This is a genomic window from Dictyobacter formicarum, assembly GCF_016587435.1.
Genome location: NZ_BNJJ01000011.1, coordinates 115,344 through 317,117, shown reverse-complemented (window position 1 = coordinate 317,117; position 201,774 = coordinate 115,344). Strand labels below are relative to the sequence as shown.

The following is a 201,774-nucleotide window of genomic DNA, read 5'->3' as shown; positions in this document are numbered from 1 at the left end:
TTCTTAGCCTGCTCATACTTGTAGCGACCGTAGTCCATCAGTTTACAGACTGGTGGCATGGCATGTGGCGAAACTTCGACCAGGTCCAGGTTCCGGTCTCGTGCAATATCGAGTGCGCGCATAGGAGGCATAACTCCTAGCATTTCGCCATTTTCATCGATTAAGCGTACTTCACGTGTGCGAATGCGTTCATTCACACGTGTCTCTCTTGAGCGGTCGTTCCCCCGAAAATCCTTATTAATAGGGCTATTCTCCTCTTCTTGATTACTAGTTGGTAGTTGCTTTCAACAATGAGGTGTTATGTTCAGGACGATATTCTGTAGCGGTTAATTTTGCCCAGCACAAAATATCTGCCACAAACGATCTGTACAAGTATACTACTTGCAAACCAGCTTTGCAAGTGAACAATAAAATGAGAAAGTATAGTTTCTCCTATAGACGATCGGCACGCCATCTCTTTAAATGAAGGAATACGCTACCTGGATCAACTTCTTCTGAGCATGTATTTCATATCAGTGTATAGTAGCTCAATATATTTTTATGGTATACTTAAAGCCAAACGGATTTTGTTGTAAGAGGTATGCCTATCTTCTCAATTTCTACTCCACTATGCAAAACAGGCTTGACACGAAGGAGGCTCGCCTATGAGCGGCAATGTGATCGCCAGCAATTCGTGGTCATTTGCTCCCATGCCTGCGGTATTCCGTTATTCTTCACACCCTAATCAGGCCCATAAGATTCACTGGCGGGCCTGGGGTAAGGCTGCGTTCGACGAAGCTATCCAGGCGGATAAGCCCATCTTCTTACTGGTTTCCTCTTTGTGGTCTCAGGGATGCCATCTGATGGATGAAACGACGCTGTCAGAGACTCGTGTAATCGATGTTATTAATGCAGACTATATTCCAATTCGGGTTGATAGCGATCTACGACCCGACATCAACCAGCGTTACAATCAGAATGGTTGGCCCAGTGTGCTGTTGCTCTCAGCCGAAGGAGAAATACTCTGGGGTGGTATGTACGTACCTGCTACAACCTTACTTTATTACCTGGGCTATATTCGGCGTTATTATGCCGATCATGGTGATGAGATTTCTGCCCAGGCACATGAACTACAGGATCAGAGGCGTACGCGCGCTTTGACCCAGACGCTAGTCGGCCGTGGCCTACAACCCCTGGCGCCAGAAGAACGACTTTCATTGCAAGAGTTGCCAGCGGTCGCCGCCTCTATTCTCCGAGATCTCTATGACCACGAGCAGGGTGGCTTCACGATCCATCCTCATTTGAAATTTCCACATCCCGATGCACTTGAACTACTGCTCAAACAGCCTGGCAACTATGAACTAGTGCGCTATTCATTGGTCCAGATGCGCGATGGGGGACTCTGGGACAATGAAGAAGGTGGTTTTTTTCGCTATTCCGCCGCCAGTGATTGGAGCATGCCGCATACAGAGAAGATGTTGGATGAAAATGCGGCCTTGCTGCGCTTACTGGTCTTGACCGCCCAATCCTCGGGTGATCGGCAATGGACCAACTTGTCCAGACGACTGATTGCCTATATTAACACAATGCTCTGGCAACCCGAGGTTGGTATATTCAGCGGCAGTCAATGTGCGGATGAGGACTATTATGAGCCTGGCATGTATTCGCGTGCTTCGCGCATACCGCCGCTGGTCGACCGTACCATTTATACGTCCTGGAACGCACGCATGATTTCTTCGTACCTGCTGGCAGCCAGGGTGTTAGAGGACACTGCCTTAAGTGCGCAGGCCCTGCGAGCATTGGACTATCTATGTACGCATCTCATGCATCGGGATGGTAGTATGTTGCATTATGCCATTGACGATCAAGCCTACCTGCCAGGCCAGTTAGCTGACCAGGTCTGGACGACGCAGGCGTTACTAGATGCTTACGCTATATCAGGTTCAAAGCACCATTTAGAGACCGCGATAGCTCTGATGCATTTTTGCTGCCAGGAACTGCTAGATCCTGAGAGTGGACTGTTTTATGATTATCCGGCAGATCCCCAGGCTATTGGCCGTCTGGCTCTGCGTGAGCAACCACTGATTGAGAACGCGCTGGCTGCCTCCTGCCTCTTACGTATGTCTGCCTATAGCCAGCGCAAAAATCTGCATAATACCGCCCAGCGTGTCCTTATGGGTAGCCTGCATAAATACTATCGTACCGGTATACAGGGGGCATTCTATGCCTGTGTCGTGGCACAAGCTATCGAGCAACAGTGGTTGTGAGCTATATTGGGAAGAAAGCCTATATTAAGCGTGCTGCTGGGCGCGTAGCGTCTTAATCAGCTCGCTGACAATATCATAGCGGCGATAAGAAGGCAGTAGATAGACTCCTTGAATATGTGGTCGGGCCTCGGCCAGTAGTTCCTGAGCTATTGTTAAGCCTTCTTCGTAGCCATGTTCTCCTGCTGACTTAAGGCGATTGCGAATCTCTTCAGGAATAGCGATGCCGGGCACCTCGTTATGCAGATATTCGGCATGTTTAGAATTGTGGAGCATCACATAGCCTAGCAGCATCGGAATGGGAGGCTTGCCAGCCCTGCTCAGGAAGCGTTCTAGCGGTGCCATTTCGTAGATTGGTTGCGTCATAATAAAATCAGCGCCAGCCTCGATTTTGCGCTGATATTTCTCGATCTCGCGATCTGTTTCCTCGTCGGTCATATTTAAATTAAGGGCACAGCCAATATGGAAAGACGCTCTGGCACCAATAGAGGAGCCAGCAGCATCATGACCTGCAGTGAAGCCGCGAATGATCTGGATTAAGCCTATTGAATCAACATCCCAGACCCCGGTTGTGTTGGGGTAATCGCCAACGCGCAGAGGATCTCCCGTTAGCGCCAGCACATTGCGAATGCCCAACGCGTGAGCTCCTAGCAGTTCAGATTGTAACGCCATCAGGTTCCGATCACGCGTAGTATAGTGAATAATAGTCTCAATCCCCAGGTGATCCTGTATGAGCCGGGCCAGGGCAATACAACTCATGCGTACGCGTGCCAGGGGGCTATCTGCGATATTGATAAAATCAGCCCCCGCCTGTTGTAGGAGGGCAGCTCCCGTGAGTATTTTTGTTGGATTCAACCCTTTGGGTGGGTCTAGCTCAATGCTAATCACGTACTTACCAGCGGCTAGCTTTTCCTGCAGGCGAGTTTTCGTCCCCTCCTGCGGCAGCAGGACCTCTTCTTCAATCAATTGTGTCACCATGGCATAGCCGTTAGTGTCGACACGGGAATGACCATGGATTGTGGGTGCTATTAGTGGTTGTGTGGTCAAAGGGGCGGCTGTTCCATAGTGGGTGTGCAGGGCTCGACTCATGATCTCAATATGACGTGGCGTGGTGCCGCAGCAGCCTCCAATCAGCCGTACGCCGGCAGCCGCAAACTTGAGCGCATAATCAGCAAAGTAGTCCGGCGTAGACACATAAAAGAAGCGATTCTCGATACGTTGCGGCAAGCCAGCATTGGGTTGAGCCGAAAAAAGTGGCAGCATTCTCGTATCGGTTTCGGCAGATTGTTGGATGGCCGTAATCATCTCATTGAGCACATCCAATGTGGCTGCGGGACCCACACTGCAGTTTGCCCCGATGACATCAACCCCCAGATCATTGAGCACTGTTGCCACCCGTGTTGCTGACTGGCCCGAAAGGGTATGTGCATCTTCATAGAAGCTCATCTGAGCCACGATCGGCAGGCCTCCAACCTCTTGGGCAGCCAGCACAGCCTGCCGGAGCTCAGAGAGATTTGAGAATGTCTCAAGGATCAGGAGTTCCACGCCTCCTTCTTGTAGGGCTTCGATTTGTTCGCGAAAGATGGCCCGCAGTTCAAGGAGCCGCTGCTCATCAGGAGCCTGAAGGGGACGGCCGCTGGGTCCTACGGCGCCCGCCACAAAAGCTGGCCGCCCCGAAATCTCGCGTGCTTCCAGCGCAATGCGCGCTGCCTTATAGTTTAACTCTCGCACGCGTTGCTCTAACCCATGTTCAGCCAGTTTCACGCGATTGGCGCCAAATGTATTTGTCTCAATGACTTGAGCGCCCGCGCTCAAATATTCACTGTGGATACGCTGAATGAACTCAGGTTGAGTGCTATTCAACTCATCAAAGCAACGATCATATTGCACACCACGCGCATACAACAGCGTGCCCATCGCTCCATCACAGAGCACCGGGCCACGTCGCAATTGCTCAAGGAACAGGTTACTCATGCAGCACCCCTTCTCCACTCTGGACAATCATTATTTCTATTGTACATGGTCCTCACAGCATAGTGTAGACTCAGCATGGTGTAGGTTTGCCGCTCCTTGCGGACGGGCGCATCCGCGCCTGAATTCGCATCTGTGGTGTTACAGTGCAATTCCTGATGTTTTGCAATACCTGCACAACAGCGCAGGTATTGCAAAACACCATAAAAAAGAGAATGGGGGCGTCGCTTGCCAGCCTGGGGCGCAACGAGGAATTCAACGTGATGGCAGTCTGTCACTTGCCTGGAAAAGAAAGAGCCAGGAGAGAAATTTCTCTCTCCTGACTCGTAGTTGTATATGTATTCCGCCTCGTGTTGGACTAGCGGGCATTAACTTTGATGGTGCGGGCTTTGGCATGCTCAGCCTTTGGCAATTGTACCGTCAGGACGCCATCGGCATATTGTGCCTCAACGCGCTCAGCATTGATTGGCGCTGGTACTGTGATGGATTGCTGATACTGACCGGACTGGAAGCCGTGCAAGTGGACGGTTGCACCTTCAGGAACCTGAACTTTGGTCTCCCATTTCAGATGGACCACATCTTGTTGGACAGTAATCTCAACATTCGCTGCATTTGCTCCAGGCATTGGCAACTGGAGAATGAAACCCTCGGCCGTCTCATACAAGTTAGCAGCTACTCCGCGGCTGCTACCGTTGGTGAAACGAGGTGTGATAACACTATCCTCAAATAAGCGATCCATAGCCTCGCGCAATGAAACAACCTCGCCGAAAGGATTGTAACGTGTGATACTAGCCATTGAAGTAACTCCTTTTCTCTTACTTTTCCTATTTATGTTGACCGTTTTTATACAGTATTTTGGATGAATATGTGCTACCACCAGCACATCGATATCACCAGATCTGAAGGTTGCGAGAGCAGTTTACCTCTGCAATCGTCCCCTGCTCCCACTTCCTTTATCTCTGTGTTTTTTCTTTCTGGTGATAATATACTCTACTTTCTGTTAGAGGAACGTAAGCAGAATGTAAGAAATATGTTAGAAAACTTGATAGTAACACTATCAAGTTTATTGCTATCGGGACACTCTCGACGACATTCGTATATTCTGCTACAATGCAGCTAACAAGCGATCCAGGCAATGGAGCTTCACCGCAAGAGGCCGTGTTTCTTGCCGTGAAGTTCAAAAATTATGCATATCGGGAGGAATGAAGATTGGTGTTGAAGCAGTCTCCAACAAAGAGAGAGATCGACCATCTATTAACGCGTGGTGTTTCACTGGTGGAAAAAGAAGCCGACTTGCGCCGGTTACTGGTAGAGGGCAATAAAGGCGAGCCGTTGCGGGTCAAGCTGGGCGTTGACCCGACGCACTATGATTTAACGATTGGGCATGCAGTTGTTTTCCGTAAGCTGCGCCAGTTTCAGCGCATGGGCCACAAGACCGTGGTCGTGATCGGTGACTGGACCGCTCGCCTGGGTGATCCCAGTGGCCGAGTGGAGGCCCGTAAACCCTTGACAGCTGAAGAAGTGAATGCCAACGCCGCCACTTATCTTGATCAGTTCTTTAGAATTGTAGATAAAGATCAGACCGAGGTGCGCCACCAGACCGAGTGGTTCGACAAGTTTAATCTTGGCGATGCGATTAAATTGCTGGGTTTCAAAACAGTGGCTCAGATGCTAGAGCGAGACGATTTCTCCAAGCGCTACAAGAGCGGCATTGAAATTTCGCTGTCAGAGTTTATGTACCCACTGTTACAGGGCTATGATTCGGTGGCCTTGCGCTCAGATGTAGAGATCGGCGGCACCGACCAGACCTTTAATCTGCTGGTTGGTCGCGATCTGCAGCCAATCTTTGGCCAGCCAGCACAGCAGATCTTAACGATGAACCTGATCGTTGGTCTGGATGGCGTAAAGAAGATGGGTAAATCGCTGGACAACTACATTGCCATGACGGCTCCAGCTAAAGACATGTTTGGCAAGCTGATGTCCTTGCCCGATCCGGCCATGCGTTCCTACTTTGAGGCGCTTACCGAAGTCGATAACGAGGAACTGGGCGAGTTTGATCGCGAGATGTCTGAAGGCTTGTTGAATCCCCGCGATGTCAAGTTACGCATGGCACGTGAGATTGTTGCAGAATTCCATAGCATTGCCGAGGCTGCTGAGGCACAGGAAGCCTTTATTCGCCAGTTTTCTGAGCGTAAGCTGCCGACCGATATCCCTGATTATCATCTCAGTGCGGCAAAAAATATCGTAGATGTGATCGTGGAGGCCGGACTGGCTGCCAGCAATAATAAGGCCCGTGAGCTGATCAAACAGGGCGGAGTCTCCCTCTTTGCCAAAGGTGCATCTGGTGACTCCGAGCGTATCTCCGACTCCAATTACACCCTGGATGTCATTGATGGAGCCATTCTCAAAGTCGGCAAGCGTCAATATATTCGCATCAAAGCATAATGTGCTTGTTTATCAAGAGCGTAGGATTCCCATCGTCATGGAAGTCAGATACCATTTCTATAGTGCAAAATGTGCTTTTGCACTATAGAAATAAAAAAACCGCTCGGGCTCGCAGTGCCTGCTTGCGGGCAGGCACTGCGACTCACATTGTTATGCGAATCGCACACATTCGGTTTAAGGAGGACTTCCTATGCCACAGGCTAAGATTGGGGTGATAGGCGGTAGTGGTCTTTATCATATGGAGAACATGACCGAGGTAGAAGAGGTCAGAATTCAGACTCCCTTTGGTGATCCAAGCGATGTGATCACTATTGGTAAGGTGTCAGGTGTCTCAATGGCATTCTTGCCCCGGCATGGCCGCGGTCATCGCCTCAATCCGTCGGAAGTGCCTTCACGCGCTAACATCTGGGCACTGAAAAGTTTAGGTGTGGAGTGGGTGATCTCTGTTAGCGCTGTGGGTAGCCTGCGTGAGGATATTGCACCGCGTGATCTGGTCATTCCTGATCAGCTTTTCGATCGCACCAAAGATCGCGTGAAGAGTTTCTATGAGGGTGGCGTAGTCGTCCATTGCTCCTTTGCTGAGCCTTTTTGTCCTACGCTCGGTTCATTGCTCCTGGAGTCGGCGCGCGAGCTGGATAATGTCAACGTGCATCAGGGCGGTACCTATGTATGTATGGAAGGGCCGCTTTTCTCAACAAAAGCGGAATCCAATGTCTATCGCAAACTAGGGATGGATATCATTGGCATGACAGCTTTACCCGAGGCCAAACTGGCCCGCGAGGCCGAGTTATGTTATGCCATTATCGCCTGTGTCACCGACTATGATTGCTGGTATGAGTCGGAGGAGAGCGTTTCAGTGGATATGGTCGTGGGGAACTTGAGCGCCAATATCGAGAATGCCAAGCGTATTCTGCAAAAAGTAGCGCAGAAACTGCCGGCTGATCGTAGCGCGCAAGAGTGCACATGCGAGCACGCCCTGGCCTCAACCATCATGACCGATCCCGCCCTCATCCCGGCCGAAGTCAAAGAGAAATATAACCTCTTAATTGGTCGCTATATCTCTTGACAACTGTTCCAATCAGATGTAAAATGGGTTCATCCCACGAGGGAAAAGAAAAAACTTCCAGTGGGATGGACCGATTTTCTTCCGGTCCTGTCGGTTGGCGTGATCGGGTCCTGCGCGGCAGATGTTTGTGAACTCCGCTAGGTCCGTGAGGAAGCAACGGTAAATGGACCTCTCTGGGTGACGTAGGGGTTCCTGATTGCGCTAACCGGCAGGACCGGGAGAAAATCGGTTTTCTATGTCAAGCGTGTCATCTACTCTTCTGGCAGCGGGTGGGCTCGTGGCCCGTCATGAGGACACATAGGCGGGAGTAAAGAATATGGCCTCACAATCACTCTACCGTAAATGGCGCTCTCAGACCTTTGGCGATCTTGTTGGTCAAGAGCCTGTTATCCGTACTCTCAAGAATGCGCTCAGCAGCGGTAACCTTGCACATGCATACCTCTTCACTGGACCAAGGGGTACTGGCAAGACGAGTATGGCCCGCCTCCTGGCTAAGACCATTAATTGCCTCAACCCCCAAAACGGTGAACCCTGTAATCAATGCGAGCAATGTCGTGAAATTACGAATGGTAGCTCCTTTAATGTATCAGAAATAGATGCGGCTTCTAATCGCGGCATTGATAGCATCCGCGAATTACGCGAAAAAGTCATGATGCCGCCCGCTACCGGCAAATATAAGGTCTACATCCTGGACGAAGCACATATGCTGACGACCGAGGCCTTCAATGCTCTGCTAAAGACTCTTGAGGAACCACCAGCTCATGCCGTATTTGTGATGGCGACCACTGATGTGCATAAAATGTTGCCAACCGTGCTGTCTCGCTGTCAGCGTTTCGATTTTAAACGCTTTAGCCTGCGCCAGCTAGTGAGCCGCTTACATTATGTGGCGCAACAAGAGCAGGTCGACCTGCAGGCCGGGGCGGCCGAACTAATTGCCCGCGCCGCTGCCGGTGGTATGCGCGATGCCCTGAGCCTGTTAGATCAGGCCATTGCCTACTGCGGCCACGTGATTACCCTGGAGCAGATTCAAGCTATGTTGGGCGTGGCTGATCCTCAGGCGATCCAGAAATTAATCCTGCATGTGGCTAACATGGATAGTGCTGCTGGCCTCCATCTCATCAATGAACTATCTGAAGCAGGAGCCGACCTGCGCCAGATCAATACACAGGTTGCAGAGTTCTGGCGTGCGATGATGTTGTCCAAGGCCGGCGCGAATATTAGCGAGATTCTGGACAATACAGAGGACGAGATCAAAGACATCCAGCAGGCCGCACAATATTTTGGCTTAGAGGAATTGACCGAGTGCGCGCGCGCCTTCGCGCAGAATGAGCTTATGCAGAAGGGACAGGGAACTCCACAACTGGGACTGGAACTGGCTTTTCTGGCATGTGTTGAATTGCATCGCCGTGCTCAGGATGGCACAGGCTTATCGGCCGCGGCCGCTCCGGCACGACCGAATGCACCTGCGCAGGTTCCGGCTCGTCCACGCGTAGCTACGCCAGCGGCCTCTTACACGGCAACTCCCGATGCTGAGTATCGAACACCAGCCAGGACAGAGGTAAAGAGTAATACGCCACCCGCGTCCAGACCTGCTGAGCCTCAGATGACCAGCGTCCCGGCACAGGTAGTTCCTGATGCGCCTGGTACTGCAAAGTTTGAGCCGACACCTGCTCCTGAGCCTGTCGAGGTCAAAGCGGCGATCCCGGCTATGTCCACTCCTGTTGTTGAGGAGCCGGTAGTCGATGAGAGCGAACCGGTTTATGATGCGCCGACTCTAACTTTGTCAGATGTGAAAGAAAAATGGGAGATGATACGCAGGCGCGTACGCACCCGTGCTGACGGCCCGAAGATAGCGGCCTTACTGGGTGGATATGTCGTTCTGGGTGTCGAAGGGACCAGCCAGTTACCGGTTGTAGTCTGCAAGGCCAATATGGACTTCCATTATAAGACGTTGCAGAACGATAACTACTATGATTCTATTCGCTGGGCGCTCAAGGTCGAGTTAAAGACCGAGTGCAATATTCGTTTGTTACCTCCCAATGCCAACGTCTCAATCCCAACCTTTCCACGACCAGGTGTAGCGCCGTCGCAGCCATCCGCCCAGCGCTCTCGCGCTGAGTCGCCAGTTGCGCCCAAGCAGTCAACACAGCCAAAACCGTCGGCGCCGGAACCGGAGATGCAGCAGACGGTAGCAGCGCGACCTGCGCCGCCCCCGCCTCCCCAGGCCACCGCGCCTGCTGAGCCGGTGAAGACCAGTGCTCCGCCACTTGCCAGAAGCGAAGCTGTGAGAGAGAATACTACAAAGACGCCTGCAAATAACGGAACACATTTGCACAGCATCAAGCAACATGCGGAAAGTAATCCGGTTGTAACTGAAGTTATTCGTATGTTTAAAGCAGAAATCAAAGAAATACACCCAAAATAAAGGAGTTTTCGTTTACATGAACATGCGCGAAATTCAAAAAATGCAGCAGAAGTTGATGAAGATGCAGGAAGAGCTGGAAGCCACCCTGTTTACCGGTACCGCTGGCGGTGGTGCCGTTACCATCACTATGAGCGGCAAGTATGAAATCACCGAAGTCAAAGTAGATCCCGAAGCATTTAGTGCAGATGATATCGAAGAGCTAGAGGTAATGGTGAAGGCGGCTGCCAAAGACGCGCACGATCGCGTGACGGATGCGCAGCAGAAGCTTGTCTCCGGCGCCACTGGTGGAATGAAAATTCCTGGATTGTTTTAAAAATGAGTGATGTCGCAGCTCCGGTGGCAGCGTTAGTTGAAGAACTCTCGAAGCTGCCAGGGGTCGGCGTAAAAACGGCGCAACGTCTGACCTTTTTCATTTTACGTAGCCCCAATGATCAGGCTCGTCGCCTGGCCGAGGCTATCTTGCGCCTCAAAGAGAGCATTATCTACTGCTCGCGTTGTTATAATATAACTGAGACCGATCCGTGTCCTATTTGTAGCAACCCGAGTCGTGACCAGGATTGTATCTGTGTGGTTGAAGAGCCTCTCGACGTTCTGGCCTTAGAAAAAACAGGCGTCTACAAGGGCCTGTACCACGTCTTGCATGGTGCACTCTCGCCGCTAGAGGGTATCGGGCGTAAGGATATTCGTATTGATGAACTTCTTAAACGCCTCGCTGCTGGCAATGTGCGAGAAATCATTCTGGCTACTAACCCGAGTTTTGAGGGCGACTACACAGCAGGCGTCATAAAAGACGACATCAAGAATGGGATCGCGACACCAGTGCGCGTGACAACGCTGGCACGTGGCCTCTCGCTGGGCAGTGACCTTGAATACGCCGATGAGGGCACGCTCAGTCGAGCTCTCGAAGGCCGTCGCGAAATATAAAATACAAGGGATGTCTCAATCGAGCATCCCTTGCTTGTATGATATTTTTCTCCATTTTTGACCACCGTCGTCGGCTATAGAGCGAGTCTTTAAACAACTTGACACATGTATTGCCTCGTGGTACACTTGTTCTACTTTGCACGGAAAATAGAAAAACACATAATCTATTTCCGACTTTTTGCCTTTGTTAAAGAATAGTTATTTTGTAGGAACATTCACAAGAGCGCCATGGCCATTATCCTATTGCAGACATCTGTTTGCCATGTGTTGCTCTGTTAAGCATACTTTATTGAGAATTGCAGCCCTTTGAGAGGATTGAAAAAAGGAGGAAGGCAGAGTATAGCTCCTGGGAATATGGCATAGTTCCATAGATACCGTCTCTATACTTTGTTAAAGTGAAACATGGCAATAAGCAAGAAGGACAAAAACGCAGCAGCAGCCAGTAGCACCAATACAGCTGGGATGAGCGATCGTGAAAAGGCGATCGATCTGGCTTTGAATCAGATCGAGCGACGCTTTGGTAAAGGTTCGATTATGAAACTTGGAGATGCAGCCAAAGTCCAGATCGAATCTATTCCTTCCGGCTCAATCGCTCTTGACCTGGCATTAGGTATTGGTGGTGTGCCACGTGGACGTATTACTGAGATTTATGGTCCTGAGTCTTCTGGTAAGACGACGCTGTGTTTGCATATTATTGCAAATGCTCAACGAGCAGGTGGTTTCGCCGCCTTTGTTGATGCCGAGCATGCTCTTGACCCTTCATACGCAGCCAAATTGGGGGTAGATACCAACAACCTTCTGATCTCGCAGCCAGATAATGGTGAACAGGCGCTGGAAATTGTTGACTCGCTGGTACGCAGTAATGCTATTGACGTAGTCGTTGTCGACTCGGTTGCCGCTCTGACTCCACGCGCCGAAATTGAAGGCGAGATGGGCGACTCTCACGTCGGCCTGCAGGCACGTTTGATGAGCCATGCGCTGCGTAAGTTGACTGGTGCGATTAATAATTCCCACACGACCGTGATCTTCACCAACCAGTTGCGCGAAAAGATTGGCGTGATGTTTGGTAATCCAGAGACCACTGCTGGTGGTAAAGCCCTCAAATTCTATGCCTCGGTACGTCTGGACATTCGCCGTACCGATTCCATCAAGCAGGGCCAGGATGTTGTCGGTAACCGTACCCGCGTGCGCGTGATAAAGAACAAGGTGGCTCCACCTTTCAGGACTGCCGAGTTCGATATCATGTATAGCGAAGGTATTTCGCGCGAGGGTGGCTTGATCGACCTGGGTCTTGAGATGGGCCTGGTGAAGAAGAGCGGTGCCTGGTTTACTGTCGGCGATATTCGCCTGGGTCAGGGCCGTGAAAACGCCAAAGAATTTTTGCGCCAGAATAGCGATGTGGCGATCGCCATCGAAGACCAGATCCGTGGCAACATCCTGGCCTTCAAGGCGGCAGAAGCTGAAGGGGTCGAGGAAGAGGATGATGCCGAAGAGATAGCCCTGGCTGAAGCTGGTGCCGATGAAGAGATCTAATCTCTTTTCGTCTTAACCATAAGAGCAACAGAAAAGAAGAAAACTGTAGGACAGAAGCAGGGGAAAGCCCTGCTTCTGTCCTTCCCGCTCGAAAATGCTACTCTTCATCCTCGTTCTCTTTGTGCAAGATTTTCGGCAATTCTTGCTCCAGTTGCGGCAAATCCATGTGAACCAGAGGACGTTCAGCGGTTGAGAGTAGAGGATCTAAATCTTCACTCTCGATCATCGGGGGCTCCAGCACCGTTGCCACTGGTTGACGATGTCGCCACCAAGTAGCAATGGCAGCGGGATCGACCGGACCCAGCTTTCCCGTCTGGGCTGTTTGTAGTTCCCAGTCCAGAATAGCCTCATCTAAGGGAATCTCGTAGCCCGCTTTCAAGCTCATTTCCCATTTATGCTGCATAATGGCAAAGTAAGCCTGCATCGGATCCTGCTCGCTCGTCAAGCGCTGGCGCAGCATCAGAATAGTCGGCAAGTGGTATTTCTCGTACCAATCCTGGGCCGCCTCCTCAATACTAACTTCGCGCTGTTCGTTCTTGCTCATAATCGCCTGGTGTCCGACGATCAAATTGTAGAAACGCCGCGCATAGGCGCGTGGAATGGTAACGTGGAGCAACTCATAGATAGTCTGCTGGTACCAGCCAGGCAAGATTGGTGTAATCTGATGCATAGCGCTGCTGGCCTTTTCCGCCAGAACATCTCTCCAATCTCCCATGGCGCGGAACAGGCGCTGCGTATGATAGATTGTATTGAGATCATGCGGACCCGTGACGCGAGAATGCTCACGGCGCACCGTGCGATAGCGCTGACAAAAATACCGATAGTCGGCATCGTCCAGTACCTGCACATCTTCTGGCAATCCTTTAGCCTGTCGTAAATCTTCAGCCTGCCAGGCCAGCGATTCACCAAACTGGGCCAGATCTTGTTCGCGCAGCCCTTCGCTGATGGGTCCCGGAAAAAGCTCTACAGTTTCGGCATCGGCCATAATCGAGAGAATCTGTTTCCCATCGATGCGAATCAATGCATTGGCCAGCGAAGGATCGCCCCAATAGACGCCATGTTCATGTAGCTCAACCATCAGGACAGCGACGGCTGAGAGCATACGTTGCTTGGTGCGTTTGGTTAATGGCAAACGATAGAGCAACACATGCGGAACCACCCGGGGCGCCAGGCGCGTGACGGTATAGCCGCGATCTCCACTGATATACTGGCGCATGCCTTTTAAGCCGGGTACCTCAATCGCGATCGGCGGCGCCGATACTAGCACCGTCCCAATTGGACTCAAGGCAGGAATGCCTCTCTGTTCAATCTCTTGCAGATTCCGGATCTCGCGCTCTGCCATGCGTGGAGTGGTCTCTTTAATCGCATAGCGTGCTCCTTGCCGCTCAACGAAAATCACCGGATGGCGAGAGTCGCCGCGTCGCACCACCAGCACCGGCACCCCATGCCTTTCCCACTCCTCTAGCTGGATATCCCAGGGAAGACCTTCCAGCCGATGGCGATCCTCCTCGCCCATCGTAAATTGTATTTTAATATTATTGGTAGTAATAAAAAAACTCCTTATGGTAACGATAAGCGGATAAAATCTCAGGTATGTGTTACAGTGATGATAGCATGCTTGGGTCATGAATCGCAAACTGAAGAACGAAGGAGTTTTTATGCACATGATAGCATGGAAGCTTTCACTAACAACCATTTGTGCCAGAGGAGGTTTAAATTGAGTACATTGGATTTATTTCGCCTGGATGGCAAAACCGCTATTATTACTGGCGGTGGGCGTGGCCTGGGTCAATATTTTGCGCAGGCGCTTTCAGATGCGGGCGCGAATGTCGTGCTCTGCTCACGTAAGCTGGTTGCTTGTGAAGAAGTGCAGCGAGAGATAGAAGCCAATGGCGGTCATGCGTTGGCTCTGGCATGCGATGTCACAAAGCTTAGCGATGTCGAGCATGTTGTTGAAGCCACACAGGAAAAGTTTGGCGCCATCGATATTCTGGTCAACAATAGCGGAGCTACCTGGGGTGCGCCGGCGGAAGACATGCCGCTAGAAAAATTCCAGCAGGTCATAGATGTCAATATCAAAGGCACATTTATGATGAGTCAGCAGGTAGGACGCAGCATGATCGCCCGTGGTCAGGGTGGCAAGATCATCAACATTGCCTCGGTGGCGGGCCTGATAGGAGGGAATCCTAAGTATATGCAGGTAGTTGGTTATCATGCCAGTAAAGCTGCGGTTATCAACATGACGCGCGATCTGGCAACCAGCTGGGCTCGATATGGTATTACCGTCAACGCCATCGCCCCGGGCTGGTTCCCCACGCGAATGTCGAATGCTCTACTGGAGCGTTACGGAGAAGCCATGCTGGCTGATATTCCTCTGGCCCGCTTTGGTCGTGCCGAAGATATCAAAGGCGTGATGGTCTTTCTGGCCTCGCCCGCGGCGGCCTATATGACCGGCCAGACCGTCGTAGTCGATGGTGGCTCAACCGCCTGGTAATAGCCTGCAACACGAAACGGTAAAACTGTACGCCTACAATTTTGCCGTTTCGTGGTTTATGGAAGGTATATGTAGGGAACCTTTATTTGGAGCTGATTTGCTGCCGTAAATTTTGTCGAGAGGCTCATATCGAGTGCTATAATATGGATGTGCAAATAGATGATGTAGATAATAATTTTTGGCCTGACAATGCAGTTGTATGCGCACGCCCTGACTTCGCAAGGGTGTTTGTCAGAAGGCAGATGACAATGGTTACAGAAATGAAAGCAGCTCCCAGCCCTAAAAGCATTCCTGGGATCTCCGAGACGCCATTAGTTGGTTCTATGTTTAAGCACAACACCGATCGCCTGACCCTCTATCATCGTGTAGCGCGGGACTGTGGCGATATCGGGCTGATGCACTATGGTCCGTTTCGCTTTATCCAGATTAGCTCTCCAGACCTGGTACGTAGTTTGCTGGTCGAACACCCCGCTGACTTCGACAAGGGCGATGGTATGCGTAAGGCTTTTCAGCCCATCATCGGCAATGGCCTGTTTATTAGCGATGGTGATCTGCACCGTCAGCAGCGCAAACTGATGGCCCCCTCGTTCCAGCCGCGCCATATTGTGAGCTACGCTGATGATATGGTGCGCTATAGCGAACAGATCCAGCAGAATTGGCGTGACGGACAGGTGGTGGATATTGGCCATGAGATGACCCAGTTGACGATGAGCATTGTGGGCAAGGTGCTTTTTGATGCCGAAGTATTCACTGAAGCAGATGAACTGGGTTTGGCCATGAGTACAGTGCTTTCGTTCGTTAATTACTCTCTTTCACATCTGTTTCCTATACCCATGACCTGGCCAGTGCCACGCAGCAACAAGGCGCGCCAGGCCCTGGCGGTCCTCGACCGACGTATTAACCAGATGATCGCTGATCGTCGAGCCAGCAACACAGAAACGAATGACTTCCTTTCTGTTCTGTTGCGCGCCCGTGAAGATGGTAGCGGCATGGATGACAAGCAATTGCGCGACGAGTCTTTGACCCTGTTTGGTGCCGGACATGAGACGACTGCAACTGCCCTGACCTGGACCTGGTATCTACTGGCCCGGCATCCCGAGATCTTTGCGAAGGTACAGCACGAGGTCGACACGGTCCTGCAAGGACGCACGGCCACCTATGCGGATCTGGCCCAGTTGCCCTACTCACTACAGGTCTTCAAAGAGGCTATGCGCCTCTATCCGCCCGCTTACGCGGTTTCGCGTGTAGCCTTAAAGGATTGTGACCTCAACGGTTATCCCATCAAAAAGCAGGATATTGTGATTGCGGCTGTCTACGCCATGCATCGCCGCCCGCAATACTTCCCAAATCCTGAAGTTTTTGACCCTGAGCGTTTCGCGCCAGAGCGCGAAAAGCAGTTGCCGCGCTATGCATACCTGCCCTTTGGGGCTGGCCCACGCATTTGCATTGGCAATCACTTTGCCCTCATGGAAGGTCATCTGTTACTGGCCACGCTGGCCCAACACGTCTCCTTCGAACTGGTACCGGGACAACAGGTCGTGCCAGATCCCAATAAGACAATTACTATCCGGCCCCACGCGCCTATCAAAATGGTCGTCAGACGTCGTTCTGCCAAATAAATAAGGCTACGGGGTAAGCAGAAGAGGAGTTAGCGCGAGCGCTTTGACTTTCTCTTCTGCTTTTTCCTGTGTATAAAATGGAAAAGGTCTACTATATGGATATGCATTGGCAGCTGGTTACACCAGCCGATTATCTGGCACTATGGCCATTATTACACGATGCCGACGAGGATGACGAACGCATTCGCACTCTGGTGACGGATGGCCAGCATACGTCCTATGCATGGTGGAAAGAGGGGAAGATGGTGGGGGCGGTAGTTATGCGTTGGGAGAAAGAGTGTAGCGAAATCGAATATATTGCGGTAGCTGAGCAACTACGCGGACATGGTTATGGTAAAGCCATGCTGGCACAGATGCTGGCGGAAGCGCATCTGCGCGGTGTGCATGCGGTTATAGTCGGGACTGACAATACCGCGCTTAGCGCCATCGCTTTCTATCAGAAAGCTGGCTTTCGCATGGACCATGTGCGGCCGGATTTCTTTGCCTATATTCAGCCACCTATCATCAATGATGGCATCCCTTTACGTGATATGTTGGTTCTGCGCTATGCGTTTGATAAGTAGAACCACTATGTCAAGAGATGTGACATATTTATGCATGTATACGTGATTGGAAATGGACAGGAAAAAAGCCGGCAATTAGTATCATCAAATTGCCGGCCTTTGCAATCGCGATTTTATTCTTCTGATCGTGATTTGCGTTTGAACAGAAAAAAGACACCTAGCACGCTCAGGGTCAAGATAATGGGAAGGATGAAGCGAAAGGCGCTTTTGCCTGTGGCTTCTTCTTCATCGGGCTGATCGACAATTTCGATTTTTGGTGTCATTGTTTCTTGTGTTGCTTGTGCCATGAAAGTTATCCTTTCGAAACTGGAATATGGTATCTCGCCTACCGTTGTAGTGAAATCTTCTCTGGTGACAGGAGTTTTTGCTTCTTTCACCAACACTTCTTATTATACGGGGGAGTCTATAAAAAGAGTTTTTAGCGGCCAGAGGAAGCCAGGATACTTCACAGGCACCCTCAATGGCTATTTTTTCTTGTTTTTTAGTGTATCAAATTTATTGTTGCCTCCAAAAATCTCTTGACGCGCCTGAGCAGTCGCGCTATCATCCTACTACAATAGTATTATTCGTAAAGGTATCATTTGTCATCATGATGAAACATTTAGAAGGGCGTAACCTGGCTCATCCCGGTTGTCTGATTGGCGTTACTCTTGGCCTGATCATAGGCATAGTGCTGGCTGGCGTGCTGGCTTCCGTCTTCAATGTCGCCTTCAACACAGTTTTGCTGGTCTGGTTAGGGATAACCGTTGGATTGGGAATGATTGGCTGGATCTGGGGTGCCTACCTGACAACCAGGCAGCAGCTAGCAGCCATGCGCGCCAATGCCGCTGAAACTTCTGAAGCACCAGAACGTACTACTAAAGAGAGGCAAAATCCTAACCTGCCCGCAGGACAATAAGAGAAACTATTTTGTCTCTTTGATGTCGTAAGATCTGGTAACTTGTGTCAAATTATGGTATAGTATTTCTTACTCAGCTCCTTCTATAATTCTTATCTCCTGTGACGCTGAGTAGAAGAGCAAAGACGCTCACGGGCAAAGATGCAGCGCGGATGTACGTATCATTGTGGGGTGTATTCAAAGGCGTGTGCTTACCACTGGATACGATAGTCCCCCTTTGTTGTGTGCTGTTTATCTTTTACGTGTATGAACAGTACCACTGATCAGCACAGTAGAGGAGGCTCCTGATGTCCAATGAATTCCAGCGACCCGTCTCAGTAGATTTTGCTCCACGTGGTAGCGCTTGCGAATGGTGTGGTAAGCCTGCCGAAAGGCAGCTCACAGCTATTGGTGGCACCTATCACAATGAAAGCGGTGTTTTTTGTCGCACCTGTGGCGAATTGTTCGCTCAGGGTGTAGCTAATTCTCTTAGCGCTTCTACATTTACACAGGTGCGCCAGCAGCAACAGTAGAGTAAATCCATGAATATCGTTGTAGTATGATGTTTTACTCTAATGTAAGCGCTGAATTACATAAAGACGGGACTGGTTATAATACGCCAGTCCCTCTTTATAATTCCTACATATGTAGATTAGGCGTAGCGCTGCATATATTGTGTAATATCAAATTCTTTAGATTGTTGTACTAATTGATGGGCTGCCTGATCCATAGTTGGGCGTTCCTCTTTATAGAAGATGCCTGTATACTGTTTCTCCGTCTCTAACGCCAGGGCGATCGCTTTCGCTTTATCATGGGTATCATGACTGGGATCAATCGTTGTGACCGCTGCATCCCAGGCATCAAAGGTATGGTAGAAGGTAGGACATGGGCTAAGTGCGTGGATGAATGAGAACCCTTTATGTTGGACACCCTGCTGGATCAAAGTTGCCAGTTCTTTAGGTTTGGCCGAGTAGCCGCGCGCAACAAAGCTAACATTCAATGAAAGCGCGGTAGCGATCGGATTAAACTGGGAAGCCAGCAAACCATAGGGTGTTGATTTCGTTACATGACCATGGGGCGAAGTCGGTGAGGTCTGGCCCTTGGTCAATCCATAAATCTCATTATCCATAACGACGACCGTAATATCGATATTACGCAAAGCAGCGTGAATCAGGTGTCCAGCACCAATACTGAAGAAGTCACCATCGCCACCAACTGTAATCACATTCAGGTCCGGGCGAGCCATTTTTAGTCCCTGAGCTACTGGCAGGGCGCGACCATGCACACTATGGAAACCAAAGGTTTTCATGAAGTGTGGGAAGCGACTGGAACAGCCAATACCTGAGACAACCACCGTCTGGTCCGTTGGCAGTTTCATCTCAGCCAGCCCACGAAAAGCCGCATTGAGTACGCCAAAGTCTCCACAGCCGGGACACCAGGTAGGCTTTACCTCACTCTTGTAATCTTTTGGTGTAGGATTAATCAATGTTTGAGTCATGATTGGTGAACCTCCTCAATTGCCCGCAGGATTTCGGCGGCTGTAAATGGAATTCCCCCGTATTTATTCACACGGACAGCCTGCAGCCCATATTTAGCACCCAATAGATTAGCGAATTGGCCCGAGTAGTTATTCTCCGGTACGATAACCTTCTCTACCGAGGAGATAAACTCCTGAATAGCTTCATCGGGAAGCGGCGAGAGAATGGTTGGATGGAGAGCCGCGACCTTCAAGCCTTTGGCCCGAGCACGATCCACTGCTTCCTGAATGGTGCCCTCGGTTGAGCCCCAGCCGATCACACCAATAGTGGCGTCAGCGTCCCCATAGCGCTTCGGTTGAGGCATTTCCGTGGCCGCCGTAGCCAACTTGCGGAAGCGCTTCTGCATCATCTCTGTGTGATCTTCCGGCTCATAATTAGGATGTCCGGCCTCATCATGCTCCAGTCCTGTTGCCACATAGGCCGGGGAGCCTGTACCAGGAGTGCTCATTGGCGAGATACCCGTTGGAGTATTAGCATAGCGCTCATACTCGTGAGCTTCCGCGCCCGCACCTACCAGCATTGCTTCTGCCTTATGTCCATTGTGGTGTCCATTGCTACCATTGGCTGCGTGCTGGCCATTGTATTGTATGCGCTCATGAAGCTCAGGCTGTTTGAAAACGTGGCTATCAACGCTCTCAACGCGGGCGGTCAAAGACTGATCGGTCAAGAACAGCACCGGCATTTGATAGCGCTCAGCCATCTCAAAGGCCTGAATGATCAACTCATAACAATTGGCAACATTTGAAGGAGCGATCACGATACGTGGCGTATCGCCATGTCCCGCATTTAGTGCGAAGCTAAGGTCCGACTGCTCCATCTTAGTCGGCATACCTGTGCTAGGACCGGCACGCTGGGCGTCGACGATGACCGCAGGCAATTCAGCCATCGAGCTCAGACCAATCAACTCGGTCATCAGCGAGAAGCCAGGGCCAGAGGTGGCCGTCATCGCACGCACACCACCATATGAGGCTCCGAGTACGGAGGCCAGCGCAGCAATTTCATCCTCAGCCTGCAGGAAGGTGCCTCCTACCAGAGGCAATTCTTTCGCCATTCCCTCCATGATATCGCTAGCCGGTGTGATCGGATAACCTGAGAAGTAGCGACATTGCGCTGCCAGGGCGCCAGCAACAATGGCCTGATTTCCATTCAGCACCACGCGCTCAGCCTTCTCTACAGGACCAAGCAGGTAAGGATCACTCTTTGTTATTTTTTCAGTAACATATTTCTTCGCCACATCAAGGGCCAGCAAATTCTTTTCCATCAGCGTTGCATTGGCCTTACGCGAGCGAGAGAGTTTTGACTGCACTACTTGAATGATGGCCTCAAGAGGGGGACCAAACAGTCCACAGATGGCTCCCAGCATCACCATATTTTTGGTCTGGAAGAGCTGAACCTCTTTACGCGCAATCTCATTAAAGGGAACGGCATACGTGATGTAATCACCTGGTTCGGGCGTAAAGTCGGATGGATCATACATGAGCACGCCACCATGACACAGTTCACCGACGTTACGATCATAGGCTTCTTTATTCAAGCAGATCAGAACATCTGCGTAGTCGCCCATTGACATGACCGGGTGATCGCTAATACGAACCTGAAACATACAAGGCCCACCGAGAATCTCGGCTGGGAATGTTCTGAAGGTATAGACATGATACCCCCAGCGAGCGGAAGCCAGGGCAAGGATATCACCACCTGAGATGGTGCCCTCACCAGACTCACCGCCGATACGAATTGTTACTTCATTCTCCATTGAATGCCCCCTGGAAAAATGTTGACCGCGCCACTCGTTAGAGCATAGCGCGGTATGTAAGAAGTTGGGCTGTGCTTTAGGATGGGGATTTTTGCCACAATAACATCTATACATCCCTTTTTATGAATAAGAGATATAAGTGTTCTGTGAAAACATATTCTTCTTCCACATGCCAAACAACACCAAACGGTCAGCATCAGCAAGAGCATAATACCATACCCGTTTCTAGCTGGCTGAGCGGATATATCCTCAATCTTAACTGTCCATTCTTACTCGACTCTAATGGGTAAACGTAGCACTTGGCTATTTCTATTATATCATACCAAATGGATGAGTGCTCGCGCAAAATGATGAAAATTACTTTATATACAACAATTTGCATCTTGATTCGAACGAAAAAGAGCATGTTTATATGTATAAGTACAGAAAATATCATTAAATGTAGCGCTAATAAGAGGATCAGGTATCTTTTTGATGAGCAATAAAAAGCGGAAGAGTATAGGTGAAATGTGTCAACATATTTCACCTGTAGAGATGTCGTTTATTTGGTAATTGTCAAGATAATTGTACCTGTGGTTTGTCCTGTTTGTGTAAGCACTGACATTATGGATTTTCTGCGTTTTGGCAAAATTATAATGCAGATCCAATCTAACTGAAAAAAATCTGCCTGGAAAGCCCTTTCCAAACGTCGGAAGATATGTTACAATACACTGCGCAAGGGCCCATAGCTCAGCGGTTAGAGCAGTCGGCTCATAACTGATTGGTCGCTGGTTCGAATCCAGCTGGGCCCATACCTTGCGCTCAGGAAGCCAGTTCTCAGGCGTGCTCACGCCAGACTGGCTGCTTTTGTTTTTTTGCAGAAATTGGTCACAAAAGTCTTTTGTGACCAATCAGCTCAAAAGCGTATGAACAATCAGCTACCTAAGAAGATGTGGAAAATCAAGAAAAAAAAGCTCCCAGGGCATAGACTCCAGGTGAGCGTGCCAGGCCACCAGTAACCCCTTAATTCCTTTGGGCCCACTTCTTGTTCAGGAACAACCTCACATTTCTTATCAAGACTTCTTCACGGCTTCTATGCAGAGTTCAATGCGTGTGTCGTAGCCGACAATAGAGATACCTTGATCCAAGACTTGATTGAAGCGCATACCAAACATGCGCCGGTCGATGGTACTAACTGACAGGAGGCCAAGTCGCCAGCCATCACTAAAGGGATCGCGTGCGTAGCCATTGAAATTTGTTTGAAAACTGACGGTATGCGTAATACCCCGTATAGTCAGATTACCAATGATATCGCAGCTTTTGGCGGTGGTACGCCTGACCCGTGTGCTCTCAAAGGTTATCGTAGGGTAGCGCTCCGTGTCAAAGAAATCAGCCGAGCGCAGGTGTATATCTCTCTGCCCAATACCTGTTGAGAGACTATCGGTATTGACCGATGCCTTGACCCAAGAATTCTCCGGTTGCTGGGTATCCAGATAAATACTTCCCTGTACCTCGTTAAAGCGCCCTTTGACCACATTGATCATCAGGTGATTCACGGAAAATTCAACCAGGGTGTTATACGGATCAATGTCCCAATACATAGAAATGCTCCTACTAAGATGGCTCTACTGGTAAATTGGGTAAAAGGTGGACAGATTTTGAGAGGTGAAAGCTCTTCAGTAAAAATTAAAAAGATTCTGTTTGTGCTCAAAGAGAATAGGTAAGAGTCTGGAGGTAAGACTTTGCAACTGAAATCAAGGGTCTTTCTGTGGTCGCACTATCGGTTTAGGGTTCGCCAAACCATATCCCCCTTCATTTGCAAGGTGTGTAGGGATAAACCGTTCCCCACACTTAGGGCAAGGTGAAATCTGCTCTTCTTGCATAAAAATTTCCCCTCTCAAAATGTTTTTCCTACCTTGTATACGCTTCATCTGTACGAAGAGATGTATTCAACCCTTACAGCAGGCGGTATAAGCGCTTTTCTTGAGAGGTGAAACGATGAGCCTCTCTGTTCTGGATGAATATATTGCTACTGCTGGCCAGCGCCAACCAACACAAGTTGTTGTCAAGGTATACTCCAGCAAGCTGAGCAAGAACTACGTGAGGAAACAGGTTATCGTGCTGGTTGACCCAGAGGCTGCTTTAGCGATATGCTTTAGCATCCTTAGCATCAAAAGCTGTTCTTTGCAATATAGGCATTCTTTCCTCTAGCCAGTTCTCAGGCACATTCACGCCAGACTGGCTGTTTTTATTTTTGGCGAAAATTGGTTGAAAAAGCACTGAATGGCCAATCAGCTATTTGACGTACAAAATTTTTTGATCATTGAGATCGGCTCCCCGTTTTTCGTCAGGCAACATTGTATTTCTTTGCTTCAGTGCCAATATCCCGCAAGGAAGTCTAATTGCTTTTTCTTACCTCTGCACGTATGATCCAGCATTGCCAGAGGGGGCCAGCTGAGAAATCGTTGGCGGCCAGTATCTGTAGTCCAGCAGCCTCACAGATCTGCTGTGCTTCAGTGCGAGTATACGCTTTGTTGTGTTGTGGGTCCACGCCCTTGATCAGCCACTCGAAGGGTTTCCATGGGAAAGGAAACGGGCGGCGAGCATAATCTTCTAGTACCAGCTGTCCATGAGGGGAGAGTAAAGTGGCCAGGCTTTGTAGCACTGCTCGTGGGTTGTCCAGATAATGAAAGGCGTTTGTGCAGGTGATCAGATCAAAAGAAGCTGGCTGATAAGGCAATGCCGTCATTTTGTCGCTTTTTAGAGATCCTTGTGTCAGGTGAATGTGTGGCTCGTTTGCCAGGATTTTCTGTGCCTGAGCCAGCATGTCCGAGCTTTGATCTATGCCATATAATTCGGCCTGTGGGCTCAGTTGGGCAAGTTTCTGTAAGAGGAGCCCTGTGCCGCAGGCGACATCCAGGATGCGCGGATGTTTTCCCTGCGCTTTTGGTGCTTCGTATAGCCTTGAGACTTTGATATAGTCAACAGTGGTGGCCAGCGTCTTCTCTGAAAACGTCTTCCAGATTCGGTTATAGGTTGCGGCCCGTTTCCCTTTGTAGTATGTACTCATCTGGTCAGCTGACTTTCAAATGAGTCAATGAGAATGGTCTGGCCATACTTTTTCCCTCTACTTGTTATTCCTGATCAGCCTATTTTATGGCTGCAATGGTTTGTAAGATGCCACCAGCTAAAGCCCACAGGATAATGAAAAATATCCAGATGCCCGTGTGCCGTTTGCGTGCCTCGACTGGCGTTACTGCTTTAAACCATTGTGCCGTTACCGGACGACTCAAACGCCAGGCAATTAAGGGTGAGAAGATAAGTAGGATGATCTCCGTTACAAATGGCCAGCAGTTGCCAATTTTGATGCTCTGATATAAGTTGACAAGCGAAACCAGGCCGCCTAGCGAGAGGAAGATATTGGCACTGATCTGTATTCGTCGTGCCCAATCACGTCCACTGCGTATCATCTCACCAAAAAGCGCGGGTATACAGGCAACAATCAGCGCAAGGATAAAAAACAATGCACCAGTGATGGTTGGATCGATTCCGGGAATCTTTAGCATGTTCGAGGGGCGGAACAAGAGCAAGAAAATAGGCGTAAACAGGATTTGCACGGCCAATCCCCAGTCAAAGGCGACGGCCATGCCAATGCCCTGAGGAGCAGCTATTTTATTATCGGGTGCATTTGCGCTAGCGTTTTTTCGCGTTTCCAATGCCATTTTCCCTTTTTTCTATCTGGTATTACAGCACGTTTGGGCTCAAATATTTTTACACTCTATACAGATACTTGAATATAAATGTCCATGTTGTAGTAGCACCTTCAGGCATATTGTGCGACAATATTGCCGGGCACTACTCATTGAGATGCATGACCCTCAAATAAGATATTACCAGGGGAGATACGTTCTATGCAAAAAAGTGCCGAACAGACATTTGTGGTTGAACTGTTAACGACGCTGCGCAATGGTCGCTTCAGTCTGCGTGCCTGGGGACTTTTCTTTCAACATTCCTGGTTGATGTCCTGCCAGACGGCTCGTGAGCATCCATCATTGAGGCGCTCCTGGCTGAGGGTAACGTGTCTCATCGGTGTGATGACCCTGGTAATTTTGTTGATAAATACTCTATGGTTGGGCATAGTCGACACTATACACCTGTGGCTGCCCTTTCTTTTCTGTGTCGCCTGGCAACAATGCGATCTGTTCTGGCATCTTGGTCTGAACCGCTCTGTCTATAATGGTCAGCTACTGCCACATGTAGGAATTGCTAATACGCTTACCTGGCTGCGGGGATTGGGTGCCTCATATTTGCTGGCTCGGCTCGCAGGCGGATTAACCATATCACCGACCCTGGCACTGGTGATCTTCTCGTGTGGCATCGTGACAGATGTTCTGGATGGATATACTGCTCGCCATCTGCGGACACAGAGCAAACTGGGTCAGATTGCCGATGCTGAAGCAGATTTCTGTCTCTATTTAGCACTCACTCTGATCTTGCTCTGCAGTGGTACACTGCCACTCTGGGTGGGAGCGCTAATGCTCTTACGCTTCTTATTGCCCCTGCTGGCCGCACTCTTGAGCTACCTGGCGCTGGCCCGTCCAGTACGTTTTGGTTCAACATGGTGGGGTAAAGCTGCCGGATTTATGCAGTGCCTCTACTTTCTATTCTTGCTTATGCCAGTTTCTCTGATCATCCATATTCATTTTCTGGCTATCCCATTGCTCTGTAGCACGCTCTGTTTACTGATAGCTGCACCCATAGCTCAATTTATAGTGAATATACAGTCGCAAACTAGCCCAGCTTCATAATGAGTGTGCTTGGCGGAAATACGGAAGTCTTTTAGCCAGGTGGACTCTTGAATGATGGGCCTGAAATGGCATAGCGCAGCCCGACTCTTTGCTATCTATGGTTATATAAACAAAGAGTCGAGCCGCAATTTTTAATTTACTTTGCTTGCCAGTAGCGCAATGTAACCAAATGTATTTGCCTGGATGGCTGCTTTTGCCGCGCGGGCCAGCTTTTTGGCCTGTTCCAGGTCAAAAGAAGCTGGTAGCTTAATTTTTTGCAGGCGCTGCAGCAACTCTGCTCCTAGCAGTTTCCCCTGAATCTGTTGGACCATTTCCTGTAGTGCTGCATCATGATTTTCAAGCATGGTGATGGTCAATCCTGCCTCTGTCAGATAGCGGACATATGCATCTACCGGTTGAGCATCCGCTATGCAGGCGATCCAGGCGAGCAAGCCTTGTAAATCTTCTGGTATCTCATCTGTGCGTGTTAGATCGCTCAGGCCTAGCTGGCCAGCGGGTTTGAGAACTCGCTGAAACTCTGCTGCCGCCGTCGTTTTATCTGGAAAAGTGCAGAAGGCGCACTCGCAGATGACTGCATCAAAATGGTTGTCTGGAACGGGCAGGTGTTCGGCATCTCCCTGTTGAAAAGTGACGAGATGGGCGATATTCGCTTCGACTGCCGCTTGTGTTGCTTGCTGGACTGCTTCAGCACCGTACTCGATGCCCAGTACCTGGCAGCTGTAACGCTGGGCCAGCGCGATAGCGCTCCTGCCCTGTCCGGATGCTACATCCAGCACACGTTGTCCTGGTTCAAGGTGTAGTAGTGCGCCCAGATGTTCGGTTAGTCGGATACCGCCTGGATGAAATGAATCGCCCAGTAGCAGTCGAGCCGCATCGCTTTGATAGGTCAGCGCGCAGCACGCTTTGATCTCCGTCGCATCAAGTCTGTGCTCTGTATCCATCGGCAAACCTCGCGAGTACCCTATTATTTCTGCTCAAAAGAGAAAGTCAATGGTTCTGGAGTATAGGGTATACCAGCACGCCTGGCCTGGTTGCGCTCACGCTCACGTGCCTGCAACTGGACGCGTGCCTGCTCTCGATAGCCCACGTTGTTATAGGCACAGAACGGAATCTGTTTGCCATCCGGCAGCAAGATCTCCTTGCAACATTTCATCAAATTCTTCTGATTAAATGTCCAGGGATCCATGAAGTCTTGCAGCATGACCATAAAGATGTTGTTAGCAAACGCCTTTAGATCTAATCCATTGTCTGGCAGTCCGCAGGCGGCGCAGGAGAGGGCGAGTTGCTGCGCCGCCTTGTCTGAACCTGGCACCGCTGAAGAAGACCACAAGCCTTCCAGTGCAGCCTTAATATCCTCTGAAGGATCGGCTACGGCGCGGTTTGTGATGTAATCCAGATAATCCTCGACATTAAGTACGCGTGTTAGAGGCAGGATGGTATCACCATCTTTGAGCACATACGTTACTGAATTACAGGTAGGGAAGCAACACGGCACCGGTACGAAGTCCGATACCAGTAGGTTCTGACTGGTCTGTTCTTCTAATGCCTGCAGAATATCAGGAATGGTCAGGCGCTGCAGCGGATCGCTTTCGCCATGGCGACCAGATTGGAAGGCGGGCTGGAAATTGATGCCGCGCACCGCCGGATGTTGCAGGCCAAAATTGACGATGGCTCCCACCTCGTGTAAATTGACAAAGCGATCCACCGCTGGAACCAGTACAACGTGCGCGCCAATCTCTGCCAGCCGATCGAGTGCCCGCAGTTTTTGTGGCAAGATACCGGGCTCATCGCGCAAGATACGATAGGTCTCAGCCTCAAAACCATCAAACTGAAAGTAGATTGATGGGCGCAGGTCGGCCAGTTGGCGTAAGAATTCATCGTCGTCAGCAATGCGCTTTCCATTCGTATTAAGCATGACATGGCGAATATTCCGCTGTTTTGCTGCCTTGATCATCTCAATAATTTGTGGATGGATAGTTGGTTCTCCACCGGAGAATTGGACGACTTCGGGATTGCCCTCTGTTTCTACCAGGTGATCCAGTATGTTTTCGACCTCCTCCAGTGTCAGATTAAAGCCAGCCCCGGCATTGGCAAAACACAATGGACAATCCATGTTGCAGGCACTGTTGACTTCAATAATTCCCAGACAGGCGTGTTGTTGATGGTCTGGACACAGCCCGCAGTCGTGTGGACAGCCATGCTGTACCTCTGTGGTGTAAGCCAGGGGGATGGTGCCTGGTTTGTTGAAGCGGGTAGCAGAGACATAGGCCTGCGCATCGCCATATACCAGACCTTCAAATACGCCATGTTCGGGGCAACACTTACGCATATATACTTTATTGTCGCGCACAAGTATGTGCGCATCAATCACTCTGCGACAGTCGGGGCAGATACTGCGGGTCAGTTCAAGGAAAACATAATCCACATCTTTTTTGCGGCGCAAATGTGGCTCTTGTGGGTTTGTTGCTGTGCCTATCACTATCTCTGGAGATGTAACGGTCCGGGTCGATAAATTATCCTGATGATCCATAGAAATCTCCTTCGCTTTTACCCTCAACTGTGTGAACGTGTGCTTGAGTCAACATTGTCTACCAGTATTTTTATATGTTGATAGTACACGGTTCTAAGTATGAATTGCTATAAGGGGCTCCGCCTGGATGTCTACTCTGTGTTTTCTCCCCACGTGGTCAGATAGTACCACAGACAATTAAAGTCCTCGGCATTCATTTCTTCTAATGCCTGGGTATAGAGCGACTCTACTTCATCTTTGCTGGCTATTCCCGTGCTAATTACCAGCGGTTGTAGTAGTTTGAGAAAGACCACCATATCTTCATAGAAACCTGGGTGTGACTCCGCGCCAGAAGAGCAGTCAACCGCAAAAGCTTTGTGTTGAATATTGTGGCAACCGGCATTGCGTAAGAAGCGTTTGAGCATGGGAGTTACAGCCAGTTGACGTCCATCCTGCGAAAACGTATTGCCATTGAGATGGATGGCTCGCGTACACAAACCAAATAATTTTTCGGTCCTTGGACTGTTACTGATAAACCACTCACAATCTGTCAGGCGCATAATGCCACCCGGTCGTGTTACCCGGACGCATTCCCTCAATAGCCGGGGCCAATTGTCGCTGGATCGAAACATGAAAGATGCGATCAAGCGGATATTAATAAAGTCAAAGCTATCGGCCTGGAAATCAAGAGGCTGGAGGATGTTCATGGTATGAAAATGGGTATTGAATAGGGAGCGCTGAGATGCCTGGAAGCGGGCATATTCAATCATTAACTGGCTGATATCTATGCCTGTTATTTGTTTATCGGGATAAAGCGAAGCCATTTCCAGTGCCCACTCACCTGGTCCGCAAGCAACATCCAGCACATCAATAATCCTGGCTTGTTTGATAGTCTCATCTAACGGTCCTCCCATTGCTCTGGTCAACAGGCGAGCCTGCTTTGTGAGCCTGGCCATTTCTGAAGCGCTCTCTGGATCAGTAAAATAAGCCTCTCCCTGTGAGGTATTGGTCTGTAAATCCGCCATCGTATTTCCCCCTTTACTATATATAATTAGAATTTGCAGGTATGGACCGTAGCGTATCCTGCAGTAATAGGCGTTATTATGGTTTTGCATCTGGTTAATAATAGTACTTGCTAGTATAAAATTATGTTACCTTTTATGCAAGGACACACTTTTCTTGACACGTTTGTTAAAGGAACGTATAGTATTTCATTGTCTGTAAGTTTAACAAAGGCAGAAATAAACTGAACAATCATTGCGTGTGTAACCAGCAGCGATAGATCATGTGCTTACTAAGATAAGCGTCCAAATGTATATTCCTAAAGTGAGGCTTGTAATGAATCATGCGCAAATAAGTCAGCAGATCATTGATAGCGTGGCGCAGAGTGTACGTGAATCTTCTGACATTCCTGCTATTATTGGCAAGACACTGGATATTATTCATACCCATTTGCATACGAGCCTTACATGCTTCCATGTTGTCGATGATACCTGGCAAAGTTATCGTTTATTGGGTATTCATTCCATCTGCGACGATGATGTGTTGGCGCAGCGTTTACGCATCTTATCAGGACAAGTTTTTCCATTTTTTGAGTGGCAGCATCATCAGCATCAGCCATTGGTTATAGCCGATGTGCAGGCTGAGATGTGTATAGAAGAACATAGGGAGAAGTGGCAGTGCTGGGCACATGAGCAGATACAAAGCATCATCTTTATCCCCCTGTGGTTTGGAAATTGTTATGAGGGCATGTTAACGGCAGCTTTTGACACAACGCTGTCGCAAGAAACTATCAGGGTATCTACGTTATTGGCGGTTGGCACATATATTGCTGCGGCACTCGCCCAGGCCCGACTGAGTTTGACCGTCCAGAGCGAGCAGACGAGCTTATATACTATTCTGGATCAGCTACCCGAGGGTGCCTTGATTGCTGATTCTGTAACCGGCTCTATCCGCTATGCGAATGAAACTGCCGCCAGTTTATTGCAAATTCCTCTCGTTCAATTGATTGGCTTGCCCGTGCATCAATTTACGCGCCAGCATATTCCAGATGCGCAGAACATGGATCAGGGCACGCTACCCCCCTGGAATTTTTTTCTGATTCAGGCATTGAGCGGTGAAATTATAAGCAGTAAAGAAGCTACGATTGTTACTCCTAATGGTCAGAAGATCGTAGTTTTGATCTCGTGTGCTCCCATTTCGATCAAGCACGATAAGCAGCAGATCCTGACGGGAGCGATCATCCTTTTTCAAGACATTACAAAAACAAAAAACGTTGAGCAGCACAAAAATGAATTTCTCTCTATTGCCAGCCACGAATTGCGTACACCCATTACAATTATCCAGGGTTTCGCGGATCTCTTAGCTCAGATGCCATTAGAAACAAGCTCGCTGAACGAGTTAACACAATCGGCATTAATGCATATTGTTGATCAAAGTGAATACCTGACCCGCCTCATTGATGCGATGCTAGACATTACCAGGGTCGAACAGCAGCAATTGCACCTCAATCTGGCAATGTATGATCTTCACCGCCTCTTGATCCAGGTTGTAGATAGCCAGCTTATGACAACCAATCGTCATCAACTCCATCTGACTGTAGAGGGACTGCAAGAGCAAGAATCTCTTCCCGGCGTGTTCGATAAAGAACGCATCATTCAAGTGATCAGCAACCTGATTAATAACGCAATCAAATATAGCCCTGATGGCGGAACGATCGAAGTAGGCTTGCGCGTTGCTCCCACTGGTGATCGCAGCGAGAAGCATCGTGAGGCCTGGATCTGGGTGAAAGATCAGGGTATGGGGATTGCACCCGACGAGTGCTTGCGTATCTTTGAGCGTTTTTACCGGGCGCGTGTGGCCAGCAACTCTTCATTGAGCGGCTTTGGCATCGGACTTTATGTGACCAAAGAAATTATTAATCGCCATGGTGGGCGCATCTGGGTGGAGAGTAGTCTGCACGAAGGTTCAACTTTTTATATTCATTTGCCATTATTCTCATCGCCTCAGATTACGACCGGGGTCGCTGATTAATGTGTTATGTATTGTCGCCTGGCTCGCCTACGCTCAGTGAGTCGGCGGTTACCACAATTTTCCCATGCTACTTTGTATCCTGTTAGCATTTTTGACCATTCTCCGACGTTTTGTAGATAGGGAACACTCCACTGATAGCTAAATAATGCTACAACTTCCAGATCCAGACCCAGAACTTGTCCATAGTGTTGAATAAGGGACTATATACCTTGACTAGATTATGTAAATCAACTACGGTATAGCAGGCACGCGTTTCGACACGCAGCAAGCATGATTTGATAAAACGGATAAAAAGACTGCTTTGGTAAAGGCTCATATAGTAGCATTAGTATGCATCTGCTGATAAAAGGACTAAGAAGAAATGGTCGGGAACTGGTTTTTTCATGTTTGGAAGAAGCAACGCTTCAAGGCATTGATTATTGGAACCCTGTGCTATCTATTGGTAATTGACACAACCCTGGTTATGCAGACTTTAGCGCCTCAACGCATGGGCCTGTTAGCGCTGGTGGCTATTTTTGCTCCTTATCTGTTTATGCCGCTGACAATGCTTATCCCTTTTTTATTCTGGCGCTTTACTTCGGTGCTGCGTGTTGTGTTTGCTGCTGGCATTGTGTTATTGTGTCTCTGGTTCCCGCCGCGTTTGGGCAAAGGCAGCGCGCAGGAGTCTGCCACAGGGCAAAAAATAACCGCACTGACCTGGAACTATCGAGGTAGAAACAAGCGAGACGGTTATTTAAGACAAATCATTGACGAGAAGACTCCGGATATAATCGCATTGCAGGAAGCTGATTGGTCAGGAATTGATCTGGCAACAGATATTTTGCAGGCATATCCTTATCATCTGTATAAACCAAAGGATGTTCCTCCGGGCGAGGCTGTGCTAAGTAAATATCCGATCGTAGACCATGGTATTGTTCAGGCCGCTGACGGGTCGCGTGCGGTCTGGGATATTCCGCGCGTCCTATGGGTGCGTCTGGATCTGGGTCATGGTCGCACCATGCTGGTTGTCAATGCACATCCAATTTCAGCCGTAAATACTGTGTATAGTTGCACATATTGTCCTCAGCGGCGCGATAATCAGGTGAAAGAGCTACACCAATTTTTGCAGCCCCTACTGGCACGTGGAGAACGGCTGCTGCTGTTAGGTGATATGAATTTGACTGATCGCGAACTGGCCTATCATGATCTATCTGCGGATCTTGAAGATACTCAGTTACAGGTAGGCAGTGGCAATGGGCAATCGTGGGGCATCAACTATTTCAATCGGGTCTGGACTTTTTTCCGTATCGATTATATGTTTGTTTCACCCAATATCATACCTTTGAACCTGGATACCGATTGTGTCTCACGTGGTAGTCAACATTGTATCCTGATTGGCCAATTTGCTGTGTAGTGGTTAGAATAATGTCGTGGATAAGTGAGTAACCAGCTCGGCCAACAGATACGTTTGACCACGACGGTTATATTTAAGTATGGAAAGTCAGGCAATCATCATATGAGAAGGTTGATCCATAACAATGACTGAGAAATATTTACCTATCCCGGTCTGGAATGGCACGTTTAACCAGTGGGAGGCGGTGGACTTCCGTCATGGACAACGGGTGGTAAGCTGGCCTGAGGGTTTTGATCCGGCGTCTCTTCCAGTTCCTGAGTATAGTGAAGGTGATCGCGTACAATTTGTGCGTGATGAGACCTGTGCCCGTGAAGGAGTGGTCCGTCGCGTGCTCTTGCGTGGAGGCATGTATGGTCCTGTGGAGGATCAAGAGAAAGCTATCCAACGCCAATATCTGGACCCTGAGAATATCACCTACATCGTTACCGCCCGTGGTCATGATCATACCATTAAGGCCTGGAATATTCTTGGTCGCTTCGTCTCACTTGAGCGCATCTCGCGCGTTCTTCCTCTGAGCGAGTGATCTATACAAGAAGTAGTATTGGCCTGTACAATAAAGCGACATTGCTTGCTTCATGGTATAAATGACAAGAGATTTTCATCGGGAAAGTTTAGGCTTTATGGAAGATCGCGATAGACGTCCATCCTATGCACAGGAAAGTTATCCTAAAGGGCGTTTCGTACGTCTCATTTTTATAGTCGTAATTATTATTATGGCGTGTTTGCTGTATTTTTTCTGGCCCTACGTTGCCAGTCTCTTTTAAGTAGCTAGCATCAACGGAGCCCGACCAGACTGGTGAGATAGTCTGGTCGGGCTCCGTTGATGTTGATATATTAACTGGTTGGTTTGAGTGGATGACCCCAGGCGACGGTGCCGCTGACCTGTAGTGGAATAATGCCGTGAGGATGATAGCGTAGGAGGAGAGATCTGGCCTGTTGATCGAAGTTTTCGGCTGCCTGCCGACTCATGCGTTCACGGGCGAAATTGCTGCGCGAGTGTAATCCTTCGATGAAGTCGTCGATACTTTGATGAAAATCGATTGGCGTGGTCTCTGTTTCGCCGATGGTGTGAAATAGGCCGCGTTCTTCCAGTTCCTTACGTACATAGGTTGAGCGATGTCCACGGCGAGAAGAATATTGTGCCTGCAGTTGTGATAGTTCTTCACTCCAGGGCATCGACAATGCGCGGCGATGCACCAGCGCCAGCATACCTTGTGGCGTGAGCAGATCATGAAAGCGCGGGAATGCTACTTCCCATTCTGTCCAGTGGATGCTGGATCCGGCAGTGATTAAGGCGTAAGGCGGTGTCAGGGGGACTTCTTCAATTTTGCCATAGATCCAGTGCAGGTGAGGATGGTTGCCGTCTGGCAATTGCTTACCCCGCTCAATCATGTTTTGTGAGAAGTCTACCGCGTCCACTCGTTCCGCCAGGTGTACGCATTGCCGCGCTATATCTCCTGACCCGGCGCCCACATCTAGCAGTGTGCGCGGTTCATCTTTGATCAGATCAGCCAGAATAGCAAATGTCTCTGGTGGATAAGGTGCACGATAGCGATAGGCATCTACTACGTGCTGATTTTTAAAAGATTCTGCATACTGGCGATCGAAGTTTTCGGGTTTGGGTTGCATGCTCTTTCCTATCTTATCTAATGTAGAACCAGGTTGTTATACAACAGTATCTCATATGTTTTCCTACACCTTTAGATAACGCAGTAGCAAGAGGCATCATCGCTATCGAATATCGTCAGGGGCGATTTTTTTCAGGGCGCAAGCGTAATACTTCGGGCCAGTGGTGCGTAGTGGAGGAACTTGAAACATAGAAAAGATAAACACAAAATGCATACTTTTGAGTCATCCCCATACGTATTCGCCCGGTTTTTGCAGGCCAGGTTTTTATAACTAACTCTACTGCTATTGAATATATCAGTTTTACCGATAAATAATACTAGATTTCCAGAACATGTATGGCATGCGATGGAAATAGGTTTTTCAGGGCTGAAATATTGTTTCTGCATTGTGCATTCCTGGTTTGAAAAAGGTTTTGACATATAGTAAGCAAGTTGTTTAATGGAGGTTTCCTTTAGATGTCTATGCATGATATTACACGTAAATTGACTTTGATTGCCGCTGGTGCAGCTTTGAGTGGATTCCTGGCCTTTGTTCCTGCTCAAGTGGCAATCCAAGCAGCGCCAATGCCTCATGGTGGCGGACACCATAGCGCAACCCATCACGCTGCTCACCATGGCGCAGCCCATCATGGCGCAGCCCATCATGGCGCAGCGCACCACAGCGCAGCCCATCACAGCGCAGCCCATCATGGTACAGCTACACATGGTGTTGCTGGCCATCACCTTGTTAGTGGCGCTCTGATTGCATCTGCTCCAATGCCTCGCCGTGGCGGACACCATAGCGCAACCCATCACGCTGCTCACCATGGCGCAGCCCATCATGGCGCAGCGCACCACAGCGCAGTCCATCACAGCGCAGCCCATCATGGCGCGGTTCACCACTAATAAAAGTTTTTAATATCGAGTCCAGGAATGAGCAATGATTGTATGTAACGTATTAATCAACCCCACAATAACACGGCGCCAGCGGATGTGTTGTCCGCTGGCGCCGTGCTGGTCTTTTTTTTTGGAGAATGTAATGGTTACTCTTCCTTAGAAAGGACTTCGTCGATGATGCCATATTCTACCGCCTGGGGTGCGGAAAGGTAGTAGTTGCGGTCGGCATCTTTTTGAATACGCTCGATAGGCTGGCCTGTGTGCTTGGAAAGAATGCCTAGCAGGGTCTGACGTAAGCGGATAATCTCACGCGCCGTAATTTCAATATCGGAGGCTTGCCCTTCTGCACCACCCAGCGGCTGGTGAATCAGGATAGTCGAATTAGGGAGCGCAAAACGTTTTCCTTTTGCCCCCACAGCCAGCAGCACTGCTCCCATGCTCATGGCCATACCCATACAAACGGTTGAGACATCAGCTTTCAACGATTGCATAGTGTCATAGATCGCCAGGCCAGCATAGATCACTCCACCTGGGCTATTGATATACATACTAATGTCTTTGGTTGCATCTTCATTTTGCAAGTAGAGTAACTGACCTACAACGCTATTGGCAACCATATCATCAATTTGTGTGCCTACGAAGATGATGCGGTCCTGAAGCAGGCGCGAAAAAAGATCATGGCTAATTATACCTCGCGGCGTTGTTTCCACCACGTAAGGAATGATCCCTCTTGGTTCCAGATACTCGCGAGACTCTTTGATCCACTTTGGATCACGTGGATTGAATTTACTCATATTCGCTCCTGATAACGACATATATTTCCATCTCGGAGATGGAAAACGCGCTCCTCTTTGTTGCTAAGTAGCACGGGTAGCATTTCCAAAAAGTGGTTTATATGTTTTCATAATACAAGATGTGGACGAAATTGTCCAAGTTTTTTGCTATGGATAATTCATCTATAGTGGTTAAGCAATCTTCACAAAACTCTCTGAAATGTATAGGTAAATAGGAAAAGGTGTTTTGTAAAAAGAGAAAACATGATAAGCTAGGGAGTATAGGTATACTGGTGATAATTTTATAAGCTGGTATATATTCATAAAATTTATAGCGATCAATCGAATCAGGTTCAGTGAAGAACTGTTATCTCTTGGATGAGTTTAGGGAGAAGAGACACACTTTGGACGCTTTACATACTCAACGTGGCTCGACAACTATTAATGGTGCTGCGAAACGACCGCATGTTGTTATTGTCGGTGCTGGATTTGGCGGCCTGAATGCTGCCAAGGCTTTGAAGGATGCACCTGTCGATATTACTGTGATCGACCGCAATAATCACCATCTCTTCCAACCTTTATTATATCAGGTGGCTACGGCTGTCCTGTCCCCTGCCGATATTTCAGCTCCAATCCGCTATATTTTGCGGAAGCAAAAAAATACGAAGGTAGTACTGGCTGAAGTGACTGGTATTGACCGCGATCAGCAACTGGTGCTGACAGCTGATCGCTCAATTCCGTATGATTATTTGATTGTAGCTACAGGTGCTAGCCATAGCTATTTCGGTAATGATCATTGGGCTCCTTTTGCACCTGGCTTGAAGTCGGTGGCGGATGCCACGGCATTACGGCATAAGATTCTACTGGCCTTCGAGGAGGCCGAGCAGGAGACCGATCCTGAGCGTCAGCGCGCGCTATTAACGTTCATTCTGATTGGCGCGGGTCCCACTGGTGTTGAGATGGCCGGGGCGATAGCTGAACTGGCCCATGTAGCTCTGGCTTCGGATTTCCGCAACATTGATCCCAAATCCGCCCGTATTATTCTGGTAGAAGCCTTACCACGTATTATGCCCGCTTTTAATGAGCGCCTGGCTAAAAAGGCTCAGGATGGCTTGCATCAGCTGGGCGTTGAGGTTCGCACCGGCTCCGCCGTACAGGAAGTTAACGAGCATGGCGTTGTGATTGCTGGCCAGCAGATTGAGGCTGGTACAGTGATCTGGACGGCAGGAGTGTCCGCATCGCCAGCCGGAAAATGGTTGGGAGCCGAATTAGACCGCGCGGGCCGCGCCAAAGTCGATGAGCGTTTAAATCTGCCTGGTTATCCCAACATCTTCATTGTGGGTGATACCTCTTCCGCTACCCAGGATGGCAAGCCCATTCCAGGTATCGCGCCCGCTGCTATGCAAGGCGGTATCTATGCTGCCTCGGTCATTAAAGATCGTGTCGCAGGTAAACTAAATAGTCAGCAGTTCCGTTATCATAATAGGGGCAATCTGGCAACTGTGGGACGTTCTTATGGCATTGCCGATCTCGGTAAAGTAAAATTTACCGGTTTTTCGGCCTGGGTATTCTGGATCGTGGCCCACATTTTCTTTTTGATTGGTTTCCGCAATCGTTTTATGGTTCTTTTCCAATCATTCTGGGGATATGTCACTTTCCAGCGCAATGCTCGTTTAATTACACATGAGCATCAACCAGCTGTAGCAAAAGCGAAGTCTGTAGAGCGGGAACTACAACCAAGCTAGAGTTTCTTTTTGCGCCCCTTCGTGTACAGAGTGCCCACGTGTGCTCAACAACGAGAACTTGAGGTGAAGGGATGCAAGAATTTCCAAAGGGCAAGATAGTCCGAGACCGTTATGTTATTGAAGATCTACTAGGGCAGGGTGGATTTGGCGCGGTTTACCGTGTCAGAGATAGACGTGTCAAAGGAAATGTCTTTGCGCTTAAAGAGGTAGAAAGTCTGGAGTGGCGTCAACGAGAGAACTTTCTGTTTGAAGGGGAAGTTCTCCGTCGCCTGGATCATCCTGCCCTACCTCGCGTCTATCGTGTCTTTGAAAAGCCGGAGCATGATCGTATCTGTATTCTGATGGATTATGTGGCTGGCCCTAATCTGGAGCAGTTACGCTCTGAACAACCTGGTAAACGTTTTGAGTTGCATCAGGTTATGCAAATGATGGCACCAATCGCTTCGGCCATCTCTTATTTACACAATCAGCAGCCTCCAATTATTCATCGGGATATTAAGCCATCGAATATCATTATCCCGACTTCTGGAGAAAGCGCTGTACTCGTCGATTTCGGCATCGCTAAAGAATATAATCAGGATGCCACGACGACCGCGATACGGCATTGTTCTCCTGGATATGGTGCTCCTGAACAGTATGTCAGTGGAACGGAGACCCGAACCGATATTTATGGATTTGGTGCTACTCTCTACACGTTATTGTCAGGTGCCATTCCGATTGATGCCCTCTACCGTATCACGCGCCTGAGTGTGAATCGCGCTGATCCTCTGGTGCCCATCGGTGAGATCGTCCCAGATATTCCGCCTGATTTTGCCGCAGCGATTCATCGCTCTCTGGCAATCAATAGCAGCGATCGCTTTGCGACTGTGAATGATTTCTGGCAAGCTTTGGAAGCCACCGTGCAGCAACCAGAGACGTTATCAGATCAGCCAGCTAATCCTGTACCTGTGCAAGAGGCAGAAGCTCAGCCCGCGCTGGTGCCAGCTATCTTGCCTGCCAGCGGGAGGCTGGAACACTCATCGGCAGTTTCCACGGCATCTGATCCCGGCAGGCATAATGATTTTATCGAAACCGAGGATCTTCCTGTATCCAGTGAACCCACGGAAGCAGATGTGCATTTACCATCTCCGCAACCACCACGGCGTCGGCGCAAAACTGGACTGATCATCCTGATAATTGCATTGCTGCTTTTGCTTGGAGGGGGAGGAGGTGCTATGGCCTGGTTTAATTTGATTCCTAGGCCTGGGCATGCTCCCTCAACGACAACACAACACACACCAGTGGCACAAAAGACGGTGGCACCAACAGCGACACCGACCAGTACAGCCACGCCAGTACCTACCAGTGTGCCCACACATGCACCAACGCAGCCGCCAGCGAATTTTCCGACGATTGCCTCAGCTTATAACGGCTCTATCCATAATACACCGGCCTCTGTGGATTCGACCATGTCATTAACCGGCATGCGTCAGCAGCAAGGGACGATTCATGGTCACCTGGCCCTGGGGCCTGGTTTGCAGGGCGATGGTGATTTTACTGGTCAGGTGACCAGAGACAAAAAGATCCAGTTCCTGGTGTCAAGCTATGCTGGACATCTGCCTCTCTTTTTCCAGGGCCAGATTCAGGGCGATGGCTCCATCAGCGGATCGTATTGTAGTTATCAGAATAATCAATGTAATAATGGCAACGGGGGATATGGTAGCTGGCAGGTCCGGCCAAATGTGAGTAGCTCAGGATCTCTGGTCCCATCCACCACGTCCGGGCAGGCCACTCTGGCTAGTGGTAGACCGGAGGCTGAGATATGGACAGGGTTTAGATGCCTGGCAAAATTATAATCAATTTGCGCAGAATGTCCCTCACAAATGCTCGAGCAGGCCCATCAGCAAGTTTATGAACAGATGCCTCCCTAGCAGCGTGGTGGGTTGCTCCAGAATCTGTTAAATGGCCTGACGCAGCGTGGAATAAGTCCACAACAGATGGGCATTCAAAATACAGACCCTTATACGATGTCGCCAGTAGAGGCTGCCGTGTAACTGGTTATGCTCAGCAGCAGCAACCCGATGTTTTACATCAGGTGTTTGGTCCCGGTGGCGCTTTGAGTAGTCCCTGGGCGAAAGTCGCCATTGCGGGTGTGGCTGCCCTGGCTGCCAAGCAATTTTTAGGTGGCGGATTTGGCGGAGGGAATCAGGGTGGCTTTGGCGGTAACCAGAACAACGATAACGGTTTATTGTAGAGACCACTATGCTGTAAATTGTGTCTCTTTTCTCAATGCATCTAGCCTGGCAAAGTTGAACAAGTTCGTTCAACTTTGCCAGGCTATTTTTGTGCCTGAGGCCCATTTGTGATATACTCCATTCGCCACAAAGATACAGATTTTAACGCCTGCAGAATGCATTGGGGATGGTTTATGTTTTACGATCATACAAAGATTTTTGTTAAAGCCGGGAATGGAGGCGACGGGTCAACGCATTTTCGTCGTGAAAAGTTTGCTCCATTTGGCGGTCCGGATGGTGGAGATGGTGGGCGAGGTGGAAGTATCTACTTTGAAGCCACGAATGGATTAAATACACTGATTGATTACCGCTATAAGCAGCAGTTCAAGGCTGAATCGGGAGCTCCGGGTGTGCGTCAAAAGATGCATGGAGCCAAGGGCGATGATATTGTTTTGCGTGTGCCGTGTGGCACGATTATTCGTGATGCAGAGACGGATGCGCTGATTGCTGACTTGACTGAGCCTGGTCAGCAGGTAATGGTTGCCCGGGGTGGGCGTGGTGGTCTGGGCAATGTGCATTTTGCAACCTCGACGCGCCAGACGCCGAAAGAATCTCAGCGCGGTGAGCCTGGTGAGGAACGCTGGCTCAAACTGGAACTACGTGTAATTGCCGATGTGGGCCTGGTAGGTTATCCAAATGCCGGTAAGTCGACGCTTCTATCGGTCTGCTCTGCAGCCCGTCCGAAAATAGCCAATTATCCATTTACGACGCTGGAGCCCAACCTGGGTGTGGTTGAGGTTGGCCAGCCACGTAGTGGCGATGGCTTTGGTTTTGTGATGGCTGATATTCCAGGTTTGATCGAGGGTGCAGCCCAGGGAGTTGGCCTGGGGCATGAATTTCTGCGCCATATTCGTCGTACGCGCCTGTTAATCCATATGGTTGACGGTTCAGCCATTGAGCGCGACCCCTGGCAAGATTTTGAGGCTATCAATAAAGAGTTGCGCGATTATGATGCTGAGCTTGCCCGGCGTCCACAACTGGTGGTGTTCAATAAGATGGATGTGCCTGAAGCTCAGGAGCGCTGGCCAGCATTTAAAGCTAAAGTCGAGGCGGCAGGCTATAGTGTATACGCTATCTCGGCGGTTGCTCACCAGGGGACAGAAGAATTGGTAGCCGAGGCCTCACGGCGCCTGCATGAACTTGCCCGCGAAGAGGCTGAACGTGCCGCAGCTCAGGTGGTTGTCGATCTGCGCGAGGGCGAAAGCCCCATTTTACGTCCCATGCCTGATGATGCCTTTACCGTTTCTAAAGAAATGGGTATCTTCATTGTTCGCGGCAAGCGTGTTGAGCGCATGGTCAGCATGACAAATCAAGAGAGCGAAGAAGGCATGGATCGTATGCAGGTCCAGCTTGAAAAGCTGGGTGTTACCAAGGCACTCGAAGAAGCTGGCGTAAAAGTTGGTGATACCGTACGTTTCGGTAAAGTTGAATTATACTGGGGCGAATAGCAAGCTGGTGAGAATACCGCTGCCCGTGGCTACCTGCGCTACGTTGGCTTGTACCTGGCGGTAGGCCATATTAACTTCCAGTTTTTTGTCCTGCAATTGCTGTCGGCGGTCATCAAGAAGCGATACCTTTATGTTTGTAATGGTCTTTTTTGTGAGATCATTACAAACACCTGTGTGGTATACTTGTACATGAGAAAACGGCATATTCAGCATTTGTCATCGTGTCATGGCACGAAAAGCAATGGAATGCGAGATCACTTAAACTCATGGGAGAAACACTTAGCTTATTATTTCGTGTGTGTGTGGATGGTTCGTATGAGGTGCAAATAAAGGACAGTTGGTCGGGGCATGCGGTGAGCGGATGTTTTGTTCCTCCGTATACATCCAGGCAAGTAAGCGCATTACAAAAAAAGCTCAATACGCTTGAAAACAACGATACTGAGTTACGTGGGATTGGCTATCGTCTCTTTTGCGCTATTTGCGGAATCGATCCTTCTCAAAGCCAGCCGTCGCAGCCTGCTGAATCCTCGGTTGCGTTTGTCCTGCGCAACATCATCCAGCGCACGTTGAAGCGCCGGGGAACGGTGGCGTTAACACTGATTTTTGCTCCAGGCTGCGAAGAGTTCGTGCGTTTTCCCTGGGAATTGCTCTATAACGGCAATCACTTCTTGATTGCCTCTGGCATTTTTACGCTCAGCCGGGCACTCATGCGCCCAGACGCTCCCGTGGGCTCTGAATTGCCTGTGCATCCACCTTTTCGGATATTGTATATCAGTGCCTCTCCTACCAATTTTGCACCCCTGGAGACTGAGCGCAGCTTTGAGGCGATGGAGGAGGCATTAAACCCTTTAATCGAGACTGGTCAAATATTTCTGGACCGCCTGGAGCCACCTACCTTTAGCCAATTTGTGCGTTACCTGAACTCTTACGGGGGAGCAGGCACTTTTGATGATAGTGATACGACGCTGCCCTGCTATGTAGTGCACTTTGATGGTCACGGAGCTTATGGCAAGCTTTGCCCCAAAGATAGTTGTGAGACAGTCAACAATCCGGATGCACGCAAATGTGTGGAATGTGGGACCTCTTTGAGTCGTATACAGCCACAAACCTATCTCTGTTTCTGTGATGATGAAGGCTACAACAATTTTATTGATACACAATCGTTGCGGGATGTTCTGGTTAGTAGCGATGTTCACCTGGGAGTTTTTTCTGCCTGTGAGACCGCTATGGTTGCTAACGACAAACCTGTGGGAGGAAATGTGCCGCCGTCCCGACATCTGGCCGCTGTAGATTCTACGCTGGCTACCTCGTTAGTGACAGCCCAGGTACCGGCCGTAGTGGCGATGCCGTTTTCTTTGCAGGATGACCTGAGTCCAACCTTCATGTATCATTTTTACGAGGCGCTGGCGGATGGACGCACGTTAGAGGAGGCCCTGTCGCGGGCTCGCCAGGCGATGTTACCGATGCAGCAGAAGAGCTGGTTCATCCCTGTGCTTTATCGCCATGTTGCGGAGGACGAAGAGGGGCCAGTCGCTTTAATGGTAACTTCTGATACGCAAAATGACCATGCCCATCCCCTGGCCCATCTAGGTCCCCCGATATCATTTGTCGGCCGTGAACGCGAATTGCGAGATGTTGAGCAATTATTAGCATTGGCGGCGACGAATCCACCTTCTTCCGCGGCGCGTCGGGGTATACGTAAACCACAGGGATACCAGCATATCGCGTTGACTGGTGCGCCTGGCATTGGCAAAAGCGCTCTGGCTCTAGAAGCGATTCGGCGCAATCGCGATAAGTTTCTGGGCGGTATTATTGGAGTTTCGCTGGAGAACGGAAAATCATTTACTGACGCGTTACTGGAAATCATCCATGCCTTGCAAATTCCCGCTCGCAATATAGCTAACAGTGATGCCAGGCAGCGTTCCCGCCTGGTTCAGGGCACTTTGCGTTCGCTTGCCAGCCGCGAACTTCCTTGTCTCTTGCTGCTCGATAGCTTTGAAGAAATTACAGATCGAGCCGAGTTGGAGCAGTGGTTAACTTTTTTGAGTAGCCTTCCTGCGGAAGTGGTCGTAATAGTTACCTCACATTCTAATCCTGAGAGCATGCTGGTGACGGATGGCACACTGGGCCGCTGGTATGAATACCGCATCGGCAAGATGACCAACAGCGATTTATTAACGCTTTTTACTGATCTGGCGGCTGCTAGTGGTCTGGATCAGCGCATCCAATTGAATGAGCCACGGCAGCAAATTATTTTAAAAGAGATCTGTGCGCTATTAGATGGTTATCCGCTGGGGGCCGAGCTGATCTTTGGCACCGCTCGTTCGATTGGTGGCCAGATCTATACGCCAGAAGCAGCCACACGCTCATTGGAAGAGATACGCGACGAACTCTATAGCAATCCTCTGGCCGGAATTATGTCTGTGCTGGAGGTCTCTTATCAGCGTTTAAGTGCTCCGGCTCGCCTGTTACTGTCATACCTGGCTGCGTTTCGCATTCCGTTTAATCGCGAGCAGATTGCTATGTTGATCTCTCCTGATACCCTGCTAGCTGCCCATGAGCCAATATCGCTGCAGGCCACAGATAATACTGCTGCCCAGGACGGACAGCCCGCACGTCTATCAGCGCTTTTGCCCCAGCAGTGGCGGGCGGCTCGTGATGAACTGGTGCAGGCCTCGATTGTTTTATTTGATGGTTACACCTATTCTATTCACCCACAGATTCGTCATTTCGCCCTCTTGCGTTTACCCCTGGAAGAGCGCCGCCGGGTGCATCGGGTGGTGGCTGCCTATTATTATTGTTTGCCCCGGCCAAAGATGGAGGAATGGATTGAGGCATTTGAGCACCTGGAAGCAGCGGGCGAGCCTCTAGATTTGCGCGAGGCGATTCAAGTCTCCTTGCGGGCGGCGTCTCCTCTTGAGGGCCATGGCCATTTTGCCACCGCGCAAAAGCTACTGCGCCGGGCCGCAGGCTATGCGACTCGTCTGGGTGATCAGACGAGTGCGGGCTTGATACAATGTCGTCTGGGCGCTTTGCTGAGGCAACTGGGCAATTACGCCGAGGCTGAGGTGTATTTGAGAAGCAGTCTCGCCACCCATCAGCGTAATCCTGCTGAGGCCGAATACATTGGCTGGGTGCAGTATGAACTGGCCCTCTTACTGCATGATCAAGGGGATTTTCCGCTGGCTCTGACCTGTATCCAGCAAGCGCAGACACAATTTAAGGATTGTGGACAGGAACGTGGCCTGGCGCGCGTTCTGGATGTACAGGGTATGGTTTACCAGGACCAGGCTCGTTACGCTGAGGCGCTACACTGTTTTGAACAGGCCATCGACATTTGTGTGCAGCAGGAAGATGGTCTGGGTCATGCCAGAGCCCTGCACAATCGTGCCACTGCTTATGGCGCACTGGGCCAGTATAGCCGGGCCGTACGTGATTTTGAAGAGTCACTGCGCCTGTTCAACGAGTTAGATCGGCCAGTAGACCAGTATTGGGTTATGGTGGATAAGAGCGCCATCCACATTTTGCAGGACAAATTGGATCTGGCGGAACAGGCCTGCCAGGAAGTCCTGCCTCGTTTCCGTGAGCGACAACTGAGACGTGGTGAAGCTCTGACCTTGCGTACAATGGGAGATCTTTACCGCCAGAAGCAGGAAATGCAGCGGGCACACAACTTCTATAGCGAAGCCTGGAAGCTGTTTAACGCGCTGGGAGATCGCCTGAATATAGCACTAACTCTGCAGATCATTGGGTCCCTGTTCTTCGAGGAAGGTATCTATCTGGAAGCCAGAGAGAACTATGAGCAAGCGCAATTTCTGGCTCAAGAAAGTGTAATCACTTATATTCAGGGACTGGCCCTGGCTGGACAAGGGGACGTTGCTGCTGTACTGCGTCAGTTCGCTGAGTCGGAACGCTATTATCGCGAGGCTGAGCGCTTACTGGCAGGGTTTTCACTGAAACGGGAGCGCCTGAACATCCTGTTCCATCTAGGAACGTTGTATCAGACCCAGCAGCGCTATCAAGAAGCCCTGGATGTCTGGGTTCAGGCTCTGACCGTGGGTGTAGAGGAATCTTCTGCTCTTTACAGAAAAGTACAGGATAAAGTACAGGCTCTGGTGGCCGAACAACACTTAGAGGCTGAATATCGCGCCTCCCGAAACCGTTTCAATCTGGTCTAGTTTAGTGATTTGTGATCACGCTAGCAGCGACGGGGAGCTAAATTCTATGTAGCGAACCATGCCTCTGTCCCTGCTAGGAGCGGCTGTAGGGTCGCTTAAACTTTTATTTATAGTGTACGCACCACCGACCGCGCAAGCAGCAGGTACAGCGAGTAAAGTCCTACGATTGAGGCGCACAGCAATACCGTGAGTGGCCCACCAATCAGCGCGATCAGCCAACTGGCCGGGAAATCGCCGAGCGGCCGTATGCCCATAATCATCAGCGTATTCAGGCTCATCACGCGCCCTCGCATCTGAGGAGGCACCCGTGTCTGCAGGAGCGTAATAGTCGTTGCTCCTACGCCGTTCTGAGAGATACCAAAGAGCAACAAGGCCAGTAACGAGATTCCGAAAAAATGGCTCAGCGCGAAGATAAGCAGTGAACTTGTCCACACTAACAATGAACAAAGTAACAACAAGCCTTTATACTTGAAATCCCCTAACGACGCCACAATTAGGGCGCCTAAGATAGTACCTAGCCCGCCAGCAGAGAAGAGCAGTCCCAATTGTGCCGCATTTAAGTGCAGAATCTGCGTGCCAAAGATTGGTAGTATTAAAGTATTCGATGGTCCAAAGAAGAGCAGTGCCCCATAGCCAGATAGTACCCATGGGAGCGCTTCGTCCCTGCGTACCGTGCTGAGCGAAGCTCTGATTGAGGCCAGCAGCGGTCCGCGTTTGGCCATACTTTGTTCGGCTGCATCCCTGGGAATCTGGAGCATATAGAGTACGACTAGTACCCCTAGAAAGCTGATACCATTAAGAAAAAAGTTACCCGCATAGGGAAAAAGGTTATTGCCGTTTCTGGCATTACTAAAAACAACAATCATTACACCTGCCAGGGTAGGGCCCACGAACGCCGCGCCATTGAAGACAATTGATTGCAGCGAGATGGCGTTCATCAGGTCTTCACGTGGCACCAGGTTAGGAACGAGCGAGGAGCGTGCAGGCTGGTCAAAGCTGAGTACGGTACCCGAGCAGAAAGCCAACAGAACGATCATCCAGACCTGGACGATACCCATAATCGTAATGATACCCAGGATAAATGCCAGGAGCATAGACAGGCTTTGCGTAATCAACAAGAAACGACGTTTATCACTTTGATCAGCAATACTTCCACCGATGAATGCAAATATAAAGAAAGAAGCGGCCTGAGCCAGTGAGACGATACCCAGTGCTATGGGAGAATTATGCGTAATCTTCAGTACTAACAGGCTCTGGCTTACAATCTGAAGCCAGGTGCCAATTGATGAGACAATGAGGCTGATCCATAACAGTCGAAAATTACGATAGCGCAAAGCCTGCAACGGTGAGATTCTTCTTTTGGTTGTTCGTTCCTGCGCCGGTTCTTCTGGTAAAGTGGGGATCCTGGACATTTTTGACACGATCCTCTTTGTTTTAATAGTTTTGCAATATTTAATTTTAACTATTATTATGACAAAAGATGCTGTAATAAGCAAATATAGGTAATATAAAAAGGTTATTCAGACAACGAGCAGCCTTTTTATATTACCTGTGTATCTAACTTCCCTCGTTTTCTGGGAAAGTGCAGGGGGCTGACACCCACAATCCTTTTTTATGTTGTGCTTAAAATGCGCAGCGCGCATTTTAAGCACAACATAAAATTTTATTTCTTTGGCATTTCGTGTGACCGGGATGTATGTGTACGGCTTTTCGTGCCGGTGCTGTTGTCCTGGTGTAGTTCTGCTGTTGGCCTGCTTAGCAGCACATCACCATTGAGCGGCGTGGTCACTTTAATCTCTTCATCGTCGCTCTCGATAGGATAACCGGGTGTATTGGCGGTCCAAATTTTGAGTGGCCCACTGTGATTCTCTTCCTCACTGACCGGCTCGTATGGATTGGGCAGGTCGGCTGGTGGTAAGTTGCCTTCCAGAATGGGCTCTTCTTTGTGACGCAAGATATCCTGACGTCGAATAGGCTGCGTCTCTTGTTTCTCCAGAGCCAGTTGATTTTCCAGTTCATTAAGCAAGTGAACAATCTCGGGTCTCAACACGCGGTTCCGTTCTGGAATACGGGTCCATTGTGCCTGTGCGGCTGGATAATAGCCCGCACGATAGCAATAAAGCCCGAGCATAGCTCGCGCATCAAAGATCGCCATACGTTGCCAGAGTGCCAGTTCTTCCGCTGGTGTCTCGATCACATCTTCGCTGGCTTCTACTACTTCTACCAGATGATAGAGGTTCAGACCCATAATGCGGAAAGGATAGCCATAATAGAGGGCCAGGCGGTGACGGCGGGCACCTGCTACAAAATGCTTGCCCACAAAATAGTTTTTCGACCAGGAGCCGCTGGACCAGATCAAAATGGCCAGCAAAATAATCAAGAAGCGCCCAATATATCGCTGCCATGAGAACGGTACCAGGCTGACCATGATACCGAGGACAGCAAAGCAGGCCCCTAGCGCCCAGGCGGCGTAAACCAGGCGGCGTCGATCCCAACCTAGCAGGTCAAAGTGATGGTGGAGTGGCGTCGCCAGGAATGGCAAGGGAAATTCTGTGTGCGGCACAAACGTATTGGCATGGGCAAAGCGCAGAATAGTTAAATAGCGCCGGAAGAAACGGGTGAGCAAACGGGCTGAGATTAGAGCTGAAAGCCCTTCTAGCACAAAAGCACCACCGATCATGAGCAAAAGAGTTTCGTTGCGCGAGAAGATAGCGATCATCGCCAGCAACCCACCCATGCCGAGGGCTCCGCTATCACCCATATAAATCTTCGCTCGTCGTGTGGCATGCCCACGGCGGGCAGCCCAGGCTGAGGGCCAGTTCCAGGGTAGATAGCCGAGAATAGCACCAGCTCCTAGCAGCGCTAATACTTCCAACACCACCCCATTTGGCTGTGTTCCGACCAGGCCAGTGACGACAATACCCAGACCTAGTGACGCACTGAAGACCAATCCACCAGCCAGGCCATCCAATCCATCGCTGAAGTCTACTGAGACCGAGGTCAGACTACCAATCACGCCGGTCATCAGCATCAGAAAAATGAGCCAGCCGTAGTAACCTACGGGGTTGCCAGCGACCGAACAGATTTCTGGATGATGTGGGATAGGAGTAGGACAGAGAAACGTATTCAGGATAGGCAGGTCTTTCCACAGACTGTAAGAGATCTGACCACTCTGGGGTAGCAGGTAAAAATAAAGAGCAGCCGCACCAGCTCCAACCAGAAAGACGCCAGAGAATTTAGCGATTTCAGAGAGACCTTCATTGCGATACACTTTGCGCCAGTCATCAATAAATCCAACCATGGCGTAGCCCAGCATAGCCCCCAACGAGATAAAGAGTAAGATCCATTGATCGCGTTCAAAGTTGAGTAGATAGCCTGAGGCAATGCCAACGCCGACGATTGCCAGTATAAAGGCAGGGCCGCCAACCAGAGGCAGTTCGATCGTCCTGATTTCGCGTTTCCCGGTAGGAAGGTCAGCGCGATGGGTACCGGGTTTGTGTTCACCACTGCGAAACTTGGGAAAAAACAGCCTGGCCGCCTGACAGAGCAAAGTACTTGCTATAGCACAGCAGATAAAGACGACTAGTAATAACCACGGAGAATTCGGATTCATATGTACTCCCAAGACGTAATGATGACCTATATAAACAATGGTTGTTGCATTACCCCTGCCGGGGCTGCTATCGCCTGGTAGCTCTGCCAGGCACAGGTACCACTATATTTCACCCTACCACCCCTGCTTTTTGAGCTGTTCGCGTGCGACTTTGCGGTCATCCCAGGGAAGCTTCTCTCGCCCCATAATGATGCTCTGCTCATGTCCTTTGCCAGCCAGGAGTACCGTATCGCCAGCCTGGGCGTGTTTAAAGGCAGCGGCAATAGCCTGGGTGCGATCTGCGATGCACAGGAAATCTTTCCCTTCCCGTTTTCCAGCCGCAATAGCTCCATTGGCGATTTCTTGCAGGATCGCTTCGCGATCTTCGTCACGTGGATCTTCGTCGGTAATCACAAAGAACTCAGACTGCTCGGCGGCAATGCGTCCCATGATAGGCCGTTTTTGCAGATCGCGCTCGCCAGCTGAACCAAAGACCAGGATCATTTTGCCCGCGGTTAATGGACGCAGGGTGGCGATCACTTTTTGCAGGCTATCGGGTGTGTGGGCGTAATCCACGATCACGGAGAAAGGTTGGCCTTCTGCGATCGTCTCCATACGTCCTGTGATACCAGCAATGGTAGCCATGCCTCGTTCAATGTCGGCGATGTTGATTCCCTGGCTGTAGGCAGTAGCGATGGCGGCCAGGCTATTGCTGACGTTGAAGCGCCCGACCAACCGTGTTTCGATATGCGCTTCTCCATCCGGCAGCACGACGCGGAAGCTGGTACTTTGAGCCCCTAATTGTAGATCGACAGCGCGCACAGCCGCTGGTGTGTCGATACCATAATCCAGTATAGGCACTCTGCAATAAGGCTTAAGCACCTCATAACTCACATCATCGTGGTTCAAAATAGCGACTGGATGGCTATTGATGCCCTTGTCCCGTTCGGGATCAAGCATCTCAAACAGGCGGGCCTTTGCTCTTCGATAGGCATCGATGGTCTTATGGAAATCCAGGTGCTCGTGGGTAATATTGGTGACCACGCCGACATCAAAGTTACAGCCATGGACACGGCCAAGCTCCAGGCCATGGGAGGTTGCTTCGACAATGGCATAGGGAACCTGTGCGTCCACCAGGCGTCTAAGAAACTCCTGAATTTCCAGGGCTTCCAGCGTGCTCTGACGGGTGGTGTTCTCCCACTCTTGCCCGTCCATTTTAAAATTTGCCGTGGTCATCAAGCCATTACGTCGGCCCGCGGTTTCAAATAACGTGCTGATCAGATTACTGGTTGTGGTTTTGCCATCGGTGCCGGTAATGCCAATGGTGCACAGCTGATCGGCTGGATAGCCATAAAACGCACGGGCCAGGTCAGCCAATGCGATGCGAACGTTGGGGACCTCGATGTATGGCAGTGGCAGCGCCTGATCATCTGAGTGGATTTTCTCGCCGATAGCCACGCTTGCGCCGCGTGCGGCGGCATCGGAGAGATAAAACTGTCCATCTGTATGGGTACCAGGTACAGCCACGAAGAGTCCATGTTTTACAACCTTCCTGGAGTCGTAGGCGATGGACGTGATTTCGCTTGCCGCATCGAATGAGTATTGTTGTTGTGCGCGCCAGGAATAATTTTCTAGCGCGTTGAGTAATGTATGTAATTGCATAAGTTGTTATTTACCATCAGTATTTGTATGTAGTAGTAAACGACTGGTCGTATGGTAGCAAAGACGTACGCGCTATGCTCGTCAATAGTACATGGTGCGTGTCCGATGATAGGGACGCATCTCTTCTGAGCGCTGCCCAAGTAACCAGAGTCGCATGTCAATCTCGGCGGCAGTCATAGCATGCCCCTGCCGCTGTAGCGATTGCCGCAAGAGTTCACAGGCCCAGATAGTGCAGGCGCGGATTTCTATTTCTTCCTCACTACCAGCTTGAATCAGCTCTTTATTATCAACTTTTTGGGCCAGGTGTACTTCGTATTCCAATACATTATATTCGCGCAGCACCTGGGGTAGCTTATAATCGGCAAAAATGGTTAATTGGTCCTGTTTCGTAAAGTTTCCCCAGCCCTGACCATGAAAAGAGCCATTGATATCAGCGACTGTAATTTGTGCTCGTTTCAAAAAACGCACTGGCTGCCCGCGATATACGGCAACGTCACGGAATGATGGGAAGTCGCGTTCCAATAAGAGCACAAGGTTAATGGCATTTCGCTTAGCCTGTTCAATGGCATTGGTGAACTGGCCAGCATAGCGATCGAGCAGGACATGGCCGACTTCGCGTGCATTCTGAACGCGTTGCTCAAAGAGCGGAATAGTGCCGGAGCCACGGAAAATATGGGCCATTGTTTCTTCTGAGATAGTGCGTAAATATTCGGCATCCCACAGTGGTAAACCTTCTTCGACGGCACGTTTTAATGCCGCCGCTTCAGCCCAATAGCCATTGAGGGTCTGCTTCTGGTATTCAATGGCCCAACGAGGCTGATCTTTCTCGGCCCAAAAACAAAAATTCAGCGCATCCAGCAACAATAACCAATTGACGGTACGGCCTGTGCCATCTGAAAAATGGTAGCGCTCATCCCATAAAGGCATGGCTGGTTTTTGTCCTTGTGCGTCTTCCTGTATCCAGCGTTTACTGAGTTGCTCTATGTGTTCCGTATTGATCCAGACGTTTTTAGCGAGATCAATAACAGCGCGTGTGCTGGTCAGGATACCCAGGGGGTCGGTTGTTTGTTGTATCGTATAGCTGCCATCTCCCTCTTCCGCGGGCCAACGTGTAAGCTCTGACATGGTCATGCCTCTCTGCTTTTTTCGCTTCGATTCTACAAACAAACCCGGGTTTCGTCAATCATTCATCCATCAATGGATAAATGATATAGGTAATATCGGTTGATTCGCACCTTCCCTGGTATCTGTTCTATCGTTGATGCCTTGCTTTTTATATAACGATTATCGCTTTCCCTTTGGTGCAAGCTGATTGAGCACGCAAATGTTGCTGGCCCTGCGTATGTGAACCAGAATCATGGGGACCCGTTTATTATGATTGCTTCGCATGAATTGTGCATACCACTGACAACTGTGCCGGGTTATATCGAGTTATTAGATCAGTATCATGAAAAGCTGGAGGTGGAGTCGCGGGCAGAATTTATTGAGAAAGCGCGGTGTGTTAATGTGCGCATTACACGCGCTGGAAATGAGGCTATACGTCACACTGCGAAAACTGTATAAATCACCTCCTGATATGTATTATCTGGCGGCATTGCCAGTACGGAAGTTCTATGGCATTCCCGTAATTGAGAATTTAAGACGCTTCCGTTCTGACATACCCTCTATTTTTAGCGTATTGCCATAATGATTTTTGTAACTGGCGGCGGGCACGTGAAATGCGACTCATTACAGTTCCGATAGGAATTTGCAATGCTTCAGCGATCTCTTTATAGGAAAGTCCCTCAATATCTGCCAGGATGATGGCCATTCTAAAATTGGGGGGGAGATCGTTCAGTGCCTTATAAACATCTTCATCCAGGTATTGGTTTAAAACTTCTTCTTCAGCTCCCTGGCTGCGCTCCTGGCCGCTTAAATCGCGAATCTGGTTGTAGAGATAAAACTCTTCACCTTCGGGTAGGGCCACGGGCGTTGGATGAGTTGCCTGTTTACGATAGCGATTGATGGCAGATGTGTTGAGTATGCGAAAAAGCCATGCGCGTAGATTCGTACCTGGTTGATAGGTATGAGCAAAACGGATGGCTTTTAGCATAGTTTCTTGTACCAAATCTTCCGCTTCCTGTGGATTATTTGTCATGCGCAAAGCTGTACGGTAGAGGCTATCTAGCTGGGCAAGCAGACCCGCCTCAAAATCCTCTGAGGGCGGTTCTGTACTTTGTGGTTGCTCGTTTTCTCTATCTTCCTCAGTTGTTGCTGTTAAATCTTCTGTAGGTAGCTCGTCGAATTGTGACTTATCCTGCATTAAATACTCCTCTGACAAGGGGCTCACCACGAGGTCCTCCTACTTTCTTTCGGAAAGTATTATCAGTATATCTTATAGGTCCAGGGAATGAAAGGGCTACTGGATTATGTTAGAATGAACAGATAGAGTGGCGAGCTAGTGTAGGAGAAGTTTTACTATGGAGTGTTTAGATTGTGTTGAGACGACAGCACGTCTGCATCTTTATATCGATCGTGAATTGAGCACTGAGGAAATAGAGATCGTTCAGCAGCACCTGGATGGTTGCCCACATTGTGAATGTCGTTTTCATTTTGATTTAGAATTAAAGAGACTTATCCATGAGCGCTGTACGATTGAGCGTGCCCCTGCCCATTTGCGAGAAGCGGTAATGCGCCTGGCTCATGGCGATCGTGGCAAAATTGATGCCGATCTGGCACACGAGATTAAGCGTGAAATTAAGGCTGACCTCGAGGGCTGTTAGGTATCAGGCTTTCCGTGGGATTCCCGACCGTGGTAGCGGGTAGACATTGATGTATGTTATTGTATTTGGCTATTCTATCGAGTGCGTTAAGAGAGAGGAATTCCAAGAGCCTGAAAGAGGGAAAATTTGATCTGAGCCAGTATAAGTAATTCTCCTGTGGCTGCCAACAATGCGAGGCCGCAGATCGGGATGAGCTCTTTGTAGCGCGTGAATGACTCATCACGTTTACTGAGCAAGAGGAAGAAGATGAGGTTGATGCTACCTACGGCGCTGAGCAAGCCAAGGGAACTCAGTATTGCCAGTGGGTAGAGAAATAATCCACTTTGGGATGCAGCGGCGCAGAAGCATAAGAGCAATGCAGGAAGAAACCAGCTTAACTCTGTCCATGCTGGTAAGCTGCGCTGTGCATTGCCATAGCGCCAGATTAGCCCATTGATGACCGGGAGCACAAAAACACTCATAGCAAAGCCTGCCAATAGACCGCTGGCCAGGCGCAACAGGTTGTTCGGATGGTAAAGATGCGATAAGCCCAGATCAACGAGTAATGAGTTGATGCCATCGACGGCCAGAAAAAGAATACCCGCGCAGAGGGCAATAACTAGAGATTTGTCAGGAAGGGCCTGAGCGCGTCCGCGTTTTCTGGCATACAAAATAATCAATGTGACAAAAAAGCCCAGGTAGATCCCCGTGTTGCGTGAACACAGAGGCAATCTCTCTCCGCCCGGGTACAGCGAGTGGGTCAAAAGCTGAGCACAGATACCGCTATCCAGCCAGCGTAAACGCTCAAGCAATGTTGCTCCTGGCCACCACACAAGGGCGGCCAGGAGCGCAAGGTAGAGTAAGGTCAGCAGACCAGTGAGCCAGGGAGACAGCGCACCAGCTTCAGGCGTTTTCTGTTTACATTGATGCTCCATAACTTTCTCCCGGGTCATATCTTAGTCATGATCTATCAATTGACGCCCGTATTGAAGAGTGAATTGATATAGGTAAGTACATTGAAGAAGATCATACAGCCTACGATCATCATCAATATACCGGTGCCAATCTCGATCTTGCTCAGATGTGGCTTAAACCACTTGAGTGCCCGGCTCATTTGATTGACACCCAGGCCTAACAGTAAGAAGGGAACACCCAGGCCTAACGAATAGATCAGGAGTAGCCCTACTCCATGTTGAAGTGTGGTGGTATTGGCGGCCAGGATCAAAATACCTGCCAGAATAGGCGTGATGCATGGTGTCCAGGCGATACCAAAGACCAGTCCCATTAGTAGTGAGGCAGGATAGCCAGGATGCTCTGGAATAAATGTAATGCGTTTCTGCTGATTGAGGAATGGTATATTTAGCAGCCCGGTCAGGTGTAGTCCAAAGAGCACCATAATGATGCCACCAGCCTGGCGTAGGATGGTCAAATGATCGCGTAAGAAACTGCCCAATGTGCTGGCGGTGGCCCCCAGGGCAACAAAAGCAATCGTAAAGCCCAGAACAAAGGTCGCGGCATGCAGGAATGTAGCCAGGCGTGTCGAGATGGTTTGTTGGGTATTGGACGCCTGGTAAACGCTGGGTCCTACTAACTGAGCAAGATAGATAGGGACCAGGGGCAGCACGCAGGGAGAGAGAAATGAGGCCAACCCTGCAATAAATGCTATGCCCAGGCTAATCTGTGTCGGATTCATACATGCTCCTTGAACATTCTGTTGTTTTTTGCTTTATAGTATAGGGGTTTAGCTCAAACCGTGCAACGTCTTATGCCGTTCGTTCTGTTCTGCTTTTTGCCATTTCTTGAGAATTGAGCGTGCTTCAAGGGCCAGATTATGGATCGCTGGCATACTATCTTCTTGTAGGCGCGTCAGTTCAGTGAGCGCATAGACGACGACCGTATCTTCAGTGGTGGTGATCTCTGCTAGCGCATGCAGAGCAGTGGATGCTACGTGTTCATCGGTGTCGAGCAGGGCCTGTAGCAGGATGGGGATGGCCCAGCGCGCGCCTGCCTTGCCACAAACGTAGGCGGCGCAGGCGCGTACGCCGCTATCACTATCATCTAGCAACAGCGATTGAAAGTACGGATGGAGCTCAGGTGTGGTATGCAAGAACTTGCCCAGGGCCGCGCATGATTCCAGCGTACGTTGTCTCAGGAGTGGACTGGGCTCATGGAGCAAAGATTTAAATGTATCATTTTGCGCCATCTCCTGGCTGATCTCCTGCCAGGCTGCCTGTCGGCCATTATTGCGTGCCAGCCAGAGCAACTGAGCCAGCGAGTCCAGTGCCGTCACCTGTAGATTTTCCTCAGGCGTCGTCAAAACACGGAGTAGCCAGCGCACAATGTGTCCTCGTAGGGGTGTGCGTAGAGCTCCGTGGAAGCAGCGCAGACACTCGATAACCTCTCCTTGCCCGGGATGCTCTCTATTCATCACAATGGTACCGAACACCGCCGCCACATATTCACCTCCACAGGCAGCCAGGGTGTAGCAGGCTTGCCGCCGCAGGTCGGGATGAATGGACTTGAGCATAGGTAATAGTCGCATGGTCAACGTGTGCTGGCGCATTTGGTGACGGAGTGTTTTATCGCGTTGCGCGATTTCTTCTAAGATTGTAAGTATAATAATCTGTATGTGCTCATCTGTTGTCTCCAACAATGGATAGAGCGTCAAAATGGTTTGAGATGTAGCGATCTTGCTGAGCGCGTGGGCTGCATGCTGGGCAATTTCAACATCAGCATCGCTCAAGAGTTGAATCAAATGCGTGCTAAGTCGTTCCTGCTGGTCAGGGGTAAGCTGCGATGGACGCTCTGTGGCCAGAATAAATGTAGCTGCCTTCCGTATTTCATCTGGCACATCGGCTGATAAGAAGCACATCAGCACCTCCAGTCCTGCCGGGTCCCCGTTATTTAACAAAGCATACGAGGCAGTAAGGCGCACGGGATATGCCTCGTGCTCTCCTTGATGATGGTGGAGTATAGTGCAGGTAGAAGGATACAGGCTATGTGCTCTAGCACGCGTAGCCAGCGCCATGGCTGCTGCATAGCGAACCGAGGTCCAGGATGTATGGAGTCCCTGGCAAAGCAATTCTTCATTATCCTCCTGTGGCACCAGGCTGGCCGCCTCCATAATGCTGGTCCATAATACTGGCCCGGGAGCATCGCCTAAAATAGGGTGATGCAAAAGTTCTCCCAGACTAATCTTTTCGTGTTGACTCAAGTGAAGCAAAAGGCGACTGGTGTGTTCATACTGCGGTGGCCACCAGGGCCATGCAGGCCTGGTAATTTCTGGATAATTGCTGAAGGTACTGAGAACCAGGGGGAGGATAGTAGAACCTTGTTTGGCGAGCCTGCGTGTGGCGCGTAAACGTGTGCGATATTCCGTTTTAGGACCCAGCAGGAGGGCGAGCGCTGCTTGGATGCTTTCTTGCTGCATAGCCTACAAATACGCTTTCTTTTGCATTGACTGTTAGTTGTCTGGGTGTCGCCATTATTTAAATACAAGAAATCAACACATGTAGCACCGCCAATAAGTATTATGAACGGTGCCTTGTATTAGTGTAACCGGGTTTCCAAATTATTTTCGTTTTTGTATACGTGCGTCTGCCCTTTCTGATTTCTCTTTTATTCTGAGCTGTTAGCGCTCTGGCGTTTTAAACAACTTATGCAGTTGATCCCAGAGATTGAGGCCTGGTTCCTCTTTCTCTTTATGTGGTAGCTGAGTTCCCTTGCTATGCTTTTCTTGATCTTGCGTTTGTTTATCTATCTTGGCCGCTGGCAGAATAGGAGTGGGTGGTACTCCATGTGCTGGCTGCTGCTGCTCGGCTGACAGGCGGGAAAAACCCCGGCTAGACTGAGGAGGTGTAGCGGGCTGTTGCTGCTGATTCTGCGCAGGCGTACGAGCAAAGCCCTGCGTAGACTGAGGAGGTGTAGCGGGCTGTTGTGGATTGACGGATAATCTGTCTATGTCCCGAGCAGTCTGCCTGGACGCAGGCTGCGATGGTCCGTTGGAGACCGATGAGACTCCTCGGGTAGATTGTATACGTTGAGTTTGTGCTGAAATGGGTGCAAAGCTCTGTGTGGATTGTGGATGTACCGCTGGCGTTCGATGAGTATGCTGTTGTTCTATAGCCGCCATATAGTTAGGGAGGGCCGCTTGTGGTCGCTTTGGGGGTTGAGAGATTTTCTTCTGCTGGAGGCCACGCGGTGATTGAGGCATGCGAGAACCATGCCTTGGCGGCTGCAGATGAAGTTCACGTAGTTCCTGGGCCATCATACCAGCTTCGCGATAACGATAATGGCGATCGCGTGACAGGGCCTTGAGGATGATCTGTTCTAGCCCATCCGGCAGCGTGGGATTATATATGTGTGGCGGTTGAAGCTGACCTTGAATAATAGTCTGAGTTACTTCAGGCATTGACCGGCCGGTGAAAGGACGTCGTCCACACACCATCTCATAGAGTACTACACCCAGGGCATAGATATCGCTACGATTATCAAGAGTATAGCCCCAGATCTGTTCAGGAGAGGAGTAATAGATGCTGCCAACCAGTGTGCGCGCCACCGTAATCACCTGCAATCCAGGAGCGCGTGCCAGGCCGAAATCCATCACTTTAATTTTACCCCAGCGATTGAGCATGAGATTTTCTGGCTTGATATCGCGATGAATGACGTTCCGTTCCCGGTAGGCAGCATCAAGCGCATCGGCGATCTGGGCTGCATATTCTACGGCAAAATAAGGGGCAATCGCGCCATCTAAATGAAGAAGGCTGGCCAGGGTTGGACCTTGCACGAACTCCATCGCGAAATAGAGCAATTTTTGCTGTTGTCCTGCATCATAGATCTGCACAATATTGGGGTGATTAAGACCTGCAATAATCTGGGCTTCTCGAGTAAAGCGAGCTACATAGGATGCATCGCGTGCCAGGCCCTGTGGGAGCACTTTAACGGCCACTTCGCGCCCTAATGCCAGCTGCCTGGCACGATAAACAACCCCCATCGCACCCCGACCAACTTCCTCTTCCAGGTAATATCCACCAAGAATTTGCCCTGCCAGTTCATTCATGATAGGTTGCGACAAACGCAATAGCCGTTATATATCAGCATGCCGAATGTCGCTCTCCTTTCTGGTATGAAGAATTGTCCATCCGTATCGATGGACGACGTCTCTACGGCTGTAGCAAATAACCCCTAGCTACCCATGGTACAACTATTTCTATTGAAATAGACGGATGATGCCTACTTCTAGAGTAGCTGATGCCAAAAGTACTTTGTTCATGCAATCCTTAGCTGTGATTTTTTCTCTCTTTTATCGTGCAAGATGCATGTTTTGTGTCTGTGTGCATTCTGGAAAGTCCTTTACTGCAAGCCAGTGGCAGGATAGTAAAAGCAATTGTTACCTATACCCCTTGCCGCACCCCATTAGCTTAGTGGCTGCATACACAGACGATTATATAACATAATTTAAAGGTGAAGGAGTTGCTAATTTACTTCTATCATATGTTATTTTATGGTCCAATGCATCATGCGTCTAGAGTTTCTTGCCTGACATTGATCATGAAAGAAAAAAGAGTGCAAAGACATGCTATGCCTTGCACTCCCGATACCTCTATTGCTACTATTTAATCGAGATAATCTTTTAAGATCCTGCTAGCCTGCGGATGTCGTAATTTACGAATCGCACGCTCTTCGATCTGCCGTACACGTTCGCGAGTAACTTTTAGTTTTTTGCCAACTTCTTCCAGTGTATGGTCATGGTCATCGATGAGCCCGAAGCGCAATTCAATAACCTGACGTTCTCGCACTGTAAGTTGCCCAAGGACTTTACGAATTTCTTCACGTAATAACTGTTGATCAGTGATTTCGGTTGGACCCCGCTCGTGCATATCCTCGATGATATCGCCAAGGGTATTTTCCTCTTCTTCTGAAAGAGGAGCATCGAGTGAGAAGACCTTTTCTGCCCAGATAAGCAATTCGCTCACACGTTCTGCAGTCATACCGAGCCGTTCACCAATACTCTCAGGAGTTGGCTCGCGTCCCATTTCCTGGTATAGCTGGCGCGTGGTACGTTTAACACGCATCACTTCTTCCATAATATACACAGGGAGTCGCACAACGCGAGTCCCTTCAAGGATGGCACGCGTGATGGCCTGTTTAATCCACCATGTCGCATAGGTAGAAAAACGAAACCCTTTGCGGTAATCAAATTTGGTAACAGCCCTGATGAGACCGATGTTGCCCTCACCGATAAGGTCTTCCAGGGAAAGGCCCTGTCCGACATATTTTTTTGCAATACTGACAACCAAACGCAAATTCGCTTCGATGAGATGGTTTCTTGCATCCTTATCGCCTTGCTCCGCTCTCTCTGCAAGGCGCGACTCGCTTGCTGCAGAGAGCAGAGGGATGCGTGAAATCTCACGAAGATAGAGGCGTAAGCTATCGCTTTGTGCCAGGTTACTGATATCAGCTTCCGCTACATTTTCGCGTTCAGGTTCAGCCGCCTTATCACGGTCGCGTTCTGCGTTAAACATCACATTTCGTTCCAAGTGCTTGCTCTCTTCTCCTGCAACATGTACGTAGATCAGTTCAGTCTTGGCTTATTGTATCATACGTATATGGTATTGCAAGCAACAACATCCTCTCTTTGAAGATTGCCACCCACGTTTACTCTGTTTATTACTGTGTCGGCTTCCTGTCTGTTCTCAACAGGTCTGCACACCTGGCTACGTGAAGTGTTTCTACCCTTTTTTTAGTATACCCATGAGAACAGTAATGTGTGTTTGGTTATTCCAGTTGTCGTTCCTGAATCTGCATGGGCGGCTCTATTTTTTCTGCTAAACTCGTCGCGGCTCTGGTTATTCAGGAGAATATCAAGAAAACGGGCAAATTATTCACTGCTAATGTATAGTGTGCTATGATAATGGCTGGGGCTGCCGGCACAAATGCTAAACAGAGAAAATATTTACTGTAACCGCCTGTAGCTTTGTAACGTAAATATGTTGCACATTTCTGATCTGGTTGCAATCCCAGTTTATGTCTTGTGGAAAGTAGAGGTATGTGCTCGGTCATGAGCTTACCAGTCGCATTAACACCAGGAACTCTTATCGGGGGCCACTATATTATTGGCAATCTGATTAATCAAGGTGGCTTCGGTGCGGTCTATAGCGGGGTTGATACGAGCGAAAAGAATCGCCCTTGCGCGATTAAGGAAACTTATGACGTAACGCCCGCCGCTCGTCGCCAGGCTTTGATGGAGGCGAGTGTTCTATTTACTGTGAGGAGTCCCCATCTGCCAGAGGTATATGACGCCCTTGAAGCCAATGGACGTTTTTACTTGATCATGCAGATGATTGAGGGACAGAATTTGCTGCAGGTGTTGCGTTCACGTGTGCCTGGTAGCAGGGTTGGTGAGCAGGTTCCAGGTCAGTTATCAAGCGGCCCATGTAGTGAGCAGGAGGTATTGAGCTGGCTGCTACCGTTGATGGACGCGCTACAAGAGCTACATAGCCGCCGTCCGCCGGTTATGCATCGCGACATCAAGCCTGGCAATATTGTGTTAACGCCCAATAATACTGCTGTCTTGCTCGATTTTGGTTTAACCAAGCTTTATGATCCTCATTCAAGCACCCAGACATTGGGGCGAGCTGTGAGTGAAGGGTTTAGTCCGCTGGAGCAATATATAGGCAAGACATCACCGCAATCAGATATCTACTCGCTGGGAGCAACCATGTATATCCTGTTGACCAATCGCCTCCCTCCTGTTGCCACCAGCCGTAGTATGCGTGATGAGCTGATTGCTCCACGCCTGCTCAATCCAGCGATTTCACCAAAGATGGAGTGGGTCTTGCTGAAGGCGCTATCGCTCCATGCGGATCAGCGTTTTCAGAGTATGGGTGAGCTCGCCCAGATTTTGCGTGAGCCATCATTTGATGCCTATAATGATCAAACTATCTCTGTCCAGATGGGCCCCGCGGGCCCAATTTTAAATTCTCCGCCACCTGTGCAGAGTTATGCGGGCACGCCCTATGAACCAACCGTTGCAGTCAGCTCACCGTCAAATGTGACGCCGCCGGTACCAGTAATCCCGGCCCGGCCAGCGGCGGGTCCTCAAGGCTATAATCAGGGACCATATTCATCCATGCCACCACAGCAATCCTATGGTTATAATGGGAGTGGTGGACAGCAGCAGGTAAGTTATCCAGGTCACTCCCCTTTTCCACAAGGTCAAGGCCAGATGGGAGCCGCGCCGTCTGCACCTGGTTATCCTTATCCAGCGCCGCTGGCTCCTCCTTTGTCCCCGGCGGAGCAGAAGAAGCGTGCTCGTGCCTATGCGACCCAGAATCGGCCATTGCCTACCCCTTCGGGGCAGGGCTGTTTATGGGGATTGATCCAGGGTTGTCTGGCAGCCATTATGGTATTAACGCTGAAGGAACCGGCAGATTTTTACCTGGCCATGGTGCTCGGTTTCCTTTTCTATGTCTTTTCTGGTTTTATGACCACGCGCCGGGGAGGTAGCTCGATTCGCGGAGCCTGGGCTGGCTATTGGACAGGCATCTGGGGCACAGTTGTTTTCTGGGTGGGTATATTGCTGGGTTTGTTGATCAGCGCCACCCAACGCTATCAAACCTTAATTACCTATAACCCTCAGAACGATCCTCACGCTTTGTTTTCACAGGCCTGGAATTTTGTGCAGCCGCACTGGCCAATTGTACCTTCCTTGTTGGCCAAACAAACGCCTTTTGTCAATTTTCTCCTGCTAATGCTCCTCGGACTGATTGTAGCCTGGATTCTCGGCTGGCTAGGTGGTCTATGGGGCAATGCCCATCGGCAAGAATCCCAGCGCATATAAAATATGTTCAGCTGGACTGGATGCTTTGTGCTTCGGAAACTGACTCAACTGAACATATTTAGATCTCCATTGCATAATAAAAGAGAAAATAAGCCTGGACGGTGATCGCATAGTCATAGTGTAGAAACAACCTGTGCGAAATGTTATACTGGATAGACGTTATCCCTATGCCAGGAGGAAACGTTTACTTTTATTTTCACTGAAGGATCCTCTCTATTGTTCAGGGAAGGTAGGCTTAGATAATTGACGACTCAAGAACCACTAAACCATGTAGCAACTACGGCAGAAACGACTGCCGCGTTGTCGGTTGAAGATATTGCCCGCACACTTGGTGCCGAGTTACATCTTAGTTCAGGACAGATAGCTCGCACGATTACCCTTATCGATGAGGGAAATACGACGCCTTTTATCGCACGTTACCGTAAAGAGGTAACAGGTAGCCTGGACGAGGTGCAGATCCAGACGATTGCCGATCGAGCAGCCTCATTGCGGGCGCTATTTGAGCGTAAGCTGGATGTGCATCGTTTGATTGAGGGCCAGGGCAAACTGACCCCTGAACTGGCTGCGATGATTGAAGCGGCGAAGACGTTGCAAGAGGTTGAAGATCTCTATCTTCCGTATCGACCCAAGCGCAAGACGCGTGCCAGTGTGGCGCGCGAAAAAGGTCTTGCTCCGCTGGCCGAAGTTATTTTGCGCCAGCAAGAGATCAAGGGAGATGCGCAGGCGGTACTGGAAGAACATGCATTGCCATTCCTGGACGCCGAGAAAGGGATCGAGACCAGTCTGGAAGCTTATGCAGGAGCCAGCGATATTGTGGCAGAAATGATTGCTGAAGATGCCAATGTTCGTGGCTCTGTGCGTGCCTCTTTCTTTAAGGATTCCGCCGTTGGCGCACGTGTGGCTGATCCTGAGAAGGTAGCAGAGAAAGATCCCAATGGCGTGTATCGGCTGTACTATGAGTTTAATGAGAACGTAACAAAGCTGGTGCCCCACCGTGTACTGGCGCTTAATCGTGGGGAGCGTGAGGATGTGCTGCGCGTAAATATCTCTCTACCATATGAACAGGCGCAGCAGGATATCACGGCCCACTATCCAATCAAAGCCACCTCACCGTTTGCTCCACTATTGACTGAGGCGATGGAAGATGGTTACAAACGCTTGCTTTCTCCCTCAATGGAACGCGAAGTGCGGGTAGAATTGACACGCAAAGCTGAAGAGCATGCCATCAATGTTTTTGCTACAAACCTGCGTAACCTGTTGCTCCAGCCTCCTTTGCGCGGCAAAAAGGTATTGGGCATTGATCCGGGTTACCGTACTGGCTGTAAGCTCACCGTTGTGGATGAAACAGGCAAATATATTACTTCTGACACCATGTATCTGCATCAGGCCGATAAGGCGCGTAAGTTGCTGCAGCAAATGCTGGCCGATTATCGGATTACCGTGATCGCGATTGGCAATGGTACAGCCTCGCGTGAGACCGAGCAACTGGTGGCCGATCTATCGCGGGAACTGGCCGAGCGCGATCATGAAGCGGAAGCGATCGGATATATGATCGTTAATGAGGCGGGCGCTTCGGTCTACTCAGCCTCGGAAGTCGCGCGCGAAGAGTTTCCCACCCTGGATGCTACCCAGCGTGGTACGATCTCAATCGCGCGTCGCCTACAGGATCCTCTGGCCGAACTGGTGAAGATCGATCCTAAGGCCGTGGGCGTTGGCCTCTATCAGCATGATGTGGATCAAAAGGAACTGGCGGCAGCCCTGGAGCGTGTGGTAGCTTCGTGTGTTAACTTTGCCGGTGTAGAAGTGAACTCAGCATCAGCAGCCTTGCTGAAGCACGTGTCTGGCATCAATACACGTGTGGCCAATGCGATCGTCAAGTATCGCGAGGCCAATGGTCCATTTAAGACACGCAAGGATCTGTTAAAAGTAGCGGGTCTGGGACAGGTAACCTTTGTGCAGGCAGCTGGCTTTTTGAAGATCGTCAACGGCAGTGAGCCGTTGGATAATACTTTCATCCATCCTGAGAGCTATGAGGCGGTGCGCGCACTCCTTAAAATGTTGCCCGAAGGCGATAACAAGCACGCCCGGCCAGCGGAACGCATTGCGCAGTTCAGACAATTCATCAAATTACAGCAGAGCCTGGGCCGTTCAAACCGCAACCGGGGCAATGCGCAAGCTGGCGACGAGGCTGCCGCCTGGAGGGACCTGGCGGAGAAGATCGGTGTAGGGTTGCCGACGCTCAACGATATTCTGGAAAACCTGGAGAAGCCAGGCCTGGATCCTCGTGATGAGCTGCCCGCGCCTATTTTGCGTCACGACGTGTTGAAGATGGAAGATTTACAGCCGGGCATGATTTTACAGGGAACTGTGCGCAACGTGGTTGACTTTGGCGCCTTTGTTGATATTGGAGTCAAGCACGATGGACTGGTGCATGTTTCTGAGATGGCTGACCGCTTTGTGCGTGATCCTTTAAGCGTGGTCTCGGTTGGTCAGGTTGTGCAGGTGCGCGTGCTTGAAATCGATATCAAGCGTAGCCGTGTACAATTGAGTATGCGTGGGATTAATGCATAATCAGTAGGAAAAACTAATTGGAGAAATAGGACATGGTAAAAGAGACGTATAGTTTTGAGCGTTACCTCAATGTGCGTGCAGCCTTCGGACCACATTTTTCTCCGGACGGCAAGAAGCTCAGTTTTTTAACCAATATTACCGGGGTCGCCGAAGTCTGGAGCGTCGCGCTAGATTTGCAGGCAGCGACTCCACTCTGGCCAGATCAATTGACTTTTCGCGGCGAGCGCGTGTCAGGTGCGGTCTATGCTCCGCATGCGGATACTTTACTGGTCTCAGGTGATATCGGAGGAAATGAACGGGCGCAACTTTTTCTGCTGGAGGCAGATGGCTCGAGTCTGACCCCGTTGACTTCCAACCTTGATGTGATGCATATCTTTGGTGGCTGGTCCCCGGATGGCCAGCACATCACGTATAGCAGCAATGAGCGCGATGCTCGCTATTTCGATATCTATGAAATGGAGATTGCGACGGGCGAGCGGCGTTTGTTGTTGCAGCATAATGGTACTAACTACGCCCATAGTTATTCTCCCGATGGTTCGCAGATACATTTGACGCGCTGGTTGTCCAACACACGTAGCCAGGTGCTGCTGGTGGATCGTGCAACTGGTGCCGAGCGTGCGCTGACTCCCGAGCCAGATACAGAAGGGCGCGGGACGGTTTATCAAGCTGCGGCATGGTCAGCCGATGGTGAAGGACTCTATCTACTGAGCAATCGAGAGCGCCAGTTTCATTCACTGGCTTACTTAAATTTGTCTACCCTGGAGTTGCGCTACCTGAGTGAAGATCGCTGGGATGTAGAATTGCTGGAAGTGACAAAAGACGGCACCAGACTGGCTATGGCTGTGAATGAGGATGGCTATTCTACGCTGGCGCTTTTCGATGTCTCACAGGGCTGGGAGCAGCGACAAGCGTTGTTGACACCAACGCTGCCTCGCGGCGTCATTTATGATTTAACCTGGTCTGAAGATGGTTCACGGCTGGCCTTAACGTATGCTACTGCCGACGATACAATGGATGTCTGGGTCTGGGATTTAGTGGCTGGAGCGATCGCGCGAGCTACTCAGAGCGCTCGGGGTGGCATTCCCCGCACATCTTTTGTCAATCCTTCCCTGGTACATTATCCTACCTTTGATGGCCGTCAAATACCCGCCTTCCTTTATTTACCAACCGAGCAGCAGCAGAAACTGCCTGTCATCATCAACGTACATGGTGGACCAGAGGGACAGGCACGCCCCATCTTTGATCCAGTGACACAATATTTTGTGTCCCAGGGATATGCCGTGCTGGCCCCGAATGTGCGTGGTAGCACTGGGTATGGTTATGATTATCAGAGCCTGGATGATGTCCGCCTGCGCATGAACTCAGTAGCCGATCTGCAGCATGCGGCCCTCTGGTTGCGTGAGAGTGGCATTGCGGACAGCAAGCGTATTGTGGTGATGGGTGGTAGCTATGGTGGTTTTATGGTTCTGTCAGCGATCACCACCTATCCGGATTTGTGGGCAGCTGCCGTCGATATTGTGGGAATTGCGAACTTTGTCACGTTCCTGGAAAATACTGGTCCCTGGCGTCGCAAGCTACGCGAATCAGAGTATGGCAGCCTTGAGCATGATCGTGAGTTCCTGGAACAGATTTCGCCGATACGTTCTGTCGATAAGATTACCGCCCCACTATTTGTGGTGCACGGTGCCAATGATCCACGTGTTCCGGTCGGAGAGGCTGAGCAAATCGTAGCTGCACTACGCCAGCGCCAGGTTCCGGTGGAATATCTGCGTTTTGAAGACGAAGGTCATGGGCTGATCAAGCGCAGCAATCGCCTGCTTGCCTATCCAGCAATCGCGCGTTTCCTGGAACAGCAACTCCATAAGTAAGAAAAAGGGTTTGGGCGCACGGTGCCGGCCCGCAAGGGAGCGTCAGGAAACCAGTAAATTGATGAAGGAAAACGCCGTGCCCTTGAAATATCTGAATAAGCCACAAATGAGCTAATTTGTCAAGAGACGCCATAGCCACTTATTTTGTTTATAAGTTGAAATGCAAAAAGAGGCAAGACGCCTGTATAGGTGTCTTGCCTCTTTTTGTTTGAAGTGGTACCCATTATGGGTGAAATGTGTATCAAGTAGAGAGAATAGCAACGTAATAGTACTGATAGCGCGTAATAGATTATGCAAAAATTCTACCGAAACGAGCGCGGTTGATTCTATCGATAGCGCTATTCAGCTATCTAACACCATGGACAAGTAATTGACCTGAAGCCCGAGGCTTGTGGCTCTTGTGTGGTGTGTATGTGTATGTTCACAGCACACGAACAGTGCCTGGGCGCAAGTTGTACATGGCGTCATCGCGTCACGTTAAAAGCACTTACTGATGCGTTTTGGAATATCATGAATTCACATGGAATGAGAAGAAAGTACCGTGTATATCACGGTACATGGTGAAACGCGGTAAACTACAGCTAGTTTGACTCCAAGCAGCGTTTGTTTTCCCAACGTAGGTTGATGGTTGTCTATTTCTGACGACGAACGTGGATAGGGTGGTCTGAGAGAAGATAAGACTTTACATGAAAGAAAGCAAGTTTGCAGCCATAGGGTTGTGATGATATAGAGTGCTATTAACCATATAAAAATGCCTGTGTGGCCGCTTTTTCTTTTCTGGTTTATAAGTAGTTCTCTTCTTCATTGGGACTAGCAAAAAAATTCTTAAGTAATAGAACAACCTGTTTTAGGCGAGGTGAAGGTATGGATGATAAAGCTAGTCGCCGCATGAATCTGGGCAATCAGCGGCGTCAAAAGCGACCTATAAGAGATTATGTGCGGAAGATGGGACAATTTTTGCGTAGTCATCGTAATGCTGCTCTCACATGTACACTCATTGTAGTTCTATGCGCGTTATTACTTGCTATCTGTGCGCGGCTACCGGGGCCGGATGCTAGCGATCCGACCGATGGATCGCAAGTTGTTGATTATACAACTCTTATGCATCAACTGCAAAGTGGTAATGTTTCGGCGGTAGCCATTCAAGATGACGATGTTCATGCGTTACTTAAACATCCGCTTCAATCAACTAAAAATATAGCTAAGACTTCGCAAGATGCACCCATTGATTCAGCAGCCTGGTATCGTACGTTAACCAATAATGATACCGTTTTAAGCGCTTCCCAGGATATGACCGCCTTCGAACAGCACACGCTCTATGTGCGCATCCCGGCCAATGGGAAGGATTTATTAATGACTCAGCTGGAGTCTTCTCATGTGGATGTAAATGTCCTTTCTACGCCGCAACCTTCTTTTCTCCTTACAATGCTGACCCGTTTCGCACCTTTGCTGCTGGTGATTGGTCTGCTGCTCGTGTTTTTTATGATGCGTCAGAAGCAAAATCCACTTGGTTCTATGGATGATCGCATCAATCAGATTGGCAAGAACCGGGCCAAACGCTTTGATCGCTTGCCCGAGGGAACATCACCCACGCAGCCTCAGACACGTAGTTTTAAGCCCTTGTCTGGTGTACGTGGTCCCTCCATGGCTGTGAACAAGCCGGTGACAGCCCAGGTTTCCACTATCCCTTCGGTGACTTTTGCTGATGTAGCAGGTATTGATGAGGTTAAATCTGAACTGGTCGAAATGGTACAGTTTCTGCGTGAGCCAGAGAAATTTAGTCGCCTGGGAGCTCATATTCCGCGTGGTGCTTTACTGGTAGGCACTCCTGGTACCGGTAAAACCCTATTGGCCAAAGCGGTCGCGGGCGAAGCTCGTGTGCCTTTTTTTAGTATCAGCGCCTCTGAATTTGTTGAGATGTTTGTGGGTGTGGGGGCCAGCCGCGTACGTGATCTTTTCCAGCAGGCGCGTCGCGTCGCTCCCTGCGTGATCTTTATTGATGAGATTGATGCTGTAGGTCGCAAACGCTCTATGCGTGCCTCGGGCAATGATGAACGCGACCAAACGCTGAACCAGTTGCTGGTTGAGTTGGATGGTTTTGATGCACGGCAGGCTGTGATTGTGATGGCGGCAACGAATCGTGTAGATATGCTGGATAAAGCACTGTTGCGGCCCGGTCGTTTTGATCGGCGCATCACTGTGTCACCACCAGATCGTGTTGGTCGTGAAGCTATCCTGCGTGTGCATACACGCCAGGCACCACTGGCTGAGGATGTCTCGTTAGAGTGCCTGGCCCGGCTGACTACTGGTATGACTGGTGCTGACCTGGCCAATCTGGTGAATGAGGCAGCCCTCTCAGCAGCGCGTAAAGATTTAATGGTCGTCACGCATGAATGTTTTGAAGAGGCACTGGCCCGTATTCAACTGGGTGCCTTACGTCCTCTGGTGATGAGCGAATCTGAACGTCGTATTATTGCCGTCCACGAAGGTGGCCACGCTCTGGTTGCCCATTATTTACCCGAGGCTGATCGTGTAAATCGTGTGACCATTTTGCCACGTGGACAAAGCCTGGGCGTGACGCAGTTCAGTGCTGAAATGGATCGTTATAACTATAGTCGTGAAACATTGATGGCGCGAATTGCGGTTGGCCTGGGAGGCCGGGTGGCGGAAGAGTTGACCTTTGGGATTGAACGAGTGACCACAGGTGCGGAAAACGATTTGCAAGTAGTGACTGACCTGGCCCGTAAAATGGTTACGCGCTGGGGTATGAGTGAGCATATAGGAGTCATGTTCGCAGATTATCGTCCTGAGGAGTCCTATGAGTTGAATCTGCGCACGATAGATCCTGATGCCGTGCCCGCGCAGGCCAGATCATTGGTGGCTGATGCTCAGGGTAATTTGCATCTGCATGGCGCTGCTAATGCTATTCCGAGTCGTTATTATGCGCAAACAATGCCATCCAGGTCCACCAATGGTATGATGATGAACGCTCTGGTTGATGCGGAGGTTCAGTGTATCCTGAATGATGGTCATACCATGGCCCATACGATTCTTACCGAGCATGGTGAGTTGTTGAAAACGCTTGCCGACGCACTGATAGAACATGAACAACTGGATCGCGCTCAGTTTGAAGCTGTCGTCATACAGGCATAGTGAACAGGGACAAGCTCCGACAGTCGTAGCATCGTTGAAGCTTGTCCCTTTTTCTACCTGGTATTGTTTAGGTCTCGGACATCAGGAGATCTTTTTTTCTGCTCGCTGCTTTTTTGGGGTTCAATTCTTTTTTGGGGTTCAATTCTTTTTGACCATGGATAATGTGGTCCAGCCTGCCCCCGACTAACTCCAATGCTTGCTCTACAAAGGCGATTAGATCCGCCTTCTGTCCATATTTGTAATAACTATCCATGGCAGCAAAGCATTGTTGCGCTAGCTTAGGATCACAGTCCTGAAATTCACGCAGCATCCATTTACCTGCACCAAGCCAGTGGCGACGGTAACTGAGAACAATATTGATGGCGTTAAAGATCACTTGAAAAGCCACAATATGGCTCTCGTACGGGTCCTTCGATCCAATAAAATCGTCGAGCTGATCTGTAAGTTCATTGCGATGTAGATCGAGCTCTTCCGGATCCATTGCATGTGGTCCAAATTGTAGCACCTGCCTGGCTTCATCTTGAATCTGTTGTGCCAGCCCATCCAGATCTTTAAGAATAATACCTTGCGCACACATATGCGACACCACCGGGCGACGCCGCTGGATTTCCAGCTTGAAGAGTTTGAGACAGGCATCGTGTGTATAGAACAAAACGTCAATCTCGCGTCCAAAGGCGCTTAATGACTCCTCATAGACCGATGGGGCCTTGTCAACGATGACTAAAATGTCCAGATCCGACGTATCTGTTTCTTCTCCTCGGGAAGCACTTCCGGCAAGGATAGCGGTCTTACAATCTGGAAATGTTTGCTGCACAAAGGCACGTGCGATATCAACAGAGTTCATGAGTCCTCCCTTATGCGCTAGTATATTCAAGCACTATCCTTTATCGGATCATATGGTAGAAATATTGAAACATGGGAATGTAATATTTCTGACCTTTCCTTTCGAGAATGTCATCCTTGCTGTCCCGGTGGTGTCGCCTGATAGAGGCACGATTTGTATAGTGAAAGTGTAGATCGCTGGCGTCCAGCATATAGCTGAGCGCTCCCTGACCCCTTCCTGATCAATGCTTATTCTACGAGATAGAATAGCGAGAATGATATACACTGTCAACTGAAATATACATTAAAAATAGATTAAATACAGGATATTTATAATTGCCTATAGCTATAAGAGTATATCTGAAAGTCAGACGTTGCGCGCCTTCGGCTCCTGACGCTACGCGCTTACAACGCTCAAAAGGTTTTTTATACGTTGGTGCAACAGTCGCGCAAAAGCGCGACTGCTGCACCAACGTATAACAGCGTGTCTGATTCCCACGCCCATCGTGGTCTCTTTGCCTCACACTACGCTCCTGCGGAGCTCAAAAGAGTTTTTATGTTGGTGCAAAACGTGCGCACAGCGCACGTTTTGCACCAACATAAAAAAGAGAATAGGGACGCCTGCGTTTTCCCACTATGCTGGGAAGCAGACACTTTCTAAACGCTCATCTATTTGAATTTCAGGATTGAGTGAAAAATGAGAGAAGAGAAATAGGATAGAATCATAGAAAATGGGGAGTGCCAATAATCTTATGGGGATGTCGTTTAATTGTATAAGTATAGGTGCTTGTGTAGTTGATATGCTTTTCAGTACAATGCTGCTGCCATGGTAGCAGCATGACGGCGTAGCGAGCCACGAGCAAGCTCTGTAAACATTGCCTGTAAGTGCTCGCTATTTCATTTTATAATTTGTACGTATCGCTAGTCCCGGCTCAGCCTCAATGCCGCCTGCTGACAAATGCGTGCTAAAAACGACAAGTCATCACAATAGCACTCATATCGTCGGGCTTAGAACGAATTGTCTGGCTGCGGTCTTCACGTGAACGTTGGAGGGCGCTCTCAACGAGGATGCGGGAAGCGGATGGCCGTGGGCTGGTCCTCAGAATATCTTCGATCTCTTCATCGGTCAGATTATCATGAATGCCATCGGTACATAGGAGAATGCGATCTCCTGGACGTATACTCGCTTTGTTGGTGTGAATGGCAGGTGGTATTGGTCCACCCAGAGCCTGGGTAATACCGCCACGCAATCTAAAGTAGTTATATTCGACTTCGGAAAGCTGATCAGCTCTCATCGCCTGATCGATGCGGAACGCATGGTATTCGTTGACAATCTGGTTTTCGACCAGTTTGGTCAGTAAGCCGTCATCGCTTGTGAGGCGCTTGATACGCTCGTTTCCACGTAATAGATAGACACGGCTATCTCCAACATGCGCATAGACCATCGTATATTCGTGAGAGCCTGGCTGGCGGCAGAAGGTGGCCAGAGCAACAGTGGTCGCAAGATCATCTGTTCCAGCACGTTGGGCGCCGCTGGTGCGTACCTGTTCATCTGATTCCAGGATGAGATCTTCCAGGATTTTGCACAGATCACGCTTATTGCAATCTTCTAGAAATGTATAGATTTTGCGCCGATGGCGGTCACGGGTCATAATGCGTTTCCAGGCCTGGCGTGTAGAATGGGCGGCAGTCTGTGATGCAATTTCAGCTGCTGCGCTGCCTCCTACGCCATCAAAGACCGCAAAGAGGCCTCCGATTTCATCAATTATCATGCTGTCTTCATTACGGGTTGGGTGGCGTTCATTGGCTATGCTGCGACTAGAAGTAGCGAAAGGTGATCGCTTATGAAGATGATGAATAGTAGTACGCTTATAATGTCTGGTTTTGTGTGGCATCTTCGTCGATTGCTGCCTTTCGAATGATTTTACTATAGATGTTGTACTTTTTCTCATCACTTGATAATTCATGCCTATACCATTTACAATAGAACAGACCACGTGGTCCAGGAATACCTTTAAAAAGTTGGTTTTCTACATCTTATACTTGCTCTACTTTGTCACAACCCCTAACGTGCCTGTCGCATATATTGCTGGTTCGCTGGATTGGCATATTGGGCGAACCGTTGTGTAGGTTGCATAAACTTATTGTGTGCAAGTATAGCAGATCGTAGGACGAAAAGAAAAGGGTTTTGCACTCTTAGATATTATTTTTCAATGGATCAGATTACATATTCTTAGAAAATTCTCGAATAGCATTTTTGTATGCTGTTGATAGATGGAAAAATGTATTTCTCGCTTTTGCTCGAGCTCCTGGTATGCTGATATTCCTAGAATGGCAATCATACTCTCTTTCATTGACGGATGATAAAGCCAGGTATTAAGTGTGTCGTGATCAAGTTCTATATGATATTGCAGTCCATAGGCACAACGCCCATAGCGGAAGGCCTGATTTTCCGTATTTGCGCTGGTAGCGAGTAACAGAGCGCCTTCTGGAAGATTGAAGGTATCTTCATGCCAGTGAAAAACCTTCTGATAGCCTGGCAGCCCTCTAAACAAAGGATCTTGTTGTCCCTGTGTTGTAAGTTGAACATCAAAGAAGCCAATCTCGGTTATGATATGTTGGCGTACCTGTCCACCTAATGCATCGGCCAGCATCTGACCTCCCAGGCAGATGCCCAGGTAAGGAATATCCTGAGTCACAATAGTGCGTAGCCAGGCTTTTTCCTGGATCAGGTAAGGGTGCTCCTGTTCTGCATAGACATGTTGTGAGCCACCCAGAGCGATAATTGCAGCATAGGTTGATGGATCAGGGAGAGTAGCTTTCTCAATCTCCGTTACATCGTAGGCAATGCCATGTGCTTCCAAAAGCTCGCCCAGATAACCTTTAGGATTTTCCCACGTATGCTGCAGCACCAGGACCCTCGGCACGGTTTTTTCTCCTTCCTTCCTGTTCCATATACACAATAATCGATAACTATCTCAGCAACATAAATGCAAGATATAGATATGTGTATTTGTTGCCATTTACCTGGCCGTTCTTTACTACTACAGTGAATGGTAAGAAAAAGAGACAAATCTATGACATGTTTTGTGTATAGGAGAAAAAGAATATGCAATCAGACAGATTCTTTCCCCTATATAATCAACGTTACAGATGGGTCTCTTTTTCAACTGTGCTTGTTTGATCCTATGTGCTTAGGAGTTTCTGGCTACTGAGACTGGCGACCCAGCGCGGTAATCTCGACGTTCCAGCTTTCACCACTATCCAGTGTGAGGGGCCAGAGGAACGTGAAGTTGCTACCCTGGTGAGTACGCTCAAAACCTGCTTCTGAACCGGTAACTGTGTCAATGGAGAAGCGCCACAGGGTGGCGGGCTGGCTGAGCACGATGTGCAGGTCTTGCTGTAACCAGTTGTTGCCAATATGCATGGAACTGACGTTAAAGGTCTCGCCGGTGCTATCAAAGCTATGGCTGTCCAGTTGTTGCCCGTCAACGGTGCAGTAGGCCTGTGGATTACCGCCGCCACCAAGCAGGTTTATATTTAATTCTGTAGCAAACGTGCTTTGCAAGCGTGCCTGGCCCTGGTTCGTGATCTGATAGCGGATGACCAGTTTCTCTTCTCCTCGGGGGACAAAGATGGTTTTGTTCAGAGTGACTGGCAATGGGCTCAATGCGCCGGGGCGCTTAATCACACCTTCGCGGTTCAGCACGACGGTGATACCCGTCTCATCCTGGGTAACGTGTGCTTGATAAGGCTCATTGGCAAAGTTGCCCTGTTCTGCGTAGCGCACCTGTGCGTAGCTGGATAGGGGCAGGCCTGCTGATAAGAAATGATCTACCAGGCTGCTACGGCGATAGCGGTCCAGCACCAGGTGCTGATCCAGGTCCGCCTCTTTGGTGCGGATAGTGCTGTGTGGATTGCCCGGATCGCCGCTGGCTGCGATTTGCTGATCGGTGGTAGCATGGCGACGGCGCTCCTGCTCATAGGTGCGTAGCGTCTGGTGATAGCTCTCCTCTTGCCGGGTCATGACACCGAGCATATTATGGGCGCTGCGTCGCAGATCCCATTCAAACAGGCTGCCGCCATGCTGGGGATCCAGATAGAGATTTTGCTGGTCGCTCTCGATGATCAATTGCTGCAACGTGTTACGCTCAAAATCGGTGAATTCATAGTGCTGCCAGGGATCCGCCCCGTGTCTGATGCGATCAGCAGCATTTTCAGCTTTAATCAAATGATGATAGATGGCTGAGCGCACATGAGCCATATAGATGCCCCCAAAGAGACCGTGCCAGTAGGTATCATTGGCCTGGGCTTTTAGCAAGTGGGTCAAACCGACCTCTTCGCTGCCACCCGCTGCATAGACAGCGTCATGTACACGTAACATCTTCTTATGCTGGTTGTTGATTTCTGGATAGCGAACCAGGAAGCTGCGCCAGAATCCGCCGCGCATAAACTGAATAATATCGTTGCGATGCTCGCTTTCCAATTGATGTAAAAGTTGAGAGAACTGATAAGAGCGCTGTGGGGGGAGTGCCCACTCGGTCATTTCGATATAAGATGAGGTTGGAATATACACGCGTCCCAGGGCCGGGTGCTGGGTAGCATATTCTCCTAATGGTGTGGTGTGTAGCCAGTCGCTATTCTCCTCCAGCAAGGTGAAGAACTGATCGACCCAACCAGAGCGTCCATCTGGACCCCAACAATATGGACGCGTCTCGGGCCAACTGCCAAATTTCTCACCGTCGTCACCCATAACCACAATGCGATTGCCAGCAGTGGTCGCCAGTTTTTTCAACGTATCGATAGTCTCATGAGGAGGACGCCAGGGGATGGTATAGCGCAACGACTGGCTGGTAGCATAGACCTTCAAAATGTCTGTCTGATCCTCGGTGGCATAGTAGCCATAGAGATCTTTGTCTTCCAGACCGACATTTTTAAAGTGGATATCGTCCAGAATCGTCCACTGGATGCCAGCCTCAGTTAAATAGCGTGGCAGGCTTGGCTCCCAGACGCGCTCGGCCAACCACATGCCGGTCGGGCGTGTGCCGAAGTTGGCCTCTACACGTTCCGTCAGGCGGCGAATCTGAGTTACCTTGTCGTTATCAGGAATAGATGGCAGGATAGGTTCATAGTAACCGCCGCCGACAATCTCAACCTGTTTGCGCGCTACCAGCCTGGCTACGCGGCGCAAAAATTCTGGATGAGCCTCCTCCAACCAATCCAGGAGCGATCCCGTATAATGGAGAGAGAGGCGTACGCCTGGATGCCGTTCCAGTGCTTCGATCATGGGCAAATAAGATTCCTCAAATACTTGCTGAAATACCCAGGGGAAGTTCCCAACTGGCTGGTGGTTATGTAAAAGCAATCCGATATGGATGCTTTTTTGCTGCTCTGGCGTTGTTGTCATTTTCTCTTTATCCTTTATATTTCGTATGTATGAGAGAGCAATATTATAAATATACACACGGGAAAATCCCGGCACCTCTGGTTGCTGTGCAATTTATGCAATCAGGAGGGAAATACGCATTATGGCATATGCTATATATGCAAGTTGCATTTTCTAGCCCACACCCGGTTTAGATAGCATTCCTTTTTGTTCAATGCTTCTATTATGTATGATGTTATAGTATAGTTTTCTCAGGCTAATTTCAATACGATATTCTATAAAGTGATGGTCTGAGATGCTTATCCCTGGTTTGCGGGTGCAAATTTTCAGGTCTCGGATGCTATCTTCTTCAGTCAAAAATTGCTATACTTGACAATACATATGGCGCAGATTTGGGGAGTGTAGGGTTGGTCTGCACTATCAAAACCTGGCCAATGGCTGATATCAGCACACGGAGTAGCCACGTTATTATATGGGAACATTGAAAGTATTGCTGGTCGATGACCACGGTCCTTTGCGCAAAGCGCTATATGAGGGATTGGAGTCTACCAGAGAGGTGCATGTGTTGGGTGAGGCAGCAACCGGCCGCGAAGCGGTAACGCGCGCGCTCGAGTTAGATGCGGATGTGATTTTGATGGACGTACAATTGCGTGATCCAAAGGAGGGCCGTCGGGCCTTGAGTGGTGTGGGAGCCGCAGTTGCCATCCGCCGTGAACGTCCGCGTATGCCGGTGGTGTTTTATTCGATTCAAGACGATGATGAATATTATCGCGAGTTTCGCGCCTCTGGTATTCTGACGCATTACGCCTATGTACGCAAGAGTAATTATTTATTGCCCAGCATGCTGGTGCCACTTTTGCGCGATGCCGTCAGTGGTCGCAGCCTGGTTGATCCAGAGATTGAAGATCGTGTGCAAGAGGTACGCGATCTGGATGAGCAATCGCCGCGAGCTCTATTAGAGCCTAATGAACTGCGCGTTGCCGAGTTGATGGCTCAGGGTATGACCAACGAGCAGATTGCTACGCGTCTCAATTTGCATGATAAGCGAGCGGTAAGTCGCACCAACGGACGGATTTATGCAGCCTGGGGATTGAGCGAGAACGCTGTAGACGATAAGGTGGCGCGCGCCCGCGCGACATTAATTTATATGCTAAATCGTATGGTGATGTGGGATGAGGAGGGCGTGGCCCTGGTGCAAGATCGCCGGGGTGAGTGGATCCCTCTCTACAAAGAAGAATACTAATGCCTGTACCGTTTTTTCAGACTCCTGCTTTGTTGCTACAAACTCTCGCCCTGGCTTTGTCGATTTTTAATCTGATAGCTTTTTTATGGTTGGCGTTTACCGTGTGGCTGAATGGTGATCGGCGCAGCATGATCGCGCGTGTGGGTGTGGTGGGATTGGGATTGGCGGCGCTCTTTTTCTTTATTCATGCCTTGCTGATTTCTGGCTCTCTATCCATAGCTACAGGCGGACCTATCTCAGCCGATTTTTTGTGGCGCCTGATCTGGTTCCCAGCCATCGGCGTGCCCTATATCTGGTTTGTTATTGGTCTGTATTACGCCTCTTTCCTCAACAGCAAATGGAGCCGGCGCCGCCCATACTTGCTGATTAGCAGCGCGCTGCTAGGTTGTAGTGTGCTGTTGATTCTGATTGTGAATCGAGCTACTTTTACTTTCAAGGGAACGCTATTGCTGCTGGCCTATGGAAGTGATATCAGTAGTGGCTCACCGAGGGGACCGTCTTTACCACTGCTAGTATTGCCAATCTTTTTAGCTTATGTGACATTCTGTGTGATCGGTCCCTGGTTTACGCCAGCACGGGTGGGACGCCTGCTCAATGCCCTATGGCGCTTTGGCATCATGCGTGTGCGCACCCGTTCTTTGCGTCGTTCCCTGGTCGATGCTTTCTGGGATGACCAGATTGATGTGGAAAATCTGGAAGAGCCCGTATTGTCCTGGCATCTTGCGCGCCCAGTATTATTGCTGGCGGCACTATTGATGGTCTGTTTGACCCTTAGTTTAGGTGTACTGGGTGTCTGGTCGATGATCAACTGGGTGAAAATACAGGAGAATGGCGGCCTTCCCGCAACCTATTTGACCAACCCCAATACTATACCAACTAATCTCATCCTGCTGGATATTTACGCGACCGGCTGTGTAGCCTTGATTGTCTTGCTGATTGGCTATTCAATTGTCAGACATGGCATCCTTATTGAGCGTCCCCTGGCCCGGAGAGGCTTTTTTGAACAATGGCGTGGCATTGTATTTGTCGCTACTGCTATTGCACTTTTTATTTCTTTTCTGATGTGGATTACGCATAGCTCGTTGGGAAGCCTGTTGCTAATTACCATCATTGCCACCGGAGCCTATGCCCTCTTTACCTGGAGTAGCTACACCGCGCACGACCGCTATGTCTCATTGTTAGGACCTTTCTTGCGCAGTACCAGTGTGCGTCACTGGCTCAACACCGACTTGCAGAAGACCGAGCAAAATATGGAGGCCCTCTTCTTTCACCTGTGTAAAGAGGTATTGGAAGTGCGTTGTGCGCGCCTGGTCGTATTGACTGGTCCTGTTAGAAGAAGTTTTTCCTATCGCTGGTCAATCGTAGATATGCCTGAAAATGCCGAAGAGCTGAGCGGCATTGAGCTCAATGAGCCGGTGCTAAGCGAGATCAAAGGTCCAAAGGTACTGCGTTCTGACTTGCATGCTTATCGTATCAGAGTATTATTGCAAGGCCTGCCGGTTATCTGCTGGGTATTGCCGATTTATGATGAATTAGGATTGGTTGCCAGGCTTTATCTGGGCCCGCGCCAGGATGGTGGGGCTTTTACGAATGAAGATATGGACCTGGCGCAGGCGTGTGGGCAGCGGATTCTGGATACGCTGCGTGATCATGAGGCCATGCTGGCGGTAGCTGGTTTGTTGCGGCGGCGTGTGGTAGATGTAAAACTGTTGGGCGCCCAGCAACGTCGTGTCTTGCACGATGAAACCTTACCAATGTTGCACCTGGCCCTGTTGCGGCTGGAGACCGTACGTTCCCTCCATGCGCAGGATAGCGAGACCCCAGAGCGTTTTGAGCAAGCTTTGCATGAAGCGGTTGGCTCGATCAGTTCTGTCCATCGCCAACTGGCGTCGATGATGCGAGCCATGTCAACCGGCGCCCCGCATCGCCTGGAGCGAGATGGCATGATGGCCGCCATTCATACCATGCTGGAACAGGATTTTCAGCAGGCCTTTGATGTGGTCGAGTGGAACGTCTCAGAGGAAACCGCTCAGGTCATTGATGATGTTGTTCCTCCCGCGATTGCCGAATTGATCTTTGCTGCCGTGCAGGAGGCCTTGCGCAATGCCGCTCGCCATGCTCGCGGTTCTGATATCCATCGTCGGCTGCGACTCACCCTCTCTGCTTTCTGTAATCCTCACCTGGAAGTTGAGGTAGCCGATGACGGCATCGGCATCGTTGCCGCCGGCTGCTCAACCACTGGAACGGGTGGCGGACTCCTAACACATAGCGCGCTCCTTGCCATCGCTGGAGGCACCCTTACCGTCAAAACAACTCCCAATGAGGGTGTCTGCGTACGTATTTTCCTTCCCATAGAAGCACTGCGGTAGGCGCACCCATTGCTGGCAATTTTTACCCTTTCCGTTTAAAAAAAGCGACAATAATGATGATACGCATCATGCCAGGCCGCTCCAATCGCTTTTTTTGTGCGTTTTCGCATGGAAAGCAAGCGAGCGCTAGCAATGGCGCACCTACGAGTACTTGATGTGCTGACTCACCATCAAATACATGAGATTATGCCCTGGCTTCAATGTTGATCTCTTATTACACTAAAAATAGTAGTTTATACTTAAGAACAAGCGGAAGTGCTGCCTATCTGCGACTCGTTGCGCCGCCGCAACGTTATTGTAACTACTTTAAGATAAGAACATTAATAGTACCTGAAGCGCGCCGATCCAGCATCTCTAGCGTAAAGGGTGTGTTTCAAAGAAGGGACAGAGCCAATGTTACTGATTACAGGGGCCACTGGTTTTATTGGGAGGCATCTGGTAGCTCGACTGGTAGCCCAGGGTGAGCGGCCACGCTGCCTGGTGCGTGATCTGCACCAGGCAGCCAGCATCTTACCTGCTGATAGTGTTGAATTAGTGCAAGGGGCGACCACGCAACCGGCTACACTGGAACCCGCTGTACAGGGAATCGACACAGTTATACACGCAGCTTTCATGACTGCCGATCGTAAACAATCTGCGGGCAATTATTACGAAGAGACCAATGTGGGAGGCACCTCCAACCTGATTCTGGCGGCCAAAGCTGCTGGCGTCAAACGGATGATTGAAGTTAGCGGCCTGGGTACTAAACCAGATAAACCTGGTAGTTATATGCAAGGCCGCTACTTATCCGAGAAAATGCTAATAGAGAGCGGACTGGACTGGACTATTATTCGGCCCTCGGTGCTCTTTGGCAAAGGAGCGCCTTTTATCAAAGGATTAGTGGATCTGATTCAGACAGCTCCCGTGGTACCGCTGATTGGTGGTGGCAAGACCATGTTTCAGCCTATCTCCGTGGACGATGTCGTAACGGTTATTATCAAGATCCTGCAAAATCCGGATCAGACCAATAGTAAGATCTTCACGATTGGTGGGCCGGAATACTATTCATTCAGCCAGATTTTTGACATGCTGCTTCAGGCTACCCATCATAATCGACCCAAGGTTTACGCTCCTACACCTTTAGTCGGAGTGGGAGCTGCTGTCATGGAGGCCGTCTTACCCAAACCACCGTTAACCAAAGCCGCCATGGCCCTCTTCTCATTCGACAATACTACCGATCTGAATAGCGTCGAACGTGATTTTGGTTTCAAGCCACAATCCTTCAGAACTTATCTGGAAACACAAGGCGTGTAAAAAGCAAGCGGTGCTAAATATAATAAAGCAAGCAAAACATTGCTGTGCTATAATAGGTGGGCATATTCGTTTTAAAATAAAAGAGTATGCCCATGTTTCGCGTGCGCTTTTTAACGTATGGCTGTGTCGCAACTCTATCTGATGACATATTTATGACCACTGCTAACTTTTCGCAATGGCCCAGGGAGGGACAACGCTCCATCTAGAGGGAGGAATCTGCGTGATCTCTGCCGATTTATCTGGCAAAGCAGGCGATGAATTACGCGCTATCAGTGAGAGGGTGATCCGCATTTCGCGCCTCATCCACGAGAGCTCTGAGCGATTAGGTATTGCTGTTGAAGGCACCTTTGCGAGCGAGGGGGGTGACCCCCGGGTGCGCTTATTGAGTGATGCCCTGAATGTGAGTCGCAGTGCGGATTTAGAATTAGGGCGTATCTACCAGGCGATACAGCGTACGGTGAGCGAAGCTCAGGCTCAATCTCCTGGCAGGAGATCGGCGCAGAACGCTGACCTGGAGACTCAGCCCTCACCGTCCAGGCGTTCCTTTAAGAATGAGCGTGAAGCCATGGCGACCAGTATCTTGAACCTGGAGCGGCAGCGCGACGAACTGGAAACGCTGTCAGAAATTGCACGTACGCTCAACTCGACCCTGGAGTTCGACGAGGTTTTGTCGCTGGTCATGGATCGCGTCATCCAATTCGTGAAGGCCGAACGTGGTGTGTTGATGCTGGTGAATACCAGTTCGGGCGCCTCCGAGTTAACCATTGCGCGCGACAAAAATGCCAATACCATTCCCGAGAGCGCTTTTGCTACGGCTCAGATTAGCCGTAACACGATCAAAAAAGTTATTGAGAGTCGCCAGCCATTGTTGACCGATGATGCGCAGCTAGATGAGGGCTTAAAAGATAATCAGAGTATTTTGGTGTATGGCATTCGTTCCATTATGTGTGCGCCCCTGATTGTGCGCAATAATTGTATTGGCGCTGTTTACGTCGATAGTCGCTATAACACCAGGCTCTTTAGTCGCAAACATCTGGAATTGTTACTTGCCTTCTGTAATCAAGCCGCCATTGCTATCGATAACGCTCGCCTGTTCGCTGACCTCAATCGTGCCATTCGCACGGTGCGCGAAGATAAGCAATACATGGATAATATCTTTGGTTCTATCGCTAATGGCGTCATCACTACCAATTCTGCAGGTATGATTACCACCTTTAATGCGGCGGCCAGCATCATCTTGCGTATAAATCCTAATCAGGCCCTGGGCAAACACTATCGCGATGCATTTAAGAGCTTACCTGCTGAGGTTGGTATCATTGATATGCTCTATAATGCGCAAGCCCATCATGAGCATGGCACGTTGATTAATCAGGCTATCAACTGTAGAGTTCCTGGCCGAGAGCGGGATGAGATGGTGAGTTTAAGCTGTTATGTCAGTTCGCTCCGTGATGTGCAAGGCTCGCATATCGGCATGGCCTTAGTGATCGATGACCAGACAGAGCTTAAACGTTCTGAGGCGCGAGCCAGACAGGTGCGAGGCATTTTTGAACGTTACGTACACCCACATGTCGTTGAACAGCTCATTCGTGATCCCATGGCCTTGAAGCTAGGAGGTGAAACGAAAGAGATCTCGGTCGTTTTTGCTGACATCCGTGGGTATACTCGTTTGAGCGAAAATATGCGGCCAGAGGAGGTCATGCACTTGATCAATCGCTACCTCAAGATCATGTGTGACGCCATCTGGGAAGAGGCGGGCACCCTGACCGCATTTCAAGGCGATGCCTTGATGGCTATCTTTAATGCGCCTTTGCCACAAGCTGATCATGCCTTGCGTGCCGTGCGTGCGGCCTGGAAGATGCGTATGGCAGTGCTTGACTACCAGCGTTCACAGCCCCAGGAAGTTCAGGTTTCCTTTGGTATTGGTGTCAATACCGGCCTGGCTACAGTTGGGAACGTTGGCGCGCACGAGCGCTTGCAGAACTATACGGCCATTGGGGACGCGGTCAATGTCGCTTCGCGCTTGCAGAACAATGTTTCTGATAATAATATCCTGCTCAATGACACTACATATCAACACGTTTCGAATCAGATACAGACCGGTAAACCCTATGCACTCTCGGTAAAAAATAAGAGCGCCCCATTAACAGTGCGCTATGTAATGGGGCTGCGCTAAAAAAGCATAAGATTCGCGCCTTCGGCTCCTGACACTACGCGCCTACGGCGCTCAAAGCGTTTTATTGAGACAATGGTGCAAAAAACACGCGCTCAGCGCGTGTTTTTGCACCATTGTCTCAATAAAAAAGTGCGGCCGCGTATGCGGACGCCCGAAAGGGAGTGCTTTGATCGCAGTATATTGCGGTCAAAACTAGAGACGTTTGCGCAACACAAAGCCCTTTTGCTGCAAGCGGATAAAGCCAAACCACTCATAGAGACGGTGGGCATGATGGTTATCTTCCTGGGTATTGAGCATAATGCGTGAGACGCGAGCGCGCTCAAAAAAGTAGATTGCCTCGACCATCAGGCGCGCTCCAATACCCAGGCCCGCCGCCGATGGATGCACAGCAATGCGCACCAGATAGCCATAATCATCGTCCAACGCATTGAACTGATAGCCCACCACCTCTCCATTGAGCTCTGCCACAACAAAGTAAGGGTGGGTACTGGCAATATCTTGAAAAGAGTAGGGGTCGTAGCGCCACAGATCTTCAAAGCAGGCCTCTTCAATGCGCAGGAGCGCAGGCATATCAAGCGTCAGATCTACGTTGCGTATAGTCACAGATTGATTGCCAGTGGTTGGGACCTTGTAATCGAATTTGTCGTAGGAATAGAGATTGCGATAAGGAATGAAGCTTCGACCTAGTAGGAGGGGGCGCAGCCAGTCATTTTCACTATCATTGCCAGAATAATGGAAATACTGAACGCCCTGGGCCCTCAATTGCTCATAGAGCTGATCGAGTAAGTGGGCCAGCACTGACACATATTCTCTACTCTCTGTCCAGCTAACCCCAAAGCCGCTAAACCAGGCCAATGATGGACTAATAATCTGTGAGAGCAGGAAGCCATAGAGAGTGCTATCATTCCACAGCCCAACTGCCGGATACCGCTTTAACAATAAAGGCAACTCACCGAGCGTAAAACGCTGGTAGATATACTCAGATGTGCGCAATAGCCGTTCAATAGCAGGGATATCCTCCTCACCAAGCAACCGTATCTGTCTGTGTTTATTTTGCATATATCCTCTGTGCAGGCAGCTTTTATACATGCCACGTAGTGCGCCGCAAAGATTTTAATGAGCATCATATGTGCTCACAGTGCCCTCTGCTATATGCTTTTAGTGTATCTCTTAGTGTTCCTGGGCGTCAACAGAAAGGCAGAGAAAAAGAGCGTAGATTCTGGTATTGTCCACGCTCTTTTCAGTGGCGAAATTATTCTTCATTCTGGCAGCAGGTATCGCTGGCATTGTCTGCGGATGGGGCTGCAGGTGTTTTCGTGATAACGGGACCTTTAACTTCACGCAGCAGCTTTTCACGGTCTGGTTTGGCCTGATTACGCATGCGATAGCCAGTGAGTTGATGGATGCGTCGCAGCTCTGAAATCAAGACATCCGTGTTGATCTGGTAGGTGATATCAGGCGCCTGACCATACTTATCAACAGCTTCCGTGCTACCAAGAAGCTGATTGAGGCTGGTAGCGACTCCGCTGGCAATAACATCCAGGTCGTAGCCACCTTCCTGGACCATGATCAGTTTTCCTTCACAGAGGGTATCGGCCAGCTTGAGAATGATTTCATTAAGCTTGGCAAAGCCGGCGGTGGAGATGCGCATGCCTGGTTGGACGCCAGTGTGGCCCTCGGCCTCTTTCCAATGGGCGTCATAGCCAGCTGAAACCAGGATCAATTGTGGATTAAAGCGGTCGGCGGCAGGAGCCAGAATCTGGCGGAAAATGGGTTCATAGATTTCATAGCCTGAACCTGCTGGCAAAGGAACATTTATGGTGGTGCCTTCTGCCGCACCTTCTCCACGTTCTTCGGATAGGCCAGTGCCAGGAAAGAATGGGGACTGGTGGATTGAAAAATAGAGGACGCGCGGATCATCATAGAAGGTCTCCTGGGTACCATTACCATGATGCACATCGTAATCGATGATCATGACGCGCTCCAGCCCATAGTGATCTAGTGCATAGCGAGCCGCGATCGCGACATTATTAAAGATGCAGAAACCAAAACCAGCTTCTGCGACGGCATGGTGTCCCGGAGGGCGAACCAGGCAATAGGCATTTTTGACCTCGCCATTCATAATGGCATCCAGGGCTGTCAGAGGGGCCCCTGCCGCTTTACGAGCGGCTTCATACGTTTTAGCGGACACGTACGTATCAGTTCCTGCCTGCAAGCTGGTAGGAGTTCCGGTGGTTGCCTCGGTTTCGGCTGCTTGCTGGCTGAGATCTGCAATCTCCTGGATGTATTCGCGTTCATGCACAGTTGCCAGTTCATCAATGCTGGCGGCACGTGGCGCCAATTGCACGAGTCCTGGACGTTCCAGCCAGTTCATGGCGCGCAGATAACCGATTGACATCTCCATTCTTTGAGGACGTTCAGGATGTCCTTTGGGGACGAGATGCTCCATAAATATTGGATCATAGACGAGGGCCGTTGTCATAGATTTCCCTTGGTCAGGCTGATTGGTTGAGTGCCTGGTTATTTCTAGGTGGAGTACTCATGCCTGACTGGCATGAATACTCCAGCGTTGTGTTAGAGTACTTTTTTGACTAATTCAGGAATATCAAAAATGGTATCGGCGACAGGAACGCCAGCGGCTTGCAATGCAGCTACTTTTCCCTGAGCGGTACCGGTATTGCCGGAGATGATTGCTCCAGCATGTCCCATGCGTTTGCCTGCGGGTGCAGTACGACCTGAGACGAAAGCTACAACAGGTTTGGTCATCGTTTTGATGAACTCCGCCGCATCTTCTTCATCGCTGCCACCGATCTCACCACACATCACTACAACCTTCGTCTGCGGATCTTTCTCAAAGAGACTGAGATAATCCACAAAGGTTGAGCCGATGATGGGATCGCCGCCAATGCCGATACAGGTAGACTGACCAATGCCAGCCTCTGTAAGCAGAGAGACGACCTCATAGGTTAGAGTACCTGAGCGTGAAATAAAACCTACAGGACCGGGATTAAAGATCTGGTAGGGGATGATACCGATTTTGCCAAAGCCAGGAGAGCACATACCTGGACAGTTAGGACCGATCAGGCGAGCACCCTTTTCGCGCACCACCAGCATGGCGCGGGTCATGTCGATGACGGGAATGTTCTCGGTAATGCACACAATCAGTTCAATGCCAGCGGTGGCTGCTTCCATAATGGCATCAGCTGCCCCGGTTGCTGGCACGAAGATGCAGCTCGCATTGGCATCAGTAGCCGCCTTAGCCTGGAAGACAGTATCAAAGACTGGCACGCCCTCGACGGTTTGTCCGCGTTTGGACGGTGTGACGCCGCCCACAATGTTAGTACCGGCAGCAATCATATTGCGGGTATGATATTGACCCTCGCGGCCAGTGATACCCTGAACGATGACCCGCGTTGTGTTATCTAATAGAATACTCATGTCCCTTACAGTCCTTTTTCCGTTTGAGCGATCGCGGCCACAATCTTCTCTGATGCGTCGCGCATATCTTTACCCCAGTCCAGTCCTGCGTCTTTGAGCAACGCCCGTCCCTCTTCGGCGCCCGTCCCCGAGAGACGAACCACAATGGGCATGCCCTTGGGAAGTTCAGCCTGGGCCATGATGACGCCCTTAGCGACCTCTTCGCCGCGGGTAATGCCGCCGAAAATATTGACGAGAATGCCCTTAACCTGTGGGTCCCGGGCCACAAACGTGAGTGACTTATACATGACTTCGGCTTTGGCACCACCGCCGATGTCAAGGAAGTTGGCTGGCTTACCGCCCGAGCGAGCCACCATGTCGAGCGTAGTCATCACCAGACCCGCGCCATTGCCGATAATACCAACGTCGCCATCCAGTTTGACATAGGTCAAACCAGCTTGCTTGGCTTCATATTCCAGAGGATTTGCCTCTTCAGGCTCAGCCCAGGTTGCGTATTCTTTCTGGCGTAACAGGCCATTATCGTCGATTACGATTTTGCCGTCAGCAGCCATCACCTTGCCGTCAGCGGTATAGGCCAATGGATTGATCTCGGCCAGGTTCGCATCGCTCTCAATGAAGGCTTTAGCCAGGGCAGCCAGGATGGCCGCTGATTGGCGCAAAACATAGGAGGGGAAGCCTGCGCGGGCAACAATATCCAGGGCCTCAAAATGTCGTAGGCCCCAGTGCATATCGATGGGCTGCTTAATGATTTTTTCGGGTGTCTTCTCAGCGACCTCTTCGATATCGATACCGCCGGCCGTCGAAACCATCACGACTGGTGCCTGAGATTTACGATCGAGCACTATACCCAGATAGTATTCTTCTTTAATATCGATTTTAGAAGTTACCAGTACCTTTTCGACAGTGAGTCCTTTAATATTCATACCAAGGACACGCGCAGCCGCCTCGCGGGCTTGCTCGGGTGTGTCCCCGAACTGGATACCGCCAGCTTTGCCGCGTCCTCCGACATAGACCTGAGCTTTAATAACAACTGGCCCACCCAATTCACGGGCAATAGCTTCGGCCTCTTCTGGTGTATAGGCGACTTTTCCCGGCTGGACCGGAACGCCATACTTCCCCAGAATATCTTTGGCCTGATATTCATGAATTTTCAAAATAGTTGCTCCTTGTGATACTTGTCGTACATCATTGTACTCCTCACTATTTTAAAGAAATTACTTATTATGCGCAAGAGAGAATATAGTGCCTGGGATTTCTCCTATGCCACCAATGGAGATGCACGAGAACATATAGAAGGCCCGTCTCCGATTTTGCTGACCGGGAAGCTGTCTGTTATACTCCCGCTTTTTCCTCTGCTTGTAATATACCACGTGGAGAGCAACCCCGGCAGGAGTACTGGTAATCCTGATCCGGGGTTGGAAATCATCTCTGATACTATTTCTTTTGTTACAGGCGCTAGCCGCGAATAAAGGCCAGGACTTCGTCGCGCTTCTGCTCCATTTGAGCTTGATCTCTGGCTTCGACGTTCAGGCGCAGCAGCGGCTCGGTATTCGAAGGGCGAACATTGAACCACCAGTCACCGTAGTTGACGGTCAAACCATCCAGTTTATCGACCGATTGAGCAGACTTGCCGAAGTGTTCCTCCAGAGCCTGCAGTTTGGACTGTGCATCATGAACAGTACTGTTAACTTCACCACTGCGTACCCAGTGATCCAGCGGTTGGATGATTTCAGAGAGAGGTTTATCCTCGACAGAAATCAGTTCCAGCATAATCAGCAGCGCGATCAAGCCGGAATCGGCGAACCAGTTATCGCGGAAGTAGAAGTGTCCGGAGTGCTCGCCACCAAAGATACCGTTGGCTTTACGCATGTCTGCTTTGATGAATGAATGTCCGACGCGGGTGCGCAGGCCCTTACCATCGAGCTTCTCAATCAACTCGGGAACGCTCTTAGAGACAATCAGGTTGTAGAGAATGGTTGAGCCCGGATGCTTGCGGAGCAAACTGTTGCTGACGGCCAGCGTAACCTGAGAGCCGTCGACCAGATTGCCATGCTCATCAACCGGGAACATGCGATCGGCGTCGCCATCGAAGGCGGCACCAACGTCTGCCCCTACCTCACGCACTTTTTTCTGCACATCAACCATGTTTTCTGGTTCGATCGGGCTGGCCGGATGGTTGGGGAATGTACCATCCAGGTCAAAGTAGAGCGGGACCAGTTCGCAGGGTAGATATTTGAATACACGGGGCATAATCAGACCCGACATGCCGTTGCCGGCATCGATGACAACTTTGAGGGGTTTGATCTTGCTGACATCAATGAAAGAGAGCGCATGCTGGACATAATCGTCGATCACATCGCGCCGGGTAATTTCGCCTTTTTTGGTTGGCTCAGCGAAGTTGCCGCTGACCGCCAGATCTCGGATATCACCCAGGCCCGTATCCAGGCTAATCGGGAAGGCTTGAGCGCGACAGAATTTGATCCCGTTATATTTGCCTGGATTATGTGAAGCGGTAACCATTGCGCCAGCCGAGTAATTGAATTTGCCCACTGCAAAATAAAGTCCATCGGTTGTGACCTGTCCCAGGTCAACCACATTTACTCCCTGGTCACTGATGCCGCGAATCAAGGCCTCAGCAATTTGCGGGGACGAGACACGCATGTCACGGCCAACAGCAATTTCAGGCACATTCAGATATTGGGCGGCAGCGCGTCCAATACGATAGGCGGTCTCGGGATATAGCGTTTCACCATAAACGCCACGCACATCATATGCTTTAAAAATGGATGGATCAACGGTAGTATGAGAAGTACTCATAATTATGTATGAACTTTCCCTGTTGATAGCAGCTTGCCAGGCCAGCTATCACAGCTAGAGAAAGCTCATCTCCTTTCTTAATCTGACTACACAGTATGTGATTTCCATATTTCTAATAGCACCCATAGTTCGCCCGTGCTGCGGGGATCGTAGATTTGCCCTACCTCGACAAAGCCAGCTTTTGCGAAGGCTCGACGAGATGGATGGTTGGCCAGAGCGGTTTCTGCATAGACACGCCGAATGCCGGGCAACGTAAAGATATAGCGTACCAGAGTGCGAATCGCTTCTGGCCCATAGCCCTGACCCCAGCGGGTTTTGTCTCCCAATCCCAGGCCAATCTCGGCTTGTCCCATACGGTTATCAACGTTAAAATACGTGATAGTGCCGATGGGGATCCTGTTTTCATCTTCAATGATGAACCAGAACTGGCGGCCATTACCACGGATGTAGTTGCGCTCGAACGTGGGCAAAAATTCGCCCATAGTACGTGAATACGGTCGATGAATATCATAGCGCCACACCTCATCGTCACGTTCCCAGTGAAAGACATAGTTCGTATCTTTTGGGGTTGGCCGGCGCAATTGGATGCGTTCACCACGCAGATATGGCCCTTGAGCCACATCTGTTTTGTTATCACGTTGTAATTCTGTCATACTAACCCCAGTGTAGGTGCGAAACTTGTTCCAGCAGCCAGGGGTTCGACACCAAAAGCTTCTGCTAACGTCTGACCCAGGTCCGCGAAGGTTGGGCGAACGCCAAGATTTATGCCGGAACGAATTGGCTCTCCATAGGCAAGCAAGGGTACACATTCCCGTGTATGGTCTGTGCCCCGATAGGTGGGGTCCACCCCATGATCAGCGCTAAAGAAGAGCGCATCTCCGGGCCGCATGCGTTGTTGAACCAGTGGAAGCCACTGATCTACATCGCGTAAGGCTTGCGCGTACCCCTGACTATCCCGTCGATGGCCCCATAGCATATCAAATTCTACCAGATTGACAAAAAGTAGACCTGCAAAATCCTGTTCAAGCCATTTCAAGGTGGCATCCATTCCTTCGCGGTTCGTTTCGGTGTGATCGCGTTGGGTTAAGCCGCGTCCGGCGAAAAGATCTTCTATTTTACCCAGGCCAATCACGTCTTTGCCTGTGTCCTTGAGGTGATCCAGTAGCGTAATGCCGGTGGGAGCCAGCGAGAAGTCTCTACGGTGCTCGGTACGTTTGAAGGCACCTGGCTCACCAATAAAAGGACGCGCAATGACCCGCCCTACCGCATGATCGCCTGTAAGCATATTACGGGCGATCTCGCATATCTGATACAACTCCGCGAGCGGAATAACATCCTGATGGGCCGCAACCTGAAAAACGCTATCGGCGGAGGTGTAGAGAATGGGAAAGCCAGTGCGTACATGTTCCTCGCCAAGCTCTTTAATGATCTCAGTGCCCGAGGCAACTTTATTGCCGATAACTTTGCGTCCAATCGCTTGCTCAAATGCTGCGACCACATCCGCAGGAAAACCGTGTGGATAGGTGGGCAGTGGTCTGGAGAGAACGACGCCTGTCATTTCCCAGTGCCCTGTGGTACTATCCTTGCCGGCCGCAGCTGATGCCATGCGTCCATAGGCACCTGCGACCTTTTCACAAGGCGGGGTCCCAACAATGGGAGTGATATTGCCTATTCCCAGGGTCCCGAGATTAGGCAGTTCCAGGCCGCCGATGGCCTGGGCGCAGTGTTCGAGCGAACTAGCTCCTTCGTCGCCGTAGGCACGGGCATCGGGATTTTCGCCTGCCCCCACGCCATCCAGCACGATCAGGATTGCTCGCGTTAGGTGTGTCATGACTGTATCCTTGTCATTTGTAGTTGGGTATGGTATTCCAATGGTTCACCAATCAATGGCAATGCATAGTCGTAAAATGCCTCGGTTACCATTGTTTTGGTTGCATTTAAGTACTCATCTGGCAGCAGGCGCTGTACGTTAGCGACCTGGCTTAATTCTGCCAATCCAGTTGTGCAGTGATAAGGTGCTTGTGTTTCTCGTACCAATGTTATCATCTTATCACTTTCACCAGCGAGCAGGGCATGTACTCCCATTTTGCCCACCAGATAAGCCTCATTACGATCGGGCACAGAAATGCTAGTACTGGACATACGTTGCAGGTCACCAGGTTTATCAAAGCGTGCGCGCAGCTTCAATTCACGTTTAACCAGTTCTACCAGGTATTGAGCGGCCCCACTTAGCAATGGATGCTGGAAAGCATCCAGCCCAGCCTGTCCTGCGCTGCCCAGAGCATTGCCCTGTTCATCGCGAATGGCTTCGGCCGCAACGATAATAACGAAGCCAAGCTGCTTATAAATCTCCTCAATTTGTGTCAGAAAGCTCTGCGCATTAAAAGGTTTTTCGGGAAGCAGCAAGATATGTGGCGCATCGCTCTCGCTGCGTTTGCCCAGAGCGGCTGAGGCCGTCAACCAACCAGCGTCACGTCCCATTGTCTCAATGACTTTGACGGGATAGTGCCAGGGGATTGATAGCGTATTCATGGTGGAATCTTGCGTGGCTTGCGCCAGAAAACGAGCTGCACTACCATAGCCTGGACAATGATCGGTGAATGGAAGATCATTATCGATGGTTTTGGGAATGCTTATAATAAATAACTCATAGTTGCTCTGTTGCGCCGCCTCAGCCAGGCGATGAGCCGTATCGGCCGAATCGTTGCCCCCGATATAGAGCATATAGTGAATATCATAGCGGCGCAGAATTTCAATTGTACGTTCCAGGTCATGCTCCTGGAGCTTATAGCGGCACGAACCCAGAGCCGCCGATGGTGTATGTAAAAGCTGTGACCATACAGAGTTCGGTTGATTGCCTAAGTCGATAATATCTTCCTTGAGAAGACCTTCAATGCCATGATGCATGCCATAGATGCCGCCGATACGCTGATCGTTGAGAGCGGCCTCAACTGCACCAACAAGACTGGCATTAATCACCGCGGTTGCTCCGCCGGATTGTCCGATAATCAAATTGCCCGGTTTGTTTGTTGACAATACAATACCCTCTATTTTCAACTAGCTGTCGCAGCTATGGTTTTCCTGGGTCATTATAACAATGCCATCGATTGGCGTCGAGTGCTAAATGTGAGAAGGACTTGTTCTGCATGAGCCTGTTCAGGATGCTTGCATTCAATTTTGTGAGGAGTTGAAAATCTTTATATAGACATGCTACGATAGAAAATACTCATCTGTGTAGACGACATCTATCGGTTCAGGCTGACTATCAAAGATGAGGTAGCTGACAAAGGATAGAACATGAGACAAAAGATTATTCTGGATTGTGATCCAGGGCACGATGATGCGATCGCACTGCTGCTGGCAGCTCGTCATCCCGCGCTGGAACTGCTGGCAGTGACAACTGTGGCTGGTAATCAGTCGGTAGAGAAGACCTCGACCAACGCCTTGAAGGTTTGCTCGCTGGCTCGCGTCTTGGATGTGCCAGTAGCCCGTGGTATGCAGCGGCCACTGCTACGTCCGGCGCGCTTTGCTTCCGATATTCATGGCGAATCGGGTCTGGATGGTCCTGAGATGCCCGTTCCCGCCTTTCCTCTGGCTGCTCAGCATGCCGTCGACCTGCTCATAGAACTGCTCTTACAGTCCAATGGCGATATCGTATTGATTCCTACCGGACCTTTAACGAATATCGCGGCGGCCATACGTCGTGAGCCGGCTATCGTGCCTAAAATCCAGGCCATATCGCTAATGGGCGGAGCGATCAGCGTAGGCAATGTGACGGCCAGCGCCGAATTTAACATCTGGGCAGATCCTGAAGCGGCGGCAATTGTCTTTGCATGTGGGAGACCGATCACGATGGTCCCGCTAGAAGTAACTCACCAGGCTCTGGCTACTGAAGATATTATGCAGCGCCTGCGCGCCATGCAGCGACCTGTACCTACCTTTGTTGCTGATCTGTTGCACTATTTTGCGGATTCCTATCGCCAGGTTTTTGGTTTTTCCGCGCCGCCCTTGCATGATCCCTGTGCAGTAGCCGCTGTCATTGAGCCTGGTATTATACTCACCAGGGAGATGCACGTGGCTATTGAAACGCAGGGAGAATGGACGGTAGGGCGTACTGTTTGCGACATCTATGGTAAAACGGGACTGCCTGCGAATGCGTGCGTCGGATACGCGCTGCAGGTTGAACGCTTTTGGGACCTGCTTCTGGATACCCTTCAGTGTTATGCATAGAGGTATTCAGGTGAAGAGGTCCCGGTGTGGGCATTAGATCTGGTAATCCATCTCCCAGGGATCTTTGCCGTTCCAGCCCTGGGTCAACTCTTGATGTTTCTCCAACGGTTCACCACCTTTGACCAGTAGCTCGGCTGGTTTAGAGACAACCACCGAGTTAGCTGGTACCGATTCTAGCACCAGGGCCATACCGCCGATTTTGCTCCCCTTACCGATGGTGATTGGACCCAGAATGGCCGCGCCAACGCCAATTGTTACGTCGTCCTCAATGGTGGGATGCCTCTTCTGCTGTTTGCGAAATGGGTTGGGCCTCCACCAGCCTGTGGCACCGAGGGTAACCTGGTGATAAAGCATAACATTGTTGCCAATGACGGTGGTCTCACCAATTACCACGCCTGCCCCATGATCAATAAAGAAGCGCTTGCCAATCTGGGCGCCTGGATGAATCTCAATACCGCCGGTGATAAAGCGTGCAAACTGGGAGATCATGCGCGGGATGAACGGCACGTGTGCTTTATAGAGCGCATGTGCTGCCCGATGAAACAGGATAGCCCATAAACCTTGATACAATAGCGCCTCAAAGATATTTTTACAGGCTGGATCTTTTTCAAAGATAACATCAATGGCATCCGGCCAATGCGTTTTGCGACGGGGCGTTTTGGCCGGAACAGGAATAAAAATACCTGGAGGCAACTCTGGCAAGGACGCCAGTTCATCTCTATCGGTAGTGGATTGCTGGTCGTTTTCTTGCGTGCTCTCAGGAATGTCTGTCCCGTTTGAAGCACTATGTGGTCCCTGTGACATACCTGCTTGTGTCCTTTTCTCTCGATGACCAAATTCGTCCTATAATATATTCTCTTTGGAGTGTAGGACAGGGATTTCTGCTTGTCAAGTGTGTTTCAGAGTTCTTTCCAGATCTATCGGGCTCCCTTGCTGGCCTGGGGTGCTGATGCCCCTATATCCTTTTCCGTGTTGTGTCATGCAAAAGATGCGTAGTTGCGCATCTTTTGCATGACACAACACGAAATTTTTTGAGCGCCGTGGGCGCGAAGCGTCAGGGGCCGTAGGCACGAAACGCCTGCTTTTTTGATTTGGTACCAGCCGCATGCTCTCTTTTTGACTTGGAGGCAGGCTGTGCTGTATAAGTAGAAGAGTATATTTAATATGTTTGTTTGTGGCATGTCATAAAGCAAAATGTTTTAAAGAGAGAATTTTTCATGAAAATAGTTCGCCGTTCACGTCCTCGCAGTATTACCACATTCGCTCTTTTTGAGTTGATGGGATCACTGGGCTGTCTGGTTTTGCTACCTTTTACCGTCCCTGGATCTCGTGATTTTATTGCTTTGCTGCTGGGAGCCCTGCTCGGCTTTATTGTTGTCTACGGCCTCTGGACCGTGCAATACTGGGCGTACTGGGCCACGGTCGCCTATGAGACCAGCGAAGTGCTCTATGAGCTCTATTTGTTGACTCAGCCTGAATACAGAAATATCCTGCACATGTTCGGGCCCATCTTTGGTATTTTAATGAGCGCTCTGGCGCTCGGATACCTGTTTTTGGACCGCTCGATCAAGCCAGTGTTCAATCGTACCGTCCTCCCTTAGTCGTTGCAGAGGGGGCGAATGCATCAAAAAGTGGTCGAATTCCACAAATTAATTGAATTTTCCCAATCTGGCAAAAATTATGTTGTTTAGCTATTGACAATTCGCAAGCGCTCCGGTATACTGTCGACGTGTTAAGAAATGAGCACACAAAAATAGTATGGTGACCGTAGCTCAATAGGCGGAGCTCTGGATTGTGGCTCCAGCGGTTGTGGGTTCGAGCCCCATCGGTCACCCCACTAAAAACGATACATCCGAACAGGGCGTATCGTTTTTTTTTGTATGTTTGGCTACTTGCGTGATTCATCAATACGTCGATGGGCCACGGATGTGAAGGTATGCAGATTGAAAAGGACCCATAGCTGCATTGGTTACAGCTATAGGCCCTTGACTTATTATTATACAGGTTGACCAGTGCTTACTTACGTGAGTCGCGCCAGCGTACCAGTTTCTGAACCGCTTCAAAGTCCCAGGGAGCACCCAGACCCAGAATGAGTTGACTGATACCAGCATTAACGAGGGCATCGCGCTTTTCGTTGCTGTCATCCTTGTCGGTGCCACAGGTGCGCTCGATCTCATTGGGATCGCGACCCTCTTTCTGACACCAATCGTTGAGCACTTCCATTTTATGTGTAATGGTCTCGACATCGCCGAAGCCATGCCACATGTCGGCGTATTTAGCGGTCAGGCGTAAGGTTTTCTTTTCGCCACCACCACCAATCAGTATTGGAACCGAGCCACGTACAGGTTTTGGTACATCGACCTCCCAACGCTTTTTGATGATTGCCAGCGACTCTTCCAGCGCGTTCAGACGACTACTGGCAGTGCCAAAGTTATAGCCATACTCTTTATAATCACGCTCAAACCAGCCTGCGCCAATACCCAGGATCAAGCGGCCATTAGTGATATGATCGAGCGTTTTGGCCATATCGGCGAGCAAGGCAGGATTGCGATAGGTGTTGCAGGTTACCAGACACCCAATCTGGGCTTTACTGGTCAGCATGCCCATGGCTGTCAGCAGAGTCCAACCCTCAAAGTGATTACCCTGCGGATCACCATAGAGTGGGAAGAAGTGATCCCAGTTCCAGATCGTATCTACACCAAGCTCTTCCACGCGTTTTACAGCATTAGCGTAATCTTCGTATGAAGTGTGCTGTGGGTGTAATTGGACGCCTACCTTTAGTGGATATTTTTTCGTCATTTGTGGCACGAGATATTATACCCTTTCTCTATGTTAGCAGTATGGAAATACCCATACCCCTTTGAGTGTAAGCACATTTTAACGCTGGTTGCAAGTTTCCACTGGCTTTTCTCCAATTTTGATGCGAAACACAGTGAATGGTATTGAACATAGACAGCTTTTTGAGCTTATAATAGGGTGAGTTTTACCGAAAGGATTTTTCCAGTTATGGAACCCAGGATTTTGATTCGAAAAGACCCTGTTCGATGGGGTATCTTAAGCACGGCCAATATAGGTGTGCGAGCGGTGGCTCCGGCGATCCGAGCCTCCTCTAATGGGAAACTGGTTGCTGTTGGCAGCCGTGATAGCCGCCATGCCACCGAGGCCTATGCTTTTGCCCCCAACGTGCGTATATATGATTCTTATGATGCGATTATTGCAGATCCTGAGATCGAAGCGGTCTACATTCCTCTTCCGAACAGCTTGCACGCCGAGTGGTCTATACGAGCGTTGCAGGCGGGCAAACACGTCTTGTGCGAGAAGCCAATGGCCGTCACGCGTGAGGAGGGGGAGGAGATGGTACAGGTGGCGCGTGACAACCAGGTATTGTTGATGGAAGCCTTTATGTATCGTTTTCATCCTCAGATCGTCTGGGCTTTAGAACAGATCAGGACAGGTATGATTGGATCGGTACGGCTGGTGCGCTCTTCTTTCTCATTTGATATTCGAACACGTGCCGAAAACATTCGTTTACAACCAGAACTGGCTGGTGGTTCATTGATGGATGTGGGATGTTATCCGATCAACCTTTTCCGAGCTATCTATGAGCGCTCACCCCGTTCGGTGGCTGCCCGCGTGCATGTAACAGGACCTGTCAGTGTCGATCTGGCCACTAACGCTGTCCTGGATTATGGTGATGGCTGCTTTGGCATGCTCGACTGCAGTTTTGGCCTACCCTCGCGCCAGGGAGCAGAAATTATTGGTGAGGCCGGTATGATTACGCTGCCTGTCCCTTTTACACCGGGGAGTTATGATATGACCGCGTTTATCACAAAGGATGGCCAGATGAGCGAGCAATCTTTCTCGGGAGTTGACCAGTATCAGTTAGAAGTGGAACATTTTGCACAATGTATTCGTTCCAATCAAGACCCGCAACTCTCCTTGAGCGAAACACTTGAAAACCTGGCTACCATCGAAGCCATCTATGCCGCGGCAGGCCTCGATTGGCCCATCCTCTAAGGGGATGGGTTTAGGTTTTTTATGGCTTGTGTTTTCTGGTTTTCTATATTACGCAGTCTGTTTGTTGACTATATTGCTGATCTCCATCTAGAATGGAAGTAGGATCGCGCGTAACAGACAAGAGATGTGATGTATCTAGCGAGATATTATCCCTGCAGGGAAGGAGCCAACAGCTATGGATGCAATAGTTGGGCGTTATCGCGCTCGTATGGAAGAGCCTGGCCTGGTACTCAAACATCCTTCGGGCATCAGCTTTGATTTGACACCCGAGGAGACGTTGGGATTACTGGATTTTATTACAGCGTATCGGCCGACCTTGTTGGCGTTGCAAGAGCGTGATACAGATCCACATATGGCGAGTATTGTGCTGGATAAAGACAATAAGTCAACTGGTATTGGAACTGTGCTACCTTCTAAGGGCTAGTTGTCTAACCAGGGTATTTTAGATCTAGATATCTGGTTCCTTCTTCAATTAATAAGAAAGGTTGCAGGCCAGGATAAAACGTATCGTTTCTCCTGGCTCACTTTGTTGCTCTGTCCACTGGGGCTGTTCCTTGCTTCCTTGCTTCTTTCCTCCCAAACATGATAGGCTTCAACTTGAAGCGAATGTTTCCTGTAGCGGTGTATAGCTTTATGGGGAGTCAGGCAAGTGCTTCCTGAATTTGTCCTCTAAATGCAATCAAAATGGAGGTATGACGTTGGCTGCTGTTGAATTTGGTCTCATGTTGCGACAGAATGATCCCGGTCATAGGTTGCACGAGTTGATAGATTTTAATCGGCACTGCATTGAAGAGCTGAAAGCAGGTTTTACGACACTCTGGTTAGAAGACCATCTGCAGGTGGGCGAGACCGATGCGCTGGAGTGTCTAACCACCCTGAGTTACCTGGCGGCCCAATATCCTCAATTCAAGATCGGGTCCTTAGTGTTATCCCAATCGTACCGCAATCCCGCCTTACTAGCTAAGATGGCGGCCAACCTGCAGGCCCTAACGGGCGGACGCCTGATCCTGGGTATTGGTGCTGGATGGAAAGAAGATGAGTATAAATCCTATAATTTCCCCTATCCACCCGTAAAGATAAGGATGGAAGAGCTGGAAGATGCCATCCAGGTCTTGCGCAGCATGTGGACTACGCAACCAGCCACATATGAAGGGAGGCACTATCAGGTACATGAGGCCTATTGCGCTCCTCAACCTGATCTCCCAATTCCCTTGCTGGTTGGTGGTGGCGGCGAGCAGCGCACTCTGGCTATTGTGGCCCGTTATGCAGATTGGTGGAATTTTAATTCCTGTACAGTAGAGGAATATGGGCGCAAGCTAGCGATTCTTCGTCAGCATTGCAGCAGTGTTGGTCGGGATTTCTCGGAGATCACCCTTTCCTATCTGAGTACCGTCAGCGTGTCAGATGATCCTGCTAAGGTCAAGCGCAATCCAAACAAACATTTTATCGCTGGTAGCAGCGAGGAAGTGGTGCGCGAGCTTGAACAGTTCCGTGACATTGGCGTTTCGCATTTTATGTTCCGCATTCTGGATATAGAGTCCTTGCGGCACTTCGTCGCTCATGTCGTTCCGCATTTCGCATAATTGTGCTGGTTTGCATAGATTATGTCTGACACAAAACCCATGTGTGTGATACACTGCTATAGTCAGTCATAGTCTATGCAAGTTCTGAAAAGTGTTACATGGCAGGGTCTGGCGTTTCTGATTTTTGCCCTGCCTCTTTGTTGCTTTCTATCAGGCACCGCCGGGTGAGGAAAGCACAGCGCCCATAACCGGTGAACGTATGTACTGTTTTAGATCATCTTATGGAGTATTTTTCCAATATGACACAAACCATTGATCATGAGACAAATCATGTTGCGGTTGGTAAGCCCACGCGCCGTATGGATGCGGAAGAGAAATTGACGGGGCGTGCGCGTTTTTCCGGTGACCTGCCTTTTCCCGGCTTGCTTCACGCGCGCCTGGTCTTAAGCCCCTATGCACATGCCCGCATTGTCTCCATTGATACTACAGCGGCTCTGGCTATTCCAGGTGTGGTTGCCGTCTATACCGCTGACACCCTGAAAATGGCTAAAGCGCATGAGAGTTCGCGCTCTCAGTCACCTCTGGCCCTGGATGAAGTATTTTGGTGTGGTCATCCAGTAGCTGTTGTGTTAGCTGAATCTGAGGCGCTGGCTGAGGACGGTGCGGCAGCTGTGGATGTCGATTATGATCCATTGCCGGTGGTGATTGATCCGCTGGCGGCGCTACAGCCAGATGCGCCACTGACCCGGCCACGTTCTAAGGATGAGACCTCCGAAATTGCTGGTGGGGGCACCCATGCTGATGTGGGAACTGCGCAGGCTGGAGAAGAAGAGCAAGAGAATCTTTCGCTGAATGTCAGTGATCGTGTGCATATGCATACAGGAGATATAGAGGCAGGTTGGCGTGAAGCCGACGTGGTAGTTGAGCGCAGCTATCGCACGCATTCCGTCCATCAATCCTATATGGAGCCGCAGTCGATTACTGTCGTTCCTGAGCAATCAGCAGGGCATAAAATGAGAGTTTATGCCAGCTCGCAGGGTTTATACAATGCGCGCTCTGATATCTCGAATGCCCTGGCCTTGCCGGAGCGCCAGATTTTAGTCGAGCCAATGCCGATTGGCGGTGCCTTTGGCGGTAAATTTGGTCTGGTGGAGCCCCTGGCGGCGGCGGTGGCCTACGCTATTCGCAAGCCCGTGCGCCTGGTTTATACACGCCAGGAAGAATTGCTGGCTGGCAATCCCGCTCCACAATCCTTGATTACAGTCAAGCTGGGTGCTAAGCGCAATGGCACGCTGGTCGCTTTGCAGGCCAGGATTATCCTTGACTCTGGCGCCTTTCCAGGTGCGGCAGCAGGTCTGGCTGGCTATCTCATCTCGAGTGTCTATCGCTGTCCCAATACCGACATCCGCTGCTATGAAGTTCTGACGAATAAGGTTAGCGTCGGGGCCTATCGTGCTCCTGATGCTCCTCAAACAGCCTTTGCGCTCGAATCGACTGTCACTGATTTGTGCCAGGAGTTGCAGATCGATCCACTTGAGTTTCGCCGGCAGAATGGCTTGCGGGGTGGTGATCCTTCTGGCAATCCTCGTCGTCCTGTTTTGCCGCCATTGGGCCTGATTGAATGCCTGGATGGCATTGAGCAGCATCCTTTGTGGAAAGAGCGCCAGGGACAGAAAGAGGTCCCTGAGGAACTGGCAGGCTGGAAGATTGGCTTTGGTCTGGCGGTTGGTGGCTGGCCCGGTGGAAATGATGTAGCGGCCGCCGCCTGTCGCCTGGAATCCGACGGCACGATATCTGTGGTAATTGGTACGGTGGATCTGACCGGATCAGATACCTCGCTGGCCTTGATTGCGGCTGAGGCGATGGGATTACCTGCATCTCAGGTCAATGTCGCCCATGATGCCACTGACACCATGCCTTACAGTGGTGCTACCGGGGGGAGTAAGACGATCTATTCGATGGGGCCCGCGGTGCTGGCAGCGGCACAGGAGACCCGACGACAGATCTTGCAGATCGCCAGCGATATGCTAGAAGCAGCGGTGGACGACCTGGAATTTAAGGATGATAACGTGGTGGTTAAAGGTGTGCCGGGCAAAGCCCTGTCGCTGCAAAAGATTGCCCAGGCTTCGACCAGTTTCAGCCGTCGTGGACCCGTCTATGGTCAGGGACGCACTCCGACTCCTGAGGGTTCGCCCATGTATGCGGCCCACCTGGCCAAAGTCGCTGTTGATCCCGATACCGGAGAAGTGCGCGTACTGGAGTATGTGGCGGCCCAGGATGTCGGTCAAGCCATTAACCCACCAGCCGTTGAGGGGCAGATCCATGGCGGTGTCACTCAAGGCATTGGTTGGGCGCTCTTTGAAGGTCTGGAGCATGACGAAAATGGTCAGTTGTTAACGTCTACCCTCATGGATTATGCTTTGCCGCATAGCTTTGATGTTCCTAACATCACACCACTCTTGATCGAAGTTCCATCGGGCGTCGGTCCTTATGGAGCGAAAGGTGTTGGTGAACCCCCGGTTATTCCGGTAGCGGGCGCGATTGCGAATGCCATCTACGATGCAGTTGGCGTCCGGCCGACTGAACTTCCGATCACCCCTGAGCGACTGTTTAACACGCTCAATCAATAGGCCCTATCATAATTCACGACCCATGTATGCGTAGCATACATGGGTCGTGAATTATGATATACTTTAGTGTAGTCTCTTTTTTCGGATCTTCCTCTCTGACGGTGCATTGTTCAATCCTTTTTAGGAGAGCTTACAATGACGCCCCATTCAGATCCTTATACTCAAAACTCTCATAACATAGAGCAGCAACCCATCCCGACTTCGATGCCACCGGCTTCCGAAATCACGCCACCTATGGGAGAAACTCCCCCACAGGTATTAGCTGAACAGGCTGCTGAGGGTCATCGTGGCGCAGCCTGGCGCTTGATGATCTGGATTCTCAAAAATGATCCACGGGCAATGATTGCAGTCTCTTCATTGGAAGATGATCGCCTGGCCCGCAATCTTTTAGAATTTATCGCTCTGGGTACCTGGGCCGGCAAACCATTTGTGGTACCGCTGCCTCTGCGTTCACCTTATGCTCGTACGCGCTTACGCACCCTTTTTCTGCCAGATGCTGGTATGGATAGCGAACGTGCACGTCGTGTACTGCTGGCTGGCATGGCTTCTCCCAATCCCCACATGCGCGAGAACGCGGCTTATATTCTGGGCCTGATTGGAAATCGTAATGATGTGCCAGTCCTGATTGAAGCTTTGAAGGATGCTGTTCCATCAGTACGCTTCCAGGCGGCCAAAGCACTGGGGCGTATGCACGCTATCGAAGCTGTGCCGGCGTTGCTATCTGCTCTGCATAGCGCGGACGAGTTCCTGGGGTCACAGATTTTTCAGTCGCTTGTGCAAATAGGGGGGGCGGCCGTACCCGACCTGATTGCCGAGTGCAGCAGCATTTCAGCCTGGACGCGCTGGCATTGTGTGCGAGCCCTGGGTGAAATCAACGACGCCAGAGCCATTCCAATCCTGGCCCAGAGCTTGAATGATCCCGACCATGGTGTTGCCTGGATGGCTGCCAAAGAACTTATTCAATTTGGTAAATTGATTGTTGTGCCTACGCTACAGGTTCTGATGTCCGCCGACACCTCGCCCTGGCTGGCCGAGACGGGATCGTATGTGTTGCATCAGCTTTACCTGCGCTATATCAAATTAAAGCCCTACCTGGCACCACTGGTACAGGAAATGCAACAGTCCTCTTTCAAAATTGGTACTGCGTATACCGCTCAAAAAACGCTGCGGCAAATAGAGAAAGACAAAGTATTACAGTCATCAACGCGCGAGCTGTCAGCAACAGAGTGGACCTGATCTGATCAAAAGCCAACCATGTGCAATTAGACCGTACATGGTTGGCTTTTGATTGGAAATGCAGCTTTTTGGAATAATCGACGTTCACATAGTGTTCATATACATGAGAGCGTAAAGGGCCAGGGCAAGAGGATGCCCTTGATCCATTTTTTCCTCCTTTTCGCTACCTTCAAAAACCAGATGAGCCCCATGGAGTGCATTAGTTAGCTCAGCTTTCTTGACAAGAAAAAATCATACATGGTACTCTTTGGTTAGTTAGATTAAAACTAATTTGATATACTTAGTCAACATTGAGGTGATGTAACATGGGTGATGCTTTTCGCGAGATATTGCGGCAAGCACGGCAACATGTACCCGAATGGCCTGCATCGCAGGTGAATGAGGTATTAAACCAGCGTAAGCAGGGAAATGCAGATTTCACACTGGTAGATGTCCGTGAGAAGACAGAATGGAATGAAGGATACATTCCCGGCGCAATACATGTTCCGCGAGGACATCTTGAATCACAGATTGAAGAGACGGTCCCCGATAAATCAAAGAAAGTTGTCCTGTATTGTGCTGGCGGTGTGCGCTCACTCATGGCAGCAAGTACCTTGCAGCAGATGGGCTACAAAGATGTCGTGTCGATGGCTGGTGGGTTTGGCCAGTGGAAGGGAAGTGGTCTGGGTTTTACACAACCGCGCACATTGAACGAGGCCCAGTCGAAGCGCTATAGTCGCCACTTGCTTATACCCGAGGTTGGTGAGCAGGGTCAGTTGAAGTTGCTCGATTCCAAAGTTCTTTTCATCGGTGCGGGCGGTCTGGGTTCTCCCGCGGCCTTGTATCTGGCTGCAGCTGGAGTTGGCACCATTGGCATCATCGATGCTGATGTGGTGGATGATAGTAACTTACAACGTCAGGTAATTCACAACACCGAGCGTATCGGCCAATATAAGGCCGAGTCGGCGCGCACAACGATCAACGCGCTCAACCCCGATGTCAAGGTTGTCACCTATATCGAGCGCCTGGACGAAACCAACGTCAAGCAGCTGGTCTCTGAATATGATCTGATTATTGATGGTACCGATAATTTCCCTACGCGTTACATGTTGAACGATGCGGCGCTTATCTTCAATAAGCCGGTTGTTCATGGCAGCGTTTTCCGCTTTGAGGGACAGGTTACGGTATTTAAGCCTTACGATGGCCCCTGCTATCGCTGTCTGTATCCAGAGCCCCCACCACCAGCGCTGGCGCCTAGCTGTGCCGAGGCCGGTGTACTTGGTGTGTTGCCTGGCATCATTGGATTATTGCAGGCTACCGAGGCTATCAAGGTATTACTGGGCATTGGCGATCCTCTGGTTGGTCGTTTGTCAACCTATGATGCTCTGGCGGGCGAATTTATGGAGTTGCGACTCTTCCGCGATCCTAATTGTGCCGCCTGTGGTGAGCATGGGCATCCTGAAGATCTGCCGACCTATGCGGACGTCTGTGCGATCCCTGCATAGTACAGAGTGTTATTGAGGGTGTGCAGAGGACATACGTCCTCTGCCCGGGAGTACAGAGTCCTGTGCTTCCGTCTTATTTTCGCCGCCAACTGGTGGCCGTATACTTAAAATTTATTCTATAAGCTGGAGAAAGCGTCATGGCAAATATTCGTTTAGCACCAGTATTGCGCTCGTATGCGGGCGGTTCCAAACAAGTTAGCGCACAGGGAGGCACCCTGGGCGAAGTTCTGAGCAATCTGTACCAGGTTCATCCCTCTCTGAAAGAGCAGATTCAGCCTGAGCAAGAACTGAGCCGTTTCGTCAATGTCTATGTCAATGATCAAGATGTCCGCTATCTACAGGGTCTGGAGACCACAGTAGGTGCGAACGATACCGTAACCCTTTTGCCAGCTATGGCGGGTGGGCGCTAGGAGAAAAGACGTATGCGCTATGGCAGCCTCTTGGAAACAATTGGCAACACACCACTTGTTGAGCTAAAGAGCTTCAGTCCTCGGCCGGGAGTGGAGATTTATGCCAAGCTTGAAGGCAGCAATCCTACAGGCAGTGTGAAGGACCGCGTAGCAAAGAAGATGATTGAGGAGGCTGAGAAGAGCGGTAAGCTACATCCTGGTTCGATTTTGCTGGAACCAACGAGTGGCAATACCGGTATCTCTTTGGCGATGATTGCTCGTATTAAAGGATATCAGTTTGTGGCTGTAATGCCAAATAATGTGACGAGTGAACGCCAGAAGATGCTTGAGCTGTATGGCGCACAAATCATCTATTCCGATGGTAGCCTGGGCAGTAACGGAGCGGTTAAAATGGCCAGGGAACTGGCAGAAGAAGATAATCGCTATGTGATGCTGTATCAATATGGCAATCCGGCTAATCCCCGGGCTCATTACGAGACTACTGCTGTTGAGATTATCCAGGACCTTCCTGACATTGATGTGTTCGTGGCGGGCCTGGGTACCGGTGGCACTCTGACCGGTACTGCCCGACGCTTGAAAGAATATAATCCTGCCATCAAGGTCGTCGCCGCTGAGCCACAGCAGGGCGAAGGGGTACAGGGCCTGCGCAGTTTACAGGATGGTTTTGTGCCGCCCGTGCTGGATCAGTCGTTGCTAGACGGCAAGATACTGGTCTCTGGTGGAGATTCTATTCGTCGTACACGTCAGTTGAAGGATCAAGAAGGTATCTTTGCCGGCCCATCGTGTGGCGCATCGCTACATGCAGCCTTGCGCGTTGCAGATAGCATGGAGCAGGGAAAGATTGTAGCTCTGCTGCCGGATGGCGGCTGGAAGTACCTGAGTGAAGACCTCTGGACGCGCCCGGTAGAGCAGATCGAAGATACATTAGAGGCAAAAGTCTTATGGTAGCTGAAACGAGTTTTGTGGTATATGTTCCCTCGACCATCTATCAAGAGATGGTCGAGCACGTTAGTAGCGGGTATCCTAATGAGACCTGTGGCGCGCTTGGGAGCGTCGATGGGCGGGCGGTCAAGCATTATCCAACCGCCAATGCCGCCGAGCGACCGGATGACTTCTCGATTATTAGCGAAACGGATCTGGTACGCATCTACAACGACATTGATAAATACGATGGCGACTTGATCTACTATCATTCGCATCCGATCACTGAGGCCTACCCATCTCCTCGTGATATCGAATATGCAAAACGCAGTGGCTACCTCTACATTATCTTCTCTCACCGCCACCATCCCGAGCCACCCTATGCGCGAGTCTTCAAAATCGATGCCCAGGGCCTGGTTATGGAAGGTAAGATCAACGTCGACTAGCTCACTGGCAAGAACAACCTCTTGGTACCAGCTTTTTGCATCAGTTGTCTGGCCCTGGCAATGCCAATATGCCGAGGCCAAGCAAGCTGAATCCTACAGGTTTGCGCAACTTAGCAGGTAGCAAAGACAAAGGAATCCGTGAATGCACCCATAAGCCAAGTAGCAATCCAGTGGCATATATCAATGGCGGGGGAGCCACAACTTCCGCCTGGTCTACTGATTGCGACGACATGATAGAGATCTCCTTCGCTAATAGTAAGAGCATGTTGACCGTCTCTATTATAATTCTCTGTCTGCTAGCTGCTAGCATCAAAGTAATTTGTCTCCTTCTGAGCGTTTTCAGACGTGCTACTAACAGTAGCTCATGTTTGCGTATACCGGAAAGGGGAAGTGTTATGGCCGTCCGGACCGAACTGCCAGAGTTGGTGGTACAGAAACTGGCAGCCTTTGAACAGTTACAGCCTGAATTTGAGCGGTGTTTCCTTTTTATCGAGCAGGTACAAGGAAAGCAACGTTTTACCTCTCTCTCAGTAGCTGACGTTGTGCGTTATCTGCACGCGCTGTGGATCAGTGAGTGTAAAATCAGCTTGCTAAGCATTCCACGTACCGTTAAAGGCTATGATAGCTTGTTTTGCCTGAATTTGCTTCAGAACTGGCAGGAAGATGAAGATGTGGCTGCTGTAGTTAGTTTTCTTTATCGCAAACTAGACATGTTACCTGTTGTCGAGATCACCCGGCAAATTCAAGAGGCTCGTCGAACGAATACAGCGGCTGAACAGATACAGCGCCTGGTGCATGGCCGCCAGGTTATGCTTAGTCGTCAGAACAATCTGACCCGGATGTTGGACGCGCTCTTTTCCCTATCTCCGGAAGAGCTTGCCCGTCAGGTTCAGCAGGCCTGTGAAGTTTGCGGTCATCGGCCGGACCAGATTGAGCAGCAGCGGGCGGCCATGCAAGGATCGCTCTATACTTTTGTTCCTCACCAGGTGCTGGCCGAACGGAATATGCTAGTGATGAATACGCTGGCGCGCCAGACTATGGATCGGCCAACCAATCCAACGGCGCAGCGAGCTTCGCTCGTCCAGCAGTCGCACACTTATCCGCAACCTCTGGCTGAAACGGTGATCCCTAACTATCAAGATATGACTTCGTCCGCTTATAATAATCTTATGCAGGGACGTTTTGTAAATCCGTCGACACAGAAACATCGGGATTTGTGAACAGGAGGCATCTCATGAATGACCCGCATGCGAAGAAGCGAACCTGGTTGATTACAGGCGCCTGGTTTGGCACCATCGCCCTGCTTGGAGTGTTAAAGCGGATCATGGATAAGCAGCAAGCCTCGTAACGTCACCTTAGAGCAATGAATAAGGCTTTTATGCGTTTGAATAGGGTGTCTCTAACCGAGCTATGGAAGTCTGAGGGCGATCCAGATTTTCATAGCTTGTCTCCTTTCTTCCCATTTTCTCGTGACAACAAAGAAGCTATCGAGCTTTAGCAGAGATAGAACTATATTTGTGGATCATGAGAAGGAGGATGGTGATGTTTATGCTATCGAAGCCACTCATCGCCGTTTTTGATAATTATGCTCATGCAGAACATGCGGTTAATCAGCTACATCACTGTGGCATTTCGCGCAAGTCTATTCAGTGTACGCGGAAAACAGACCACTGGAAGCTGTTGCATATGTTTAGTAGACGCTACGAGAGTTTTGAAGCCCTCGAAGCTGACCTGGAGTCGATAGGAATCTCCATGGCAGAGATTCACTATTATGAACGCGCTTATGAGGCCGGCATGACATTGCTGGTTGTACGAGCAGGCATCTACGCCGAGCAGGCTAAAGTTATCCTTGCCAGCCATGGCGGTTACGACTACGCGACTCACCCCCAGCTCTCTTTCGCGCCTGCAACTGGCTCGAGGATGAGGATCGAAGATAGTTCTCAACCCGACACAGCTTTTACCTCGGATGGTGTCAATGCCGTGCATGTTGATTCACAGGTTATCGATGCCGATGTTGCTCATGCTCTTCGTATCCTTAACGAAAAAAATAAAAACGATCTGCACCCTTGAGACCAGGCAGAGAAATGACAAGTCTGTCTATGGTCGTGAAGGTTCTTCGGTCACCATTATTGATCGGTAGCGCATTGTCGAGCATAGCGAGCTCAATTTTTATGATAAACAGCTCAAAGTCTACCAACAATATGTTGCCCTGCCCACAACCAAGCTGCAGACCGAGCATGGCCTGCAGGATGTTAGCCTGGTTCATAATTGTTTTGTTACCGGAGGCCAGCCCTCAGCGGTAGGTGTGCGTGCCTCGCGCAAACTCATCTTCGACGATAATGCGTATTTTCTCCCTATCTGCCATCCTCGACGTGAAAACATATAAGCAGTCAGTGCTGCAGGTAGCTTTTGCGCTGGTCAGGTACAATCCCTGTATGCCTTACTGCTATATTGTTATTGCCGGCAGAAAAATTGAATTGATATAGGAGAGCAGACAGATGAAATCACACACCGAGTACCTCACGTTTCATACGCGTCGCCGTAAAGAGATTGTGCCGATTACCGATGAAGTCGAGCGCATCATCGCCGCCAGCGGCATACACGAGGGGCTGGCGCTTGTCTCCGCTATGCATATTACAGCCTCTGTCATCGTTAACGATGAGGAGTCGGGCCTCTGGCACGACATTATGGAATGGGTTGAGCGGCTAGCGCCTGAGAATCCAGATTACTGGCACCATCGCACTGGTGAAGACAATGGTGACGCCCACCTTAAAAACCTCTTGCTTCACCACCAGGTCGTTATTCCGATTACCAACGGCCAGTTCGACTCGGGCCCCTGGCAGCGCATTTTCTATATGGAATTTGATGGTCAGCGCGACAAAAAGGTTATTGTCAAGGTTATTGGTGAGTAATAGCTGTAGATCTTGGCTGTATATTTGTGAGGGGGCAAAGGCCCTGGTACCGAAAATTAGCAGGTACCAGGGCCCTGCTTTTTAGCGGTTGATGGTGGGCGGTTTGATCAAATAGGTGAGCAGTAGTCCGAGTAAGCCACTGACGACGATCGAACCTGCTGACAGGTGAATCGTCCAAATCACACTGGTCGGGGTCGCAAATTGCAGCACCAGGAAGTAGACCAGGAATAGACACATGGGTACAAACAGGGCGAACAGACGATAGTTGGTCAGACGTTTTTCTGGATCGGGCTGGAGAAAGTGATAGGCACAATCGGCCAGCACGCCGCCGAGGGTCGCGATCACGATGCTCAACACACTATCTCCCATGACCGACATTACAATGGCGGTCACTCCCCAGGTGAGCGTAAAAAAACCAGGAAATAAACGCCAGCGCTGTAGCGCAAAGAGGGCAAAACCAGTTACAACGACGGCTTGAAATAAAATACTGACCACGGCCAGCATCTGCCCTGTTCCATCTCCCGTCGGTGTATCTGTCGGCCAGAAGTGGGCTAGAGGATGGAAGCCAGTCGAGATAAGGGCTGGCAGGGTCATCAGCAGAATTTGCGACAGGACCAGGTTCAGGCGTTGTATGCCATGCAAGGAGACACCGTAGCGATGATAGAGGGCGCGATAGGGGCTGGCCAGAAAGACACAGCCACACATCATGAGCAAGATATGGGTAGGGCTGAGTTCCGCGTCGATGTCGCGCTCGATGCCAAAAAAGATATGCCAGAGCATATCACCGACTCCGCCAATGGCGAAGCCAGCCACGGCCAGTACAGTTAGTTCGTAGCCGGAAGGAATGGCTTCATACCAGGATGCGCAACGGGTACGATTGATACAGATTGTGACGATCAACACCAGGGCCGTAGCCAGGAAGCCGGAATAGAGGACTGCGTGCCAGGGGGTAAAGAAAGTCTCCAGACGGGCAAGGTGACTATGTGCCCAGGCATCCAGGCAGGCTCCTGTCAGAAACCAGGCGGTCGACAACGAAAAGACCAGGTCAAACCGTGATCCTTCAAATTTTGCTTTTTTTGTAACCCCTACGGGTAGGTCTGTAGAGAGTGTCTTCAAAATTTTCTCCAGTCACCTGGTAACTCTAGTGGTAGCTATATACGAGCGACAGGTTTTTTGTGAGACAAACAAAGGCTGCTGTATTTATACATAGAAAACTCTGTTCTGGCAAGAGTAAAAGAAATAATCCTGCTTCCATATCTCGTCTGACCGATATCAATAGCGTAGGACATGGTTCTGGCTACATCATCCTGTGATGAAGAAGTAGTTGATAACAGTATTTACACATGGCTTCGCATTGACAAAGGTTTTTGTTACTGGGTACATTACCAGAATACTGTAGTTGTGCAAAGCGTTGCTGCTAGCGCTAGAGGTTTATGATGGATACAGTCGAAAAATATAAGCGTTATGTGAACACAAGTTTTGTAAAGAGTATCGAGCCGGTGGTCGTAGAACGTGCGGCGGGCGCTGAGATATTTGCGGCCGACGGGCGCACCTATTTAGATTGTTTTGCCGGTATTGCTGTTGTTAACGCTGGCCATGTGCATCCCCGTGTGGCTGAAGCTGCTAAGGCTCAGATTGATCGTTTGATCCACGCCGCCAGCTATATCTATTATGTGCCAACCACTGCCGACCTGGCTGAGACCCTGGCAAAGATTACCCCCGGAGCACTGCAGAAAACCTTTTTTTGTAATTCGGGGGCTGAGGCAATCGAGGGAGCGTTGCGCATGGCAAAAGTGGCCACTGGCAAGCGAGAAGTCATCTCGTTGCAGATGGCTTTTCATGGCCGCACCTATGCTACCCTGTCCGTGACAGGTAACATGGCACGCAAGACGCGCGGCGGACCCTATATGTCAGGAGTGGCATTTGCTCCGGCACCGTACTGTTACCGTTGTCCTTTGAAGCTAGAGCCTTCTAGCTGCGGTCTGGCCTGTGCCGATGCGGTTGAAGATGTCATTCGCACCCAGACCAGTGGCGATGTCGCTGCCTTTGTGGTTGAGCCGGTCATGGGAGAAGGCGGATTGATTCCTTTGCCGCAAGGCTACCTGGGACGCGTCAAACAGATTCTGGAGCGCGCAGGCATTTTACTGCTGGTAGATGAGGTGCAAACAGGCTTTGGGCGTACCGGTAAGATGTTTGCTATTGAGCACCATGAGGGCATTGAGCCGGATATTCTGGCGCTGGCGAAAGGGATTGCCGATGGTTTTCCTCTGGGCGCATTTATTGCGCCTGAGGCGATTGCTGATTGCTTCCAGCCGGGCGAGCACCTGAGTACGTTTGGTGGCAATCCTGTTTCTTGCGCGGCAGCCCTGGCCAATATCGAGGTATTGCAAGGCGAAGGTATCGTCCAGCACGCGGCTGAAATGGGGCAATGGGCCCTGCCAGCATTGCGTAAACTGCAGGAACGTTTTCCTTTGATTGGCGACGTGCGTGGCCAGGGACTGATGCTGGGTATAGAACTGGTAAAGAATCGGCAGACGAAAGAACCGGCTGCGGCCGAGGCTGTGCATGTACGCACGCTGTGCCGAGAGGCGGGCATATTGATCGGCGTCGGCGGTCAGTTTGGCAACGTCTTGCGGCTGCAGCCACCCCTGGTTATCACGCAAGAACAATTATCCCATGCACTACAGGCCATTGAACATGCCCTGGAAGCCTGCCGCTAAAGCTGTGCTTCCCTTAGTTTAAGGAGTGAACCATTTTATGACTATTTCGCAACCAACGCAGGCCCAGGTTCTGCATAACTATATCGGAGGTAAATGGGTCTCATCAGAGGCCAGCGAGACACAGCAGATCCACAACCCCGCTACTGACGAGGTGCTGGCTCTGGTCCCATTGGGAAACCGCCACGATATCGACAAGGCGGTAGAGGCCGCCAGCGCGGCTTTCCCCGCCTGGCGTGCGACGCCACCCCAGGAGCGGGCGCGCTACTTCTTCAAACTGCGCCAGTTACTGGATGAACATCGCGAAGAACTGGCTCGCCTGATTACAACCGAGATGGGCAAGACGCTGGATGATGCTCGTGGCGAGGTCCAGCGCGGCATCGAAAACGTCGAGACAGCCTGCGGCATCCCATCCTTAATGATGGGTTATAGCCTGGAAGATGGCGCTGCCCGTGGTATCGATGAAGAGGTCATCTACCAGCCACTGGGTGTTTTTGCAGGTATCACACCTTTCAATTTTCCATTTATGATTGCTTTCTGGTTCTGGCCCTATGCGGTGGCCTGTGGCAATACTTTTATTCTCAAGCCTTCTGAACAGGATCCGATAGTCCAGAAACGGGTCTTTGAGCTCATCGAGCAGGTGGGTTTTCCCGCTGGTGTAATCAATATGGTCAATGGCGGCAAAGAGGCCGTGAACGCCCTGCTTGAGCATCCTCGCATCAAAGGCATCTCATTCGTCGGTTCAACGCGAACCGCGCAATACGTGTATGCGCAGGCAGCGGCGCATGGCAAGAGGGCGCAGGCCTCGGGTGGCGCGAAGAATGCGATTGTCGTGATGCCCGACGCTGATCTGGATATGTACCTGGGCACAATTATGAACTCTTGCTTTGGGGCGGCTGGTCAGCGCTGCCTGGCGAACTCGCTTATTCTGACAGTCGGTAGTGCCCACGAGGCGGTTCGCTCGCGGATCGTCGAAGCGGCCTCTCGCCTGCGTATTGGCAATGGCCTGGACAAAGGTATCGATATGGGCCCGGTTGTTTCAGCCGCCGCGCGCGATCGTATCGCCTCCGCTATTACCCGAGGGATTGAAGAAGGGGCCGAGGCAGTGCTGGATGGCCGCCAGGTTCATATCCCTGATCATCCCCAGGGCTACTTTTTGGGACCCACTGTTCTGGATAATGTGAAGCCAGAGATGAGCGTTTATCAAGAGGAAATCTTTGGGCCGGTGATTGGCCTGGTGCCGGTGGCCAGTTTAGCCGAGGCGATCGAGCTGATCAATGCTAAAGAGTATGGCAATGCTGCGTCTATCTTTACCCAGAGTGGATTTGCCGCCCGCGAATTTCGCTATCGCGTCGAGACGGGCAACATCGGTATCAACGTTGGAGTCGCGGCTCCTGTCTCCTATTTCCCTTTCAGCGGCGCCAAAAGCTCCTTCTTTGGCAATTTGCATCCCCAGGGACGTGACGCCGTGCGTTTCTTTACAGAGAGCAAAGTTGTGATTACGCGCTGGACGCCGGGCGATGGTCAGCAATCAATCACTGGTATCGGGCGCTAAGCTGTCTGGACAGCAGCACTCAGGAAGGCATATCCTATCCTGAGTGCCGCCGTCGTTCAGTCTGATGGATGGTTGTCATCGAGGGTGGCACGGAGAATCTGCCCATGGGAGGCCAACTGTGCGCGTGCAACCTCGGGACTCACATTGGTCAGGCCCATGATAATGGCCACCTTGGTCTCGCCTGCGGCCTGGTCAAGCAAAGATGCCGCCTTTTCCTGCTCGCATCCAGTAGCTAATTGCACAATTTTAATGGCGCGCCGTACCAGCTTATAATTGGTTGCCCGTACATCGACCATCAGGTTGCCATAGGTTTTGCCCAGCAGGATCATCGCGCCGGTGCTGAGCATGTTGAGCACCATCTTTTGGGCCGAGCCCGCTTTGAGTCGTGTGGAGCCACTGATGACTTCGGGGCCTACAATGGGTGCAATCATAATCTCAACGGCCTGCTCCAAAGGAGTACGGCTGCTGCAAGCGATCCCGATCGTCAATGCTCCCAGTGAGCGCGCATACACTACTGCTCCCAGAACATAGGGCGTACGGCCACTGGCGGCCAGTCCTACTATGCTATCATTGGCGTTAATCTGTAACGCGGCCAGCGCTGCTTCTCCACCCGCCGGATCATCCTCCGCCCCCTCAATGGCGTTGGTGAGTGCATGTTCACCGCCAGCAATCACGCCGACTACCTGTTCCGGTGAGCTATTGAAGGTTGGGGGACACTCCGAGGCATCCAGAACGCCCAGGCGCCCGGAAGTGCCTGCCCCTATATAGATTAAGCGGCCGCCCTGACGCATGCGGCTGGCGATGCCCTCCATGGCTTGCGCGATTTTGGGCAACTCCGGCTGGATGGCCAGAGCAACCCTGGCATCTTCATTATTCATAACCTGTGCAATCTCTAGCGGGGACATCAGGTCGATATTGCTGGTAGCCGGATTCGTCTGTTCGGTTTCCAACGCGCTTAGGGAGCGCTCGGCGTGGGCTGGCTGTTGTGTCATAAGAGAATACTCCTGGGATAAAGTAGCTGTTCGTGTTTTTTTATATTGTATTGCCATCGGGTCGGATGCAGGAGGGCCGTATGAATGCTAGGAGAAGAGCTGCTCACGTTTCAAACTGGTATAGAAAACATATTTACGTCCACAATAGATGGACCTGGCATACTCAATTGGCTGGTTGCGCTCAATATAGGCTGTACGCCGGGTATAAAGAGCGGGACTGCCTATGGGCACTTTAAGTTTTTCTGACTCCTTGCTGCTAATCAATCCGGCTTCTAACTCCTGTTCGGCTTCGATCAGAATCATGCCGTACCTGGTTTCCAATAATTGATAAAGGGAGTGTTGTTCCAGATCTTCTTCCAGCAATTTTTCACAGCCAATAAAATTCAGGTGCGAGACCTCGATCGCCAGCGGCTCATCATCGGCCAGTCGCAGACGTTGCAGCGTAAAAACGAGCTGTCCAGGCTTGATGCGCAGATAATCTGCTGTCTTCTCATCGGCCGGACTCATACTCATCGAAAGAACTTTGGTCGAAGGCCGTTGACCACGAGCGCGAATATCTTCTGTAAACCCGGTCAGGTGCAGGAGCTGTTGCGTGATCTTATGGCGACTGACAAACGTACCCTTGCCCTGTTCCCGGTAAAACAGTCCTTCGTTCACCAGCTCAGTGATTGCCTGGCGCGCCGTCATGCGGCTCATGCCATACTGCTCGCTCAGCTCGCGTTCTGACGGAATCAGTTGCCCGGGCTGCCAATCGCGATTGCTGATCTTCTCACGCATAATCTCTTTCAACTGATAGTAGCGAGGAAGCGGCCCTTTCCGATAAATAGTACTCATATCTTTGTCCTATCTCTTCTCTATTGCTGTTATCTCTGTTTACTGGTATGTTTCTCCTGCACGTTCGGATGGTAGATGTTTGCCGTTAACTCTTTTCTGATGGTGGGAGGAAATACAGCCGGGTAAGCTGAGGTGGTTGGCCGGTTTGAGCAAGCATCGTCTGGTTATCGTTGGCCAGCCGCCGCACAATAGCAGCATAGTTAGAGCCGGGAATGATTTTTCCTAGAATTGTAGCGGTGCGCGCTCCTGTACATTGTGGGAGATTGGCTGCCCGCCCATAGACAGTTTCATGACCAAGTAAGGCAAAGGTAACGGCTTCTTTCACGCTGGCAGTCAATCCGTAACTCTCAAGGGCCTTGACCTGGCTGGTGGGAAGAAGCCTCTGTATTTGTGCCATCAGGACCGGATTGTAGCTACCGCCACCGCTGACGATAACTTCGTCAATATGTGCTGGACCAAAACGTCGATAGGCCAGGGCGATACTCTCTGCGGTAATGGCGGTCAGGGTAGCCATGGTATCTGCGGGCGTGAGCTGGCGGTTTGCGGCTTGATCGATCAGAGCATGGGCAAAGGCGTCCCCAAACAGCTCGCGGCCTGTTGTCTTGGGTGGAGCTTGCTGAAAATATGGATGGGCCAATACCTCAGCTACCAGGGTCTGATCGACCTGACCTGAACGTGCCATCTGCCCATCGCGATCAAAGGTCTCCCGGCCCTGTGAAAAATAGCGCGCGCCATAATCAATCCAGACATTGCCCGGGCCGGTATCAAAGGCGCTGGCACCTGTAATTCCCTGGTCTGCGGGAAGTATCGTTACATTGCCGATCCCACCAATGTTTTGCAGCGCCAGCGTCTTCACACCATCTGCGAAGAGGAGCGCATCAAAGAAAGAGACCAGTGGAGCACCTTGACCACCGGCCGCCATATCTGCCACACGAAAATCGGCGACCGTGGTAATCCCGGTGCGTTGAGCAATGACAGCCGGCTCGCCCATTTGCAAGGTTGACAGTGTACGTCCAGCTTCTACCAGGTGATAGAGCGTTTGACCATGTGACGCTATCAGATCTACCTCCTGGCGTTGCAACCCTTTCTCGGCCAGAAAGGTAAGGCAGGCGCTGGCAAAGGCATCCCCCAGCTGAAAATTCAGTTCAGTCAATTCATCCAGTGCGCCATGTTTGGTGTGGCACAGATTGAGCACCTGTTGTCGCAGTGGTGCGGCATGGGGATATTCTCTCTGGGCGAGCAGACGGAAAGACAGGGTTTGGGCCTGGGGACCCGGTAAAAACTCACACAGGGCCAGATTGATACCATCCACAGAGGTTCCCGAGTTCATGCCAAGGACATACATACTATTCCTCCTCTTCGCCATAGAGCAGGAATGGACGTCGCCGCTCTTTAAAGGCTGTTAATGCTGGTTCCCAGGTCGCGAGTATTTCCGCGACCTCCGCGCCAGAGTCTAGCGCCAGTCGCAAGGCATCGCTGCCATACAGGAGATCAATAGAGAGTTTCCCCTCCACACCACTGGTCCAGTTGAAGGGAGCCGGAGAGAGCTTATGCAGCGCATAGAGCAGGCATATCCCCAGTTCAACCGGCCGCAACTGATCTGGCTCCACTATATGTACCTGCACGCCGCCACATATCTGCTGCGCATGCTTGGAAAAGGTCGGTGTAAAGTAGGCTGGACGGAAGGCAACGCCTGGCAATTGATACTTTTCTAGCACCTCCGCCAGTGCGAATGGATCGAGACCAGGCGCCCCGATCAACTCAAAGGGGCGTGTCGTTCCCCGACCCTCGGAGCAGGCCGTGCCTTCAACCAGGCAGGTACCCGGATACAGACTGATTGAATCCAGTGTCGGCAGATTAGGCGTGGGCTGCACCCAGGGGAGATCTGTCTCGTCAAAGCGCAGCGCGCGTCGCCAGCCACGCAGAGGGATCACCAGCGGTTCGGGCCAGCCGTATTCAGCCGCAAACAGACGACCGAGCTCGCCGCTCGTCATTCCATGCTGAATCGGCAGCGGATGGCAGCCCACAAACGAATTGAAGGTGTTCTCAAGTATATTGCCCGCAACCCGTTTGCCTCCCAATGGATTGGGGCGATCGAAGATTACAAAGGTCAGTCCCGCCTGCGCCGCTGCCTGCTGGGCATATTGCAGCGTGGCGATATAGGTGGAGTAGCGCGCACCCAGATCTTGCATATCGTAGATGAGGACATCCAGGCCGGACAGCATCTCTGGATCTGGCCGACGCGTCTCTCCATACAGGCTATACATTGGCAGCCCTGTACGCCGATCAACCTGCCCCGCGACTTTGACGCCTGCCTGCACATCCCCACGAATACCATGCTCAGGTCCAAACAAGGCACACAGCTCTAGCTGACCATGTGCCTGCAGCAGATCCACCGCGCTGCAAAACCGCCGATCGCTGCCAGTTGCATTTGTCAGCAGCCCGGCGCGTTTGCCAGTTAATTGTGGTATATCGGTTGCCAGAAATACTTCCAGCCCGGTCTGTACATGTGCCCGTGTCTGTCTCACTGCTACCCCTTAATAGCTCCCATGCGAACTCCACTCAAGAAGTTGCGTTGGAATATCATGAAAAAGATAATCATTGGCAATGCGGCCAGCGCGGCTCCGGCGAAGATGATACCGTAGTCGGTTGTAAACTCACCCTGTAAGCCGGCGACGCCCACTGGTAACGTATAGTTGCCGCTGGACTGCAGAACCACCAGGGGCCAGAAGAAGTCGTTCCAGTGCTGCACAAAGACCATAATGGCCAGGGCTCCTATGGCTGGTTTAGAGAGCGGTAGGATCACATGCCAGAAGACGCGTAGCTCGCCACAGCCATCCATGCGTGCGGCCTCCAGCAACTCGGTGGGTAGCGTCTGAATATACTGACGCATCAGAAAGATCCCAAAGACGCCTGCCAGGCCCGGAAGAATCACGGCCAGCAGAGTGTCCAGCAAGCCCAGGTTACGCGTCTCTACGTAGAGCGGAATGAAGGTCACATAGGAAGGGATCATCATCGTCGCGACCAGAATCCAGAACAGGATGTCGCGTCCCGGGAATCTCTTTTTCGCGAAGGCATAACCGGCCAGTGTATCAAAAAAAATGTGGAAGACGGTGATGGTGAGCGCGATGACGATACTATTTTTTCCCCAGGACCAATAATCGCTGGCATCGGAAAGCAGGCGTTGAAAATTCGACAGGCTGGCATGCACAGGAATGAGATCTGGTGGCGTCTTAATCGCATAGGTTGTAGGTGTGATCGCGGTGACAAAGAGCCAGTACATTGGCCACAGCGCGATCACAGCGGCCAGAATCAGAATTGCCCAGGCTCCGATAGTGGTCCACTTGAGTGGCCTGGTGGTGCGGCTGGCTTTTACGGTAGATTGTGCCATAGTTTAATACTCCACATCGCTTCTCAAAAAGCGGAACTGTACAATGGTTACCGCGGCAATCATTAAGAACAAGATAAAGGCCTGTGCGGAGGCAATGCCGTACTGGAACTGCTGGAAGGCGTTCTGGTAGATTTGCGTCAGGATAAACTGCGTGTTATTGCTTACCCCACTGGGGACCAGGATAAATACCTTCTCGAACACCTGGAAACTGGCAATGGTGTAGAGTACCACTACATAGAGCGTCGTAGACTTGATCAGCGGCAGCGTAATATGCCACCAGCGCATGATAGGACCCGCGCCATCGAGCTGTGCCGCCTCGTAGTATTCAGGTGGGATGCTGCCCATAGCCGCGTTAAAGAGTACCACGCCCGTCGCCGGAACGGTCAGGATCGTCGAAAGCGTAATGCTATTGAGCACCAGGGCAGGATCGGAGAGCCAGCGCATCGGTGCGATGTGGAACAGGCTGAGCAAATAGTTCAGGAAACCATATTCTGAATTATAAATAAACTTCCAGACGATCGCCACAATCACCGAACTGGTGACAGCCGGCAGATAGAAGGCTGCCAGGAAGAACGTCTTCACATGTTTATGCCTGCCTTGAATCAAGGCCGACAGGATCAGGGCAATAAAGATATTGGCAATAACGGTAATGATTGTATAGTACAGGGTATTTTCTATGGCCCTGACAAAGACCCCGCTATCGGTTGTAAAGGCCCGCAGGTAGTTTCTGAAGCCAACCCATTCATTACTTGAAACAATATCGCCTTGCTGAAAAGAGATAATCAGGGCCCAGACAACTGGAATGAGAGTAAAAATAGTAAAGGTGAGCATACTGGGAATCACGAAAGCGTAACTCCAGCCATGGTCCTTGATAAAGCGCTTAAACTTGTTGTTTTTGGGTCGGTAGACAGAGCGCGTTTCAGCTGCCTCCTCTACTTGTAGGTCTGACATGACCATCCTCCTCATAAGGACTGAAAATGCTGGCTTCAAAACAGCAGTGATGGAAAAGCAGGACCGGGGAGCATGGTGCGCTCCCCGGTTCGATTGTATTTATCTACGTGTGGTAAGCACGAAGAAAGGTACTAGGACTGGCTATCAGAGAGAATTGAGTTGATCTCATTAGCCGGTGCTTTGAGGGCTTGCTCTGGCGTCTCTTTACCTAATACCGCATTCTGGATATGGGTATGCATCAGCGTACGAATTTGTGTCCATTCCGCGATCAGCGGCATCAGATAGGTATACGACACAAAGGGCGTAAACTTATTAATTGGGTCGGTTACCGTGATCGACTTGCGCGCACCCGGAGCCAGGTAGTACTTGGGCACATCCTTGGCGACCTGGCTACCTGTGAGATAGCTCGCCATATTCATGGCAGCCTTGATTCTATCGCTATTGCTAGATTTCGCGACAGCGATCAGACCAATGCCGCCTGTGGTGAGATGTTTGCCCAATTTCCCAATCGGCATAGGTTTGACGGTAAAGTTCATGTTCATCGACGCATAGCCGCTTGAGTCGCCACTAGGAGCGCAATACATGGCATAATTTTTGTGCTGGCTAAAGCCGGTACCGATATCATCGGGTGACTGTGTGCCGAAGTCGGGCGGAGTCACTTTATATTTCAGTGCCAGGTCGGCCAACTTCTGCAGCCCGCTGATAGCCTCGGGAGAATCAAAGGCATACTTCTTATTATCCGGCGTCAGGGGTACACCACCATCGCCCATGATGATCGGCCAGGTATTGACCACGCCGGGATCGATCACGCCGGTAAAGCCATAGACCTTCTGACCATTGGCGCGCGTGAATGTCAGCTTCTGCGCGATCTCCACAAATTGCTCATAGGTCCAATCATCTGCTGGTACAGGAACGCCCCGCTCTTTAAAGATATCCAGGTTCAAATACATACCAACGGGAGGGACCCAGAGCGGCCAGGCATAGGCCTTGCCATTAACTTTAACGGCATCGAGTAGGTTCGGATAGATATCGGCCTTGTCGTCGGCGGTCAGATAATCGTCAATCGGTTGCACCGACCCCTGCTTGACGAGAAGAGGAAGATTGTCGGATGGAATGCGGAAGACATCCACCGATGAACCACCATTGACAGCCTGCGTGACTTTGGTAAAGCCAGCATTGTCTCCGGTATAGCCTGTAACCTTGACCGTTATGTTGGCATGACTCTTCATGTAAGCCTTAACCGCGGCATCAGTCAACTTGCCAGTTGCATTGGCGCCGTTGGGTTGGTATCCCAGGGCCCAGTATCGTAAGGTTTGCGCCTGTGGAGTAGATGAACCGGAAGAACCTCCTCCACATGCCGCCAGTAGCGCTGCCAGTGCGCTGGTACCAACTGCAACTTTGCCGCCGTCGATCATGAATTGTCGTCGTGTTATAGAACTCATGCTGGTGTCTCCTCGATGATATAAAGATCGGGAATCGCAAAAAAATATTCTCTGCTATGGTCATACTTAGACTGGTTCGATGCGTAAAACGAGAAAGGAGTGCCGCTGTCCTGCGTGGAAAATAGCAACATATCAAACCATCTATGCTTGAAAGGTCAGTTTTTTGGACGTATCCTTCCCAATTTGAGTGCTATGTTGTAAATGTGGAGGACCCATGAGAAAAAGATGAAATAATTGTTGAAGACAGTGCCGCATCCTCTTCATTGATTGATGGTTCCTTTCTATCTTCGCATCCTAAGTGTTCTAGTCGTTAAGTTGTATAGACCAACAGATAGATTTATCACACTATGCCATACTTTCCGTACACTGTCAAGCGAAAATCTTTCCCCGATTAAAAATAATTTATCAAAGATCGCGAGACAGTTATGGCAATTTTCTCTAGTTGTGAAGTAAATATCACTCTATATCTATTTCAGAGAATATTAGCGTATAGCAAATAGAACGACGACCATGCTGATGAGCTATATATTTGCTCGCTGGAAAGAATAGATAAAAAAGCCTGTTGCTGATGCGCACGAGTAACAGGCTTTGGGTGGTTGGATTGGAGGCGTTTGTCAGGCTCCTGCTTTTACCACATCGCGGTTGGGCTCTACCAATGTATTGTGAGCTGATAAGGATTTTGATTTTTTTGGCACTTCACGTCCGATTAAGCGACTTAAGACAGGTATTCTTAAGAGCACAACGCAGAAGGTAACAGAGATACTGGCGGTAAAAAGCCAGGCCAGTAGGACGCGCAGGGCGACCGGCCAGCTGGTGGGCAGCTCTGGTATCAACCATGTGAGGGCGATCGTAAGCACGAACGCATGGCACAGATAGACACCAAAGGATGTATCTGAGAGCATATGCCAGAACTTATAGCCTCGTGGTGGATGTTGTTGACTGGCATTTAAGGACCAGTGGCTGGCAAGCCAGAATAAAAAGAAGATGATACAGGGGCTATAAATAGCAATCATTGGCTGTGTAACGGCTGTTGCATGAGCGATTGGCTCCTGGTAGACACGAACCTGCACAATATAATGCAGAGTAAAGGCAGCGACAGCAATAACAGCACAGCTAACAACCAATCTTCCATGCCGTAGCAGAAATGCACGCACCTGGGGGAGATAAATGGCCGTGATGCCACCCAGCACAAAATAGAATTGATAGCTCAGGATACAGCGCTCTGAGTAACGCGCATAATAGTGCCAGAAGCCAACCAGCGGTACACGTCCCATCTGGATAGTATGGTAGTCCGTATAGAGGAATGCGACTTCCAATGCAAAGCTAATAAGCAACACAGTCCAGGGATGCCGAGCAACCTTCTTCATGAATGCCAGGAAGAATGGAAAGATGATGTAGAACTGGATGCTAATCAAGATAAAGTACAGCTGAAATGAAGCCTGTCCCGTCAGAGTATTGACGGCCAGGACACGGAAGAAAATGGGCCAGGGAACATCGTGTGGCATTTTGAAGACTTCGTAAAGAATACTCCAGGATACATAGGGGAGTAAGATGCCCAGGCTACGTTTTTTCCAGAATTGGGTAACCTGTAACGATTTGCCGTAATACACATAGATCAGAGCAAAGGCTGTGATGAACATAAAGATCGCGCGATTGGCATGTAACAGATTGACCAATGCGTTTTGTATTTGTAATCCAGTCGTGGTAGTGTTGATATAAGCTGACAATGCGGTAATGTGGACCGCTATCACTGTCAGCATGGTGATGACTCGTAACAGGTCTAACTCATAGATATATGGGCGTCGCGTGTTTTTCTCCTGGCTCATAATATAAACCTCAACAATTTGTTTTTCTTTATAGGCGTTTGTGTTCCCGGCTGCTCTGCTTAACCATGATCAAGCTATGGCCAGGGAATATGGATCTGGCTATGTTGAATCCTGACATAGCAGCCTGAAGAAAGGGCTGTGTAAGGCTGAAGAATTGCTGAATAGCGAGCCAGGAAAACAGGCAAGCAGCAACCTGCGCTGTTTCAAATTACTGCTTACCTGGTTTAGTATATGTTGAGTGCAGGAGCGTTCATGGTAACGAGTTGACCAGCGGTGGTGTGTTTTGGTGTTGTAGTTGAGTAGCTGAGGGCAAACGTATTGTGACCGTTGTGCCTTTATCTAGCTGGCTTTGAACGATAATATTACCGCCCTGGGCTTCAATAAGCTCTTTGGCAATCGCCAGGCCCAAACCATTACCGCCGACCTGCTGTGAAGAACGACTACGGGCAGTATCAGCGCGGTAGAAGCGATCAAAGATATGTGGCAACGCATCAGAAGGGATGCCTTTGCCAGTATCATGAATTTCGATGATTACTGTATCAGGTTCTTCATTATAAGCGACGATTTTAACCTGTCCTGTGGAGGGTGTAAATTTCAATGCATTATCAATAATATTCAAGAGCGTTTGCTGCAGTTTATCCGCATCGGCCCGAGCTGGGAAAATATCGGCAGCGATGGTACGCGTAATGTATTGTCCATGCGCTAGCTGTCGGGCCTGATCATAGAGGGTGTGCATTAGCTTTTGAATGTCAACCGCTTTCTGGCGCAACTGGAGCTTATTTTCATCCAGACGTGTTAGCGCCAGCAAATCTTCGACCAGCCTGTGCATGCGCTGCACCTCGGCGTACATACCCTTTGTCAGGCGGCGTGTGGTTTCTGGATCGCCCTTATCGGCCCCAAGCAGAAGCATCTCCAAACTGCCATTAAGTGCTGTCAGAGGCGTACGTAATTCATGTGAGACATCAGCAACAAAGCGCTTTTGCTGTTGAAAGGCTGTTTCAAGCTGAGCGACCATGCTGTTGAATGAGCGAGCCAGCACGCCAATTTCATCATTGGGCAATTCAGTATTCAAACGTAGCCAGAGGGCTCCGTTGGCAATGTCGCGGCTGCTACGTTCCATTTCTACCAGTGGATGTAGTGCTACACTGATCAAGGGAAAAGTAAGAGCCGTGGCTATGCCTAGAGCGCCAATTGTTCCCAACAGTAAAATCAAGCGCAGTGTGGTCATAAAATTATCGATAGATTCGATTGGTCGACTGATCTGCAAGACCGCTACGGTTTGCCCGTTCTGTTCCAGGGGCAGGAGTACGACGATTTGACGTTTTCCCTGAACGTCTTTTTGAATCAAGTAGCTTGTGCCCTGTTGATCATTTTGCAACGTTTGTTTGATCTGTGTTAGCGAGAGTACGACAGTAGAAGGGGTAAAAGGAGCATTGGAACCGGTTGCGATAATGGCTCCATCGGGCGCCAGGATTGTCGCTTCGTCATTGGTGCTGGCAATTTTTTGTGCCAGTATCTTGAGTGGAACGCTGGTGATTGGATTGAGCATACCAGGTGGTGGACCGGGGGCATCTACCAGTCGTAAAGGGTGACTTTTCAGACTATTTACGGCCAGGCGTGCTTCATAGCGCAACGAAGTACCTTCGTTGCTATATAAAGCCTGTTCGGCTGTGAAGAGGATAATGGTGCCCAGGGCGCTTAAGAGCAGTGTAAGTAAGCCCAGAGAGACCAGAGCGAGACGCCAGCGGATAGAAATTTGATTGGCAATGTAGCGCCATCGTTGTTTGCTCTTACCCATTACGCTATTTATCCCCGCAATGTATAGCCAATGCCACGTACTGTTTGGAGTAGACGTGGCGGATTATCGTTCAGTTTCTCGCGTAGATGGCGTATATAGACCTCAATGATATTGTCATCACCCATATAATCGTAGCCCCATATGCGCGCCAGAATGATTTCGCGCGTCAACACCTGGCGCGGGTGCATAAGGAAGAGCTCCAACAGCTCGAATTCGCGCGGAGTCAGATCTATTGTCTGCTGCTGATAGGTAACAATGTGGGCTGTGCGATCGAGGGTGATATCGTGAAAGGTGAGCGCATCCACGAAATGGTTGCCATGACGTCGCATCACCGCTCTGACCCTGGCAATCAGCTCTTTAAAGGCAAAGGGTTTGGTCATATAGTCATCCGCGCCGATCTCCAGGCCAGCGACCAGGTCATTCAGGCTTTCCCTGGCTGTCAACATAATAATGGCGACATCATGAGCCTTCCTCAACTGGCGTGTGACTTCCAGCCCATCAAAGCCTGGCAGCATAATATCAAGAATAACCAGATCTGGCAGATGGGTTTTGGTAGCCTCGATAGCTTCTGGTCCACTGGTAGCTATCACCACATTGTAGCCCTCATAAGTAAACCCAATCTGAAGAAAATCAACGATCTGTGGTTCATCATCTACGATCAAAATGGTTGGTTGTTTGTTGCCTGTCGTATCTTTATCTGTGGTAGCAATCATAATGTTTACAATTTCTCAAAACGTAATAGGATGGCTTATGTTTGCTGGATATCAATATGTTCATGTGCATCACTATATGTCATCCTGTTTAAATTAGCAAGCTTTTTCCTTCTCCTTTAAGCTATAGCAATGATTGCTGAATATTTGCTGAATTCAGCACGTCTGCCAGATTCAGCGAATGTTCAGTCATGTATGCTTTGATTTTCAGCAATCTCTGACAAGATGAACATACATAAACGCTGTTTAACGTTGTTCATAGACAAAGGAGATCAGAGATTGTCTACCACCACACACATAGAATATGCAATCCCGGAACGGATTGATCGGCTGCCTTTGAGTCGAGAAACATGGCGTATTATGCTGCTGGCTGGTATTGCCTGGCTGATTGAATCATACGATATTGGCATTATGGGCAATGTCCTGCCACTATTAGAAAAACAGTATCAACTGAATAGCTTCACAGTCGGCATGTTAGCGACGGTCTCTACACTGGGTATTGTGTTAGCGATTATTCCTGCTGGCTGGTTAGCTGATCGTATTGGACGTAAGAAGATATTAGTAATAGGAACAGCCTGGTACGCTTTTTTTTCTTTGATTTGCGGATTGGCTCCCACCATCCCTTTACTTATCGTTTGCCGCTTGATCGCGGGATTGGGTATGGGGGCTGTATTCCCCATACCCTATGCCATGGCGGCCGAATTGACCTCTAAACGCATTCGGGGCTCTATGACCTCTGTGCTGGACTCATTTCTCTCCTTTGGCTACTTTCTTGCCCCACTATTAGCTCTTCTGTTAATACCCCAGTTGCCTGAGCAGTGGGGATGGCGAGTGCTGTTCTACATTGGAGGTTTGCCATTGTTGTATGTTCCGGTGCTTGTAAAATGGATGCCAGAATCTCCACGCTGGCTGACTGTCAAGGGACGGGCCGAAGAAGCAAATTGGATTGTAAGCCAGCTGGAACAACAAATAGAGAGCCGCACCGGCTTGCTCCTACCACCTCCTGAAAACAGTGGAGGGCAGCCAGCATCTACAACGTCCAAGGTATCGTTGGGCATCTTTTCCCGCGCTTATTTTAAGCGAACAATGATGATGTGTATATCGTTTGCCTGTATTCTGTTTATCTTTTATGCGATCCAGACCTATACCCCGACTGTATTGCTAAAAGAAGGCTATGGCATTAGCAATGCTTTCTTGCTGACCACGATTATTGTGGTAGCTTCGATTCCTGGCAAATATGCCGCAGCATACGCTATTGAACGCTTTGGGCGCAAGTTTACCCTGATTAGTTTCACTTCGATTGCGGCAGTGAGTGCGCTCTTCTTTGGCTTTGCCCATAATGGAGCGCTGGCGCTCTCTTGTGGCTGTGTGTTGTCTTTCTTCGGTATTGGTGTTGATCCGGTAATCAAAATTTATGGCGCGGAGCAGTATCCAACGCATATGCGTGAGCTGGGTATAGGTGTTTTTGAAGGAGTAGGGCGCCTCTTTGGTGGCGTGCTGGCCCCATTTATTATGGCTTTTCTGCTGGCTAGTTTTGATGTAGCTGGCTCATATGTATTTGTGGCGGTGATTGCGGTGATTGGCGTGTGCGTGGTGTCCTGGTTGGGTACCGAAACCCGGGGTGAGGTGTTGGAGAAGGCTGCCAACGTTGCGGATTCCAGCATATTACAGCAGTCTATAAGTGATTCACACACTTTTTGATGCTTTTTGATCGCATTCAGTTGCTCCTATTCAGAGCAAGGGGTTGCGGAGGAAAAGAACGATTATGCTAAACATACACGAAAATTTATCGCAAAAACTACAAATAGCTCCTGGTTCTCTCTATCGTAGCCTGGTCCGGTGGGCAGAACTTCAGCCCGCTGCAAGTTGCCTGGTAGAGGTTGAGAGCGGACGTACATTGACCTATCGGCAAATGCTAGTTGCTGTCAACGCGATGAGGCTTTTTCTGGGTGATGTGCCCCAGACGCTGGTCCTGTCTTTGCCAGGTGGTATGATCAATGCTGTAATTTGGATTAGCGCGTTAAGTGGAGGGCATCGTTTAGTTCCTATCTCTCCGACTGCTTCAGAACACGAAAAGCGTCGCGTTGTCGATACCTATCAGCCAGATGTGCTCTTTGTTGAACAGAGAGAGGATGCTTGCCATTTCTCTCTCCTTGAGACGACCGTGATAGTGACGCTGCACACGTGTGAGGCCTTAATTGATCCCGTGGCCAGCAGCATTGTTGGTTGTAGTTTGATGCAGCGCGAAGGTCACGTCTGTTTAACGACTTCTGGCACCACCGGTGAACCCAAAGGTGTCGTTCTGCGTGAGCGGCAACTGGCCTGGACGGCTGAGCAGGTGCGCCGTAGTCATGGCCTGACCACACAGGATCGCGGTCTAACAGTGCTGCCTTTTTTTCACGTTAACGCTCCAGTCGTAAGCCTATGCTCATCTATTCTGGCCGGGAGCGCGGTCGTCATTGCTCGCCATTTCAGTCGAAGTCAATTCTGGTCCTGGGTTGAGCGCTATCAAGTGACATGGGCCAGTTTAGTGCCAACGATTGTTGCCATGTTGCTTTCAACTGAACAACCAGATTTTTTGCCGGGCACACTACGCTTTGTTCGTACCGGCTCTGCTCCTTTGCCTGCTAGTGATCTGCGAGCATTCGAAGCGCGTTTTGGTATTCCTGTGATTGAAACCTATGGTTTGTCGGAAGCTGCCAGTCAGGTTGTTGCCAACCCTGTCCCTCCTGGTAAGCATAAAGCTGGTTCAGCGGGCCTGCCAGTGGGAGTTCAATTGCGCATCTGTGTTCCGCGACAAAATGGAGAAGATGCTTTGACAGATGTGATCCCTGGAGAGATAGGCGAAATTTGTATTGCTGGCCCTGCTGTAATTACAGCCTATCAAAATAATGCGGGCCAGGATTCATTTCAGCACGGTTGGTTTCGCAGTGGCGATCTAGGGTACCTGGATGCTGATGGGTATCTTTTTATCACTGGTCGTTTGCGTGAGGTAATCAACCGAGGTGGAGAGAATATCGCGCCACGTGAGATTGAAGAAGTGCTGTTACAGCATCCTGCTGTACAGGAAGCCGCCGTGGTAGGACGCCCTGATCCACTTTATGGCGAACAGGTTGTTGCATATATCGTGGTGCGTGAGGAGTGGAATGAGGGCGTAAAACAAAGTCTGCTTGCTCATGCTCGGAGGTATTTGAGCGCCTATAAAGTTCCCATTGATTTCATGAGCCTGGATGCTCTGCCGCGCAACGCGACCGGAAAGGTAGAGCGTAAATTGTTGCAGGACAGAGAGCGCCAATCATAATCCCATTGAAAGGCATGGGATTAATTTCTTTGTGTGAAAAGCCAGGTATAAAAACCTGGGACTGGATCTTTGGCGTTATTTAGGGAATAGATTTCGCCCCAGATATAGTGTTGACCATTGGAAAGCTCTGTGTAGCGCGGTGATTCACCGGCTGCTCTCATGGCGGCAATCATCTGGCGTGTACCAGAAACAGGTACAAATAGGATCTTTCGCGCCATGGAAAGCCCAGACAGGAAGATTTTTTAACAAACCTGCTTTCGCAGGATCACCAGCGCCAGAAATGGGTGCGGCAGCAGCGAAGTAGTGTGGCCAGCGCTCAATCATATCCCAGGTTCCATAGCCACCCTGCGATACGCCTGTAATATAGAGTCGGTGTGGGTCAATGTCTGGATACTGCTTTTGCAGACTATCTATGAGCTGCTTGGCCATGAGCAGTTCCGGTGTCGGCTGAGGAGCCTGCTTGTACGAGCCTTTGCGGGATGGTGTGTTTATCCATTGATGGGGAATCATTACCTGCGGCACAACAATAAAGGCTGGCCAGTGCTCCTGGATATTCGGGTTATGTGCTCCAGTATAGGTATCGCTCCATACCTTGACATAATCTTGCTTAAATAACAAATATCGATTCTGAGCTGGCGTATTGTGTGGTTGAGCACGTTCTCCTCCTCCATGTAAAAGGAGGACTAAAGGATATTTGTGTGCTGGACTATAATGGGTCGGCTGATAGAAATAGTAAGGTAAGGTATGTCCCTGGTTGTTAGTAAAGACGCGTTTCTGATAGCCGTCAATGGTTGCGACCTTCTTGGCCAGTAAGGGAGCTGCATGGCTGGTTGAATGAGAGACTACATGGCTGGCTACACCAGGAGTATTGTACAAAAAAAGAAAATAGCCAACGAGTATACAGAGAATGAGTACGGTTGTGCTAATAATAGGGAGCGCGAATTTCTGCCAGGTGTTATGCACTGATGATAATCCTTCTTTAGCTGTTGTCTAACATAAAAATAAATGATTGTTCATAGCAATACATCGTTATTGAATAGCTTTTTGTCTCACTGTGTTATATAGCGTGCATACTCATATGAATAAGGTCATATTATTCCTCACCCACCCACTCACTTATTATTAGCATACCATCGAAGAGAATACCTTTGCTCCTTCATCTGGTTTAACATGTAGCTACTTAAAAATCTATCCAGAATTATTATATTAAGGGAATACTGAAAATCATCATATTAACTAAATAAGCTTGACAAATTCTTCCTGATTATTTATATTATTGTCATTGAGTGAAGTAACTTTATCGTCTTCAAGAAACTATAAATTTGCTGGATAAACAGTATTATTTTCTTTTTTCGTAAAATTTACAACGTTGTAAGTTAACAGTACTGTTTATTTATGCACCTGAATTTGCGTTTGTGTGCTTTGTGGACGACAAGTCATAGAGCCATCATCGCAACAAGTGCATCTTTTCCGACACCAATTTTTAGGTATGTAGCCAGCAAAGACTTTGGGAAAGGAGATGTGAGCACTTTAAAGAATATTGTTCTCAAATTTGTCCAGGAAACGATGGTGTTTTATTGTTGCTTTTCATAAACGAAAAAGGACAGACTGTAGTGCAGCAGGAAAAGGAAAGATCCTTTTTAATTTTCTTATTTGCGAAAATCAGAAAATTTACCTCCAGACAAGTAAATTGTCCTCTTAAAGCTCTGTTTCAAGCAAAAGGTTTGTTACAAGCGCTGCCTATAAACTGGAATCCTTTTCATCACTGTTATTTTCCTAATGGTGCTACTGTTTCATGTTTGTATTGTGATCAAGCGTTTGCAAAAAAATGCTTTGATGCATTCTTCGCCAGTAGCATGCTGATAATCGGCAACTATACCATTACTTCCTCCAACGACGCCAATTACGTTTCCCAACAATATAATCTGGTGACCTCCGTAGATGCATGTAAGCAGTGTCTGCTATCTACGGGAAAGTTCGTATCGTGTATTGATTAGTTTTTATCCATGGGATTTGTTGCTATGGATAAGGAGAAGTAATCATGGCATTATCTATTTCACGTCGCCGTTTTTTGCAATATACTGGAGCTGCAACCATTGGTGGTTCGTTGCTCGCCGCGTGTGGAAATACCTCTGTCGGTCCTGGTACTGGAGGTAACGGAGGAGGTACCGCTTTATCTCAGTGGTATCATCAGTATGGTGAGACTGGTACGGAAGCGGCTGCTAAGCGTTATGCCAAAGAATACACCAAAGCTAACGTGACTGTGCGTTGGACCCCAGGTGACTATGGTACTGTACTGAACGCAGCACTTATCAGCAATAATCCACCAGATGTTTTTGAAATTTCAGGTGTTGGCGTTGATCAGATCAAAAATGGCTTTTTCGAGCCTTTGGATGATTTGTTCGGCGATGCAAAAAGCGATTTTAGTGAAGTCAGCCTGGCACCATATACCGTCAATGGAAAAATCTATGGTATCAAGATGCTCAACGATACCGGTCTGCTCTACTATCGCAAAAGCCTCCTGCAAAAGGCTGGAGTGCAACCTCCCACAACTTTCGCTGAAGTTATCTCGGTTGCTCAGAAATTGACCACACAAGATGTTAAAGGTCTCTTCCTTGGCAATGATGGAGGCATTGGTGCTCTGGGCACTATCGCTCCATGGTCTGCGGGTAGTGATTTTGTCAGCAAAGATAATAAGATTATTTTCAACAATGACCGTACGGCGGCCGCCATTGAAAAGATTGTTGAATTGAACAAAACGAAAGCACTGTTACTCGGCAACACCACGGACTGGTGGGACCCATCGGCCTTCACGCAGGGCCTGGCCGCCATGCAATGGACAGGTTTATGGGCGATGCCAGCGATTCAGAAGGCATTGGGAGATGATTTTGGCGTCATTGCCTGGCCAAAATTGGATGATAAAGGGACACCTGCAACCTTCCTGGGTGGCTGGGGTGCTTGTGTCTCTGGCAAGGGAAAAAACAAAGACGCTGCCAAAGCCTTTGTGAAATGGCTCTGGATTGACAATACAAAAGATCAGGAAGATTGGTGCCTCAGCTACGGTTTCCACATCCCCCCACGTGCCAGCTTGGCGAGCAAAGCGACGAAATTACAGAGCGGCCCTGCTGCTGAAGCCGTCAAGATCGCCAACCAGTACGGCAAAGCAACCCCTCCTATCTGGGATGGTACCATGGGCACCGCATTTGGTGATGTGATCACCCATGCGGTCAAGAATAATGCCAATATTAAAGACGAGTTGAAACAAGCCGAAGACAAGTGTAACACCGAATTGCAGAAACTACTTTAAGTTTGAATGAGTGATGGGCGGAGGATGAATAGCACAAAAGCATTCACACCCGCCCATCCTCCCATTTTCAATATTGCCCATCAACTACCTCCTAGACAGGAAGGATACTCACAATGAATGCTTCCTCTTCAGTCTCAGTACATGAAGCCACTGGCAAGCCACAAAACATCCAGCCTGGCACCAGAAAGCAAATGCGCAAGCGTGAACGTCGCACCACGTTGGCCTATTGGAGTATGGTTGGGCCCCTCATCCTTGGCCTAACGGTCTTCACCTTTCTGCCCATCGTCTGGAGTATTGTGCTTAGCTTCTTTAATGCGCGCAGCACGATTCTACCTACTCAATTCATTGGCTTTGATAATTACCTCAACTTGTTGAACGACGATTCTTTTCGCAAGGCCATGGTCACCGGAGTCCTCTTCGCTCTTTTTATTATTCCAACCACCTGCGCATTTGCTCTCGGTCTGGCGCTCCTGGTCAATAGTGTTCGTTATGGGCGTGGTTTCTTCCGGTCTGTCTTTTTTATTCCCACCGCTTGCTCTTACGTCGTTGCCTCACTCATTTGGAAAATGGGTATCTTCAATGGCCTTCAATCAGGATTAATGAATACCCTGCTTGCCGTTTTTGGTGTTGAGCGCATCTCCACCTGGCTCACCAGTCCCAATCCCCCACTCTTCTGGATCGTCCTGGTAACCTGTCGTCTCTGGCTGCAATTAGGCTTCTACATGATCCTCTTTATTGCCGGACTGCAAGATATTCCTAGAGAATTGTATGAAGCCGCCGAAGTCGATGGTGCTAAACGAGGTTGGCCCACTTTCCGTTATATCACCTTGCCCCTCCTGCGCAACACGACCGTTGCTGTTCTGATCCTGAACTTGATCGCTGCTTTTCAAGCGTATGATGAATTTTATAACATTCTGGGCAGCTTTACTGGCTCCAGCGGTAACATCGTTCTTGGACGCCCGCCGTTGCTGTATCTGTACCAGATAGCGATTGGTGGTGGCGATTTTGGACGTGGTAGTGCGGGTGCGATTATCATCGCCCTGACAATCATGATCTTTACGCTGCTTCAGAGTAAATTTTTAAGTTTTGGTAAAGCGAATTAAAGCGGCTGCACCAAAGATCATTTTGAAAGGACACAGGGAAAGAATCATGGCAGTGACGAATCTTCGAACTGGCACATCCTCGAGAAAGGTATCCAGAGTTACCCGCCCTGGTGCAGCAATAGGCAGCATAGTGCGTTATACTATCTTGATCGTGCTCGCGATCATCTTTTTGATTCCTTTTTATTTGCTTTTACGTAATGGCCTGGCAACCGAACAAGAGATTACCTCACCTCACTGGACCTTGTTCCCCAGTACGCTGCATTTCGAGAACATCAGTGAGCTTTTTAGTGATGATAGCGTTCCTTTCGCTAACAGTTTGTTTATCTCTGCACTCAGTTCTCTCGCTACGACGACTGGAGCCATTCTCGTTGCCTTATGTGCAGGTTTTGGTATTGCCCGGATTCCTTATCGCTGGAATGGCTGGGTTTTTGGCGCCATTCTCGCGACCTTAATTCTTCCGGGGGCCGTCACCTTTATTCCTACCTATACAATTGTCTCGTTTTTAGGTTGGGTTGGAAATGTCTGGGGCTTGATTATTCCTGGACTCTTTAGTGGTTTCACAACCTTCCTCTTCCGACAATTTTTCCTGAATTTTCCTAGCGAGTTGGAAGAGGCTGCTCGTGTAGATGGTCTGGGCTACTGGGGTATTCTCTGGCGCATCGTGGTGCCCAACTCATTTCCTATTATTGCTGCCTTAACCGTCGTAGGTTTTATTGGCGGATGGAATGCTTTCCTCTGGCCGTTAGTAATCACCGGTCAAAATGAGAATGCCTGGACTGTACAGGTATCGCTCTCAACCTTCTTAACTGCCCAAACTATCGAGCTTCATGAACTTTTTCTGGCAGCACTGATTGCCATTCTGCCTCTGATAATTGTCTTCTTGTTCTTGCAACGCTATATCGTTGAAGGCTATACTCAGACTGGCCTCAAAGGCTAAATTATCCGCGGGTCACCTGGTAATCTGGTGTCTACTGGACCGCACTAGCAAAAAAGAACCGGCCCGCGTTATCACAGCGGCTGGTTCTTTTTCATCTTCACAGGTCAGTACAGCTCCTTCTGTTTGGGTGTCGCTAAAGGATAAGCTGGCCTCTCACTATGCCCATATGAGTGCAGAGAGCAACGGAACATCTGAATATTCTCAGCTACTTGTCAAAACCAGGCATAGCATCTATACTTTTTTTTGTCAATGATAAAACAGACATCATAAAGATGGAATGTGTAAAGCATTGATACATGTAGCGCATAGAAGCACGCAACTGCTCTTTGGTGAATTTTGGTAAAGGATTGAACTATGTATCGGCAGGTCCCACCAGTAGATCGCAAGATGATGCAAAAAATCAACCAGAATACCTTACTTAATTTGATCCGTGTGCATGCTCCCATATCGCGAACTGAGCTCAGACGTTTATCAGGGTTAAGTCAGGGCACGATTTTTGGCATGACTGCGAGTCTCATTGAACAACAACTCATCGTTGAGACGGGCGAGACTCAATCGACCGGCGGCCGTAAAGCTGAACTATTAGAGATCTACCCAGAAGGAGGTTATGTCCTTGGGCTAGAGATTCGTGAGTACGAACTGGTAATTGTATTGCTGAATCTGCATGGCAATATTGTAGCGATAGAACATTATGAGGCCCAGTTTCGTAGTAATGCCGCGTATGCGGTTGATTGGATTACTGGCAGCGTGGATGCTTTTATTACCCGCACACAGGTCCCACGAGAGAAGTTGCTAGGTATAGGATGTGGTATTTCTGGTTGTGTCAATACACAACTGGGCGAGGTGGTAGATAGCTGGATTCTGGATTGGCATAATGTTACTGTTGGCCCTCCCTTGCAAGAACATTTTGGGATACCAGTTTTTGTGGATAACTCGGTCAATTGTCTGATCTGCTATGAGCGCTTATTTAGAAGCGGACAAATGTACCACAATTTTTTGCTTGTCACCTTTGGGCGTGGACTGGGCATGGCGGCTATTATCCGTGATAGTCCATTTCGTGGTTCACAAGGGCTGGGAGCAGAATTTGGCCATATTCCCTTTAATGCCAATGGGCGCTTCTGTGAATGCGGCAATCAAGGGTGCCTTGAAGCGTATGTCTCTGATCATGGAATTTTGCGCACATATGCTGAGATTGTGGCCGCGGGACCTTCTCATTCCGATACAGCGAGCGTCTCTGAGGTCGATCAACTGGTTGAACTGGCCCTGCAAGGCAATGAGGATGCCCTACAGGCTTTTGCCCTGACTGGTACGTATCTGGGCAATGGCCTCGCCTGCCTGATTAATCTTTTTAATCCAGAATGTCTCATTATTTGTAACGAAGGTGAACATCTACTGTCGCTCTTATCGCCATCGATGGAAACGGCCTTGAAGCAACATACCTTTTCACAGCTCGGAAAAGATCTTCAGCTTATTTGTGAAAAAAATACAACCATAGAATCCTGGGCGCGCGGCGCGGGGTGTCTTGTGCTCCAGGACTTCTTCGCATCCCCCAAACAGTTTTAATGGCTCTGGATTGTAATGAAGGAGCAGGCGAAAGCGGTATCTTCGCTTCTCTCTGCTCTCTTCCCATCTTTGTAAGGACTACTAATCAAGCTGTTTCCATATGCCCCCCTTATGGAGCCAGGCATAGAGAATCCCAATTCCTACCAATGGTGCGAAGGTTTTTACATCGAAGGTTAGAATCATTGCATTGATCACGATAGCAACGAGTATATGACCCACCACGAGATAAAATCCCAGCTTTTTCCAGGCGAGCAATAAGCTAAAGCCCACGATGGCTACGATACCCAACAGACCTAGCACAAGAAATACCAACGGCGAGATTCCCACTCTATTGTTGACCAGTGCACCAAAGGTGGCCAGAAAATTAATCCCCGCTACTACTGCCGCAGTTACCAGATTGAAAATGAGCCACGCCGTTAAGCATCCACCACGCTGACGCTGATTTATGGGCACATCATCCACATCAGGGATGGCAGCCAGGGGGAAACCAGCTCTAAAAGCCTGGGGGTAGCCATTGAAAAATTGCACATGCAGTGGTGAATTATCAGGGAGGATGAAATCCTTGCCCGCTGCCTTTTCCTCAACGGTAGATAGTGTACCTAATATCGTACCATTAATTTGTACGGTAGCTGGCTCTGCTTCGGTTATCCAATGGACCGTGATACGATGTGTTGCAGCTGCATCCAATGCAAAAACTTGTTTTGACATAATCCCTCTTGTCAAATACTTTGATATGAGTAGCGCATACGTTAACAGCCAATAGTACATATAAAAATGACTAATAAAAACTCTCCATTATTATATATATTTTTGCCTATACAAAGGCAAAAGAAAACAGTGATAACAATGTGTTTATTTCGTGAATGAGGTTAAGCTATCTTAACAATAAAAATCATATGAGCTGGATTTTGTTGGACAAAACTGGACATTACTGCTAGACAAGAAATTTTGAGGAGAATGCCAGATTCGCATAGTCTAGCATGGACAAATGCTCCAAAATAGGGTACACTTGACACTAAAGGTCGGACTTAGTGTATTAAAAACACCTTTTCTTTTTTGTCTGAGTCGTAAGTGTACAAGTTACACTTATTCGAAGGAGAATAAGGCATGACTCACAGCCAACCGTTTGATGTCGCTATCATTGGTGGCGGCATCGCGGGACTCTCGGTAGCTTTACGTTTGCCTGAGCATGTGCGTGTGGCCCTTTTTACAAAGGGTCAGCTCGGCGAGAGCAATACGCGTTATGCTCAGGGTGGACTTGCAGTAGCTTTAGGGGATGATGATAATCCCGAGCTTCATCTGCAAGATACGCTGGCTGCCGGTGCTGGATTGTGTGATGAGGATGCAGTACGTATTCTGGTTGAGCAGGCTCCTGGAGCTGTGCGCTGGTTGATTGAAATGGGTGTCCAGTTCGATCGGGCGCACCCCGGTGAAGATGTTCATACCACACCCGATGGGCTGCTGTTAGGCCGTGAGGGTGCCCATTGTCGCTGGCGCGTGTTGCACGCCGGTGGTGATGCAACGGGCGCTGAGATTGAGCGCGCGCTGACGACTGCTATTCAAGCGCGTTCCTCGATTGAATTATACGAAGACACTTTTGTACAACATTTGATCATGCGTGATGGTCGCTGTGTGGGTTTGCAAGCGACACACCGCAATGGAGAGACCTTCTCTGTGGAGGCTCGGTCTGTTGTGCTGGCGAACGGTGGGGCTGGTGGCCTCTGGCTGCATACCTCGAATCCAGCTGGCGCAACTGCTGACGGATTGGCGTTGGCCTGGCAGGCGGGCGCCGCACTAACCGATCTAGAGTTTATGCAGTTTCATCCCACTGTTCTGGTGGTCGATGGGGCTTCCCATCTCATTTCCGAGGCGGTGCGTGGCGAGGGGGCATATCTACGCAACCATGCTGGTGAGCGTTTTATGCCACGCTACAGTCCACAAGAGGAATTGGCACCTCGCGATGTTGTGGCACGTGCAATCTTGAACGAGATGCTGATCGAACAGACCGATTGTCAGTATCTGGATTTACGGCATTTGCCCGCTGAAAAGATGCGTGCACGCTTCCCCACCATTTCCGCTTTCTGCCAGCAATATGGCCTGGATCTGGCGACCGACCTGTTGCCGATCGCGCCGGCTGCCCACTATTGTATGGGGGGCGTGCTGGTTGATACCTATGGACATACAACTGTGGATGGCCTCTATGCTGTTGGTGAAGTTGCCTGTACCGGTGTTCATGGCGCCAACCGCCTGGCGAGTAATTCGCTGTTAGAAGGCCTGGTGTATGGGATTCGCATTGCTGATCATCTCGTACAAACGGATGGCACGGAGTCTATGCGCTCATCGTCGTTGTATCGTTCAGCCCATGTTTTAACCTATAATGATGCCCTTTGTGCTGTAGATGTATTGCCATCTGGTCTGTTGCATGATCCGTCAACAGCACAGGTTCGCCGTACGGTAAGGCAGTTAATGTGGCAATATGTGTCGCTGTGCCGGGATCAGGAAGGGCTGCTCGAAGCGCAGTGCCAGATTCAGCAGCTGCGCGCCGCGTTGTTCCTGGCAGATGAACAGGACACCTTTACCTTAGAAACATTGAATATGCTGCTTGTGTCTGAGCTAGTAATAACTGCAGCTCTCGAGCGGCGTGAGAGTCGGGGCAGTCACTGGCGTCTGGATTACCAAAACTCTGACGCATATCTGGCCACCCGGCATCTAGCTTTTGTTCCTCTGCACAGTGATCCTTATGGAACACTGGAGCTGCAGAAGGAGGCTGTCTCGCATGTATAAACCGCCTGTGGATCTGATTAAGAAGGCGTTAGAAGAAGATGGAGCCTTTGCTGATATTACGACTCTGAGTACAGTGCCAGAGGACCAATGGTCAGAAGCACGCGTCCTGGCACGTAAGCCTGGTGTCGTGGCTGGTATCGCTGTTGCCATAGAAGTATTCCGACAAATAGACGAGCGTATTCAGATTCAGCAATTAGTACAAGATGGAGCGTTGGTGCGGGCCGATGAAAACCTTCTGCTCCTGCAAGGTCCCGCCCGCTCGGTATTGAGCGCCGAACGTGTCGCCCTCAATTTTCTGGGGCGCCTGTCGGGTGTCGCGACGCTGACTGCACAATGTGTGCGTGCCATAGAAGGTTCGCGTACGCGTATCATTGACACGCGTAAAACAACGCCTGGCCTGCGTGCTCTGGAGAAAATGGCTGTGCAACTGGGTGGTGGGCATAATCATCGCTTTGGTCTCAATGATGGTGTCTTAATTAAAGATAATCATATTAAAGCGGCGGGTAGTATAGCGGCCGCGGTAGCCGGGGCTCGCCAGATGGCACCCCATCTGCTCAAAATTGAAGTTGAATGTGAGACGTTGGCTGAGGTACGCACTGCGCTGGACGCGGGTGCCGATGTTATTCTGCTGGATAATATGACGGTTGAGCAAATGAGTCAGGCGGTGGAAGTGATTCGTCGCGCAGGCCTTCGTGTCTTAATCGAGGCATCTGGTGATATCGGAACCGATGCGGAGCGTTTAAACGCTGTCGCTGCCACCGGTGTAGATTTCATTTCGCTTGGTGCTTTGACGCACTCAGCACCCAACTTTAACATCTCTCTAGAGTTTGCATAGAGCATTTTCTGAAGGAGCAAACCCATGGCTGTCAAAACCGAGTGTGCAGTAAGCCAGGAAACTCATGTATTGCCACTGCTGAATCCGCAAAAACGCGCTCGCTATGACCTTTCAAAGCGAGTAGATGCGATTCCTTTGTTTTATGCCGAGATGGGTGGCGAGGAACTGGACCGTCGTATTAGCGCGGCCCGGGCCGCCCTTGGCGAGCGTCTGGTGATTCTGGGCCACCACTATCAGCGGGATGAAATTATTAAGTACGCAGACTACCGTGGCGACTCATTTAAGCTGGCGCAACTGGCCTCTAAGCGTAAGAATGCCGACTATATTGTCTTTTGCGGCGTCCATTTTATGGCTGAAAGCGCTGATGTGCTCAGTGGACCGCATCAGAAAGTTATCCTGCCCAATCCAGCGGCCGGATGCTCAATGGCCGATATGGCGAATATTGCTGAGGTGGAAGAGTGCTGGGAACTGTTGCATGAGACCCTGGGAGACGACGCCGGTATTATCCCGGTAACCTACATGAACTCTGCGGCCAACCTGAAAGCTTTCTGCGGTGTAAATGGCGGTATCGTCTGTACCTCTTCGAATGCTCCTAAAGTCATTGATTGGGCTTTCAAGCAGGGTAAACGTGTGCTCTTCTTCCCCGATCAGCACCTGGGACGCAACACGGCCGCCCACTATGGGATTGCCGCGGACCAGATGGTTGTCTGGGACCCGAAAGATCCAATGGCTTTTGATGACGCGGAAGAGGTGCTGGCCAACTCCAGGATCATTCTATGGAAAGGTCACTGCTCAACCCATATGCGCTTTAGCGTCGAACAGATCGAAAAGGCGCGGATTGATTATCCTGGTATCAATGTTATCGTACATCCTGAGTGTCGCCAGGAAGTAGTTAACGCCGCCGATCTCTATGGTTCTACTGAGTATATCATCGAGCAGATTGCGAAGGCACCGGCTGGCAGCCAGTGGGCGGTCGCCACTGAAATCAACCTGGTCCATCGTATCGCGCAGGAGAATCCAGATAAATTCATCTTCTGCCTCGACCCGATTGTCTGTCCCTGCTCAACCATGTATCGTATCCATCCGGCCTATGTCGCCTGGGTACTGGAAGAGCTATTAGAAGGTAACGTTATCAACCAGGTCAGTGTCGACGAAGAAACCGCTCACTGGGCTCGTGTCGCCCTCCAGCGAATGCTCGACCTTGCCTGAAACAAACTTAAAACGGTCCCTGGTAGCTAAAAAGGAGACGCTATCCATTTTTGGTGGATAGCGTCTCCTTTTTATATAAATCTCCTTTTTATATAAAAAGGTACGATCTCTTTTGAGCCAGGCTGAACAGGGTTAGTGCCAGCGGGCAAAGTGGTTGGCGTGCGTTTGCAAGTAGGCACCAGGCTCGAATAGGGTATCGTAGTATTCCAGGTCGAGATGGTGGGTCTGGAGATACATGAGTATGAAGACAGATGGCACGGTGGCCGGAAACTTACCAAAGGTGTCGAACATATATTGAGCCTGGGTGGCGACACAATCTCTAAAGTGTTCGTCGTGTACCTGGGCGCTACTCCGGACTTTGCGGCTATCCTTCCAGATACCTGGGGTATCGGGATTGAAGGGACCGCCTGCGCCGAATTTACGTTCACAGAATTTGTCGACGGCTGCGCGCATGTTTGGATAGTGTGGTGGGCAATAGGCTTCAAAAACTCCCTCTAATCCAGTGGGATTGGGAATGGCCCAGCGCTCATCGGTGTCATAGCGGAAACCTAATCCTGGCACCTCTGGATCTCCACTGGCTCCCAGGATAGATAAGCGGTCGATCCCATCGAACATCCAGCCGCCCAGCCCAAGTGCTTGTTGCATCAGCGCACCCGCATAGGCTGCTGTTGAGAGCTCGGCTGTGCATTCAGCGAGCGAATATTGATCCAGGAAAGTTAAAGGATATGGATTTTCGATATCGACGATGTCGGCGAATTTTTCAATGCCAGGGATGCGACGATGGTTGATGTCGTCATAGATGCTATAACCGTTCTGCACATAGAAGCAGAGGTTGGCAATCGTATGCTGGGCGATATCTCCGGTAGGAATGACGAGTAATGAGCCTGGCCGGTTGGCGACCCAGGTATTATGTCCCTCCATATAAGGCTCTTTTGGAGGTAGGTTAATGCGTTTATCTGAGATCTTGTGAATATTGGCGCGATGGGCTTTAACGAGTTCAACCAGGGAAATAGAGCCATTGGCCTGGCGGGGTACCGGAGGAGCAGCATCACGAGACTTAAAGATGTAGGTACCGCTGTCATCAGTGAAGAAGATCTCACTGGTATGGAAGCCAGCGGCCGATGGGAAGGTTCGCCCGGCGGCTGCCCCGGCATAATTTGAGAAGTGAGGGGCATAGCGATCATGGCGAGTAATTGCATGATGCCAGCCAGTGGTGCCACCCACAGCTGTGAGAATCAATAATTTCTCCAGTTCTGAGAGTGGTACTGGCTCATGTTTCGACTTAAAGGCCACTGGCCCATCTGGTACCTCTGCTCCCAGAAAGAAGCGGCGTGAACGGCGGCCAAAGAGAGCATCTACAAAAGGAAATCGGAGGAGTTCCTGTAGTGCTTGCTCTTCTTGCTCGTTAGCTAGATTAGTCTGCTTATTGTCTTCGCTACTCATGTGTCTTCTGCTCCTTATTAAACATCAGCACTGACAGTAGCTACGAGATCATTAATCGCTTGTTATACTGTTTCGGCTTGAGCCTCGACGTAGGGAAGATGACCAACGCCGGTCTTAATGTTTCGGAATAATTCAGATGCCTGCCCACACCAGTTTTTTTGACTATTTGTATCATGTGACAAGTAACTATCGTTACAATAATTTTACCATGCAGGTGGTAGTAAGCGTGTAGCGTGAGCAGGTTTTAAGGTTTGAGTGAGCGATTTAGCGCGAAGAGTGAGCACGAGCGATTTTTCGACAAAAGGTATGGCTTCTGAAGCCGTTTCACGTTCTCAGCGATTGTAAATTGAAGGATGGATAGGAAACAAGTTTTGCAATCCATCCTTCTGACAGTCCCCGGTAGAGTAAAAATTTCTCTTTTTTAACATGATCTTGCAATGTACCTCCTCACCACCTTCACAAAGCCCAGAAGCGCAAGATCGGAGAAGTTTTTCCCCTGAACTTATGCTAACCTGTTCATCATCATTCCAAGGAACGATCAATGCAGAACAATTGTTAAAAATAGAGGAGGTCTCAGACTATGCCAACCAACAAAGTGTTCTTCGATGTCATGATGTCCCTGGACGGCCTAATGGCCCCGGAAGGGATGAACCTGGCCCATATTAACGACCCGGAATACAAACAATGGATGAAAAAATGGATGGAACTCACCCATTGGATCTTTCTACAGAAATCTTTCCGTGAGAATCTCAAAATCGGCACAGGCGGCGAAACAGGTCGGGACAACGCTCTGCTGGAAGAAACCTCTCAGCGCACCGGCGTTAGCATCATGGGCAAGAATATGTTCAGTGGCGGCGAGCGTTCGTGGCCTGAGGAGGCTCCCTTCCATACCCCCGTCTTTGTTCTGACCAAAGAAGTGCGCAAACCGTGGGAGCGCCCTGGCGGCACAACGTTCTACTTCGTCAACGACGGCATAGAAAGCGCGCTTCATCAAGCGCGAGAGGTTGCTGGCAACAAAGACATCCGCATAGCAGGAGGAGCCAATACCATCCAGCAATATCTCAACGCAGGCCTGGTTGATGAGTTCACCATCCACTACTCACCAGTGTTGTTTGGCCAGGGCACACCTCTCTTTGTAAACATAAACCCCGACATCAAAGCAAAAATCAGAGAGGTCATCCCATCCAAAGAAGTCGCCCACATCATCTACGAAGTCGAAAAGTAACGCACTCAAGAAAACCCGTCTCATGGATGAATGCCTCTCATCATCGTAGGCGTCGCCTCGTGTGTGCAGTCGCTTCAGCGTGCCAACGGGTCCTCACCACTCACACAGCTATGAACAAGCAGGCGGGGCCAGTTCAATGGCAGGCCCCGTTGCAAATTTGCCCCGTGGCTCAATTACGGACTCATTCGGCCATTCATAGCCTGGGAAAAACCTCCCCCATTAAGTGTTCCACATAACATCCTGGAATGTGAAACGAGGCAACTGATAGATTTCACACTCATGGGTCAACTCCGCGTTACTGAGGTAGTAGAGGTATCAAGACGAAAAATCATCGCTCGAATTTACAAATCCCGCGTACAACAATCCGCTTCTGGAGGAGGTTTTCAGACTGTCAATGTTGAGGTTGCTCACTCTTCGCGCTGAACTGTCCACCCAAACCTCAAACTCTGCTCACTCTATACGCTTACTACCAGTTGGTCAAGTCTGCCCAAACTCATTGACAAATATGTCAACAGTTATGTAAGATTGTAACATTCGTTACAAAAGTAGTGGTTAATTATGTACATGTCTGCTTTCCATCCGAACGTGTCTGGTTTATACTAATGGAGCAAACAGCCTTTTTATTGGAATCCGGTTTTATTTCAGAAGGAGCAAGAATGTGAGTGACGTTAGCTCTAATCCTTCCACCACCCGTCCCTGGTCTTTGACAACAGAACGCATCATTATTGCGGGCGTGCTGGCTGCCATTACTATTATCCTTGGCGTCATACCAAACCTTGGCTTTATTCCTCTTCCCAATGCGATTGGCAACGCTACGATTGAACACATTCCGACTATTGTAGGGGGCGTCATTGCTGGTCCGATTGTTGGTCTTATTTCAGGTTTGATTTTTGGGGTGGTTAGCTTTTTCCGTGCGACCGTGCCTTTTTTTAAGGATCCGAGCGTAGCTATTCTGCCTCGTCTCTTTATTGGTTTGACGGCCTGGGCTACGTTTGCTGCTCTGGTGCGCATAAATCGGGACCTGGCTGCTGCTGCTGCTGGTTTTGTGGGTGCGGCCACTAACACAATCCTGGTAGTGGCGGCCTTAATTATTCGTGGTTACTTTCCGGCGCAGGTTATTATTTCAATCGTGCTGGTGCAATCTATCATCGAGGCGATTATCGCTGCGATCCTAACTGTCATCCTGGTGCGCATCTTCTACATTCTGGAGGCGCGCCTCGTGCATGCTCCTGACACGAAGCCGCGTGATCAACTGCCGTATTAATTATGATTGAAATCAAGAACGCTACATTTAACTATAGTGCGCAGGAGGAGCAGGACGTTCCTCCTGCGTTGCAGGATATTTCTCTGACCATTCGCGAAGGGGAGACGGTTGCTATTATTGGTCAGAATGGATCGGGGAAGAGCACACTCACCAGATTGCTGGCCGCTATTTTGATTCCCCAGGCCGGTTCTGTGCTGGTAGATGGTCTGCATACCGATGCCGGTGGAGACGATATCTGGAGTATTCGCCAGCGCGTCGGGGTGGTTTTTCAAAATCCGGATGATCAATTGATTGCCAGCACCGTTATCGATGAGGTTGCCTTTGGTCCGGAAAACCTGGGTTTGCCTCGTACAGAGATCACTACGCGCGTGCAGGAAGCCATACAGGCCCTGGATCTAGAAGCCTATGCGCAGGTGTCGATCAGCGAGTTGTCGGTCAGCCTCAAGCAGCGTGTGGCCATTGCTGGCGTACTGGCCATGCGGCCGCGCTACTTAATCCTGGACGAACCAACCACGATGATCTCCGGCCATACGGCTAGTCAGTTCCTGAGCACAATCCAGAATCTAGCGCACGAACAGGGAATCGCCGTCATCCACATCACTCATTTTATGCCTGAGATTGTCTCGTTTGATCGTGTGATTGTGATGGATGCTGGTCGTATCTTAATGGATGATGCACCAGCGGCTGTCTTTGCTCGTGTTGCCGAACTGCAAGCCGTTGGACTCGATGTGCCGATGGTAACACATGTTGGACATACCTTGCGAGCGCAGGGATGGTCCCAGATTCCAACCGTGGTATTGACTCCCAAACAGCTTGCGTTGTCTTCCGAGGCTGCTGATCAGGCTGCTTATTCCACTAGCTATGAGCCAGGTAGCCCTGAGCAAAAATTTGTGGCAAACACTGTCACGCCCGAGATGATAGTTGAAAAAGGGAATGCGATCCTGTTTGGACTACAGGGTGTTTCTTATATACATAGAAACGCTACACCTTTTGCTCAGGAGGCTCTGCATCAGCTTACCTTAGCGATAACGCCGGGGAGTGCGGTTGGTCTGGTGGGTCCGACGGGTTCTGGAAAATCAACGCTGATTGATTTGCTGGCCGGACTGATCAAACCTACTTCTGGTTTCTTCTATTTTGAAGGACAGAACACGAATGCCAGATCTTTTAAATTGGCTAGTATCCGCTCCCGGGTCGGCGTCGTCTTTCAATCTCCTGAGTCGCAGATCTTTGAGGAGACGGTGGGTAAGGATATCTCTTTTGGCCCGCGCCAGCGCAAGGTTTCTCTGGCAGAATCCCGGCGTCTGGTGCAAGAGTCGCTGGAGGCTGTGGGTCTGCCCTATGAGGATTTTCGTTCGCGCTATACCTATGCCTTGAGTGGAGGGCAAAAGCGCAGGGTAGCGATTGCTGGCGTGCTGGCCATGCAGCCCAATGTGATTATTTTTGATGAGCCGATGGCCGGCCTTGATCCTCGTGGGCGCCATGAACTGTTTGCTCTGATACAAGCGCTCAAGCAGAGGTCAGGACTGACGCTTATCTATGCGTCCAGTAGTCTGAAAGAGGTGATTGAGCTGGTGGACACCATCCACGTGCTGGACCAGGGGCGCCTGATTTTTAGTGGTACGCCACGGGAGACGTTAGCGCAGGCCGCTGAATTGCGCACCCTGGATATTGCCTTGCCGGAAGCAGCGCAGATCGCGCTTTCTTTACGCGCACAGGTGCCAGCTTTGCGTACCGATGTCCTGGATCGTGCCGAACTGGAGGCGGAACTGCTGAAAACGCGTTCCAGCGTTCTTTGAGCTGATTCCCGCCTCCTGGCCAGGATCAGTGTCTTTGTAAGAGTGGTGGCTATGATTGAGCTTTCTCGCTATATAACCTTTGGGCAGTATGTTAATAATGGTTCAGTACTGGCGCGTATGGACCCACGAGCCAAGTTGATCTGCGCGATATCGTTGATCGGTCTGACCTCCTATCTGAGTACCTTTCAGGCCTTTGCGCTCTGCTTGCTGTTCTGTATCGTCTTACACCAGCTTTCGCACATCTCGCTCGGCTATGTCCTGCGCAGTCTGCGGCCATTTATTATCTTTTTGCTGATAGCCTTTATGTTTGAAGTACTGTTCTATATACCTCCTAAAAGTCCACAATGGCTCTGGCACTGGTGGATATTAGGTGTAACCTGGCAGGGCATCATCAATAGTGTGTTGACGATTGTGCGCGTCCTCTTCCTCTATTATCTGGCGACCATGCTTTCTTTTACGACCTCGATGGTAGACCTGACGGACGGCATGGAGGTGCTGGCGGCTCCGCTACAGAAAATTGGTATTCCGATTAATGCCCTGGTGATGGTGTTGGTAATTGCGCTGAAGTTCATACCGATATTTGTCACAGAGGTTGAACGTTTAATGAAGGCCCAGGCGGCCCGTGGAATAAATTTTGACGAGGGCAATCTTTTTCAACGCGTCTCAAAGCTCTCTTTGTTGTTAATCCCACTTTTTGTCAGTGGCTTTAAGAAAGTCAAAGTTCTGAATGTGGCGATGGAGGCTCGTTGTTATGGACGCCATGCTGGTTGGCAGCGCACCAGGCTGCGTGCCTTGCACTTTGCACGTTTTGATGTGCTGGCCCTGGCCGTAACAATACTCGTCTGTATGATTCTTATCAGTATCAATATTCTGGTCAGCCGTTAATGTTGGTTTGATTTCCAGCCTTTGCCTCCGCCATTCAGCACATCCTGGGACGCGTGCCTGGCTATGTTTGTAGTTCCAGCACCAACGGCCAGTGCCTTGATGTTAAAACACGGAGAAAATAGCAGAGCCATATCAAATGGCTCTGCTGGTAGAAGAATTTATTCGGCTCCCTGGATCATGACGGCCCTGGCATCAGATGCCTGGAAGCGGATCTCTCGAATTTTTGTGTATTCAGGTGAATAGTACCAACGCTTGAACTGTGCCGAATCTTCAAATTCTAAGATGACCAGGCGCTGCAGGGGCCATTCGCCTTCGATAACCTCGAACGCTCCGCCACGCACCAGAAATTTGCCACCATATTTTTCCAGGGTTGCACCAACCTGCTTGCGATATTCTTCATAGGTCTGGGGATCATGTACTTTGACATCAACGATGAAATATGCAGCCATTGAACTTCTCTTCTTTCTTTGCTTACTACCGTATGTCTGTTACAGGTTCTTTGTTTGGGACGCCTGTTACATTCAAGATTGTCTACAGCATAAAGAAAAGAAGTTAATCTGTCAATTTTGTTTTAGATAAAGTAGATGGCGGAAAATATATTATCTTAGTAAAAGAGCACATAACCTATTTCAATTTGTTCTAAGGGTGATTTTCTATGAAAATATTGTATTTGTGTACCATGCGTTTTAAGAATGCGAGATGAATCTCTTATTAGTAAAAAAAATCATATTGTAGTGCTGTGAAATTTGTGCTACAGTGGAGTTACCCGGTGATGGGTTTATAGATGGAGGTTTTAATTTACAATGAAAAAACGCGTTGGGAATGTGCGTTGGGGCATTGCAAGCCTGTTAAGTCTAGGAATTATTGTCAATTACCTGGATCGTGTAAACATATCGGTTGCACTTACTCCACTCGAAAAAGAGCTTGGGCTCTCAAATTTTCAGACCGGTCTGATTCTTTCGTCATTCCTTTGGAGCTACACTATTTTGCAGCTCCCTGTTGGTGCATGGCTGGACCGTTTTGGTGTTCGTTGGCTGAATCGTATAGGTAGTTTTATCTGGGCGCTAGCTACGTTCATGACTGGTCTGGTCAGTGGTTTCGGCTTGATTCTCTTATCTCGTATCCTGCTCGGTATTGGAGAGGCTCCAGTATTTCCGGGTGCTTCCAAGGCCACCGGTTACTGGTTCCCTATCAAGGAGCGTGGTCTGGCAACATCGGCTTTCGATGCGGCTGCCAAGTTCTCTTCGGTGATCGGGGCTCCACTAATGGCCTTTATTGTCGCGGGCTATGGATGGAGAGCTGCCTTTGTGGCGGCAGGTATCATCAATGTAGTCTATGCTGTTATCTACTGGGCACTTTATAGAGATCCTAGTGACTCAAAGGTGCTTTCAGAGGAAGAGCATCGCTATATTGTTGAGGGTGGTGCACAGCCTGAGAAGGTTGCTCCTACCAATGTTGTTGCGAGTTTTGGGTTCTTGTTGCGCCAGCCAAAAGTCTGGGGTTTAAGTCTTGGATTTGCGGCGTATAACTATTCTTTCTATCTGTTTCTGACCTGGTTACCCGGATATTTGCAGAAATCTCTGCATATGTCGGTCCTGAAAAGTGGTTGGTATACGGTTATTCCCTGGATTGTAGCAACGATTACCGATCTGGTTATCGGTGGCGTGCTGGTGGATGCCTTTATCGCTCGCGGTTATGACGCTACCAAGGTGCGTAAAACGATAGTTACCATCGGTATGTTGCTGGGCCTGGCTGTAATCGGAGCCGCTTTCACTACTGACGCTACTCTGGCGACAATCTGGATCAGTATCGCCATTGGTGGTCTGGCCTTTGCCGCCCCGGTAGCCTGGAGTATTCCAAGTATTATCGCGCCAAAGGGAACAGTTGGTTCTGTGGGAAGTGTTATGAATCTGATGGGCAACCTCTCGGGCATTATCGCCCCTATTGTGGCTGGCCTGGTGATTGATAAAACCAACTCATTTGCGGCTAACTTCCTGATCGCGGGCGCTATTCTTGTCATAGGTATTCTCTGCTTCCTCTTCCTACTTGGTCGTATCGAGCAGATTAAGATGCCAGGCGAGGGTGAGAAAGAAACGGCAGAAGAGAGTTTGCTAGGAGCCTCTAAAGTCTGAGGTGCACATTTGTAATCCTCTCTCGAAATCATAGCCATACTATCAGCAGGCAGCAGGATGCGCAATAATGTGCATCCTGCTGCCTGCGTAGCGTCTGGGGAGGAATATTTCTGGTGCGTTCCCTGTTACTATGCATGAAAGAGCGTGTCAGAAATGCTCTCTGCATTGGTTTCTGGGATGGTCTTCAGCAAGAGCCATATACGCTATTTTGAGAGGTGTTTTTATGAGCGAGACCGAAATTCAAGAGCAGCAACCTGCTCCCGATTTTACGTTACCTGCCATTGGTAGTGAAGATGTAGTCAAAGATGGTCAGGTGCATCTAGGGGACCTCAAAGGCAAAAATGTTGTCCTCTACTTTTATCCAAAAGATGATACTCCCGGCTGTACGAAAGAGGCCTGTAGCTTCCGTGATGCCAATCATCTGTTGCAGCAACGCGGGGTAGTTGTGCTCGGCATCAGTGTCGATAGTGTAAATTCCCATCAGAAGTTCATGGATAAGTTTTCTCTCCCATTCCCCTTGCTTGCCGATACCGAAAAGACAGTGGCTGAGCAGTATCATGTCTGGAAAGAGAAAAACATGTACGGAAAGAAGTATATGGGAGTCGATCGCCAGACCTTTTTGATCGACAAAGAGGGTATTGTCCGTAAAGTCTGGCGTAAAGTGAAGCCTGACGATCATGCCAACGAAGTGCTCGAGGCCGTCGAGTCTCTGGGCCTCTAACATTATTCTTTTCTCTACAACATAAAAGAGAGTGGCACCCGCTATATTCACCGGGTGCCACTCTCTTCTATGTTTATTGCGCGTCGGCTTCGCGTTGTAGTTGTTTGAATTCTTCGTCGATCTTCTGACGCCGCAGGCGGCGTTGGCGAGCATGCTCAATAATTTTGGCTTCTTCTTCGTCGGCCGGAACCAGGGGGGGCACCTGCCGTGGTTTACGGTTCTCGTCCAGAGCGACATAGATAACATAACTGCTGGCGATTTTGCGGATCTCGCGGCTGATCAGGTCCTCCGCGGTAACCTCGACACCAACCTCCATGCTTGTTCTACCAACATAGTGCATGGCGCAGTGGACGGAGACCACATCGCCGATAAAGGCGGGCGCCAGAAAGTCGAAGCGTTCGACACGGGCGGTCACGACGGTCGGGCTTTGACAGTGTTTGATGGCGACAATGGCGGCTGCCTCATCAACCATACGCATGATGACGCCTCCATGCACATTGCCATGGCCATTGGCATCAATTAACTCCATGATTCGGCGTGTTGTGCTACGCGAGTAGGCGATACTGCGCCCTTGCGTTAAGTCGACTTCCGGAAAGTTGCGGTAGCGCGTGAATATTCTATCGAATGGGTTCATGTTATTCTCTCTTACACATAGGTTGTCATTGCATCCATTACTATATCCTATTCTGTTCCCGGCAACAAGGTTGTCTATATGTTTGCTCGCAGATTGTCTCAAAACACCTTTTCCGCATTAGATGAATTTGTTGGTATCTTTAAGAGTAGCAAAGATAGAAAAACGTCTTTTTGGGCGTATGGAAGAATGTAACGCATGGTGGTCCTGGTGGGGGTGAAGATGCATAATAAAGAGGAACTATGGCCCATAGTGGCGAAACTGTTTGGAGACAATGGTTATCAAGGCACCGCGATGCGCGATATCGCACGCGCGTTAGAGATGAGCGAAGCTCATGTAACTGGTTTGTTAGGGACCAGGGATGAAATGCTCTGGCATATTGTGGCGCGGGTAGCTGGTCTGTTTTTGACCCAGGCACGTACCGTGCCCCGTACTATTTCACCCGCCGAGCAACTGCATTTGTTGATCTACCGACATCTAGAAGTAGTATCTCAGGATCGGGAGCATGTACGCGTCTTTTTGCGCGATTGGATATTTCTTAATGAAGCCCATCGGCAGGAGATTCAGGCAATGCGTGAAACATATGATGCATACTTCTATCGCGTAATCGTTGCTGGTATCAAAGAAAAAGCTTTCCGTGTGCCCGATAGCTTATTGGCCTGTTTGTTTGTGCTCTCAGCGCTGCAATGGACACATCAGTGGTTCAATGCTAGCGACGTTTTAACCTTTACACGTCTGGCTGATCAATACAGCGCGCTTGTACTGAATGCGCTCGGCTCAGATCATATTGTGCCATTAGATGGTGCTATAGATTATCTTTATCAAAAAGAAGAACAGCCAGACTGATGTTCCCAGCGTGCGATGGTGAATGCATATGTGAGCATTCCTGCCGCTGAGATAGATAGAGGCTCTATACCACCTGGGTATATGCGATGGGTAGAAATATAGAGCCTGCTATCGTTTGCCAGTAACATCGGGCCGATTGATTAGAAGCCCATCAGGATAGGTGTGCTATAACCAGGACCGGACGAACCGCCCTTATTAGAACCGGATGAGTCACTAGTATCTGGATCAGGCGGATAACTGCCACCAGGACCGGGCTGATTGCTTTTACCATAGCCACCGTAACTATTAAGATTGCTGGTGGTAACGTACGGGGTGTGATACTCAATTTTATGGTACTTGGTGCTGACCCGTTCATACGTATACGTGTTATTTGGGACCGGGCTCAAATATCCTTCTGCTGATAGCACGCTTGGCGCGTCCTCAACCTGTTTAATCAGCACGGGGGTATATGCATAATTATCGGCTGGGTCAGAGCCCTCAATGACGCGACCCAGGACGCGGTGCTCAGATTCAATGCCAGCAGTCTGTGCTAGAATTTGGGCCAGTCGGTACTGATTCAGTTGAGCAACTTCTACCACACCGATCAGATAAACTGAAGCAAAGATCTCTTCTAATTGTTGTTGTGCTTCAATGAAAGTGGATAAGTTAGTAAATGTACTGTCGCCATTTGGATAGCTAAATGTGCTGGTAAGCGGCTGCGCGCCCATAGACTCAAAGAATATCTCATGGATCTGCTCTTCTACCAGGGCGGCTTGTAGATATTTAAGCTTGTTACCTGAAATACCCAACGTTGATGCATTAGCAACGCCATTACCGTAAGTGGTGACCGCCAGTTGTTCAACCGTGACGGCGATATCGAGGATATGTTGAAGCTTAGAACGTGATGAGTTATATGCAAATACTGCTCCAGGTCTAACAAGAGCATGTGCTCCCAGGGCTGAAAGCGAGGCCAGGCCCGCTACGGCTCCTTTAAGAACAGTGCGGCGTGCGCGCTGGGCAGTGATTATTTCAATCAGATTAGTTTGGATTTTATCAAGCGACCGATCATTATGTGTGCTCATGAGGTACATAAGTCCTTTCTCACGAAGGATTAGAAAAATCCTGGTAGTGAGACTACCTATTTAATAGCCTCACTACTAGAATAAATAAGAGCTAAAATGCTGAAAGCGTGTTAGTCGCTTGGGTTTATAGGGATTAATCGGTGCTCGGTTGGAGGCTGTGCTGACCGTGCCAGAGATGGCGCATTTCGCTGCTACTGTTTAGCAACTCATCGAGTTTGCCCTGAGCCTCGATTTTGCCATCTTTCAAAACAATAATCTGATCTGCCCGGCGCAGAGCAGCGCGTCGATGAGAAACTGCCAGTACCGTATGCTCAGGATGCGCAAAGATGCGTTGCCAGAGTAGCGCTTCGGTCTCGACGTCCAGGGCACTGGAGAGGTCGTCCACTACCAACAGGCTGGCCGGGCGTACAAACATACGGGCTGCGGCTGAACGTTGGATCTGACCTCCCGAGAGTCGTACACCTTTCGGCCCGACCAGTGTATCCAACCCTTTGTCCATCTCGGCGATATCCGGTGTCAGTACCGCTAGGTATAGAGCTTCCTGCAGCACCTGCTCGTCTTCTGGTAAGCCGAGCAGAATATTATCCCGCAGGCTATCACTGAAGAGTTGTGGCACCTGTGACGTATAGGCGCTATGAGGAGGAACAAAAAAGGCAGCAGGATCCGCGATCAGTTGACCATTCCAGCAAATGCTTCCCTTCTCACTGGGTAAGAGCCCCAGCAACGTCTGCAATAAGGTTGTTTTACCGGAGCCGATACGTCCTGTAATCACCGTGAAGGACCCTCGTTCCAGCCGCAGGTTGATCTGTTCTATTCCCGCTCCACTTCCGAGATGATGATAGGTCAGATCCCTGGTTTCCAAAATTTGCAGTCGATTGGTCCCAATTTTGGGAAGTTCTGGTACCTCAGGAAATGGGCCTTTGGTATAGATGGGGCCAGGTTGGACGAGCGTATGGGCGGGTGCATCTTTGAGGAGTGTAAGCATGCGTTCCACTGAAACTCCAGCCTGGCGATAGCGTGTCAGTACCACACCAAACTGAGTGGTGAACTCGGTGATCCAGCCCAGGTAGTAGACGAAGAGGGCAAAATCACCTATGGTGAAAGTACCTGTGTGCATCGATTGGCCGGCCAGCAGTAAGATCATGCCAGTTCCCAGACTAACGGTATTGGCAAAGAACGATTGTAAGACCTGGTCAAAGATGCGGTCACGCACAGTCATATCCATACGCTTTTTATTGAGTTGACGGAAGTGCTGGATGGCTTGTTCCTCAGCATTGGCTACCTGGATGGCTTGCACGGCTCCAAACAATTCGCCCAGGAAGCCGGTCACGTCGCCCGTCGCCTTGCGATTTTCACCACGTCGCTTTTTGATTTGCACACTGGCAATATTGACAATCGCAGTGATTACCACCAGTGGTAAAAAGATGGTCAGGGTGATGACGACATTAATGCGTAGCATGATAATCATCGCAACAATAGCAAAGATAGTAAAGGCGATCAAATCATTAAAAGCCATCAAGAAGACCGAGTTTTCATCTACATCATCCCGCAGGCGGCTAATCGCCTCGCCCGAGGAAGCCGGCAGGGCATACGCGCCTGGTAATTGCAGAATGCGCGCCAGGATATTTTTTTGTAACAGGGCCGTATTGCAAAGGATAAATGGTGAATTGGTTAGCTGACAGCTAACGAGGCCAGCGATGCGACCCAAGGAGGCAAACAGCAGCAGCGCCGCCAGCCACCAGAGTCCGATATCAACGGCTGGTTGTGCCGTCAGGCGATCAAAAAATCTTTGTCCGACCAATCCAGGTATCATTTCTGCCAGCAGGACAGCGGTAATGGCGAGACAATTGAAGGCATAATTCCAGGGCTGAAAGCGAATGAGGCTTGCGAAGAATTTCCAGGTTTTCATGCTAGCACCTCGGCTTCATGTGCAGTAAGGAGCAACTGCGCAAAGTGAGAGTGAGAATCTGCCTGCAGCGCGGCCCGCTCTCCATATTCCGCGATTTGTCCTGAGTCCATAATCAAGATGGTATCGGCCCGTTTAACGGTTCCCAATCGATGGGCGATGATGATGCCGGTACGTCCACTGAGCAGTGTATCAACGGCTCGTTCAGTAAGCTGCTCGGTTGCGGGATCCAGGCGTGAAGAGGCTTCGTCCAGGATAATCAAGCCTGGATTATGCAGGAAGACGCGCGTAAAGGCTAGCAATTGGGCCTCGCCCGCTGAGAGTCCACCTCCATTAGCCGCCAGCATGGTATCCAATCCATCTGCCAGCTTATGAAACCAATCGGTCAGACCTAACTGTTGCAATGCCTGCGCGATGCGAGCGTCATCGATGCTGTCATCAAAGAGGGTCAGATTATCGCGTACTGTGGCGTGAAACAGCTGCACATCCTGAGTGACGATGCCGATATGGCGGCGTAAATCGGCCAGATGCGCCTGAGAAACATCGACGCCACCCAGTTCGATTTTGCCAGCTGCCGGCTCATAGAGACGGAAGAGCAGACGTGTAATGGTCGTTTTGCCGCTGCCGGTACGTCCAAGTAGACCGAGTACCTCACCAGGTTTAAGATGAAAGGAGACATTTTGCAGCACCATGTCCTCTTCACCATAGCCAAAGTCCACCTGGTTAAAGTCCACACTCAACGGACCTGCAGGCAATGGTATCCCCTGTCCATCGGTTAACTGGCTACTCGTACCCATCAGCTCTTGTACGCGCACAATACCCGCGCTGGCTTTTTGGAAATCATCGAGCTGGTTAGAGATCATCATAATGGGTTGCGAGAGTTGCTGGGTATAGTAATAGATCAAGAAGGCAACACCGATGCTAATACTGTGGGTACCATAGAGCCAGGCAATTAATGTAAAGGCGATGATATAGGCCGTAGTAAAGAAAAGTACTGGCATGCTCCAGGGAATAGACGAGAGGAGGCGTGCCCGAGTGCCGTTTTTGAGGCGCTCACGCGTGAGCATGAACAGACGGCGCATGATATAAGGCTGGGCTCCGTTGGATCGAATATCTTCGGTGCCGCGCAGACGTTCTTCCAGAAAACCAAACAAATCTGCGCTCGTCTGGCGAAAGGCTTTCCAGGGTTTAATAGCGATACCACGAGCGGCGTTAACGGCAATCAACGCGATGATAGCAAACACGCTCAGTGCCAGTCCAACGTGCCATTCAGTATACCAGAGTATGACCAGGATCCCCACTAAGAGCAGCAGGCCACCTAGAATTTTGATCACAAACTGCGAAAAAAAGTTGGCCAGATTCGTCACATCGCCATCGACGCGCTCAATCAATTCACCTGGTGTATGCACCTTGTGAAAGGACATATCCATGCGTACCAGGTGCAAAGCCAGATCGGCGCGTAGCGCATTGGTGGCGGTCCAGGCGAGTCGCTCACTTATATAGGTGGCGGCGATCGTAATCAATTGTTGTACCAGCGCTACCACAATGAAGATGACGGCTAATACCAGCAGCAAAGGTTGAGGGCCGCTGGAAGTAATGGTATCGATAAACGTACGCAAAAATTGCGGATTGACCAATTGCAAGGTTATATCAGCGCAGAGCAGTAGCCCGAGTAACAAGACGCGTGTGCGCTGAGGTGCCAGATAGCGCCATAAGAGCTCCCGGTAGTCTTTGAGCGGGATGCGCATAAGGACTCCTTTCCTGAACAGGCAACAATGGATGATCTGATTATCGGTCATAAAAACTGCAGGCCGGATTTGTCACGGCTGTTAGATGAGCGTATGAGGTTAAAACGCGGACAGAAAAAAACCGTGGACTTTTTCCGGGTGTCCACAGTCGTGTGAATGAGCGGGAGAGAGTAGTAGCTACCTCAAAATTTCCGCAAAAATGGGCAGAGTACGACTGTGGGCGACAAAAAGCTGTCCATTAGGATAATGAATGCTCATCCCCTGTAAGTTCACCACAGTAGTACTCCTTGTATACGGACTACATAAATCCGAATTCTGTCATTCTTTTCTAAGCAGACAAAGCTTAACCTATTTATTGTGCTTTGTCAAGGAAAAAAATTATCTATCTTATCTAACTTCATATGCAACTTTTTCAGGATCTGGTTGTGTGGTGACATTGCCCGACGGTCGCGACCGTCGGGCAATGTCACCACACAACCAGAGTAGGCGAGCGTCGTAGGAGCGAGGCGTCAGCGAAGAGTCTGCGCCTGGCGTTCTCCAGCTTATTCAAAATAGGACATATGACACTGCTGAGTGTCTGCTGAGCGCTGTACACTGAAAGCAACATCTTTGCTATTATCTTTCATTGCTAATATTAGTGCATAAAAATACACATTATGGTCTTTTTGAGGAGCATATATGGACCTGCACGCTTCCCGTTGCGATTGTTGTGGGTTACCCATTGCCGGGAATGAAAACGAATGTTTACGCTGCGGCTATCCGATGGAACACTCTAAAGAGAAGGCGTTCCTGACCGGAGCAATCAGAGATCTGGCACGTGTGGCTGCGCATGGTGGGGCGGCCATCACTGTTTCCGCTCTGTTAAGCCGCTACCAGCGCCGCCTGGACTACCTGGCGAGCCTGGATGTTCAAAATCAGGAGCAGCCTGCCGGCCGTTCTGCTTCTACTGTGACTACCTCCACGCGCCCAGTGGAGGTAAAACAACCTGTCGTACCTGTTGCATCGCAACAGGTGCCATCTGCTAACCAACCAATAAAGCCTGCTGTGCCGCAACGGGCCTTCTCCTTTCATGCGTTTTTTGCCGACCAATCGATTAATATCGTTGCCTCTCTGGGTGCTTTTCTGATTCTGGTTGGCTCTCTGAGTTTTATTGCTACCACTCCCGACCGGCTGATGGCGTTTCTGGTTCTCTTAGGAGTACATATCTTCTTTGGAGCTACTGGTGCCATTACGTTTCGTTTTCCGCATGTACGCACAGTCGCTATCATCTATACTGCCATTTTTGCTTTGCAAATTCCCTTGCTCGGCTTTTCGTTCTATCGCCTGATCAGCCAGGGACAATTATCGTCCTCTACGCTGATCGCGATCTCGGCTGCCTACGCCACGCTTGCTTATAGTTCACTGGCCATCTATCAACGCTTCAAGCCATTTGGCTACCTGGCAGCGGTGGCGCTGGCGATTACCGACCTGGCGGTTGCCTCTGCCCTACAATTGAGTTTCTGGTGGTGGCCCGGCGCTTTTCTGCTCCTGGCATTCCCACTGCTCTGTTTTGTCAATCGTCCAGGTAGTCCAAAGTTGTACAATGAGCGCTTAGAGATCCTGCGTTTGCCAGGGCTAGCACTGATGTATAGCGCTGTTCTAGGAACGCTGGTTCTGGGCGGACTGCTCGATGCCACGAGTTTCCTGGTCCATCAAGCTTTTCATAATGTGATAGAGTTTGAGGGGCGATTGTCCATGACAATGTATGCCCTGCTTCTATTGGCCTGGGTATGCCTGTTCATCTGGCGTTCGCAGCGCTATGGCGGGGCCCGCTTGCTGCCTTACCTCTTCCTGGCTTTCGTATTCTCACTTCTGTATACCAGCCTTGCATCGACGGTTGGATATATGCTGGTAATGACGCTGGTGGCCGCTCTCTACTGGTGGGTGGCTCGCATTAGCGCTCAACGTTCCTGGCCCATCAAATCTATGAACTTGCAACTGGACGTTCTGGTTTTGATACTGGTATTACTGACGGCGTATAACAGTGATCCCAATTTGCTGGTGCAGATGTTTGTCAGGGCGTATGGATCGCCGCATTTTATCGATATGCCCTCTACCTTTGAGATTGATGGCTGGTGGCCGATCAAATTATGCAGCGTAGTGATTGGGAGTATCGCTCTCTTTGGTGTGGTAGTGAATCATGTGGGGTGGCAGAAGGTGCCGGAGCGTTTTGTTGCGCTCTGGTGCTGGCTACTATTGTTGTCTGGCTTGCTGTTGCATATAGTGCAGATTCAGCTTCTTCTCTGGACCAATAGCTCGCTGATATGGGGCCTGTGCATTTTTGCCATTGGATGGGCAGTGGTGGCTGCTCTCGTTCAACGCCAGGCTAGTGGCCCCTGGGCATATCCGCTGGCGGTACTGGCCCTCTGGATCGCCTGTGAGTCTCTGTTTTTGTGCTTCGGGCTCCCGAGCGGAAGCGTGGTCCTGCTCCTGCTTTTGTATGTATTCACTTCTTACGTTCTGGCCTTGTACATGAAGCTAGATAACTGGCTATTGTTACCTGTAGGATTTGCGCTCATCTCTCTATTTGCGCTGGTTCATCAACCTCTGCCGTTTCTGGGCCTGGGACTGCTGATGCCCTTGCTGGCGGCTGGTTGTGCGCATTGGGAGAAGCTACATCAGCCGGTGCGAGTGAATGGTGCGACCCTGGTCAATCGCACCTGGCCCCTGTACTTGCTGGGTCTTTTGTATAGTGTCGCCTTTGCTTTCTATGACTACAACGCACCTCAACATGCGCTGGCGGCCTGGATTTCACTGCCTGGCCTGTTGAGCATCGAAATGGCGATGCTGGCGCTAACCTGGTATGCGGCCGCCGTTATTGAGCGTGAAGGCTGGTTACTGGGTGTCGCAACTGCACTTGCCGTGCTGAGCATGTCGATACCAACCAATCAATTCTGGTGGCTAGCGGGGATCGCCATTGGTGTTTTGCTACTTGCGGCCGTAATCAGTCGTGTATTCAGCTTGAAGTGGGCGTTACCCTGGTATGTTGTAGCAATCAGCGCAGCCCTGGCAATGGAAATACAGGCAGGTGGCCAGGGCTGGAGTCAGGCAGCGTCCTGGGTCTTGCTCGGTTTTGCGGTGCTGACATACCTGGCTGGTGTTGCCGAGCGCAATGAATTATTACAATTAATTCTGCTCTGGACTTTTGCCGTCCTGGCTTGTTGGGCTGTCTATGCTGCCGGCCTGGTAGGGGATCTGTATCGACCGCCTTTGTTGACGCTAGCTTTTGCGGGCGTTGGTCTGGGTATTCGTTATGTGCGCTTTGGCTTTGAAGAGACGACGGGCAAACAGCGTATCCTGCAGGTACGCCATGTGCTACCTGTCTATGCCACGGCTATCTTCGGGGCGGTGTTAACTGGTGTACAGGGACTTCTCCATGGGGTCAATGCACCTTTTTATGCCGCAGTACCACTGCTCCTGTTTGTGTTTGCGTTGACCGCTTATGGCATTTCTTTACTTGAACGCAGGAAGCAAGGACTCTGGTTGGTGGCTCTCTTTGCTTTCTGGGGTGTATTGCTGCTCCCTTCGATCGTTAACTGTTCATCGATAGTCGTTTTACCTGCTATTGGTAACGTTAGTTGTCAGATGCAGACCCAACTGGCGCTCTTTGCGCTGGCCAGTAGTGTGCTGCTGTGCAGTGCACTGGGTGTCGTAGTGCTGCGCTTACTGAAGTTGCTTGCTGGATCTTCACTACAAGCCTGGGGCTGGATCTGGTACATTATTGCACTGGGGAGCATGATTAGTACCTGCATCTGGTGCGAAACGCAGGGAGCAGTGATTCCTCTATCCTTGCTACTGCTGACATTAAGCATGTTTACTGTGCTGGCCGTGATTATTATGCTGATGGAGCGTGTGCCTGAGCTGATTATCCTGGCAACGTTGCTGGCTGCGTGGACCATTCTGCACTTAGTCATCGGGCAATGGAATCAGTTGGGACTTTTGTGTCTGCTTTTCTGCCTGGTGTTTGCCTCTCAGTTTGGCTGGCGGTTACTTGTGCCCGGCAACGCGCTCATCCCCGCTGATTTGTTAACCAGCGGAGTAGCGCTCATAGGTCAATTGTTGGTGGTGCTCTGCAGTTTTGTGCTGATGGTAAATGGCGGTCAGGCTTCGCATATCGGAGCTGGCTCTCTAGCTGTATTCGCTGGCCTGATCTTATGGTGGGGTCAGTTACAGCACGACCTGCCACGTCAGAAGCTGCTGCGCTATATTGCTGGATTTTTATGCTCCCTGGCCGTTAGCTGGGAACTGTACACGCTGGGGCAGACAGAGCCCACAATCCTCTGTACAACCCCTGCGGTGTACCTCATCATCATTTCGCCATTTATCGGCCGCGACGTACAGCTCCAGCAGCACCAGATTCTTGGGCAGATATGTTCAATTGTTGGGGCAATGCTCCTGCTGGGTCCTACCCTGTGGCTTAGTTTCCAGCATACCAATGTAGGACCCTCGCTCTTACTGGCTGGCGAGTCCATCACCTTGTTGCTGTTAGGTTTTATTACCCGCATCCGTTTCTTTGTCCTTAGCTCGGCGGCACTCGTGATCGTCACGGCGATCCATGTGCTGTTCCTGCCCTCGCTGGGTATTCCAACCTTCCTGGCTCTCTTCCTGCTTGGTATCCTCCTTGTTGTCCTGGCTACCACCCTGCTGCTTGTTCGCCCCCGTCTGGCCGCCTTTTGGGCCAATGCTGAATAGTTGGAATGCGGGTCGGAAAATACTGTTTCTATAGTCTTCCGATCCTCTTCCACTTTATACCCTCTTCACCTGTGGAGTCACTAAACATAGCTGGAGAGGGGAAACTGGTCAGCAGAATTATCTCAATTCTTCATCATTGTGATATGATGATGTCGTATATTTTGAAGCAGGCTATATCCAAATTGCATCTGCCTATCTATCACCTTTTTTGCTCTTTACTAGCCCCGCTCACAAGCAGAGGAATGTCCTGCAAAAAGAGGATTATTTTATGGCTCAAGAGTGCAGGGCAGAAAAAGCATAAGAGTATTTCACACATTTGGGTGGTAAGGTATTATAAATGATCTTTGATTTTTTGATTGATACAGGCACTTCTTTCTTGTCTCATGCGCAGTACACTCGCATGAGACAAGAAATTATGGGTTGGTAGCATTTCAAATGGATTCAATAGCCGGTTCGTTCGGTTTATGAGGAGGGAGTCATGGAAATTTCGCTGCGGCTGGACACGCTGGGTGTGGTCGAAGTTCGCTATCTGCGTGGTCGAGAACGGTACCGGGACTGGCCCCAGTTTCAATTACTGGCAGCATCACGTCAGGCACGTGTCATTTCTTACTTCTCCCGTGATGTAGCAGAGCAACTTCATCAGCAGATTCTCATGATTGAGGCAGCTCTTGGCTTAAATGCGGGGAATAACGATGAGGATGACGATGAGGATGATGATGAGCAGCAGCTAGTGCGGAACCACGATGAAGGTGAGCATGAAGAAGGGACCAAGTCAGCTGAGCGTGAGGGGAACTCGTTCTCTCCAGCCTTCGCCCAAGCTTTAAAGCAGTTAAATGAACTGGCGCGCCAGCGCTTACCGGAGGCTACCACCAGCAACCAGGGTCCTAACGAACTGGCCTCAGAGATGGATGCTGACAGTGATGAAGACGCGCTGGAGCAGTTACAGGACGCTTTCGTCCAGATGATGGAGGTTGTGCGCGAACTGGCTGAGGAGATGTCAACAGATGCATTGAAGATTACTGGTCGGTTGAAATGTGCCCGTACCAACATTGAGTTTATTCCGCGTGCAGATACCTCCGAGGAGACTGATGAGGAAGAAGAGATCGAGAATCCGCTCGACTTGCCAACGGACGAGGGCTTATTGAGTCTGGATGAGGTTGAGCTGGTGATGGTCTTGCAGCTTTTCGAGGAAGGACGGGCCCGCCCCGAAGACCTGCCAGCAATTGAGCTTCAACTCGACGTCGATGATTTTGAACGCCTGCATGAGACACTGGATATTGCCCTGGAGCGTGATCGTCGAAGCCGTCGTCGCCGTTAATTTTTCTCAGATTGTTTAAAACCCGTGGTAATGTGCTGAAAGCGAGCGTATATATTACCATGGGTTTCAATTTTTTAAGGAAGAGGATTGACGTTATGGGACGATCCATTACAATTGATGATCTTTATCAGCTAAAATTTGTGAGTCGGCCACGCATCTCGCCGGATGGACAGCGAGTTGCTTATGTGGAAACGACGATTGATGAGCAGAAGCATGAATATCATTCAGCAATCTGGATTGCTTCGTTGCAGGACCAACAAGCACGACGCTTCACGACCGGTTCTGCCAATGCTCATAGCCCCAGCTGGTCGCCAGATGGTCGCTGGCTAGCTTTTGTCTCTGATCGCACTGGTGAAGGCTATAGTAAAGATCCCACTGTACAGAAGAAGCAGGGGAAAGATAAACCACAGATCTGGGTTATGCCCACTGATGGCGGTGAGGCCCAACAATTGACCTTTATGCAACAAGGTGCCTCCTCGCCGGTCTGGTCTCCTAATAGCCAGCAATTGACTTTTAACGCCCTGGTCGGCCCGGCTGATGAAGAGACGGCCGAGGGAAAAACTCTGCCAAAGGTGCGCGTAATCGATCGTCTCTGGTATCGCCTGGACGGTGTAGGTTTTATCAATGAGCGTCGCTCCCATTTATTTTTAATTGGCCGTACCGGCGGCGAGCCGCAACAGTTGACGGATGGAGATTGGGATGATAGTGAAGCTGTCTGGTCGCCGGACGGGACACGCATTGCGTTTACCTCTAATCACAACGAGGACCGCTGGCAGTTTCCCGGTGATGATGTGTATGTTCTGACCCTGCAGAACTCCGAATTGCGCTGCCTCACTGATAGTAAACTGGGTTGCAGTTCGCTCTCGTGGTCCCCTGATGGACAGCAACTGGCTTTCCTGGCTGCTCCGAAGATACATGCCGCCGGTCAGTTGCGCCTGTATCGTATTGCCGCCGATGCACAGACCACGGCTCCCACCTGCCTCTCAACAGACTTTATCGGGGCATTCGCCGATTGGACCAACTCCGACATTGGGGATGAGCATCTGGCTCCCGCGCCGGCCTGGTCGGCCGACGGCCAGACCCTCTATGCCGTCGCGACTTACCGGGGAGCTTCTCAGGTCTTTGCCCTCTCCAGCCAGAGTGAGAATACTGATCCGCCTGTACTGACTCCCGGCGAGGTACATGTGCGCGACCTCAGCATTGATGCTGCCGCCCAAAAGCTGGCTTTACTGGTTGGAGGAACCACGCAGCCACAAGAAATCTTTGTGCGCTCACTGGCTCCGCAGGCAGAGTTGCAGCGTGTCTCACATGCCAATGACGCATTGCTCGATGAGCTCTTTCTGGCACAGCCAGAACGCATTACCTATACTGGAGCCGATGGTTGGGAGATTGAGGGCTGGATTCTCAAGCCACAAAACTTTGATCCTGCTCATAAATATCCCCTGGTGATTGAGATCCATGGTGGTCCAAATACAGGCTATGGCTACGGCTTTTTCCACGAGATGCAATTATTAGTGGCGCAGGGTTATGTCGTGTTCTATTGTAATCCCCGTGGAAGCCTGGGTTATGGCTATAAGTTCGCCGATGCTGTGCGCAACGCCTGGGGTGAGAAAGACTCCATCGACATTATGCGGGGCATGGATGAGGTCATTGGGCGCGGCTATATCGATGAGCAGCGCCTGGCGGTCACTGGGGGCAGTTACGGTGGCTTTATGACGAACTGGCTGGTTGGTCACTATAACCGCTTTAAGGTTGCCATAACCGATCGCTGTGTCAGCAACATGGCCACCATGTTCGGGACCAGTGACATTGGTTGGGATCTGGCCAGCGACGTTCTGAGCACCACGCCGTGGGAGAGCCTGGAAAGCTATATGCATATGTCTCCCATTTCTTATGTCCAGAACATCCATACGCCGCTGCTCATTATTCACAGTGAGCAGGATCTGCGCTGTAACATTGAGCAAGCCGAACAGCTATTTGCAGCCCTGAAATGGATGGGTCGTGAAGTTAAATTTGTGCGCTTTGAAGGTCAGAGCCATGGCCTCTCGCGCGGCGGCCATCCCAAACTGCGCCAGATCCGTCTGCAGCACATCCTGGACTGGTTCGCCACCTACCTGTAGTAAGCAAGCGTACCTCCAGTGATGCTATGGCTTGCCAACCTGGGGGCACTGACGTTCCCAATCTCTTTTTTTCTATCGGGTGCAAAAAATACGTAGTGCGTATTTTTTGCACCCGATAGTGATATCCCTTTTTGAGCTCCGAAGGAGCGAAACGCCATGTAGAGAGAAAGCGGAAGATATGAGAGTCTGGCACATTTTTAGCAACACGCTAAGGTGAGGATTAGAAAGTAAGGTAAAAATACATGGAATTTTCTGAAAGTTTTGAGCAAAAAAGCCACAGGGAGATGAGTGAGGATGCTGTCGTTCAACTCTTGCAGCTTTTTGACCAGCATGGAATTGAGGTCTTTGTTGATGGTGGTTGGAGCGTAGATGCGTTGCTGGGGAAACAGACTCGCTTACATGAAGACTTAGATATCGCTCTACAGCACAAGGATGTTCCCAAACTCCGCGCTCTGCTTGAGGCACGTGGCTACAAAGACGTTCCCCGCGATGATACACGTGACTGTAACTTCGTCATGGGCGATGACCAGGGCTATGAGGTCGATTTTCACTCTTATACGTTTGACGCACAGGGAAAGGTTGTGTTTGGTGTTGAGTATCCTCTAGATTCCTTGACTGGCAGCGGATCGATACAAGGTTATCCGGTGAAGTGCATTTCACCTGAGTGGCTGGTAAAGTTTCATTCAGGCTATGAACTGGATGAAAATGATTATCACGACGTTGCTGTCCTGTGTGAACGCTTTGGCATTGCCCTGCCAGCAGAGTACGAAAGATTTACCAGAAATGATGCCCAATAATCCTCGGCTCAATAGTTCAGGGGTTGAGTACACCTATCTGGTTCGTGGCTGACTCTGTAAACCAGAAGCTTTTGTTGGGGCCCTGGCTGATGCCCAGAGGAGTGCAGTTTGGGCTGGGTATCGGATAGTATTTAAAGGTTTTTGTTTTGATATCAAAGTGGGCGATGGCATTGGAGGCTGAGACGGTGGCCCAGATATCATTGGGCGACGTGGCCAGCAGGCCATAGATGCCGGGGATGCCACGGCCAGTAATGGGGGCGGCATAGGCCGTAAAGCTTTCTGTGTGAGGGTTGAACTGGATTAACTTGTTGGTATTGAATGTGCTGATCCAGAGCATGCCTGATGGATCACTCACGATCTCCATCAATGAAGGAGGATCCTGGCCCGCTGGTGTGGGTGGTGTATAAAAGCGCAGCACGCCGCTGGCAGGATCGAGTTGCCCAATCGTATTGGTACCTGAATTGGTGAACCAGATGTTTCTCCGTTTATCCAGCGCGATACCATAAGGACTGAGCTTTTGCACAGTTCTGGGATTTGATAGCGGATAATGGATGAACTTACCGGTTTTGATGTCAAGTTTGCCGATAGCGTCGGCATTCATTTCAGTGAACCAGATGTTGCCCTGCCGATCCAATAGCAGTTCATTGGGGGCAACCGGTAGATTGAGCAGCTGTTTACTGTTGTTTGGATCAGGCGTAGTGATCGTGGGCAAAGCATAGGTATCGAAGTGTTTATTGGCAGGATTATAATGGCCAATATAGTTGGCGTACTGCTCAGCATACCAGATAGTGTTGTCGGGAGCCACGATGACGCCCATGATGCCAGCCTTCCCATGAGGTGTCTTGAGCTGTTCGAACGTCTTGCTCTGAGGATCAAATGAGGCCAGGTAGTTCTGGCCCATTTCGCCAAACCAGACGCGACCACGGCTATCGACCGCGGGGCGCATCACTCCGCTTTTATCCTGGGGCAACGGATACTCATTGAAACTTCCATGTGCCTGGTTGAGCGTAGTCTGAGCCTGCTGGCTGGCGTGGTTATCGGTTGGAGTCGTTGAAGTATCGCGGCAGGAACTGGTCAGCAGTAAGATGCCTACCAGCAGAGCCACGCTCCAGGCTGGCAGGCGTTTGTATATGGATACCATTTTTTTACTGTACGTATGTGCCATGGACGCCATCATCAATCAGGTGATCAAGGCGAGCCTGTACCACGGTATGTTGCCAGCCGGCAGGATTTTCGGGCAGTTCGTTAACCTCGACACGAATATAGTTGTCGGTCAGGCCTTCCCATTTGCCATGCTTGAATTGCTCGATCAGCACAGGCACAGTCTGGTTGAGCGCCTGTTCACGAAACAGGCGGCTATGCTCATCGTTTAGTTCCAGCAAACGCTGGCTACGGGCCTTTTTGACCACATCTTTGATCTGACCACGCATGCGGGCTGCTGGTGTACCCTGCCGTGGTGAGAAGCGGAAGACGTGTGACTTGGCAAACTCCAACTCTTTAGCCAATTGATAGGTCAGCTCAAAATCTTCATCGGTTTCGCCGGGAAAGCCAGTGATAATATCAGTGCTGATCGCGATGCCGGGCACCAGTTTTTTTGCAGTGGTGATGATGGTGCGATAGCGCTCGCTATTGTAGCGCCGGGCCATACGACGCAGGATCGCATCTGAACCACTCTGCATTGGTAGGTGCAGGTGGCGACACATACGGGGATCGGCCCACATCTCCAGCCACTCCAGCCGAAAATCTTCGGGCTCCAGCGATGAAACACGGATACGGGGTATATCTGTTTCGCGTAGCAACGTAGCAATCAGGTCGCTTAGATCCAACTTCTCATCGGGATCTGGATGGTAATCGCCCAGATGGATACCTGTGAGCACAATCTCCTGATAGCCAGCGCGTGCCTTGCGCTGCACATTTTCAACCACAGACGCGATACTGCGGCTGCGCGACTTGCCACGCACATAAGGCACAATACAGTATGTACAACGATTATCGCAGCCATCCTGTACCTTCATCTGCACGCGGGTACGCGAAAATAGACGATTATTGGCCAGTTCACTGGTCTGCACATTATCTGTAAACGGCGTCAGGCGGGTAGGATTGTCGGGCTGAGGTTCCTCTTCCTGTACCTGGAAAGTTAGCGCGTTATCACTGCCAATATGCTGGGTATCCAGAGGTAGGACCGGAAGTGAGCGCTTCGGCTGGGGCTGTGCGCTTGCCTCATCCGTGATGGCCTGTGCAGCCTCGCCAGCGGGTCCCTGGCACAGCAATTTCTCACGAATAGTCGAGACCAGCCCCTCTTTTTCGGTATTACCAATGACCAGATTGACGCCAGGCAAAGCGGAGACGGCCTGCGGATTCAACTCGGCGTAGCAACCGGTGACGACCAGTAACGCGTCGGGATGGCGGCGATGAGCCTGCGCAATCAGCTGGCGTGAGCTGCGATCTCCCAGGTGCGTTACGGTACAGGTGTTGACAATATAAATATCTGCGGGCTCCTCAAAGTCACGCTGCTCGAAGCCGGCCGCATGCATTTGATCGCTGATAGCCTCGCTGTCGGCTTGATTGACTTTACAGCCCAATGTAGTTACTGCGAAGGTTGTTTCCTGCTGTGCTAAATTCTCGGACATACGCTCTCTACTTGTTTCTGGCTCTCACATAGGGGCCTGCTGGCTCTAACGGTATGATTATTCTGCTAACCGCTTGATTATAGCGCATTCTGTCATAGTTGGCTACCAGCCTCGCCTTTATTGTATGCTGCGGTGTGTGTTGCGTGGCATTGCCTTTATATGGGGTGGCAAAGTAGTCTCTACCAGGCTTTTTTGCATCAACGGCAGGGCGAACCAGATATTGCCAACGCCGAAAAGGGTACCAGTAATCACCCGCAGGACCCAATCGCTTTCACGCCAGCCGAACATCTGCGTCGTGCCATCCCAGGCCATAGGAAGCAGCATCAAAATCCACAGCCACCAGGGAATGCCAGGCATACGTTTCTTGCTCAGCACAAAGATCAGGCTGGTCAGAAACATTGAGGTATAGATGGAGAAGTTGCGCTCACAGAGGCCAAGCTGATGACCAAAAACATAGATCGAGTGTGACGGAATCTGAGCGCAAACATAGTGCAAGGCAAAGAAAAGAGGTTTGGCAATACTATCTAAACCCAGGTAGGAGAGAAATGGAATAGCGATCGCAGTGACAACCAGCGTTCCTAAACCAACGGTGATAATCAAGGCCCAGTATTTCGTTAAGAAATCACCGCCGTGATCAACCCAGCGCTCAAAGGCGGATTTGGGCCGGCTAGGCAGCACATGCGACGGAGATGTTCCCGGTGGATAATTGTGGTTGAATGGTTGTGTTGCCATGACTCTACTTCCTTGTTATATTGCTATACTAGACGTGAAACGCCGTTGCCAGATCACTATATTCTATACGGCCTTCGGCCACAATAGTTTCATCGATCATCACTACCGGAATACGATAGCGATAAAGCTCAAACAGATCCATATCGCGGCGGATATCGATCTCGGTGAGGTCATATTCGGTCAGAGTTGCAATCTCATCCAGCAACTCGCGGGCATCATCACAGAGATGGCAGCCGGCTTTTGTATAGAATGTAACCTGCGGCATCTTCTGGTTTTGAAGCTGCTCTTCCACGCTCCCATGCCTCCATTTACTCAGGATTTACTGCAATCATATCATAATTTGCGTGCAAGAGTACAAAAGGATGGTACAAGAGGCCCTATCCAACTATCCTGTACCATCCAGTTTTGTTACCAGCATCCGCGGGGAGGTGGAGGACAGGTGACTGTATGCCCGCCGTGTATTTTTGCACTGGCTAGCCGGGATGCCGTGTGGGAGCTGTGCATATACTGATTGGGGAGGGAGGGGCCACTATATCCTGTCCATAGCGTGGGCGTCAATAAGCTGGATAGGCATATAGACAGGACAAAGGCCGCCTTACGCAGGAATTTTGCCATAATGAAATCTCCATTTCTGTCATTGTACTGCCGGATTTATTGGCTGAAAAGGAACGCTGGCGTTCCTGTGTTTCGGGCGCTAGTCTGTCATAAGTATTACTATCGGGAATACTAGTATACATATATAGACAGATTTGGCGACTTCATGATGACAATATTTAGGCCAATTGGAAAAATACATCATATTTTCCTTAGAGTTATCTCTTCCAAGTCCCTATCTCTCATCAGAAAGCCCACCCGCACTGTACATCAAGTACAGGCAGATGGGCTTTGGTTACGGTTCAGCATTGATTGAGATTATTGCTCGTTTTCGCGTGAACGCATGCGAGATCGCTCGTGCTGAGTCAGGTAGCGCTTGCGCAAACGAATAGTTTTGGGGGTAACCTCGACCAGTTCGTCATTATTGATAAAGTCGAGCGACTGCTCCAGGCTCATCAAAATCGGTGGCGTCAGGCGTACCGCGATGTCTGAGGTAGAGGAACGAATATTGGTTTTCTGTTTCTCTTTACAGACATTAACGACCAGATCATCGGGACGGGCATTCAGACCAACAATCATACCTTCGTAGACCGGTGTACCTGGCTCGATGAAGGTATCACCGCGCATCTGGGCATTGCTGAGTCCATAGGTGACGGCAGTACCCACTTCGGAGGCGACCAGGGCACCCATGCGAGCACTGTTAATCTTGCCCATCCAGGGTACAAAGCCTTTGAGCAGGCTGCTCATAGCGCCATTTCCTTTGGTCAGGGTCAAGAAGGCGTTACGGAAGCCAATCAAGCCACGGGTCGGAATGTCGTACTCGATACGAATATTGCCGCTACCATCATTCGTCATATTGGTTAGCTGAGCTTTACGAATCGCCAGCGCCTCGGTTAAAACGCCCATATACGTATCTTTGGTATCGATAACCAGATGCTCGACGGGCTCCAGCAAATGTCCATTCTCATCTTCATGCGTGATGACCTCTGGACGTGAAACTTGCAGTTCATAACCTTCGCGGCGCATCGTCTCGATCAAAACTGACAGGTGCAATTCACCACGACCTGAGACGATGAACTCATCAGGGGTATTGCCATCAACAACACGCAAGCTGACGTTCGTCTCTAACTCGCGATAGAGGCGGGCACGCAACTGCCGTGAAGTAGAGAACTTACCTTCGCGACCCGAGAAAGGACTGGTATTTACACCAAAGGTCATTTTCAGAGTTGGCTCAGAGATCTCGATCGAAGGCAGGGCCTCAGGATGATCAATGTCGGCGAGCGTCTCACCAATATTGGCATCCGCAATGCCGGTCAGGGCAATGATATCACCGGCGATCGCCTCGGAAACTTCAGAGCGTTGTAAACCCTTATAGTTCATGACCAGGTTGATCTTCTGACGTGAAACCTCACCCTCACGATTAATGCGCGCAACCTGTGTATTAGGCGCAATACGCCCACGAATAATACGCCCGATGGCATATTTGCCTTTATAATCATCGTAGTCCAGGGCCGTAACCAGCATCTGGAAAGGAGCGTCGATCTCGACATTAGGAGCTGGTACCGTCTTAACGATGGTATCAAACAATGGCTGGAGATCTTTACGCTCATCGTCTGGATTATACATAGCGACACCATCGCGACCAATCGCATAAAGGACCGGGAAGTCCAGGTGACTATCAGTGGTAGCCAACTCCAGGAATAGATCCTGCGTCTCTTCAATCACATAGTCGATGCGTGCATCTTTGCGATCAATTTTATTGATAACCACAATCGGTTGAAGGTTAAGTTCCAGCGCCTTCTGCAGCACAAAGCGTGTCTGAGGCATCGGACCCTCAGCAGCGTCGATGAGCAAGATACAGCCGTCGGCCATATTCAATACGCGCTCCACCTCACCACCAAAGTCTGCGTGTCCTGGAGTATCGATAATATTAATTTTAATATCCCGGTAATCGATGGCTGTATTTTTCGCCAGGATCGTGATACCGCGCTCACGCTCCTGATCGTTTGAGTCCATAATCAATTCGCCCACCTGCTGGTTTTCGCGGAAGATATGGCTCTGTTTCAGCAATCCATCCACCAGAGTAGTTTTTCCATGGTCTACGTGGGCGATAATGGCGACATTCCGAATATTATTTCGTTTAACCAATTTTGAGTCCGCCTGTAAAGCCGTTTCAGCCTGCATAGTAATGTATCAATCCCTCCGTGTGACAGCAGATCTGGCGGCAAGCTTTGCAGCAAGCGCTCATCTGGACACAACTATTTACGAATTTGCTTTTCTGCCGAACGTTAAAAAATCTTTGAAGCGTTTATTGCTTTTAGAGGCATGGACCTTCAGTGAAGTCCATACGAAACGTAAGTTCTCTGTCTGCTTGCATGACCGAGCCGTTGCAGTATAACATTGGGGTCAACGCTCATAGCCAATAGTGGCCGCGGAATGTCGCAAGTCATGAAATCGCATTCTAGTAATCAGGCGTCCTTGCAGATTGCATCTTAATTATCTAGTTCCTGTAAGATTTTATCCTAATCATGCGTTTCTGTCGAGTTGAAGCCTGCTAGATTAGTATATTCCTATGCGGAAACTATTCGTGTTTATTTTTGATCGTAATATATAAGCTATGAAAACAGCGACGGCAGCCGTGAGCAGAGGAATTGTCCCTATACTGGTCTCTGTTTTCGAATGTGCATGTATATCATACCCCATGCCCGGCCCATCTGTCCTATAGTATAACAACAAATCAATCACATTGGCTATTCCCATGCGACATCTGGCTGTTTTTACCTCTCGCCGGGTTGTAATGCCTCTATCCGTGGAGGAAAAAGAAATGCGCTCCCAGGCAGGGGCGCATATACTTTTATTTATTGTTGTTGTTTTACAGGCACAGTCAAAGGGAAAGATCAACGTAACAGGGTGCCATTGAGGGCACGATCCATATTGTAACAGGTACTGATCAGCGAAAGATGGGTAAAGGCCTGAGGAAAGTTGCCCAGAGCCTCACCGGTTGGCCCAATCTCTTCGGCGTATAGTCCCAGGTGATTGGAATACGTGAGCATCTTCTCCAGAACCAGTCGTGCCTCGCTGAGGCGTCCAGAGCGGGCCAGCGTCTCAGCTAACCAGAAGCTACAGGGACTAAATGTACCCTCATAGCTGCCCAATCCGTCGGCCGCGGCACGGGTAGGATTATAGCGGTAGACATGAGAGTCACTGGTAAGCTCTTTCTGAATGCGATCAATGGTCTCTTGCATGCGTGGATCAGTCGGACCAGTGAATTTAGTCAGGACCATAAGCAGCGAACTGGCATCGATGGCATCGCTGCCGTAGTACTGTACAAAGCTTCTGGTCTTTTCATCCCAACCATTTTGCATGACCTCTTCATAAATGCGTGAACTGATATCGCTCCATTCGGCCAGTGGAGCTGGAAGGCCGCGATGGCGGGCGATACGAATGGCGCGATCAAAGGCGACCCAGCTCATGACTCGCGAATGGACAAACTGCTGTTGGCCGCCACGTACTTCCCATATACCCTCATCTGGTTCCTGCCAGTGCTCTCCCAACCATTTCAGGAGATGGCGCAGATTATGCCAGAGGTCATAAGAAATATCCTGGTGGCGATTAAATATATAGATCGAGTCCATCAGTTCGCCATAGATGTCCAGCTGCTTTTGCTTATAGGCACCATTGCCGATACGGACTGGTGCGCTCTGGCGATAGCCTTCCAGGTGATCCAGCGTTATTTCATGCAGATCATGCCCACCATTGATGGTATACATTGGTTGCAAAGAGCCATTGTCTTTTAGCTCATGACAGCGTGCATCCAGCCAACCCATGAACGCTTCCGCCTCCTGGTAGAAGCCCAGGATCAGCAAGCCATAGATGCTAAATGCGGCGTCGCGTAGCCAGGTATAGCGATAATCCCAGTTGCGTGTCCCTCCCAGTGTTTCTGGCAGACTGGTAGTTGGCGCCGCCACAATCGCTCCAGTGGGTTGATAGGTAAGCAACTTCAACACCAGGGCTGAGCGCTGCACCATTTCACGCCATCGTCCCTGATACTGACATTGGGAGAGCCAGTTTTGCCAGTAGCGCATAGTTTCTTGAAAAGCATGTTCATATTGTCGGGAAGTAAGTGGCTGCGGCTCTAGATCATGATCCCGTGCGCTTTCAAGCACAAAATAGGCTCTTTGATTGGCATGCAGGGTGAAATTTGCACGCACACCCCCATCATCATCCTCTTCGATCGGGATCGTTGAGGTTAAGCCCAGGCTGAGAGAAGTGCTATGGAAAACGACTCCATGATTGGAAAGAGATCTTGTATGTGAGTCGCGCCCGTAGTTAAAGGCGGGTGTACACACCATTTCAAAAGGAAGTGAGCCATGAACCACTTTGACTTCACGCACAATGTGATGTTGGTGCACTCTGGAACCTGGCTGCTTGATGGGCATAAAATCCGTAATCTCGCCCACACCATCAGCGGTCAAGAAGCGTGTAATCAAAATATTGGTTTCGGGTAGATACATCTGCCGGCGTCCCATACTGGTTGTCTGATCAAAAGCTGGACTGATGCGGAAGGTGCCCCCTTTATTCACATCTAACAGCGCACCAAAAACGCTGGGCGCATCAAAGCGTGGAATACAGCACCAATCAATAGCACCATTTTTGCCTACCAGCGCAACCGTATGCAGGTCTCCAATAACCCCATAATCCTCAATAGGTTGGTAGGTCTTATTTTTAAGGCGAATAGTAGATATATGTTCTTGCATCACTGCTTCCTTAATAGATAGATGTATCGCTATTTTTGATACGTTCTACTCCTATCTGGTAGATGTTCTTTGACGGTCATATAGAGGGGACGGTCACATAGAGGGCGTATAGATTTTTTAGGTACTATGTATGTGCCAGGTTTCAGATTACTAACTAAAGAACGGTGATGGCTGACTTTTTTCATGGTCATAATTGGGAGCAAGACTTGAGGATCAGGCAACGAATAAATATGAATAATTTTCCATATGCGCATATCTGACCGGAGAAAAAGACATAAAAAACGCCTTTTCTGCTGAGTTACTAGCGGCGCTTGTCATGGGCGATATTTTTCGTTATAATGCAGAGCAAAGTGATCTTTTGTCGATACAACCTTCACAAAAATAGTAATACTTATTCTGGATCCCATTCAATTTGTGCTTGTAGTGAGTGGAGATGTGAACTACCATTTTAGATGCCTGCGGAGAGAAAAAAGGACTTATGACAGCAACCACAAGAGTTGAAAGTAGCTACCACCCCCAATATGAGTCTATTGCTACGAAACTCGTTGAGTTTATTCAGCAAACTAAGTTGCAGCCCGGTGATCGCCTGCCGACTGAACAGCAATTGGCGGAACAACTTGGTGTGAGTCGGGCGGTGGTACGCGAGGCAGTAAAGATGTTGACGGCCAGCGGGTATGTGCGCACCCGACGTGGTAGTGGCATTTATGTGAACGATAAGACGCGCCCATTTGCTGCAGCCGCTATCGAGTTTTCAATGCCGGTTGATCCTGAACATGTGCGCGAGCTATTCGAGTTCAGGAGTTTGCAAGAGACTTTGACGGCCCGGTTGGCAACCGAGCGCATCACACTCTCCGAACTACGTACTCTAGAGAAATCTGTTCACCTCAATCGCCAGGCTGCCGAGGCGGGCGACTGGGATCTTTTTCTCGAAACCGACAATGCGTTTCATTATGGCATTGCCGAGGCTGCACACAATCCTTTTCTGCTCGAAACGGTGGCTACAGTTATGCGTTTGCAGCGCTGGGCCATTAAGATGGCGACTGGTGGAGCACCTGGATCACTGTTGGCTTCAGCCGACCAGCACGATGCAATCTTTGCCTCGCTCAAGAATGGGGCGCCAGAAGTGACCGTCCAGGCCATGAAAGAGCATATTGAGTCTGTTTTCCAGGCCTATCAACAAGATGTGCGGCGTCGCCTGATGGAAAACAAGCAAGCGTAGCGCTGCACTCTTCCGGCCTGGAATGACTGCTATAGTGACGGTTATATGCCTGTGATCTGTAATGGCTATCTTGCCAGACAGCAATCCGCTAAGTCTGGATCAGCACAAAGATGCAGCAACAATACAGGCACTATGCTCCTTATTTTACAGCGAGGCCTGGGTGCGTTTTCCGCGTGTCGTGCGTTTAATGGTGGGTGGCGTGTTTCCTATCGTGGTTGATTCTGATGAGATAATGGAAGAGGCTTGCAGGCGTGTAACTTTTTCGCGTATCAGTGATATCTGTGAATGAACTGCTTGACGGGATTGTTGAAGCTTGCGTGCAATTTCAGAAGGACGTTCGTTGGCGACGAGATGGTGACAGATGATGGCTTGCTTTTCTGTCAGGCCGATGGCTGGACTTTCGAGGGCTGTTTTCGCCATGTCTTCCAGGACTCCAAATTTGCTGCGTTTATAGTCGTTGAGGTCGTCCGGAGAAAAGAGCCAGCGATCAACTACTCGCACTCCCGGGATTCTTCCGGCCTCTACCAGATGCATAAAGTGCCAATAACTCAGGTCTAAATGTTTCGCAGCCTCATGGGTGGTCAACATGCCATCCAGATATTGAAGATTGTGATGTAACTCACTGCTCCTAAGAACCATGTCGGACGCCTTTCTACGGTGTGCCGTATACTAAAAGTGTCTGGCAAAGACATAACTTAGTCATGTGGAGTATACCATAGGTCCTTGTTGTACCGCAAGGTTGATCAGTTTTGATGCCTTAAAAGCGTTAAAAGGATAAATACTGTGCATCAACAGCATTCATCCTTTTGATTTTATCTGGAGTCTAATAACGCTTTTCTCTTATTTCGTTGAGAAAAGATTAGGAATCTTCATAGCAAGCATCATATCACCTGTTGCCTTGATTTTGCCTGATAAAAAGGCGTTCATCGGATTGAGCTGACCCTGGGTAATGGCAATCCAATCCTGGTCGCTCATCGTCAGGGTAAGGTCGGGTTTGATGGATTCGGGGGGGACAAGTTCGCAGGCCTGGTTCTCAATTTTTAAGGCATAGACTCCTGCGTCCTCGCCCGTGATATTCAGCTGGATGGTCTTATTCAAACCAGCCGCCGCTGCTGGGTTGAAGAGCTTTTGCATAGCTGCGAAGGTGTCAACAACTTTCATTGCTTGCCTCTCTCCTTTGTGGTTTGAGCAGGAAGGGCTCCTGCTAGCTTTTTCACAGTATATCATATTCTGATGAGGTAGACTTTTATTACCATAAGGACACTATATATGGCGGGTTCCGCTCTTGTGCCTCTGTTTGAGCAATGATATTCTGTGAGTATGGTTATTTTTGACCGGTGCCGTATACGAAAAAACGTATAGATGAGGTAGCACAGAGCATGCCATGCGGCACAGGCAGAAGAAAAGCATTCTATGAGGAAACGAGGTCCCTGGTATGGCTGGTACGCAGATTATGCGAAAGGTAAAGGTAGAAGGTGGCTACCTGAATTTTAGTTCTGCTCATTTTATTACATATAGCGGAAAATGCGAGCGTTTACACGGGCATAATTATGGTGTGTTAGTTGAGGTAGAAGGCGAGCTTGGTCCCGATAGCCTGGTCTTTGACTTTACGATCTTGAAGAAGCGTACGAAGGAGATTTGCCAGCAGCTAGACCATCGTTTCTTATTGCCTCTGCGCAATCCTCACCTGGAGTTAACGCGTTTGCCAGATGGCTGGGAAATTCGTTTTCGTGAGAGGCGTTATGTTTTTCCGCTATCCGATGTCGCCGAATTGCCGATTGAAAATTCTACTTCTGAACTGTTGGCACAATATATCTGTGAAAAATTATGCCAGGTACTTGAAGAGTATCCCACAGCAGGCCTACATAGCATCATGGTAGGGGTCGAAGAAGCTCCCACGCAGATGGCTTTCTATCGGCAAGAGTTGCATTTATAACTGAAGATTCATGCAAAGCACAAACATGTCCCGATCACATCCGGGACATGTTTGTGCTTTGCATGAATAGCATCTCTATTATCTGGTGACCAGTTGGCGGCCGATAGCGGATGCGACGGCGTGAACCTGTGGCATAAGCTGACGGAACTGATCAATGGTGATTGATTGCGCACCATCTTTAAGGGCCTCATCTGGATTAGGATGGACCTCAATCAGTAGCGCATCTGTGCCCGCGGCAATTGAAGCCAGTGACATGGGACCAACGATATCGCGGCGACCGGTACCCTGACTGGGATCGGAGATGATCGGCAGGTGAGAAAGGCGTTTGATCAATGGAATCGCGCTGATATCCATGGTATTGCGGGTAGTTTTCTCGAAGGTGCGGATACCACGTTCACACAGGATAACGTTGCGATTGCCCTGAGAGAGTATATATTCGGCGGCCAGCAGCCATTCTTCGAAGGTGGAGGACATACCGCGTTTCAGTACGACTGGTTTGCGAGTACGCCCAACTTCGTCCAGCAACATATAGTTCTGCATGTTGCGCGTACCAACCTGGAGGATGTCGGCATACTCACAGACCATAGCGACATCAGTTGGGGTCATAACTTCGGTGATGATCGCCATACCAAACTCGTCGCGTGCTTTCGCCAGCAACTTCAGGCCTTCCTCACCCAGTCCACGGAATCCGTATGGCGAGGTAGATGGCTTAAAGGCGCCACCTCGTAAAATAACCGCTCCCTCCTTGCGCACCGCGGCGGCCGTAGTCATCAACTGTTGTTCGGTTTCAACAGTACAGGGGCCCGCCATCATGACCACCTCGGGACCACCGATACGCACCACGCCACCGGCGACGCAGGCTGCTGGAACCTCTACCACCGTATCCTCTGGATGGAACTCGCGGCTAGCCAGCTTATAAGGTTTGGAGACACGAACAACATTCTCCACGTTTGGCATACCCTCAAGCGCTTCACCAATGGCAGGATTGATACCACCGATACTACCGGGGGCGCCAGTGGGGCCGATCGCGCCAAGCACACCGATAACGGTGCGTTCTACCCCTTGTGACAAATGGCCCGTCAGGCCATGCTTTTCTAAAAAGGTCAATACATGTTGAATGTCAGCCTCGTTACTATTTGCTTTCATCACGACAATCATGAAAAATTACTCCTTTACATACATCAAAATCATAGAGGTCGGGGACAAGGATAAGCGCCAGGCGCCAATCCATAAAGTCTGAGCAGACGTATGGCGCATGAACGGTCCATCGTGACCTCTTTGTCATGATTGCCGGTGCTTGCACTCTCATTGTGTTAATTCATTCCATTTCCCAGAGAATGGCCCTACCTCAATTACGCATCCACACCAAAGGTGGGACGTAAATTTATCGCCTTTTTAATATAGACATGTTGTATCTCTTGAGCACTACGGGTTGTATTCACATGTATGAGTACACGAATACATTTTTGCAGGCTATTTGGTACTGGAATCTCGCGAGTGCACATTAGCGCTGTCTCGGTCCATCCCAATGCTCTGGCAGCGACCGCTGGAAATTCTGCATCCAGATCTTCTGTTAGTGAGAATATCACACTGGCAATATCCTCGACCTTCAGGTCATTTTTTTCGATCAGCAACTCAAGTAGCTCTTTGGTGGCCGCAAGAATTTCCTCGCGATCATTATGTTCTATCGTGGTTGCGCCACGAATTCCTCGACAATACATCACTTCTTCATCCCTTTCACAATGGAGGGGTAACATCTCTAACTTTAGAAAGAAAGCCAGACGGATGTTTATTCCATTGTAAAGGATGATGGCAATTTTTTACCTGTATCATCTGACCGTTAGTGTGACTGCTCCTATGTGCAGATGATATGTGCTTCGGTTTATATACCACTACAGGTGATGGTTCGCTGAGACCTTCATTTACAGGCTTGAGCTACTTTTGGCGCAAATGTTGAATATAGGTTCTGACAGCGTCCGCCGGTTTGTCATCTTTGTGCTGGTCTATTATGTTCACCAGGGCGCTACCAACGACGGCCCCTTCCGCATAGCTGGTGACGGTGGCGATATGTTCTGGTGTCGAGAGACCAAAGCCAACCGCCAGGGGCAGATGTTGCTCCTGCGTCGCTGTGCGGATGCGTTTGATAAAGTTTTGCAGATGGGTTGGCAGTTCCTGACGGGAACCGGTGACCCCACTGAGCGATACACAGTAGATGAAGCCACCCGGGCCAGCAGCCGTTCGCCGGGCCGCCATCGTGATACGCTCATCCGGTGCGGTAGGTGGAACCAGGAAGATTAGCGCCAGACCGTAGCGATAGGCTACTTCCTGTAGAGGATCTGCCTCCTCCGCGGGTAGATCTGGAATAATCAAGCCGCTAATACCATTGGCCCGGGCGGTAGCGCAAAAGCGTTCCAGGCCATAGGAAAGGACCGGATTGTAATAGCCCATCAAGAGCAGGGTGACGTCACTTTTGGACGCGACCTCTTTGGCGATGCTCATGCATCCCCGAATACTCATGCCATTTTCCAGGGCGATGTGTCCCGCATGCTGAATTGTAGCACCATCTGCAAGAGGATCACTAAATGGCATCCCCAGTTCAATGATGTCTGCTCCACCTTCAGCTGCGGCCAGAATGATCTCGACCGAAGTCTCGGCGTCTGGATAGCCACACATGAAATAAGGGATGAGTACTCCACGTCCCTCTTGCCGGGCACGTTCAAAGGCCCGAGTGATTTTATGGGCCGGTATATACTGGCTACCTTGTTCTTCAATAACGCTACCTGTGATTGCGTCCATGATTTTCTCCTGCTATAAGCGACATAGCGTAGCGGGCCGGGCCAGCCATTGCTTCCTTTTTCAAAGGATAGTTTTCTAAAGGATTGTCTGGCCCTCTGCACGCCTGGTCCAGGCCACTTTCAATAATTACAGATTGACATTGAAGGCTTTGGCGACGGTCATCATATCTTTATCGCCACGACCTGAAAGATTAATGACGATTAGTGAGCCTTCTGCGAGCTTGCCCTGCTCGCCCTGTTCCAACACATAGCCGATGGCGTGCGCAGATTCGAGGGCCGGGATAATGCCTTCGGTACGGCTGAGGGCTTCCAGACCTTTGAGGGCGGTGGCATCGGTCGCTGTGACGTAGCTGGCGCGTCCACTATCTTTGAGATAGCTATGCTCTGGTCCTACACCTGGATAGTCCAGGCCGGCTGAGATGCTATGCGTGTCCAGAATCTGGCCATCTTCGTTTTGCAGGAGATAGCTCATGGCGCCGTGGAGGACACCCGGGCGGCCAGCGACCAGAGTAGATGCATGCATGCCTGGCTCCATGCTGGTGCCACCGGCCTCTACGCCGATCAGTTCAACCTCGTTGGTATCGGCAAAGGGATAGAAGATGCCAATGGCATTGCTGCCACCACCAACACAGGCATAGATCTGATCTGGTAAGCGCCCCTCTTGCTGCATGATTTGCTGGCGCGCCTCGCGACCGATCACCGCCTGAAAATCACGTACTATACGTGGATAAGGAGCGGGTCCAGCGGCGGTGCCAAACAGGTAGAAGGTTGTCTCGACGTTGGTAACCCAATCGCGGATGGCTTCATTAATGGCATCTTTGAGAGTCCTGGTGCCACTATCGACCGACCGCACCTCTGCGCCCAGCAATTTCATACGGAAGACATTGAGTGACTGACGCTGGATGTCCACTTCACCCATGTAGATGATGCAGTCGAGGCCTAGTTTGGCACAGACCGTAGCTGTAGCTACGCCGTGCTGGCCCGCGCCGGTCTCGGCAATGATGCGCTGCTTACCCATGCGTTTGGCGAGCATGCCCTGTCCCAGAGCATTATTGATCTTATGCGCACCCGTATGAGCCAGGTCCTCGCGTTTCAGATAGACTTTAACATTATTGCCCACCATCTCCGAAAAACGTGGCACATAGTGCAGGGTGGTGGGCCGCCCGACGTAACTGGCAAGTTCCTGATTGAGTTCATCTATAAATGCCTTATCTTGCATCGCCTCTTTATAAGCTGTCTCCAGTTCCGCCAGGGCTGCCATCAGATTTTCGGGCACAAATTTGCCGCCAAAATCCCCAAAGCGCCCACGCTCATCTGGATAAAGATTGTGCTGATAAGTATTGTGTATTTTTGTATCTTGCATACTTGCCTTCTTCCCTTATTGCCCTGAATGACGATACTAATGTGCCCACTGAAGGACCAGATTTATGATTACTGAAAAGCATGAGAGTTAACGAAACGAGGATTCCGCCTAGTGTTCCAGTAGTTCCTGTTTATTATTCTCGCTCTGGCGCACCTGCGCGATGAAGGCGGCTATCTTCTGACTATCTTTTCTACGCTCGGTTTCAACGCCGCTACTAACATCAATGCCCCAGGGCTGGACCTGGCGAATGGCGGTCGCGACATTCTCTATTGTGAGGCCGCCGGCCAGGAGGATTTTACTTTGTTGCGCTGCCAGGCGAGCTAGTTCCCAATCCCCGGTACGGCCAGTGCCTCCCCAGTCCGCTGTGGGGGTGTCGATCAAGAGGCGCCAGGTAACATCCCGATATGCCGCCAGACGCGCCAGGTCCGCTGGCTGCTGCAGCGAAAGCGCCTTGATAACGGGCCGTTTGATACGCTGACAGAACTCTGGCGTTTCATTACCATGAAGCTGGATATAGTGCAGGCCAATCTGGTCGGCAATCGCATTGATCGTATCAGCGTCCTGGTTAACAAAGACTCCCACCAGATCAGGCAAAACCTGACCTTTACGGGGCTGTGTATAGCTCTGACTGGCAGCCAGTACCTCTGAGACGCGTTCGGGCTGAATGTAGCGATGACTAGGTTTATGGAAAATAAAGCCCAGCATGTCGGCACCGGCATCAATGGCTGCGTTTATATGTTCTGGCTCACGCAGACCACAGATCTTAACCTGCGTCGTGTGGTTAGCATGCTGTAATAGCATCTGAATCTGGGTTGGAATATCTTTAGAGACGACTAGCGACTCCCCAACCAGCATCGCCTGCACATCATAGCGGGCCAGTCGGCGCACATCGGCTGCGTTATGGATGCCACTTTCGGCCACAATAACGCGATCCCCGGGCAGTGTCCGTCGAATGTCACGGATCAGGTAAGGATTCATCTCAAACGTGGTCAGGTTGCGGCTGTTGACGCCAATGATGACGGCTCCGGCAGCGACGGCGCGGCGCGCCTCTTCCTGACTATGAACCTCGACCAGTGCGCGCATCCGCAAACTGGTCGCCACCTGTAATAGATGCCTTAGTTGCTGATCATCCAGAATGGCACAAATCAGCAGGACCATGTCGGCGCCCCAGGCCCTGGCTTCATAGATCTGGTACTCGTCAATAATAAAATCTTTGCGCAAGACAGGCACACTGACCGCGTTCTTGATGGCGGTTAAGTAGTCAGGCGACCCCAGAAAGAAGTGCGGTTCTGTTAATACTGAAATAACGGTTGCTCCATTTTGCTCATAGAGCATGGCCGTGGCAACCGGATCCAGGTCAGGTGCCAGCAAGCCTTTGGATGGTGAAGCACGTTTAACCTCGGCAATCAGATGTACCCGGCCCTGAGGTTCAAATGCTTCCAGTACATCTCGTGTGCGTGATTGCTCCAGTGCCTGTTGTTTAATCTGCTCCAGTGGCAGATCTATTTTGCGCTGAATTAAATCTATACGAGTCTGATTAACGATACGATCAAGAAACATGTTTCCACCTACCATATGCCTGTGAACACTCAATGACCTCAGCTAATTTGCGTTTGGCCTTACCTTCCTGTAACGTCGACTGTGCTAGTTTAAATCCTTCTTTAAAGGATGCGACCTGCTCATTGGCCATTAAGGCTGCCGCAGCATTGAGACAAATCATATCTGTAGCTGGATTGGCATTATACGTTGAGAGGATCTCGCGTAGAATGGCGGCATTATGAGCTGGATCTCCTCCCTGAATGCTCTGTAAGTTACTGGCACTGCTCAGTCCAACATCCTCTGGTGTGATCGTATAGCTGCGTAGGTCCTGTCCAACGCGCACCTCACAAATATGAGTAGGAGCACTGATTGAGCACTCATCTATGCCATCCTCACTATGTACAATCAACGCATGTTTGCAACCCAGGCGCAACAGGACTTCGCCCATCTTTTGCATCAATGAGCTATCCGCCACACCCAGCACCTGATAGGGTGTATGGGCAGGATTGGTTAGCGGACCCAGGATATTGAAAGCGGTGCGAATGCCGATTTCGCGGCGCGTCGGACCGACATATTTCATGGCTGGATGATAGATCTGTGCAAACATAAAGCCAAAGCCACACTCATGAATGCTGTGGGCCAGCGCTTTGGGTTCAAGATCGATCTTCACTCCCAGAGCTTCCAATACATCCGCGCTACCACATTTGCTAGTGGCCGAGCGGTTACCATGTTTAGCAATAGTGGCACCGGCAGCGGCGGCAATAATACCGGCTGCCGTTGAGACATTTAACGTGCCCGAGCCATCTCCACCGGTGCCACAGGTATCCAGTGCCTGAATCGCAGCTTGCCCGTCTAGATGGACCTGGACAGCTTTATCGCGCATCACCAGGGCCATGCCAGCAATTTCTTCTACCGTCTCAGCACCTGGACGCATACGTAAAGCGGTCAGAAAAGCACCGATCTGAGAAGGCGTTGCCGCGCCAGTCATAATTTCTTCCATGGCGGCTGCCGCTTCCTCTGTGCCGAGGGTAGCCCCCATCGCGATATGAGCAATAGCTTCGCGAATCATGATCAATCTATCCTCCCTGATTTCGTTTGCAGGCGGCCTGTTTGTCTGTCACCCCTGCCCAATATCTTTGACTACTACTCTAAAAAATTCTGTAATAAATCTTTGCCGACGTTGGTCATAATTGATTCGGGATGGAATTGCACGCCTTCAACAGGATAGACGCGATGCTTTAAACCCATGATCAAGCCATCTTCTGTTCTGGCTGTCACCTCGAGCACTTCTGGAAGAGAGGCCGCTTCAACAATCAGGCTATGATAGCGTATGGCTTCAAATGGCCGGGATAAGTTTCTGAAAACGCCTTTGCCTTCATGATGCATCTGTGATGTCTTGCCATGCATTGGCTCTGGCGCCCGCACCACACGTCCGCCATACACCTGTCCGATTGACTGGTGGCCCAAACAAACTCCCAATATAGGGATGTGTGGACCAAAGGCCGCGATTATTTCACAGGACATACCGGCCTCGCTGGGAGTACAGGGACCTGGTGAGATCACGATACGCTCTGGTCGCAGTTGTTCTACCTCGGCCAGTGTGACCTCATCATTGCGTCGGACCACGACTTCCGCTCCGAGTTCTGCCAGATACTGATACAAGTTATAGGTAAAGCTGTCATAGTTATCGAGTAACAGGAGCATCTTACTTTTTCCCTCCTTGCGCAATGGTGGGTGACTCATACGTGGCCTGCCGATTAATTTGCGCAATATGTTCAGCTTCATCGAGTGCTCGCAGCAGCGCCTTGGCCTTGTTCAAACTTTCCTGGTACTCATTGGTCGGTGTTGAATCTGCCACGACACCACCTCCTGCCTGGATATAGGCCTGCCCATCCTTAATCACCATTGTACGTAGCGTGATCGCTGTTTCCTGATCGCCTGTATGGCTAAAGTAGCCGACCGCCCCTGCATACGCACCACGGGTCTCGCCCTCAAGCTCACTGATGATTTCCATCGCCCGAATTTTTGGCGCTCCCGATACTGTTCCGGCCGGAAAACCAGCGCGCAGCGCATCAAATGCCGACACACCTTCGCGCAGCTGTCCTGAAACATTAGTTACCAGGTGCATGACATGCGAATAGCGTTCAATGGTCATAAAATCGTCTACCTGTACACTGCCAATCTTACTGACGCGACCCACATCGTTACGTGCCAGATCCAACAACATAATATGCTCGGCCCGTTCTTTCGGGTCCTGCTGCAGCTCAATGGCCAGCTGCTCATCGCTCTGCTTATCAGCGCCGCGCGGCCGCGTTCCAGCGATCGGACGAATAGTGACCTCATTGTCTTCATAGCGGACCAGCAGTTCGGGTGAAGCTCCTACCAGGTGGAAATCTTCCAGGTCCAGAAAGAACATATGTGGTGAAGGATTGATGGCCCGCAGTGCGCGATAGACAGTAAATGGCGAAGCATTCACATGGCGACTCAAGCGCTGCGACGGTACCACCTGGAAGATATCGCCGGCCTTAATATACTCGATAGCTCGACTGACCATGCTCTCAAACTCTGCCCGCGTACGATTTGACCTTACCTGTAAAGCAGCCTCATCATAGATTGGCTCCGGTTCCTCTGGCAAGCGCACTGGTTGATGGAGCCGCGCCTGCACATCGTCCACAATAGCCTGGGTCCGGCGATACTCAGCCTCAATGTCGGGAGCGTCCAGGTGAATATGCGTCACTACGCGCACACTATGGCGTACGTGATCGAAGACCAGCACCGTCTCAGTCAACATGAAGACCGCCAGGGGCAGATCCAGCTCGTTGGGTCTGGGCTCAGGAAGACGCTCAAAGCGGGCGGCTGCATCATATGACAGGTAGCCGACCGCGCCACCAAAGAACTTGGGGAGCTGATCATGAGATCGCTCAAGATGAGGCGGCATCACTAACTGATACTGTCCCAGTTCCTCTTCCAGTAACTGCAGTGGATCGTGGCAGGGTACCTCTTCTTCTCTGTATGAGCCTGGAACAGCATGCATGCGCCGCAGCCGTACCGTTTCGCCGCGATGAATCATCACCAGGTACGGGTCAATACCAATAAACGAATAGCGAGCGACCTGCTCTCCGCCTGTGACGCTCTCTAGCAAAAAACTGTATGGTCGCTGAGCTGTCTTACAATACGCTGAGACCGGTGTCTCCATATCTGCCAGTATATCGCTGTAGAGCGGCAAAAGCGGTTGTCGGCCATTCTCCTTACTACCCATCACCGCATCCCGCACCTGTTTTACCTCATCCAATGTTGGATAATACATATAGCACCTGCTCCATTTATCGCTGTGCACATTCTCTGAAGAATCCGCATAGCTCCCCGACTTGTATGTTCAGCTGGCCTGCCTGATTGCTGCAGTCAACAAACAGACCAGCTGAAGTCATTTCAACTCTAGCCTACGCCTATGGCCTGCTTCAATTGCTGAAGAGTGCGTTCGGCAAGGGGGCGGAGATCGTCTGCCCCTTGTTTCAGGAGATTTTCCAGCGCCGGCATATCGCCGATAATCTCTTGGTAGCGTTGCTGAATCGGACTCAGCGTCTCTACCAGGCGATCCGTCAGGGCTGCCTTGAAGTCTCCATAGCCTTTGCCCTCGAACTCGGTCTCGATCTCCTGCTGCGATTGACCGGTTAGGATCTGGTAGATCGACAGCAGGTTCGTAATGCCCGGACGGGCCGGATCAAATTTGACCAGGCGCTCCGAATCGGTGGTGGCGCGTGCGATCTTCTTCTTGATCGTTTTGGGATCATCCAACAAGGTGATATAAGAGCTGGGATTGGGATCACTCTTACTCATCTTTTTGGTGGGATCTTCCAGGGACATAATGCGTGCGCCAGCAACTCGGATCTGCGCTTCTGGCAGGGTAAAGATTCTTTTACGATACAGACTGTTGATACGCTGCGCCAGGTCGCGCGTCAGCTCTACATGTTGACGTTGGTCATCGCCCACGGGTACGTAATGGGTCTGGTAGAGCAGGATATCGCCGGCCATCAGCACCGGATAGCAGTAGAGTCCAGCTCCCACCGAATCCATATCTTCGCCCGCCTTGGTCTTAAACTGCGTCATGCGATTTAACCAGCCCATCGGTGTGAAGCAATTTAAGAGCCACTGTATCTCAGCATGCTGGCGCACATGTGATTGCACAAAGAGCTTGCAGTATTTGGGATCGAGCCCGCAGGCCAGGTAGAGAGCCGCCAGCTTGCGTGTATTGAAGTGCAGCTCCTTTGGATCAATTGGCAGGGTAATGGCGTGCAGATCAACAATACAAAAGATGTTGTCGTATTGATCCTGTGTCTCAACCCAGTTGCGGATAGCACCCAGATAGTTGCCCAGGTGGATATTGTTTGTTGGCTGAATGCCAGAGAAGACGCGTTTCTTCACCGGCGCTTGCGTGAGTGTTGTAACTTCCTGTACCGCTTGATTGGTTTCAACTGTCATTCTTTTTTTCCTCCACGACTAAACAGGTGTGGTGCATCCACATGAATGGTATATGATATAAAAAGTGAAAAAATTCCCAATAAAAAACGCCCCTCATCCATACAAGGACGAGAAGCGTGATAAAAAGCGCTTTCGTGGTACCACCCTGTTTTAGATTAGCTGTCCGACGTGTATTAAGTATTGCTTGTCTGGAAAGGACAGATAATCCCTCTTGCCGGATACGGTGCGTTTAGACTAACCCTGACAACCTTATGAAAGGGATGGCGGGCGTTAGCGCATTATATCCTGTCCTCAGTAACGGGGGACATTCCGAAAGAGTACTAATAATTTCGTGCGGGCTTATGCTCGCTGCCGAAATGTTCGCTCTTTAGCTACCAGGCCCATTCCATAGCTAGACTGGTATCGGTTTCCACCAATCCCGACTCTCTGTGCCCATACATGGCTATGTACTCTTCCTGTTCGTGGCTTCGCTATTCTTTTGTGTATACAAAATAGTATAAGGGGAATAGATACAAGTGTCAAGTCTATGCTCGTGTTTCTGAAAAACTATGTCTGGGTTCGTAATCCATGTGTGAGCAACTGAAACCGATTTAAGTGCTACGCAAGATGGAGATCAATACCACCGCATCAGGGCGCGTACATTGTGAACATAGCGCCAGTTAAAAATACCCCGGTGTTTAACGTTCCAGCCGCCTTCGTTGTAGGCGCTAATGATTTTGCTCATATTGCCGTGAAACCCATGCCAGAGGGCACGTAAATAAATGGCTCCCAACTCTATGTTGTCATAGAGCTTGTAAGGATCAAAGTGTTCATTGACCTGCCGATTGAGCGCCTGCGCTGTATAAGGCATAATCTGCATAATGCCGATGCCGCCGTCACGGGCGATAACATGCTGATTCCAGCCACTTTCCTGCCACGCAATTGCTAACATCAGGTTGGCCGGAAGACCGTGTCTCGCAGCGGCATTGCGCAATAAACGGTTGGCCAGAGCCCGGGTGGACCAATCTAAGGCCTTATAAGCATACCACTTGACATGACCGTTGGCCTGTAAGCCTGAGGTCGCGCTCCTTTGCACTTTTGATGGAATACAGAGGCTTTGACCGCTATAGATCAGATTGATATTCCTGATATGATTGGCGCGTGCAATGGTCCATATATTGGCGCGATACATATAAGCGATGCGGTTAAGGGTATCGCCAGCACTGATGCGATGCCAGAAACAATGTGCAGACGAGCGTGAGGTCGATGACGCGAATACGTCGGGATGCAGTAGGGATGTTACGAATGAACCCCCAATAAGTAGTATGCTACATAGAAGTAGCACTATATGCTTTGGGGTAATAGAATGGAAAAAAGTTGATCGACTCCTGTTCGATTGGAGATGACTATTGCTGGGTTTAAGTGACATTTTTTGCAATGGGTCCTGCTCCATACTTCCACTTCTCCTTTCCCATTCACTATATTCTCTCTCACAATTGTTAAATACAAATGCAGGTGTCCCTATAAATGCTATTCTTATAAATTACAGTAAAAGTACCACATAGTCGCCATATGAGAAAAATGTATATTGTAGCGTAAGCGTTGTATCATGCATATAGACTGAAGGCACAAAAAATGTTACACTAGTAGTGGAGTACGCGTCCGACAAAGCGTATATACAATTGACGGAAAGGGACACTTCCTTTGCTTCCTTTCCACTCTCCAGATTACAGCGCCTCCCGGCTACATATGCCGTAGCTTTTTTGAAGATACTAGAGAAACGGGACATGGTGTCATGAAAACAGAAGAGATCTTAAGTGCAACGGTTGAAGAATACCTGGAAATGATTTACAACATGAGTATGGAAGATGAGGTGGTGATCGGAGCCCGGCTAGCGGAACGTTTTCATGTGTCGGCTCCGACGGTGACGGAGATGTTGAAGCGCCTGGTGCGAGATGGCTATGTAGAGATGAATTCCAAACGGCATGTGTTCTTGACCGAGGCCGGTAATGAAGCTGCGGAAGCTGTGTTGCGGCGTCATCGTCTGACGGAGCGTTTCCTGGTCGACATGCTAGGCATGCAATGGCACGAGGTCCATGAAGAAGCCTGTCGATTGGAGCACTTTATCTCTGGTGCGGTTGAGTCACGTGTGATTGCCAACCTCAACAGCCCGATGACCTGCCCGCATGGCAATCCTATTCCCGGCTCGGTGCCTAATGCGCGAACATATCTCAAAGACAATCACGCTGTGCGCCTTTCAACTGTCACCAATGGCACACACGTCACAATACTTTGTGTTTCAGAGGTCGTAGAGGATGAAGAAGCCCTGATCATGTATATGCATGAGAAAGGCCTGACCCCGGGAACGCACTTAATGATGCTGGCCCAGTCTGATGGCACACCTTCCACTGAACCTCCGACCGGAGAGCTGCAAGAAAAGGTGCGATTATTGGTAGAAGAGCGCGTCGTAGCAATCAGCGCCGATGCAGCTGCCAAATTGTGGGTTGTGCCAGCATAGTAAAGGCATACTGACTTCAGAAGTAGATGTTGTCCATTGCTCCTCCATCTGCTCCTGGGGTTGGTGTCCCTGATCTGCATCTTCGAAATTTCCCCATGTGGATACGATCGGCCACACAAGCGTCCCCCTATCTTCTTAGTAATGGACTCTCTATCTGGATTCTGCTATACTTCTTGTTTGTTTAGAGCTGATTGTTCGTCACTTATCCTTAATTAGGTATAGAAACCGGGCAGGGGCGTAACGGGAGGCGTTTCTTCTATCAGGAACATATAGAGTGTGCCTTTTCTTGTTGCCTTCCCTTTGATGCCGCCGTGGGCGGCCATAAAAACTATGCACACTGATGTGCGGATTGGTAAAATGTGTCATGAGCGATTCACCTATGTCTTTGTCACATGCAAACATAGCAGCGCAGGCTTCTAACTCAGCGGAACCTGCCAACCTGCCGCCTTCGGTTGCAAATGTCCCTCCAGTAGACCACAATGGCGGAGTGATGGGAACACGTCGCGCTTTCTGGCGCGATCGATTGATCGAGGGTGGTCTGATTCTTTCGATGGGCCTGTATTATTTAATTGGTAACCAGAATATCAAATTTCCAATTGGCACCCTGGCGCAACTGAATCCATGGTTTGCTCTGCCTTTTCTGGCAATATTTGTTGTTCTTTGCTGGTCTCGTTTATCCTTCGCGGTAGCCTTACTACCCCTGGCTCTGCCGTATTACCTGGCGCCTAAGGATGTGATCCATTCAGCCGAATTCAGTCCAGCCGAGATTGTGCTCTGGATCTGTGTTGGTGTCGCGGCACTACAACTATTGCTGAAGCGCCAGCATTGGTCCTATCGACTCTCGTGGCCCGAACTGCGCCAGCGCATCAGACCTTTCTTCTGGCCGGTGGTTATTTTTGTGCTGGCCGCCTTGATCTCTCTGATTGGCGCCAGTTCGTATAGAGATGCGCTGCGCGCCTTCCGGCAGGAGATTCTGGACCCTTTGCTTTACGTTGTATTGATTCTGCTTTGTTTGCGCTCCCGCCAGGACCTGGCGCGCCTGCTCGGTTCGCTGTTTGCTAGCGGCCTGATCATTGCCATCATGGCCATCATTCAACATGCCATGTTTGGACAGACCAATACCGTTTATGGAAGCGATCCAAGTGTGGGTCTGCTATTTGACTACACACTACCAATTGGGCTAGCAATAGTGTTCTCGCGCATCTCCTGGAAGATACGTCTGCTGGTCTTATTGTTATGTATACCATTTATTTATGCTTTATTACATAATAACTCGCGAGGTTCTGCGATCGCAGCCTTCCCGGTTGTGCTCTTATTTATCATAATTTTAGCCATTCGCAATCACAAGGTTCTGTTGGTAGGAGGAACCATTGCCATCGTTATCGCCTCCGCAGGCTACGGTGTGTTTCACTATAAAGTGAATCAAGTGCTCTATGACACAGTTATTAATGGGCATATGGATCAAAATCACGTAACAACCCTGCAAAGACGGATACATCTCTGGCAAAGCGCTGAGGCCATGATTCACGATCAGCCGCTGTTCGGCTACGGACTGGATAACTGGATCTGTCACTATGCCGATCCACGCGTTGTACCCTCGGCTGATGGGAATTTTACTAAAGATGGAGGGCTCAAAGCTCCACAATATTCCTGGATGCTCTCATGCCCACCGGCCTCACACTACTATATTGTCAGTGAGGAAAACGGTACGACGACGCATATGTATGATGAGCCAGGCCTCTCCCACCCGCACAACATCTTTCTGCATGTCTGGGTCAGTATCGGCATTTTCGGTCTGCTCGCCTTCATTGCCTTCCTGATCCTCTTCTTCTGGCTTTTTGCTGGCATTCTCCGTTATCTGCCAGGCCGGATCGTAGAGCAGAGCGAGCACTGGCGCTGGATGGCGATTGGGGCCACAGCCGCTATGCTAGCCGGACTCATCCAGGGCATGGTTGATAGCTCATTTCTGGCCCAGGATCTTGCCTTCTGCTTCTGGCTCCTGGTAGCCACTTTGCTGATCATTCGCGCCCAGATTGGTTTACCCTGGCGTAATCCATTTAAATAAACTGAAACGCAAGCGATAGATACATTCCAATCGGAACTTCCACGGATCACAAAGCCGCGGCTTTGTGATCCGTATTTTTGTCTTTTTGTCCTTGACAAACTAATCACATTAGTTTAGTATACTAATGTGATTAGTTAATATGTTAATCCGATTAGCAAAAAGGATGGAGCAAGCTATCAAGGGACAGCGCACGCAAGCTATTGGCCTTACAGCCATCTTTGCTGGCTATTGGTCATGGTCGCATGCTGAGCCAACCCTGGGCCGCGATGGAGCACGCTATTCGGGTTATGGAGCAGGAATTGTTGAAAGAGCAAAGGAAGCAAACATATGTCGCGTAGAGCAGGTTTGGACCAGTTGAGTGTGGTAGAAGCAGCAGCCCGCTTGATTGATGAGGAAGGTATAGAGCAACTCTCGCTGGGCAGGCTGGCTGAAAAGTTAGGGGTGCGTACGCCTTCCCTGTATAATCATGTGGCGGGTTTGCCCGGACTCAAGCACGAATTGGTACTCTATAGCTTGCGGGATTTGCTGACGCGCATCCTGCATGCCATCGTTGGCAAATCGAAGGGCGAAGCGATCATTGCGCTTGCCGACGCCTATCGAGAATACGCCAGGATTGCTCCAGGACGCTACCTACTTACCCAGCAAGCACCCGATCCCAATGATCAGGAGTGGCAGGCAATGGGCCATCAACTGGTTCAGGTTATCCAGCGGGTGCTGGCCCCATATCAACTGAAGGCGGAAGATGCCATCCATGCCATTCGTGGCCTGCGCAGTATTGTACATGGCTTTATCACTCTGGAAGTAAACGGTGGCTTTGGTATGCCAATAGATCGAGAAGACAGTTTCCACTGGCTGATTACTATGTTTATTGCCTCTCTTGAAAGCACAAACAGAGGATAGCTCTGGCTATGGATGTAAGCTCATAAAGATAAAACATACTGATAAATACGGAAGGGATTCTACGTCATGTTTCTATTAGTACTTAAATATGCGAATATGGCACTGACTTTTTTTCTGGAACTGGGTGCTCTGGCCGCGCTTGGATATTGGGGTTTTCACAACGGACAGGGTGTGATTGGCAAGGTTGCGCTGGGAATCGGTGCCCCGGCGCTGGCGGCAGTAATATGGGGAATGTGGGGGGCGCCAAAATCACAATGGCAGCTACATGGTTTGGGGTACTTACTGTTGCAGATAGTTTTCTTTGGTTCGGCTGCCCTCGCTCTTTACGTGGCTAACCAACGTTCACTGGGCATTGCTTTCGCGCTCATCTTTGTGCTGAATTGTATATTAACTTATGTGTGGGCACACTAATAAATATGTTTTCTGAGCGCCGAAAAAGAAGCAGCAGGACCTACCTCTCGCCCATAAAAGATATGTGTAATGATCCACAATCTGATAGCGACATAGTTCACTGTAATTGTTATCCCTGGCATCTAAAATGTGTAAAAGAGAGCTGTTAGGGAGAATTATATGAACCTTACTTTTTCGGCCACCACTTTATTAATCTGGCTAGCCTGCCACTTTATCGGGGATTTTGCATTTCAGAGTGCGTGGATGAGCATGGAGAAAGGGAAAAGTTGGGAGGTTAATTTTTATCATTGCGCAACCTATACAGCAACCTTTGTGTTGTTCGCCCATCCCTCGCTACTGGCGACGGCGATCATCTTTGGTACCCATTTCATTGTTGATCCGCTAAAGGCACGCTATAAACTGATTGGCCCGATCTGGTTAGACCAAACCTTGCATATTGTTACCATCCTCCTGATCCTGTTATTTCACTTCTAAAGAATCTATGTGCGCGAAACAAAAAAAGAGGAGAATCACAGCATTCTCCTCCCTTTTACTTAATATCTTTTTACCAGCAATTACCCGATTATCGAGATTAGATGTTTTGATCGGCTGGAGGGGTCTCGCTTCCAGGCTCTGCAGTTTTCGTCGGTGTACCATAGATGAAGTCATTCAGATCTTTGTGGGTGCGTTCCAGGATCAGGCGCAGGCGACCTAGCTTTTCGCTATCGCGGAAAGACGAGCGGCCCGCAATAGCGAAGAGGCGAGCAACCTCCATGGCCTCGGTGCGGATAGCCTGAATTTCCGGCTCATTCCAGAAGCGACCGTGGGCCCAGGGCGGCACGAAATTTTCCTCCTCTTTTTGATGCTCATTCAGAAAATTCTTGCCTTCTTCTGTAATGCTATAGGTTTTCTTGCCGTTCTCTTCCTGGACCGTGACCAGACCACGATCTTCCAGCAATTGTAGCGTTGGATAGATGGTGCCAGCACTGGGAGCATAGAAACCACCGGAGCGCTCCTCCAGCGCCTTCATCATCTCATAGCCATGCATAGGACGCTCGCGCAGCAACTCAAGCAGCGCATACTTGACATCGCCACGTCCAAAGAAGCGTTGTCCTGCCTTGAAAGGCCCACCTTCAGGACCAAAGGGACCGCCAGGGCCGAACGGGCCGCCAGGGCCAAAGGGTCCACGGCGCATGCGCATACCGAAGAAGCGAGGTCCGTGATGGTGATGGTGATGAGGCTCATCACGGTTTAACCATGGTGGAGTCCACCCCTCCCAATCCTGGGGTCCACCCTCATAGCCAAAGGCAAAGTGTCTGTTGAAACGGTTAAACATTTCAGCGGGTCTCCTTTCCGAGTTCACTAGATTGCGATATATCGTTATCGTGTTCTTACTATATACGATATATCGTATTGTTGTCAATATGAATTACGCACTATTTCGCCAAAGGTTGCAAACTATGTCATCGTTTTCCAGCTAATCACTTTTGTTATGTAAACCTGATTGATCTACATAGTGTACGCCTGTGGTGTTTGCCTTGGCTGGAACTGGTGGCGTGCTATGCACACACATCATAAATAAGCCATGTGTAGTTGTTTCAAAACATGGTGTTAACGAAACAAAGATCCGCAGTCGGGTCAGCTCATTCTCTCTGAGAGAATGGCTACACGTCTCTACGGATCCTTGTATTTGTCTCTATGGATATTAATGGTGGTGGAAAATAATATCTTGTCTGACGACGTCTTGAAAATACGTTATGCCAGTTGACTATGCCAGCGTGTGGCTAGCAACGCATAATAACTATGATTGACAAGAGTCCAGAGCGCTTGAAAGAAGGCGGGATCACGATACTCAAGGTGGCGTAGCAAGCTTTGCTGTTTTTCCGTATTGGCGAGACAGAAATTTCCATCAGCGGATAAATTTAGCTCATGTAATACAGCACGTAGACGCTTCTCACTCAACATCGGGGTGTTTTTTCGCCCAGCTTTGGGCGAAAGATGTAACAGTATTTCATCAATCAAAGGCAAACTAGATGGGGGAGGAAAATCTTTATCGGACGGTATAAGTAGGTCGATAATTGTGTTTAATTGAGCCTGTTCCTCGTTACTTAGCTCAACTCGTGTTTTACGAAATGTCGGTGCGAGCCGAAGCATGTCGCTCATTTGAACTCCTCTTTTGGATTTGGAGGCTTGCCGTTTCTGCCTCGCATAATAGTATCATATCCTTCTTGGGTTGTTCAACATGTGTTTCAAAAAATATATTTTTTATACGATGGTCTTTTTAAGCTCTACCTTGTATGGGAAATTGCCCGTAAAACTCATCTATTAGGCGCCTGACTATAGCTATCGAGGGAGCGCATAAGCTTGCGGAGAAGTTGGAGGAAAACATTATGTAATTGAGCGTTTATCGATAAATTAATCCAATAAAGGAAGAAGAACGCGTCAATGGTGGTCAGATGCGAACAACAAATGATAAAAAATGTGGATAAAGTTCCTATAAGGAATTTCTGTATTTCGCCTGGAACCCATGACCAAAAAAGATAGCCCCTTTCATATATTTTCTGAAAGGGGACATATATTAGAATTACTAGAAGACGATGGTTTTGTTTTCGTAGGCCAGCACTCGGTCCGATGTATGTAGCCGCACGGCTTCCGCGAGCACACGACGTTCGACATCGCGGCCCTTGCGGATCAGGTCATCAACGGCATCTCGATGATCGCAGTGGATGACGTCCTGGGCGATAATGGGACCTTCATCCAGACTGCTGGTAACATAATGAGCGGTGGCACCAATAAGTTTGACGCCACGCCTGAAAGCCTGATCATAGGGACTGGCTCCGATAAAGGCAGGCAGGAAACTATGATGGATGTTAATGATGCGTTGCGGGAAAGCATCAACAAAGAAAGGTTCCAGGATCTGCATATAGCGTGCCAGGATCAGGAAATCAGCCTGCTCGCCAATAAAATCGAGCATGCGCTGTTCATCTTGTTGTCGCGTCTCGCGCTTGACGGGAAAATGATAATAGGGAACGCCATACATGTTGGCCAGTTTCTCCAGATTGGGGTGATTGCTGATAATAAAGGGAATGTCCATCGTTAATTCGCCAATTTTCCAGCGCCAGAGCAGATCAACGAGGCAATGGTCATATTTGGAGACGAGGATGCCAGCGCGTTTGCGCTGGCGTGAGTAGCTGACATGCCACTGCATCTGAAACCGCGTCGCAATGGGTTGAAACGCCTCGCGCAGTTCCTCCTCACTTAACCGAAAGGTATCTTCCGCAAAGCTGATGCGCATAAAAAAGCTACCCTCGTGCTGATTGGTTGAGTGTTGATCGGATTCCAATATATTTCCATTGTGCTCAAAAATGAAGCCCGAGATAGCGGAGACAATGCCCGGTTTATCAGGACAGGAGATGAGCAAAGTAATTGTCTCTTTTTGTGTCGACACCGTGTGGTCCTCCCACTGACTTTAATAATTTGGGCAATGCCGTTAATTTAACAGCTTGTCTATAGTTCAGATTTCTATGGTATGTCTTGTCTATAGTCGTGTCAATGGACAATGCTGCCATATCTATTTTATTCAGTGGTGCAAGAAGCACTCGATGAGCATTTATTACACGACTAAATAAAAAGAGTGCGGGCGTATGCGCCCACTATATTTATTGGTTGATCAAGCTAAAATTGTTTTATTAAATTGTAGTTTGATTTGAGAGAGGTCAACCTTGTCATTGACAGGAAAATCTATGTAGCCGCTCTGGGGTTTACCCGGGTAGACGGCTGCGCTTATCGAAGCTACCTTACCCTTAATACTCTGGCCTGTAGGTAAAATCAAACGCGTCAGACTAACGTAGTCCACGCCAATGGTATCTTTGTTGTTATTAGTAGTATTTAAGGAGACACGTACGACATAGGTGCCTCCGGGTTTGAAATCGTCGGAGAATTTACTGGCCATCTCAGCCCTGGTAAAGGTGATATTGACGCCATTATAATTATATTTTTGATGCAGGTCGGTGCTGGACACAGGATTTGTGACGACGACCGTTGGCGGCGGGGGGGGCGCAAACAACGAGTCGTGCTCTACTTCGTGAGGACCTGAGCGAAGCACGCCAAACACAGCAAGCGCGATTACTATTATACCCAGGATTGTACCTGTTCTGGGAGAGATGAAAGAACGTTTTTTGGCTGGCTGTTCCATGATATATCGTTAGCTCCTGATAAGAATCTCTGTCTATTTATCGTATTATAGCAAAGACTTGCTATTTCATCAGAGATATATAGTAATCAGTAACCATATCACTGCGGCTTTTTTGTTCCAGGTTAATGGTGGCCCTGGACCACAGGTAGGGTCAGGCGTACAGTTGTGCCCTGGCCTGATGCGCTCTGGATGTGGAGCTGTCCGCCATGGGCCAGGGCGCTCTCTTGCGCGATAGACAAGCCCAGTCCCGTACCACCAACGCTACGAGCGCGGGCTTTGTCGACACGATAGAAGCGTTCACCGAGATGCGGCAGGTGTTCTGCCGCGATGCCCCTGCCCGTATCCTGTATCTCTAAAATAACCTGGCCATTCTGTTTCATCGTACGCACATTGACCTGGCCCCCCGCATGATTATATTTAATGGCATTATCCAGTAATCCTAGTATCGCTTGTTCCAGTAATACAGGGTCTCCAAGCACCTGCCATGGCTGACTGCTGGTGATCTGGACAGTAATTTGTTGCTGCTCTGCCAGGGATTGTACGCGGTGCACTACTCTGGTTGCTAGCTCGGTCAAATCGATTACCTCTTGTTCATGATGGACGTTGCTGCTGTCGAGGCGAGCTAGGGTTAATAAGTTAGCGGCCAGTCTGGTCATATGGGTGGTTTCGCCGATGATATCATCGAGCAATGCAGTATCTTCCTCGTCCAGATGCTTCCGTCCACGTAGCAGCACATCGGCATCGGCTCGCAGCAATGTCAGCGGAGTGCGCAGCTCATGGGAAGCATCGGCGATAAAGCGCTGCTGTTTGAGCCATGCCTGGCGTGCTGGCAACAAGGCCCGATCGGCCAGAAAGAGTCCTCCCACGCCTGCTCCCAGCAAGGCGACTCCTCCAATTGAGAGTAAGAGGACCAGCAGTAGATTTAGTGCTGACATTTGCGGCTGGATCGTTTCGCCCACCAGGACGACACCGCTCTTAGTGCCGTCATCTGGAGCGGTCACGAGCAATGCATAACGATAGATAGATCCAACCGTACCTCCACCATCGACGACATCCGAGGCTGACTGATCCGTCTGGAGCACAGCTTTTACCAGGTGCGTATCCAGGAACGTTGCTGGCAGGCTGTTAGTGTTGGCTGTTGTGAGCAGGTTACCATTTTGATCGAAGCACAGCATCAAGCGGGGAGGAGCGAAGCCCTGGAATGAATGGGGTGGCGCATCATCCAGGCCATGCGGCACGGGATCCATACAAGCATGGGCCGGCGAATCGTGCAGCCACATGTTTCTCTGTGCCTGTGCTCGACCTGTGGCATCTGCTTTAATTGGTGCCAGCAGAAAATATTGGGCTCCAAAGTAGAGGGCCGTGCCGAACAGCACCAGGGCTATTCCTAATATGCCACAGTACCAGAGCGTCAGGCGAATACGGAGCCCACGAAATAAGATGATTTCAGGTTTCTGTGCGTGTCGCCGGGTTGTATGAGGCCATGACCACCGGATTCTGCTATGTCTACGCATATTCTTTTCCTGTCATGCTAACTGGTTATCTTATAGCCAAATCCACGCACAGTCTTGATCAATGGACGTGAGAAGCCCTGGTCAACCTTATCGCGCAGATAGTGGATGTAGATATCAACCACATTAGAGAGCGCCTCCAGATCATAGCGCCAGACGGCATCAGTGATCTGGGTACGTGTTAGAACCTGGCCTGGATGGCGCATCAGATACTCTAGCAGCGCAAATTCTTTCGCCGTCAGTTCAATAAGCTGGCCATCCCGACATACCTCATGCCGTACCATGTCAAGCGTCAGATCTCCCACCGTCAATAGCTGTTTTTCATCGAAGTGGTGAGTACGTCGACGCAGTAGGGCATTGATGCGAGCTAACAGTTCCTCCATCGCAAAGGGCTTGGTCAAATAATCATCGGCTCCCACATTTAGGCCGGTCACGCGATCTTCTACCGCGCCCAGCGCGGTCAACATCAGTACAGGCGTCATCACACGTTCAGTCCGCATCTGCCGACAAATCTCAATCCCATCCATGCCAGGCAGCATGACATCCAGAATAACGACATCATAAGTATCGCTCAACGCCAGGTCCAGGCCCGCTACTCCATCATGAGCCAGATCAACAGCATAGCGTTCTTCAAGCAGCACCCGGCGCAACAAATATGTGAGTCGCTGTTCATCCTCCACGACAAGAATGTGCATAATTTCTCTCCTTTAGAAACCGTTCCCGCTAATATTGAAAGAATACGTGTACTTTATTGAAAAAATATGAGAGAAAAACATGGATATTGTAAATTTTCGATCAAATGATTAATTTCAGCTTGTGCCGCACATAATTTTACTATCTTTCCAATCTTTTTCTCATCAATACTCCGTACCCTAAAAGCATGCAGTGTCTGCAAGCGCGATTATGGTGCATGTGCATTGTTGGATAATCGCGCTTGCAGAGTCTGATGTTTATGCACTTATGACTGGTGGAGGTAGCAATGCCTATCCAGAAAGGAAATATGGAATCCATGATTGATACAACGGCACCGGTAACTAATGCACGGCCTGAGCTTCGGCTGGAACAGAAAGCGGACGGCTGGCAGCGCTTCCTGCAACCGGTGGGACTGACACTGATCACTTTGATCTCGATTTTTATGAATTTTTATCAATTGGGGCGGAATGGATATGGCAATCAATACTATGCCGCAGCTATCCGTAGCATGCTGGATAGCTGGCACAATTTTTTCTTTGTCTCATTCGATCCAGGCGGTTTTGTTACTGTTGACAAGCCGCCTCTAGGCTTCTGGCTGCAGGCGGCCAGCGCAAAGATTTTTGGCTTTACCCCTTTTAGCATCTTCTTGCCGCAAGCGCTGGCCGGGGTACTTTCTGTCGTTCTACTCTACTATCTGGTGCGACGGCACTTTGGCATTGTTGCCGGTCTGCTGGCGGCGCTGGCACTGGCTATTAGCCCGATCAGCGTGGTGACAAATCGCAATAACACCATTGATAGCACACTGATCCTGGTGATGTTGCTGGGAGCATGGGCCGTAATGAAGGCGGCGGAAGCAGGTAAATTGCGCTGGCTATTGCTCTGTGCGGTTTGTGTGGGTCTGGGCTTTAATATCAAGATGCTGGAGGCTTACCTGGTTGTTCCTGCTTATGGGCTCCTCTACCTGTTAGCTGCGCCCAAGCGTCTCTGGGTGCGTATTGTCCACCTGGCTCTGGCAGTTTTACTGATGTTGACGATTTCATTGTCGTGGGCGGTCGCCGTAGATATGATCCCGGCCTCTCAACGTCCATATGTTGGTTCAAGCCAGGATAACTCGGAGATTAGCCTGGCGCTGGGTTATAACGGAGTGCAACGGTTGCTTGGCTCATTTGGTTTTGGTGGTCGCAATGCTGGCATGCCGGGTGGCAATAGAACGGGGCAAAATCCGCCAGCGGGCATCCAGGGCGCTAACTCTTCTTCCTCGGCGGGTACCAATGGTTCTTCCTTACAAACTGGTAATGGTGGTTTTCAGGGGCCGCCGACTAATGGAGGTGGAAATTTCGGTGGTGGCGGCTTTGGTGGTGGCGGGGCCTTTAATACCGGCACTCCTGGTATACTGCGCCTCTTTACCCAACCCCTTGGTGGACAGATCGTCTGGCTCTTGCCCCTGGCGCTGCTGGGGATGCTGGCTCTGGCCTGGCAGCGTCGTCCTCAGTTCCGTGATGATTGGCAGCAACAATCATTGATTCTCTGGGGCGTCTGGCTACTCACCGTGGGCATCTTTTTTAGCGTGGCCAGTTTTTTTCATCAATACTACCTTTCAACGCTCGCACCAGCTATCTGTGCCCTCTTTGGGATCGGCATCGTGGTCATGTGGCAGGATTATCGGCGTTCTGGCTGGCATGGCTGGCTCTTGCCCCTGGCCTTGATCCTGACCGCCATGGAGCAGA

At 50.0% G+C, this 201,774-nt stretch carries 160 protein-coding genes, 2 tRNA genes and 1 other RNA gene (1 of these 163 cut by a window edge); 80 read left to right on the top strand and 83 right to left on the bottom strand.

All coding sequences use genetic code 11. The features are described from left to right. A partial coding sequence (gene infC, locus JMI88_RS20830; RefSeq protein ID WP_236022982.1) for a translation initiation factor IF-3 occupies positions 1 to 197 on the bottom strand: 197 nt, incomplete at its 3' end. A gap of 447 nt (positions 198 to 644) precedes the next feature. Between infC and JMI88_RS20825 the strand changes: the two genes are divergently transcribed. Beyond that, positions 645 to 2,246 carry a DUF255 domain-containing protein gene (locus JMI88_RS20825; protein WP_201363899.1) on the top strand — a complete coding sequence of 534 codons (1,602 nt, stop codon included), beginning with the start codon at positions 645 to 647 and terminating at the stop codon, positions 2,244 to 2,246. A 24-nt stretch (positions 2,247 to 2,270) separates the two neighbouring features. On the opposite strand, the gene JMI88_RS20820 is transcribed toward JMI88_RS20825, so the two are convergent. Next, the gene (locus tag JMI88_RS20820; protein ID WP_201363898.1) at positions 2,271 to 4,217 is read right to left on the bottom strand and encodes a bifunctional homocysteine S-methyltransferase/methylenetetrahydrofolate reductase; all 1,947 of its coding nucleotides are present in this window, start codon (positions 4,215 to 4,217) and stop codon (positions 2,271 to 2,273) included. A 355-nt stretch (positions 4,218 to 4,572) separates the two neighbouring features. After that, positions 4,573 to 5,010 carry an Hsp20/alpha crystallin family protein gene (locus tag JMI88_RS20815; RefSeq protein ID WP_201363897.1) on the bottom strand — a complete coding sequence of 146 codons (438 nt, stop codon included), beginning with the start codon at positions 5,008 to 5,010 and terminating at the stop codon, positions 4,573 to 4,575. Positions 5,011 to 5,429: 419 nt separating this feature from the next. Here JMI88_RS20815 and tyrS point away from each other — a divergent pair, with 419 nt between their 5' ends. From tyrS to recA, 7 genes are all read left to right on the top strand, one after another. Then, positions 5,430 to 6,659 (top strand): tyrosine--tRNA ligase, encoded by a 1,230-nt coding sequence (gene tyrS / locus JMI88_RS20810; RefSeq protein WP_373323921.1) that lies wholly within the window; start codon positions 5,430 to 5,432, stop codon positions 6,657 to 6,659. A gap of 190 nt (positions 6,660 to 6,849) precedes the next feature. Continuing rightward, a complete protein-coding gene (mtnP, locus tag JMI88_RS20805) occupies positions 6,850 to 7,725 on the top strand; it encodes an S-methyl-5'-thioadenosine phosphorylase (protein ID WP_201363896.1) in 876 nt (291 codons plus the stop codon). Between the two features lie 101 nt (positions 7,726 to 7,826). Continuing rightward, positions 7,827 to 7,926: signal recognition particle sRNA small type (gene ffs, locus JMI88_RS20800), an RNA gene on the top strand. Positions 7,927 to 8,041: 115 nt separating this feature from the next. Beyond that, entirely contained in the window at positions 8,042 to 10,150 is a 2,109-nt protein-coding gene (gene dnaX, locus JMI88_RS20795; RefSeq protein WP_201363895.1) for a DNA polymerase III subunit gamma/tau, read from the top strand. 16 nt (positions 10,151 to 10,166) lie between these two features. Continuing rightward, positions 10,167 to 10,463, top strand: coding sequence for a YbaB/EbfC family nucleoid-associated protein (locus JMI88_RS20790; protein WP_201363894.1), 297 nt, complete (start codon positions 10,167 to 10,169; stop codon positions 10,461 to 10,463). Between the two features lie 2 nt (positions 10,464 to 10,465). Beyond that, positions 10,466 to 11,074: a recombination mediator RecR gene (recR, locus tag JMI88_RS20785; protein ID WP_201363893.1), complete on the top strand. Its 609-nt coding sequence runs from the start codon at positions 10,466 to 10,468 to the stop codon at positions 11,072 to 11,074. A 462-nt stretch (positions 11,075 to 11,536) separates the two neighbouring features. Then, positions 11,537 to 12,607 carry a recombinase RecA gene (recA, locus tag JMI88_RS20780; RefSeq protein ID WP_201363905.1) on the top strand — a complete coding sequence of 357 codons (1,071 nt, stop codon included), beginning with the start codon at positions 11,537 to 11,539 and terminating at the stop codon, positions 12,605 to 12,607. Positions 12,608 to 12,704: 97 nt separating this feature from the next. Here recA and JMI88_RS20775 read toward each other — a convergent pair whose 3' ends face one another. Beyond that, positions 12,705 to 14,123, bottom strand: a complete 1,419-nt coding sequence (locus tag JMI88_RS20775) for a DUF4032 domain-containing protein (RefSeq protein WP_201363892.1) — start codon at positions 14,121 to 14,123, stop codon at positions 12,705 to 12,707. A 201-nt stretch (positions 14,124 to 14,324) separates the two neighbouring features. Between JMI88_RS20775 and JMI88_RS20770 the strand changes: the two genes are divergently transcribed. From JMI88_RS20770 to JMI88_RS20760, 3 genes are all read left to right on the top strand, one after another. Next, complete coding sequence (locus tag JMI88_RS20770) at positions 14,325 to 15,101, top strand: SDR family oxidoreductase (protein ID WP_201363891.1); 777 nt, start codon at positions 14,325 to 14,327, stop codon at positions 15,099 to 15,101. Between the two features lie 248 nt (positions 15,102 to 15,349). Then, positions 15,350 to 16,720, top strand: coding sequence for a cytochrome P450 (locus tag JMI88_RS20765; RefSeq protein ID WP_201363890.1), 1,371 nt, complete (start codon positions 15,350 to 15,352; stop codon positions 16,718 to 16,720). Positions 16,721 to 16,815: 95 nt separating this feature from the next. Continuing rightward, on the top strand, positions 16,816 to 17,283 hold the full coding sequence (locus JMI88_RS20760) for a GNAT family N-acetyltransferase (RefSeq protein WP_201363889.1): 468 nt from the start codon (positions 16,816 to 16,818) through the stop codon (positions 17,281 to 17,283). A gap of 113 nt (positions 17,284 to 17,396) precedes the next feature. Here JMI88_RS20760 and JMI88_RS20755 read toward each other — a convergent pair whose 3' ends face one another. Next, complete coding sequence (locus tag JMI88_RS20755; protein ID WP_201363888.1) at positions 17,397 to 17,570, bottom strand: hypothetical protein; 174 nt, start codon at positions 17,568 to 17,570, stop codon at positions 17,397 to 17,399. Between the two features lie 302 nt (positions 17,571 to 17,872). Here JMI88_RS20755 and JMI88_RS20750 point away from each other — a divergent pair, with 302 nt between their 5' ends. Together JMI88_RS20750 and JMI88_RS20745 are read left to right on the top strand one after the other, a co-directional pair. Then, positions 17,873 to 18,181: a hypothetical protein gene (locus JMI88_RS20750; RefSeq protein ID WP_201363887.1), complete on the top strand. Its 309-nt coding sequence runs from the start codon at positions 17,873 to 17,875 to the stop codon at positions 18,179 to 18,181. 287 nt (positions 18,182 to 18,468) lie between these two features. Then, positions 18,469 to 18,693: a hypothetical protein gene (locus tag JMI88_RS20745; protein ID WP_201363886.1), complete on the top strand. Its 225-nt coding sequence runs from the start codon at positions 18,469 to 18,471 to the stop codon at positions 18,691 to 18,693. A gap of 119 nt (positions 18,694 to 18,812) precedes the next feature. Here JMI88_RS20745 and JMI88_RS20740 read toward each other — a convergent pair whose 3' ends face one another. Both JMI88_RS20740 and JMI88_RS20735 read right to left on the bottom strand, forming a co-directional pair. Continuing rightward, positions 18,813 to 19,658 carry a 2-oxoacid:ferredoxin oxidoreductase subunit beta gene (locus tag JMI88_RS20740; protein ID WP_201363885.1) on the bottom strand — a complete coding sequence of 282 codons (846 nt, stop codon included), beginning with the start codon at positions 19,656 to 19,658 and terminating at the stop codon, positions 18,813 to 18,815. Further along, entirely contained in the window at positions 19,655 to 21,451 is a 1,797-nt protein-coding gene (locus JMI88_RS20735) for a 2-oxoacid:acceptor oxidoreductase subunit alpha (protein WP_201363884.1), read from the bottom strand. Before JMI88_RS20735 ends, JMI88_RS20740 begins: the two co-directional genes overlap by 4 nt. A gap of 718 nt (positions 21,452 to 22,169) precedes the next feature. Here JMI88_RS20735 and JMI88_RS20730 point away from each other — a divergent pair. After that, a tRNA-Ile gene (locus JMI88_RS20730) sits at positions 22,170 to 22,242 on the top strand. Between the two features lie 261 nt (positions 22,243 to 22,503). Here the strand turns inward: JMI88_RS20730 and JMI88_RS20725 are convergent. From JMI88_RS20725 to JMI88_RS20715, 3 genes are all read right to left on the bottom strand, one after another. Further along, entirely contained in the window at positions 22,504 to 23,031 is a 528-nt protein-coding gene (locus tag JMI88_RS20725; RefSeq protein WP_201363883.1) for a YceI family protein, read from the bottom strand. Between the two features lie 797 nt (positions 23,032 to 23,828). Next, the gene (locus JMI88_RS20720; protein WP_201363882.1) at positions 23,829 to 24,500 is read right to left on the bottom strand and encodes a class I SAM-dependent methyltransferase; all 672 of its coding nucleotides are present in this window, start codon (positions 24,498 to 24,500) and stop codon (positions 23,829 to 23,831) included. A gap of 79 nt (positions 24,501 to 24,579) precedes the next feature. Continuing rightward, entirely contained in the window at positions 24,580 to 25,146 is a 567-nt protein-coding gene (locus JMI88_RS20715; RefSeq protein ID WP_201363881.1) for a hypothetical protein, read from the bottom strand. 195 nt (positions 25,147 to 25,341) lie between these two features. On the opposite strand from JMI88_RS20715, the gene JMI88_RS20710 reads away from it, so the two are divergent. Next, positions 25,342 to 26,238 carry a CDP-alcohol phosphatidyltransferase family protein gene (locus JMI88_RS20710; RefSeq protein WP_201363880.1) on the top strand — a complete coding sequence of 299 codons (897 nt, stop codon included), beginning with the start codon at positions 25,342 to 25,344 and terminating at the stop codon, positions 26,236 to 26,238. Positions 26,239 to 26,369: 131 nt separating this feature from the next. Here JMI88_RS20710 and JMI88_RS20705 read toward each other — a convergent pair whose 3' ends face one another. The 3 genes from JMI88_RS20705 to JMI88_RS20695 all read right to left on the bottom strand — a co-directional run bounded on the left by JMI88_RS20705 (position 26,370) and on the right by JMI88_RS20695 (position 29,772). After that, positions 26,370 to 27,179 carry a class I SAM-dependent methyltransferase gene (locus JMI88_RS20705; RefSeq protein ID WP_201363879.1) on the bottom strand — a complete coding sequence of 270 codons (810 nt, stop codon included), beginning with the start codon at positions 27,177 to 27,179 and terminating at the stop codon, positions 26,370 to 26,372. 23 nt (positions 27,180 to 27,202) lie between these two features. Continuing rightward, positions 27,203 to 28,768 carry a radical SAM protein gene (locus JMI88_RS20700; RefSeq protein WP_201363878.1) on the bottom strand — a complete coding sequence of 522 codons (1,566 nt, stop codon included), beginning with the start codon at positions 28,766 to 28,768 and terminating at the stop codon, positions 27,203 to 27,205. 131 nt (positions 28,769 to 28,899) lie between these two features. Next, positions 28,900 to 29,772, bottom strand: coding sequence for a class I SAM-dependent methyltransferase (locus JMI88_RS20695; RefSeq protein ID WP_201363877.1), 873 nt, complete (start codon positions 29,770 to 29,772; stop codon positions 28,900 to 28,902). 313 nt (positions 29,773 to 30,085) lie between these two features. Between JMI88_RS20695 and JMI88_RS20690 the strand changes: the two genes are divergently transcribed. The 3 genes from JMI88_RS20690 to JMI88_RS20680 all read left to right on the top strand — a co-directional run bounded on the left by JMI88_RS20690 (position 30,086) and on the right by JMI88_RS20680 (position 33,696). Beyond that, complete coding sequence (locus tag JMI88_RS20690; RefSeq protein WP_201363876.1) at positions 30,086 to 31,780, top strand: ATP-binding protein; 1,695 nt, start codon at positions 30,086 to 30,088, stop codon at positions 31,778 to 31,780. 361 nt (positions 31,781 to 32,141) lie between these two features. Continuing rightward, positions 32,142 to 33,173, top strand: coding sequence for an endonuclease/exonuclease/phosphatase family protein (locus JMI88_RS20685; protein WP_201363875.1), 1,032 nt, complete (start codon positions 32,142 to 32,144; stop codon positions 33,171 to 33,173). A 124-nt stretch (positions 33,174 to 33,297) separates the two neighbouring features. After that, on the top strand, positions 33,298 to 33,696 hold the full coding sequence (locus JMI88_RS20680; protein ID WP_201363874.1) for a hypothetical protein: 399 nt from the start codon (positions 33,298 to 33,300) through the stop codon (positions 33,694 to 33,696). A 311-nt stretch (positions 33,697 to 34,007) separates the two neighbouring features. On the opposite strand, the gene JMI88_RS20675 is transcribed toward JMI88_RS20680, so the two are convergent. Beyond that, positions 34,008 to 34,802 carry a class I SAM-dependent methyltransferase gene (locus tag JMI88_RS20675; RefSeq protein ID WP_201363873.1) on the bottom strand — a complete coding sequence of 265 codons (795 nt, stop codon included), beginning with the start codon at positions 34,800 to 34,802 and terminating at the stop codon, positions 34,008 to 34,010. Positions 34,803 to 35,257: 455 nt separating this feature from the next. Here JMI88_RS20675 and JMI88_RS20670 point away from each other — a divergent pair, with 455 nt between their 5' ends. Next, complete coding sequence (locus JMI88_RS20670; protein WP_201363872.1) at positions 35,258 to 35,686, top strand: hypothetical protein; 429 nt, start codon at positions 35,258 to 35,260, stop codon at positions 35,684 to 35,686. Positions 35,687 to 35,823: 137 nt separating this feature from the next. On the opposite strand, the gene JMI88_RS20665 is transcribed toward JMI88_RS20670, so the two are convergent. Then, positions 35,824 to 36,471, bottom strand: a complete 648-nt coding sequence (locus tag JMI88_RS20665; RefSeq protein WP_201363871.1) for an ATP-dependent Clp protease proteolytic subunit — start codon at positions 36,469 to 36,471, stop codon at positions 35,824 to 35,826. 383 nt (positions 36,472 to 36,854) lie between these two features. Between JMI88_RS20665 and JMI88_RS20660 the strand changes: the two genes are divergently transcribed. From JMI88_RS20660 to JMI88_RS20640, 5 genes are all read left to right on the top strand, one after another. After that, the gene (locus JMI88_RS20660; protein ID WP_201363870.1) at positions 36,855 to 38,195 is read left to right on the top strand and encodes an NAD(P)/FAD-dependent oxidoreductase; all 1,341 of its coding nucleotides are present in this window, start codon (positions 36,855 to 36,857) and stop codon (positions 38,193 to 38,195) included. Between the two features lie 71 nt (positions 38,196 to 38,266). Beyond that, complete coding sequence (locus tag JMI88_RS20655) at positions 38,267 to 40,030, top strand: serine/threonine protein kinase (protein WP_201363869.1); 1,764 nt, start codon at positions 38,267 to 38,269, stop codon at positions 40,028 to 40,030. 239 nt (positions 40,031 to 40,269) lie between these two features. Continuing rightward, positions 40,270 to 40,428: a hypothetical protein gene (locus JMI88_RS20650; protein WP_201363868.1), complete on the top strand. Its 159-nt coding sequence runs from the start codon at positions 40,270 to 40,272 to the stop codon at positions 40,426 to 40,428. Positions 40,429 to 40,602: 174 nt separating this feature from the next. Then, positions 40,603 to 41,916: a GTPase ObgE gene (gene obgE / locus JMI88_RS20645; RefSeq protein ID WP_201363867.1), complete on the top strand. Its 1,314-nt coding sequence runs from the start codon at positions 40,603 to 40,605 to the stop codon at positions 41,914 to 41,916. A gap of 320 nt (positions 41,917 to 42,236) precedes the next feature. Next, positions 42,237 to 46,094 carry a tetratricopeptide repeat protein gene (locus JMI88_RS20640; protein ID WP_201363866.1) on the top strand — a complete coding sequence of 1,286 codons (3,858 nt, stop codon included), beginning with the start codon at positions 42,237 to 42,239 and terminating at the stop codon, positions 46,092 to 46,094. Positions 46,095 to 46,201: 107 nt separating this feature from the next. Here the strand turns inward: JMI88_RS20640 and JMI88_RS20635 are convergent, their stop codons facing one another. From JMI88_RS20635 to JMI88_RS20615, 5 genes are all read right to left on the bottom strand, one after another. Further along, positions 46,202 to 47,506 carry an MFS transporter gene (locus JMI88_RS20635; protein WP_201363865.1) on the bottom strand — a complete coding sequence of 435 codons (1,305 nt, stop codon included), beginning with the start codon at positions 47,504 to 47,506 and terminating at the stop codon, positions 46,202 to 46,204. Between the two features lie 251 nt (positions 47,507 to 47,757). Beyond that, entirely contained in the window at positions 47,758 to 49,707 is a 1,950-nt protein-coding gene (locus JMI88_RS20630; protein WP_201363864.1) for an MraY family glycosyltransferase, read from the bottom strand. 114 nt (positions 49,708 to 49,821) lie between these two features. Further along, positions 49,822 to 51,348, bottom strand: a complete 1,527-nt coding sequence (locus tag JMI88_RS20625; RefSeq protein ID WP_201363863.1) for a UDP-N-acetylmuramoyl-L-alanyl-D-glutamate--2,6-diaminopimelate ligase — start codon at positions 51,346 to 51,348, stop codon at positions 49,822 to 49,824. Between the two features lie 81 nt (positions 51,349 to 51,429). Further along, entirely contained in the window at positions 51,430 to 52,473 is a 1,044-nt protein-coding gene (locus JMI88_RS20620) for a queuosine 5'-phosphate N-glycosylase/hydrolase (RefSeq protein ID WP_201363862.1), read from the bottom strand. Between the two features lie 511 nt (positions 52,474 to 52,984). Beyond that, on the bottom strand, positions 52,985 to 53,650 hold the full coding sequence (locus JMI88_RS20615; RefSeq protein WP_201363861.1) for a sigma-70 family RNA polymerase sigma factor: 666 nt from the start codon (positions 53,648 to 53,650) through the stop codon (positions 52,985 to 52,987). 157 nt (positions 53,651 to 53,807) lie between these two features. Here JMI88_RS20615 and JMI88_RS20610 point away from each other — a divergent pair, with 157 nt between their 5' ends. Next, on the top strand, positions 53,808 to 54,110 hold the full coding sequence (locus JMI88_RS20610) for an anti-sigma factor family protein (RefSeq protein WP_201363860.1): 303 nt from the start codon (positions 53,808 to 53,810) through the stop codon (positions 54,108 to 54,110). A gap of 86 nt (positions 54,111 to 54,196) precedes the next feature. Here the strand turns inward: JMI88_RS20610 and JMI88_RS20605 are convergent, their stop codons facing one another. The 5 genes from JMI88_RS20605 to JMI88_RS20585 all read right to left on the bottom strand — a co-directional run bounded on the left by JMI88_RS20605 (position 54,197) and on the right by JMI88_RS20585 (position 60,613). Further along, entirely contained in the window at positions 54,197 to 55,024 is an 828-nt protein-coding gene (locus JMI88_RS20605) for a DUF2085 domain-containing protein (protein WP_201363859.1), read from the bottom strand. Between the two features lie 35 nt (positions 55,025 to 55,059). After that, positions 55,060 to 55,782 carry a cytochrome c biogenesis CcdA family protein gene (locus JMI88_RS20600; protein ID WP_201363858.1) on the bottom strand — a complete coding sequence of 241 codons (723 nt, stop codon included), beginning with the start codon at positions 55,780 to 55,782 and terminating at the stop codon, positions 55,060 to 55,062. Between the two features lie 48 nt (positions 55,783 to 55,830). Continuing rightward, complete coding sequence (locus JMI88_RS20595) at positions 55,831 to 57,519, bottom strand: HEAT repeat domain-containing protein (protein ID WP_201363857.1); 1,689 nt, start codon at positions 57,517 to 57,519, stop codon at positions 55,831 to 55,833. Between the two features lie 201 nt (positions 57,520 to 57,720). After that, a complete protein-coding gene (locus JMI88_RS20590; RefSeq protein WP_201363856.1) occupies positions 57,721 to 59,163 on the bottom strand; it encodes a serine/threonine protein kinase in 1,443 nt (480 codons plus the stop codon). Between the two features lie 541 nt (positions 59,164 to 59,704). Next, positions 59,705 to 60,613, bottom strand: a complete 909-nt coding sequence (locus JMI88_RS20585; protein WP_126599369.1) for a sigma-70 family RNA polymerase sigma factor — start codon at positions 60,611 to 60,613, stop codon at positions 59,705 to 59,707. Positions 60,614 to 61,149: 536 nt separating this feature from the next. On the opposite strand from JMI88_RS20585, the gene JMI88_RS20580 reads away from it, so the two are divergent. The 4 genes from JMI88_RS20580 (at position 61,150) to ftsH (ending at position 70,523) form a co-directional block, all read left to right on the top strand. Beyond that, the gene (locus tag JMI88_RS20580; protein ID WP_201363855.1) at positions 61,150 to 62,931 is read left to right on the top strand and encodes a serine/threonine protein kinase; all 1,782 of its coding nucleotides are present in this window, start codon (positions 61,150 to 61,152) and stop codon (positions 62,929 to 62,931) included. 300 nt (positions 62,932 to 63,231) lie between these two features. Continuing rightward, positions 63,232 to 65,502, top strand: a complete 2,271-nt coding sequence (locus JMI88_RS20575) for a Tex family protein (protein ID WP_373323920.1) — start codon at positions 63,232 to 63,234, stop codon at positions 65,500 to 65,502. 32 nt (positions 65,503 to 65,534) lie between these two features. After that, on the top strand, positions 65,535 to 67,370 hold the full coding sequence (locus JMI88_RS41145; RefSeq protein ID WP_201363853.1) for a S9 family peptidase: 1,836 nt from the start codon (positions 65,535 to 65,537) through the stop codon (positions 67,368 to 67,370). Positions 67,371 to 68,234: 864 nt separating this feature from the next. Further along, entirely contained in the window at positions 68,235 to 70,523 is a 2,289-nt protein-coding gene (gene ftsH, locus JMI88_RS20565; RefSeq protein ID WP_201363852.1) for an ATP-dependent zinc metalloprotease FtsH, read from the top strand. Between the two features lie 67 nt (positions 70,524 to 70,590). Here ftsH and JMI88_RS20560 read toward each other — a convergent pair whose 3' ends face one another. From JMI88_RS20560 to JMI88_RS20545, 4 genes are all read right to left on the bottom strand, one after another. Further along, positions 70,591 to 71,367 carry a nucleotidyltransferase domain-containing protein gene (locus JMI88_RS20560; protein WP_201363851.1) on the bottom strand — a complete coding sequence of 259 codons (777 nt, stop codon included), beginning with the start codon at positions 71,365 to 71,367 and terminating at the stop codon, positions 70,591 to 70,593. Between the two features lie 943 nt (positions 71,368 to 72,310). Further along, positions 72,311 to 73,117, bottom strand: coding sequence for a PP2C family protein-serine/threonine phosphatase (locus tag JMI88_RS20555; protein WP_201363850.1), 807 nt, complete (start codon positions 73,115 to 73,117; stop codon positions 72,311 to 72,313). A gap of 438 nt (positions 73,118 to 73,555) precedes the next feature. Next, positions 73,556 to 74,272, bottom strand: a complete 717-nt coding sequence (locus JMI88_RS20550) for a type 1 glutamine amidotransferase (RefSeq protein ID WP_201363849.1) — start codon at positions 74,270 to 74,272, stop codon at positions 73,556 to 73,558. 281 nt (positions 74,273 to 74,553) lie between these two features. Further along, complete coding sequence (locus tag JMI88_RS20545) at positions 74,554 to 76,752, bottom strand: alpha-amylase/4-alpha-glucanotransferase domain-containing protein (protein ID WP_201363848.1); 2,199 nt, start codon at positions 76,750 to 76,752, stop codon at positions 74,554 to 74,556. Between the two features lie 451 nt (positions 76,753 to 77,203). Here JMI88_RS20545 and JMI88_RS20540 point away from each other — a divergent pair, with 451 nt between their 5' ends. The 4 genes from JMI88_RS20540 to JMI88_RS20525 all read left to right on the top strand — a co-directional run bounded on the left by JMI88_RS20540 (position 77,204) and on the right by JMI88_RS20525 (position 83,809). Beyond that, a complete protein-coding gene (locus JMI88_RS20540) occupies positions 77,204 to 77,974 on the top strand; it encodes a response regulator transcription factor (RefSeq protein WP_201363847.1) in 771 nt (256 codons plus the stop codon). Continuing rightward, entirely contained in the window at positions 77,974 to 80,343 is a 2,370-nt protein-coding gene (locus tag JMI88_RS20535) for a sensor histidine kinase (RefSeq protein WP_201363846.1), read from the top strand. Before JMI88_RS20540 ends, JMI88_RS20535 begins: the two co-directional genes overlap by 1 nt. 393 nt (positions 80,344 to 80,736) lie before the next feature. Beyond that, the gene (locus tag JMI88_RS20530) at positions 80,737 to 81,636 is read left to right on the top strand and encodes a complex I NDUFA9 subunit family protein (protein ID WP_201363845.1); all 900 of its coding nucleotides are present in this window, start codon (positions 80,737 to 80,739) and stop codon (positions 81,634 to 81,636) included. Positions 81,637 to 81,856: 220 nt separating this feature from the next. Continuing rightward, positions 81,857 to 83,809, top strand: a complete 1,953-nt coding sequence (locus JMI88_RS20525; protein WP_201363844.1) for an adenylate/guanylate cyclase domain-containing protein — start codon at positions 81,857 to 81,859, stop codon at positions 83,807 to 83,809. 192 nt (positions 83,810 to 84,001) lie between these two features. On the opposite strand, the gene JMI88_RS20520 is transcribed toward JMI88_RS20525, so the two are convergent. From JMI88_RS20520 to JMI88_RS20485, 8 genes are all read right to left on the bottom strand, one after another. Beyond that, positions 84,002 to 84,868 (bottom strand): GNAT family N-acetyltransferase, encoded by an 867-nt coding sequence (locus JMI88_RS20520; protein WP_201363843.1) that lies wholly within the window; start codon positions 84,866 to 84,868, stop codon positions 84,002 to 84,004. A 193-nt stretch (positions 84,869 to 85,061) separates the two neighbouring features. Further along, on the bottom strand, positions 85,062 to 86,291 hold the full coding sequence (locus tag JMI88_RS20515; RefSeq protein WP_201363842.1) for a histone deacetylase family protein: 1,230 nt from the start codon (positions 86,289 to 86,291) through the stop codon (positions 85,062 to 85,064). Between the two features lie 92 nt (positions 86,292 to 86,383). Further along, positions 86,384 to 87,247, bottom strand: coding sequence for a succinate--CoA ligase subunit alpha (gene sucD, locus JMI88_RS20510; protein ID WP_201363841.1), 864 nt, complete (start codon positions 87,245 to 87,247; stop codon positions 86,384 to 86,386). A gap of 5 nt (positions 87,248 to 87,252) precedes the next feature. Next, positions 87,253 to 88,401 (bottom strand): ADP-forming succinate--CoA ligase subunit beta, encoded by a 1,149-nt coding sequence (gene sucC, locus JMI88_RS20505; protein ID WP_201363840.1) that lies wholly within the window; start codon positions 88,399 to 88,401, stop codon positions 87,253 to 87,255. A gap of 301 nt (positions 88,402 to 88,702) precedes the next feature. Further along, a complete protein-coding gene (locus JMI88_RS20500; protein WP_201363839.1) occupies positions 88,703 to 90,064 on the bottom strand; it encodes a phosphohexomutase domain-containing protein in 1,362 nt (453 codons plus the stop codon). An 86-nt stretch (positions 90,065 to 90,150) separates the two neighbouring features. Next, entirely contained in the window at positions 90,151 to 90,717 is a 567-nt protein-coding gene (locus tag JMI88_RS20495; protein ID WP_201363838.1) for a GNAT family N-acetyltransferase, read from the bottom strand. Further along, positions 90,714 to 91,895, bottom strand: a complete 1,182-nt coding sequence (locus JMI88_RS20490; protein WP_201363837.1) for a phosphopentomutase — start codon at positions 91,893 to 91,895, stop codon at positions 90,714 to 90,716. Before JMI88_RS20490 ends, JMI88_RS20495 begins: the two co-directional genes overlap by 4 nt. Next, a complete protein-coding gene (locus JMI88_RS20485; RefSeq protein WP_201363836.1) occupies positions 91,892 to 93,100 on the bottom strand; it encodes a 6-phosphofructokinase in 1,209 nt (402 codons plus the stop codon). The genes JMI88_RS20490 and JMI88_RS20485 overlap by 4 nt, the downstream gene beginning before the upstream one ends. 261 nt (positions 93,101 to 93,361) lie before the next feature. Between JMI88_RS20485 and JMI88_RS20480 the strand changes: the two genes are divergently transcribed. After that, positions 93,362 to 94,294, top strand: coding sequence for a nucleoside hydrolase (locus JMI88_RS20480; protein ID WP_201363835.1), 933 nt, complete (start codon positions 93,362 to 93,364; stop codon positions 94,292 to 94,294). A gap of 33 nt (positions 94,295 to 94,327) precedes the next feature. On the opposite strand, the gene epsC is transcribed toward JMI88_RS20480, so the two are convergent. Next, a complete protein-coding gene (gene epsC / locus JMI88_RS20475) occupies positions 94,328 to 95,098 on the bottom strand; it encodes a serine O-acetyltransferase EpsC (protein WP_201363834.1) in 771 nt (256 codons plus the stop codon). Positions 95,099 to 95,511: 413 nt separating this feature from the next. Between epsC and JMI88_RS20470 the strand changes: the two genes are divergently transcribed. Both JMI88_RS20470 and JMI88_RS20465 read left to right on the top strand, forming a co-directional pair. Further along, positions 95,512 to 95,895, top strand: a complete 384-nt coding sequence (locus JMI88_RS20470; RefSeq protein ID WP_201363833.1) for a hypothetical protein — start codon at positions 95,512 to 95,514, stop codon at positions 95,893 to 95,895. Between the two features lie 160 nt (positions 95,896 to 96,055). After that, positions 96,056 to 96,131: transfer RNA gene (locus tag JMI88_RS20465), tRNA-His, on the top strand. Positions 96,132 to 96,310: 179 nt separating this feature from the next. On the opposite strand, the gene JMI88_RS20460 is transcribed toward JMI88_RS20465, so the two are convergent. Continuing rightward, positions 96,311 to 97,093 (bottom strand): LLM class F420-dependent oxidoreductase, encoded by a 783-nt coding sequence (locus JMI88_RS20460; RefSeq protein WP_201363904.1) that lies wholly within the window; start codon positions 97,091 to 97,093, stop codon positions 96,311 to 96,313. Positions 97,094 to 97,300: 207 nt separating this feature from the next. Between JMI88_RS20460 and JMI88_RS20455 the strand changes: the two genes are divergently transcribed. From JMI88_RS20455 to JMI88_RS20415, 9 genes are all read left to right on the top strand, one after another. Continuing rightward, on the top strand, positions 97,301 to 98,311 hold the full coding sequence (locus tag JMI88_RS20455) for a Gfo/Idh/MocA family protein (protein WP_201363832.1): 1,011 nt from the start codon (positions 97,301 to 97,303) through the stop codon (positions 98,309 to 98,311). Positions 98,312 to 98,486: 175 nt separating this feature from the next. Beyond that, on the top strand, positions 98,487 to 98,735 hold the full coding sequence (locus tag JMI88_RS20450; protein ID WP_201363831.1) for a hypothetical protein: 249 nt from the start codon (positions 98,487 to 98,489) through the stop codon (positions 98,733 to 98,735). A gap of 274 nt (positions 98,736 to 99,009) precedes the next feature. Further along, positions 99,010 to 99,894: an LLM class flavin-dependent oxidoreductase gene (locus tag JMI88_RS20445; protein ID WP_201363830.1), complete on the top strand. Its 885-nt coding sequence runs from the start codon at positions 99,010 to 99,012 to the stop codon at positions 99,892 to 99,894. 239 nt (positions 99,895 to 100,133) lie between these two features. After that, complete coding sequence (locus JMI88_RS20440; RefSeq protein ID WP_201363829.1) at positions 100,134 to 102,464, top strand: xanthine dehydrogenase family protein molybdopterin-binding subunit; 2,331 nt, start codon at positions 100,134 to 100,136, stop codon at positions 102,462 to 102,464. A gap of 135 nt (positions 102,465 to 102,599) precedes the next feature. Beyond that, complete coding sequence (locus tag JMI88_RS20435; protein WP_201363828.1) at positions 102,600 to 103,700, top strand: HEAT repeat domain-containing protein; 1,101 nt, start codon at positions 102,600 to 102,602, stop codon at positions 103,698 to 103,700. Between the two features lie 305 nt (positions 103,701 to 104,005). Then, entirely contained in the window at positions 104,006 to 105,184 is a 1,179-nt protein-coding gene (gene moeB / locus JMI88_RS20430) for a molybdopterin-synthase adenylyltransferase MoeB (protein ID WP_201363827.1), read from the top strand. 137 nt (positions 105,185 to 105,321) lie between these two features. Continuing rightward, positions 105,322 to 105,594 (top strand): MoaD/ThiS family protein, encoded by a 273-nt coding sequence (locus JMI88_RS20425; RefSeq protein WP_201363826.1) that lies wholly within the window; start codon positions 105,322 to 105,324, stop codon positions 105,592 to 105,594. Between the two features lie 12 nt (positions 105,595 to 105,606). Then, the gene (locus JMI88_RS20420) at positions 105,607 to 106,542 is read left to right on the top strand and encodes a PLP-dependent cysteine synthase family protein (RefSeq protein ID WP_201363825.1); all 936 of its coding nucleotides are present in this window, start codon (positions 105,607 to 105,609) and stop codon (positions 106,540 to 106,542) included. Then, on the top strand, positions 106,536 to 106,961 hold the full coding sequence (locus JMI88_RS20415; protein ID WP_201363824.1) for a M67 family metallopeptidase: 426 nt from the start codon (positions 106,536 to 106,538) through the stop codon (positions 106,959 to 106,961). The genes JMI88_RS20420 and JMI88_RS20415 overlap by 7 nt, the downstream gene beginning before the upstream one ends. 40 nt (positions 106,962 to 107,001) lie before the next feature. On the opposite strand, the gene JMI88_RS20410 is transcribed toward JMI88_RS20415, so the two are convergent. Then, entirely contained in the window at positions 107,002 to 107,193 is a 192-nt protein-coding gene (locus JMI88_RS20410) for a hypothetical protein (RefSeq protein WP_201363823.1), read from the bottom strand. A 163-nt stretch (positions 107,194 to 107,356) separates the two neighbouring features. On the opposite strand from JMI88_RS20410, the gene JMI88_RS20405 reads away from it, so the two are divergent. The 4 genes from JMI88_RS20405 (at position 107,357) to JMI88_RS20390 (ending at position 109,873) form a co-directional block, all read left to right on the top strand. Continuing rightward, positions 107,357 to 108,181 (top strand): hypothetical protein, encoded by an 825-nt coding sequence (locus JMI88_RS20405; protein WP_201363822.1) that lies wholly within the window; start codon positions 107,357 to 107,359, stop codon positions 108,179 to 108,181. 322 nt (positions 108,182 to 108,503) lie between these two features. Further along, complete coding sequence (locus JMI88_RS20400) at positions 108,504 to 109,031, top strand: hypothetical protein (protein WP_201363821.1); 528 nt, start codon at positions 108,504 to 108,506, stop codon at positions 109,029 to 109,031. A 73-nt stretch (positions 109,032 to 109,104) separates the two neighbouring features. Further along, positions 109,105 to 109,347 carry a glutathionylspermidine synthase family protein gene (locus JMI88_RS40735; protein ID WP_201363903.1) on the top strand — a complete coding sequence of 81 codons (243 nt, stop codon included), beginning with the start codon at positions 109,105 to 109,107 and terminating at the stop codon, positions 109,345 to 109,347. Between the two features lie 112 nt (positions 109,348 to 109,459). Next, on the top strand, positions 109,460 to 109,873 hold the full coding sequence (locus tag JMI88_RS20390; protein WP_201363820.1) for a secondary thiamine-phosphate synthase enzyme YjbQ: 414 nt from the start codon (positions 109,460 to 109,462) through the stop codon (positions 109,871 to 109,873). An 81-nt stretch (positions 109,874 to 109,954) separates the two neighbouring features. On the opposite strand, the gene JMI88_RS20385 is transcribed toward JMI88_RS20390, so the two are convergent. Further along, complete coding sequence (locus JMI88_RS20385) at positions 109,955 to 110,989, bottom strand: hypothetical protein (protein ID WP_201363819.1); 1,035 nt, start codon at positions 110,987 to 110,989, stop codon at positions 109,955 to 109,957. Between the two features lie 383 nt (positions 110,990 to 111,372). Between JMI88_RS20385 and JMI88_RS20380 the strand changes: the two genes are divergently transcribed. Together JMI88_RS20380 and JMI88_RS20375 are read left to right on the top strand one after the other, a co-directional pair. Beyond that, positions 111,373 to 112,593, top strand: a complete 1,221-nt coding sequence (locus JMI88_RS20380; protein WP_201363818.1) for an aspartate aminotransferase family protein — start codon at positions 111,373 to 111,375, stop codon at positions 112,591 to 112,593. 37 nt (positions 112,594 to 112,630) lie between these two features. Next, positions 112,631 to 114,145, top strand: coding sequence for a CoA-acylating methylmalonate-semialdehyde dehydrogenase (locus tag JMI88_RS20375; RefSeq protein WP_201363817.1), 1,515 nt, complete (start codon positions 112,631 to 112,633; stop codon positions 114,143 to 114,145). A gap of 56 nt (positions 114,146 to 114,201) precedes the next feature. Here JMI88_RS20375 and murQ read toward each other — a convergent pair whose 3' ends face one another. From murQ to JMI88_RS20325, 10 genes are all read right to left on the bottom strand, one after another. Then, positions 114,202 to 115,137, bottom strand: coding sequence for an N-acetylmuramic acid 6-phosphate etherase (gene murQ, locus JMI88_RS20370; RefSeq protein ID WP_201363816.1), 936 nt, complete (start codon positions 115,135 to 115,137; stop codon positions 114,202 to 114,204). An 87-nt stretch (positions 115,138 to 115,224) separates the two neighbouring features. Then, positions 115,225 to 115,971 (bottom strand): GntR family transcriptional regulator, encoded by a 747-nt coding sequence (locus tag JMI88_RS20365; RefSeq protein ID WP_201363815.1) that lies wholly within the window; start codon positions 115,969 to 115,971, stop codon positions 115,225 to 115,227. Positions 115,972 to 116,056: 85 nt separating this feature from the next. Continuing rightward, the gene (locus tag JMI88_RS20360; protein ID WP_201363814.1) at positions 116,057 to 117,316 is read right to left on the bottom strand and encodes an anhydro-N-acetylmuramic acid kinase; all 1,260 of its coding nucleotides are present in this window, start codon (positions 117,314 to 117,316) and stop codon (positions 116,057 to 116,059) included. 1 nt (position 117,317) lies between these two features. Further along, positions 117,318 to 118,499: an exo-beta-N-acetylmuramidase NamZ family protein gene (locus JMI88_RS20355; RefSeq protein WP_201363813.1), complete on the bottom strand. Its 1,182-nt coding sequence runs from the start codon at positions 118,497 to 118,499 to the stop codon at positions 117,318 to 117,320. A 2-nt stretch (positions 118,500 to 118,501) separates the two neighbouring features. Then, positions 118,502 to 119,362: a carbohydrate ABC transporter permease gene (locus tag JMI88_RS20350; RefSeq protein ID WP_201363812.1), complete on the bottom strand. Its 861-nt coding sequence runs from the start codon at positions 119,360 to 119,362 to the stop codon at positions 118,502 to 118,504. Positions 119,363 to 119,365: 3 nt separating this feature from the next. Then, on the bottom strand, positions 119,366 to 120,313 hold the full coding sequence (locus tag JMI88_RS20345) for a carbohydrate ABC transporter permease (RefSeq protein ID WP_201363811.1): 948 nt from the start codon (positions 120,311 to 120,313) through the stop codon (positions 119,366 to 119,368). A gap of 131 nt (positions 120,314 to 120,444) precedes the next feature. Next, on the bottom strand, positions 120,445 to 121,755 hold the full coding sequence (locus tag JMI88_RS20340; protein ID WP_201363810.1) for an ABC transporter substrate-binding protein: 1,311 nt from the start codon (positions 121,753 to 121,755) through the stop codon (positions 120,445 to 120,447). A 614-nt stretch (positions 121,756 to 122,369) separates the two neighbouring features. Continuing rightward, entirely contained in the window at positions 122,370 to 123,581 is a 1,212-nt protein-coding gene (locus JMI88_RS20335; RefSeq protein WP_201363809.1) for an acyltransferase, read from the bottom strand. A 250-nt stretch (positions 123,582 to 123,831) separates the two neighbouring features. Further along, positions 123,832 to 125,379 (bottom strand): sensor histidine kinase, encoded by a 1,548-nt coding sequence (locus JMI88_RS20330; protein WP_201363808.1) that lies wholly within the window; start codon positions 125,377 to 125,379, stop codon positions 123,832 to 123,834. A gap of 8 nt (positions 125,380 to 125,387) precedes the next feature. Beyond that, positions 125,388 to 126,092: a response regulator transcription factor gene (locus JMI88_RS20325; RefSeq protein WP_201363807.1), complete on the bottom strand. Its 705-nt coding sequence runs from the start codon at positions 126,090 to 126,092 to the stop codon at positions 125,388 to 125,390. A gap of 276 nt (positions 126,093 to 126,368) precedes the next feature. On the opposite strand from JMI88_RS20325, the gene JMI88_RS20320 reads away from it, so the two are divergent. Then, positions 126,369 to 127,790 (top strand): MFS transporter, encoded by a 1,422-nt coding sequence (locus JMI88_RS20320; RefSeq protein WP_201363806.1) that lies wholly within the window; start codon positions 126,369 to 126,371, stop codon positions 127,788 to 127,790. A 64-nt stretch (positions 127,791 to 127,854) separates the two neighbouring features. After that, on the top strand, positions 127,855 to 129,390 hold the full coding sequence (locus JMI88_RS20315; RefSeq protein ID WP_201363805.1) for an AMP-binding protein: 1,536 nt from the start codon (positions 127,855 to 127,857) through the stop codon (positions 129,388 to 129,390). Between the two features lie 144 nt (positions 129,391 to 129,534). Here JMI88_RS20315 and JMI88_RS20310 read toward each other — a convergent pair whose 3' ends face one another. After that, a complete protein-coding gene (locus tag JMI88_RS20310) occupies positions 129,535 to 130,353 on the bottom strand; it encodes a carboxylesterase family protein (RefSeq protein WP_201363804.1) in 819 nt (272 codons plus the stop codon). A 1,078-nt stretch (positions 130,354 to 131,431) separates the two neighbouring features. On the opposite strand from JMI88_RS20310, the gene JMI88_RS20305 reads away from it, so the two are divergent. The 4 genes from JMI88_RS20305 to JMI88_RS20290 all read left to right on the top strand — a co-directional run bounded on the left by JMI88_RS20305 (position 131,432) and on the right by JMI88_RS20290 (position 136,300). Continuing rightward, positions 131,432 to 132,697, top strand: a complete 1,266-nt coding sequence (locus JMI88_RS20305) for an ABC transporter substrate-binding protein (protein ID WP_201363803.1) — start codon at positions 131,432 to 131,434, stop codon at positions 132,695 to 132,697. Between the two features lie 113 nt (positions 132,698 to 132,810). Continuing rightward, a complete protein-coding gene (locus JMI88_RS20300; RefSeq protein WP_201363802.1) occupies positions 132,811 to 133,800 on the top strand; it encodes a carbohydrate ABC transporter permease in 990 nt (329 codons plus the stop codon). Between the two features lie 46 nt (positions 133,801 to 133,846). Continuing rightward, positions 133,847 to 134,737: a carbohydrate ABC transporter permease gene (locus tag JMI88_RS20295; protein WP_201363801.1), complete on the top strand. Its 891-nt coding sequence runs from the start codon at positions 133,847 to 133,849 to the stop codon at positions 134,735 to 134,737. 354 nt (positions 134,738 to 135,091) lie between these two features. Further along, on the top strand, positions 135,092 to 136,300 hold the full coding sequence (locus JMI88_RS20290) for an ROK family protein (protein WP_201363800.1): 1,209 nt from the start codon (positions 135,092 to 135,094) through the stop codon (positions 136,298 to 136,300). 81 nt (positions 136,301 to 136,381) lie between these two features. Here JMI88_RS20290 and JMI88_RS20285 read toward each other — a convergent pair whose 3' ends face one another. Next, positions 136,382 to 137,008: a hypothetical protein gene (locus tag JMI88_RS20285; protein ID WP_201363799.1), complete on the bottom strand. Its 627-nt coding sequence runs from the start codon at positions 137,006 to 137,008 to the stop codon at positions 136,382 to 136,384. Positions 137,009 to 137,407: 399 nt separating this feature from the next. Here JMI88_RS20285 and nadB point away from each other — a divergent pair, with 399 nt between their 5' ends. From nadB to nadA, 3 genes are read left to right on the top strand one after another with little or no spacing between them, the layout of a single operon-like run. Next, positions 137,408 to 139,084 carry an L-aspartate oxidase gene (nadB, locus tag JMI88_RS20280; protein WP_201363798.1) on the top strand — a complete coding sequence of 559 codons (1,677 nt, stop codon included), beginning with the start codon at positions 137,408 to 137,410 and terminating at the stop codon, positions 139,082 to 139,084. Beyond that, complete coding sequence (nadC, locus tag JMI88_RS20275) at positions 139,077 to 139,919, top strand: carboxylating nicotinate-nucleotide diphosphorylase (protein WP_201363797.1); 843 nt, start codon at positions 139,077 to 139,079, stop codon at positions 139,917 to 139,919. Before nadB ends, nadC begins: the two co-directional genes overlap by 8 nt. Before the next feature lie 24 nt (positions 139,920 to 139,943). Continuing rightward, a complete protein-coding gene (nadA, locus tag JMI88_RS20270) occupies positions 139,944 to 141,128 on the top strand; it encodes a quinolinate synthase NadA (protein WP_201363796.1) in 1,185 nt (394 codons plus the stop codon). 132 nt (positions 141,129 to 141,260) lie between these two features. Here nadA and JMI88_RS20265 read toward each other — a convergent pair whose 3' ends face one another. Next, positions 141,261 to 142,571 (bottom strand): glycoside hydrolase family 18 protein, encoded by a 1,311-nt coding sequence (locus JMI88_RS20265; protein WP_201363795.1) that lies wholly within the window; start codon positions 142,569 to 142,571, stop codon positions 141,261 to 141,263. Between the two features lie 580 nt (positions 142,572 to 143,151). Between JMI88_RS20265 and JMI88_RS20260 the strand changes: the two genes are divergently transcribed. From JMI88_RS20260 to JMI88_RS20240, 4 genes are all read left to right on the top strand, one after another. Beyond that, positions 143,152 to 143,796, top strand: a complete 645-nt coding sequence (locus JMI88_RS20260) for a dihydrofolate reductase family protein (protein WP_201363794.1) — start codon at positions 143,152 to 143,154, stop codon at positions 143,794 to 143,796. 658 nt (positions 143,797 to 144,454) lie between these two features. Then, positions 144,455 to 145,060 (top strand): ECF transporter S component, encoded by a 606-nt coding sequence (locus JMI88_RS20255; protein WP_201363793.1) that lies wholly within the window; start codon positions 144,455 to 144,457, stop codon positions 145,058 to 145,060. 2 nt (positions 145,061 to 145,062) lie between these two features. Beyond that, complete coding sequence (locus tag JMI88_RS39460; RefSeq protein WP_236022980.1) at positions 145,063 to 146,856, top strand: ABC transporter ATP-binding protein; 1,794 nt, start codon at positions 145,063 to 145,065, stop codon at positions 146,854 to 146,856. A gap of 51 nt (positions 146,857 to 146,907) precedes the next feature. Further along, positions 146,908 to 147,741, top strand: coding sequence for an energy-coupling factor transporter transmembrane component T family protein (locus tag JMI88_RS20240; protein WP_201363792.1), 834 nt, complete (start codon positions 146,908 to 146,910; stop codon positions 147,739 to 147,741). A 158-nt stretch (positions 147,742 to 147,899) separates the two neighbouring features. On the opposite strand, the gene JMI88_RS20235 is transcribed toward JMI88_RS20240, so the two are convergent. After that, positions 147,900 to 148,190, bottom strand: a complete 291-nt coding sequence (locus JMI88_RS20235) for a DUF1330 domain-containing protein (RefSeq protein WP_201363791.1) — start codon at positions 148,188 to 148,190, stop codon at positions 147,900 to 147,902. Between the two features lie 354 nt (positions 148,191 to 148,544). Between JMI88_RS20235 and JMI88_RS20230 the strand changes: the two genes are divergently transcribed. Both JMI88_RS20230 and bcp read left to right on the top strand, forming a co-directional pair. Beyond that, positions 148,545 to 149,873: an MFS transporter gene (locus tag JMI88_RS20230; protein ID WP_201363790.1), complete on the top strand. Its 1,329-nt coding sequence runs from the start codon at positions 148,545 to 148,547 to the stop codon at positions 149,871 to 149,873. Positions 149,874 to 150,096: 223 nt separating this feature from the next. Then, positions 150,097 to 150,594, top strand: coding sequence for a thioredoxin-dependent thiol peroxidase (gene bcp, locus JMI88_RS20225; RefSeq protein WP_201363789.1), 498 nt, complete (start codon positions 150,097 to 150,099; stop codon positions 150,592 to 150,594). Between the two features lie 73 nt (positions 150,595 to 150,667). On the opposite strand, the gene JMI88_RS20220 is transcribed toward bcp, so the two are convergent. Continuing rightward, entirely contained in the window at positions 150,668 to 151,228 is a 561-nt protein-coding gene (locus JMI88_RS20220) for an acyl-CoA thioesterase (RefSeq protein ID WP_201363788.1), read from the bottom strand. A 249-nt stretch (positions 151,229 to 151,477) separates the two neighbouring features. Between JMI88_RS20220 and JMI88_RS20215 the strand changes: the two genes are divergently transcribed. Then, entirely contained in the window at positions 151,478 to 152,071 is a 594-nt protein-coding gene (locus tag JMI88_RS20215) for a TetR/AcrR family transcriptional regulator (RefSeq protein WP_201363787.1), read from the top strand. 140 nt (positions 152,072 to 152,211) lie between these two features. Here the strand turns inward: JMI88_RS20215 and JMI88_RS20210 are convergent, their stop codons facing one another. The 3 genes from JMI88_RS20210 to JMI88_RS20200 form a co-directional block, all read right to left on the bottom strand. Then, positions 152,212 to 153,132, bottom strand: a complete 921-nt coding sequence (locus tag JMI88_RS20210) for a ferritin-like domain-containing protein (protein WP_201363785.1) — start codon at positions 153,130 to 153,132, stop codon at positions 152,212 to 152,214. A 133-nt stretch (positions 153,133 to 153,265) separates the two neighbouring features. Further along, a complete protein-coding gene (locus tag JMI88_RS20205) occupies positions 153,266 to 155,041 on the bottom strand; it encodes an ABC transporter ATP-binding protein (RefSeq protein WP_201363783.1) in 1,776 nt (591 codons plus the stop codon). After that, positions 155,038 to 156,786 (bottom strand): ABC transporter ATP-binding protein, encoded by a 1,749-nt coding sequence (locus JMI88_RS20200; protein ID WP_201363781.1) that lies wholly within the window; start codon positions 156,784 to 156,786, stop codon positions 155,038 to 155,040. Before JMI88_RS20200 ends, JMI88_RS20205 begins: the two co-directional genes overlap by 4 nt. Before the next feature lie 678 nt (positions 156,787 to 157,464). Between JMI88_RS20200 and JMI88_RS20195 the strand changes: the two genes are divergently transcribed. The 4 genes from JMI88_RS20195 to JMI88_RS20180 all read left to right on the top strand — a co-directional run bounded on the left by JMI88_RS20195 (position 157,465) and on the right by JMI88_RS20180 (position 165,752). Then, entirely contained in the window at positions 157,465 to 161,517 is a 4,053-nt protein-coding gene (locus JMI88_RS20195) for a hypothetical protein (RefSeq protein WP_201363779.1), read from the top strand. A gap of 478 nt (positions 161,518 to 161,995) precedes the next feature. Continuing rightward, positions 161,996 to 162,835 carry a hypothetical protein gene (locus JMI88_RS20190; protein ID WP_201363777.1) on the top strand — a complete coding sequence of 280 codons (840 nt, stop codon included), beginning with the start codon at positions 161,996 to 161,998 and terminating at the stop codon, positions 162,833 to 162,835. A gap of 95 nt (positions 162,836 to 162,930) precedes the next feature. Continuing rightward, positions 162,931 to 164,955: a S9 family peptidase gene (locus tag JMI88_RS20185; RefSeq protein ID WP_201363775.1), complete on the top strand. Its 2,025-nt coding sequence runs from the start codon at positions 162,931 to 162,933 to the stop codon at positions 164,953 to 164,955. 242 nt (positions 164,956 to 165,197) lie between these two features. Continuing rightward, the gene (locus tag JMI88_RS20180; protein WP_201363773.1) at positions 165,198 to 165,752 is read left to right on the top strand and encodes a nucleotidyltransferase domain-containing protein; all 555 of its coding nucleotides are present in this window, start codon (positions 165,198 to 165,200) and stop codon (positions 165,750 to 165,752) included. Positions 165,753 to 165,768: 16 nt separating this feature from the next. Here the strand turns inward: JMI88_RS20180 and JMI88_RS20175 are convergent, their stop codons facing one another. The 6 genes from JMI88_RS20175 to JMI88_RS20150 form a co-directional block, all read right to left on the bottom strand. Next, a complete protein-coding gene (locus tag JMI88_RS20175) occupies positions 165,769 to 166,917 on the bottom strand; it encodes a Vgb family protein (RefSeq protein WP_201363771.1) in 1,149 nt (382 codons plus the stop codon). Then, positions 166,898 to 168,382 (bottom strand): tRNA (N(6)-L-threonylcarbamoyladenosine(37)-C(2))-methylthiotransferase MtaB, encoded by a 1,485-nt coding sequence (gene mtaB, locus JMI88_RS20170; RefSeq protein WP_201363769.1) that lies wholly within the window; start codon positions 168,380 to 168,382, stop codon positions 166,898 to 166,900. Before mtaB ends, JMI88_RS20175 begins: the two co-directional genes overlap by 20 nt. 117 nt (positions 168,383 to 168,499) lie before the next feature. Continuing rightward, positions 168,500 to 169,114 carry a DUF2085 domain-containing protein gene (locus JMI88_RS20165; protein ID WP_201363767.1) on the bottom strand — a complete coding sequence of 205 codons (615 nt, stop codon included), beginning with the start codon at positions 169,112 to 169,114 and terminating at the stop codon, positions 168,500 to 168,502. A gap of 28 nt (positions 169,115 to 169,142) precedes the next feature. Then, on the bottom strand, positions 169,143 to 169,406 hold the full coding sequence (locus tag JMI88_RS20160; RefSeq protein WP_201363766.1) for a glutaredoxin family protein: 264 nt from the start codon (positions 169,404 to 169,406) through the stop codon (positions 169,143 to 169,145). 620 nt (positions 169,407 to 170,026) lie between these two features. Further along, the gene (gene typA / locus JMI88_RS20155) at positions 170,027 to 171,892 is read right to left on the bottom strand and encodes a translational GTPase TypA (protein WP_236022979.1); all 1,866 of its coding nucleotides are present in this window, start codon (positions 171,890 to 171,892) and stop codon (positions 170,027 to 170,029) included. A 713-nt stretch (positions 171,893 to 172,605) separates the two neighbouring features. Then, positions 172,606 to 174,465: a glycoside hydrolase family 15 protein gene (locus JMI88_RS20150; RefSeq protein WP_201363765.1), complete on the bottom strand. Its 1,860-nt coding sequence runs from the start codon at positions 174,463 to 174,465 to the stop codon at positions 172,606 to 172,608. A 478-nt stretch (positions 174,466 to 174,943) separates the two neighbouring features. Here JMI88_RS20150 and JMI88_RS20145 point away from each other — a divergent pair, with 478 nt between their 5' ends. After that, positions 174,944 to 175,684 carry a FadR/GntR family transcriptional regulator gene (locus JMI88_RS20145; protein ID WP_201363763.1) on the top strand — a complete coding sequence of 247 codons (741 nt, stop codon included), beginning with the start codon at positions 174,944 to 174,946 and terminating at the stop codon, positions 175,682 to 175,684. 144 nt (positions 175,685 to 175,828) lie between these two features. On the opposite strand, the gene JMI88_RS20140 is transcribed toward JMI88_RS20145, so the two are convergent. Then, positions 175,829 to 176,323 (bottom strand): helix-turn-helix domain-containing protein, encoded by a 495-nt coding sequence (locus JMI88_RS20140; protein ID WP_201363761.1) that lies wholly within the window; start codon positions 176,321 to 176,323, stop codon positions 175,829 to 175,831. A 201-nt stretch (positions 176,324 to 176,524) separates the two neighbouring features. Beyond that, on the bottom strand, positions 176,525 to 176,845 hold the full coding sequence (locus JMI88_RS20135; RefSeq protein WP_201363760.1) for an SCP2 sterol-binding domain-containing protein: 321 nt from the start codon (positions 176,843 to 176,845) through the stop codon (positions 176,525 to 176,527). Positions 176,846 to 177,119: 274 nt separating this feature from the next. Here JMI88_RS20135 and JMI88_RS20130 point away from each other — a divergent pair, with 274 nt between their 5' ends. Further along, entirely contained in the window at positions 177,120 to 177,620 is a 501-nt protein-coding gene (locus tag JMI88_RS20130; RefSeq protein WP_201363758.1) for a 6-pyruvoyl trahydropterin synthase family protein, read from the top strand. A gap of 78 nt (positions 177,621 to 177,698) precedes the next feature. Here JMI88_RS20130 and aroF read toward each other — a convergent pair whose 3' ends face one another. From aroF to JMI88_RS20080, 10 genes are all read right to left on the bottom strand, one after another. After that, positions 177,699 to 178,778, bottom strand: a complete 1,080-nt coding sequence (gene aroF, locus JMI88_RS20125; RefSeq protein ID WP_201363756.1) for a 3-deoxy-7-phosphoheptulonate synthase — start codon at positions 178,776 to 178,778, stop codon at positions 177,699 to 177,701. A gap of 194 nt (positions 178,779 to 178,972) precedes the next feature. Then, positions 178,973 to 179,341: a chorismate mutase gene (gene aroH / locus JMI88_RS20120; protein WP_236022978.1), complete on the bottom strand. Its 369-nt coding sequence runs from the start codon at positions 179,339 to 179,341 to the stop codon at positions 178,973 to 178,975. Positions 179,342 to 179,555: 214 nt separating this feature from the next. Further along, on the bottom strand, positions 179,556 to 180,416 hold the full coding sequence (trpA, locus tag JMI88_RS20115) for a tryptophan synthase subunit alpha (protein ID WP_201363753.1): 861 nt from the start codon (positions 180,414 to 180,416) through the stop codon (positions 179,556 to 179,558). 126 nt (positions 180,417 to 180,542) lie between these two features. After that, positions 180,543 to 181,778 carry a tryptophan synthase subunit beta gene (trpB, locus tag JMI88_RS20110; RefSeq protein WP_201363752.1) on the bottom strand — a complete coding sequence of 412 codons (1,236 nt, stop codon included), beginning with the start codon at positions 181,776 to 181,778 and terminating at the stop codon, positions 180,543 to 180,545. 108 nt (positions 181,779 to 181,886) lie between these two features. Further along, positions 181,887 to 183,338 (bottom strand): bifunctional indole-3-glycerol-phosphate synthase TrpC/phosphoribosylanthranilate isomerase TrpF, encoded by a 1,452-nt coding sequence (gene trpCF, locus JMI88_RS20105; RefSeq protein WP_201363750.1) that lies wholly within the window; start codon positions 183,336 to 183,338, stop codon positions 181,887 to 181,889. Next, complete coding sequence (gene trpD / locus JMI88_RS20100; protein WP_373323917.1) at positions 183,328 to 184,389, bottom strand: anthranilate phosphoribosyltransferase; 1,062 nt, start codon at positions 184,387 to 184,389, stop codon at positions 183,328 to 183,330. The genes trpCF and trpD overlap by 11 nt, the downstream gene beginning before the upstream one ends. Positions 184,390 to 184,460: 71 nt before the next feature. Next, positions 184,461 to 185,021, bottom strand: coding sequence for an anthranilate synthase component II (locus tag JMI88_RS20095; protein WP_201363746.1), 561 nt, complete (start codon positions 185,019 to 185,021; stop codon positions 184,461 to 184,463). 1 nt (position 185,022) lies between these two features. Continuing rightward, positions 185,023 to 186,624 (bottom strand): anthranilate synthase component I, encoded by a 1,602-nt coding sequence (gene trpE / locus JMI88_RS20090; RefSeq protein WP_201363744.1) that lies wholly within the window; start codon positions 186,622 to 186,624, stop codon positions 185,023 to 185,025. Between the two features lie 128 nt (positions 186,625 to 186,752). After that, positions 186,753 to 187,796, bottom strand: a complete 1,044-nt coding sequence (gene trpS, locus JMI88_RS20085) for a tryptophan--tRNA ligase (protein WP_201363742.1) — start codon at positions 187,794 to 187,796, stop codon at positions 186,753 to 186,755. Between the two features lie 613 nt (positions 187,797 to 188,409). Continuing rightward, positions 188,410 to 189,228, bottom strand: a complete 819-nt coding sequence (locus JMI88_RS20080) for a LysM peptidoglycan-binding domain-containing protein (RefSeq protein WP_201363741.1) — start codon at positions 189,226 to 189,228, stop codon at positions 188,410 to 188,412. Positions 189,229 to 189,570: 342 nt separating this feature from the next. On the opposite strand from JMI88_RS20080, the gene JMI88_RS20075 reads away from it, so the two are divergent. The 6 genes from JMI88_RS20075 (at position 189,571) to JMI88_RS20050 (ending at position 194,143) form a co-directional block, all read left to right on the top strand. Beyond that, complete coding sequence (locus tag JMI88_RS20075) at positions 189,571 to 190,293, top strand: metal-dependent transcriptional regulator (protein ID WP_201363735.1); 723 nt, start codon at positions 189,571 to 189,573, stop codon at positions 190,291 to 190,293. A 379-nt stretch (positions 190,294 to 190,672) separates the two neighbouring features. Beyond that, positions 190,673 to 192,358, top strand: coding sequence for an O-antigen ligase family protein (locus JMI88_RS20070; RefSeq protein WP_201363733.1), 1,686 nt, complete (start codon positions 190,673 to 190,675; stop codon positions 192,356 to 192,358). Positions 192,359 to 192,497: 139 nt separating this feature from the next. Beyond that, positions 192,498 to 192,716, top strand: coding sequence for a hypothetical protein (locus tag JMI88_RS20065; RefSeq protein WP_201363731.1), 219 nt, complete (start codon positions 192,498 to 192,500; stop codon positions 192,714 to 192,716). Further along, positions 192,686 to 193,258, top strand: a complete 573-nt coding sequence (locus JMI88_RS20060) for a TetR/AcrR family transcriptional regulator (RefSeq protein WP_201363729.1) — start codon at positions 192,686 to 192,688, stop codon at positions 193,256 to 193,258. Before JMI88_RS20065 ends, JMI88_RS20060 begins: the two co-directional genes overlap by 31 nt. Positions 193,259 to 193,324: 66 nt before the next feature. Next, complete coding sequence (locus JMI88_RS20055) at positions 193,325 to 193,669, top strand: YrdB family protein (RefSeq protein WP_201363727.1); 345 nt, start codon at positions 193,325 to 193,327, stop codon at positions 193,667 to 193,669. 159 nt (positions 193,670 to 193,828) lie between these two features. After that, positions 193,829 to 194,143, top strand: coding sequence for a DUF3307 domain-containing protein (locus JMI88_RS20050; protein WP_201363725.1), 315 nt, complete (start codon positions 193,829 to 193,831; stop codon positions 194,141 to 194,143). Positions 194,144 to 194,240: 97 nt separating this feature from the next. Here the strand turns inward: JMI88_RS20050 and JMI88_RS20045 are convergent, their stop codons facing one another. The 6 genes from JMI88_RS20045 to JMI88_RS20020 form a co-directional block, all read right to left on the bottom strand. Continuing rightward, on the bottom strand, positions 194,241 to 194,984 hold the full coding sequence (locus JMI88_RS20045; RefSeq protein ID WP_201363723.1) for a PadR family transcriptional regulator: 744 nt from the start codon (positions 194,982 to 194,984) through the stop codon (positions 194,241 to 194,243). Positions 194,985 to 195,403: 419 nt separating this feature from the next. Beyond that, positions 195,404 to 195,811: a hypothetical protein gene (locus JMI88_RS20040; protein ID WP_201363722.1), complete on the bottom strand. Its 408-nt coding sequence runs from the start codon at positions 195,809 to 195,811 to the stop codon at positions 195,404 to 195,406. A gap of 424 nt (positions 195,812 to 196,235) precedes the next feature. Next, a complete protein-coding gene (purU, locus tag JMI88_RS20035; protein ID WP_201363721.1) occupies positions 196,236 to 197,096 on the bottom strand; it encodes a formyltetrahydrofolate deformylase in 861 nt (286 codons plus the stop codon). A 222-nt stretch (positions 197,097 to 197,318) separates the two neighbouring features. Next, positions 197,319 to 197,843, bottom strand: a complete 525-nt coding sequence (locus JMI88_RS20030) for a hypothetical protein (RefSeq protein WP_201363719.1) — start codon at positions 197,841 to 197,843, stop codon at positions 197,319 to 197,321. Between the two features lie 122 nt (positions 197,844 to 197,965). Continuing rightward, positions 197,966 to 199,357 carry a sensor histidine kinase gene (locus tag JMI88_RS20025; RefSeq protein ID WP_201363717.1) on the bottom strand — a complete coding sequence of 464 codons (1,392 nt, stop codon included), beginning with the start codon at positions 199,355 to 199,357 and terminating at the stop codon, positions 197,966 to 197,968. Positions 199,358 to 199,374: 17 nt separating this feature from the next. Further along, a complete protein-coding gene (locus JMI88_RS20020) occupies positions 199,375 to 200,049 on the bottom strand; it encodes a response regulator transcription factor (RefSeq protein ID WP_201363715.1) in 675 nt (224 codons plus the stop codon). Between the two features lie 314 nt (positions 200,050 to 200,363). On the opposite strand from JMI88_RS20020, the gene JMI88_RS20015 reads away from it, so the two are divergent. Continuing rightward, on the top strand, positions 200,364 to 201,774 hold the 5' portion of the coding sequence (locus JMI88_RS20015) for an ArnT family glycosyltransferase (RefSeq protein WP_201363714.1). Its footprint extends 773 nt past the window's final position; the window shows 1,411 of its 2,184 coding nt (coding positions 1–1,411); the start codon lies at positions 200,364 to 200,366; its stop codon lies beyond the right edge, outside the window.

Bases quoted from the DNA above. Each gene is read 5' to 3' on its own strand.
- JMI88_RS20825 (WP_201363899.1), top strand. From the start codon at position 645: ATGAGCGGCAATGTGATCGCCAGCAATTCGTGGTCATTTGCTCCCATG.
- JMI88_RS20820 (WP_201363898.1), bottom strand. From the start codon at position 4,217: ATGAGTAACCTGTTCCTTGAGCAATTGCGACGTGGCCCGGTGCTCTGT.
- JMI88_RS20815 (WP_201363897.1), bottom strand. From the start codon at position 5,010: ATGGCTAGTATCACACGTTACAATCCTTTCGGCGAGGTTGTTTCATTG.
- mtnP (WP_201363896.1), top strand. From the start codon at position 6,850: ATGCCACAGGCTAAGATTGGGGTGATAGGCGGTAGTGGTCTTTATCAT.
- dnaX (WP_201363895.1), top strand. From the start codon at position 8,042: ATGGCCTCACAATCACTCTACCGTAAATGGCGCTCTCAGACCTTTGGC.
- JMI88_RS20790 (WP_201363894.1), top strand. From the start codon at position 10,167: ATGAACATGCGCGAAATTCAAAAAATGCAGCAGAAGTTGATGAAGATG.
- recR (WP_201363893.1), top strand. From the start codon at position 10,466: ATGAGTGATGTCGCAGCTCCGGTGGCAGCGTTAGTTGAAGAACTCTCG.
- recA (WP_201363905.1), top strand. From the start codon at position 11,537: ATGAGCGATCGTGAAAAGGCGATCGATCTGGCTTTGAATCAGATCGAG.
- JMI88_RS20775 (WP_201363892.1), bottom strand. From the start codon at position 14,123: ATGGGCGAGGAGGATCGCCATCGGCTGGAAGGTCTTCCCTGGGATATC.
- JMI88_RS20765 (WP_201363890.1), top strand. From the start codon at position 15,350: ATGGTTACAGAAATGAAAGCAGCTCCCAGCCCTAAAAGCATTCCTGGG.
- JMI88_RS20760 (WP_201363889.1), top strand. From the start codon at position 16,816: ATGGATATGCATTGGCAGCTGGTTACACCAGCCGATTATCTGGCACTA.
- JMI88_RS20755 (WP_201363888.1), bottom strand. From the start codon at position 17,570: ATGGCACAAGCAACACAAGAAACAATGACACCAAAAATCGAAATTGTC.
- JMI88_RS20750 (WP_201363887.1), top strand. From the start codon at position 17,873: ATGATGAAACATTTAGAAGGGCGTAACCTGGCTCATCCCGGTTGTCTG.
- JMI88_RS20745 (WP_201363886.1), top strand. From the start codon at position 18,469: ATGTCCAATGAATTCCAGCGACCCGTCTCAGTAGATTTTGCTCCACGT.
- JMI88_RS20740 (WP_201363885.1), bottom strand. From the start codon at position 19,658: ATGACTCAAACATTGATTAATCCTACACCAAAAGATTACAAGAGTGAG.
- JMI88_RS20735 (WP_201363884.1), bottom strand. From the start codon at position 21,451: ATGGAGAATGAAGTAACAATTCGTATCGGCGGTGAGTCTGGTGAGGGC.
- JMI88_RS20725 (WP_201363883.1), bottom strand. From the start codon at position 23,031: ATGTATTGGGACATTGATCCGTATAACACCCTGGTTGAATTTTCCGTG.
- JMI88_RS20720 (WP_201363882.1), bottom strand. From the start codon at position 24,500: ATGAGTACATACTACAAAGGGAAACGGGCCGCAACCTATAACCGAATC.
- JMI88_RS20710 (WP_201363880.1), top strand. From the start codon at position 25,342: ATGCAAAAAAGTGCCGAACAGACATTTGTGGTTGAACTGTTAACGACG.
- JMI88_RS20705 (WP_201363879.1), bottom strand. From the start codon at position 27,179: ATGGATACAGAGCACAGACTTGATGCGACGGAGATCAAAGCGTGCTGC.
- JMI88_RS20700 (WP_201363878.1), bottom strand. From the start codon at position 28,768: ATGGATCATCAGGATAATTTATCGACCCGGACCGTTACATCTCCAGAG.
- JMI88_RS20695 (WP_201363877.1), bottom strand. From the start codon at position 29,772: ATGGCGGATTTACAGACCAATACCTCACAGGGAGAGGCTTATTTTACT.
- JMI88_RS20690 (WP_201363876.1), top strand. From the start codon at position 30,086: ATGAATCATGCGCAAATAAGTCAGCAGATCATTGATAGCGTGGCGCAG.
- JMI88_RS20685 (WP_201363875.1), top strand. From the start codon at position 32,142: ATGGTCGGGAACTGGTTTTTTCATGTTTGGAAGAAGCAACGCTTCAAG.
- JMI88_RS20680 (WP_201363874.1), top strand. From the start codon at position 33,298: ATGACTGAGAAATATTTACCTATCCCGGTCTGGAATGGCACGTTTAAC.
- JMI88_RS20675 (WP_201363873.1), bottom strand. From the start codon at position 34,802: ATGCAACCCAAACCCGAAAACTTCGATCGCCAGTATGCAGAATCTTTT.
- JMI88_RS20670 (WP_201363872.1), top strand. From the start codon at position 35,258: ATGTCTATGCATGATATTACACGTAAATTGACTTTGATTGCCGCTGGT.
- JMI88_RS20665 (WP_201363871.1), bottom strand. From the start codon at position 36,471: ATGAGTAAATTCAATCCACGTGATCCAAAGTGGATCAAAGAGTCTCGC.
- JMI88_RS20655 (WP_201363869.1), top strand. From the start codon at position 38,267: ATGCAAGAATTTCCAAAGGGCAAGATAGTCCGAGACCGTTATGTTATT.
- obgE (WP_201363867.1), top strand. From the start codon at position 40,603: ATGTTTTACGATCATACAAAGATTTTTGTTAAAGCCGGGAATGGAGGC.
- JMI88_RS20635 (WP_201363865.1), bottom strand. From the start codon at position 47,506: ATGTCCAGGATCCCCACTTTACCAGAAGAACCGGCGCAGGAACGAACA.
- JMI88_RS20630 (WP_201363864.1), bottom strand. From the start codon at position 49,707: ATGAATCCGAATTCTCCGTGGTTATTACTAGTCGTCTTTATCTGCTGT.
- JMI88_RS20625 (WP_201363863.1), bottom strand. From the start codon at position 51,348: ATGCAATTACATACATTACTCAACGCGCTAGAAAATTATTCCTGGCGC.
- JMI88_RS20620 (WP_201363862.1), bottom strand. From the start codon at position 52,473: ATGTCAGAGCTTACACGTTGGCCCGCGGAAGAGGGAGATGGCAGCTAT.
- JMI88_RS20615 (WP_201363861.1), bottom strand. From the start codon at position 53,650: ATGCAGGATAAGTCACAATTCGACGAGCTACCTACAGAAGATTTAACA.
- JMI88_RS20610 (WP_201363860.1), top strand. From the start codon at position 53,808: ATGGAGTGTTTAGATTGTGTTGAGACGACAGCACGTCTGCATCTTTAT.
- JMI88_RS20605 (WP_201363859.1), bottom strand. From the start codon at position 55,024: ATGGAGCATCAATGTAAACAGAAAACGCCTGAAGCTGGTGCGCTGTCT.
- JMI88_RS20600 (WP_201363858.1), bottom strand. From the start codon at position 55,782: ATGAATCCGACACAGATTAGCCTGGGCATAGCATTTATTGCAGGGTTG.
- JMI88_RS20595 (WP_201363857.1), bottom strand. From the start codon at position 57,519: ATGCAGCAAGAAAGCATCCAAGCAGCGCTCGCCCTCCTGCTGGGTCCT.
- JMI88_RS20585 (WP_126599369.1), bottom strand. From the start codon at position 60,613: ATGTTTAACGCAGAACGCGACCGTGATAAGGCGGCTGAACCTGAACGC.
- JMI88_RS20580 (WP_201363855.1), top strand. From the start codon at position 61,150: ATGAGCTTACCAGTCGCATTAACACCAGGAACTCTTATCGGGGGCCAC.
- JMI88_RS41145 (WP_201363853.1), top strand. From the start codon at position 65,535: ATGGTAAAAGAGACGTATAGTTTTGAGCGTTACCTCAATGTGCGTGCA.
- ftsH (WP_201363852.1), top strand. From the start codon at position 68,235: ATGGATGATAAAGCTAGTCGCCGCATGAATCTGGGCAATCAGCGGCGT.
- JMI88_RS20560 (WP_201363851.1), bottom strand. From the start codon at position 71,367: ATGAACTCTGTTGATATCGCACGTGCCTTTGTGCAGCAAACATTTCCA.
- JMI88_RS20555 (WP_201363850.1), bottom strand. From the start codon at position 73,117: ATGATAATTGATGAAATCGGAGGCCTCTTTGCGGTCTTTGATGGCGTA.
- JMI88_RS20545 (WP_201363848.1), bottom strand. From the start codon at position 76,752: ATGACAACAACGCCAGAGCAGCAAAAAAGCATCCATATCGGATTGCTT.
- JMI88_RS20540 (WP_201363847.1), top strand. From the start codon at position 77,204: ATGGGAACATTGAAAGTATTGCTGGTCGATGACCACGGTCCTTTGCGC.
- JMI88_RS20535 (WP_201363846.1), top strand. From the start codon at position 77,974: ATGCCTGTACCGTTTTTTCAGACTCCTGCTTTGTTGCTACAAACTCTC.
- JMI88_RS20530 (WP_201363845.1), top strand. From the start codon at position 80,737: ATGTTACTGATTACAGGGGCCACTGGTTTTATTGGGAGGCATCTGGTA.
- JMI88_RS20520 (WP_201363843.1), bottom strand. From the start codon at position 84,868: ATGCAAAATAAACACAGACAGATACGGTTGCTTGGTGAGGAGGATATC.
- JMI88_RS20515 (WP_201363842.1), bottom strand. From the start codon at position 86,291: ATGACAACGGCCCTCGTCTATGATCCAATATTTATGGAGCATCTCGTC.
- sucD (WP_201363841.1), bottom strand. From the start codon at position 87,247: ATGAGTATTCTATTAGATAACACAACGCGGGTCATCGTTCAGGGTATC.
- JMI88_RS20500 (WP_201363839.1), bottom strand. From the start codon at position 90,064: ATGAGTACTTCTCATACTACCGTTGATCCATCCATTTTTAAAGCATAT.
- JMI88_RS20495 (WP_201363838.1), bottom strand. From the start codon at position 90,717: ATGACAGAATTACAACGTGATAACAAAACAGATGTGGCTCAAGGGCCA.
- JMI88_RS20490 (WP_201363837.1), bottom strand. From the start codon at position 91,895: ATGACACACCTAACGCGAGCAATCCTGATCGTGCTGGATGGCGTGGGG.
- JMI88_RS20480 (WP_201363835.1), top strand. From the start codon at position 93,362: ATGAGACAAAAGATTATTCTGGATTGTGATCCAGGGCACGATGATGCG.
- epsC (WP_201363834.1), bottom strand. From the start codon at position 95,098: ATGTCACAGGGACCACATAGTGCTTCAAACGGGACAGACATTCCTGAG.
- JMI88_RS20470 (WP_201363833.1), top strand. From the start codon at position 95,512: ATGAAAATAGTTCGCCGTTCACGTCCTCGCAGTATTACCACATTCGCT.
- JMI88_RS20460 (WP_201363904.1), bottom strand. From the start codon at position 97,093: ATGACGAAAAAATATCCACTAAAGGTAGGCGTCCAATTACACCCACAG.
- JMI88_RS20455 (WP_201363832.1), top strand. From the start codon at position 97,301: ATGGAACCCAGGATTTTGATTCGAAAAGACCCTGTTCGATGGGGTATC.
- JMI88_RS20450 (WP_201363831.1), top strand. From the start codon at position 98,487: ATGGATGCAATAGTTGGGCGTTATCGCGCTCGTATGGAAGAGCCTGGC.
- JMI88_RS20440 (WP_201363829.1), top strand. From the start codon at position 100,134: ATGACACAAACCATTGATCATGAGACAAATCATGTTGCGGTTGGTAAG.
- JMI88_RS20435 (WP_201363828.1), top strand. From the start codon at position 102,600: ATGACGCCCCATTCAGATCCTTATACTCAAAACTCTCATAACATAGAG.
- moeB (WP_201363827.1), top strand. From the start codon at position 104,006: ATGGGTGATGCTTTTCGCGAGATATTGCGGCAAGCACGGCAACATGTA.
- JMI88_RS20425 (WP_201363826.1), top strand. From the start codon at position 105,322: ATGGCAAATATTCGTTTAGCACCAGTATTGCGCTCGTATGCGGGCGGT.
- JMI88_RS20420 (WP_201363825.1), top strand. From the start codon at position 105,607: ATGCGCTATGGCAGCCTCTTGGAAACAATTGGCAACACACCACTTGTT.
- JMI88_RS20415 (WP_201363824.1), top strand. From the start codon at position 106,536: ATGGTAGCTGAAACGAGTTTTGTGGTATATGTTCCCTCGACCATCTAT.
- JMI88_RS20410 (WP_201363823.1), bottom strand. From the start codon at position 107,193: ATGTCGTCGCAATCAGTAGACCAGGCGGAAGTTGTGGCTCCCCCGCCA.
- JMI88_RS20405 (WP_201363822.1), top strand. From the start codon at position 107,357: ATGGCCGTCCGGACCGAACTGCCAGAGTTGGTGGTACAGAAACTGGCA.
- JMI88_RS20400 (WP_201363821.1), top strand. From the start codon at position 108,504: ATGTTTATGCTATCGAAGCCACTCATCGCCGTTTTTGATAATTATGCT.
- JMI88_RS20390 (WP_201363820.1), top strand. From the start codon at position 109,460: ATGAAATCACACACCGAGTACCTCACGTTTCATACGCGTCGCCGTAAA.
- JMI88_RS20375 (WP_201363817.1), top strand. From the start codon at position 112,631: ATGACTATTTCGCAACCAACGCAGGCCCAGGTTCTGCATAACTATATC.
- murQ (WP_201363816.1), bottom strand. From the start codon at position 115,137: ATGACACAACAGCCAGCCCACGCCGAGCGCTCCCTAAGCGCGTTGGAA.
- JMI88_RS20365 (WP_201363815.1), bottom strand. From the start codon at position 115,971: ATGAGTACTATTTATCGGAAAGGGCCGCTTCCTCGCTACTATCAGTTG.
- JMI88_RS20360 (WP_201363814.1), bottom strand. From the start codon at position 117,316: ATGTATGTCCTTGGCATGAACTCGGGAACCTCTGTGGATGGTATCAAT.
- JMI88_RS20350 (WP_201363812.1), bottom strand. From the start codon at position 119,362: ATGGCACAATCTACCGTAAAAGCCAGCCGCACCACCAGGCCACTCAAG.
- JMI88_RS20345 (WP_201363811.1), bottom strand. From the start codon at position 120,313: ATGTCAGACCTACAAGTAGAGGAGGCAGCTGAAACGCGCTCTGTCTAC.
- JMI88_RS20340 (WP_201363810.1), bottom strand. From the start codon at position 121,755: ATGAGTTCTATAACACGACGACAATTCATGATCGACGGCGGCAAAGTT.
- JMI88_RS20335 (WP_201363809.1), bottom strand. From the start codon at position 123,581: ATGAGCCAGGAGAAAAACACGCGACGCCCATATATCTATGAGTTAGAC.
- JMI88_RS20330 (WP_201363808.1), bottom strand. From the start codon at position 125,379: ATGGGTAAGAGCAAACAACGATGGCGCTACATTGCCAATCAAATTTCT.
- JMI88_RS20325 (WP_201363807.1), bottom strand. From the start codon at position 126,092: ATGATTGCTACCACAGATAAAGATACGACAGGCAACAAACAACCAACC.
- JMI88_RS20315 (WP_201363805.1), top strand. From the start codon at position 127,855: ATGCTAAACATACACGAAAATTTATCGCAAAAACTACAAATAGCTCCT.
- JMI88_RS20305 (WP_201363803.1), top strand. From the start codon at position 131,432: ATGGCATTATCTATTTCACGTCGCCGTTTTTTGCAATATACTGGAGCT.
- JMI88_RS20300 (WP_201363802.1), top strand. From the start codon at position 132,811: ATGAATGCTTCCTCTTCAGTCTCAGTACATGAAGCCACTGGCAAGCCA.
- JMI88_RS20295 (WP_201363801.1), top strand. From the start codon at position 133,847: ATGGCAGTGACGAATCTTCGAACTGGCACATCCTCGAGAAAGGTATCC.
- JMI88_RS20290 (WP_201363800.1), top strand. From the start codon at position 135,092: ATGTATCGGCAGGTCCCACCAGTAGATCGCAAGATGATGCAAAAAATC.
- JMI88_RS20285 (WP_201363799.1), bottom strand. From the start codon at position 137,008: ATGTCAAAACAAGTTTTTGCATTGGATGCAGCTGCAACACATCGTATC.
- nadB (WP_201363798.1), top strand. From the start codon at position 137,408: ATGACTCACAGCCAACCGTTTGATGTCGCTATCATTGGTGGCGGCATC.
- nadC (WP_201363797.1), top strand. From the start codon at position 139,077: ATGTATAAACCGCCTGTGGATCTGATTAAGAAGGCGTTAGAAGAAGAT.
- nadA (WP_201363796.1), top strand. From the start codon at position 139,944: ATGGCTGTCAAAACCGAGTGTGCAGTAAGCCAGGAAACTCATGTATTG.
- JMI88_RS20265 (WP_201363795.1), bottom strand. From the start codon at position 142,571: ATGAGTAGCGAAGACAATAAGCAGACTAATCTAGCTAACGAGCAAGAA.
- JMI88_RS20260 (WP_201363794.1), top strand. From the start codon at position 143,152: ATGCCAACCAACAAAGTGTTCTTCGATGTCATGATGTCCCTGGACGGC.
- JMI88_RS39460 (WP_236022980.1), top strand. From the start codon at position 145,063: ATGATTGAAATCAAGAACGCTACATTTAACTATAGTGCGCAGGAGGAG.
- JMI88_RS20240 (WP_201363792.1), top strand. From the start codon at position 146,908: ATGATTGAGCTTTCTCGCTATATAACCTTTGGGCAGTATGTTAATAAT.
- JMI88_RS20235 (WP_201363791.1), bottom strand. From the start codon at position 148,190: ATGGCTGCATATTTCATCGTTGATGTCAAAGTACATGATCCCCAGACC.
- JMI88_RS20230 (WP_201363790.1), top strand. From the start codon at position 148,545: ATGAAAAAACGCGTTGGGAATGTGCGTTGGGGCATTGCAAGCCTGTTA.
- bcp (WP_201363789.1), top strand. From the start codon at position 150,097: ATGAGCGAGACCGAAATTCAAGAGCAGCAACCTGCTCCCGATTTTACG.
- JMI88_RS20220 (WP_201363788.1), bottom strand. From the start codon at position 151,228: ATGAACCCATTCGATAGAATATTCACGCGCTACCGCAACTTTCCGGAA.
- JMI88_RS20210 (WP_201363785.1), bottom strand. From the start codon at position 153,132: ATGAGCACACATAATGATCGGTCGCTTGATAAAATCCAAACTAATCTG.
- JMI88_RS20205 (WP_201363783.1), bottom strand. From the start codon at position 155,041: ATGAAAACCTGGAAATTCTTCGCAAGCCTCATTCGCTTTCAGCCCTGG.
- JMI88_RS20200 (WP_201363781.1), bottom strand. From the start codon at position 156,786: ATGCGCATCCCGCTCAAAGACTACCGGGAGCTCTTATGGCGCTATCTG.
- JMI88_RS20195 (WP_201363779.1), top strand. From the start codon at position 157,465: ATGGACCTGCACGCTTCCCGTTGCGATTGTTGTGGGTTACCCATTGCC.
- JMI88_RS20190 (WP_201363777.1), top strand. From the start codon at position 161,996: ATGGAAATTTCGCTGCGGCTGGACACGCTGGGTGTGGTCGAAGTTCGC.
- JMI88_RS20185 (WP_201363775.1), top strand. From the start codon at position 162,931: ATGGGACGATCCATTACAATTGATGATCTTTATCAGCTAAAATTTGTG.
- JMI88_RS20180 (WP_201363773.1), top strand. From the start codon at position 165,198: ATGGAATTTTCTGAAAGTTTTGAGCAAAAAAGCCACAGGGAGATGAGT.
- JMI88_RS20175 (WP_201363771.1), bottom strand. From the start codon at position 166,917: ATGGCACATACGTACAGTAAAAAAATGGTATCCATATACAAACGCCTG.
- mtaB (WP_201363769.1), bottom strand. From the start codon at position 168,382: ATGTCCGAGAATTTAGCACAGCAGGAAACAACCTTCGCAGTAACTACA.
- JMI88_RS20165 (WP_201363767.1), bottom strand. From the start codon at position 169,114: ATGGCAACACAACCATTCAACCACAATTATCCACCGGGAACATCTCCG.
- typA (WP_236022979.1), bottom strand. From the start codon at position 171,892: ATGCAGGCTGAAACGGCTTTACAGGCGGACTCAAAATTGGTTAAACGA.
- JMI88_RS20150 (WP_201363765.1), bottom strand. From the start codon at position 174,465: ATGCAAGAACATATATCTACTATTCGCCTTAAAAATAAGACCTACCAA.
- JMI88_RS20145 (WP_201363763.1), top strand. From the start codon at position 174,944: ATGACAGCAACCACAAGAGTTGAAAGTAGCTACCACCCCCAATATGAG.
- JMI88_RS20140 (WP_201363761.1), bottom strand. From the start codon at position 176,323: ATGGTTCTTAGGAGCAGTGAGTTACATCACAATCTTCAATATCTGGAT.
- JMI88_RS20135 (WP_201363760.1), bottom strand. From the start codon at position 176,845: ATGAAAGTTGTTGACACCTTCGCAGCTATGCAAAAGCTCTTCAACCCA.
- JMI88_RS20130 (WP_201363758.1), top strand. From the start codon at position 177,120: ATGGCTGGTACGCAGATTATGCGAAAGGTAAAGGTAGAAGGTGGCTAC.
- aroF (WP_201363756.1), bottom strand. From the start codon at position 178,778: ATGATTGTCGTGATGAAAGCAAATAGTAACGAGGCTGACATTCAACAT.
- aroH (WP_236022978.1), bottom strand. From the start codon at position 179,341: ATGTATTGTCGAGGAATTCGTGGCGCAACCACGATAGAACATAATGAT.
- trpA (WP_201363753.1), bottom strand. From the start codon at position 180,416: ATGGACGCAATCACAGGTAGCGTTATTGAAGAACAAGGTAGCCAGTAT.
- trpB (WP_201363752.1), bottom strand. From the start codon at position 181,778: ATGCAAGATACAAAAATACACAATACTTATCAGCACAATCTTTATCCA.
- trpCF (WP_201363750.1), bottom strand. From the start codon at position 183,338: ATGTTTCTTGATCGTATCGTTAATCAGACTCGTATAGATTTAATTCAG.
- JMI88_RS20095 (WP_201363746.1), bottom strand. From the start codon at position 185,021: ATGCTCCTGTTACTCGATAACTATGACAGCTTTACCTATAACTTGTAT.
- trpE (WP_201363744.1), bottom strand. From the start codon at position 186,624: ATGTATTATCCAACATTGGATGAGGTAAAACAGGTGCGGGATGCGGTG.
- trpS (WP_201363742.1), bottom strand. From the start codon at position 187,796: ATGACAGTTGAAACCAATCAAGCGGTACAGGAAGTTACAACACTCACG.
- JMI88_RS20080 (WP_201363741.1), bottom strand. From the start codon at position 189,228: ATGGAGCAGGACCCATTGCAAAAAATGTCACTTAAACCCAGCAATAGT.
- JMI88_RS20075 (WP_201363735.1), top strand. From the start codon at position 189,571: ATGAAAACAGAAGAGATCTTAAGTGCAACGGTTGAAGAATACCTGGAA.
- JMI88_RS20070 (WP_201363733.1), top strand. From the start codon at position 190,673: ATGTCTTTGTCACATGCAAACATAGCAGCGCAGGCTTCTAACTCAGCG.
- JMI88_RS20065 (WP_201363731.1), top strand. From the start codon at position 192,498: ATGTTAATCCGATTAGCAAAAAGGATGGAGCAAGCTATCAAGGGACAG.
- JMI88_RS20060 (WP_201363729.1), top strand. From the start codon at position 192,686: ATGTCGCGTAGAGCAGGTTTGGACCAGTTGAGTGTGGTAGAAGCAGCA.
- JMI88_RS20055 (WP_201363727.1), top strand. From the start codon at position 193,325: ATGTTTCTATTAGTACTTAAATATGCGAATATGGCACTGACTTTTTTT.
- JMI88_RS20050 (WP_201363725.1), top strand. From the start codon at position 193,829: ATGAACCTTACTTTTTCGGCCACCACTTTATTAATCTGGCTAGCCTGC.
- JMI88_RS20045 (WP_201363723.1), bottom strand. From the start codon at position 194,984: ATGTTTAACCGTTTCAACAGACACTTTGCCTTTGGCTATGAGGGTGGA.
- JMI88_RS20040 (WP_201363722.1), bottom strand. From the start codon at position 195,811: ATGAGCGACATGCTTCGGCTCGCACCGACATTTCGTAAAACACGAGTT.
- JMI88_RS20030 (WP_201363719.1), bottom strand. From the start codon at position 197,843: ATGGAACAGCCAGCCAAAAAACGTTCTTTCATCTCTCCCAGAACAGGT.
- JMI88_RS20025 (WP_201363717.1), bottom strand. From the start codon at position 199,357: ATGCGTAGACATAGCAGAATCCGGTGGTCATGGCCTCATACAACCCGG.
- JMI88_RS20020 (WP_201363715.1), bottom strand. From the start codon at position 200,049: ATGCACATTCTTGTCGTGGAGGATGAACAGCGACTCACATATTTGTTG.